This window comes from Pseudomonas sp. JS425 (genome assembly GCF_018223845.1).
GTDB lineage: Bacteria > Pseudomonadota > Gammaproteobacteria > Pseudomonadales > Pseudomonadaceae > Aquipseudomonas > Aquipseudomonas asiatica.
Map to the genome: position 1 here is coordinate 113,519 of NZ_CP073661.1, position 230,686 is coordinate 344,204.

The 230,686-nt window shown below is 62.2% G+C and carries 185 protein-coding genes, 3 tRNA genes, 7 rRNA genes and 2 pseudogenes (2 of these 197 cut by a window edge); 104 read left to right on the top strand and 93 right to left on the bottom strand.

Features of this window, described 5'->3' with window-relative positions:
* Positions 1-939, top strand: the 3' portion of a protein-coding gene (locus KDB76_RS00545; protein WP_013970296.1) for a SulP family inorganic anion transporter. 594 nt of this gene lie to the left of the window's left edge; only the last 939 of its 1,533 coding nucleotides appear in the window; its start codon lies beyond the left edge, outside the window; it ends in the stop codon at positions 937-939.
* A 132-nt stretch (positions 940-1,071) separates the two neighbouring features.
* Here the strand turns inward: KDB76_RS00545 and KDB76_RS00550 are convergent, their stop codons facing one another.
* Entirely contained in the window at positions 1,072-1,713 is a 642-nt protein-coding gene (locus KDB76_RS00550; protein ID WP_013970297.1) for a hypothetical protein, read from the bottom strand.
* Positions 1,714-2,083: 370 nt separating this feature from the next.
* Between KDB76_RS00550 and coxB the strand changes: the two genes are divergently transcribed.
* The 4 genes from coxB to KDB76_RS00570 are packed head-to-tail and all read left to right on the top strand — an operon-like array spanning position 2,084 to position 6,325.
* On the top strand, positions 2,084-3,211 hold the full coding sequence (gene coxB, locus KDB76_RS00555; RefSeq protein ID WP_015268462.1) for a cytochrome c oxidase subunit II: 1,128 nt from the start codon (positions 2,084-2,086) through the stop codon (positions 3,209-3,211).
* Between the two features lie 43 nt (positions 3,212-3,254).
* Complete coding sequence (gene ctaD, locus KDB76_RS00560; RefSeq protein ID WP_013970300.1) at positions 3,255-4,844, top strand: cytochrome c oxidase subunit I; 1,590 nt, start codon at positions 3,255-3,257, stop codon at positions 4,842-4,844.
* 10 nt (positions 4,845-4,854) lie between these two features.
* Positions 4,855-5,421, top strand: a complete 567-nt coding sequence (locus tag KDB76_RS00565) for a cytochrome c oxidase assembly protein (RefSeq protein ID WP_013970301.1) — start codon at positions 4,855-4,857, stop codon at positions 5,419-5,421.
* A gap of 16 nt (positions 5,422-5,437) precedes the next feature.
* Positions 5,438-6,325, top strand: coding sequence for a cytochrome c oxidase subunit 3 (locus tag KDB76_RS00570; RefSeq protein ID WP_003258926.1), 888 nt, complete (start codon positions 5,438-5,440; stop codon positions 6,323-6,325).
* A gap of 99 nt (positions 6,326-6,424) precedes the next feature.
* Here KDB76_RS00570 and KDB76_RS00575 read toward each other — a convergent pair whose 3' ends face one another.
* Positions 6,425-6,628: a twin transmembrane helix small protein gene (locus tag KDB76_RS00575; RefSeq protein WP_003258925.1), complete on the bottom strand. Its 204-nt coding sequence runs from the start codon at positions 6,626-6,628 to the stop codon at positions 6,425-6,427.
* A gap of 63 nt (positions 6,629-6,691) precedes the next feature.
* Here KDB76_RS00575 and KDB76_RS00580 point away from each other — a divergent pair, with 63 nt between their 5' ends.
* Genes KDB76_RS00580 through KDB76_RS00600 form a run of 5 tightly spaced genes read left to right on the top strand, consistent with a single transcriptional unit; the run spans position 6,692 to position 10,575 of the window.
* Positions 6,692-7,429: an SURF1 family protein gene (locus KDB76_RS00580; RefSeq protein ID WP_024087951.1), complete on the top strand. Its 738-nt coding sequence runs from the start codon at positions 6,692-6,694 to the stop codon at positions 7,427-7,429.
* The gene (locus KDB76_RS00585; protein ID WP_023660931.1) at positions 7,398-7,979 is read left to right on the top strand and encodes a hypothetical protein; all 582 of its coding nucleotides are present in this window, start codon (positions 7,398-7,400) and stop codon (positions 7,977-7,979) included. Before KDB76_RS00580 ends, KDB76_RS00585 begins: the two co-directional genes overlap by 32 nt.
* A gap of 9 nt (positions 7,980-7,988) precedes the next feature.
* The gene (locus KDB76_RS00590) at positions 7,989-9,068 is read left to right on the top strand and encodes a COX15/CtaA family protein (protein WP_023660932.1); all 1,080 of its coding nucleotides are present in this window, start codon (positions 7,989-7,991) and stop codon (positions 9,066-9,068) included.
* Positions 9,053-9,946, top strand: coding sequence for a heme o synthase (cyoE, locus tag KDB76_RS00595; protein ID WP_013970304.1), 894 nt, complete (start codon positions 9,053-9,055; stop codon positions 9,944-9,946). Before KDB76_RS00590 ends, cyoE begins: the two co-directional genes overlap by 16 nt.
* Positions 9,943-10,575 carry an SCO family protein gene (locus KDB76_RS00600; protein WP_013970305.1) on the top strand — a complete coding sequence of 211 codons (633 nt, stop codon included), beginning with the start codon at positions 9,943-9,945 and terminating at the stop codon, positions 10,573-10,575. The genes cyoE and KDB76_RS00600 overlap by 4 nt, the downstream gene beginning before the upstream one ends.
* A gap of 119 nt (positions 10,576-10,694) precedes the next feature.
* Here KDB76_RS00600 and KDB76_RS00605 read toward each other — a convergent pair whose 3' ends face one another.
* From KDB76_RS00605 to KDB76_RS00615, 3 genes are all read right to left on the bottom strand, one after another.
* Positions 10,695-11,465 (bottom strand): MetQ/NlpA family ABC transporter substrate-binding protein, encoded by a 771-nt coding sequence (locus KDB76_RS00605; RefSeq protein ID WP_013970306.1) that lies wholly within the window; start codon positions 11,463-11,465, stop codon positions 10,695-10,697.
* A 64-nt stretch (positions 11,466-11,529) separates the two neighbouring features.
* Positions 11,530-12,201, bottom strand: coding sequence for a methionine ABC transporter permease (locus KDB76_RS00610; RefSeq protein WP_013970307.1), 672 nt, complete (start codon positions 12,199-12,201; stop codon positions 11,530-11,532).
* Positions 12,201-13,208 (bottom strand): methionine ABC transporter ATP-binding protein, encoded by a 1,008-nt coding sequence (locus KDB76_RS00615; protein ID WP_003256960.1) that lies wholly within the window; start codon positions 13,206-13,208, stop codon positions 12,201-12,203. The genes KDB76_RS00610 and KDB76_RS00615 overlap by 1 nt, the downstream gene beginning before the upstream one ends.
* 227 nt (positions 13,209-13,435) lie before the next feature.
* Here KDB76_RS00615 and katE point away from each other — a divergent pair, with 227 nt between their 5' ends.
* Complete coding sequence (gene katE / locus KDB76_RS00620) at positions 13,436-15,571, top strand: catalase HPII (protein WP_024087952.1); 2,136 nt, start codon at positions 13,436-13,438, stop codon at positions 15,569-15,571.
* Between the two features lie 109 nt (positions 15,572-15,680).
* Here the strand turns inward: katE and KDB76_RS00625 are convergent, their stop codons facing one another.
* From KDB76_RS00625 to zur, 4 genes are all read right to left on the bottom strand, one after another.
* Positions 15,681-16,388 (bottom strand): PA5502 family lipoprotein, encoded by a 708-nt coding sequence (locus tag KDB76_RS00625; RefSeq protein ID WP_013970309.1) that lies wholly within the window; start codon positions 16,386-16,388, stop codon positions 15,681-15,683.
* 127 nt (positions 16,389-16,515) lie between these two features.
* Entirely contained in the window at positions 16,516-17,298 is a 783-nt protein-coding gene (gene znuB, locus KDB76_RS00630; protein WP_013970310.1) for a zinc ABC transporter permease subunit ZnuB, read from the bottom strand.
* Positions 17,291-18,067 (bottom strand): zinc ABC transporter ATP-binding protein ZnuC, encoded by a 777-nt coding sequence (gene znuC / locus KDB76_RS00635; RefSeq protein WP_013970311.1) that lies wholly within the window; start codon positions 18,065-18,067, stop codon positions 17,291-17,293. Before znuC ends, znuB begins: the two co-directional genes overlap by 8 nt.
* Complete coding sequence (gene zur, locus KDB76_RS00640; protein WP_013970312.1) at positions 18,064-18,549, bottom strand: zinc uptake transcriptional repressor Zur; 486 nt, start codon at positions 18,547-18,549, stop codon at positions 18,064-18,066. The genes znuC and zur overlap by 4 nt, the downstream gene beginning before the upstream one ends.
* 18 nt (positions 18,550-18,567) lie before the next feature.
* On the opposite strand from zur, the gene KDB76_RS00645 reads away from it, so the two are divergent.
* On the top strand, positions 18,568-19,524 hold the full coding sequence (locus KDB76_RS00645; RefSeq protein ID WP_044039948.1) for a zinc ABC transporter substrate-binding protein: 957 nt from the start codon (positions 18,568-18,570) through the stop codon (positions 19,522-19,524).
* 101 nt (positions 19,525-19,625) lie between these two features.
* On the opposite strand, the gene KDB76_RS00650 is transcribed toward KDB76_RS00645, so the two are convergent.
* The gene (locus tag KDB76_RS00650) at positions 19,626-20,576 is read right to left on the bottom strand and encodes a homoserine kinase (RefSeq protein WP_038408482.1); all 951 of its coding nucleotides are present in this window, start codon (positions 20,574-20,576) and stop codon (positions 19,626-19,628) included.
* Between the two features lie 69 nt (positions 20,577-20,645).
* On the bottom strand, positions 20,646-20,933 hold the full coding sequence (locus tag KDB76_RS00655) for a DUF2782 domain-containing protein (protein WP_013970316.1): 288 nt from the start codon (positions 20,931-20,933) through the stop codon (positions 20,646-20,648).
* Positions 20,934-21,008: 75 nt separating this feature from the next.
* On the opposite strand from KDB76_RS00655, the gene polA reads away from it, so the two are divergent.
* The gene (gene polA, locus KDB76_RS00660) at positions 21,009-23,756 is read left to right on the top strand and encodes a DNA polymerase I (RefSeq protein ID WP_024087955.1); all 2,748 of its coding nucleotides are present in this window, start codon (positions 21,009-21,011) and stop codon (positions 23,754-23,756) included.
* 400 nt (positions 23,757-24,156) lie between these two features.
* Here the strand turns inward: polA and yihA are convergent, their stop codons facing one another.
* Entirely contained in the window at positions 24,157-24,789 is a 633-nt protein-coding gene (yihA, locus tag KDB76_RS00665; RefSeq protein WP_013970318.1) for a ribosome biogenesis GTP-binding protein YihA/YsxC, read from the bottom strand.
* A 201-nt stretch (positions 24,790-24,990) separates the two neighbouring features.
* Between yihA and KDB76_RS00670 the strand changes: the two genes are divergently transcribed.
* The 7 genes from KDB76_RS00670 to KDB76_RS00700 all read left to right on the top strand — a co-directional run bounded on the left by KDB76_RS00670 (position 24,991) and on the right by KDB76_RS00700 (position 32,160).
* Complete coding sequence (locus KDB76_RS00670) at positions 24,991-25,293, top strand: c-type cytochrome (RefSeq protein ID WP_015268479.1); 303 nt, start codon at positions 24,991-24,993, stop codon at positions 25,291-25,293.
* A 31-nt stretch (positions 25,294-25,324) separates the two neighbouring features.
* The gene (locus tag KDB76_RS00675) at positions 25,325-25,942 is read left to right on the top strand and encodes a c-type cytochrome (RefSeq protein WP_003256951.1); all 618 of its coding nucleotides are present in this window, start codon (positions 25,325-25,327) and stop codon (positions 25,940-25,942) included.
* Positions 25,943-26,093: 151 nt separating this feature from the next.
* The gene (gene dsbA, locus KDB76_RS00680) at positions 26,094-26,726 is read left to right on the top strand and encodes a thiol:disulfide interchange protein DsbA (RefSeq protein ID WP_013970320.1); all 633 of its coding nucleotides are present in this window, start codon (positions 26,094-26,096) and stop codon (positions 26,724-26,726) included.
* A 12-nt stretch (positions 26,727-26,738) separates the two neighbouring features.
* A complete protein-coding gene (locus KDB76_RS00685; RefSeq protein WP_003256949.1) occupies positions 26,739-27,593 on the top strand; it encodes an endonuclease/exonuclease/phosphatase family protein in 855 nt (284 codons plus the stop codon).
* A 27-nt stretch (positions 27,594-27,620) separates the two neighbouring features.
* Positions 27,621-29,564 carry a GGDEF domain-containing protein gene (locus tag KDB76_RS00690; RefSeq protein WP_013970321.1) on the top strand — a complete coding sequence of 648 codons (1,944 nt, stop codon included), beginning with the start codon at positions 27,621-27,623 and terminating at the stop codon, positions 29,562-29,564.
* Between the two features lie 80 nt (positions 29,565-29,644).
* Complete coding sequence (locus tag KDB76_RS00695; protein ID WP_013970322.1) at positions 29,645-30,433, top strand: N-acetylmuramoyl-L-alanine amidase; 789 nt, start codon at positions 29,645-29,647, stop codon at positions 30,431-30,433.
* 122 nt (positions 30,434-30,555) lie between these two features.
* A complete protein-coding gene (locus tag KDB76_RS00700; protein WP_015268483.1) occupies positions 30,556-32,160 on the top strand; it encodes an EAL domain-containing protein in 1,605 nt (534 codons plus the stop codon).
* 40 nt (positions 32,161-32,200) lie between these two features.
* Here the strand turns inward: KDB76_RS00700 and KDB76_RS00705 are convergent, their stop codons facing one another.
* Entirely contained in the window at positions 32,201-33,982 is a 1,782-nt protein-coding gene (locus tag KDB76_RS00705; RefSeq protein WP_023661564.1) for a KinB sensor domain-containing domain, read from the bottom strand.
* Positions 33,979-35,325 (bottom strand): sigma-54-dependent response regulator transcription factor AlgB, encoded by a 1,347-nt coding sequence (algB, locus tag KDB76_RS00710; RefSeq protein ID WP_015268485.1) that lies wholly within the window; start codon positions 35,323-35,325, stop codon positions 33,979-33,981. Before algB ends, KDB76_RS00705 begins: the two co-directional genes overlap by 4 nt.
* A gap of 211 nt (positions 35,326-35,536) precedes the next feature.
* Between algB and KDB76_RS00715 the strand changes: the two genes are divergently transcribed.
* From KDB76_RS00715 to KDB76_RS00740, 6 genes are all read left to right on the top strand, one after another.
* Positions 35,537-36,358, top strand: a complete 822-nt coding sequence (locus KDB76_RS00715; RefSeq protein ID WP_023661565.1) for a BON domain-containing protein — start codon at positions 35,537-35,539, stop codon at positions 36,356-36,358.
* A 174-nt stretch (positions 36,359-36,532) separates the two neighbouring features.
* Positions 36,533-36,823, top strand: a complete 291-nt coding sequence (locus KDB76_RS00720; RefSeq protein WP_013970327.1) for a hypothetical protein — start codon at positions 36,533-36,535, stop codon at positions 36,821-36,823.
* 41 nt (positions 36,824-36,864) lie between these two features.
* Positions 36,865-37,026: a DUF1328 domain-containing protein gene (locus tag KDB76_RS00725; protein WP_003252966.1), complete on the top strand. Its 162-nt coding sequence runs from the start codon at positions 36,865-36,867 to the stop codon at positions 37,024-37,026.
* Positions 37,027-37,028: 2 nt separating this feature from the next.
* A complete protein-coding gene (locus KDB76_RS00730; protein WP_024087956.1) occupies positions 37,029-37,499 on the top strand; it encodes an inhibitor of vertebrate lysozyme family protein in 471 nt (156 codons plus the stop codon).
* 744 nt (positions 37,500-38,243) lie between these two features.
* A complete protein-coding gene (gene gltP, locus KDB76_RS00735; RefSeq protein WP_003256981.1) occupies positions 38,244-39,572 on the top strand; it encodes a glutamate/aspartate:proton symporter GltP in 1,329 nt (442 codons plus the stop codon).
* 177 nt (positions 39,573-39,749) lie between these two features.
* Entirely contained in the window at positions 39,750-40,979 is a 1,230-nt protein-coding gene (locus KDB76_RS00740) for a spore maturation protein (RefSeq protein WP_023661566.1), read from the top strand.
* A gap of 142 nt (positions 40,980-41,121) precedes the next feature.
* Here the strand turns inward: KDB76_RS00740 and KDB76_RS00745 are convergent, their stop codons facing one another.
* The 9 genes from KDB76_RS00745 to KDB76_RS00785 all read right to left on the bottom strand — a co-directional run bounded on the left by KDB76_RS00745 (position 41,122) and on the right by KDB76_RS00785 (position 51,402).
* The gene (locus tag KDB76_RS00745; protein ID WP_023661567.1) at positions 41,122-41,739 is read right to left on the bottom strand and encodes an ABC-type transport auxiliary lipoprotein family protein; all 618 of its coding nucleotides are present in this window, start codon (positions 41,737-41,739) and stop codon (positions 41,122-41,124) included.
* Positions 41,736-42,674 carry an MlaD family protein gene (locus KDB76_RS00750; protein WP_038408484.1) on the bottom strand — a complete coding sequence of 313 codons (939 nt, stop codon included), beginning with the start codon at positions 42,672-42,674 and terminating at the stop codon, positions 41,736-41,738. Before KDB76_RS00750 ends, KDB76_RS00745 begins: the two co-directional genes overlap by 4 nt.
* 3 nt (positions 42,675-42,677) lie before the next feature.
* The gene (locus KDB76_RS00755) at positions 42,678-43,469 is read right to left on the bottom strand and encodes an ATP-binding cassette domain-containing protein (protein ID WP_023661568.1); all 792 of its coding nucleotides are present in this window, start codon (positions 43,467-43,469) and stop codon (positions 42,678-42,680) included.
* A complete protein-coding gene (locus tag KDB76_RS00760; RefSeq protein ID WP_024087957.1) occupies positions 43,466-44,599 on the bottom strand; it encodes an MlaE family lipid ABC transporter permease subunit in 1,134 nt (377 codons plus the stop codon). Before KDB76_RS00760 ends, KDB76_RS00755 begins: the two co-directional genes overlap by 4 nt.
* Before the next feature lie 217 nt (positions 44,600-44,816).
* A complete protein-coding gene (locus KDB76_RS00765; protein WP_015268494.1) occupies positions 44,817-45,839 on the bottom strand; it encodes a DUF5924 family protein in 1,023 nt (340 codons plus the stop codon).
* A gap of 123 nt (positions 45,840-45,962) precedes the next feature.
* Entirely contained in the window at positions 45,963-47,369 is a 1,407-nt protein-coding gene (locus KDB76_RS00770; RefSeq protein WP_023661570.1) for a pitrilysin family protein, read from the bottom strand.
* 30 nt (positions 47,370-47,399) lie between these two features.
* Complete coding sequence (locus KDB76_RS00775; protein ID WP_023661571.1) at positions 47,400-49,058, bottom strand: Na/Pi cotransporter family protein; 1,659 nt, start codon at positions 49,056-49,058, stop codon at positions 47,400-47,402.
* A gap of 194 nt (positions 49,059-49,252) precedes the next feature.
* Complete coding sequence (locus KDB76_RS00780; protein WP_003256974.1) at positions 49,253-50,023, bottom strand: TerC family protein; 771 nt, start codon at positions 50,021-50,023, stop codon at positions 49,253-49,255.
* 71 nt (positions 50,024-50,094) lie between these two features.
* On the bottom strand, positions 50,095-51,402 hold the full coding sequence (locus KDB76_RS00785; RefSeq protein ID WP_024087959.1) for a CitMHS family transporter: 1,308 nt from the start codon (positions 51,400-51,402) through the stop codon (positions 50,095-50,097).
* A 267-nt stretch (positions 51,403-51,669) separates the two neighbouring features.
* Here KDB76_RS00785 and KDB76_RS00790 point away from each other — a divergent pair, with 267 nt between their 5' ends.
* The gene (locus KDB76_RS00790; RefSeq protein WP_003256972.1) at positions 51,670-52,071 is read left to right on the top strand and encodes a GFA family protein; all 402 of its coding nucleotides are present in this window, start codon (positions 51,670-51,672) and stop codon (positions 52,069-52,071) included.
* Between the two features lie 127 nt (positions 52,072-52,198).
* Here the strand turns inward: KDB76_RS00790 and KDB76_RS00795 are convergent, their stop codons facing one another.
* The 10 genes from KDB76_RS00795 to KDB76_RS00840 form a co-directional block, all read right to left on the bottom strand.
* Positions 52,199-54,154: a DUF4105 domain-containing protein gene (locus KDB76_RS00795; protein ID WP_038408486.1), complete on the bottom strand. Its 1,956-nt coding sequence runs from the start codon at positions 54,152-54,154 to the stop codon at positions 52,199-52,201.
* Positions 54,151-54,471, bottom strand: a complete 321-nt coding sequence (locus KDB76_RS00800; RefSeq protein WP_003256970.1) for a DUF2388 domain-containing protein — start codon at positions 54,469-54,471, stop codon at positions 54,151-54,153. The genes KDB76_RS00795 and KDB76_RS00800 overlap by 4 nt, the downstream gene beginning before the upstream one ends.
* Before the next feature lie 36 nt (positions 54,472-54,507).
* Entirely contained in the window at positions 54,508-54,801 is a 294-nt protein-coding gene (locus KDB76_RS00805) for a DUF2388 domain-containing protein (RefSeq protein ID WP_038408488.1), read from the bottom strand.
* An 88-nt stretch (positions 54,802-54,889) separates the two neighbouring features.
* A complete protein-coding gene (locus KDB76_RS00810) occupies positions 54,890-55,207 on the bottom strand; it encodes a DUF2388 domain-containing protein (RefSeq protein ID WP_015268503.1) in 318 nt (105 codons plus the stop codon).
* 306 nt (positions 55,208-55,513) lie between these two features.
* The gene (locus KDB76_RS00815) at positions 55,514-55,729 is read right to left on the bottom strand and encodes a DUF1127 domain-containing protein (RefSeq protein WP_003256968.1); all 216 of its coding nucleotides are present in this window, start codon (positions 55,727-55,729) and stop codon (positions 55,514-55,516) included.
* Positions 55,730-56,102: 373 nt separating this feature from the next.
* Positions 56,103-57,596: an acetyl-CoA hydrolase/transferase family protein gene (locus tag KDB76_RS00820; protein WP_024087961.1), complete on the bottom strand. Its 1,494-nt coding sequence runs from the start codon at positions 57,594-57,596 to the stop codon at positions 56,103-56,105.
* A gap of 186 nt (positions 57,597-57,782) precedes the next feature.
* Complete coding sequence (locus KDB76_RS00825) at positions 57,783-59,219, bottom strand: NAD(P)(+) transhydrogenase (Re/Si-specific) subunit beta (protein ID WP_024087962.1); 1,437 nt, start codon at positions 59,217-59,219, stop codon at positions 57,783-57,785.
* A 2-nt stretch (positions 59,220-59,221) separates the two neighbouring features.
* Complete coding sequence (locus tag KDB76_RS00830; RefSeq protein WP_003256966.1) at positions 59,222-59,536, bottom strand: NAD(P) transhydrogenase subunit alpha; 315 nt, start codon at positions 59,534-59,536, stop codon at positions 59,222-59,224.
* A gap of 11 nt (positions 59,537-59,547) precedes the next feature.
* Positions 59,548-60,669 carry a Re/Si-specific NAD(P)(+) transhydrogenase subunit alpha gene (locus KDB76_RS00835; RefSeq protein WP_015268506.1) on the bottom strand — a complete coding sequence of 374 codons (1,122 nt, stop codon included), beginning with the start codon at positions 60,667-60,669 and terminating at the stop codon, positions 59,548-59,550.
* 436 nt (positions 60,670-61,105) lie between these two features.
* Entirely contained in the window at positions 61,106-62,005 is a 900-nt protein-coding gene (locus tag KDB76_RS00840) for a LysR family transcriptional regulator (RefSeq protein WP_038408490.1), read from the bottom strand.
* A gap of 161 nt (positions 62,006-62,166) precedes the next feature.
* On the opposite strand from KDB76_RS00840, the gene KDB76_RS00845 reads away from it, so the two are divergent.
* The 11 genes from KDB76_RS00845 (at position 62,167) to rrf (KDB76_RS00895) (ending at position 75,997) form a co-directional block, all read left to right on the top strand.
* A complete protein-coding gene (locus KDB76_RS00845) occupies positions 62,167-63,348 on the top strand; it encodes an acyl-CoA dehydrogenase (RefSeq protein ID WP_003252907.1) in 1,182 nt (393 codons plus the stop codon).
* A gap of 14 nt (positions 63,349-63,362) precedes the next feature.
* The gene (locus tag KDB76_RS00850; protein ID WP_023662931.1) at positions 63,363-64,583 is read left to right on the top strand and encodes a CaiB/BaiF CoA-transferase family protein; all 1,221 of its coding nucleotides are present in this window, start codon (positions 63,363-63,365) and stop codon (positions 64,581-64,583) included.
* 567 nt (positions 64,584-65,150) lie between these two features.
* Positions 65,151-66,687: ribosomal RNA gene (locus tag KDB76_RS00855) — 16S ribosomal RNA — on the top strand.
* Between the two features lie 317 nt (positions 66,688-67,004).
* Positions 67,005-69,896 (top strand): 23S ribosomal RNA (locus tag KDB76_RS00860).
* A 131-nt stretch (positions 69,897-70,027) separates the two neighbouring features.
* Positions 70,028-70,143 (top strand): 5S ribosomal RNA (gene rrf, locus KDB76_RS00865).
* 446 nt (positions 70,144-70,589) lie between these two features.
* Positions 70,590-72,126 (top strand): 16S ribosomal RNA (locus KDB76_RS00870).
* A gap of 85 nt (positions 72,127-72,211) precedes the next feature.
* Positions 72,212-72,288, top strand: a tRNA-Ile gene (locus KDB76_RS00875).
* Positions 72,289-72,314: 26 nt separating this feature from the next.
* A tRNA-Ala gene (locus KDB76_RS00880) sits at positions 72,315-72,390 on the top strand.
* Between the two features lie 243 nt (positions 72,391-72,633).
* Positions 72,634-75,525, top strand: a 23S ribosomal RNA gene (locus KDB76_RS00885).
* Positions 75,526-75,656: 131 nt separating this feature from the next.
* Positions 75,657-75,772 (top strand): 5S ribosomal RNA (gene rrf, locus KDB76_RS00890).
* A 109-nt stretch (positions 75,773-75,881) separates the two neighbouring features.
* Positions 75,882-75,997 (top strand): 5S ribosomal RNA (gene rrf / locus KDB76_RS00895).
* Together the 16S, 23S and 5S rRNA genes with 2 tRNA genes alongside form the textbook arrangement of a ribosomal RNA operon.
* A gap of 89 nt (positions 75,998-76,086) precedes the next feature.
* Here rrf (KDB76_RS00895) and KDB76_RS00900 read toward each other — a convergent pair.
* From KDB76_RS00900 to KDB76_RS00915, 4 genes are all read right to left on the bottom strand, one after another.
* Entirely contained in the window at positions 76,087-78,552 is a 2,466-nt protein-coding gene (locus KDB76_RS00900; RefSeq protein ID WP_049870797.1) for a TonB-dependent siderophore receptor, read from the bottom strand.
* Between the two features lie 246 nt (positions 78,553-78,798).
* A complete protein-coding gene (locus KDB76_RS00905; RefSeq protein WP_023661993.1) occupies positions 78,799-79,755 on the bottom strand; it encodes a FecR family protein in 957 nt (318 codons plus the stop codon).
* 4 nt (positions 79,756-79,759) lie between these two features.
* The gene (locus KDB76_RS00910; protein ID WP_023661994.1) at positions 79,760-80,263 is read right to left on the bottom strand and encodes a sigma-70 family RNA polymerase sigma factor; all 504 of its coding nucleotides are present in this window, start codon (positions 80,261-80,263) and stop codon (positions 79,760-79,762) included.
* A 110-nt stretch (positions 80,264-80,373) separates the two neighbouring features.
* Positions 80,374-81,063 carry a GntR family transcriptional regulator gene (locus tag KDB76_RS00915; RefSeq protein WP_023661995.1) on the bottom strand — a complete coding sequence of 230 codons (690 nt, stop codon included), beginning with the start codon at positions 81,061-81,063 and terminating at the stop codon, positions 80,374-80,376.
* A gap of 204 nt (positions 81,064-81,267) precedes the next feature.
* On the opposite strand from KDB76_RS00915, the gene lapG reads away from it, so the two are divergent.
* Together lapG and lapD are read left to right on the top strand one after the other, a co-directional pair.
* Entirely contained in the window at positions 81,268-82,029 is a 762-nt protein-coding gene (gene lapG, locus KDB76_RS00920) for a cysteine protease LapG (RefSeq protein ID WP_023661996.1), read from the top strand.
* Positions 82,030-82,039: 10 nt separating this feature from the next.
* Entirely contained in the window at positions 82,040-83,986 is a 1,947-nt protein-coding gene (gene lapD, locus KDB76_RS00925; RefSeq protein WP_023661997.1) for a cyclic di-GMP receptor LapD, read from the top strand.
* A 154-nt stretch (positions 83,987-84,140) separates the two neighbouring features.
* Here the strand turns inward: lapD and KDB76_RS00930 are convergent, their stop codons facing one another.
* Together KDB76_RS00930 and KDB76_RS00935 are read right to left on the bottom strand one after the other, a co-directional pair.
* Entirely contained in the window at positions 84,141-85,517 is a 1,377-nt protein-coding gene (locus tag KDB76_RS00930) for an HlyD family type I secretion periplasmic adaptor subunit (protein ID WP_015268515.1), read from the bottom strand.
* Positions 85,507-87,663, bottom strand: a complete 2,157-nt coding sequence (locus tag KDB76_RS00935; RefSeq protein WP_023661998.1) for a type I secretion system permease/ATPase — start codon at positions 87,661-87,663, stop codon at positions 85,507-85,509. Before KDB76_RS00935 ends, KDB76_RS00930 begins: the two co-directional genes overlap by 11 nt.
* 979 nt (positions 87,664-88,642) lie before the next feature.
* Between KDB76_RS00935 and KDB76_RS00940 the strand changes: the two genes are divergently transcribed.
* The 6 genes from KDB76_RS00940 (at position 88,643) to KDB76_RS00965 (ending at position 108,852) form a co-directional block, all read left to right on the top strand.
* Positions 88,643-104,416: a retention module-containing protein gene (locus tag KDB76_RS00940; protein WP_212632212.1), complete on the top strand. Its 15,774-nt coding sequence runs from the start codon at positions 88,643-88,645 to the stop codon at positions 104,414-104,416.
* Between the two features lie 211 nt (positions 104,417-104,627).
* Entirely contained in the window at positions 104,628-104,969 is a 342-nt protein-coding gene (locus KDB76_RS00945) for a hypothetical protein (protein ID WP_038408501.1), read from the top strand.
* A 197-nt stretch (positions 104,970-105,166) separates the two neighbouring features.
* Entirely contained in the window at positions 105,167-106,066 is a 900-nt protein-coding gene (locus tag KDB76_RS00950; RefSeq protein ID WP_038408503.1) for a TauD/TfdA family dioxygenase, read from the top strand.
* An 18-nt stretch (positions 106,067-106,084) separates the two neighbouring features.
* The gene (locus KDB76_RS00955) at positions 106,085-107,104 is read left to right on the top strand and encodes an ABC transporter substrate-binding protein (protein ID WP_038408505.1); all 1,020 of its coding nucleotides are present in this window, start codon (positions 106,085-106,087) and stop codon (positions 107,102-107,104) included.
* Positions 107,105-107,110: 6 nt separating this feature from the next.
* Positions 107,111-107,974 carry an ABC transporter ATP-binding protein gene (locus KDB76_RS00960; protein WP_038408507.1) on the top strand — a complete coding sequence of 288 codons (864 nt, stop codon included), beginning with the start codon at positions 107,111-107,113 and terminating at the stop codon, positions 107,972-107,974.
* A 14-nt stretch (positions 107,975-107,988) separates the two neighbouring features.
* On the top strand, positions 107,989-108,852 hold the full coding sequence (locus tag KDB76_RS00965; RefSeq protein ID WP_038408508.1) for an ABC transporter permease: 864 nt from the start codon (positions 107,989-107,991) through the stop codon (positions 108,850-108,852).
* Between the two features lie 119 nt (positions 108,853-108,971).
* Here KDB76_RS00965 and KDB76_RS00970 read toward each other — a convergent pair whose 3' ends face one another.
* Positions 108,972-109,532 carry a WYL domain-containing protein gene (locus tag KDB76_RS00970; protein ID WP_038408509.1) on the bottom strand — a complete coding sequence of 187 codons (561 nt, stop codon included), beginning with the start codon at positions 109,530-109,532 and terminating at the stop codon, positions 108,972-108,974.
* A gap of 207 nt (positions 109,533-109,739) precedes the next feature.
* Between KDB76_RS00970 and KDB76_RS00975 the strand changes: the two genes are divergently transcribed.
* The 10 genes from KDB76_RS00975 to KDB76_RS01020 all read left to right on the top strand — a co-directional run bounded on the left by KDB76_RS00975 (position 109,740) and on the right by KDB76_RS01020 (position 119,481).
* Positions 109,740-110,534, top strand: coding sequence for a tetratricopeptide repeat protein (locus KDB76_RS00975; RefSeq protein ID WP_038408511.1), 795 nt, complete (start codon positions 109,740-109,742; stop codon positions 110,532-110,534).
* A 234-nt stretch (positions 110,535-110,768) separates the two neighbouring features.
* The gene (locus KDB76_RS00980; RefSeq protein WP_025337266.1) at positions 110,769-111,221 is read left to right on the top strand and encodes a MarR family transcriptional regulator; all 453 of its coding nucleotides are present in this window, start codon (positions 110,769-110,771) and stop codon (positions 111,219-111,221) included.
* Positions 111,218-113,305: an FUSC family protein gene (locus KDB76_RS00985; protein ID WP_038408512.1), complete on the top strand. Its 2,088-nt coding sequence runs from the start codon at positions 111,218-111,220 to the stop codon at positions 113,303-113,305. Before KDB76_RS00980 ends, KDB76_RS00985 begins: the two co-directional genes overlap by 4 nt.
* Positions 113,302-113,514: a DUF1656 domain-containing protein gene (locus tag KDB76_RS00990; protein ID WP_003255905.1), complete on the top strand. Its 213-nt coding sequence runs from the start codon at positions 113,302-113,304 to the stop codon at positions 113,512-113,514. The genes KDB76_RS00985 and KDB76_RS00990 overlap by 4 nt, the downstream gene beginning before the upstream one ends.
* Positions 113,511-114,386, top strand: coding sequence for an HlyD family secretion protein (locus KDB76_RS00995; RefSeq protein ID WP_038408514.1), 876 nt, complete (start codon positions 113,511-113,513; stop codon positions 114,384-114,386). The genes KDB76_RS00990 and KDB76_RS00995 overlap by 4 nt, the downstream gene beginning before the upstream one ends.
* Positions 114,383-115,801 carry a TolC family protein gene (locus KDB76_RS01000; RefSeq protein WP_038408515.1) on the top strand — a complete coding sequence of 473 codons (1,419 nt, stop codon included), beginning with the start codon at positions 114,383-114,385 and terminating at the stop codon, positions 115,799-115,801. Before KDB76_RS00995 ends, KDB76_RS01000 begins: the two co-directional genes overlap by 4 nt.
* 479 nt (positions 115,802-116,280) lie before the next feature.
* Positions 116,281-116,556, top strand: coding sequence for a hypothetical protein (locus KDB76_RS01005; RefSeq protein ID WP_038408517.1), 276 nt, complete (start codon positions 116,281-116,283; stop codon positions 116,554-116,556).
* Positions 116,553-116,804, top strand: coding sequence for a DUF3077 domain-containing protein (locus tag KDB76_RS01010; protein ID WP_038408518.1), 252 nt, complete (start codon positions 116,553-116,555; stop codon positions 116,802-116,804). The genes KDB76_RS01005 and KDB76_RS01010 overlap by 4 nt, the downstream gene beginning before the upstream one ends.
* Positions 116,805-116,933: 129 nt before the next feature.
* Positions 116,934-117,218, top strand: a complete 285-nt coding sequence (locus KDB76_RS01015) for an XRE family transcriptional regulator (protein ID WP_003260206.1) — start codon at positions 116,934-116,936, stop codon at positions 117,216-117,218.
* Between the two features lie 319 nt (positions 117,219-117,537).
* Positions 117,538-119,481, top strand: a complete 1,944-nt coding sequence (locus tag KDB76_RS01020; protein WP_038408520.1) for an FTR1 family protein — start codon at positions 117,538-117,540, stop codon at positions 119,479-119,481.
* Between the two features lie 133 nt (positions 119,482-119,614).
* On the opposite strand, the gene KDB76_RS01025 is transcribed toward KDB76_RS01020, so the two are convergent.
* A complete protein-coding gene (locus tag KDB76_RS01025; RefSeq protein ID WP_015268535.1) occupies positions 119,615-119,860 on the bottom strand; it encodes a TIGR02647 family protein in 246 nt (81 codons plus the stop codon).
* Between the two features lie 70 nt (positions 119,861-119,930).
* Positions 119,931-120,233: a hypothetical protein gene (locus tag KDB76_RS01030; protein WP_023661318.1), complete on the bottom strand. Its 303-nt coding sequence runs from the start codon at positions 120,231-120,233 to the stop codon at positions 119,931-119,933.
* Between the two features lie 147 nt (positions 120,234-120,380).
* Here KDB76_RS01030 and KDB76_RS01035 point away from each other — a divergent pair, with 147 nt between their 5' ends.
* The gene (locus tag KDB76_RS01035) at positions 120,381-121,043 is read left to right on the top strand and encodes a glutathione S-transferase (protein WP_023661319.1); all 663 of its coding nucleotides are present in this window, start codon (positions 120,381-120,383) and stop codon (positions 121,041-121,043) included.
* Positions 121,044-121,148: 105 nt separating this feature from the next.
* On the opposite strand, the gene argH is transcribed toward KDB76_RS01035, so the two are convergent.
* The gene (argH, locus tag KDB76_RS01040) at positions 121,149-122,543 is read right to left on the bottom strand and encodes an argininosuccinate lyase (protein ID WP_025337274.1); all 1,395 of its coding nucleotides are present in this window, start codon (positions 122,541-122,543) and stop codon (positions 121,149-121,151) included.
* Between the two features lie 297 nt (positions 122,544-122,840).
* On the opposite strand from argH, the gene KDB76_RS01045 reads away from it, so the two are divergent.
* From KDB76_RS01045 to KDB76_RS01075, 7 genes are all read left to right on the top strand, one after another.
* The gene (locus KDB76_RS01045) at positions 122,841-123,584 is read left to right on the top strand and encodes a LytTR family DNA-binding domain-containing protein (protein ID WP_015268539.1); all 744 of its coding nucleotides are present in this window, start codon (positions 122,841-122,843) and stop codon (positions 123,582-123,584) included.
* Between the two features lie 243 nt (positions 123,585-123,827).
* Positions 123,828-124,769, top strand: a complete 942-nt coding sequence (gene hemC, locus KDB76_RS01050; RefSeq protein ID WP_025337275.1) for a hydroxymethylbilane synthase — start codon at positions 123,828-123,830, stop codon at positions 124,767-124,769.
* Complete coding sequence (locus KDB76_RS01055) at positions 124,766-125,533, top strand: uroporphyrinogen-III synthase (RefSeq protein WP_038408522.1); 768 nt, start codon at positions 124,766-124,768, stop codon at positions 125,531-125,533. The genes hemC and KDB76_RS01055 overlap by 4 nt, the downstream gene beginning before the upstream one ends.
* Before the next feature lie 45 nt (positions 125,534-125,578).
* The gene (locus KDB76_RS01060; protein ID WP_038408523.1) at positions 125,579-126,679 is read left to right on the top strand and encodes a uroporphyrinogen-III C-methyltransferase; all 1,101 of its coding nucleotides are present in this window, start codon (positions 125,579-125,581) and stop codon (positions 126,677-126,679) included.
* Entirely contained in the window at positions 126,676-127,914 is a 1,239-nt protein-coding gene (locus KDB76_RS01065; protein ID WP_015268543.1) for a heme biosynthesis protein HemY, read from the top strand. Before KDB76_RS01060 ends, KDB76_RS01065 begins: the two co-directional genes overlap by 4 nt.
* Positions 127,915-128,135: 221 nt before the next feature.
* On the top strand, positions 128,136-128,642 hold the full coding sequence (locus KDB76_RS01070) for a disulfide bond formation protein B (RefSeq protein WP_038408525.1): 507 nt from the start codon (positions 128,136-128,138) through the stop codon (positions 128,640-128,642).
* 230 nt (positions 128,643-128,872) lie between these two features.
* Positions 128,873-129,343: an Rsd/AlgQ family anti-sigma factor gene (locus KDB76_RS01075; protein ID WP_023662697.1), complete on the top strand. Its 471-nt coding sequence runs from the start codon at positions 128,873-128,875 to the stop codon at positions 129,341-129,343.
* 9 nt (positions 129,344-129,352) lie between these two features.
* Here the strand turns inward: KDB76_RS01075 and KDB76_RS01080 are convergent, their stop codons facing one another.
* A complete protein-coding gene (locus tag KDB76_RS01080) occupies positions 129,353-129,991 on the bottom strand; it encodes an FKBP-type peptidyl-prolyl cis-trans isomerase (RefSeq protein ID WP_023662698.1) in 639 nt (212 codons plus the stop codon).
* Positions 129,992-130,370: 379 nt separating this feature from the next.
* On the opposite strand from KDB76_RS01080, the gene KDB76_RS01085 reads away from it, so the two are divergent.
* Positions 130,371-131,405 carry an AlgP family protein gene (locus KDB76_RS01085; RefSeq protein WP_038408526.1) on the top strand — a complete coding sequence of 345 codons (1,035 nt, stop codon included), beginning with the start codon at positions 130,371-130,373 and terminating at the stop codon, positions 131,403-131,405.
* Here the strand turns inward: KDB76_RS01085 and KDB76_RS01090 are convergent.
* Complete coding sequence (locus KDB76_RS01090) at positions 131,381-131,863, bottom strand: TIGR02444 family protein (RefSeq protein ID WP_038408527.1); 483 nt, start codon at positions 131,861-131,863, stop codon at positions 131,381-131,383. The two genes, KDB76_RS01085 and KDB76_RS01090, sit on opposite strands and share 25 nt — an antisense overlap.
* A 50-nt stretch (positions 131,864-131,913) precedes the next feature.
* Here KDB76_RS01090 and KDB76_RS01095 point away from each other — a divergent pair, with 50 nt between their 5' ends.
* The 3 genes from KDB76_RS01095 to KDB76_RS01105 all read left to right on the top strand — a co-directional run bounded on the left by KDB76_RS01095 (position 131,914) and on the right by KDB76_RS01105 (position 135,243).
* Positions 131,914-133,824: an ATP-binding cassette domain-containing protein gene (locus KDB76_RS01095; protein WP_038408529.1), complete on the top strand. Its 1,911-nt coding sequence runs from the start codon at positions 131,914-131,916 to the stop codon at positions 133,822-133,824.
* Positions 133,824-134,411 (top strand): mechanosensitive ion channel family protein, encoded by a 588-nt coding sequence (locus KDB76_RS01100; RefSeq protein ID WP_023662001.1) that lies wholly within the window; start codon positions 133,824-133,826, stop codon positions 134,409-134,411. Before KDB76_RS01095 ends, KDB76_RS01100 begins: the two co-directional genes overlap by 1 nt.
* 199 nt (positions 134,412-134,610) lie before the next feature.
* Complete coding sequence (locus KDB76_RS01105) at positions 134,611-135,243, top strand: LysE family transporter (RefSeq protein ID WP_015268551.1); 633 nt, start codon at positions 134,611-134,613, stop codon at positions 135,241-135,243.
* A gap of 48 nt (positions 135,244-135,291) precedes the next feature.
* On the opposite strand, the gene KDB76_RS01110 is transcribed toward KDB76_RS01105, so the two are convergent.
* Both KDB76_RS01110 and KDB76_RS01115 read right to left on the bottom strand, forming a co-directional pair.
* Positions 135,292-136,044 (bottom strand): slipin family protein, encoded by a 753-nt coding sequence (locus KDB76_RS01110; RefSeq protein WP_015268552.1) that lies wholly within the window; start codon positions 136,042-136,044, stop codon positions 135,292-135,294.
* Between the two features lie 2 nt (positions 136,045-136,046).
* On the bottom strand, positions 136,047-137,393 hold the full coding sequence (locus tag KDB76_RS01115) for a nodulation protein NfeD (protein WP_038408532.1): 1,347 nt from the start codon (positions 137,391-137,393) through the stop codon (positions 136,047-136,049).
* Positions 137,394-137,491: 98 nt separating this feature from the next.
* On the opposite strand from KDB76_RS01115, the gene KDB76_RS01120 reads away from it, so the two are divergent.
* The 3 genes from KDB76_RS01120 to KDB76_RS01130 all read left to right on the top strand — a co-directional run bounded on the left by KDB76_RS01120 (position 137,492) and on the right by KDB76_RS01130 (position 138,962).
* Complete coding sequence (locus KDB76_RS01120; protein ID WP_024087979.1) at positions 137,492-137,950, top strand: YbaK/EbsC family protein; 459 nt, start codon at positions 137,492-137,494, stop codon at positions 137,948-137,950.
* 61 nt (positions 137,951-138,011) lie between these two features.
* Entirely contained in the window at positions 138,012-138,254 is a 243-nt protein-coding gene (locus tag KDB76_RS01125; RefSeq protein WP_013970398.1) for a DUF2789 domain-containing protein, read from the top strand.
* Positions 138,255-138,323: 69 nt separating this feature from the next.
* A complete protein-coding gene (locus tag KDB76_RS01130; protein WP_024087980.1) occupies positions 138,324-138,962 on the top strand; it encodes a hypothetical protein in 639 nt (212 codons plus the stop codon).
* A gap of 6 nt (positions 138,963-138,968) precedes the next feature.
* Here KDB76_RS01130 and KDB76_RS01135 read toward each other — a convergent pair whose 3' ends face one another.
* From KDB76_RS01135 to KDB76_RS01200, 14 genes are all read right to left on the bottom strand, one after another.
* Positions 138,969-139,406 carry a CBS domain-containing protein gene (locus KDB76_RS01135; RefSeq protein ID WP_013970400.1) on the bottom strand — a complete coding sequence of 146 codons (438 nt, stop codon included), beginning with the start codon at positions 139,404-139,406 and terminating at the stop codon, positions 138,969-138,971.
* A 786-nt stretch (positions 139,407-140,192) separates the two neighbouring features.
* Entirely contained in the window at positions 140,193-141,458 is a 1,266-nt protein-coding gene (locus KDB76_RS01140) for a VWA domain-containing protein (protein WP_013970403.1), read from the bottom strand.
* A gap of 8 nt (positions 141,459-141,466) precedes the next feature.
* Positions 141,467-142,699 carry a hypothetical protein gene (locus tag KDB76_RS01145; RefSeq protein ID WP_013970404.1) on the bottom strand — a complete coding sequence of 411 codons (1,233 nt, stop codon included), beginning with the start codon at positions 142,697-142,699 and terminating at the stop codon, positions 141,467-141,469.
* A 46-nt stretch (positions 142,700-142,745) separates the two neighbouring features.
* Positions 142,746-143,249 (bottom strand): hypothetical protein, encoded by a 504-nt coding sequence (locus KDB76_RS01150; protein WP_013970405.1) that lies wholly within the window; start codon positions 143,247-143,249, stop codon positions 142,746-142,748.
* A gap of 13 nt (positions 143,250-143,262) precedes the next feature.
* Positions 143,263-143,997 (bottom strand): hypothetical protein, encoded by a 735-nt coding sequence (locus KDB76_RS01155; protein ID WP_013970406.1) that lies wholly within the window; start codon positions 143,995-143,997, stop codon positions 143,263-143,265.
* Between the two features lie 25 nt (positions 143,998-144,022).
* The gene (locus KDB76_RS01160; protein ID WP_013970407.1) at positions 144,023-145,573 is read right to left on the bottom strand and encodes an SUMF1/EgtB/PvdO family nonheme iron enzyme; all 1,551 of its coding nucleotides are present in this window, start codon (positions 145,571-145,573) and stop codon (positions 144,023-144,025) included.
* On the bottom strand, positions 145,563-146,786 hold the full coding sequence (locus KDB76_RS01165) for an FtsX-like permease family protein (protein ID WP_013970408.1): 1,224 nt from the start codon (positions 146,784-146,786) through the stop codon (positions 145,563-145,565). The genes KDB76_RS01160 and KDB76_RS01165 overlap by 11 nt, the downstream gene beginning before the upstream one ends.
* On the bottom strand, positions 146,770-147,468 hold the full coding sequence (locus KDB76_RS01170; protein WP_013970409.1) for an ABC transporter ATP-binding protein: 699 nt from the start codon (positions 147,466-147,468) through the stop codon (positions 146,770-146,772). The genes KDB76_RS01165 and KDB76_RS01170 overlap by 17 nt, the downstream gene beginning before the upstream one ends.
* 6 nt (positions 147,469-147,474) lie before the next feature.
* A complete protein-coding gene (locus KDB76_RS01175; protein ID WP_013970410.1) occupies positions 147,475-149,424 on the bottom strand; it encodes a vWA domain-containing protein in 1,950 nt (649 codons plus the stop codon).
* A complete protein-coding gene (locus KDB76_RS01180; RefSeq protein WP_013970411.1) occupies positions 149,421-150,461 on the bottom strand; it encodes a hypothetical protein in 1,041 nt (346 codons plus the stop codon). The genes KDB76_RS01175 and KDB76_RS01180 overlap by 4 nt, the downstream gene beginning before the upstream one ends.
* A gap of 5 nt (positions 150,462-150,466) precedes the next feature.
* On the bottom strand, positions 150,467-153,175 hold the full coding sequence (locus KDB76_RS01185) for a virulence factor SrfC family protein (protein WP_038408534.1): 2,709 nt from the start codon (positions 153,173-153,175) through the stop codon (positions 150,467-150,469).
* Positions 153,172-156,249 (bottom strand): virulence factor SrfB, encoded by a 3,078-nt coding sequence (locus tag KDB76_RS01190; RefSeq protein ID WP_024087981.1) that lies wholly within the window; start codon positions 156,247-156,249, stop codon positions 153,172-153,174. The genes KDB76_RS01185 and KDB76_RS01190 overlap by 4 nt, the downstream gene beginning before the upstream one ends.
* A gap of 20 nt (positions 156,250-156,269) precedes the next feature.
* On the bottom strand, positions 156,270-157,745 hold the full coding sequence (locus tag KDB76_RS01195; protein WP_024087982.1) for an SrfA family protein: 1,476 nt from the start codon (positions 157,743-157,745) through the stop codon (positions 156,270-156,272).
* A gap of 172 nt (positions 157,746-157,917) precedes the next feature.
* Positions 157,918-157,994, bottom strand: a tRNA-Arg gene (locus KDB76_RS01200).
* Positions 157,995-158,374: 380 nt separating this feature from the next.
* On the opposite strand from KDB76_RS01200, the gene KDB76_RS01205 reads away from it, so the two are divergent.
* From KDB76_RS01205 to gabT, 11 genes and pseudogenes are all read left to right on the top strand, one after another.
* Positions 158,375-159,124, top strand: a complete 750-nt coding sequence (locus KDB76_RS01205) for a GntR family transcriptional regulator (protein WP_013970414.1) — start codon at positions 158,375-158,377, stop codon at positions 159,122-159,124.
* Entirely contained in the window at positions 159,121-160,845 is a 1,725-nt protein-coding gene (locus tag KDB76_RS01210) for a fumarate reductase/succinate dehydrogenase flavoprotein subunit (protein WP_013970415.1), read from the top strand. Before KDB76_RS01205 ends, KDB76_RS01210 begins: the two co-directional genes overlap by 4 nt.
* A gap of 143 nt (positions 160,846-160,988) precedes the next feature.
* Positions 160,989-161,234 carry a ferredoxin family protein gene (locus tag KDB76_RS01215; RefSeq protein ID WP_008096634.1) on the top strand — a complete coding sequence of 82 codons (246 nt, stop codon included), beginning with the start codon at positions 160,989-160,991 and terminating at the stop codon, positions 161,232-161,234.
* A 120-nt stretch (positions 161,235-161,354) separates the two neighbouring features.
* Positions 161,355-162,761: an ABC transporter substrate-binding protein gene (locus KDB76_RS01220; protein WP_013970416.1), complete on the top strand. Its 1,407-nt coding sequence runs from the start codon at positions 161,355-161,357 to the stop codon at positions 162,759-162,761.
* Positions 162,762-162,776: 15 nt separating this feature from the next.
* Positions 162,777-163,559 (top strand): ABC transporter permease, encoded by a 783-nt coding sequence (locus KDB76_RS01225; RefSeq protein WP_013970417.1) that lies wholly within the window; start codon positions 162,777-162,779, stop codon positions 163,557-163,559.
* The gene (locus tag KDB76_RS01230; RefSeq protein ID WP_024087984.1) at positions 163,559-164,410 is read left to right on the top strand and encodes an ABC transporter ATP-binding protein; all 852 of its coding nucleotides are present in this window, start codon (positions 163,559-163,561) and stop codon (positions 164,408-164,410) included. Before KDB76_RS01225 ends, KDB76_RS01230 begins: the two co-directional genes overlap by 1 nt.
* Positions 164,407-165,372: a HEAT repeat domain-containing protein gene (locus tag KDB76_RS01235; protein WP_013970419.1), complete on the top strand. Its 966-nt coding sequence runs from the start codon at positions 164,407-164,409 to the stop codon at positions 165,370-165,372. The genes KDB76_RS01230 and KDB76_RS01235 overlap by 4 nt, the downstream gene beginning before the upstream one ends.
* Positions 165,372-165,647: a gamma-butyrobetaine hydroxylase-like domain-containing protein gene (locus KDB76_RS01240; protein WP_024087985.1), complete on the top strand. Its 276-nt coding sequence runs from the start codon at positions 165,372-165,374 to the stop codon at positions 165,645-165,647. The genes KDB76_RS01235 and KDB76_RS01240 overlap by 1 nt, the downstream gene beginning before the upstream one ends.
* A 104-nt stretch (positions 165,648-165,751) precedes the next feature.
* Positions 165,752-165,950 (top strand): annotated as a pseudogene (locus tag KDB76_RS30125) (aryl sulfotransferase); the annotation flags it as partial.
* 339 nt (positions 165,951-166,289) lie between these two features.
* Entirely contained in the window at positions 166,290-167,732 is a 1,443-nt protein-coding gene (gene gabD, locus KDB76_RS01250) for an NADP-dependent succinate-semialdehyde dehydrogenase (protein ID WP_024087986.1), read from the top strand.
* 183 nt (positions 167,733-167,915) lie between these two features.
* Positions 167,916-169,193 (top strand): 4-aminobutyrate--2-oxoglutarate transaminase, encoded by a 1,278-nt coding sequence (gene gabT / locus KDB76_RS01255; protein ID WP_013970423.1) that lies wholly within the window; start codon positions 167,916-167,918, stop codon positions 169,191-169,193.
* 66 nt (positions 169,194-169,259) lie between these two features.
* Here the strand turns inward: gabT and KDB76_RS01260 are convergent, their stop codons facing one another.
* Positions 169,260-174,020 (bottom strand): DUF6543 domain-containing protein, encoded by a 4,761-nt coding sequence (locus KDB76_RS01260; RefSeq protein WP_158491223.1) that lies wholly within the window; start codon positions 174,018-174,020, stop codon positions 169,260-169,262.
* Positions 174,021-174,264: 244 nt separating this feature from the next.
* Here KDB76_RS01260 and KDB76_RS01265 point away from each other — a divergent pair, with 244 nt between their 5' ends.
* Positions 174,265-175,497 (top strand): response regulator, encoded by a 1,233-nt coding sequence (locus KDB76_RS01265; protein ID WP_024087988.1) that lies wholly within the window; start codon positions 174,265-174,267, stop codon positions 175,495-175,497.
* Between the two features lie 214 nt (positions 175,498-175,711).
* Here KDB76_RS01265 and KDB76_RS01270 read toward each other — a convergent pair whose 3' ends face one another.
* Positions 175,712-176,740, bottom strand: coding sequence for a sensor domain-containing diguanylate cyclase (locus KDB76_RS01270; RefSeq protein WP_013970426.1), 1,029 nt, complete (start codon positions 176,738-176,740; stop codon positions 175,712-175,714).
* A gap of 101 nt (positions 176,741-176,841) precedes the next feature.
* Complete coding sequence (desA, locus tag KDB76_RS01275; RefSeq protein ID WP_024087990.1) at positions 176,842-178,026, bottom strand: delta-9 fatty acid desaturase DesA; 1,185 nt, start codon at positions 178,024-178,026, stop codon at positions 176,842-176,844.
* Between the two features lie 146 nt (positions 178,027-178,172).
* Here desA and dibA point away from each other — a divergent pair, with 146 nt between their 5' ends.
* Entirely contained in the window at positions 178,173-180,068 is a 1,896-nt protein-coding gene (gene dibA, locus KDB76_RS01280) for a phosphodiesterase DibA (protein WP_024087991.1), read from the top strand.
* A 93-nt stretch (positions 180,069-180,161) separates the two neighbouring features.
* Here the strand turns inward: dibA and KDB76_RS01285 are convergent, their stop codons facing one another.
* The 10 genes from KDB76_RS01285 to tcyJ form a co-directional block, all read right to left on the bottom strand.
* The gene (locus tag KDB76_RS01285; protein ID WP_008096606.1) at positions 180,162-180,806 is read right to left on the bottom strand and encodes a methionine ABC transporter permease; all 645 of its coding nucleotides are present in this window, start codon (positions 180,804-180,806) and stop codon (positions 180,162-180,164) included.
* On the bottom strand, positions 180,796-181,905 hold the full coding sequence (locus KDB76_RS01290) for a methionine ABC transporter ATP-binding protein (protein ID WP_013970429.1): 1,110 nt from the start codon (positions 181,903-181,905) through the stop codon (positions 180,796-180,798). The genes KDB76_RS01285 and KDB76_RS01290 overlap by 11 nt, the downstream gene beginning before the upstream one ends.
* 1 nt (position 181,906) lies before the next feature.
* Complete coding sequence (locus tag KDB76_RS01295) at positions 181,907-182,707, bottom strand: MetQ/NlpA family ABC transporter substrate-binding protein (protein WP_013970430.1); 801 nt, start codon at positions 182,705-182,707, stop codon at positions 181,907-181,909.
* Positions 182,700-184,091, bottom strand: coding sequence for an LLM class flavin-dependent oxidoreductase (locus KDB76_RS01300; RefSeq protein WP_013970431.1), 1,392 nt, complete (start codon positions 184,089-184,091; stop codon positions 182,700-182,702). The genes KDB76_RS01295 and KDB76_RS01300 overlap by 8 nt, the downstream gene beginning before the upstream one ends.
* Entirely contained in the window at positions 184,091-185,272 is a 1,182-nt protein-coding gene (locus tag KDB76_RS01305) for an SfnB family sulfur acquisition oxidoreductase (RefSeq protein WP_013970432.1), read from the bottom strand. Before KDB76_RS01305 ends, KDB76_RS01300 begins: the two co-directional genes overlap by 1 nt.
* Before the next feature lie 151 nt (positions 185,273-185,423).
* Positions 185,424-186,665, bottom strand: a complete 1,242-nt coding sequence (locus KDB76_RS01310) for an SfnB family sulfur acquisition oxidoreductase (RefSeq protein WP_013970433.1) — start codon at positions 186,663-186,665, stop codon at positions 185,424-185,426.
* Positions 186,666-186,984: 319 nt separating this feature from the next.
* A complete protein-coding gene (locus tag KDB76_RS01315; RefSeq protein ID WP_038408539.1) occupies positions 186,985-187,932 on the bottom strand; it encodes an IS110 family transposase in 948 nt (315 codons plus the stop codon).
* A gap of 238 nt (positions 187,933-188,170) precedes the next feature.
* The gene (tcyN, locus tag KDB76_RS01320; protein WP_013970435.1) at positions 188,171-188,929 is read right to left on the bottom strand and encodes an L-cystine ABC transporter ATP-binding protein TcyN; all 759 of its coding nucleotides are present in this window, start codon (positions 188,927-188,929) and stop codon (positions 188,171-188,173) included.
* Between the two features lie 2 nt (positions 188,930-188,931).
* Positions 188,932-189,600 carry a cystine ABC transporter permease gene (tcyL, locus tag KDB76_RS01325; protein ID WP_013970436.1) on the bottom strand — a complete coding sequence of 223 codons (669 nt, stop codon included), beginning with the start codon at positions 189,598-189,600 and terminating at the stop codon, positions 188,932-188,934.
* A complete protein-coding gene (gene tcyJ, locus KDB76_RS01330) occupies positions 189,597-190,391 on the bottom strand; it encodes a cystine ABC transporter substrate-binding protein (RefSeq protein WP_013970437.1) in 795 nt (264 codons plus the stop codon). The genes tcyL and tcyJ overlap by 4 nt, the downstream gene beginning before the upstream one ends.
* A 390-nt stretch (positions 190,392-190,781) precedes the next feature.
* Between tcyJ and epsC the strand changes: the two genes are divergently transcribed.
* Positions 190,782-191,714, top strand: a complete 933-nt coding sequence (epsC, locus tag KDB76_RS01335) for a serine O-acetyltransferase EpsC (RefSeq protein WP_013970438.1) — start codon at positions 190,782-190,784, stop codon at positions 191,712-191,714.
* Between the two features lie 322 nt (positions 191,715-192,036).
* On the top strand, positions 192,037-193,998 hold the full coding sequence (gene betT, locus KDB76_RS01340) for a choline transporter BetT (protein WP_164842874.1): 1,962 nt from the start codon (positions 192,037-192,039) through the stop codon (positions 193,996-193,998).
* Between the two features lie 126 nt (positions 193,999-194,124).
* Here betT and tauD read toward each other — a convergent pair whose 3' ends face one another.
* The 4 genes from tauD to tauA are packed head-to-tail and all read right to left on the bottom strand — an operon-like array spanning position 194,125 to position 197,630.
* Positions 194,125-194,958 (bottom strand): taurine dioxygenase, encoded by an 834-nt coding sequence (gene tauD, locus KDB76_RS01345; RefSeq protein WP_015268590.1) that lies wholly within the window; start codon positions 194,956-194,958, stop codon positions 194,125-194,127.
* 48 nt (positions 194,959-195,006) lie between these two features.
* On the bottom strand, positions 195,007-195,846 hold the full coding sequence (gene tauC, locus KDB76_RS01350) for a taurine ABC transporter permease TauC (protein ID WP_013970441.1): 840 nt from the start codon (positions 195,844-195,846) through the stop codon (positions 195,007-195,009).
* Positions 195,843-196,631: a taurine ABC transporter ATP-binding subunit gene (gene tauB / locus KDB76_RS01355; protein ID WP_013970442.1), complete on the bottom strand. Its 789-nt coding sequence runs from the start codon at positions 196,629-196,631 to the stop codon at positions 195,843-195,845. Before tauB ends, tauC begins: the two co-directional genes overlap by 4 nt.
* A gap of 27 nt (positions 196,632-196,658) precedes the next feature.
* Positions 196,659-197,630, bottom strand: coding sequence for a taurine ABC transporter substrate-binding protein (gene tauA / locus KDB76_RS01360; RefSeq protein WP_013970443.1), 972 nt, complete (start codon positions 197,628-197,630; stop codon positions 196,659-196,661).
* Positions 197,631-198,138: 508 nt separating this feature from the next.
* On the opposite strand from tauA, the gene KDB76_RS01365 reads away from it, so the two are divergent.
* The 8 genes from KDB76_RS01365 to KDB76_RS01400 all read left to right on the top strand — a co-directional run bounded on the left by KDB76_RS01365 (position 198,139) and on the right by KDB76_RS01400 (position 205,290).
* The gene (locus tag KDB76_RS01365; RefSeq protein WP_013970444.1) at positions 198,139-199,473 is read left to right on the top strand and encodes an OprD family porin; all 1,335 of its coding nucleotides are present in this window, start codon (positions 198,139-198,141) and stop codon (positions 199,471-199,473) included.
* A gap of 165 nt (positions 199,474-199,638) precedes the next feature.
* The gene (locus tag KDB76_RS01370) at positions 199,639-200,277 is read left to right on the top strand and encodes a peroxiredoxin (protein WP_013970445.1); all 639 of its coding nucleotides are present in this window, start codon (positions 199,639-199,641) and stop codon (positions 200,275-200,277) included.
* A gap of 288 nt (positions 200,278-200,565) precedes the next feature.
* A complete protein-coding gene (gene ssuE / locus KDB76_RS01375; RefSeq protein ID WP_024087992.1) occupies positions 200,566-201,159 on the top strand; it encodes an NADPH-dependent FMN reductase in 594 nt (197 codons plus the stop codon).
* Positions 201,160-201,243: 84 nt separating this feature from the next.
* Positions 201,244-202,209, top strand: coding sequence for a sulfonate ABC transporter substrate-binding protein (locus KDB76_RS01380; protein WP_023660886.1), 966 nt, complete (start codon positions 201,244-201,246; stop codon positions 202,207-202,209).
* A gap of 59 nt (positions 202,210-202,268) precedes the next feature.
* Positions 202,269-203,417 carry an FMNH2-dependent alkanesulfonate monooxygenase gene (ssuD, locus tag KDB76_RS01385; RefSeq protein ID WP_038408541.1) on the top strand — a complete coding sequence of 383 codons (1,149 nt, stop codon included), beginning with the start codon at positions 202,269-202,271 and terminating at the stop codon, positions 203,415-203,417.
* 10 nt (positions 203,418-203,427) lie between these two features.
* Positions 203,428-204,225 carry an aliphatic sulfonate ABC transporter permease SsuC gene (gene ssuC / locus KDB76_RS01390; protein WP_013970449.1) on the top strand — a complete coding sequence of 266 codons (798 nt, stop codon included), beginning with the start codon at positions 203,428-203,430 and terminating at the stop codon, positions 204,223-204,225.
* Positions 204,222-205,034: an aliphatic sulfonates ABC transporter ATP-binding protein gene (gene ssuB, locus KDB76_RS01395; protein ID WP_013970450.1), complete on the top strand. Its 813-nt coding sequence runs from the start codon at positions 204,222-204,224 to the stop codon at positions 205,032-205,034. The genes ssuC and ssuB overlap by 4 nt, the downstream gene beginning before the upstream one ends.
* A gap of 40 nt (positions 205,035-205,074) precedes the next feature.
* The gene (locus KDB76_RS01400; protein ID WP_003255829.1) at positions 205,075-205,290 is read left to right on the top strand and encodes a molybdopterin-binding protein; all 216 of its coding nucleotides are present in this window, start codon (positions 205,075-205,077) and stop codon (positions 205,288-205,290) included.
* Positions 205,291-205,387: 97 nt separating this feature from the next.
* On the opposite strand, the gene KDB76_RS01405 is transcribed toward KDB76_RS01400, so the two are convergent.
* The 4 genes from KDB76_RS01405 to KDB76_RS01420 form a co-directional block, all read right to left on the bottom strand.
* A complete protein-coding gene (locus KDB76_RS01405) occupies positions 205,388-206,020 on the bottom strand; it encodes a TetR/AcrR family transcriptional regulator (protein WP_013970451.1) in 633 nt (210 codons plus the stop codon).
* On the bottom strand, positions 206,020-207,597 hold the full coding sequence (gshA, locus tag KDB76_RS01410; RefSeq protein WP_162472727.1) for a glutamate--cysteine ligase: 1,578 nt from the start codon (positions 207,595-207,597) through the stop codon (positions 206,020-206,022). Before gshA ends, KDB76_RS01405 begins: the two co-directional genes overlap by 1 nt.
* A 153-nt stretch (positions 207,598-207,750) precedes the next feature.
* Positions 207,751-208,134, bottom strand: a complete 384-nt coding sequence (locus tag KDB76_RS01415; protein ID WP_003257433.1) for a PaaI family thioesterase — start codon at positions 208,132-208,134, stop codon at positions 207,751-207,753.
* Positions 208,134-210,458, bottom strand: a complete 2,325-nt coding sequence (locus KDB76_RS01420; protein WP_013970453.1) for a Tex family protein — start codon at positions 210,456-210,458, stop codon at positions 208,134-208,136. The genes KDB76_RS01415 and KDB76_RS01420 overlap by 1 nt, the downstream gene beginning before the upstream one ends.
* Before the next feature lie 217 nt (positions 210,459-210,675).
* On the opposite strand from KDB76_RS01420, the gene ompR reads away from it, so the two are divergent.
* Both ompR and KDB76_RS01430 read left to right on the top strand, forming a co-directional pair.
* Positions 210,676-211,416, top strand: a complete 741-nt coding sequence (ompR, locus tag KDB76_RS01425) for a two-component system response regulator OmpR (RefSeq protein WP_012270052.1) — start codon at positions 210,676-210,678, stop codon at positions 211,414-211,416.
* A 13-nt stretch (positions 211,417-211,429) separates the two neighbouring features.
* The gene (locus KDB76_RS01430; RefSeq protein WP_013970454.1) at positions 211,430-212,743 is read left to right on the top strand and encodes an ATP-binding protein; all 1,314 of its coding nucleotides are present in this window, start codon (positions 211,430-211,432) and stop codon (positions 212,741-212,743) included.
* Between the two features lie 114 nt (positions 212,744-212,857).
* Here KDB76_RS01430 and rimK read toward each other — a convergent pair whose 3' ends face one another.
* On the bottom strand, positions 212,858-213,763 hold the full coding sequence (gene rimK / locus KDB76_RS01435; protein WP_013970455.1) for a 30S ribosomal protein S6--L-glutamate ligase: 906 nt from the start codon (positions 213,761-213,763) through the stop codon (positions 212,858-212,860).
* The gene (locus KDB76_RS01440; RefSeq protein ID WP_230491514.1) at positions 213,760-214,176 is read right to left on the bottom strand and encodes an ATP-dependent zinc protease; all 417 of its coding nucleotides are present in this window, start codon (positions 214,174-214,176) and stop codon (positions 213,760-213,762) included. Before KDB76_RS01440 ends, rimK begins: the two co-directional genes overlap by 4 nt.
* Before the next feature lie 175 nt (positions 214,177-214,351).
* Here KDB76_RS01440 and KDB76_RS01445 point away from each other — a divergent pair, with 175 nt between their 5' ends.
* Entirely contained in the window at positions 214,352-214,753 is a 402-nt protein-coding gene (locus KDB76_RS01445) for a S4 domain-containing protein (RefSeq protein WP_013970457.1), read from the top strand.
* Between the two features lie 129 nt (positions 214,754-214,882).
* On the opposite strand, the gene KDB76_RS01450 is transcribed toward KDB76_RS01445, so the two are convergent.
* Complete coding sequence (locus tag KDB76_RS01450; protein WP_023662013.1) at positions 214,883-215,677, bottom strand: phosphatase PAP2 family protein; 795 nt, start codon at positions 215,675-215,677, stop codon at positions 214,883-214,885.
* A gap of 121 nt (positions 215,678-215,798) precedes the next feature.
* Between KDB76_RS01450 and hslO the strand changes: the two genes are divergently transcribed.
* From hslO to KDB76_RS01465, 3 genes are all read left to right on the top strand, one after another.
* The gene (gene hslO / locus KDB76_RS01455) at positions 215,799-216,698 is read left to right on the top strand and encodes an Hsp33 family molecular chaperone HslO (RefSeq protein ID WP_013970459.1); all 900 of its coding nucleotides are present in this window, start codon (positions 215,799-215,801) and stop codon (positions 216,696-216,698) included.
* 179 nt (positions 216,699-216,877) lie between these two features.
* Positions 216,878-218,419 carry a phosphoenolpyruvate carboxykinase gene (locus KDB76_RS01460; RefSeq protein ID WP_013970460.1) on the top strand — a complete coding sequence of 514 codons (1,542 nt, stop codon included), beginning with the start codon at positions 216,878-216,880 and terminating at the stop codon, positions 218,417-218,419.
* Positions 218,420-218,633: 214 nt separating this feature from the next.
* A complete protein-coding gene (locus KDB76_RS01465; RefSeq protein ID WP_013970461.1) occupies positions 218,634-219,074 on the top strand; it encodes a thioesterase family protein in 441 nt (146 codons plus the stop codon).
* A gap of 55 nt (positions 219,075-219,129) precedes the next feature.
* Here KDB76_RS01465 and KDB76_RS01470 read toward each other — a convergent pair whose 3' ends face one another.
* The 3 genes and pseudogenes from KDB76_RS01470 to fdhD all read right to left on the bottom strand — a co-directional run bounded on the left by KDB76_RS01470 (position 219,130) and on the right by fdhD (position 223,112).
* Positions 219,130-219,612 (bottom strand): glycine zipper domain-containing protein, encoded by a 483-nt coding sequence (locus tag KDB76_RS01470; protein ID WP_013970462.1) that lies wholly within the window; start codon positions 219,610-219,612, stop codon positions 219,130-219,132.
* 317 nt (positions 219,613-219,929) lie between these two features.
* Positions 219,930-222,276: pseudogene (locus KDB76_RS01475) on the bottom strand (FdhF/YdeP family oxidoreductase).
* A 5-nt stretch (positions 222,277-222,281) separates the two neighbouring features.
* Positions 222,282-223,112 (bottom strand): formate dehydrogenase accessory sulfurtransferase FdhD, encoded by an 831-nt coding sequence (gene fdhD, locus KDB76_RS01480; protein WP_013970464.1) that lies wholly within the window; start codon positions 223,110-223,112, stop codon positions 222,282-222,284.
* Between the two features lie 185 nt (positions 223,113-223,297).
* Here fdhD and lysM point away from each other — a divergent pair, with 185 nt between their 5' ends.
* On the top strand, positions 223,298-223,738 hold the full coding sequence (gene lysM, locus KDB76_RS01485) for a peptidoglycan-binding protein LysM (protein WP_013970465.1): 441 nt from the start codon (positions 223,298-223,300) through the stop codon (positions 223,736-223,738).
* A gap of 111 nt (positions 223,739-223,849) precedes the next feature.
* Here lysM and yrfG read toward each other — a convergent pair whose 3' ends face one another.
* On the bottom strand, positions 223,850-224,512 hold the full coding sequence (gene yrfG, locus KDB76_RS01490) for a GMP/IMP nucleotidase (RefSeq protein ID WP_003257447.1): 663 nt from the start codon (positions 224,510-224,512) through the stop codon (positions 223,850-223,852).
* A gap of 64 nt (positions 224,513-224,576) precedes the next feature.
* On the opposite strand from yrfG, the gene nudE reads away from it, so the two are divergent.
* Together nudE and cysQ are read left to right on the top strand one after the other, a co-directional pair.
* Complete coding sequence (gene nudE / locus KDB76_RS01495; protein WP_013970466.1) at positions 224,577-225,143, top strand: ADP compounds hydrolase NudE; 567 nt, start codon at positions 224,577-224,579, stop codon at positions 225,141-225,143.
* Positions 225,140-225,958 carry a 3'(2'),5'-bisphosphate nucleotidase CysQ gene (gene cysQ, locus KDB76_RS01500; protein ID WP_024087995.1) on the top strand — a complete coding sequence of 273 codons (819 nt, stop codon included), beginning with the start codon at positions 225,140-225,142 and terminating at the stop codon, positions 225,956-225,958. Before nudE ends, cysQ begins: the two co-directional genes overlap by 4 nt.
* A 171-nt stretch (positions 225,959-226,129) precedes the next feature.
* Here cysQ and KDB76_RS01505 read toward each other — a convergent pair whose 3' ends face one another.
* The 4 genes from KDB76_RS01505 to rfbC are packed head-to-tail and all read right to left on the bottom strand — an operon-like array spanning position 226,130 to position 230,390.
* Positions 226,130-226,585 carry a YiiD C-terminal domain-containing protein gene (locus KDB76_RS01505; protein WP_013970468.1) on the bottom strand — a complete coding sequence of 152 codons (456 nt, stop codon included), beginning with the start codon at positions 226,583-226,585 and terminating at the stop codon, positions 226,130-226,132.
* Complete coding sequence (locus tag KDB76_RS01510; RefSeq protein WP_013970469.1) at positions 226,585-227,991, bottom strand: sigma-54 dependent transcriptional regulator; 1,407 nt, start codon at positions 227,989-227,991, stop codon at positions 226,585-226,587. Before KDB76_RS01510 ends, KDB76_RS01505 begins: the two co-directional genes overlap by 1 nt.
* Positions 227,988-229,802, bottom strand: a complete 1,815-nt coding sequence (locus KDB76_RS01515; RefSeq protein WP_024087997.1) for an ATP-binding protein — start codon at positions 229,800-229,802, stop codon at positions 227,988-227,990. Before KDB76_RS01515 ends, KDB76_RS01510 begins: the two co-directional genes overlap by 4 nt.
* 42 nt (positions 229,803-229,844) lie before the next feature.
* Positions 229,845-230,390, bottom strand: a complete 546-nt coding sequence (gene rfbC, locus KDB76_RS01520; RefSeq protein ID WP_013970471.1) for a dTDP-4-dehydrorhamnose 3,5-epimerase — start codon at positions 230,388-230,390, stop codon at positions 229,845-229,847.
* Positions 230,391-230,669: 279 nt separating this feature from the next.
* Between rfbC and aguA the strand changes: the two genes are divergently transcribed.
* A protein-coding gene (gene aguA / locus KDB76_RS01525) for an agmatine deiminase (protein WP_013970472.1) crosses the window boundary here: on the top strand, positions 230,670-230,686 show its 5' portion. Its footprint extends 1,090 nt past the window's final position; the window shows 17 of its 1,107 coding nt (coding positions 1-17); its start codon is at positions 230,670-230,672; the stop codon falls past the right edge of the window.

Genomic DNA, 230,686 nt, shown 5'->3' on the forward strand with positions numbered 1-230,686 from the left:
GCCCTGCTGGGTGTGTCGGCCATGACGGCCATCAGCATCTGGCTGGCTTTGCCGGTGAACCGCGTACAGGTGCCGGCCGACCTGTCCGAGGCCATCGACTGGATCCGCCCTGGTGACCTGATGCAACTGGCCGACCCTACCTTGTTGGTCGCCGCTTTTGCCCTGGCCTTCATCGCCAGTGCCGAAACCTTGTTGTCGGCTGCAGCGGTTGACCGCATGCACAGCGGCCAGCGTTCGGACTTTGATCGTGAGCTGTCGGCCCAGGGCATCGGCAACATGCTGTGCGGGGTGCTCGGTGCGTTGCCGATGACCGGGGTGATCGTGCGTAGCTCGGCCAACGTGCAGGCAGGTGCGCAGACCCGGGCTTCGGCGATCTTCCATGGTCTGTGGCTGCTGGCGTTCGTTGTGGCGTTGAGCAGCGTGCTGCAGCAGATCCCGGTGGCGAGCCTGGCGGGTGTGCTGGTGTTCACCGGGGTCAAGCTGGTGGATTTCAAGGCGTTTCGTGGGCTGGGCCGCTATGGCCGCATGCCGATGTTCACCTACGCGGCGACGGCGCTGGCGATCATCTTTACCGACCTGCTGACCGGTGTATTGCTGGGCTTTGCCCTGACCTTGCTGAAGCTGGCACTGAAGGCGGCTCGGTTGAAGATCAACCTGGTCAGCCTGGAAAAGGCTGGGCACATGGAATTGCGGCTTAGTGGCGCGGCCACCTTCCTCAAGGTGCCGGCGCTGACCCAGGTGCTGGATAGCGTACCGGCGGGGACCACCCTGCATGTGCCGTTGGGTAACCTCAGCTATATCGACCACTCGTGCCTTGAGCTGCTTGAGGATTGGGGGCGCAGTAATTCGGCCAATGGGTCGCGGTTGCTGATCGAGCAGCGGCGCTTGAAGCGGCGGATCGAGGGGCGGATGCGGACTACGGCGGGGGTTGGGGCCTGAAGCTGAAAGTCTGTATCGCCTGAACTGGCCTCTTCGCGGGTAAACCCGCTCCCACAGGTACTGCACAGGCTATGAACCCTGTGGAGTACCTGTGGGAGCGGGTTTACCCGCGAAGAGGCCGGGACAGGAACTTCAGGCCGGCTGGCCCAGCTCCACCCCCAACTGCCGCGACAGGCACGGCCAGCGCTTCCACGCCGCGCCCGTTTCCGGACTGCTCAATTTCTCGCGGTAGGCCTCCACCGACTCCACCGCGAAGCTTTCGTCGTTCAACATTTCATCCACCGAGTGGTGCACCACTTCATCCAGCTGGTTGGCAAACGTCTCGCCAATCAACTGGTGGGCAATTAGGTTGGCGACGGTGGTGTCGACCGGGATCAACGGTTGCTGGAAGTGACGGATGTACAGGTCGTTCACCTCTTCCACCAGGCGGTGCGCCAGGTAGGCCTCATCCAGCAGGCAGTCCAGGCCCATATGCCCTTGCATCAGGCTGGGCGGCTGCAGGAAGTAGGCTTCGGCGATTTTCAGTACAGGTTTGATCTGCGATTCGATCCCGGCCTCGCGGGCGACCTCATGGGCGGCCTCCAGCAGTTCCGGAACCTGGTCGATGTAGGCGCTGACGAAGCGCGCCAAAGTACCCTGGGCGTCCTGCTCAGGCAGTTGGATCGAGGGGTGCAGGTGGGGCAGTTGCAGCTCGAGACGCTTTTTCAGTTGGCCGGTCTGGCCTTCGTGTTGATGGGCTTGGCTTACCTGCTCGCGTACAGCAGCGATGTTCATGACAACTCCAGGGACATTACGTTTCAAACGGAAGACACTAAATTAGCTCGGTATACAGAATACCTAAGACGCATTTGTTATAAGTTCGCGCGAACGTGTGCATGCTCAGGCATATCGAAAAGCCATTATTGTGCCATGCCGTGTCAAGCGCGCGGTTTTCAGGCCATTCAGCCATTTCATGAAGTTCATTTCACGGGCTTCGTTGCGTGCCGTTGGTCGCTGTCTATACTCCCGGTGAACGTGATTCGTTGATGAGGCCCGACTGCTTTTAGCAGGGGCTCGGTCGTCGAAGCCAGGTAGTCTTGACCACCGTTCCCTCTTGCCGCAGGCCACGCCTCCGGGACTACAAGAACGAGAAGGGGAACCCGCAATGATGCGACATCCACATGTCTGGATGGGCCTCCTGTTGTGGTCGGTTTTTGGTCAGGCCAACGCCGCCTGGACCGTGAACATGCACCCAGGCGCGACGGAAGTCTCCAACGCCGTCTTCGACCTGCACATGACCATCTTCTGGATCTGCGTGATCATCGGCATCGTTGTCTTTGGCGCGATGTTCTGGTCCATGGTCATCCACCGCCGTTCCACCGGCCAGCAGGCTGCGCATTTCCACGAGCACACCTGGGTGGAAATCCTCTGGACCGTGGTCCCCTTCCTGATCCTGGTGGCCATGGCCATCCCGGCCACCAAGACCCTGATCGACATCTACGATGCCAGCGAGTCGGACATCGATATCCAGGTTACCGGCTACCAGTGGAAGTGGCACTACAAATACCTTGGCCAGGACGTGGAGTTCTTCAGTAACCTGGCCACCCCCACTGAGCAGATCCACAACAAGGCACCCAAGGACGAGCACTACCTGCTCGAAGTCGACCAGCCGCTGGTGCTGCCGGTTGGCGCCAAGGTGCGCTTCCTGGTAACCGCTGCCGATGTCATCCACTCCTGGTGGGTGCCGGCCTTCGCGGTCAAGCGTGATGCCATCCCCGGCTTCGTCAACGAAGCCTGGACCCGTATCGAGAAGCCCGGCATCTACCGCGGCCAGTGCACCGAGCTGTGCGGCAAGGACCACGGTTTCATGCCGGTGGTGGTCGAGGTCAAGTCCAAGGCCGACTACGACACCTGGCTGGGCGAGCGCAAGGCTGAAGCTGCCAAGCTCAAGGAGCTGACCAGCAAGGAATGGACCCTGGAAGAACTGGTGGAACGTGGTGACAAGGTCTACCACACCACCTGCGTGGCCTGTCACCAGGCCGAAGGCCAGGGCCTGCCGCCGATGTTCCCTGCGCTCAAGGGCTCGAAGATCGCCACCGGGCCGAAGGAAGCCCACCTGGGCATCGTCTTCCACGGCAAGCCCGGCACTGCCATGGCCGCGTTCGGCAAGCAGCTCTCGGAAGTCGACATCGCCGCCGTGGTCACCTACGAGCGCAACGCCTGGGGCAACAACAAGGGTGACATGGTCACGCCGAAGGACGTGCTGGCGCTGAAGCAGGCAGAAGCGCAATGAACCGGGTTACTCGTGGCAATCAATGGATTGCAGGAGACAGGACATGAGTGCAGTGATCGACGACCACGCCCACGGCCATGACCATGCGCACGGCCCGGCCAAGGGCCTGATGCGCTGGGTGCTGACCACCAACCACAAGGACATCGGCACGATGTACCTGTGGTTCAGCTTCATCATGTTCCTGCTCGGCGGCTCGTTCGCCATGGTGATCCGCGCCGAGCTGTTCCAGCCTGGCCTGCAGATCGTCCAGCCGGAGTTCTTCAACCAGATGACCACCATGCACGGCCTGATCATGGTGTTCGGTGCGGTGATGCCGGCCTTCGTCGGCCTGGCCAACTGGATGATCCCGCTGATGATCGGCGCGCCCGACATGGCTTTGCCGCGGATGAACAACTTCAGCTTCTGGCTGCTGCCGGCAGCTTTCCTGCTGCTGGTCTCGACCCTGTTCAGCCCGGGCGGCGGGCCCAACTTCGGCTGGACCTTCTACGCCCCGCTGTCCACCACCTACGCGCCGGCCAGCGTCACCTTCTTCATCTTTGCCATCCACCTGATGGGCATCAGTTCGATCATGGGCGCGATCAACGTGATCGCCACCATCCTCAACCTGCGCGCCCCGGGCATGACCCTGATGAAGATGCCACTGTTCGTCTGGACCTGGCTGATTACCGCATTCCTGCTGATTGCGGTGATGCCGGTGCTGGCCGGCGTCGTCACCATGATGCTGATGGACATCCACTTTGGTACCAGCTTCTTCAGTGCCGCCGGCGGTGGTGACCCGGTGCTGTTCCAGCACGTGTTCTGGTTCTTCGGCCACCCCGAGGTGTACATCATGATCCTGCCGGCCTTCGGCGCGGTCAGCTCGATCATCCCGGCGTTCTCGCGCAAGCCGCTGTTCGGCTACACCTCGATGGTGTACGCCACCGGCGCCATCGCCTTCCTGTCGTTCATCGTCTGGGCCCACCACATGTTCGTTGTCGGTATTCCGGTGGTCGGCGAGCTGTTCTTCATGTACGCCACCATGCTGATCGCCGTGCCTACCGGGGTGAAGGTGTTCAACTGGGTCAGCACCATGTGGGAAGGCTCGCTGACCTTCGAAACGCCGATGCTGTTCGCCATCGCCTTTGTCATCCTGTTCACCATCGGCGGATTCAGCGGGCTGATGCTTGCCATCGCTCCAGCGGACTTCCAGTACCACGACACCTACTTCGTGGTGGCGCATTTCCATTATGTGCTGGTGCCTGGGGCTATCTTCGGCATCTTCGCCTCGGCCTACTACTGGCTGCCGAAATGGACCGGCCACATGTATGACGAAACCCTCGGCAAGCTGCACTTCTGGCTATCGTTCATCGGCATGAACATGGCCTTCTTCCCTATGCACTTCGTGGGGCTGGCCGGCATGCCACGGCGAATCCCCGACTACAACCTGCAGTTCGCCGACTTCAACATGGTGTCGTCGATCGGCGCGTTCATGTTCGGCGCTACGCAGATCTTCTTCCTGTTCATCGTCATCAAGTGCATCCGCGGCGGCGCGCCGGCACCGGCCAAGCCATGGGATGGCGCCGAGGGCCTGGAGTGGTCGATCCCTTCGCCTGCGCCCTACCACACCTTCCAGACGCCACCGGAAGTGAAATAGGAACCGTGCCATGAACGGCCTTTCGCTGAAACGTCTGGTGTTGCGCCTGTTGATGCTGACGGTGGTGATGTTCGCCTTCGGCTTCGCCCTGGTGCCTATCTATGACGTGATGTGCAAGGCCTTCGGCATCAACGGCAAGACCGGAGGGCAGTACGAAGGCAGCCAGGTCAGCGACCCGACGCGTTCGGTGCGGGTGCAGTTCATGTCGACCAATGCCAGCGACATGGTCTGGGACTTCTACTCCACCGCCGACCAGTTGGAGGTCAACCCGGGTGCGGTGAACCAGATGATCTTCGTCGCCCATAACCCGACCGACCGGCCGATGAGTGCGCAAGCCATCCCCAGCATCACCCCGGCCGAGGCTGCGGCGTACTTCCACAAGACCGAGTGCTTCTGCTTCACCCAGCAGGTGCTGCAGCCCGGCGAACGCATCGAGATGCCGGTGCGCTTCATCGTCGACCGCGACCTGCCGGCCAGCGTGAAGCACCTGACACTGGCCTACACCTTGTTCGACATCACCGCTCGCCACCCGCCGGTCGCGCATGTCGCGGCCCAGGACGTCCAGGGCGCCCGTTAAGGGAAGGAGAACAGCAATGGCAAGTCATGAGCACTACTACGTTCCGGCGCAGAGCAAGTGGCCGATCATCGCCACCATCGGCATGTTCATCACGGTGTTCGGCCTGGGTACCTGGTTCAACGACATGAAGGCCGGCCACCCCGAGTCGCACGGGCCGCTGATCTTCTTCATCGGTGCGTTGTTCCTGGCCTACATGCTGTTCGGCTGGTTCGGTTCGGTGGTGCGGGAGAGCCGCGCGGGGCTGTACAGCCCGCAACTGGACCGCTCGTTCCGCTGGGGCATGAGCTGGTTCATTTTCTCCGAGGTGATGTTTTTCCTGGCCTTCTTCGGTGCGCTGTTCTACGTGCGCGTGCTGGCCGGGCCGTGGCTGGGCGGTGAAGGGGCCAAGGGTGTTGCGCACATGTTGTGGCCGACCTTCGAATTCACCTGGCCGCTGCTGCACACGCCCGACCCAAAACTGTTCCCGCCGCCCAAGGAAGTGATCGACCCGTGGCACCTGCCGCTGATCAACACCATCTTGCTGGTCAGCTCCAGCGTGACCATCACCATCGCCCACCATGCCCTGCGTCGCGGCCACCGTGGCCCGCTGAAATTCTGGATGGCGCTGACCATCGTCCTGGGCGCCAGCTTCATCGCGTTGCAGGCCTACGAGTACCACGAGGCCTATACCAAGCTGGGGCTGACGCTGGGGTCGGGTATCTACGGCGCGACGTTCTTCATGCTCACCGGCTTCCACGGCGCCCACGTGACCTTGGGCACGATCATCCTGATCGTGATGTTCGTGCGCATCTTGCGCGGGCATTTCAACCCGGAGAAACACTTTGGTTTCGAGGCGGCCAGTTGGTACTGGCACTTCGTCGATGTGGTGTGGGTGGGGTTGTTCATCTTTGTCTATGTGTTGTGAATAGAGAACCCTGTGGGAGCGGGCGCGCCCGCGAATGCGTCGGTACATTCAACATCGCATTCGCGGGCATGCCCGCTCCCACAGGGTCAGGTGAAAACTTCAGAAGGGGGCGTGTGAGACCAGCTGACCGCTGATGAAGCCCCAGGCCACCAGGCCGATGGTGAGGGCCGCCAGGGTCACCCGCACGGTCAGTGCCTTCAGCAAACGGGTCGAGTTTTCATCGTCCTTGACCAGAAACACCAGGCCGCTGAACAGGCTGGCAATCGTGGCCAACAGCATCAGGACAATCGCGGCCTTGAGCATGGCGATACTCCGGGGGGATGCGGTGATGTGGATAAGTATAGCGATCGGCCCGACGAGGCTCCGATGAGGCCGTTTCGTCCGGGCTGGGTACCAACCCTGGTGGTGCTTGCGCTGCTGCCGGGGCTGATCGCGCTTGGCTGCTGGCAACTCGGCCGTGCCGAGGAAAAGCGCGTGCTGCTGGCCGCCTATGCCGAGCGGCGGGTCGAAGCGCCAGTGGCCATGGCCCAGCTGACAGCGAACCAGGACAATGCCTTCCGCCGCGTGCATCTCTATGGCCGCTTCGACGCCGAGCACAGCTTGCTTCTGGACAACCGCATGCGTGACGGCCAGGCCGGTGTCGAACTGCTGCAACCCTTCCATGATCAGGCCAGCGGCGTGTGGCTGCTGGTCAACCGCGGCTGGCTGCCCTGGCCGGACCGCCGCGTGCCGGTGCATTTCGATACCCCTGCCCAGGCGTTGGCGCTGGACGCTTCGGTGTATGTCGCGCCTGGTAGCACGTTCCAGCTGCACCCCGACCCTGCAGGCGGCCAGTGGCCGCACCTGCTGACTGCCGTGGATGCCGCGCAGCTATGGCAACAGCTCGATCGCGATGGCTTCGCCCATGAGCTGCGCCTGGAACCCGGCCCGGCGACCTATCGCCTGGACTGGCCAGTCGTTGCCATGGGCTCGGAAAAACACCTGGGTTACGCCGTGCAATGGTTTGCCCTGGCAACCACTTTGGTACTGCTCTACCTCTACTTCGGCTGGCACCACAACAAGGAGAAACGCCATGGCCACCGCCACTCCACTGGAAGTGCCTGAACGCAGCAAACCCAGAGCCCGCGGGCGTTTGCAGCTGCTGCTGATTCTGCTGGTGGTGCTCGGGCCGATGGTTCTGGCCACCAGCATGTACAAGCTCAAGTTCTGGGTGCCGGACGGCCGCAGCTACCACGGCGTGATGATCGGCAACGGTGAGAGCCTTTCCGATCTCGGCGTGGCGGGCCAGGACGAGCGCTGGCAGCTGCTGGTGAGCACACCCACAGCCTGTGCCGAGGATTGCCAGCGGCTGGTGTACCTGGCCCGGCAGATCCAGGTCGGCCTGGGCCGTGATGCCAGCCGTGCCAGCCATGCCCTGGCGGCCGCCCAGCCGGCAAGTGCCGATTACCAGGCGTTGCTCGGCCGCGAATACCCACAGTTGCAGCGTTACCCGCTGGATGCGCAACGCTACCTGCAAAAGGTCGGCGAGACCGGCCCGCAGCTGTGGATCGTCGACCCACACGGCAACCTGGTGCTGCGCTACGACGCCAAGGTCAACGGCAAGCATGTGCTGGACGACCTGCGCCACCTGCTCAAGCTGTCCAACATCGGCTAGGAGCCTGCCATGGCCAGACCCGGATTCCGCCTTGCTGTGTTCGCCACCTTGCTGGCACTGCTGGTCGTCCTGCTCGGTGCCTATACCCGCCTGACCCACGCCGGCCTCGGCTGCCCAGACTGGCCGGGTTGCTACGGCTTCATCAGCGTGCCCAAGAGCGAAGCGCAGCTGGCTCATGCCGAGCTGCATTTCCCCGAACATCCGGTGGAAGCCGCCAAGGGCTGGGCCGAGATGGTCCACCGCTACTTCGCCGGCACCCTGGCGATGGTGATCGCCCTGCTCGCCTTGCAGGCGCTGCGCCGGCATGCCCGCGATGGCCAGCCTTACCGCCTGCCCTTGCTGCTGCTGGGCGTGGTGCTGGCCCAGGCAGCCTTCGGCATGTGGACGGTCACCCTCAAGCTGTGGCCACAGGTGGTCACCGCGCATCTACTCGGCGGCTTCACTACCCTGAGTTTGTTGTTCCTGTTGTCCCTGCGTCTGTCCCGGGCCTTTGCGCCTTTGCCAAAGCTGCCATTGAGCCTGCGCCGGATCGCCGCGCTGGCCTTGCTGGTGGTGATCGGCCAGATCGCCCTGGGCGGCTGGGTCAGTGCCAACTACGCGGCCGTCGCCTGCATCGACCTGCCCACCTGCCACGGCCAGTGGTGGCCGGCGGCGGACTTCAGCAACGGGTTCCATCTGACCCAGCACGTCGGGCCCAATTACCTGGGTGGGCAACTGGACAGTGATGCGCGCACGGCCATCCACATCAGCCACCGCCTGGGTGCACTGCTGGTGACCTGCGTGCTGCTGATGCTCAGCTGGAAGCTGCACCGCTGCGGCCTCCCTGGCCTGGCGCGGCTGGTGCTGCTGGCGCTGGTGATGCAAGTCGGCCTGGGCATCAGCAATGTGCTGCTGCACCTGCCGCTGGCCGTGGCCGTGGCGCACAACGCTGGTGGGGCGCTGTTGCTGTTGAGCATGGTGCTGGTGAACTACCGCATCCGCGTGGTCGACAAGGTTCGCGTGGGTGTCGGCCATGGCTGGCGCCTGCGGCCCGTGGCTGGCGTGGGCATCTCCCACCACATGAGGAATGATTCGTGGCGACGCTTCTGAGCGCACAGAGGGCCAGTTGGCGTGACTACCTGGAGCTGACCAAGCCCAAGGTGGTGGTGCTGATGCTGATCACCTCGCTGGCGGGCATGTTCCTTGCCACCCGTGCGGGTGTCAGCTGGAGCGTGCTGCTGTTCGGCAACTTGGGCATCGGCTTTTGTGCAGGCGGCGCGGCGGTGGTCAATCATGTGGTGGACCGACGTATTGACGCGCTGATGGCGCGTACCCACAAACGGCCGCTTGCCCAGGGCCGGGTCGAGCCGCTGCCGGCGCTGCTGTTCGCCCTGGCGCTGGCGCTACTTGGCATGGCCCTGCTGCTGGTGTTCACCAACGCCCTCACCGCCTGGCTGACACTGGCTTCCCTGCTCGGTTATGCGGTGCTCTACACCGGTTTTCTCAAGCGCGCTACGCCACAGAATATCGTCATCGGCGGCTTGGCTGGCGCCGCCCCGCCGTTGCTGGGCTGGGTGGCGGTCAGTGGGCATGTCAGCGCCGAGCCCCTGCTGCTGGTGCTGATCATCTTCGCCTGGACACCACCCCACTTCTGGGCTCTGGCGATCCACCGCAAGGAGGAATACGCCAAGGCCGATATCCCGATGCTGCCGGTGACCCACGGCGAGCGCTACACCAAGCTGCATATCCTGCTGTACACCCTGGTATTGCTGGCGGTGAGCCTGCTGCCGTACGCCATCCACATGAGCGGCCCGCTGTACCTGGCCTGTGCCCTTGTACTGGGCCTGCGCTTCCTGCAATGGGCATGGGTGTTGTACCGTGGCAGCCGGCCGCACGCAGCGATCGGCACCTTCAAGTACTCTATCGGCTACCTGTTCGCGCTGTTCATCGCGTTGCTCCTCGACCACTACCTGTTGCTGAACCTATGACCCGAACCCAGAAAACCGTCTTCATCCTCGTTGCCCTGGTCGCGTTGATCCTGGGCCTGACCGTCAACAAGGTGCTCAATGGCCGCGACCAGCCCAACCCCACCGAGCTGATCGATGCCGGCATCATCCTGCTGCCGCAGAGCCGTACCGTGGCCGACGTGACCATGACCAACCAGGACGGCCAGCCGGTGCAACTGGATGACCTGAAGGGCAAATGGTCATTGCTGTTCTTCGGCTACACCTACTGCCCGGACATCTGCCCGACCACCCTGGCCCAGCTGCGCCAGGTGAAGAGCGAGCTGCCCAAGGAGGCCGTCGACCGGCTGCAGGTGGTGCTGGTGAGCGTTGACCCGAACCGCGACACGCCGAACCAGCTGAAGCAGTACCTGGGTTATTTCGACAAGGATTTCGTCGGGGTGGCGGGGTCGATCGAGGATACCCAGAAGCTGGCCAATGCCTTGAGCATTCCGTTCATTCCGGCCGATACCAGCAAGCCGGGGTATACCGTGGATCACAGCGGCAACCTGGCGGTTGTGGGGCCGGATGGGCGTCAGCGCGGGTTCATTCGGGCGCCGTTCAACAACCAGAAGCTGGTGGCGCAGTTGCCCGGGCTCGTGAAGCGGGATTGAGTTAGCCCCAAAAGCTTCGCGGGTAAACCCGCTCCCACAGGTACAGCGTAGGCCGTGAGCCTTGCGCTATCCCTGTGGGAGCGGGTTTACCCGCGAAGAGTCCAGCGCGATGTGACGGCTTAGAACGCCGGAACCACAGCGCCTTTGTACTTCTCGTTGATGAACTGCTTCACCTCAGGCGAGTGCAGCGCAGCAGCCAGCTTTTTCATGGCGTCCGAGTCCTTGTTGTCCGGGCGGGCAACCAGGATGTTCACGTAAGGCGAGTCGCTGCCTTCGATGACCAGGGCGTCTTTTTCCGGGTTCAGCTTGGCTTCCAGCGCGTAGTTGGTGTTGATCAGGGCAGCATCGACCTGGGTCAGCACGCGCGGGATGGTGGCCGCTTCCAGCTCACGGAACTTCAGGCTTTTCGGGTTCTCGGCAACATCCTTCACGGTGGACAGGATGTTCTTGTTGTCCTTCAGCTTGATCACACCGGCCTTGTCCAGCAGCAGCAGCGCGCGGCCGCCGTTGGTGGCGTCGTTGGGGATGACCACGGTGGCGCCGGAGGACAGCTCGTCCAGCTTCTTGATCTTGGTCGAGTACACGCCCAGCGGCTCGATGTGCACGCCGGCAACGCTCACCAAGTTGGTACCCTTGGCCTTGTTGAACTCATCCAGGTACGGCTGGTGCTGGAAGAAGTTGGCGTCCAGGCGCTTTTCCGCCACCTGCACGTTCGGCTGGATGTAGTCGGTGAATTCCTTGACCTTCAGCTCCACGCCCTCTTTCGCCAGAACAGGTTTGACGAAGTTGAGGATCTCGGCGTGCGGAACCGGGGTAGCGGCAACGGTCAGGGACTCGGCGTGGGCCGAGAAGGCCGCGACAGCGGCGACAACAGCAAGCAGCTTCTTCATTGATCACTCCTTGTGAGGGCCGCGACGGCCCCCGAACGGGTCGGCCGGGCCGACCCCATTGGGGTTACTTACGGGAAAAATGCACGACCAGTTTGTCGCCCACGCTCTGCAGGACTTGAACCAGTACCAGCAACAGTACCACTGTGACGACCATCACGTCGGTCTGGAAACGCTGGTAGCCGAAGCGGATGGCCAGGTCGCCCAGGCCGCCGGCACCGACCACACCAGCCATGGCGGTGTACGAAACCAGGGTGATGGCGGTCACGGTAATGGCGGCGAAGATGCCCGGGCGAGCCTCCGGCAGCAGTGCGCTGGTGATGATCTGGCGGGTGGTGGCGCCCATCGACTGGGTGGCTTCGATGATGCCGCGGTCCACTTCACGCAGGGCGGTTTCCACAAGGCGCGCGAAGAACGGCGTGGCACCCACCACCAGCGGCGGAATGGCGCCGGCGACGCCCAGGGAAGTGCCTGTGATCAGCACTGTGATCGGGATCATAACGATCAGCAGGATGATGAACGGCAGCGAGCGCAGGATGTTGACGATCAGCGACAGCAGCGCATACACACCCTTCTGCTCGAACATCTGCTTTGGCCCGCAGAGGAACAGCAGCACGCCCAGCGGCAGGCCGAGCAGCACGGTGAAGAACAGCGAGCCGAACAGCATGATCATGGTGTCGACGCTGGCCAGCCAGATTTCGGCCCAGTCGACGTTGGCAAAGAAATTCAGGGCGTCCATCAACGCAGTACCTCCATATGTACGTCAGCTGCCTTGAAGCGGGCGAACGCCGCTTCCATGTCACCGCCGATCAGGGCGAGGGTGAGCTGGCCATAGGGGACATCCTTGATGCGGTCGATACGCCCGGCGAGGATGCTGTAGTCCACACCGGTTTCGCGGGCCACGGTGCCCAGCAGCGGCGCATAGGTGGCGTCGCCCTGGAAGGTCAGGCGCACGATACGGCCCGGCACGTGGGCGAAGTCGTCACGCTGCTCGCCTTCGTCAACCTGCTCGTCTTCCTGGACGAAGCGCTTGGTGGTGGGGTGCTGCGGGTGCAGGAACACCTCGGCCACCGAGCCCTGCTCGACGATCTGGCCGGCGTCCATCACTGCCACGCGGTCGCAGACCCGGCGGATCACGTCCATTTCGTGCGTGATCAGCACGATGGTCAGCTTCAGCTCACGGTTGATTTCGGCCAGCAATTGCAGGACCGAGGCGGTGGTTTGCGGGTCGAGGGCGCTGGTGGCCTCGTCGCACAGCAGGATCTTCGGGTTGGTGGACAGGGCGCGGGCGATGCCGACGCGCTGCTTCTGGCCACCGGACAGCTGCGCCGGGTACTTTCTGGCGTGGTCGGAAAGGCCGACGCGGGCCAGCAGCTCGGTCACGCGCTTGTCAATTTCGCTGCGCGACAGCTCGCCGGCCAGGGTCAGTGGCAAGGCGACGTTGTCGGCGACAGTCTTGGAGGCCAGCAGGTTGAAGTGCTGGAAAATCATCCCGACCTGCTGACGGAAACCGCGCAGCTGGCTCGCGTTGAACGCGGTAACGTCTTCGCCGTCGACGATGATCTTGCCGCCGGAAGGCTCTTCCAGGCGGTTGATCAGGCGCAGCATGGTGCTCTTGCCGGCGCCGGAATGGCCGATCAGGCCGAACACCTGGCCATCTTCGATGGTCAGGCTGGTCGGATTCAGTGCGGGGATTTCCCTACCGGCGACGCGGTAGGTCTTGTGTACCTGTTGGAACTCGATCACGTAGCGAACCTTGTGGGGCGCATGGAATTTGGGTCAGCGGTTAGCTGGGGTCGCGCATTTTAGCCTTTTCCCATAGCTGTTCTTAGCATTTATTTCGTAATGCACCAATCCTTCGGGCATATCGCGACAACCGGTAATCCTGATTGAACGCTCGGCAAAGCCTTCCGGTCACTACTTGCACACAGCCCGAAACGGGTATGCCTTAAGACTGACGAGGAGAGCCGATCATGCCCAGCAAGAACACGGACGCGCCAAAGCACAGCGAGGCCGCTGGCACCCAGACCCCGGACCGGGCCAATACCAACGCCAAGTTGCAGAGCCTGGAGGCTGACCGAAGCGATGCCACAGGCAAAGCGTTGCGTACCAACCAGGGGGTGCGCATCGCTGACAACCAGAACACGCTCAAGGCGGGTGATCGAGGCCCCTCGTTGCTCGAAGATTTCATCATGCGAGAGAAGATCACGCACTTTGACCACGAGCGCATTCCTGAGCGCATCGTGCATGCGCGAGGAACAGGGGCGCATGGCTATTTCCAGAGCTATGGCAACCACGCCGAGCTGACCAAAGCCGGCTTCCTGCAGGACCCGGAGAAAGTCACGCCCGTCTTCGTGCGATTTTCCACGGTACAAGGCCCGCGCGGCTCAGCCGACACCGTGCGTGACGTGAGGGGCTTTGCTGTGAAGTTCTACACCGACGAGGGCAACTTCGACCTGGTGGGCAACAACATGCCGGTGTTCTTCATCCAGGATGCGATCAAATTCCCGGATTTCGTCCACGCCGTAAAGCCGGAGCCGCACAACGAGATCCCGACCGGCGCTTCGGCCCATGACACCTTTTGGGATTTCGTCTCGCTGGTACCGGAGTCGGCCCATATGGTCATGTGGGCTATGTCGGGCCGCGCTATCCCGCGCAGCTTGCGGATGATGGAAGGGTTCGGGGTGCATACGTTCCGCCTGATCAACGCCCAGGGCGTAGCCAGTTTCGTCAAATTCCACTGGAAACCGCGCCAGGGTGTGCACTCCTTGCTATGGGACGAAGCGCAGAAGCTGGCAGGCAAGGATGCTGATTTCCAGCGTCGCGACCTGTGGGAGGCTATCGAGACGGGTGATTACCCTGAATGGGAACTGGGTGTGCAGATCGTGCCGGAAGCCGACGAGCACAAATTCGATTTCGACCTGCTGGACCCGACCAAGATAATCCCGGAAGAACTGGTGCCGGTTACACCTTTGGGCAAGATGGTCCTGAATCGCAACCCGGACAACTTCTTTGCCGAAGTGGAGCAGGTGGCGTTCTGCCCGGCTCATATCGTGCCTGGCATCGACTTTACCAACGACCCTTTGTTGCAGGGACGGCTGTTCTCCTACACCGACACGCAGCTTAGCCGCCTCGGCGGGCCCAACTTCCACCAGATCCCGATCAACCGCCCCGTCGCTCCTAACCACAACAACCAGCGTGACGCCTTGCATCAGCATCTGGTGCACAAGGGTCGCGCATCCTACGAGCCCAATTCCATCGACGGTGGCTGGCCGAAGGAAACGCCACCAGCGGCGCAGGATGGCGGCTTCGAGAGCTACCAGGAGCGTATCGATGCGCACAAGATCCGCCAGCGCAGCGATTCGTTCAGCGACCATTTCTCGCAGGCGCGGTTGTTCTTCCAGAGCATGAGCCCGACCGAGCAGCAGCACATCATCAAGGCTTACAGCTTTGAGCTGGGCAAGGTGGAGCGGGAGACGATCCGTGCTCGGGAAGTGAATGAGATTCTCGCCAATATCGACCTGAAGCTGGCGGCTGCGGTTGCTGCCAACCTCGGTTTGCCTGCACCGAGCGCAGGCACTGTGCAAGTGAAGGGAAGCCAGCTTGCGCAGTCGCCTGCCCTGAGCCAGATGAACCACCCGGGCTCGGTTGGCATCAAGGGGCGCAAGATTGCCGTGCTGGTGGCAGATGGCGTAGACGCTGCCAGCGTGGACAAGCTGGTCAAGGCTCTGGAGGCGCACAGTGCCCGGCCGATGCTGCTTGGGCCGACCTCGGCACCGGTGATGGCCGCGGACGGTAAGCAACTGCCGGTGGATGCCTCCATGGAAGGGATGCCCTCGATCATGTTTGACGGGATTGTTGTGCCAGCGGGCAAGGCCTCGACCGATGCGCTGGCAGGCAGTGGTTTGGCCAAGCACTTCCTGCTGGAGGGCTACAAACACCTGAAGGCGATGGTGGTGACCAAAGAGCTTTTGGGCAGCTTGGGGCTGAAAGAAGACAAGGGGTTGCTGCTGGGGGACGAGCAAAAGACCGTGGATGCCTTCGTCAAAGCGGTAGAGGGGCATCGGGTGTGGGAGCGGGAGGCGGCTGCGGAGGCTGTGCCTGCCTAAGGGGCTGCTTTGCACCCCATCGCGACACAAGGCCGCTCCTACAGGAGATCGCATTCCCTTGTAGGAGCGGCCTTGTGTCACGAAAGGGGCGCGCAGCGCCCCCAGATTCTTAACGCTGATGCGGAACCAGAACCACCTGCGCCGGCAACGCCCGCTGAATCTCGTGCTTCTGCTTCAGCTCGAACCCGCTGTCGATCTTGCGCACGCGTTTCTCCAGCAAGGTCTTCAGCCAAGGCGCATCTTCGGTACGCGGCACCTGGAACACCACGTCGCATTGATAGCTCACCACATCGGCGGCAATGTCATCCAGCTGGCGACGCATGGCGCGGCTGTCGGTAGTCTTCAAGGCCACGACGGTGCTCGGTGCAGCCGGATCGATGATGCGCGCCTTGGGCTTGGCCTCGGCCGCTTTCAACGCCGCTTCAGCCTTCTCCAGCTCGGCTTTGCGCGCCTGGGTCACGGTATCGCCACCAGTCACTGCCGGGGCCTGCGGCATCAGCGCGCGGGCACGGGCCAGGGCGGTGGCGGCAGCGTTCACATCACCCTTCTGCAGGAAGATCTGGCTGCGTTGCAGGTAGGCTTCGGCAAGCTGGCGCTGGTATTGCTCCAGGCGCGCGTCGTCCGGCGCCTGGGCCTGCAGGGCTGCCAGCTGGTCTTCGGCGGTGGCCAGCTCGTTGCTGGCGATGTTCTGTTGCAACTGCTGCCAGGCATCGGCTTGGGCAGGTGCGGTGGCCTGTTCGACCGGCGCGCTGGAACACGCAGCCAGGAACAGGGAAAACGCGGCAACAAGCAGATAACGGGAGGCGAACGGCTTCATTCCTGCGACTCTCTATTTGCGCAAAAAGCGAGCAAGTCTACACCCAGGTGCGCACGCTCGAAAACAAGTCTTACAGACCCTTTACGTGCGAAAAGGTTGCAGGGCGCGCCTTCACGCGCCCTGTTTTTCAGCGTTTTGGCAGGGCCAGGCTCAGCAAGAATAGCACCGCCGCGCATACCACGATCGATGGGCCTGCGGGGGTGTCCTTGAACCAGGACATGGCCAGGCCGCCGCATACCGCGGTCACGCCCAGCAGGCTGGCGCCCAGGGCCATCTGCTCGGGAGAGCGGGCGTGACGTTGCGCCGCAGCGGCAGGAATGATCAGCAGCGAGGTGATCAGCAGCACGCCGACGATCTTCATGGCCACGGCAATCACCACCGCGATCAGCAGCATCAGCGCCATGCGCAGCCCGGCCACCGGCAGGCCTTCGACCATGGCCAGCTCTTCGTGCACGGTGACTGCCAGCAACGGCCGCCACAGCGCAGCGAGCAGCAGCAACACCAGCGCGCTGCCGCCGAGGATCCAGGCCAGGTCGGTGGTGCTGATGGCCAGCAGGTCGCCGAACAGGTAGGCCATCAGGTCGATGCGTACATCATGCATGAAGCTCAGCACCACCAGGCCCAGCGACAATGTGCTGGGGGCGAGTATGCCGAGCAGGGTGTCGGAGGCCAGCGGCTGGCGTTGCTGCAAGGTCACCAGCAAGATCGCCAGCAACAGGCAGCCCACGGTTACCGCCAGCGCCGGGCTGACGTCCATGGCAAAGCCCAGGGCCACGCCGAGCAGGGCGGCGTGGGACAGGGTATCGCCAAAATAGGCCATGCGCCGCCATACCACGAAGGAGCCCAGTGGGCCGGCCACCAGTGCCAGGGACAAACCGGCAAGCAGGGCGTAGAGAAGAAAATCAGCCATGCTTGCAGTGCGCTCCGTGAACATGGGTGCCAGGGGTGACCACCGAGCCGTGCAGGTCGTGGCTGTGGTCGTGATGGTGGTGGTAGATGGCCAGGCTGGGTGCGGCGGTCTGGCCGAACAGCTCGACGAATGCCGGGTCGCCGCTTACCTGCTCGGGGTGGCCCGAGCAGCACACGTGGCGGTTCAGGCACACCACCTGGTCGGTGGCGCTCATCACCAGGTGCAAGTCGTGGGAAACCATCAGCACGCCGCAGCCGTGGCGGTCGCGCAGGCGGGTAATGAGGTTGTACAGCTCGGTCTGGCCGACCACGTCTACGCCCTGCACCGGCTCGTCGAGCACCAGCAGCTGGGGTTCGCGCAGCAGGGCGCGGGCCAGCAGCACGCGCTGCATCTCGCCGCCGGAAATGGTCTGGATTGGGCTGTCGATCACCTGCTCCGCACCCACTTCCTGCAACGCCGACAAGGCTGCCGCGCGGTCTACACCGGGCACCAGGCGCAAGAAGCGCAGTACCGACAGCGGCAGCGTGGCATCGACCTGGATCTTTTGCGGCATGTAGCCAATGCGCAGTTTCGGCTTGCGCCATACCTTGCCGCGGTGCGGCTTGAGCAGGCCGAGCACGGCGCGCACCAGGGTGGTCTTGCCCGCGCCGTTGGGGCCGATCAGCGTGACGATCTGGCCAGGTGAGACTGACAGGTCGATGCTGTCGAGCACCGCCTCGCCACCGAAGGTGACACCGACCTGCTCCAGGCGGATCAGTGCATCGCTCATGCCGCGCTCCGGCAATTGCTGCAAAGGCCGACCACTTCCACCGTCTGGGTCTCGACCGCGAAGCCCACGCCCTTGGCGCTGCTGATGATGGCTTCGCTGATGCTGTCCTGTTCCAGTTCGATTGCCACATGGCAGGCCCGGCAGATCAGGAACTGGCCCTGGTGCAGGTGTTCCGGGTGGCTGCAGCCGATGAATGCGTTGAGCGAGGCGATGCGGTGGACCAGGCCGTTTTCCAGCAGGAAGTCCAGCGCACGGTACACCGTGGGGGGCGCGGCTCGGCGGCCGTCCTGCTCACTGAGCACGGCGAGGATATCGTAGGCGCCCAGCGGCTTGTGGCTTTGCCACACCAGTTCCAGCACTCGACGGCGCAGCGCGGTCAGGCGCAGGCCCTGGCGGGTGCACAAGGCGTCGGCTTCAGCCAATGCGCTGTGTACGCAATGGGAATGATCGTGAGGACGGTTGGCCAGCGGCGTGATGGACATGGGCAGCGACGGTTCTGGATGGAGACGTTATTATGTTACCTGTTTCTGACGACTCGAGTATTCACCGTGTCCCGATTCCTAGTCCTTTTTGTCGCTTTCATCGCATTTTCCGCCCAGGCCGACGTGCGCGTGCTGACCAGTATCAAACCCCTGCAGCAGATTGCCGCTGCCGTGCAGGACGGTGTTGGCACCCCTGAGGTATTGCTGCCTCCGGGGGCTTCGCCACACCACTACGCGCTGCGCCCGTCCGACGTACGGCGGGTAGGCGATGCCGACCTGCTGTACTGGATCGGCCCGGACATGGAGGGCTTCCTGCCGCGGGTACTGGGCAATCGCAGCAAGCCCACTGTGGCCGTGCAGGCGCTACCGGGCATGAAGCTTCGGCATTTTGGCGAGGACAGCCATTCCCATGAGGAAGAAGACCACGATGACCATGACCACGACCACCGCCCGGGCAGCCTGGATGCTCACCTGTGGCTATCGTCAGTCAATGCGCGTGTAATTGCAGCGAAGATGGCGGATGACCTGGCGCAGATCGATCCAGCCAATACGGTGCGCTACCAGAGCAACCTCAAGGCCTTCGACGAACGCCTGGACGCATTGGATAAGCGGATCAAGGCGCGGGTGGCCGGGATTGCCGGCAAGCCGTACTTCGTGTTCCACGAAGCATTCGACTATTTCGAGGCCGAGTATGGCCTGAAGCACACCGGGGTGTTCAGCGTAGCGTCCGAGGTGCAGCCGGGTGCGCAGCACGTGGCAGCCATGCGCAAGCGTCTGCAGGAAGTGGGCAAGACCTGTGTGTTCAGCGAACCGCCGCTGCGGCCCCGGCTAGCCGAGACCTTGACCGCCGGGCTGCCGGTGCGCCTGGCCGAGCTGGATGCCTTGGGCGGTACCGACCCGGTGGATGGCAAGGGCTATGAGCGCTTGCTGGAGAAGCTGGGTGGCGACCTGGTTGGGTGCCTGGAACAGTTGTAAGCCTGTACCGGCCTCTTCGCGGGTAAACCCGCTCCCACAGGGATAGCGCCAGCCTCACGCCTGTGTGGGAGCGGGTTTACCCGCGAAGAAGCAGACACGCTCTAGAGGGCGAACGGCAGGTGCAAAGCCACCTGCTGGCGCTGCGTCAAACGCACTTCGAACTCGCTCGGGTCGTGGATCATCACATCCATTCCGGCAAACGATTCCGCTGCAATCAGGCGCGACAGCCAGAAGCGCACGCAGCCTACCCGCAACATCTCCGGCCACAGCTCAGCTTCGGCCGCGGTGAACGGCCGCAGCGCCGCATAGGCCGCCAGCAACGCCTGGGCGCGTGGCACATCGATCGCGCCGTGTTCATCCAGGCACCAGTCGTTCACGGTGATGGCAATGTCATACAGCATCGGCCCGGAACAAGCGTTGTAGAAGTCGATCACACCGGTCAGGTGGGTGCCTTCGAACATCACGTTGTCGCGGAACAGGTCGGCATGCAGGTTTGCCCGTGGCAGGGCCAGGATCTGTGCCTTGTGCGCACTGATTTCATCCAGAGCCGGTTGCAGCAGCGCGGCTTGCTCGGCGGTAAGGCGCGGCAGCAACTCGGCACCCGAAGCCAGCATCCAGTCCAGGCCGCGGTCGGTGCGGCGCTCGATGATGTGCTCGCGGGTAGCCAGGTGAATGTGCGCCAGCAGCTCGCCGACCTGGGCGCAGTGCTGGGCGTTCGGTGCCTTGATGTGCTTGCCCGACAGCCGTGGCTGCAGCAGCGCCGGCTTGCCGCACAGCTCGCGCAGGCCATTGCCGTCGCGGTCGCGTATTGCATAGGGCACCGGCATGTCGGCTGCGTGCAAAGTGTCCAGCAGCTCGATGAAGAACGGCATGTCCTCGCTGGGCCCGCGCTCGATCAGCGTCAGGACGAACTCCCCCTGTTCGAGGCTGACGAAGAAATTGCTGTTCTCGGTGCCGGCGGCGATGCCCTGGAAATCGAGCAGACGACCCAGCGCGTACGGCGCCAGAAAGGTTTCCAGCTCAGGCCGGGTCACGGGGGTGAAGACTGACATGATGAAAATTTGCCCATACGGGCACTTCCGCCGGGAAGTGCCGGGTTGATGTGAACGGTGCGCGTCAGATTACCACTCGAAGATCTTCCAGGACGGAATCAGCATGTCCGGCTGGTCGGAACGAATGAAATTGCCATCAGAGCCATCGGCGCGTACCAGGAAATAAGGCTTGCCGTTTTTCGGCGTGATCTTGATCGCATACAGGAACCCGTTCTGCCGGTACTCCTGGATGGTTTTGTCGCCTTCCGTGCGAATGGTCACCTCGGGATCGGCCGAGGGGGCGTCGTCCGCCGCCAGGGTGACGACAGGCATGGTGGCCAACAGACCGAGCAGTAACAGGCGATTGAGTGTACGCATGATAACCTTGTCCCTTTGTCGTCAATGATTCTGGCTATTCTAGCGCCGGACCCGTCGAAAAGGTTGATTCTGCTCATGAGCCAAGCGCCCCTCGTCCTGGTGGACGGTTCCTCCTACCTGTACCGCGCCTTCCACGCGCTGCCGCCGTTGACTACCTCCAAAGGCATGCCGACCGGCGCGGTGAAGGGGGTGCTGAACATGCTCAAGAGCCTGCGCAAGCAATACCCCGACAGCCTGTTCGCGGTGGTGTTCGACGCCAAGGGTGGCACCTTCCGCGATGCCATGTTCGCTGAATACAAGGCAAACCGCCCGAGCATGCCTGACGACCTGCGGGTACAGATCGAGCCGCTGCACGCCAGCGTCAAGGCGCTGGGCTACCCGCTGCTGTGCGTCGAGGGGGTCGAGGCCGACGACGTGATCGGCACCCTGGCGCGCAGCAGCGCCGCGTTGGACCGCCCGGTGATCATCTCGACCGGTGACAAGGATATGGCGCAGCTGGTGGACGGGCACATTACCTTGGTCAACACCATGACCGGAAGCGTGCTGGACGTGGCTGGCGTGCACGAGAAATTTGGCGTCGGGCCGGAACATATCATCGACTTCCTGGCGCTGATGGGCGACAAGGTCGACAACATCCCCGGAGTGCCGGGCGTGGGCGAAAAAACCGCGGTGGGCCTGCTGACCGGTATCGGCGGCGGTCTCAGCGACCTGTATGCCAATCTGGACAAGGTCCCGACGCTGGCCATTCGCGGTGCCAAGACCCTGCCGGCCAAGCTGGAAGAGCACCGCGACGCGGCGTTCCTGTCCTATGAGCTGGCTACCATCAAGGTCGATGTGCCGCTGGATATCGAAGTAGATGCCCTGGTGTGCGGCGAACCTGATCGCGACGCGTTGCTGGCGCTGTACACCGAGATGGAATTCAAGAGCTGGATCGCCGAGGTGCAGCGTGACGCTGCCAAGGCCGGTGACGAAATCGCGCCGGTCGCGGAGCAGGTGGCCAAGGTCGAGCCCAGGTACGAAACCATTCTCGATCAGGCCCGTTTCGACTTCTGGCTGGAGAAGCTGCGCCAGGCGCCATTGTTCGCTTTCGACACCGAGACCACCGGCCTGGACGCTCAGCAGGCCCAGCTGGTCGGCCTGTCGTTCGCCGTTGAACCGCACGAAGCGGCCTATGTGCCGCTGGCTCACGACTATGAAGGCGCGCCGGCCCAGTTGGACCGCACTGCCGTGCTGCTGGCGCTGAAGCCACTGCTGGAAGACCCGGGCAAGGCCAAGGTCGGGCAGAACGCCAAGTACGATATCAACATCCTTGCCAATGGCTCGCCCGCCATCGAAATGCGCGGCGTTGCCTACGACACCATGCTCGAGTCGTACGTGCTGAACTCCACCGCCACCCGTCACGACATGGACAGCCTGGCGCAGAAGTACCTCGACCATACCACCATTGCCTTCGAGGATATCGCCGGCAAGGGCGCCAAGCAGCTGACCTTCAACCAGATCCACCTTGACAAGGCCGGCCCCTACGCTGCCGAAGACGCCGACATCACCCTGCGCCTGCACCAGGCGCTGCAGGCGCGCCTGGCGCAGACGCCGAGCGTGCAGCCGGTGCTGATGGACATCGAGATGCCGCTGGTGCCGGTGCTGGCCAAGATCGAGCGCCAGGGGGCGCTGGTCGATGCCGCGTTGCTGCAGGTGCAGAGCGGTGAGCTGGGGCTAAAGATGGCCGAGCTCGAGCAGCGCGCCTATGAGCTGGCCGGTGAGGAGTTCAACCTCGGCTCGCCCAAGCAACTGGGCGCGATCCTATACGACAAGCTGGGCATGCCGGTGCTAAGCAAGACCACCAAGGGCCAGCCATCCACGGCAGAAGCGGTGCTCGACGAACTGGCCGAGCAAGGCTACCCGCTGCCGGAGGTACTGATGCAGTACCGCAGCCTGAGCAAGCTCAAGAGCACCTACACCGACAAGCTGCCGGGGCAGATCAACCCGCGCACCGGGCGTATCCACACCTCATACCAGCAGGCGGTGGCGGCCACCGGTCGACTGTCATCCAGCGACCCGAACCTGCAGAACATCCCGATCCGTACTGCCGAAGGCCGGCGCATCCGCCAGGCTTTCGTTGCCAGCCCGGGTTACAAGCTGCTGGCGGCGGACTACTCGCAGATCGAGTTGCGCATCATGGCCCACCTGGCCAAGGACGAAGGCTTGCTGCATGCCTTCCGCAACAACCTGGACGTGCACCGCGCCACGGCGGCGGAAGTATTCGGCGTAGCCTTGGAAGACGTCACCACCGATCAGCGCCGCAGTGCCAAGGCCATCAACTTCGGCCTGATCTACGGCATGAGCGCCTTTGGCCTGGCCAAGCAGATCGGCGTCGACCGCAAGCAGTCGCAGGATTACATCGACCGCTACTTCGCCCGCTATCCGGGCGTGTTGGCGTACATGGAGCGCACCCGCGCCCAGGCGGCGGAGCAAGGCTTTGTAGAAACCCTGTTCGGCCGCCGCCTGTACCTGCCGGATATCAATGCCAAGAACCCGGCCCTGCGCAAAGGCGCCGAGCGCACGGCGATCAACGCCCCGATGCAGGGCACTGCGGCCGACATCATCAAGCGGGCCATGGTCAATGTGGATAACTGGCTGAGCGAGAGCGGGCTGGATGCCCGGGTGATCCTGCAGGTGCACGACGAACTGGTGCTGGAAGTGCGCGAGGACCTGGTGGAGCTGGTGAAAGATGAAATTCGCCAGCACATGAGCAAGGCCGCGAAACTGGATGTGCCGCTGCTGGTCGAGGCAGGAATTGGTGCGAATTGGGACGAAGCTCACTGATCGGGTGGGGAAAGCTGTGTAGGATCCGTGTTGTAGCGATGCGGATCCGGCACTGCTCAGTGCCAGCGGTGCTGAAGTTTCATGAAACTATCGCAAATAGTTTTCAGGGCTCTGGAACTAAACCGGTGAAACGGAACTCAGAGTAACTGAATGGCTGGTGAAGCCTTTCGATGCTCCTATGTTGTGTTAAGTGTTGGCAGATATCTGGACCCCGCCCTAGCGGTCCGGACTTGGACCCCGAACTTCCCCCTCCCCATACGAAGTCCGGGGTTTTTTTTGCCCGGAATTTGACTTAGGGCTAATAGAGAGCCCTGTGGGAGCGGGTTTACCCGCGAATGCGATGTCGGATGCACCGCCGCATTCGCGGGTAAACCCGCTCCCACAGGTTACGAGCAAACATTCAAATGACTGGCTTGTCTTCCAGCTCCATCCAGTCCGCCAGCACCCGGTATGCCTCTTCCAAGCCCAGGCGCTTGGGCGCCGAGAACAGCTGGATGGTCACGCCATCGCCCCAACCCTTGCGGATTTCCGACTGCACCTTGAGCAGGGTGTTCTTGCCCGCGCCGTGGGTCAGCTTGTCGGCCTTGGTCAGCAGGATGTGCATCGGCATGCTGCTGGCCTTGGCCCAGTCGAGCATCATCTTGTCGAAGTCGGTCATCGGGTGGCGCACGTCCATCATCAGGATCACGCCACGCAGGCACTCCCGGCTGCCCAGGTAGGCTTCCAGGTGTTTCTGCCAGTGCTGCTTGAGCGGAATCGGGACTTTTGCATAACCGTAGCCTGGCAGGTCGACCAAACGCCGTTCATCGTCCAGACTGAAGAAATTCAACAGCTGGGTGCGCCCGGGGGTTTTCGAGGTGCGTGCCAGGCTGGCATGGGTCAGGGTGTTGAGGGCGCTGGATTTGCCGGCGTTGGAGCGGCCGGCGAAAGCCACCTCGTAACCCTGGTCGTCCGGGCATTGTTCGACCTTGGCAGCGCTGAGGGCGAATTTGGCTTTCTGGCAGAGGCCGAGGATGGGGTTCTTGACTTGCATGGGATATCCGATGTGGGTGTTGCCTGACTCTATAGGCCCGAGCCTGGCAAGCGGTGTCGTTTCCGTTTGGATGGCGGAAGTATATAATGCCCCAGTTTTTGTGTGCTCATTCTCCCGGCGAAGGAGAACGGGCATGGGGTGTCGAACAATAGCTCGCGCAACAGAACGCAGCGCGGCCCCCAACCCTGAAGGTCGTTCCGCATGGCGAAATGGCTGCTTGCTGTCGGTATGTTCCTGCCGTTTTTCAGCGCACAGGCTACACAGGATCCCGAGGTGTTGTACAACCGCACGTGTGCGGCCTGTCACACCGGGCAGTTGCCACAGGCACCCAGGCAGGGTGACCGGGCAGCATGGGAGCCAAGGCTGGCGCAAGGCATGGATGTACTGGTGAAGCACGTGACCCAGGGTTTCAAGGCTATGCCGCCGCGTGGATTGTGCATGGACTGCAGTGCCGAGGACTACCGTTTGGTCATCCTTTGGATGAGTGGCAGTCCCGATACATAACATTTCACCCTTAGCCGTGTTGGATTAGCTGATGAACAAACTAGTCGTGAGTCTGCTGTTGACCCTGGGTGTCGCAGGTGCGGCCACTGCTGCGCAACCCGTCAAAGGCGATGCCGCCGCCGGCCAGGCCAAGACGGCCGTCTGTGGCGCCTGCCACAACCCCGACGGCAACAGCCTGGCACCGAACTTCCCGAAACTGGCCGGCCAAGGCCAGCGCTACCTTGAAAAACAATTGCACGATATCAAGTCGGGCAAGCGTACCGTGCTGGAGATGACCGGCATGCTGGCCGCGTTCAGCGACCAGGACCTGGCCGATATCGCCGCCTACTTCTCCAGCCAGAAAGGCAGCGTGGGCGCGGCCGATCCCAAGCTGGTCGAGCGTGGCCGGGCGCTGTTCAACGGTGGAGATCTGGAAAAAGGCATGCCTGCCTGCACCGGCTGCCACTCGCCTAACGGCGCGGGTATCGCCTTGGCCGGCTTCCCGCACCTGGGCGGGCAGCACGCGCAGTACGTGACCAAGCAGCTCACCGACTTCCGCGAAGGCAACCGCACCAACGATGGCGATGCCATGACCATGCGCACAATCGCCGGCAAGTTGAGCAATCACGACATCGAGGCGCTGGCCAGCTACATCCAGGGGCTGCATTAACTTTCAGTTAATGTTGTAGGCCAATGATGAAAGGGCGGCCGGACCGCCCTTTTTTCCGTCCGCAGCCGTTACACTACAGAACTTGGCCCGTTCCCGGCCTGTCTCAGTGCAGGTCGCGTCGTGGCGACCAATGATTGCCCAGGAGTAAAGCATGCGTAAACTGATTCTCAGCGCCGCGCTGGTCGCTGCCAGCGTATTCGGTATGACTGCCATCCAGGCTGCCGAGCCTGTCGCCGGCAAGGAATACATCGAGCTGAGCAACCCTGTTCCGGTTTCCGTACCTGGCAAGATCGAAGTGGTCGAGCTGTTCTGGTACGGCTGCCCCCACTGCTACCACTTCGAGCCGACCATCAACCCTTGGGTCGATAAACTGCCGAAGGACGTCAACTTCAAGCGTGTACCGGCCATGTTCGGTGGCCCCTGGGACGCCCACGGTCAGATGTTCCTGACCCTCGAAGCCATGGGCGTCGAGCAGAAGGTGCACGCCGCAGTGTTCGATGCCATCCAGAACCAGCGCAAGCGCCTGACCGACCCGCAGGACATGGCCGACTTCCTCGCCACCCAGGGCGTGGACAAGGACAAGTTCCTCGCCACCTTCAATTCGTTCGCCATCAAGGGCCAGGTCAACCAGGCCAAGGAACTGGCGAAGAAGTACGAGATCACCGGCGTACCGAGCATGGTGGTCAACGGCAAATACCGCTTCGACCTGGGTACCGCCGGCGGGCCGGAAGGCGTTCTAAACGTTGCCGACCAGCTGATCGCCAAGGAGCGCGCCGCTAAGTAAGCGGCGTAACCCATGCGCCGCTTCAGAACCGCGCGTGGCATTGGCCTGCACCAGCCGCAGGTCAACGAGCATCACTTGCATGCCCCTGGCCTGCCCGAGGATGGTCGTCTGCGGCTGCTCAGTTTCAACATCCAGGTGGGCATCAGCACCGAGCGCTACCGGCATTACGTGACTCGCAGCTGGCAGCACCTGCTGCCGCACAACGGGCGTGCCGGCAACCTGCAGAAGATTGGCCAACTGCTGGGCGACTTCGACCTGGTGGCCTTGCAGGAGGCCGATGGCGGCAGCCTGCGCTCGGGCTATGTCAACCAGGTCGAGCACCTTGCCCACCTGGGCGCCTTCCCCTACTGGTACCAGCAACTCAACCGCAACCTTGGGCGTTTTGCCCAGCACAGCAATGGCGTGCTCAGCCGCTTGAAGCCACAACTGCTCGAGGATCACCCATTGCCCGGCCCGGCTGGGCGGGGTGCGATTCTGGTGCGCTTTGGTGAGGGCGAAGATGCGCTGATCGTGGTGATGATGCACCTGGCCCTCGGCGCCAAGACCCGCGCCCTGCAACTGGGTTACATCCGCGAGCTGATTGGCGGCTACCGCCATCAGGTGCTGATGGGCGACATGAATACCCATGCCACCGACCTGCTGGAGCACTCGCCGTTGCGCGACCTGGGCCTGATTGCCCCGCAAGTCGAGGCCACCTTCCCCAGCTGGCGTCCACAGCGTTGCCTGGACCACATCCTGCTCAGCCCAAGCCTCACGCTGGAGCGTGTCGAGGTGCTGGCGCAGCCAATTTCCGACCACCTTCCCGTTGCTGTCGAGATTCGATTGCCTGATGCATTGACTGTGGATACGCTGCCGGTCCTGAGCTAATTGCCATCACCGTTTGCGGACCCGGGCATGACTGAAGACGCTGAGCGCTGGAAAGAAAAATACCTGAAAAGCATCGAGCAGCAGGAAAAGCTCGAGCGCCGTTGGGACGCCCGTCTCGACCTGCTGCGTCGTGGTTTGGTACGCAGCACCCTGGCTGCCGAAGGCAGCGACAAGGTGGTAGACCAGTGCATGAAGGAAATGCGCGAGGTCATCCGCAGCGACAACATGGACGCCGGCCTTGCCGGGTTGATTCCTCGTCTTGAGAAGGCGGTACTGGACTCCGAACAGCGTCGGGAAGCCCGCATGAACCAGGTCAGCGATGCGCTGACAGCGCTGGTCGACCAGCTGCAAGGCCTGCCATTGCCGAACGATGTGTCGCGTCCGTTGAAAAAGCTGGCGAAGAAGCTCGATGGCGGAGTGGCCCACTCACGCGACCTGCCACCGTTGCTGGGCGAGTTGAGCGGCTTGCAGGGCCGCGCGCTGTCAGCCTTGGGCAAATCGGCGGCGGAGGCCCGCCCCGGCTTCTTGCAGCGCTTGTTCGGCGGCCGCGAGGATGGCGTACAAGGCGAGCCAGCGCTTGTGCCTCTGGCGCTGCCGGTTGTCGAGGCGCAGCCTTTGGCGGCACCTGCCGGTGTCGATGCCCCGCAGCCCGACGACATGGACGCGCTACAGCCGTTGCCAGCCTCCTCAGCTTCTGTTGTCGAAGCCCTCGTAATATCGGAGCCCGAGCTGGAGGCACCAGGCCCGGCGCTTATCGAAACGGCCGAACTGTCACCAGCCCCGCTGCCGCAGCCGCTCCCGGACGATGTACCGGCACCGGTAGCTATCGCCAGCGAGCCGCCGGTTGAAACAGGACCGGCGCAAACACTCGAAGAAACCTTTGGCGAAGATGGTCCCTACGCCCTGCCCTACGCGGTGGAGCCGCCCTACAGCCAGGTTGCCGAGCACATCGAGCACACTCTGATCGGCTTGCTCGATGACCTCAGCCTGCCGGAGCGACACAAGGCCCAGGCGCTAGAGATGCGTGAACGCGTCGCCCGGGGCTTGAACTGGTATGAGCTGATACCGGTGCTGGATGACCTGGCTGTGCTCATGCTGGCGATCACCGACAGCGGCCAGCACGAATTCGAAACCTACCTGCAGCAGCTCAACGAACGCCTGGAAGGTTTCCAGAGCCACCTGCACGAGGCTAGCGCCGGCCATGCCGACAACAGCTCGGCCGCTCGCGAGCTGGATAGCCAGCTGCGTGAGCACGTCGATGGGTTGCAGAGCAGTGTGCAAGGTGCCGCCGACGTCGACAGCCTCAAGCATATTCTGGAAAACCGCCTGGAAGGTCTGTTGGTGACCATGGATGAGCACAAGCATGAGCGTGATCGCCGCGAACAGGAGCTGGCTGGACGCCTGCAAGGGCTGTCGGAGCGGGTGGCGAACATGGAGCAAGAGGCGCTCGGCTACCGTGAGCACTTGGAAGAGCAGCGCCAGAAGGCCTTGCTTGATCCCCTAACCGGCCTGCCCAACCGTGCAGCCTGGAGCGAGCGGGTCGAGCGCGAAATGCTCGAATGGCAGGCACACGGCGGCCATCTGGCGATGGCGATCCTCGACCTGGACCATTTCAAGCGTATCAACGACAGCTATGGGCACCTGGCTGGGGACAAGGTCTTGAAGATCGTCGCCGACCAGTTGCGCAAGCGCCTGCGCGGCCATGACTTCATCGCCCGGTTTGGCGGCGAGGAGTTTGTCCTGCTGCTGCCGCAGACCTCGCCGGCTGCCGCTGCCCAGATAGCCGAGGTGCTGAGGGCCACGGTCGAGGCGTGCCCGTTCCACTTCAAGGGCGAACGGGTGGTGATCACCACGTCCATCGGCCTGGGTGCATTCCGTCCCGGCGAGCGCGGCGATCAGGTGCTCAAGCGCGCCGATGCGGCGCTTTACCGGGCCAAGGAATCGGGACGCAACCGTATCGAGCTGGCATAGCCGGTAGCTGCTGACTCGCGGCAAGCACGGCCCTTGGGGAGCACGTTATACTGTAGCGCTCATACGCTGAGGCCACTGACGTGCTTTCCACGCTTAAAAAAACCCTGATTTCCTTCCTGCTGTTGTCTGTCGCCGGTTGCTCGACCGGCCTGCGCATCGACCGTAGCCACCCTTCGATCAACCAGGACAACCGCATCCAGTTCGTTGTCCTGCACTACACCAATGCTTCGCTGGAGCGTTCCCTGGCGTTGCTGACCCATGGGGAAGTCAGCAGCCACTATCTGATTGGTGACGGTCCGGCGACGGTGTACCAGCTGGTGGATGAAAGCCGCCGCGCCTGGCATGCCGGTGATAGCCAGTGGCAGGGGCGGACCTGGCTGAACTCCTCGTCCATCGGTATCGAAATCGTCAACCCGGGCTTCACCGACACGCCGAATGGGCGGGTCTGGCACCCTTACAGCGAAGCGCAGGTCCAGTCGCTGATCGCGCTGCTCAAGGACATCGTCAAGCGTAACAACATCGAGCCACGGCACATCATTGGCCACAGCGATATCGCGCCGCTGCGCAAGCTTGACCCTGGGCCGCTATTTCCGTGGAAACGCCTGGCCGACGCCGGGCTGGGGGTCTGGCCGGATGCAACTGCCGTGGCACGGCAGCAAGCCTATTTCAGCGTCAACCCGCCGAGCGTGGGCTGGTACCAGCAGGAGCTGGCGCGGTTTGGCTATGCGATCGAGCAGACTGGGGTACTGGATGTTGCCACCCGCCATGTGATCGCCGCGTTCCAGATGCGTTTCCGCCCGCAGCGCTTCGATGGCATGCCGGATGCGCAGACGGCGGCGATGCTGCAGGTGCTCAACCGGATGCGTTGATCTGCCAAGGTGAGACGGGCTCTTGTTTAGAAGCGGCCTTCGGCGCTTGTAGCGAAGCGCCAAACGGCAAAGGTGATTCCTGATTCAGTTGCTATAACCTAGTAATCAACTGGATGCCCTCGATGTCAGCCCTCATCGCCTTGCTGCGCCAAATTTTTTACCGTCCCTGGATGCTGGCCACGTTGGCAGCACTGGCCAGCGCGGCACTGTTGCTTTCTGCAAGCATCGGCATTGCCCTGCAACAGATGAAGCAAAGCGAGAGTGCACAGATGAACGCCCAGGGCGAACGCTTTCTGGAGCGCCTCGAGCAGGTGTTCGGCCAGTTGCGCGAAGGGGTCGACCTGCTGCAGGCGCAACCCTTGCGCGGCTGCAGCCCGGCGATGCTGACGGCATTGCAGCAGGTAGGCCTGAGTTCCCGCTTCATTTATGAAGCGGCGTACGTGGATGGAGATGTGGCCTGCTCAAACCGCGGTGACGAGCGGGCGTTCGAACCCTTGCGCGCCCCCGACATCCAAGGGCCGACCTACAGCTACTGGCTGAATACCACGACCGAGCCGAACGAGAACCTGGCCGCGCTGATGCTTGGGAGGGGCAAGTTCGTGGTATCCACCTCTCGTGGGCACCTGACCGATGTGGTCGACCTGCCCCCGGGCGGCAGCCTGGTGGTGGTGTTGGACAACGGTGCCCGGGCCATCCCCGTGCTGGGCCCACCGCAGGTATGGCCGCCTCCTTCGGCCTGGTCAACCAGCCACAAGTCGCTGCTTGAACTCAGCGATCGCCTGATCTATCGAATGCCGACCAAGTCACCGGACTACCAGTTGGTGCTGATCGCCCCGCGGGCGAGCCTGCCGTTGAGGATGAACGGCATGCTCTGGCTTCTGTTCCCCGGCAGTGTACTGGCGGCCTGTTGCATCGGCTGGCTGGTACTGCAACTGATCCTGCAGCGGCGGTCGATGAGCTCGGAATTGCAGAATGCCTTGCGTCGCGGCGAACTGCAGGTGCTCTACCAGCCGATCTTCGAGCTCGACAGCCGACGCTGTGTCGGGGCCGAGGCTCTGGTGCGCTGGCGCCGCCCGGACGGTACCCTGACCAGCCCGGACCTGTTCATCCCTTTGGCGGAAAACACCGGGCAGATTCGCCAGATCACGGACTTTGTCCTGCAGCGTGTGCTGGAACAGCTAGGGCAACTGCTGCGCTCGCATCCCAACTTGTACATTTCGGTGAATCTGGCGGCCTGTGATGTGATGGTGCCGCGCATCGGCCGGGTGGCGGCACGCTTGCTGGCCTTGCACCGTGTGTCGGCCAGCCAGATCGCCTTCGAGGTGACCGAGCGCGGCCTGATCGACGTGGTTGTGGCTCGCGACAACCTCCAGGCGCTGCGCGCAGTGGGGCATCAAGTGCTGATCGACGATTTTGGGACTGGCTATTGCAGCCTGGCGTACTTGCAAACCCTGCCAGTGGACTGCCTGAAGATCGACAAGGCGTTTATCGATGCGTTGGGGCACGACGCCGCCAGTAGCGGTGTTGCCCCGCATATCATTCGCATGGCCCACGACCTGCACCTGCGGGTGATTGCCGAAGGAATCGAGTGTGAAGACCAAGCGGTGCTGCTGAACAGCGAAGGGGTCAATTATGGCCAGGGCTGGCTTTTTGCCCGGCCACTGAATGCCCGGCAGTTTGCCGAACTGGTGACTCGAGGTCGGCTGCCGCGGCGGGTTGAGCATTGACTGATCCGGCACCGAAGATGGGGCCGGGGGCAGGGTACATTCAGACCGGTAGTGCCATGTAGAACTGGGTCCCCTGCCCCGGTCGGGAAAACACGCCCATGCGCCCGCCATGCAGCTGCACGATCTCTTTGCACAGCGCCAAGCCCAGCCCCGCGCCGCCTTTCTTGCGCCCTACCTGCACGAAGGGCTCGAAGATGCGCCCCTGTTGCCCATAGGCAATGCCTTCGCCGTTGTCCTCGACACTGATGATCACCCGCTCCGCATGCCGTCGTGCATGCAAGCGGATACGACCGCCGCTGGCGGTATGGCGGATGGCATTGTGCAACAGGTTGTCCAGCACCCGGTCGAGTTGGGCGACATCGGCCTGGATACGCGGTAGCGGCGGCTCCAGCTCCGTGATCAACTCGATCTGCTTGTTCGCCGCCGGCTCGGCAAAGCGATGTTGTGCACGTTCCAGCAGTTCGTCTATGGCGCAGGGAGCCAGCTCGAGCTTCTGCATCCCGCTCTGGTAGCGGCTGAAGTTGAGCAGGTCGTTGATCAACTGGGTCAGGCGCTGCATTTCCTCGCCAATGGTCTCCAGCAGGTCATGCTCGCGCGCCTCTGGCGGGAACTTGAGCCGCTCGCGCAACAGACCGAAGGCCATGTGCATGCCAGTCACCGGAGTGCGCAGCTCGTGGGAAGCGCGCAGCACGAACTCGCTGCGCACGCGTTCGAAGGCGCGCTGCTCGGTTACATCATGCAACACCATCACTGCGCCAAGTATCGGCCCTTGCGGGTGGCTGACCGGGGTCAGGCTGTAGGCGAGCAGGCGCGTTTCGTCATCGACGTCCATGTTCAGGTCGTCTGGCTGGCGGTCGAGGTTGCCGCCGCGCAGTACCTGGCGTAGCTGCTGTTCCAGTTCCGGGCGCTGCAGGGCTTCGGCCAGGCTGCTGCCGGCGCGGCTGTCGGTCCAGCCCAGCTGGCGCTGTGCCACCGGGTTGAGGTGTTCCAGGCGGCCCTGGCGATCGATTATCAGCAGGCCATCGTCGATGCTGTCCAGCACGGCCTGCAAGCGTTGCTGGCCAGCCAGCAGTTCATCGACGTTGGTGGCCTGGTGCTTGCGCAAGGCATCGGCCATCAGGCCGAAGCGGCGGGTGAGCTGGTTCAGTTCGGTGGCCTGTGTGACCGGCAGGGTGACGTCGAAATCGCCCTTGCCGAGTTGGTCGGCAGCTTTGGCCAATGCTTCGATCGGCTGGCCGAAGCGCCGGGCGATGTTGTGCGCGGTGATGAAGCCCAGTACCAGTACCACCAAACCCATCAGGCCGAGTACGCCGCTGACCAGCAGGGCGTGGTCGCGGGTGTGCTCCTCGCTGCGGGTGATGTGCTCCAGGGCCTGCTTGTGGGAATCGATCAGATCGGTGCGGACCTGGTTGAACGCGGCCCCGAGTGGTTGGTCAACGCCCATGCTGCGGGAGGGCGCCGGGCTGTCGCGGTAGGCCTGGAGGAAGGCCTGGTAGTTGCTGCTGGCCTTGCTGAAGCCGGTGCGCTCGCCACCTTGGTCCAGCCCTTGGTTGAGCAGGGTCTGGAAGTTGTCTTGCAGCAGCCGCAGGTTTTCCGGGGCGGTCTCGTCATCGAGGATCAGGGTCAACTGTTCGCCAAGGTTCTGGCGCAACTTCAGCCCTATTTCCAAGGTGTGGGTGGTATCGCGCACCAGTCGCTGCTGCACCGTGGCCATCTGCAGCACGCTGACCAGGCCCAGCAGCAGCCCGAGCAGGGCCACGGTGACCAGCGCCGAAATGCTGAGGAAAAGCCGCGTGCGCAGCTTCATGGGCGGCCATTTCATAGGTTGTACTGCTTGCGCTTGCGGTACAGGGTGGATGCATCGATCCCCAGGGTCTTGGCGGCCTGGTCAAGGGTGTCACTGGCGGCCAGCACCGCACCAATGTGGGCGCGCTCCAGCTCATCAAGGCTCAGTGCAGCGCCTATGCGAGGGGCGTTACCAGCAGGCTGCTCGCCCATGCCCAGGTGGCTGATTTCCACGCGTTCCTGCGGGCAGATGATACTGGCCCGCTCCACCACGTTACGCAGTTCGCGAATGTTGCCGGGCCAGCGGTAGTTGAGCAGGGCTGTGCGGGCTTCGTCACTGAAGCCGCGCGCAGGCCGAGAGTATTCCTTGACGAAGCGGGCGAGAAAGCGGTCGGCCAAGGTCAGGATGTCTTCACTGCGCTCGCGCAGCGGCGGCAGGTGCAAAGTGATGACGTTCAGGCGATACAGCAGGTCTTCGCGGAAACGGCTCTCACGCACCATCTCTTCGAGGTTGAGGTTGGTAGCGGCGAGTATACGTACATCGGCGCGACGGGTTACCGGGTCGCCGACGCGCTCGTATTCCTTATCCTGGATGAAGCGCAGCAGTTTGGGCTGCAAGGTCAGCGGGAAATCGCCGATCTCGTCGAGGAACAGCGTGCCCCCATCTGCCTGGTTGACTCGCCCCAGGGTGCTTTCGCTGGCGCCGGTGAAGGCGCCGCGGGTGTGGCCAAACAACTCGCTTTCCATCAGCTCGGCGTTCAGTGACGGGCAGTTGATGGTCACGCAGGATTTGCGCGCGCGCTTGCTCCAGCCGTGGATGGCCCGGGCCAGTTCACCTTTACCTGTGCCCGACTCGCCAAGGATGAGGATGTTGGCGTCGGTGGTAGCGACCTGGCGGGCGGTTTCCAGTACCGCCATCATGGCCGGGCTGTGCGAGTCGAGCCCGTCCTTGGGTTTGCGCACTTCACCTTCCAGGGCCTCCAGTCGTGCGGAAAGCTGGCGTACTTCCAACTGTTTGGCTGTAGCCAGGCGCAGCTGGTCGGGGCTGCACGGCTTGACCAAGTAATCGGCGGCGCCGGCCTGGATCGCGTCTACCGCCGTATCGATCGCTGAGTGCGCGGTTACGATCACCACCCGCATCCAGGGGGCCTGGATACGCATCTGCGCCAGCACATCGAGGCCGTTGTCCTCGCCCAGGCGCAAATCGAGGAAGCACAGGTCGAATACTTGGCGCTGCAGCAAGGCCTCGGCCTGGGCGGCGCTGTTGGCCGTTGCCACATTGTAGCCCTCGTCCTCCAGGCAGTAGCGGAAGGTGCGCAGGATCGCGGACTCGTCATCCACCAGCAGAATGCGGCCTTGGTTGTCCTGGGCTGACTCCATGTGCTGCGCTCCTTTAGGAAAGATCTTCATTTAGTGTGGGAAAAATCGGGCAAGTTGCATGGTCCATTGTGAAGGAACCTGTCCTTTGCATGCTAGCCACTGGCCAATCAGCGCGTGGAGGCCGCGCTTTCCAGATGATTTTCTTAGAGGCGCACGGTGGCACATTGGTTGCGAGGATTTTCAGTTTTTGCCTACAAAAGGAGGCACTGCCATGCCCTTTTCCATCCGAGCCGCCATGTTGGCAGCCACACTGCTACCGGTGTTCACGCCGGTATTCGCCGATCCGGTGCAAGACGCCCGCCTGGAGGGGGCCTTGCAAACTGCCCTGTCGCTGAACCGTATGCTCGACCCGTTCCGTATTCAGGTCGAGGTGGATGGCAAGCAGGCGCGGCTTTCCGGTGAGGTGGAGAACGACGTCGAGCGCCAGCTGGCAGAGCATGTGGCTCTGGCTACCCGTGGCATCGAGCAAGTTGACAACCAACTGCGGGTCAATGCCCAGCTGGTGGAGCGCCCGCTGGCGTTGCGTGCCTACGCCCAGCGCCTGGAGGATGCCACCCTGGCCGCCGTGATCCGTGCTCGGCTGCTATGGAGCCGCATAACCGAGAAGGCACCTATAGATGTACAGAGCAGCGAAGGTGTGGTGACCCTGCGCGGCAAGGTCGACAGTGCCGAGGCCAAGGAGCTGGCCGGCGTGGTGGCGCGCACCACGGAGGGCGTGCACCTGGTCAACAACCTGGTCAGCCTCGATACCGCCGCCATGGCCAAGGCCCGGGAAGCTCCGATTGGGCTGCCGACCGGGCCGCAGCCGAGTGACAGCTGGATCATCGACAAGATCCAGAACAGCTACCGCTTCAGCCGCAACCTCGATGGCCTGAACCTGAAAGTGGCTAGTGAAGAGGGGCTGGTTCGGCTTTCAGGCGAAGTGGTCAGCAGCGAGCAGAAAACCATCGCCGTGGAAATCGCTAGGCAGATCATCGGCGTGCGTGGGGTGGACGCGGACCTGCTCAAGGTAGCGACCAAGGTCGAAGGTTGATCGTGCAATTCGCACGACCCCACGGACGGCATCGTGCAGGATACGTCCCTGTCGATTATTGTTTTCCTGTTTAAACGCTTGATTTCAAAGGATTTTATTTGAATCAAAAGGCTGGCATGCAGGCTGCAATTACTTATTCAGGTTTGAACAAGAATTACAGCAGGAGGAGCCGGCATGAACTGCCAATCCGTCAACCGCTTGCAGAGCGCCGCACTGCCCCTGCGCCAGGTGTTGTCACTCAGCCTGGCGCTGGTACTGACTTTGGCCGCTGGCCTCTTCTATTACAGCTGGCAGACCGCACGCCTGGCCGAGCAAGTGGCGGCGCAGACCGCCCTATTGACGCAGATTCAGGCAACCCGTGCCAACACCCTGGTCAAGGCCGCCGACCCGCTGCCAACCGGCCAGGCCACTGCGTCACCGGCCACCTTGGAAAATGTCGTACCCCAGGACCGCTGGGTGTTCTGACCGCCGGCTGAACCGATTCCGAAAAAGAAAGGAGAACCACCATGCTGAGTTGGGCTATCACTTTCCTCATCATCGCCATTGTCGCCGCCGTACTGGGCTTCGGTGGTATCGCGGGCGCTGCCACGGGTATCGCGAAGATTCTGTTCATTGTCTTCCTGGTGCTGTTCGTAGCCTCCTTCTTCTTTGGACGTGGACGAGGTTGAAGATGGGCAGGAAGCGTTGGACAGCCCTGGCTGCCGCCCTGGTACTGGGTGGCAGTGCAGCGGCGATGGCGGCCAATGACGGCCAGGTCCGGGTCGACCAGTTGCTCGGCTCGGACCCGGAGTACAGGGAAACCTGGCAGGACACGATCAAAGGCGAGGAACGCCTGCCTGACTGGGTGGTCAATCTGACCGGCAGTTCCCAGCAGCAGATGTCTGCAGTTACCGAGGACGGCGACAAGTACCTGGTCGGCCCGTTGTGCGAAGGCAAGGACAACTGCACCTACAAGCGCCTGATCGTGGCGTTCAGCTGGGACAAGGATGATGCCTACGGGATGCTCGTGGAGGTGCCCGAAGGTCTGCCGCATGACAAGTCGCCCACCCGCCACGCACAGTACCGCTGGCTGGGTGAGCCGGACGATGGCATGAAAGCGATGCTGCAGGAGCAGCTCAAGCGTGACCCGAACTGGTACTGAGCGTTTGTACGTGGTACGGATGAAAGGTCATGCACTGTCACGTAATAGAAGCTGAACCTTTCTATATTTCAGCCTTCTATGATGCGCCGCCCCGAGGAGGGGCTGCACATGACCAAGGGGCCGGGCTGTTCTGATTGTTGCAGGATCGGAGTGGCCTAGGGGTACAGGGAGTGCCTCCAGCAATGGGCCGGGTCAGGAAAGGCGGAATCGGAAGTTTCAGGTCGGGGGGGGCATCAAGGCACCTGACCAGACCTGACTTCCGAGGAGCCATGTAGGAAACCTCTCTTCCTGCGCGATTTCTTCTTCGGGACACATTTTGTCTCGACCGTACATCAAATTTTTTTCGATCCCCCCAGCGCTTGTTCAAGCGGCATTTCAGCCATTCGGATTGTCGAACAAGCCATCTTCAATGCCATTTATACCCTGCCAAATCTGCCTAAATATGGCGGCTTGGTCTTGTTCGGGATTCCGAACGTTATAAATCAAGCACTTGCAAACCTTCCGTTTTGGTCAGAAATGTTATGCATAAACGGCATGGGCTATGCGTTTCCGGCATTAGATTTCCCCCTTTGCCATCGCAATAGTTGCCGCCTTTTTCGCCGGCCGAGCGCCCCTGTCGCTCGCCTGCGGTGTCCTTACATGAAGTCGCCGGACGGAAGCAGCTGCTGCCCGTGACCTAGCCAACGGCTCTGTTACGCGCGTTTCCGTTGGGTGCCCATGACCACTAGAACAAAGGGTAAAGACATGAAGAAGGCAAAACTGAGCCTCGCCTGGCAGATCGTCATCGGTCTGGTCCTGGGTGTTGCAATCGGCGCTCTACTGAATCATTTCAGTGCAGAAAAGGCATGGTGGATCAGCAACGTCCTCCAGCCCGCTGGTGACATCTTCATTCGCCTGATCAAGATGATCGTCGTCCCGATCGTGATTTCGTCGCTGATCGTGGGTATCGCCGGGGTTGGCGACGCGAAGAAACTGGGCAGCATCGGCCTGAAGACCATCATCTACTTCGAAGTGGTGACCACCATCGCCATCGTCGTCGGCCTGGTGTTGGCCAACCTGTTCCACCCGGGCGCCGGCATCGACATGAGCACCCTGGGTACAGTGGACATCTCCAAGTACCAGGCTACCGCGGCCGAGGTGCAGCATGAGCATGCGTTCATCGAAACCCTGCTGAACCTGATCCCGTCGAACATCTTCGCAGCGCTGATGCGTGGCGAAATGCTGCCGATCATCTTCTTCTCGGTGATGTTCGGCCTGGGCCTGTCGAGCCTGCAGGCAGAGCTGCGCGACCCGCTGGTGCGTACTTTCCAGGCGGTTTCCGAGACTATGTTCAAGGTCACCCACATGATCATGAACTACGCCCCTATCGGCGTGTTCGCCCTGATCGCCGTGACCGTGGCCAACTTCGGGTTCAGCTCGCTGCTGCCGCTGGCCAAGCTGGTGGTACTGGTGTACTTCGCCATCGCCTTCTTCGCCTTCATGGTGCTGGGCCTGGTTGCCCGCCTGTTCGGCTTCTCGGTGATCAAGATCATGCGCATCATGAAAGATGAGCTGATTCTCGCCTACTCCACCTCCAGCTCGGAAACCGTGCTGCCGCGCGTGATCGAGAAGATGGAGAAGTACGGTGCTCCGAAGTCGATCTGCTCGTTCGTGGTACCGACCGGCTACTCGTTCAACCTCGACGGCTCGACCCTGTACCAGAGCATCGCGGCCATCTTCATTGCCCAGCTGTACGGTATCGACCTGTCGTGGAGCCAGCAGCTGCTGCTGGTGCTGACCCTGATGGTCACCTCCAAGGGTATCGCTGGCGTACCGGGTGTTTCCTTCGTGGTGCTGCTGGCCACCCTGGGCAGCGTGGGTATCCCGCTGGAAGGCCTGGCCTTCATCGCCGGTGTCGACCGCATCATGGACATGGCTCGTACCGCCTTGAACGTTGTGGGCAACGCCCTGGCAGCCCTGGTCATCGCGCGCTGGGAAGGCATGTACGACGCCGCCAAGGGCGAGAAGTACTACGCCTCGCTGATGGCCGGCAAGCAGGAAGCGGCCATGGTTGGCGAAGCTGCCAAGCGCTGAGCCTGATGAGCTGAACAAGAAGCCCCGACCTGTCGGGGCTTTTTGTTGCCTGTGAGATTCCAGGCTGCTCGCGGACCCTTTTCTCGAGGCCTGCGCGATCCCTGTGTCAGGTCTGCGGTCTCCAGCCATGCGCCCCGATACGCTATCATTCGGGCATTTTTCAGGGGGAACACACGGATGCTCAACGGCCTTTGGCTTGGCTTTTTCCTGGTGGCGGCAGTGTCCGCCCTGGTCCAATGGCTAATAGGCGGCAACGCCAGCATCTTCGCGGCGATGGTCGAGAGCATATTCGCCATGGCCAAGTTGTCGGTCGAGGTGATGGTGCTGTTGTTCGGCACGCTGACCCTGTGGCTGGGCTTTCTCAAGATCGCCGAGAAGGCTGGCATCGTCGAGTGGCTGGCCAAGGTGCTCGGCCCGCTGTTTGCCCGGCTGATGCCGGAAGTTCCGCCCGGCCACCCGGCCCTGGGCCTGATCACCATGAACTTCGCCGCCAACGGCCTTGGGCTGGACAACGCCGCCACGCCGATCGGCCTGAAGGCCATGCGCGCGCTGCAGGAGTTGAACCCCAGCAGTACCACGGCGAGCAACGCGCAGATCCTGTTCCTGGTGCTCAACGCATCGTCGTTGACCCTGCTGCCTGTGACCATCTTCATGTATCGGGCCCAGCAAGGTGCGGCGGACCCGACCATAGTGTTCCTGCCAATCCTGCTGGCCACCAGCGTCTCCACCTTGGTCGGCCTGCTGTCGGTGGCAGTGATGCAGCGCCTGCGCCTGTGGGACCCGGTAGTGCTTGCCTACCTGATTCCCGGTGCCTTGCTGCTGGGCGGCTTCATGGCCTTTCTCGGCACCCTTTCGGCGGCCGCGCTGGCCAGCCTTTCGTCGATCCTGGGCAACCTCACGTTGTTTGGCGTGATCACCCTGTTCCTGGTGATCGGCGCCTTGAAGCGGGTCAAGGTGTATGAAGCCTTTGTCGAAGGCGCCAAGGAAGGTTTCGATGTGGCCAAGGGCCTGTTGCCTTACCTGGTGGCGATGCTGGTGGCGGTGGGTGTATTGCGGGCCTCAGGCGCCCTGGAGCTGGCCTTGGACGGTATTCGTCATGCGGTGACTGGGCTGGGCCTGGACACCCGCTTCGTCGAGGGCTTGCCCACGGCGCTGGTCAAACCGTTCTCCGGCAGTGCGGCGCGGGCGATGCTGATCGAGACCATGCAGACCCACGGTGTGGACAGCTTCCCGGCGCTGGTGGCGGCGACGATTCAGGGGAGTACCGAAACCACCTTCTACGTGCTGGCGGTTTACTTTGGTGCGGTGGGTATCCAGCGCGTGCGCCATGCCGTCGGCTGCGCCTTGCTGGCGGAGTTTTCCGGTGTGATCGCGGCGATATTCGTCTGCTACTGGTTCTTCGCCTGACGCGGACCCTTGTGGGAGCGGCCTTGCGTCGCGAAAGGGCCGCACAGCGGCCCCAGGATTTCGGCGCTCATGCAAGAATGCCGGGGCCGCTTCGCGGCCCTTTCGCGACACAAGGCCGCTCCCACAAAAAGCAGGCAGGGGTTCAGTGAGCGGGAACGCTGGCTGCTTGCGCAATGGTCCAACTCACCACCTGCCCGGTCAGCTGGTCGCAGGCTTTCCCGAAGCCGGCAACCACCGCTGACACCTGCTTGTCGGCCAGCGGCTGGCGGATTTCGAAGCGTTTGCTGGCCAGAATGCGCTGGTTGCGGCCTTGGACCAGGCGTGCGTCATAGCGGATCACCACCTCCACCGCCCCGCCCGCGCGGTATTCGGTCTGGAACGCCTGCAGCTCGCCAGCCAACTCGTAGTCGGCTTGCAGGTTGCTGTCGTCGGCGCTAAGGCGTTGTACCTGGCCGTCACGCTGGAAACCGTCGAGCAGGCGGTTGCGCAGCAGCACCGGCACTGCGTCGCTCCAGCGCGCGCCCTTGTAGCTGCTGACCACATCGCCCTGGGGAATCACTGCAATCCGTGGCCCGGCCAGCACTTCGCTGGCCAGCGGCTTGTTCAGGCGCAATGACCAGTCCAGCGCCGGCGCCGTCCGGCCGGGCTGGTTCACCGGAAGACGGTACAGGTCGACGGGCTCGCTCTGCGGCAGGATCGAGCAGGCACTGGCCAGGCTCAGTGCGGCCGCCAGGGCCAGCAGGCGCAGCGACGGTTTCATGGTTGGAACTCCTTGTTGTTGTCGCGGCCGAGCAGGTAGCCGCTAGGGTCGGCCTGCAGTTGCCGGGAAATGCCTTTGAGTGCGTTTAGGGTTTCGCGTAGCTCGCGAATCGCCGGGGTCAGCTGGTTCAGGCCCTGGGCACCGTCGCCGATGGCTTCGCGGTTGTCCTCGAGCAGGCGGTTGATGGTGGCGGTGCTCTCGGCCAGTGACTGCATGGCCTGCTCGGCGCTGCCGATTGCCTGCTTGCCTTCGCTGCCCAGCAGGCCGTTGGCATTGCGCATCAGTGCCTGGGTTTCGGCCAGGGTGGCGCTGGCCTGCTTGCCCACCTGCACCAGCTGCTCGATGGCCTGGGTGATGCTGCCGTGCTGGCCAGCGAAGGCGCCGGTGGTCTTGTCGAGGTTGGACAGGGTGTTGCTGAGGTGGCCGATGTTGTCCTCGGAAAACATCTGGTTGGCGTTATGCAGCAGGAGGTTGATGTTGGTCACCAGGTCGCTGCTGTCATTGAGCAGGCGCGAGATTGGCGAGGGCGATGCGATGATCACCGGCAGCTTGCCGTCCTTGCCTTTCAACTCGGGGCTTTGCGGGGTGCCCCCGCTGAGCTGGATGAACGAGTTGCCGGTCACGCCGGCCAGGGTCAGCTTGGCCTGGGTGTCTTCCTTCACCGGGGTGTCGGCGCTCAGGCGCACCCGTGCCAGTACCCGGCGCGGGTCTTTCGGGTCCAGGCGCAGGGTGGACACATCGCCTACCTTGATGCCGTTGTACTGCACCGGGCTGCCGCGGGATAGGCCGGAGACGGCTTCGTTGAACACCACTTCGTAGTCCTTGAAGGCGTCGTCGACACTCGATTTGGCCAGCCACATGCCGAACAGCATGGCGCCGGCCACCACCAGGACGGTGACCAGGCCGATAAGAACGTGATGGGCTCGGGTTTCCATTGCTCAGCGCTCCTGCCCGGCACGGGTGGCGGCCTGCTCGGCTGCGCGCCCGCGTGGGCCATGAAAGTATTCTTGAATCCAGGCGTCGTCGGTCTGCTCGACCTCGGCCAGCGGGCCGGCCACCAGGACCTTCTTCTGCGACAGCACTGCGATGCGGTCGGTAATGGTGTACAAGGTGTCGAGGTCGTGGGTGATGAGGAATACCGACAGGCCCAGGGCGTCACGCAGGGTCAGGATCAACTGGTCGAAGGCGGCGGCGCCGATCGGGTCCAGGCCGGCGGTGGGTTCGTCGAGAAACAGGATGTCCGGGTCCAGTGCCAGGGCACGAGCCAGCGCCGCGCGCTTGATCATGCCCCCCGAAAGCGAAGCCGGGTACTTGTCGGCGGCCGAGATCGGCAGCCCGGCCAAGGCCAGCTTAACTCCGGCCAGGTGCTCGGCATCGGCGCGGGACAGCCCTGCGTGCTCGATCAGTGGCAATGCCACGTTTTCGGTGACGGTCAGTGAAGAGAACAGCGCGCCTTTCTGGAACAGTACGCCGAAGCGCTGTTCGACCAGTGAGCGCTGCTCTTCGCGCAGGCCGGCCAAGTCCTGGCCGAACACCTTGATCTGCCCTTCGTCGGGCCGCCGCAGGCCAATGATGCTGCGTAGCAGCACCGACTTGCCGCTGCCCGAGCCGCCGACCACGGCGAGGATCTCGCCGCGATACAGGTCGAGGTCGAGGTTTTCGTGCACGCTCTGACGGCCGAAGCGGTTACAGATGCCCCGGGCCTCGATCACACGTTCCTGGCCATTCACCAGCCCATCTCCATGAAGAACAGCGCAGCCACCGCATCCAGCACGATGACCACGAATATCGACTGCACGACCGCCGAGGTGGTGTGCGCGCCCACCGATTCGGCGCTGCCGCTGACCTTGAAGCCTTCCAGGCAGCCGATCGAGGCGATCAGGAAGGCGAAGAACGGTGCCTTTGCCAGGCCGACCAGGAAGTGCTGCACGCCGATGTCGCTTTGCAGCAGCGACAGGAACATGGCTGGCGAGATGTCCAGTGTCAGCGCACACACCACCGCGCCGCCGACGATGCCGCAGATCATCGCGATGAAGGTCAGCAAGGGCAGCGAAATCAGCAGCGCCAGTACGCGCGGCACCACCAGCAGCTCCATGGGGTTCAGGCCCAGGGTGCGGATGGCGTCGATTTCTTCGTTGGCCTTCATCGAGCCGATCTGAGCGGTGAACGCGCTGGCGGTGCGGCCGGCCATGAGGATGGCGGTCAGCAGCACGGCGAACTCTCGCAGGAACGAGAATGCCACCAGGTCGACGGTGAAGATGGTTGCGCCGAAATCGGCCAGCACCGTGGCGCCGAGGAAGGCCACCACCGCGCCCACCAGGAAGGTCAGCAGGGCGACGATGGGCGCGGCGTCCAGACCGGTCTGTTCGATGTGCGCCACAACCGGGGTAAAGCGCCAGCGATGGGGTTGCAGGGCACGGCGTAGCAGGGTTTCGAGGATCAGGCCAACGAAGCCGAGCACCTGCAGGGTGTCTTGCCACAAGTTGCCAACGGCGCAGCCGATGCGCTCTAGAAGCAACAGCAGCACGTTACGCTCGGGTTCCTTGACCGGAATGCAGTAGTCCTGCACCGAGCAGTAGACATTCTTGAGCAGGGCGCGGCTGGCTTCGGGCAGGCCATGGGTGCAGCGGGACAGACGTTCGGAGCCGAGCAGTTCGGCCAGCAGCGAGGCACCGGCGGTATCCAGGCGTCCCAGTTGGCTAAGGTCGGCGACGGTATCGGCAGCATATTGCGCCCGCAGGCGCTCGCTCTCACGCTTGAGGCTGGCGTAGTGCGCCAGGGTCCAGTCACCGGTAATGCGCAGGCAGGCCGGTTGGCTACTGGTGTCCAGGGTGGCGCTGGGGGTGGTCATCGGCTCCATGCTACTGACTCGGCGCTAAGGCTTAGGGCCTGATCATAGCGCAGCGGGCATGGGCTGTTTGGTGATTATGTGCTGTCTTCACGGACCTTGGGGGCTGCTTTGCAGCCCATCGCCGCGGTTCGTCGCCACGACAAGCCAGCTCCCACATGGAGCGGGTTATCGCTGGCCCGGTGGGAGCTGGCTTGCCGGCGATGGGCCGCAAAGGGGCCCCTTACACTCACCCTGCGGGCGCGTCATCGACCACCTTGAAGCGCAGCACACCGATGACCTGCCCATCCTCTGTCAGTACCCTCACCTGCCACTTGCCCACCGGGTTCGGCGGGAAGTTCTGCTTGTGGGTCCAGGCCCGGTAGCCTTCCTTGCGCCCGCCATGGATGTCCAGGGCAATGCGATCAACTTCCTGGCCGTCCTTTTGCCACACGTGATAGATCCGCTCGTTCAGACCGCGTGGCGCGTTGATCGCGGTGTAGGCGTACAGGCCGCTGCTACGGATGCGGCTGGCGGCAATTTCGTGCAGCGAATCGCCCGGCTGGCGGTTCAGCACTTCGGTACTGACCGCCACTTCGGTCATCCACAAGGTTGCTGGTGGCACCCAGGAGCGCAGAAGCCAGCCCCCGCCGCCGACCGACAGGGTGACCAGCACCAGGGCCACGGCACGGCGCCAGTTGTTGATCGGGAAGCTGCTGGCAAGGCTGGGAAACGACAGGGCCATGGCTGCGATAAGGGCCAGCTTGAAGCTTTGCGCGGTGGTCAGGTGCAGGATGATCGGCAGCGCGGTCAGCAGGGCGGCGAACAGGGTCAGGGTATGCAGCGCCAGGAACAGCCAGCGCCTCGGTGCCAGCCACTTGTAGTACAGCGGATCGATGATCGAAATCAGCCCGGCGGCACCAAGCAGGCCGGTGAACACCAACTGGCCGCTGTTCCAGGTGGTGGTGATGAAGAAGAACGGCAGTACGAAGAACAGCGATTCCTGGTGGATCATCTGTGTCGCATAGCGCAGCAATGGCTGCGGTATTTCGCGGTTGAAGGTGCGCGCGAACAGGCCGGTGAGGGTGTTTTCCAGCATCAGCCAGAGCCAGCTGACCAGCATGAGCACAGCTACCCAGCTGGCAAGGCCAGCCTGGCGGTCGACTAGTATGAAACTGCCGATGCCGGAGAGGAAACCGCCGAGCGCGATGATGCCGGGGTAGCGTTTGAGCAGTTCGATGATGCGCTGGACGATGTGGGGGATTTGGGGCATTGGGGGCTACAACAGAAAGGATATGGTGGCTGTGCCGGCTTCTTCGCGGGTGAACCCGCTCCCACAGGGACCGCGTTGCGATACCCGCGAATGGGCCGGTACTGGCAAAAGGATACCGTCGTTTCACTGCTCGCGTGTAGCACCGCTCGGTTTTTCCGGACCATGCCGACGCCAGCGCAACAGCCCCGCTGCCAGGATCAGCCCCAACAGCAAGGCAACCAGCCCATAGAGTTCATCATAGCCAAGCAACGGCTTTTCGATACGCACATAGCCATCTTCCTTGAGCAGTTCCTTCAGCGCCTCGTTGGCCTGCGCCAGGCTGACCTGCCGCAGCTTGCGCACCGGGTTGGCGAAGCGTCCGTCGCTATAGTCGTTCAGCGCGCCCCAATAGTAGTCGGCCAAGGCACTGTTGCCCTGGGTGCTCCAGCTTTCCTTGGCGACGCTGGCGTACTTGATGCGCTCGAAGGTGTCCGGGTCGAGGCCTTCCTTGCGCAGGTGATCGAACAATTTCTGCATCACCTCGACCGCCTGGTCGACGTCCTCGCGCTCCAGGTCGGCATTGAGGCTCAGCAGGCCAGTGTCGCCGAAGCTCTCGCGTTGTGCCGAAGGGCCGTAGGACAACCCGTTGCGCAAGCGCAGCTGGTCATACAGCGCCCAATCCAGATAGTGCGACAGCAGGTCGAGGGTGGCCTGATGGTCGTTGTCTAGCACCGGCTCGACGAACAGCCAGTGCAGCTTGACGCTGTCGCCCAGCCAGCCGCGGGTCAGGTCGCGGCGCTGTTCAGCTTGCTGGCCGATGCTTTCCAGGGTGCGGCGCTCCTCCGGCTCGGTGGCGGGCAATTCGCCAAAGGTGCGCTCCAGGTAGGCCGGCAGCAGGCGGTCGAGGCCGCCGACCACGATCAGGGTCATGTTGTTGGCCGCGTACCAGCGGTCACGCAAGGTGTTCACCTGCTCCAGGGTCATGTCGTCGAGGTTGGAGCGCTCCGGGCATTTCAGGCCTAGCTCGGTGGCCAACTGGTCGCTGGCGGGGTGGCCGATGTCCTGGCGGTCGAGCCAGCGCTGCAGGTGGCCATAATGGCCGCCATCTTCACGCTCGATGATGCGCTTGGCGGTGGCCAGGGCCTTGGCATCTATGCGGGTTTCGTGGATCACCGCCAGTAGCAGGTCGAGGACTTTGCGCTGGTTGCGCGCCGGGGCTTCGATGACGAAGGTGGTGTCGGCGCTGCTGGTGTAGGCATTCCACTCGCCTCCCAGCGATTGCAGGCGCTCTTCCAGGCCACCCTCGCCGGTTGCGTCGATGCCGCTGAACAGCAGGTGCTCGAGCAGGTGCGGCAGCTCTTTCTGCTCGCAATTGAAGTCATCCAGGCCGACGCCGACCACCAGACGAATCGCTACATGGTCACGTTCATAGCCGTTTTTCAGGATGACCTGCAGGCCGTTGGGCAACAGGTAACCTTCAACTCGCGAGCGGTCGAGGGCGAATGAGGGCAGGCTGCAGATCAGCAGGCATACGAACATCAGGCAACGCATGGGCGAGCTTGGGTCCTCAGGTAGGCGAAATCACGGCAGGCGGGCTTCGTCCGGCACGCTGTCGAGCATCAGCCCGCCCGTGTCCGAGCCGCCCAGTACCACATAGGCACTGCTACAGAACAAAGAGTTCAACCGTTTCATGTCGGCGATCAGCTCCAAGTGTAGCGAACTGGTCTCGATACTTTGCACTACCTTGCGCTGCAGGCGGCTGACATGGGCGTGGGCAAGGCGCCGTTCCTGTGCGCGAAATCGGCGTTTTTCCCGCAGCAGCAGACGGGCGCTTTCCGGGTCGGCACTGAGAAACACCGACAAACCCAGGCGCAGGTTGGCCAGCAGCTGTTCCTGCAAGCCGGTGAGTTCTTCAAGGCCCACCTGGGAGAACTCCCGGCGCTGGCTGGTTTTCTGCTGCTGGACCTTGCGCAGCATACGCTCGATCAGGTCGCAGGCCAGCTTGAGGTTGATCGCCAGTTCGATGATTTCTGCCCAGCGGCGGTTGTCCTGTTCGCTGAGGCCTTCACGTGAAATCTGCGCCAGGTACAGCTTGATCGCGCTGTACAAGGCTTCGGCGTCCTCGCCCAGGGCGCGGACCTGCTGCGGCAAGGCGGCCTGGGTACCGCGCAGGGCACCGAGCATGGCTTCGAGCAGGCTGTCGACGATATCGCCCAGGCGCAGGGTTTCGCGGGAGGCGTTGGCCAGGGCCAGGCTGGGTGTTTCCAGCGCCGAGGTGTCGAGATGGCGCGGGCGAATCTGGCCGTTGCCGTTTTCCCGTTCGGGCAGCAGGCTGTTGCACAGCCTGCCCATGGGTTTGACCGTGGGCAGCATGATCAGGCAACGCAGCGTGTTGTAGAGCAGGTGGAAGCCGATGACCAGCTCCTGTGGGCTGAAGCTCAGTGAGTCCATCCAACCCACCAGCGGGTGCAGCACTGGGATGATCAGCAGCAAGCCGATCAGCTTGTACAGCAGGCTGCCCAGGGCCACACGGCGTCCAGCGGCGTTCTGCATGCTGGTGCTGATGAAGGCCAGCAATCCGCTGCCGATGTTGGCGCCCACCACCAGGCCGATGGCCACTGGCAGGCTGATCACTTCGGCGCCGGCCAGTGTCGCGGTGAGCAGCACGGCGGCCAGGCTGGAATAGGAAATCATGGCGAACAGTGCGCCGACCAGGGCGTCGAGCATGATGTCGCCGGTGAGCGAAGCGAACAGCACCTTCACGCCCTGGGCGTGGGTAATCGGTGTAGCTGCCTGCACGATCAGCTCAAGTGCCAGGATGATCAGGCCAAGCCCGATCCCTACCCTGCCCAGCTGGCCCGCCCGCGTCTGCTTGCGCGAGAGGAAGAAGATCACACCCAGGAAGATCAGCAGCGGCGACAGCCAGGACAGGTCCAGGGTCAGCACCCGGGCCATCAGCGCGGTACCCACGTCGGCGCCGAGCATGATTGCCAAGGCCGGGGTCATGGCCATCAGGCCTTGGCCGACGAACGAGGTGACCAACATGGCTGTGGCGTTGCTGCTTTGCACCAGGGCTGTGACCAGAATGCCTGCGACGAACGCGAGCGGGCGTTTGCTCATGTTCTGGCTGATGATGCGCCGCAGGCTCGAGCCGAATACCCGGAGTATGCCGGTACGCACGATGTGGGTGCCCCAGACCAGAAGCGTAACGGCCGAGAGCAGGTTGAGCAGGGTCAGCATGGCGACGGCCCCCTGTTGCATTGGCCCAGAGGGCCAAGAGACGAAGCGTGAGCATTTGAAGAATTTTCAGTGCTCACTCAAAGCTTTAGTTGTTCTGCGGAGCTGTCGCCAGCTTCGCATGGCTGTCATTTGTTTGAAATATGGCGGAAATGAAAAAAGGGCCCGAAGGGCCCTTTGTCCTGCACTTCCTGATCTTATTGACCCGGAATGTCCTTGCGCAGTTTCACTGGCTCGTGCTCTTTGCCGTTCTTGCGGGCCAAGGCAGTTCGCATGCGGATGTTGATGGCTTCCACCGCCAGCGAGAACGCCATGGCGAAGTAGACATAGCCTTTAGGCACATGTACGTCGAAAGATTCGGCGATCAGCACGGTACCGACCACGATCAGGAACGATAGTGCGAGCATTTTCAACGACGGATGTTTGTCGATGAAATCGCTGATGGTGCCAGCGCACAGCATCATCACCAGCACGGCGACGATGATCGCGGCGATCATCACCGGTACGTGGGACACCATGCCCACCGCAGTGATCACCGAGTCCAGCGAGAACACGATGTCGATGATGGCGATCTGGATGATGGTGTAGAAGAACTTGCCACCCGCGCCTTTCGGTTCTTCCGGGTTTTCGTCCTCGCCTTCCAGGCCGTGATAGATCTCTTGCGAGCTTTTCCACAGCAGGAACAGGCCACCAAAGAACAGGATCAGGTCCCGCCCGGAGATGCCCTGGCCCAGGACCACGAACAGGTCGGCGGTAAGGCGCATGACCCAGGTGATCGACAGCAGCAGCATGATACGAGTGACCATTGCCAGGGCCAGGCCGAAGATCCGGGTGCGCGGCTGCATGTGCTTGGGCATGCGGCTGACCAGAATCGAGATCATGATGATGTTGTCGATACCGAGGACGATCTCAAGCGCGGTAAGGGTAAAAAAGGCAACCCAGATTTCCGGGCTGGTCAGCCATTCCATGTGTCTTCCTTCGAACGGTAAAGGCGACGCGCCCGGATCCGGGCGCGTCGCGTTAGGGAAATACGTGTTTATTAAAGACTACTGAACAGCGGGAAAATCCCCATCAGCAGCGCGGCGAGCATTATGCACAGGCACACCAGCACTGCCCACTTCAAGGTAAAGCGCTGATGATCGCCGAACTCGATCCCGGCCAGGGCCACCAGCAGGTAGGTGGAGGGTACCAGGGGGCTTAGCAGGTGTACCGGCTGCCCGACGATCGACGCACGGGCCATTTCCACCGGGCTGATGCCGTAGTGGCTGGCAGCTTCGGCCAGCACCGGTAGCACGCCATAGTAGAATGCGTCGTTGGACATGAAGAAGGTGAACGGCATGCTCACGATCGCGGTTATCACCGCGAGGTATGGGCCCAACGCCTCGGGGATGACCGACAGCAGGCTCTTGGACATGGCGTCGACCATGCCGGTGCCCGACAGGATGCCGGTGAAGATGCCGGCGGCAAAGATCAGCCCGGTGACCGCCAGCACGCTGCCGGCGTGGGCGGCGATGCGGTCTTTCTGCTGCTGCAGGCACGGGTAGTTGACGATCATGGCGATGCTGAAGGCGATCATGAACAGCACGGGCAGCGGCAACACGCCGGCAATCAGCGCGACCATCAGGGCAGCGGTCAGGGCACCGTTGAAGTACAGCAATTTTGGCCGGCGCGCGTCCGGGTACTGCGAAACGGTAATTTGGCTGTGGTCGATGTCGTCGGTGGGCAGGTGCAACTCGCCCAGGCGGGCACGTTCGCGCTTGCCGTACATGTAGGCGATGGCCAGGATCGCCAGCACACCGAACAGCATGGCGGGGATCATCGGCACGAAGATGTCCGACGGGTCCACGTGCAGGGCGCTGGCGGCGCGGGCGGTCGGGCCACCCCAGGGGGTCATGTTCATTACCCCGCCGGCGAGAATGATCAGGCCGGCCATGATCCGCGGGCTCATGCCCAGGCGACTGTACATTGGCAGCATGGCGGCGCAGCAGATCATGTAGGTGGTGGCGCCGTCACCGTCGAGCGAGACCACCAGGGCCAGTACCGCGGTGCCGACGGACACTTTCAGCGGATCGCCCTTGACCAGCTTGAGGATCTTGCGCACGGCCGGGTCGAACAGGCCGGAATCGATCATCAGGGCGAAATAGAGGATGGCGAACATCAGCATCACGCCGGTAGGTGCGAGCTTGCTGATGCCCTCGAGCATCATCGGGCCGATCTTGGCGGAAAAACCGCCGAACAGGGCGAACAGGATCGGTACCAGGATCAGCGCGATCAAGGCCGACAGGCGCTTGGTCATGATCAGGTACATGAAGGTGATGACCATGGCAAAGCCGAGGAAGGTCAGCATGGCAATACTCCAGGCGTGGCGCGGCGAAAGGAACGTCGATTCGGGCGGATCAGCGCGCTTGGCGCTGTGCAGGGAGCATGCGGAGAGGGGCTACGGAAAGTCGGGCACAGGAATACATCAGAATCACCATTGTTGTTGTTGATTGGGCCGGGCGCGGTGGTTACCGGGTGCCCTGGCTGACCGGTCTTGTGCCGGTAGTGGGGGCTATCCTATGAGGGCAAGCTTTCAGCCAGCTTTCGCCGAAGCAAAGGTGACGAGAGGTAGGTGATGCAGGATGTGACCGAGGGTGGCTGCCATTGTGGCGCCTTGCGTTATCGGTTGGAGGGCGACCTGACGGACATTGCCCATTGCCATTGTTCGATCTGCCGGCGGGTCAGTGGCGGGCTGGTGGTGACCTGGCTCACCCTGCCCCGCTCGGGGTTCCGGTGGCTGGCGGGCGAGCCGAACTGCTATGTGGCGCCGGCCAGTTGCAGCCGGTACTTTTGTGGGCATTGCGGGGCGCATGTGGCGTTGGTGACTACACATAGCCCGGAGACGGTGGATGTGACGGTGGCGACGCTGGACCACCCGGAACGGGTCAGGGCCAACCGGCATATCTGGGTGGGTAGCCGGTTGCCTTGGTTGCATCTGGATGAGGATTTGCCTTCGGAGGCCGAGGAGAACCTGTAGGCTTTGTGCTGTCTGTGCCGGCCCTTTCGCGGGTAAACCCGCTCCCCACAGTGACGGCGCAGATCTCAGGTGTTGTACAGATCCTGTGGGAGCGGGCATGCCCGCGAAGAGACCGGCACAGTGGACGTTACAATTGCAGGCCACCGGCGGCCTTGTGCAGCGCCCGCAGATGTTCGCCCACCTGCTTCACATTGGCTTCCACCGCCACAATTTCCTTGGCCCGCGACGGCTCCAGCAGCGCCCTCACCTCTTTGTCGAGGCTCGTGCTCAAGCGCAGCAACTGCGCTTGCCGCTCGCTGCTGACCTGCTCCAGATGCTTGCGCTCCTGCGGCTGCGGCAGCCCGTAGCCCTTGCTGTCGAGCAACTCTGCCGGGCGGCTGAGGAAGCCACTGTTGGCAAGCATCTGCCTGAGGGTCGCATCGGCCTTGCTGACGCTGCCATCCTTCAGCGCGGCGGCGTTCAGGTAACGCTGCTTGACCTCGTCCTGGGCCAGCAGCAGTTGCCGGCGCATGCTGGCCTGTTCAAGCAGCAGCAAGGCGGCGCTGGTACGCAGGTCGGCCTGGGCGAACCAGGCCCGCCGTTGCTCGGCGTCCAGGGCCAGCCAGTCCTCGACCTTGTCCTGCTTTATTGGCAACTGCTTCTTCAACACCTCGAACATGGCCTGGTAACGGTCACGGTAGGAGTCGAAGCGATAACCCAGGCGCAACGCTTCGCGGGGGTCGTCGAGCACGCTGGTGTCGGCAAGCCCCCTGCCCTTGAGCACAGCCAGCAAGCCATTGGGCATGATGCTGTCGAGGTCGTTCAGGCGCGGGTTGGCGGTGCCGCTGCGCAGCAGCTTCAACGACTCTACTGCGCAATTGTTGGACAGGAACCAGTAGTTACCATCGTAGCTCCAGTGCATTTCGGCGGCCTGACGCACTAGGTTCTCGATCTCGTCGCGGTCGAGCCGCAAGGGCACCGAGGCCAGGCTGCGCAGTTCGGTCTTGGTGTACTCGTCGATCACCTGGCCCAGCGGCAGCACGAACAGACGCGAGGGGTAGGCACCGACCAGGCCGTCCCAGCTGGAAAGCTGTACATCGTTGACGAAGGCGCGGTACGACAGCACCAGGCTCTGGTCGAGGTCCAGGCGGCAGTCCGGCCCGCGTGGGCGGCCCGGCTTGCAGATCACGAGGCGCAGCATGCTGTGGCCCCAGCGGCTGACCAGGTTCTGGTTGGCTTCGGCCAGCAGGTAGTCCACCTCATAGACCCGCTCGGGGTCGATTTCGCCCAGCGGCTGGCGGCCGAAGTCGCTGCCGGCATTGATGAACGGCAGGCCCTTGGCGCAGCTGTCCTGCTGTGGTGCCCAGCCGAAGTGTTCGCGCAGGTACTGGTTCAGCGCCGGGCGGCGGCAGCCGTAGCTCGGGTCGAGGAGGAAGTACTCCATGTTGACCGCGATGTACTCCTTGGGGCTGCTCAGTTCATAGCTGTCGGGGCTGCGAACGAACTGGCCGTTGTGCTGCTCGCGCTCGCCGCGTCGGCCCACGTACTGCTGCCAGCCGGCCAGGTCGAGCAGGCGCGGGTCGTCGCTGAGGGTGAAGCGGCGCTCGGCCTGGCCACGGCATGCTTCGGGCAGGCCGACCTTGCCCAACGTACCTTGCTGGCGCTTGCAACGGGCGATCAGCGCGTTCTCGGCGCTGGGCCACAGCCGGGCACGGTCATAGATATGGGTGAGTTCGTGCAGCACGGTGGCCAGCAGTTCTTCTCGCACCGTGCCATGCGGGCGGTTGGTGCGTTCGGTGGCTGCACTGCCATCGGTGAGGCTGGGCAGCAGGCGACGATTGAGTTCGAGGGTAGAGACCAGCGATGCCTGGCCATAGGCGTCGGCCGGCATATTGTCGCTCCAGTTGACCCGCACTCGGCGGTTCAGCTTTTGCTTGAAGCTGGGGGGCAGCTTGCCCATGGCTTCGTCGAGCAGAGCCTGAGTGGCCAGGGCCTGCTGTGAATCGAGGCCGGACGCCTGCAGCTCAAGCTGCAGGTCGGCCAGGGCGGGCGTGCCGAGCAGCGTCAGGGCGCAGCCGAGCAGCCAGGCGCGCACGCGGTTCACAGCGCGAGGATGGCTTCAGCCAGTACCTGGTCGCTGGCGTCACGCGCTTGCGGCACGCGCTCGCGCAGGGTGTTGAAGGCAGCCTCAAGCTGGGCGCCGCGGATGTCACCGTTGCTGGCGACAAAGCTGGCGGCGTCGTCATGGGCTTCGCGCACCACTTTTGAATCGCGGATCGAAGTGGTGGTGTCAGAGGTGAAATCGATCGAACGGCCAAAGGCGCGCACGATGATATTGCTGGTGGCCACCAGGGTCTGTGCCTGGGCCAGGTCGGCCAGCAGCAGCATGCCGAGGGTAGCGGCAATCAGCGGTTTACGCATGGAGCATCTCCGAAAAATACAGGGAGTCAGATTTAATTATTGGACGAGAATTGCTTGCGCCAGTTCCAGATCGCCGACGGTATGCCGTGCGCAATTGTGGCGTAATGATTCCAGTGCTGCCTCCAGCCGTGCACCGCGGATCTGGCCGTCGCTGGCGACGAAGGCAGCGGCATCGTCCTGGGCCTGGCGGACCAGTTTGCGGTCGAACGGTGCGCTGGTGATCTGGCTGGTGACATAGCCGGTGATGACCAGGCTTTGCGTAGTGGTATCCATGGCATGGGCGCTGGCCATGCCAATAACGGAGAACAGCAACGGCAACAGATAACGCATGGGCTCTACAACAGCTGGAAACGTGGGCGGCAATGGTGAGTACGGCTGTGCTGGTGGTGACCAGCACAGCTGAACGGCTCAGGCGGGGTCAGAGCGCCAGAATGGCCTGGGCCAGTTGCGCGTCGCTGGCCTGCAGGGTTGGCATCTGCGAGCGGATGTGCAGGAAAGCGCTTTCCAGCTTGGCACCGCGGATGTCGCCCTGGCTGCCAACGAAGCTGGCGGCGTCGTCACGGGCGGCCTGGACGATCTTGTCGTCACGGAACGAGGAGGAAATATCGGAAGTGGCATCGGTGGACGCGGCCACTGCGCCAACGACGGCGTCGGTGGTGACAACGAAGCTGGTGGCGTTTGCGGTGCCGGCCAGGCTCAGCATCAGGGCGGCGCCAATCAGGTATTTACGGGACATGATCGTGGACTCCTGGACTAGGGTCGGGTGGTTCTGCTTTATCGGACGCTCGCACAGCTCGTCGCGTTACTTTTCAACAGTGCGTTCTACCAGACTGTTACGCCAAGCGTATCATGCGCCGGTGTTTCTGGATGTTAATGAACAGCGCACCAATAAACTGTTCTGGTCTGTTTTATGATTTTTAAAACTGTACAGGTTCGCTTGTAAAAGGCTCTGGCATGCCGCCTGCAAACAAAAAACCCGTCGCAGTCACCTGCAACGGGTTTCGGGAATTCGCGGTGCCGACCGAAGCCGGCAAGCCGGAGCTTAGCGCCAGAATGGCTTGCTCAGCTCTTCGTAACGCTGCGACTCGCTGATACCGGCGTCGGCCAGCAGGCGGGCGTCCAGGCGAGCCAGTTGACGGCGGCTGGCCATGCGGCGCTGCCACAGCAGCAAGGTGGACAGAGCGCGCAGCGGCAGCGAAGCGTTGGATTGTTGGGCGTTGCTTTCAAAAACCAGACCGGAACTGAGGGTACGTTCCATGATGTTTCATCCTTCCGCTTATGGCGGGATTAGGTAGTGATTTAACTGATGCCAATGATCCTCCTCTGTCGTCCATAACAGTAGATACAGTTCAGTTGAAAGACGATGGTCCAGTTAACTGTGTAACCCTACTGTTGCACTCGAAACTGGCGTAACTGTACTGGTATGCCCTTATTTGGTGCATTTTCATTAAAATAAAGGTATTTGTCTGCCAGGAAGGCGTGAAATTACCAGTACAGTAGTACAGATTAACTGAGTAACGGCGACCAGGTATCTTGATAGACGGGTTGGACTGTTATGGCCCATTCGCTAGCGAGCATGTGAAGAAGCCGGAACAGCGGGAGCAGGGCCGCCGTTCCGTACCACATCTGTATCAGCTAGCCAGCATGCGCCCGGTTTCTTCCAGGTTCTCGTGCCAACTCAGGGCTTCACGCAGGATGTGCGGGGTATGGCCGCCACGCTGGCAGGCGCGATCGAAGTAGTCGTTCAGTGCTGCGCGGTAGTCCGGGTGCACACAGTTGTCGATGATCGCCCTGGCGCGCTCGCGTGGCGCCAGGCCGCGCAGGTCGGCCAAGCCTTGCTCGGTGACCAGGATGTCCACATCGTGCTCGGTATGGTCGACATGGCTGACCATCGGCACCACGCTGGAAATCGCCCCACCCTTGGCAATCGACTTGGTGACGAACACGGCCAGATGGGCGTTACGGGCGAAGTCACCCGAGCCGCCGATGCCGTTCATCATCTTGGTACCGCACACGTGTGTGGAATTGACGTTGCCGTAGATATCGAACTCAAGCGCGGTGTTGATACCGATGATGCCCAGGCGACGGACCACCTCCGGGTGGTTGGAGATTTCTTGCGGGCGCAGTACCAGCTTGTCCTTGTAACGCTCCAGGTTGCCGAACACGTCGGCGTTGCGGCGGGTCGACAAGGTGATCGAGCTGCCCGAGGCGAAGCTCAGCTTGCCGGCGTCGATCAGGTCGAAGGTGGAGTCCTGCAGTACTTCGGAGTACATGGTCAGGTCTTCGAACGGCGACTCGATCAGGCCGCACATCACTGCGTTGGCAATGCTGCCGATACCGGCCTGCAGCGGGCCGAGCTTGTTGGTCATGCGGCCGGCCTCGACTTCTTTCTTGAAGAAGTTGATCAGGTGGTCGGCGATGCCCTGGGTTTCGTCATCCGGAGGCAGTACGGTGGACGGCGAGTCCGGCTGGTCGCTGATGACGATGCCGACGATCTTGGCCGGGTCGATCGGGATGGCGGTGCTGCCGATACGGTCGTCGACCTTGACCAGCGGGATTGGCGTGCGGGTCGGGCGGTAGGTCGGGATATAGATGTCGTGCAGGCCTTCGAGGTTGGTGTTGTGCGAGAGGTTGATCTCGACAATCACCTGCTTGGCGAAGATCGCGAAGCTGGCGGAGTTGCCCACCGAGGTGGTTGGCACGATGTGGCCCTGCTCGGTGATGGCCACGGCTTCGATGACCGCGATGTCCGGCAGCTTCAACTGCTGGTTGCGCAGTTGCTCGACGGTTTCCGACAGGTGCTGGTCGATGAACATCACTTGGCCGTCGTTGATGGCCTTGCGCAGGGTGCTGTCGACCTGGAACGGCATGCGGCGAGCCAGCACGCCGGCCTCGGTCAGTTGCTTGTCCAGGTCGTTGCCCAGGCTGGCGCCGGTCATCAGGCTGATTTTCAGTGGCGACTGCTTGGCACGTTCGGCCAGTGCATGTGGTACGGCCTTGGCTTCGCCGGCGCGGGTGAAACCGCTCATGCCGACGGTCATGCCGTCCTCGATCAGACCAGCGGCATCAGCCGCACTCATTACCTTGCTGTGCAGGGAGGACAAGCGGATACGATCACGGTACATGGATTGTTATCTCGGGCTACTGAAACTACTGCAGCGCAGTCTAGAGACTTCGCCCCTTGCCGTCCCACGACCATGGTCGTATGAGAAGCCTTGGAATAGAGCCGTTGATCCGGATCAATAAAAGAAAAGCCCCGGCAGATTCTGACCGGGGCTTCCTTTATATCAACTGGTTTGCAGCGGGCGTTGTCACTCCACCGCCTTGACCATGTCTTCGATGACTTTCTTGGCGTCGCCGAACACCATCATGGTCTTGTCGAGGTAGAACAGTTCGTTGTCCAGGCCGGCATAGCCGCTGGCCATGGAGCGCTTGTTGACGATGATGGTCTTGGCCTTGAACGCTTCGAGGATCGGCATGCCGGCGATCGGCGACTTGGGGTCGTTCTTCGCCGCAGGGTTGACCACGTCGTTGGCGCCCAGCACCAGCACCACATCGGCCTGGCCGAACTCGGCGTTGATGTCTTCCATCTCGAACACTTGGTCGTACGGCACTTCGGCCTCCGCCAGCAGCACGTTCATGTGCCCTGGCATACGGCCGGCCACCGGGTGGATCGCGTACTTCACGGTCACACCGTTGTGGCTCAGCTTCTCGGTCAGTTCCTTGAGCGCATGCTGGGCGCGAGCCACCGCCAGGCCGTAGCCAGGGACGATGATCACGCTGTCGGCGTTGCTGAGCAGGAAGGTGGCATCGTCGGCCGAGCCAGACTTCACCGGGCGCTGCTCTTTGGAGCCTTGCGCCGCGCCAGCATCGGTATCACCACCGAAGCCACCGAGGATGACGTTGAAGAACGAACGGTTCATCGCCTTGCACATGATGTACGAAAGGATGGCACCGGACGAGCCGACCAGAGAGCCTGCGATGATCAGCATCGAGTTGTTCAGCGAGAAGCCGATACCGGCCGCTGCCCAGCCCGAATAGCTGTTAAGCATCGACACCACCACCGGCATGTCGGCGCCCCCGATCGGAATAATGATCAGCACGCCCATGATGAAGGCCAATACCAGCATCAGGGTGAAGGCACTGTAGTGGCCAGTGAAGGTGAACAGCAGGCCCAGGGCGATGGTGGTCAGGCCGAGGATCAGGTTCAGCTTGTGCTGGCCGGTGAACTGTACCGGTGCGCCCTGGAACAGGCGGAACTTGTACTTGCCCGACAGCTTGCCGAAGGCGATCACCGAGCCGGAGAAGGTAATGGCACCAATGGCTGCGCCGAGGAACAGCTCCAGACGGTTGCCGGTGGGGATCGGGTCGCTCATGGCGGCAACGATGCCCATCGATTGCGGTTCCAGCACCGCGGCGATGGCGATGAACACCGCTGCCAGGCCGATCATGCTGTGCATGAAGGCGACCAGTTCCGGCATTTTGGTCATCTCGACGCGCTTGGCCATGATCGAACCGGCGGTGCCGCCGACCAGCAAGCCAACGAGGACGTAGCCGATGCCGGCGGTGGCAAGCTCGGCCCCGAGCTTATAGATGAGGCCGACCGTAGTGACGATGGCGATACCCATGCCGATCATGCCGAACAGGTTGCCGCGCCGCGAGGTAGTCGGGTGCGACAGGCCCTTGAGCGCCTGGATGAAGCACACCGAGGCGACGAGGTAGAGGAGCGTTACCAGATTCATGCTCATGCTTACTTCTGCGCCTCGTTCTTGGTTTTCTTCTTGAACATCTCAAGCATGCGACGGGTGACCAGGAAGCCACCGAACACGTTGACTGCGGCCAGGGCCACTGCCAGGGTGCCCATCAGCTTGCCGGCCGGGGTCACCGTCAGGGCGGCGGCCAGCATGGCGCCGACGATGACGATTGCAGAGATGGCGTTGGTCACGGCCATCAGCGGAGTGTGCAGTGCCGGGGTGACGTTCCACACCACGTGGTAGCCCACATAGATGGCCAGCACGAAGATGATCAGGTTGTAGATGCCATGGGAAATCAGCATGTCTTCCATTGTCGTGCTCCTTAGCCGTTCTTGCGGACGACCTGACCATCACGGCACATCAAGCAGGCCGCGACGATGTCGTCTTCGAGGTTGATGACCAGCGCGCCGTCCTTGTCGAACAGCAGCTTCATGAAGTCCAGCAGGTTGCGTGCATACAGTGCCGAGGCATCGGCGCCCACTTGGGCCGGCAGGTTGGTCGGGCCAACGATGATCACGCCGTTCTCCTGTACCACCTGGTCGGCGACAGTCAGTGGGCAGTTGCCGCCTTGGGCTGCTGCGAGGTCGATGACCACCGAGCCGGGCTTCATCTGCGCGACGGTTTCGGCGCTGAGCAGGGTCGGCGCCTTGCGCCCCGGGATCAGCGCAGTGGTAATGACGATATCCGCCTGCTTGGCGCGCTCGTGCACGGCCTGGGCCTGGCGTTGCATCCAGCTTGCCGGCATCGGCCGGGCATAACCGCCGACACCTTCGGCGCATTCGCGCTCTTCATCGGTTTCGTAGGGTACGTCGATGAACTTGGCGCCCAGCGACTCGATCTGCTCCTTCACGGCCGGGCGTACGTCGGATGCCTCGATCACCGCGCCCAGGCGCTTGGCCGTGGCAATGGCCTGCAGGCCGGCAACGCCCGCGCCCAGGATCAGCACGCGCGCGGCCTTGACGGTACCGGCGGCGGTCATGAGCATGGGCATGAAGCGTGGGTAGTGATGGGCAGCCAGCAACACCGCCTTGTAACCGGCGATGTTGGCCTGCGACGACAGCACGTCCAGGCTCTGCGCCCGCGAGGTGCGCGGCGCGGCTTCCAGGGCGAACGCGGTAATGCCGCGCTCGGCCATCTTGCCGATCAGCTCGCTGTTGAAGGGGTTGAGCATGCCCACCAGGAGGCTGCCACTGTTGATCAGGGCCAGTTCCTGGTCGTTGGGGGCGACCACTTTGAGCACCAATTGGGCGCCGTAGGCATCGGCTGCACTCCCCAGGGAAGCACCCACGGCCTCATAGGCACTGTCCGGAATGCTGGCATTGAGCCCTGCCCCCCGTTGGACGGTGACCTGATGGCCCTGGCCAATCAGTTTCTTGATGGTTTCCGGGGTCGCAGCGACCCTTGTCTCACCGGTCTGCGTCTCGAGAGGAACACCAATGTGCACGACTATTTCTCCTGCGGTGACCTTTTGTCTTTTTAAAAGCCAGCGCACTTCGGATGGTGCGCTGGGGCGGCTGTGGAGCGCCGACCCGCCGAATCCCGGGCGGGCGAAGCATTTTGCAGACGAAGCCAGAGGCCTTCAACCGGTTCTGGAGCGAAACGAAGTCAAAACTACAAGTCACCCTGTGACCGTATGTCGCAACGGCCAGGCTGCAGCCTGTCAAATATAGGCTATTGGCAGATTAGGAGAAAAAAACAAAAAATTTGCGGTTGATTCGCTTACGGCTTGGTGAATGTCGCAAAATAACCCGCGAAGCCGCGCCGTAAGCAGGGTTAAAGCGGATTTTTGCTACGGCATAACAGTTTATGTATATGCGACAAATACATATATCTGTAGGTGTTAAAAATAATTGACTACGAAGTCAATTTATCATGACTGCTCACGTCTTGGCCGTGTACGCCTGGGCCTGGCTTACCAGCCAGTCACGGAAGGCGCGTAGCGAAGCCGACTCCACTTTGCGCTCCGGAATCATCAGATAGTAGGCCTTGTCACTACTCAGGGCATGCCTGTTAGCGACCAACAACCTACCCTCCTCCAACTCGCGCTGGATCAGGAACGGTGGAATCAGGGCGATGCCCATCTCATGCATGGCCGCCTGGGCGAGCATCGAGAATAGTTCATAGCGCGGGCCTGTCATGTCGCGTTCCACATTCATGCCGACGCTGCCGAACCATTGCCGCCAGGCATAGGGGCGCGTGCTCTGCTGCAGCAACGGCAGTTGGGCAATACGCTGAGCGTCGAGTGAGCCCTGCCCGTCCAGCAGCGACGGGCTGCACACCGGTACCGGGTTTTCCCCCATCAGCCGGTGCGACTGGGTGCCGGACCAGTCGGCATCGCCGAAGTAGATAGCGGCATCGAAGGTGGTGTCGGCAAACAGGAATGGCCGGGTGCGGTTGGTGAGGTTGACCGTGACCTCCGGGTGGCGCTGCTGGAAGTCCTTGAGCCGCGGTAGCAGCCATTGGGTGCCGAAGGTGGGCACCACGGCCAGCTCGATCACGTTGGCGCCCTGCTGGCGCATTACCGACAAGGTGTCGCGCTCTACCGCGTCCAGTTGGGCAGCCACCTGGCGGCTGTAGGAAAGGCCGGCTTCGGTCAGCTTCACGCCGCGGCGCGAGCGGCGGAACAGTTCCACATTGAGGAAGGCTTCCAGGCCGCCTATCTGCCGACAGACGGCACCCTGGGTCAGGGCGAGTTCCTGGGCGGCCTTGGTAAAGCTCTCGTTGCGCGCCGCCGCCTCGAAGCAAACCAGAGCGGCGGTACTGGGGATCTTGCGGCGCATGTACGTCAACCTCACTCGTAAGGCTGTCAATATGGCGTTTTGCCGATTTACGAAGTGACAAATTATCACTAATTGGTGCGCAATCCTCGTTTGTCCCGGCGGCCGATCAGGCCTAGGCTCAAAGGCACAAGAAACTGCCCCCTATTTCGAGGATTTCGCTCATGGCCGGTAAAGCAAGCTTCAACTGGATCGACCCACTGCTGCTCGATCAGCAGCTCACTGAAGAAGAGCGCATGGTGCGTGACAGCGCTTATCAGTTCGCCCAGGACAAGCTGGCCCCGCGTGTGCTCGAGGCCTTCCGTCATGAACAGACCGACCCGGCGATCTTCCGTGAAATGGGTGAGGTCGGGTTGCTGGGCGCCACCATTCCCGAGCAATACGGTGGCAGTGGCTTGAACTACGTGTGCTATGGCCTGATTGCTCGCGAGGTGGAGCGCATCGACTCGGGTTATCGTTCGATGATGAGTGTGCAGTCGTCGCTGGTGATGGTGCCAATCAACGAGTTCGGTACCGAGGCACAAAAGCAGAAGTACCTGCCCAAGCTGGCCAGCGGCGAGTGGATCGGTTGCTTCGGCTTGACCGAGCCCAACCATGGTTCCGACCCGGGTTCGATGATCACCCGTGCCCGGAAGGTCGACGGCGGCTACCGCCTGACTGGCAGCAAGATGTGGATCACCAACAGCCCGATCGCCGATGTATTCGTGGTCTGGGCCAAGGACGATGCGGGTGATATCCGTGGCTTTGTTCTGGAAAAGGGTTGGCAAGGTCTCAGCGCGCCGGCGATTCACGGCAAGGTCGGCCTGCGCGCCTCGATAACTGGCGAAATCGTCATGGATAACGTGTTCGTGCCGGAGGAAAACATCTTCCCGGATGTGCGCGGCCTCAAAGGCCCGTTCACCTGCCTGAACTCCGCCCGCTATGGTATCTCCTGGGGTGCGCTGGGCGCTGCGGAAGCCTGCTGGCACACCGCGCGTCAGTACACCCTGGACCGTCAGCAATTCGGTCGCCCGTTGGCTGCCAACCAGTTGATCCAGAAGAAGCTGGCCGACATGCAGACGGAAATCACCCTGGCACTGCAGGGCTGCCTGCGTCTGGGGCGCATGAAGGACGAAGGCACAGCTGCAGTGGAGATCACGTCGATCATGAAGCGCAACTCCTGTGGTAAGGCGCTGGATATTGCCCGCATGGCGCGTGACATGCTGGGTGGCAATGGCATTTCCGATGAGTTCGGCGTGGCTCGTCACCTGGTCAACCTGGAGGTGGTCAACACCTATGAAGGTACTCACGATGTGCATGCACTGATCCTGGGGCGCGCGCAGACCGGCATCCAGGCCTTCTATTGATAAGGAGTCAGCCCATGGGCGCGCTATCACATCTGCGGGTGCTGGACCTTTCTCGCGTGTTGGCCGGCCCATGGTCTGGCCAGATTCTCGCTGACCTTGGTGCCGATGTGATCAAAGTCGAGCGCCCTGGCAGTGGTGACGATACCCGCTCATGGGGGCCACCCTTCCTCAAGGATGCCGAGGGTGAGAACACCAGTGAGGCGGCCTATTACCTGTCGGCCAACCGCAACAAGCGCTCGGTTACCATCGACTTCACACAGGCCGAGGGGCAGCGCCTGGTGCGTGAGTTGGCGGCGAAGTCCGATATCGTCATCGAGAACTTCAAGGTTGGTGGGTTGGCTGCCTACGGTCTGGACTACCAGAGCTTGAAGGCGATCAACCCGCGGCTTATCTATTGTTCCATCACCGGGTTCGGCCAGACCGGGCCTTATGCAAGGCGCGCGGGTTATGACTTCATGATCCAGGGGTTGGGCGGGCTGATGAGCCTGACCGGCCGCCCGGAAGGTGAGGAAGGTGCGGGCCCGGTCAAGGTAGGGGTGGCGCTGACCGACATCCTTACCGGGTTGTATTCCACGGTGGCGATCCTCGCTGCCCTCGCCCATCGCGAGCAGACTGGAGTGGGCCAGCATGTCGACATGGCGTTGCTCGATGTGCAGGTGGCCTGCCTGGCGAATCAGGCGATGAACTACCTGACTACGGGCAACCCGCCTCGTCGCCTGGGTAATGCGCACCCCAATATCGTGCCTTATCAGGATTTTCCGACGGCGGATGGCGACTTCATCCTTACCGTGGGCAACGATAGCCAGTTCCGCAAGTTCGCCGAGGTGGCCGGGCAGCCGCAGTGGGCGGACGACCCGCGTTTCGTTACCAACAAGCTGCGGGTTGCCAACCGGGCCGAGTTGATTCCTCTGATTCGCCAGGCCACGGTGTTCAAGACCACAGCGGAGTGGGTGAGCCAGTTGGAGGCTGCGGGGGTGCCGTGCGGGCCTATCAATGACCTGGCGCAGATGTTCCAGGACCCGCAAGTGCTGGCGCGCGGGTTGGCGGTGAGCATTCCGCATCCGTTGGCGGGAAGCGTGCCGCAGGTGGCGAGCCCGATACGGCTGTCGGAGACGCCGGTGGAGTACCGTCGGGCGCCGCCGCTGCTGGGTGAGCATACCGAGGTGGTGCTGGAGGATGTATTGGGGCTGGGTGCCGGTGAGGTGCAACGGCTACGCAGTGCCGGCGTCCTTTAAGGGCCTGTGGTCTTGGTGAAAGCGGGGAGGCCGTCAGGCCTTCCCGCTTTGCTTTTCAGCGATATCAAAGTTTCTTGAAATTAAGTGTTGACGCGGTTTCGAATCCCCTTATAATGCGCCCCACTTCTGACGTAGTCGAAGCGCAAAACTTCTTGCAAATCAATTAGTTAGGTGATTCAGGTAGTGTCAGGAGCGCTTCGGTCGAATGATTGTCAGCGGTTGAGATGATGGTTGACAGCGTTTCTAAACGCTGTATGATTCGCCTCCCGCTACGAGAGATCGCAGCGAGTCAAGTGTTTGAAGCCAAACGAGTTTCTCGCAAAAAACTTCAAAATAAACACTTGACAGCAAATGAGGAAAGCGTAGAATGCGCGCCTCGGTTGAGACGAAGCGCTCTTAACCAAACGCTCTTTAACAAATCGAATCAAGCAATTCGTGTGGGTGCTTGTGAGTACGGACTGATAGTCACAAAGATTATCAGCATCACAAGTGGCCATGCGAGAAATCACATAGTCATTTGAGATTGCTGAGCCAAGTTTAGGGTTTCTTAAAAACCCAAGCAGTATTGAACTGAAGAGTTTGATCATGGCTCAGATTGAACGCTGGCGGCAGGCCTAACACATGCAAGTCGAGCGGATGACGGGAGCTTGCTCCTTGATTCAGCGGCGGACGGGTGAGTAATGCCTAGGAATCTGCCTGGTAGTGGGGGACAACGTTTCGAAAGGAATGCTAATACCGCATACGTCCTACGGGAGAAAGCAGGGGACCTTCGGGCCTTGCGCTATCAGATGAGCCTAGGTCGGATTAGCTAGTTGGTGAGGTAATGGCTCACCAAGGCGACGATCCGTAACTGGTCTGAGAGGATGATCAGTCACACTGGAACTGAGACACGGTCCAGACTCCTACGGGAGGCAGCAGTGGGGAATATTGGACAATGGGCGAAAGCCTGATCCAGCCATGCCGCGTGTGTGAAGAAGGTCTTCGGATTGTAAAGCACTTTAAGTTGGGAGGAAGGGCAGTAAGCTAATACCTTGCTGTTTTGACGTTACCGACAGAATAAGCACCGGCTAACTCTGTGCCAGCAGCCGCGGTAATACAGAGGGTGCAAGCGTTAATCGGAATTACTGGGCGTAAAGCGCGCGTAGGTGGTTCGTTAAGTTGGATGTGAAAGCCCCGGGCTCAACCTGGGAACTGCATCCAAAACTGGCGAGCTAGAGTACGGTAGAGGGTGGTGGAATTTCCTGTGTAGCGGTGAAATGCGTAGATATAGGAAGGAACACCAGTGGCGAAGGCGACCACCTGGACTGATACTGACACTGAGGTGCGAAAGCGTGGGGAGCAAACAGGATTAGATACCCTGGTAGTCCACGCCGTAAACGATGTCAACTAGCCGTTGGAATCCTTGAGATTTTAGTGGCGCAGCTAACGCATTAAGTTGACCGCCTGGGGAGTACGGCCGCAAGGTTAAAACTCAAATGAATTGACGGGGGCCCGCACAAGCGGTGGAGCATGTGGTTTAATTCGAAGCAACGCGAAGAACCTTACCAGGCCTTGACATGCAGAGAACTTTCCAGAGATGGATTGGTGCCTTCGGGAACTCTGACACAGGTGCTGCATGGCTGTCGTCAGCTCGTGTCGTGAGATGTTGGGTTAAGTCCCGTAACGAGCGCAACCCTTGTCCTTAGTTACCAGCACGTTATGGTGGGCACTCTAAGGAGACTGCCGGTGACAAACCGGAGGAAGGTGGGGATGACGTCAAGTCATCATGGCCCTTACGGCCTGGGCTACACACGTGCTACAATGGTCGGTACAGAGGGTTGCCAAGCCGCGAGGTGGAGCTAATCTCACAAAACCGATCGTAGTCCGGATCGCAGTCTGCAACTCGACTGCGTGAAGTCGGAATCGCTAGTAATCGCGAATCAGAATGTCGCGGTGAATACGTTCCCGGGCCTTGTACACACCGCCCGTCACACCATGGGAGTGGGTTGCACCAGAAGTAGCTAGTCTAACCTTCGGGAGGACGGTTACCACGGTGTGATTCATGACTGGGGTGAAGTCGTAACAAGGTAGCCGTAGGGGAACCTGCGGCTGGATCACCTCCTTAATCGACGACATCAGCCTGCTGATGAGCTCCCACACGAATTGCTTGATTCATGGTTGAAGACGATCAAGATCCTGTATGGATCTTGTGTTGTTCCTGGTCAGAACTTGGAAATGAGCATTCGTTTCGAATGTTGATTTCTGACTTTTGTCAGATCGTTCTTTAAAAATTCGGATATGTGATAGATATAGACTGATGGCCAGTTTCACTGCTGGTTAATCAGGCTAAGGTAAAATTTGTGAGTTCTGCTCGAAAGAGCAACATGCGAATTTTCGGCGAATGTCGTCTTCACAGTATAACCAGATTGCTTGGGGTTATATGGTCAAGTGAAGAAGCGCATACGGTGGATGCCTTGGCAGTCAGAGGCGATGAAAGACGTGGTAGCCTGCGATAAGCTTTGGGGAGTCGGCAAACAGACTGTGATCCAGAGATCTCTGAATGGGGGAACCCACTCAGCATAAGCTGAGTATCTTGTACTGAATACATAGGTGCAAGAGGCGAACCAGGGGAACTGAAACATCTAAGTACCCTGAGGAAAAGAAATCAACCGAGATTCCCTTAGTAGTGGCGAGCGAACGGGGACCAGCCCTTAAGTTGATTTGAGATTAGTGGAACGCTCTGGAAAGTGCGGCCATAGTGGGTGATAGCCCCGTACACGAAAATCTCTTGTCAATGAAATCGAGTAGGACGGAGCACGAGAAACTTTGTCTGAATATGGGGGGACCATCCTCCAAGGCTAAATACTACTGACTGACCGATAGTGAACCAGTACCGTGAGGGAAAGGCGAAAAGAACCCCGGAGAGGGGAGTGAAATAGAACCTGAAACCGTATGCGTACAAGCAGTGGGAGCCTACTTTGTTAGGTGACTGCGTACCTTTTGTATAATGGGTCAGCGACTTATATTCAGTGGCGAGCTTAACCGAATAGGGGAGGCGTAGCGAAAGCGAGTCTTAATAGGGCGTTTAGTCGCTGGGTATAGACCCGAAACCGGGCGATCTATCCATGGGCAGGTTGAAGGTTAGGTAACACTGACTGGAGGACCGAACCGACTACCGTTGAAAAGTTAGCGGATGACCTGTGGATCGGAGTGAAAGGCTAATCAAGCTCGGAGATAGCTGGTTCTCCTCGAAAGCTATTTAGGTAGCGCCTCATGTATCACTCCAGGGGGTAGAGCACTGTTTCGGCTAGGGGGTCATCCCGACTTACCAAACCGATGCAAACTCCGAATACCTGGAAGTGCCGAGCATGGGAGACACACGGCGGGTGCTAACGTCCGTCGTGAAAAGGGAAACAACCCAGACCGTCAGCTAAGGTCCCAAAGTCATGGTTAAGTGGGAAACGATGTGGGAAGGCTTAGACAGCTAGGAGGTTGGCTTAGAAGCAGCCACCCTTTAAAGAAAGCGTAATAGCTCACTAGTCGAGTCGGCCTGCGCGGAAGATGTAACGGGGCTCAAACCATGCACCGAAGCTACGGGTGTCATCTTTGATGACGCGGTAGAGGAGCGTTCTGTAAGCCTGTGAAGGTGAGTTGAGAAGCTTGCTGGAGGTATCAGAAGTGCGAATGCTGACATGAGTAACGACAATGCGAGTGAAAAACTCGCACGCCGAAAGACCAAGGTTTCCTGCGCAACGTTAATCGACGCAGGGTTAGTCGGTCCCTAAGGCGAGGCTGAAAAGCGTAGTCGATGGAAAACAGGTTAATATTCCTGTACTTCCAGTTATTGCGATGGAGGGACGGAGAAGGTTAGGCCAGCCTGGCGTTGGTTGTCCAGGTTTAAGGTGGTAGGCTGAAATCTTAGGCAAATCCGGGATTTCAAGGCCGAGAGCTGATGACGAGTTGCCTTCAGGCGACGAAGTGGTTGATACCATGCTTCCAAGAAAAGCTCCTAAGCTTCAGATAACTGGGAACCGTACCCCAAACCGACACAGGTGGTTAGGTAGAGAATACCAAGGCGCTTGAGAGAACTCGGGTGAAGGAACTAGGCAAAATGGCACCGTAACTTCGGGAGAAGGTGCGCCGGCGAGGGTGAAGGACTTGCTCCGTAAGCCCATGCCGGTCGAAGATACCAGGCCGCTGCGACTGTTTATTAAAAACACAGCACTCTGCAAACACGAAAGTGGACGTATAGGGTGTGACGCCTGCCCGGTGCCGGAAGGTTAATTGATGGGGTTAGCGCAAGCGAAGCTCTTGATCGAAGCCCCGGTAAACGGCGGCCGTAACTATAACGGTCCTAAGGTAGCGAAATTCCTTGTCGGGTAAGTTCCGACCTGCACGAATGGCGTAACGATGGCGGCGCTGTCTCCACCCGAGACTCAGTGAAATTGAAATCGCTGTGAAGATGCAGTGTATCCGCGGCTAGACGGAAAGACCCCGTGAACCTTTACTATAGCTTTGCACTGGACTTTGAATTTGCTTGTGTAGGATAGGTGGGAGGCTTTGAAGTGGGGACGCCAGTTCTCATGGAGCCATCCTTGAAATACCACCCTGGCAACTTTGAGGTTCTAACTCAGGTCCGTTATCCGGATCGAGGACAGTGTATGGTGGGTAGTTTGACTGGGGCGGTCTCCTCCCAAAGAGTAACGGAGGAGTACGAAGGTGCGCTCAGACCGGTCGGAAATCGGTCGTAGAGTATAAAGGCAAAAGCGCGCTTGACTGCGAGACAAACACGTCGAGCAGGTACGAAAGTAGGTCTTAGTGATCCGGTGGTTCTGTATGGAAGGGCCATCGCTCAACGGATAAAAGGTACTCCGGGGATAACAGGCTGATACCGCCCAAGAGTTCATATCGACGGCGGTGTTTGGCACCTCGATGTCGGCTCATCACATCCTGGGGCTGAAGCCGGTCCCAAGGGTATGGCTGTTCGCCATTTAAAGTGGTACGCGAGCTGGGTTTAGAACGTCGTGAGACAGTTCGGTCCCTATCTGCCGTGGACGTTTGAGATTTGAGAGGGGCTGCTCCTAGTACGAGAGGACCGGAGTGGACGAACCTCTGGTGTTCCGGTTGTCACGCCAGTGGCATTGCCGGGTAGCTATGTTCGGAAGAGATAACCGCTGAAAGCATCTAAGCGGGAAACTTGCCTCAAGATGAGATCTCACTGGGATCTTGAATCCCCTAAAGGGCCGTCGAAGACTACGACGTTGATAGGTTGGGTGTGTAAGCGCTGTGAGGCGTTGAGCTAACCAATACTAATTGCCCGTGAGGCTTGACCATATAACACCCAAGCAATTTGCTAGCGCAGATTGCGGTGGTGAAGACGAAACAACCGAAAGTTCGCAACATCACAAATATCGCATATCCGGATTCGCTGGGCTGTCCATCTGGACATTCTGGCAACAGAATTTCTTGACGACCATAGAGCATTGGAACCACCTGATCCCATCCCGAACTCAGCAGTGAAACGATGCATCGCCGATGGTAGTGTGGGGTTTCCCCATGTGAGAGTAGGTCATCGTCAAGATTCATTTCGCAAAACCCCTATCTGCGCATGCAGGTAGGGGTTTTGTCTTTAAGTAGAAGCTATCGCTTCTCCTGGTAGGCTGAACGGCCAGCTGGGGATGAAAAAGGTGGTTGACAGCGTTTTCGAATGCTGTATTATTCACCTCCCGCGACGAGAGATCGAAGCGAGCCAAGTGTTTGAAGCTAAACGAGTTTCTCGCAAAAAACTTCAAAATAAACACTTGACAGCAAATGAGGAAAGCGTAGAATGCGCGCCTCGGTTGAGACGAAACGCTCTTAACCAAACGCTCTTTAACAAATCGAATCAAGCAATTCGTGTGGGTGCTTGTGAGTACGGACTGATAGTCACAAAGATTATCAGCATCACAAGTGGCCATGCGAGAAATCACATAGTCATTTGAGATTGCTGAGCCAAGTTTAGGGTTTCTTAAAAACCCAAGCAGTATTGAACTGAAGAGTTTGATCATGGCTCAGATTGAACGCTGGCGGCAGGCCTAACACATGCAAGTCGAGCGGATGACGGGAGCTTGCTCCTTGATTCAGCGGCGGACGGGTGAGTAATGCCTAGGAATCTGCCTGGTAGTGGGGGACAACGTTTCGAAAGGAACGCTAATACCGCATACGTCCTACGGGAGAAAGCAGGGGACCTTCGGGCCTTGCGCTATCAGATGAGCCTAGGTCGGATTAGCTAGTTGGTGAGGTAATGGCTCACCAAGGCGACGATCCGTAACTGGTCTGAGAGGATGATCAGTCACACTGGAACTGAGACACGGTCCAGACTCCTACGGGAGGCAGCAGTGGGGAATATTGGACAATGGGCGAAAGCCTGATCCAGCCATGCCGCGTGTGTGAAGAAGGTCTTCGGATTGTAAAGCACTTTAAGTTGGGAGGAAGGGCAGTAAGCTAATACCTTGCTGTTTTGACGTTACCGACAGAATAAGCACCGGCTAACTCTGTGCCAGCAGCCGCGGTAATACAGAGGGTGCAAGCGTTAATCGGAATTACTGGGCGTAAAGCGCGCGTAGGTGGTTCGTTAAGTTGGATGTGAAAGCCCCGGGCTCAACCTGGGAACTGCATCCAAAACTGGCGAGCTAGAGTACGGTAGAGGGTGGTGGAATTTCCTGTGTAGCGGTGAAATGCGTAGATATAGGAAGGAACACCAGTGGCGAAGGCGACCACCTGGACTGATACTGACACTGAGGTGCGAAAGCGTGGGGAGCAAACAGGATTAGATACCCTGGTAGTCCACGCCGTAAACGATGTCAACTAGCCGTTGGAATCCTTGAGATTTTAGTGGCGCAGCTAACGCATTAAGTTGACCGCCTGGGGAGTACGGCCGCAAGGTTAAAACTCAAATGAATTGACGGGGGCCCGCACAAGCGGTGGAGCATGTGGTTTAATTCGAAGCAACGCGAAGAACCTTACCAGGCCTTGACATGCAGAGAACTTTCCAGAGATGGATTGGTGCCTTCGGGAACTCTGACACAGGTGCTGCATGGCTGTCGTCAGCTCGTGTCGTGAGATGTTGGGTTAAGTCCCGTAACGAGCGCAACCCTTGTCCTTAGTTACCAGCACGTTATGGTGGGCACTCTAAGGAGACTGCCGGTGACAAACCGGAGGAAGGTGGGGATGACGTCAAGTCATCATGGCCCTTACGGCCTGGGCTACACACGTGCTACAATGGTCGGTACAGAGGGTTGCCAAGCCGCGAGGTGGAGCTAATCTCACAAAACCGATCGTAGTCCGGATCGCAGTCTGCAACTCGACTGCGTGAAGTCGGAATCGCTAGTAATCGCGAATCAGAATGTCGCGGTGAATACGTTCCCGGGCCTTGTACACACCGCCCGTCACACCATGGGAGTGGGTTGCACCAGAAGTAGCTAGTCTAACCTTCGGGAGGACGGTTACCACGGTGTGATTCATGACTGGGGTGAAGTCGTAACAAGGTAGCCGTAGGGGAACCTGCGGCTGGATCACCTCCTTAATCGACGACATCAGCCTGCTGATGAGCTCCCACACGAATTGCTTGATTCATTGTAAAAGACGATGCTGTAACGCGACCCTGTTATAGGTCTGTAGCTCAGTTGGTTAGAGCGCACCCCTGATAAGGGTGAGGTCGGCAGTTCAAATCTGCCCAGACCTACCATTACATGGTTCAGCCGTAGAATACACGGGGCCATAGCTCAGCTGGGAGAGCGCCTGCCTTGCACGCAGGAGGTCAGCGGTTCGATCCCGCTTGGCTCCACCATTTTCGCCGTACGCAGTAGCTTGTCAGAACTTAGAAATGAACATTCAGCTCGAATGTTGATTTCTGACTTTTGTCAGATCGTTCTTTAAAAATTCGGATATGTGATAGATATAGACTGATGGCCAGTTTCACTGCTGGTTAATCAGGCTAAGGTAAAATTTGTGAGTTCTGCTCGAAAGAGCAACATGCGAATTTTCGGCGAATGTCGTCTTCACAGTATAACCAGATTGCTTGGGGTTATATGGTCAAGTGAAGAAGCGCATACGGTGGATGCCTTGGCAGTCAGAGGCGATGAAAGACGTGGTAGCCTGCGATAAGCTTTGGGGAGTCGGCAAACAGACTGTGATCCAGAGATCTCTGAATGGGGGAACCCACTCAGCATAAGCTGAGTATCTTGTACTGAATACATAGGTGCAAGAGGCGAACCAGGGGAACTGAAACATCTAAGTACCCTGAGGAAAAGAAATCAACCGAGATTCCCTTAGTAGTGGCGAGCGAACGGGGACCAGCCCTTAAGTTGATTTGAGATTAGTGGAACGCTCTGGAAAGTGCGGCCATAGTGGGTGATAGCCCCGTACACGAAAATCTCTTGTCAATGAAATCGAGTAGGACGGAGCACGAGAAACTTTGTCTGAATATGGGGGGACCATCCTCCAAGGCTAAATACTACTGACTGACCGATAGTGAACCAGTACCGTGAGGGAAAGGCGAAAAGAACCCCGGAGAGGGGAGTGAAATAGAACCTGAAACCGTATGCGTACAAGCAGTGGGAGCCTACTTTGTTAGGTGACTGCGTACCTTTTGTATAATGGGTCAGCGACTTATATTCAGTGGCGAGCTTAACCGAATAGGGGAGGCGTAGCGAAAGCGAGTCTTAATAGGGCGTTTAGTCGCTGGGTATAGACCCGAAACCGGGCGATCTATCCATGGGCAGGTTGAAGGTTAGGTAACACTGACTGGAGGACCGAACCGACTACCGTTGAAAAGTTAGCGGATGACCTGTGGATCGGAGTGAAAGGCTAATCAAGCTCGGAGATAGCTGGTTCTCCTCGAAAGCTATTTAGGTAGCGCCTCATGTATCACTCCAGGGGGTAGAGCACTGTTTCGGCTAGGGGGTCATCCCGACTTACCAAACCGATGCAAACTCCGAATACCTGGAAGTGCCGAGCATGGGAGACACACGGCGGGTGCTAACGTCCGTCGTGAAAAGGGAAACAACCCAGACCGTCAGCTAAGGTCCCAAAGTCATGGTTAAGTGGGAAACGATGTGGGAAGGCTTAGACAGCTAGGAGGTTGGCTTAGAAGCAGCCACCCTTTAAAGAAAGCGTAATAGCTCACTAGTCGAGTCGGCCTGCGCGGAAGATGTAACGGGGCTCAAACCATGCACCGAAGCTACGGGTGTCATCTTTGATGACGCGGTAGAGGAGCGTTCTGTAAGCCTGTGAAGGTGAGTTGAGAAGCTTGCTGGAGGTATCAGAAGTGCGAATGCTGACATGAGTAACGACAATGCGAGTGAAAAACTCGCACGCCGAAAGACCAAGGTTTCCTGCGCAACGTTAATCGACGCAGGGTTAGTCGGTCCCTAAGGCGAGGCTGAAAAGCGTAGTCGATGGAAAACAGGTTAATATTCCTGTACTTCCAGTTATTGCGATGGAGGGACGGAGAAGGTTAGGCCAGCCTGGCGTTGGTTGTCCAGGTTTAAGGTGGTAGGCTGAAATCTTAGGCAAATCCGGGATTTCAAGGCCGAGAGCTGATGACGAGTTGCCTTCAGGCGACGAAGTGGTTGATACCATGCTTCCAAGAAAAGCTCCTAAGCTTCAGATAACTGGGAACCGTACCCCAAACCGACACAGGTGGTTAGGTAGAGAATACCAAGGCGCTTGAGAGAACTCGGGTGAAGGAACTAGGCAAAATGGCACCGTAACTTCGGGAGAAGGTGCGCCGGCGAGGGTGAAGGACTTGCTCCGTAAGCCCATGCCGGTCGAAGATACCAGGCCGCTGCGACTGTTTATTAAAAACACAGCACTCTGCAAACACGAAAGTGGACGTATAGGGTGTGACGCCTGCCCGGTGCCGGAAGGTTAATTGATGGGGTTAGCGCAAGCGAAGCTCTTGATCGAAGCCCCGGTAAACGGCGGCCGTAACTATAACGGTCCTAAGGTAGCGAAATTCCTTGTCGGGTAAGTTCCGACCTGCACGAATGGCGTAACGATGGCGGCGCTGTCTCCACCCGAGACTCAGTGAAATTGAAATCGCTGTGAAGATGCAGTGTATCCGCGGCTAGACGGAAAGACCCCGTGAACCTTTACTATAGCTTTGCACTGGACTTTGAATTTGCTTGTGTAGGATAGGTGGGAGGCTTTGAAGTGGGGACGCCAGTTCTCATGGAGCCATCCTTGAAATACCACCCTGGCAACTTTGAGGTTCTAACTCAGGTCCGTTATCCGGATCGAGGACAGTGTATGGTGGGTAGTTTGACTGGGGCGGTCTCCTCCCAAAGAGTAACGGAGGAGTACGAAGGTGCGCTCAGACCGGTCGGAAATCGGTCGTAGAGTATAAAGGCAAAAGCGCGCTTGACTGCGAGACAAACACGTCGAGCAGGTACGAAAGTAGGTCTTAGTGATCCGGTGGTTCTGTATGGAAGGGCCATCGCTCAACGGATAAAAGGTACTCCGGGGATAACAGGCTGATACCGCCCAAGAGTTCATATCGACGGCGGTGTTTGGCACCTCGATGTCGGCTCATCACATCCTGGGGCTGAAGCCGGTCCCAAGGGTATGGCTGTTCGCCATTTAAAGTGGTACGCGAGCTGGGTTTAGAACGTCGTGAGACAGTTCGGTCCCTATCTGCCGTGGACGTTTGAGATTTGAGAGGGGCTGCTCCTAGTACGAGAGGACCGGAGTGGACGAACCTCTGGTGTTCCGGTTGTCACGCCAGTGGCATTGCCGGGTAGCTATGTTCGGAAGAGATAACCGCTGAAAGCATCTAAGCGGGAAACTTGCCTCAAGATGAGATCTCACTGGGATCTTGAATCCCCTAAAGGGCCGTCGAAGACTACGACGTTGATAGGTTGGGTGTGTAAGCGCTGTGAGGCGTTGAGCTAACCAATACTAATTGCCCGTGAGGCTTGACCATATAACACCCAAGCAATTTGCTAGCGCAGATTGCGGTGGTGAAGACGAAACAACCGAAAGTTCGCAACATCACAAATATCGCATATCCGGATTCGCTGGGCTGTCCATCTGGACATTCTGGCAACAGAATTTCTTGACGACCATAGAGCATTGGAACCACCTGATCCCATCCCGAACTCAGCAGTGAAACGATGCATCGCCGATGGTAGTGTGGGGTTTCCCCATGTGAGAGTAGGTCATCGTCAAGATTCATTTCGCAAAACCCCTATCTGCACGTGCAGGTAGGGGGTTTGTCTTTAAGTAGGAACTACAGAGATTCGCAGGTACGTCCGAGGGACGGGCCAGCACACAGAATTTCTTGACGACCATAGAGCATTGGAACCACCTGATCCCATCCCGAACTCAGCAGTGAAACGATGCATCGCCGATGGTAGTGTGGGGCTTCCCCATGTGAGAGTAGGTCATCGTCAAGATTCAAATCCAAAGCCCCTGTCTGCGATGCAGACAGGGGCTTTGTCTTTCAGGCCCAAAAAACCCAGGGCTTGTGTGCGTCGCAATCAGGTCAGAACTGATAGCTGACCGTGGCACTGACATTGCGCTCTTCACCCATGTAGCAGTAGTTCAAGCTGGCACACGAAGTGATGTAGCTTTCATTGGTAAGGTTGTTGGCGTTCAAGCGCACATCCATCCCCCGCAGCCCGACCTTGCCCAGGTCATAGCCGATTGAGGCGTCGAACAGGGTATAGGAGGGCACCTTCATACTGTTTTCCGCATCCACCCAGCTGTACCCCACATACCGCACCCCACCACCCAAGCGCAGGCCATCCAGGGCCCCCTGGTGGAAGTTGTAGTCAGCCCAAAGCGAGAACATCTGTTTCGGTGCCTGGGTTGGCGAATTGCCCTTGTTATCCAGGTTGCCGGACACCAGGCTGGGCATCGACTTTGCGTACTCGATATCGGTAAAGGTATAGCCGCCCAGCAGCTTCAAGCTGTCGGTCAGTTGCACATGGGCCTCCAGTTCAAGCCCTTGTGAGCGAACTTGCCCTACAGGGCGATAGAAGTCCTCGTCAGGCTGCTTCGAGGCCAGGTTCTCTTGCTCGATGCGGAACACCGATGCGGTGAACAGATTGTCGCTACCCGGCGGCTGATACTTGATACCAGCCTCCCATTGAGTGCCCTCGGTCGGTGCCAGAGGGCGGCCTTGCTGATCGGACACGGTATTGGGGTTGAACGACTCCGAGTAGCTGACATAGGGCGCAATGCCATTCTCGAACAGGTAGAGCACCCCTGCGCGAGTAGTGAATCTGGAGCGCTGGTCACTGACTTTGGTGTTGCTGTCGCGATTCTCCTCGGACACCTTTACCCAGTCCTGGCGCAGTCCCAACGAGAAGCGCCATTGGTCCAGCTCCACCAGGTCCTGCAGGTAAACGCCCGTTTGTTGCAGGCGCCGCTGGTAACGGTTCTCGCCCAGCACCTGAAGGTTGCCGTTGCCGTACTGCGGGTTGCCGGCGTCCAGCGGATCGACTGTGCCATAACGCCAGGCTACGTCGGCCTTGCGTCGCTGGTAGTCGGCGCCCAGCAGCAGGGTGTGTTTGGCGGCCCCGGTAAAGAATTCCGCCTGCAGCATGTTATCGATGATGTACGAATGCAGGCGTTCGTCGCCGCCGGTATAGGCGCGGTTGAGGATATTGCTGTCGGCACCCGCCCAACCGGCGGAATACACCTGATCCATCGACACGTCGGAATCCTGGTAACGGAAGTTCTGGCGTGCTGTGAACACATCGTTGAAGCGATGCTCGAACTGGTAGCTGAAGGACTGTTGGGTACGCTCGTAGTTGTCGATACCCGGCTCGCCTTCGAAGAAGTGGTCAGACAGGCGCAATCCGTTGCGCTTGTGCAGCATGCCATCTGCGGGGTTGCCGCCGTGATAGCCGCCGTTGGGGTCGTGTTGCAGGTAGGCCTGCAGGGTGAGCGAAGTGTCTTCGCTGAAGTCGATGCTGACGGCCGGCGCGATGGCGTAGCGTTCTTCCTTGTTGTGGTCGAACTGCGTATCGGAAGCATCCGCCAGGCCTGTCAGGCGATAAGCGATACGCTTGTGGTCATCCACGGGGCCGCTGAAATCGAAACCCATGCCACGCTGGCCTTGGGTACCGAGGGTGGCCTGGACTTGATGGTAGGGGGTGAACAGCGGCTTCTTGGTGGTCAGTGCCACCAGGCCTCCTGGCGAGCTACGGCCATACAGTACTGAAGACGGTCCCTTGAGAATATCGATGCGCTCAAGGAAGTATGGGTCCACCTGCATGGTGCTGTAGGTCCCGTTGTCTCCCATCGACTTGAGCCCGTCCACGTAGATGTTGTCTACCGAGCCGTCGTTGAAGCCTCGCATGGCTACATAATCATAACGGTGGGTCGCCCCATAGGGGTTGGTCAGTACCCCAGGTGTGTAGCGCATGGCTTGGGCAACGGTTTGTGAGCCTTGGTCGTCCATCTGCTGACGGGTAACCACCGAGACCGATTGTGATGTTTCTACCAGCGGCATGCTGGTCTTGGTCGCCACCTGGCTGTGGGTAGCGTTGTAACCCTCCATGCTGCCCAATGCATTGCCAAGGGTGAAGCTACGGACATCGGTGTCTGGCAATGACAATGCAGCGCCTTGGGGTTGTACCTGCAGCACGTAGCTGCGGCCGTTCTGGTTGACGGCTTCCAGGCCGCTGCCATTTAGCAACTGGCGCAGTGCCTGATCGGTAGAGTACTGCCCCTGCAGGCCGTTCGACTGCAAGCCTTGGGTGAGCTGGGGTGTGCTCGACAGGGTGATGCCAGCCTGGCGGGCGAACTCGTTGAGCACATCATCCAACTGACCTGCCGGGATCGCATAGCGGTGGCCCACCTGGGCCGTTTCAGCTGCTATGGAAAGTTGTGTTACGGCTGTCAGGCCCAAGACGGTGCCAAACAGGGCAGCCCGGACTGCTTTGCGTAAAAGCACTGAGTGCAAGACAGGTCGAAAATCATTCGCATTGAATGTGGGCATATGCACGGGAGCGGTAGGCATGTGGGGTCCGTTGAAGTGAGAGAGCAGGAGGTGTCGCTTACTGTCCTAGCCGGACCGACATTCAATACCCGTCAAAAAAGTTATTGGGGCCGCTACGCGCCCCATCGCCGGCAAGCCAGCTCCCACAGGTATTGCATAGCCCTAAGGCCTTGTGCGATCTCTGTTGGAGCTGGCTTGCCGGCGATGGGCTGCATAGCAGCCCTGAACGCAAAAGCCGCCGTCAGCTCAGGCCAGCCCCTCCACGCGCACCCACCAGCGTGTACGTTGGCGAAGCCGTACGGGTAGCGTCCGTGGTAGCAGCTGTAGCAGTTGCTCCGGGTCTTCGAGGCGGAATACACCCGACAGGCGCAAATCGGCAATGCCGTCGCTGCAGCCCAGATAACCATGGCGATAACGGCTGACCTGCGCAAGGAAGTCGAAAAGGCGCATGTTCCGGGTGACGATCAGGCCTTCTGTCCAGGCCATCGCATCCATGTCCACCTGCTCGAGCCGGTGTGTGCCTAACGCATCCAGACGCCAGTTCTGGCCGCTTTCGATCCATTGCAGCTGGCCATTGTCAGGCCGGTGTATCGCCACCCTGCCATGGCTGACACTGACCTGCGTGCAGTCGCTGTCCTGACGCGCCACAAAGCGTCCTTCGAACCCTTCCAGTAACGCGTCACGAGTTTCTACAAGCAAGGAACGCTGCGTGTTGCAGGCAATCATCACTTCCCCCTGCTTCAGGCGGACCAGGCGCTGCTGGTCATTGAAGGCCAGGTCGACGGTACTGCGGGTGTTGAGTTGCATCTGCGAGCCATCGGGAAGCGCAAAGCTGCGTCGTTCGCCCGTGCCGGTGGTGTAGTCTGATGTCCAGTCGTTGACCGCATCGAGGTCTTTTCCCAGCCATGCCGCCGTCCCTACCATGGCAACGCCGCCAAGCAGTTTCAGCGCCTGCCGACGATGCAGGCGGCGCTGGCTGGTCTCCAGGGTTTGCAAAGCCAGCCCGGCACCGGGTATGGCACGCAGGTCGAGGTCCTGATGCAGGTGAATTACTCGTTGCCAAGCCTGCTCGTGTTCGTGGTGGGCAGTGCGCCATTGCCTGCACTCTTGTTGCAGGGCAGGGGCATGCCCGCTCTCGCGCAGCCTCAGCATCAACTGGATGGCCTGCTTGACTGCTGTTGCGCCGGGCTGTGAAGCGGTCATTGCGTCAACACTCGTCGGCGTAGCGCAGCAAGTAGCAATGGTAGAGCGCGTCGGCGATATAGCGCTCCACGGTACGCACCGAGATCCCCATCTGGTCGGCGATCGCCTGGTGCTTCAGCCCCTCGCATTGGGCAAGCAGGAATGCACGACATACTTTGGGTTTCAGGCCTTCGAGCATGCGCGCGATGCGCTCCAGCAATTCCAGCAGCAGCTCACGGGTTTCGGCCGAAGGGGCCTGCGCTTCCGGCAACTGTGCCAGCGCCTCGAGATAGGCCCTGTGCAGTTCCTCGCGCCGCCAGTGGTCGATCACGAGCCCACGCGCAACCGTTCTCAGGAAAGCCCTGGGTGTGTTCAGTTGCAGATGTTCGCGACGTTGCAACAGGCGTACGAAGGTGTCCTGGGCCAGGTCTGCGGCATCGGCGGCGTTGCCCAGCTTGCTGCGTAGCCAGGCATGCAACCAGCCGTGGTGGTCACTGTAGAGCGTTTGCACGGAATCGTTGCTGGGCATGGGTGAGGGCGCTGCTATCAATGGACATGAATGATAATTAGTCTCATTGTTGGCGGTAGCCGATCAATTTGCAACCCAGCCGACTGCACCATGCGTGCAGTCACTACTCGCTAGCGCCCCAGTTGCGTATCCAGATACTTGCGGATTACCCGCGATGCGTTATTCAGGTGCCGTTCCAGCACGGCTACCGCTTCGTCCACCAGCTTGTCGCCAGCCGCATCCGCCAGTGCGTTGTGATCGTCCTGGGTGAGCTTGCCCAGGCCCATGGACGAAACATGAAACCGCAGGAAGCGTTCTTCCTCGTTCAGTTCGTCCTCGATCAGGCGCAGCAGTTTCTTGTTCGGCGCCTTGTTGTACAACGACATGTGGAACAGGCGATTGAGGCGGCCGATTTCAGCGTGACGGGTTTCGTTTTCCAGTTGCTGGATATACCCGCGGGCGCTGGCGATGTCGCTGGCATCGAGCAGCGGAATGGACTGGCGCAGCGCCTCGGTCTCGAGCAGCACGCGCAGGGCATAGGTGTCCACCGCGTCCTCGCCGATCAACGGCGCAACCACCGCACCCTTGTGCATTTCCACTTTCAGCAGCGATTGCGCCTCGAGCTGGCGCAGGGCCTCGCGCACGGGCATGCGGCTGACACCGAACAAGGTGGCGAGCTCTTGTTGTCTTACGGCAGTACCTGGAGGCAAGCGGCCATCAAGAATGGCACTGCGCAGGCGTTCTTCGATCACGCCACGGGCCTGGTGCGGCAACAGCTGCTCGCTGGCCAGCACATTGCTCAATTTGATTTTCTCGGCCACGCGACGTCTGCCTCAACGATGACTAAAGTTGGATCCAATGAAGCTAGTAACAGCTCTTGAGGGTGTCAAACCTGTACATCTAATGAGCAGGCGCCCCCAAAAGCGCGGCTATGGTGGATGAAGTCGAAGGGCAAAGGAAGCGGCCCACACAAGGTTATAACCAGAAAGTGTAGGTCGACTGAACGGCGGGTGCATGATTGCAGGATGCCATTGTCTTTTGCCGTTGCAGGCCGCACCATCGCTGCTTTCGACTGGCCTGAGCAGGGCTTGGCAGTGGCGAAATCCTGGATGCTCAAAACCGTTGTGCAACGTGTCGGCCTTGCTGCGCTGCTGGGCAGCCTGCTGCTGGGCGGCTTGCACGCGGATTGGGACTTTTCCCAGATCAGCCGCAAGTCGCAGGCCCTGTATGGCCCCTTGGGCGCCGGGCAGGGCCGTATCGATGCCTGGCAGAGCCTGATGGCTACGCAGAAGCAGGGGACGGAGCTTGAGCGATTGCAGGTGGTCAACCGCTTCTTCAACCAGCAATTGCGCTATGTAGAGGACATCGACCTGTGGCATGAGGTCGACTATTGGGCCACGCCGGTGCAGGCGCTGATCAAGGGTGCAGGGGACTGCGAGGACTACGCCATCGCCAAGTATTTCAGCCTGCGGCGCATGGGTATTCCCAGTGAAAAGCTGCGCATCACCTACGTAAAGGCGCTGCGGCAGAACCGGGCGCACATGGTCCTGACCTATTATTCAAGCCCACAGGCACAACCATTGGTGCTCGACAGCCTGATGGATGCCATCAAGCCGGCGAGCCAGCGTACCGACCTGCTGCCGGTGTACGCCTTCAATGGTGAGGGATTGTGGCTGACGGGCGCCGCAGGCAACAAGAAGGTCGGCGATACCAAGCGGCTATCACGCTGGCAGGATTTGCTGAAGAAAATGCAGGCCGAAGGGTTCCCGGCCGAGCCGGTTTACTGAAGGAGCACAGATGTCACTGTTCAAACAATTGCTGTTGGCCATTTGCCTGTTCCTGGTGGTCGCCTTCAGTGGCAGTTTCATGGTCAGCCTGGAAAGCTCGCGCAGCCAGTACGTCAACCAGTTGCGCTCGCACGCGCAGGATGCGGCGACAGCGCTGGCGCTGTCGCTGACGCCGAATATCGATGATCCGGCGATGGTCGAGCTGATGGTCAGTTCGATCTTCGACAGTGGTTACTACTCAAGCATCAAGGTTGTCGACCTAGGCTCCAATGCTGTGCTGGTAGAGCGCCATGACGAGCCGGACCCCGGCGGTGTACCGCGCTGGTTCGTGGGCCTGATCGGCCTGGAAGCTGCCGGCGGCGACGCCATCGTCAGCCGTGGCTGGCAGCAGGCTGCGCGCGTTGAGGTGATCAGCCACCCGATGTTCGCCATTGCCAAGCTCTGGCAAAGCGCCCTGGGCAGCTTGGGTTGGCTGCTGCTGTGTGGCGCGGCCAGTGCGGTACTCGGCGCCTTGCTCCTGCGTCGCCAGTTGCGGCCGCTGGACTACATGGTCGAGCAGTCCCACGCCATTGCCCGCCGCGAATTCCTCAGCCTGCCCGAGTTGCCGCGCACACCGGAGCTGCGTCGGGTAGTGCAGGCGATGAACCAGATGGTCGAGAAGCTCAAGGCACTGTTCACCGAGCAGGCCGAGCGCAGCGAGCGGCTGCGTGCCGAGTCTTACCAGGACAGCCTGACCGGGCTCTCCAACCGCCGTTATTTCGAGATGCAGTTGAACATGCGTGTGAGCAACCTGGAAGAAGCGCGCGCCGGTTACCTGCTGTTGCTGCGGGTCCAGGGGCTGGCGGGGTTGAACGCCCGTCTTGGCGGCCAACGTACCGACCAGTTGCTACAGGCTGTGGGTGAGCAGTTGCGTCGCACCTGTGCCAGCTATCCGGAAACCAACGATCTGATTTCCCGCAGCCGCGGGGGCGAGTTTGCCGTGTTGGCGCCGGGTATGGTGCATGAAGAGGCGGTACAGCTTGCCCAGGCCTTGGAAGCAACGCTGCACAGTCTGCACGAAACAGGCGCCAGTGATATCGACCCGGTGGCTTGTATCGGCCTGGCGCCGTTCAGCCCCGGTGATTCACCACAGGCATTGCTGAAGCTTGCCGACGAGGCGCTGGCGCGCGCCGAGAACCAGCCAACACCGGGTTGGGTATGCCTTGAGCAAGGTGTGGCTGCAGTTGCTGCGGATAGCCAGCATGTCTGGCATGAGCGGCTGGACCAGGCGTTCAACAATGGGCATTTCGAACTGTTCTTCCAGCCAGTGGTAGATTGCGCTTCTGTGCAACGGGTATTGCACCACAAGGTGATTTCGCGTTTGCAGGATGGCCATGGCGAGGCGCTGCCGGCAGGTCGCTTCCTGCCCTGGCTGGAGCGCTTCGGCTGGATGCCGCGGCTTGATGTGCTGGTGTTGGAGAAGGTGCTGGCGCACCTTCGAGGGCATGAACAGGTGTTGGCGCTGAACCTGTCCGCCGCCACCCTGGCCGACCCCAAGGCCCTCCAGCGTGTCTTCGAGCTTCTGGGCCAGAACACGGCGCTTGGCCCGCGGCTGGTTTTCGAAATTGGCGAGGAACAGTTGCCTGAGCAGGCGGTTCTGGAACAACTCACCCGGCGCCTGCACGCGCTTGGCTTCGGCTTGGCGCTGCAACGCTTTGGTGGGCGTTTCAGCATGATCGGCAACCTGGCGCACCTGGGCCTGGCATACCTGAAGATCGATGGCAGCTACATCCGCAACATTGACCAAGAGCAGCACAAGCGGCTGTTCATCGAGGCGGTCCAGCGTGCCGCACACAGTATCGACCTGCCGCTGATTGCCGAGCGGGTCGAGACGGAAGGTGAGCGGTTGGTGTTGCGGGAGATGGGTGTAGGCGGGATTCAGGGGCAGTTGGTTGGTGAGCCTGCCCCCTGGCGCTGAGGGTATGCGGTCCCTTGTAGGAGCGGCCTTGTGTCGCGAAAGGGCCGCACAGCGGCCCCAGGATTTCAGCAAAGATGCATAAATCGCTGGGGCTGCTGTGCAGCCCTTTCGCGACACAAGGCCGCTCCTACAGCGAACACGGTAGGAATGGCGGTCAACGCTCGCGCAACGCCTCCGAACGCGCCTTCATTATCGGCTTGAGCAGGTAGCTCATGATGGTCTTCTTGCCGGTCATGATATCGACCGTCGCCACCATCCCCGGAATGATCAGCAGCGGCTTCTCGTCAGTGCCCAGGTGGCTGCGGTCGGTGCGCAGCTTGATCAGGTAATAGGTGGTCTTCTTGTCTTCATCGGTGATGGTGTCGGCACCGATCTGCTCCAGCTTGGCCTTCAGCCCGCCGTAGATGGTGTAGTCATAGGCCGTGAACTTGACCGTCGCTTCCTGACCAGGGTGCAGGAAGGCGATGTCCTTGGGCAGGATCTTCGCCTCGATAACCAGTGAGTCGTCCAGCGGCACGATTTCTATGATATCGCTGCCCGGCTGGATCACCCCGCCAATGGTATTCACCAGCAGTTGCTTGACGATACCGCGTACCGGCGAAGTAACCATGGTGCGGTGAACGCGATCATCCAGCGCCTTGCTGGTTGCCGTGGCTTTGTTCAGCTCTGTGCGCGCTTCGTTCAGCTGGGTCAGCGCTTCGCTACGGAATTTGCCACGGGTCTCTTCGATCTTGCTTTGCACCTCGCGAATGGCCGCCTCGGCACGCGGGATAGCCAGCGCTGTGGAGTCCAGCTGACCGCGGTTCTCCACCTCGGCACGACGCAGGCGCAGCACTTCAACCTGCGAGATTGCGCCGGTTGCCACCAGTGGCTCGGACATGCTGATTTCTTTACGCAACAGTTCCAGGCTGTTGGCGTACTGGGCGCGCTTTGAACTGAACTCGCGCAGCTCCTGCTGGCGCTGGACCAGTTGTTGCTGCAAGCCACCAATCTCGTCCTGCAGTTGCTGGCGCCGGCTCTGGTACAGCGACTCTTCGCTTGCTGCCTGGCTTGGCGCGGCCTTGCGCAGTTCCTCATCGATCTTCAACGGGGTGTCGCCCACTTCGGCACTCAGGCGCTCGACGCGCAAAGCCATGGCCAGGCGGTCGGCCTCGGTTTCACCCACGTTGGAGGCGAATCGGGTTTCATCCAGGCGCAGCAATGGCTGGCCCACTTCGACAATCTGCCCTTCCTTGGCGAAGATCTCGGCGACTATGCCCCCCTCCAGGTTCTGAATCTTCTGCACCTTGGACGACGGAATGGCCTTGCCTTCACCCCGCGTAACTTCGTCGATGGGCGCGACGCTGGCCCACACGATCAGGAACACGAAGAACAGGATTACGCCCCAGATGGTCAGCCGCACGACTCGCGGCGCATCCTCGATCAGGGCCTTGTTGACCTCTGGCAGCGGCTGCCCGCCCAGTGAATCGGACCCTTTGAAATAGCGCCGCAGGCCTTCCTTGAATTGCCCTACATCCAGCTTATGCAACACTGATCTGCCCCTTCTTCAGCGCATCCATGACCGCGGCTTTCGGGCCGTCGGCAACAATCTGCCCGCGATCGATCACGATCAGTCGGTCCACCAGTGACAGCAGCGAGGCACGGTGAGTGACCAGCAGCACCGTCTTGCCTTCCACTACCGCCTGCAGCCGCTGCTTGAGGCGTTCTTCGCCGGTGTTGTCCATGGCGCTGGTCGGTTCGTCCAGCAGCAGGATCTGCGGGTTGAGCAACAGCGCGCGGCCCAGGGCGACGTTCTGTCGCTGGCCGCCGGACAGGTTCTGCCCGCGCTCACCTACCTGCAGCTCGTAGCCGTCCGGGTGCAACCGGGCGAATTCATGTACGCCTGCCAGTTCGGCAGCCTGCAGGATCAACTCATCCTCGATGTAGCGGGCCCCGCTGACCAGGTTATCGCGCAGGGTACCGGCCAGCAGCTGAATGTCCTGCGGCACGTAGCCGATGTTGTGGCGCAGTTCGCTGACGTCGATCTGGCGAATGTCCACGCCGTCGACCAGCAGCGAGCCGCCGTCGGCCTCGTACAGTCCGACGATGAGCTTGGCCAACGAGCTCTTGCCCGAGCCACTGCGGCCGATGATACCCACCTTCTCGCCGGGGCGGATGGTGAGGTTGATGTTCTTCAGGGCCTGGTTCTGTTGGTTCGGATAGGTGAAATCGACCCCGCGGAACTCGACGCTGCCCTGCAGCACCTTGCGGCTCAGTGGGCGTTCTTCGAAGTTGCGCTCTTGCGGTAGTTCCATCATGTGGTCGGTGGAGACCATGGTCACCTTGGCTTGCTGGTAGCGGGCGAGCAGGCCGTTGAGCTGGCCCAGCGGCCCGAGGGCGCGGCCGCTGAGCATGTAGCAGGCTACCAGGCCGCCCATGCTCAGGTTGCCGTCGATGATCAGGTATACGCCGACGCAGATCATTGCCACGCCTGCGAGTTGCTGGATCAGCAGGGTGATGTTCATCGCCAGGCTAGACAGCACTTTGACCCGCAGTTCGAGGCGGCTGAGGGTACCGAGGGTCTGCTCCCACATGTACTGGCGTTCGCTTTCGGCGTTGTTGACCTTTACCGCATCCAGGCCGGCAAGGGTCTCGATCAGGCTGGACTGGCGCTCCGAAGCCAGGGCCATGGTCCGTTCCATCGTCGCCATCAGTGGCCGTTGCAGTGCATAACCGATGCCCAGGGCCAGCGGGAAGGCGATGATCGGTATCCACACCAGATGCCCGCCAATAATGGCGATGACGATCAGGATAAGCACGGTGAAGGGCAGGTCGATCAGGCTGGTCAGGGTCAGCGAGGCGAGGAAGTCCCGCAGGCCCTGGAACTCATGAATGTTCTGGGCAAAGCTGCCGACCCTGGCAGGGCGGTACTTCATCGACATGCCGACGATACGTTCGAACAGCGTTGCCGAAATGATCAGGTCGGTCTTTTTGCCGGCCAGGTCCAGGCACAAGCCGCGCAGGCCCTTGAGGATCAGGTCGAAGATGTAGGCGCCGGCGATGCCGACGGCCAGTACCCAGAGGGTCGAGGTGGCCTGGTTGGGTACCACCCGGTCATATACGTTCATCACGAACAGTGGCGCGGCCAGGGCGATCAGGTTGATCACCAGGCTGGCGGCGATGGCGTCGATATACAGCCATTTGCTGCGCAGCAAGGTATCGCGGAACCACGACTTCGCCCGCGGGATGAGGTTGCCGTGGTTCACGTCGAACTTGTGCTGCGGCTGGGCAAAGAATACCCGGCCACTGTAATCGCTCTGCAGGGCTTCGCGGCTGACATGCACCTCGCCGCCATCGCTCTCGCTAAGCAACAGGCGTGCGGTGTCTTCGTTCTCCCAGCCCAGCAGGACGGCGCTGCGGCCTTCCTTGAGCAGCAACATGGCTGGCATGGCGATGCTCGGGATCTGCTCCAGCTTACGCTGCAGCAGGCGCCCCTGCAGCCCGGCCCTGGCGGCAGCGCGGGGCAGCAACTCGGGGCTCAGGCGCTGGGCCGGCAACGGCAGGCCGGTGGTCAGCATGACCCGGCTTGCAGGTTTCTGGTGCAGGACACACAGGCTCAACAGACTATCCAGCAGGGGATCGTCATGCTGACTGCGTGGATCGTGGCTGAGTTGGACTCGACTGACTTCGGATTCCACGCGGCGCTCTCTTCATCCTTGTGGTGGGTGGGGTGGGTGTGCCGCCGTTCAGGCTGGCTCACCCGTGCTGCCAGGCAGTGGTCATGAGGCTACGGCACCCTGGCGCTTGGGCAACCGGCTAATGGTCGCCTTGAATCGCTATTGAGTAAACAGTTCTGCGGTCTTCATTCCTGGCAGACGGTGCTGGGTGGTGGATGTTTCATTTTTGATTCATCCAGGTCGAATCAGTGTTAAGCATAGCCTGCCATCTAGCTGGCGACAGAGGTGTTGCGGTATCGCTCTGCACATTTGTCAATAAACAGGCGCTGATTTGTTGACGGACTTGCGCGACTAATTAGGCAAAATTCATCTATTAGCAAAGCGTTCTCTGACAAGCCTGGTCTATACAAACGGTAACGCTTTCTCATATTCGGGCTGGCAGTATTTACGCTGTGGTTCGCTATCTCTTTGATCTGCGGCAAATTGACACCCTAATTGTGCAACTGTACTGGCTACCGACAGCCGCGAACTGTCACAAGGCCCAGGTTCTGCGTGGCCTCCAGTCACCGTCGGGCCCCCTTTAGGCAAGGTTTGTGCTGCTGAAAAAGCTATTATTTGAGCGAGCGGAAGGTGATTTGTAAATTGACGCTCGAATTTTGACAATTGCCGATGAAAGGGTGTCCTGACCCATCCGATACCATCACCTAAGCGCCGAGAAAGATGCTCTAAATGTCGCGTTGAGCGCGCTTTAGGTGATGTATGGCACTTGTCCCTAAAAAGCACATGGTTAATATGCGAATATCAATGTGACATTACATTGCCGATTGTTTAGGATGGCAGAATGCGGGTCAATAGTTTGGCATTCAGTCGAGCCTAATAAGTCATAGGCGGAATATTGACGTCGGTAAGCGTCGAAAGATCATCAACATAGTTCCGCCTGAAGTGGTCTGCGAGTGCCGCTCTGGCAGGGAAGTACCTATCGGGTCACACGGAGAGTCCAATGAGCAGCGTTGTAGCCATCGTCAAAAGTATTGTTGGCCAGGTTATTGCGGTATCCCCTGAGGGCATTCGGCGTGTTCTGATCGAAGGGGACCGCCTGCTGGTCGGTGAGGAAGTGCTCACTGGCCCAGGCGGTGCAATTACTTTGGAACTGGCCGATGGCCGTTTGCTGGATCTGGGTCGAGACAGCCAGTGGAGCGCTGATGCGCCGGACAGCAGCACCGACCTGAGTCAGGCTACCGCGCAGGCCGCGCCGTCGGTGGAAGAGCTGCAACAGGCGATCGCTGCCGGTGTCGACCCGACTACCGAACTTGAGGCGACTGCGGCTGGCCCGTCGTCGTCGGGCGGTGGTGGCGCGCTTGGCGGTGGCCACAGCTTTGTCATGCTCGAAGAAACCGCAGGCCGGGTCGACCCTACCGTCGGCTTTCCGACTGAAGGGCTGGGCTTTGCTGCCGTGCTCGATGGCGAAGAGGTTGGCGTGCTGGATACCACCAGCAACAACCAGGTGACTACACCGACGACCGACACCAACGTTTCTACTGACCTGGTTCTTGACGCTACCTCTTCCATCAGCGAGGCGGGTGGCGTAATCGTTTATACAGCTACAGTTGGCCAGGCGCCGGCCACAAACCTGTTGGTCACCCTGTCCAACGGTGCCGTGATTGTGATTCCGGCTGGGCAGACCACTGGTAGCGTAAACGTCGTGGTCCCCGCGAACGATACCCCCTATATCGACGGTGGCCAGATTTCGGCGACCGTAACGGGCACCACCGGGGGCAGCGGGCTGACAGTGATTGTGCCGCAAACACCAGCGGTTACTCAGGTTACCGATACCGTCGACACCACCACTGCGACCCTGACGGCCACTCCGTCGGTGACTGAAGGCGGCGTGATCACCTACACCGTAACCCTGAGCAACCCTGCCCAGACCCCGGTGACCGTGACCCTGTCCAACGGCCAGACCATCACTGTCGAAGCTGGCAAGACCCAGGGCAGCGTTGACTTCCAGACCCCGAGCAACGACGTCTACAACAACGGCTCGACTGTCAGCACGACGATTACCGATGCTACCGGCGGGAACTTCGAGCAGTTGACCCCGAATCCGAGCCCGGCTCAGACCACGATCAACGACTCGGTCGACAACACTACTGCGACCCTGACGGCGACGCCGTCGGTGACCGAAGGCGGTGTGATCACCTACACCGTGACCCTGAGCAACCCAGCCCAGACCCCGGTGACAGTGACCCTGTCCAATGGCCAGACCATCACCGTTGAAGCCGGCAAGACCCAGGGCAGCATCGACTTCAAAACCCCAGCCAACGACGTCTACAACAATGGCTCGACCGTCAGCACGACGATTACTGGTGCCACCGGTGGCAACTTCGAGCAGTTGACCCCGAATCCGACCGCGGCTCAGACCACCATCAACGACTCGGTCGACAACACTACTGCGACCCTGACGGCGACGCCGTCGGTGACTGAAGGCGGTGTGATCACCTACACCGTGACCCTGAGCAACCCAGCCCAGACCCCGGTGACAGTGACCCTGTCCAATGGCCAGACCATCACCGTTGAAGCCGGCAAGACCCAGGGCAGCATCGATTTCCAGACCCCGGCCAATGACGTCTACAACAACGGCTCGACGGTCAGCACGACGATTACCGGTGCGACCGGTGGCAACTTCGAGCAGCTGACCCCGAACCCAACGCCGGCTCAGACCGCGATCAACGACTCGGTCGATAACACTACTGCGACCCTGACGGCGACGCCGTCGGTGACCGAAGGCGGCGTCATTACTTACACCGTGACCCTGAGCAATCCGGCCCAGACCCCGGTGACCGTGACCCTGTCCAATGGCCAGACCATTACCGTTGAGGCCGGCAAGACCCAGGGCAGTGTCGACTTCCAGACCCCGGCGAACGACGTCTACAACAACGGTTCCACCGTTAGCGTCACCATCGAGGGCGCCGCTGGTGGCAACTTCGAGCAACTGACCCCGAATCCAACCCCAGCTTCGACTGTCATTAGTGACAGTATCGATACCGTTACCGTAAGCATCGTCAGCAACGGCAATGTGACCGAAGACCAGCAGCCTTCCTTCACTGTAAAGGTAAGCCAGGCGCTGGACCGTCCGCTGACCGTAACCCTGTCCAACGGCGACACCGTGACCATCGAGGCGGGTAAAACCGAGGTCGAGTATAAAGCCTCGGCCCAGGGCGACGACGTCTACAAAGACGCCGGCTCCATTACTCTCAGCGTGACCGACGCTACAGTTTCCGGCGCCACTTTCGAGAAGCTGGCCTTGGGTAGCCCGGCTACCGTTGAAATCTCGGACACCATCGACGAAGTTGTGGCCAAGCTGACCGCAACCCCTTCGGTGATCGAAGGCGGCGAGATCACCTACACCATCACGCTGACCAACAAAGACGGTCTGCCGATCAACAACCACGCAGAGCTGTACTTCAAGCTGGCCGACGGCACTAACGTCGTGGTTGCAGCCAACAGCACCACCGGTTCGGCCACTGTTGTTGCGCCGGACAACGTCTACGTTGGCGCTAACAAGCCAGTGGTCAACGCCATCGACTCGGTCAGCGGTTCGGATGCGTGGAAGTTCGAACAACTGACCCTGGACAAGACCGAAGTCAAAACCCAGGTTACCGACGAGCCAGGTACCCCGGGCAATCCGAGCCCGGGTGGCGGCAACGAAGGCGATATCGTCAAGGTCACCATCACGGCCGACCAGACATCGGTTGCCGAAAACGTCAAGCCGACCTTCACCGTGCATATCAACACAGTGCTGGCGCATGACCTGACCGTAACCCTGAGCAATAACGCAGTTGTGACCATCAAGGCCGGTCAGACCTCGAGCGAGCCGTATGCTCACGACGCGCAAGGTGACGACGTCTACCAGGACGCTGGCGAAATCACCCTCGGCATTAAGTCGGCGGTAGATGTGACCGGCGCTGCCTTCGAGAACCTGCAGCTGGGTGATCCGGCTTCGGTCAAAGTGACCGACACCATCGACGAAGTTGTGGCCAAGCTGACCGCGACTCCTTCGGTAACCGAAGGCGGCGAAATCACTTACACGATCACGCTGACCAACAAAGACGGTCTGCCGATCAACAACCACGCGGAGCTGTACTTCAAGCTGACCGATGGCACTACTGTCATCGTGCCGGCGAACAGCGCCACCGGTTCGGCCACGGCCATCGCGCCGGACAACGTCTACACCGGGAGCAATCCGCCTGTCGTTAACGCGATCGGCTCGGTCAGCGGCGCAGACGCGTGGAAGTTCGAACAACTGACCTTGGACAAGACCGAAGTCAAAACCCAGGTTACCGACGAGCCAGGTACCCCGGGCAATCCGAACCCGGGTGGCGGTAATGAAGGCGATCTGGTCAAGGTCAGCATCAGTGCGGTCGAGCAGGCGGTCGACGAGGCGACTGCACCGAACTTCGTCGTCACGCTGAACAAGCCACTCGACAAGCCGCTGATCGTTACCCTGAGCAACGGCGACAAGATCACCTTCGGCATTGGCGAAGTCTCCAAGCCGTACACCGCCAAGCCGCAAGGCGACGACGTGTTCGTCGACAAGGGCAAAATCGAAGTTGGTATCGCTGACGCTACCGTCGACGGCTCGAAATTCGAGAACCTGCAGCTCGGCGATCCGGCTTCTGTGGCGGTCACCGACACCCTCAGCAAGGTCACCGCCGTGTTGTCGGTGGACAGCACTGCGGTGGTCGAAGGCGGCAAGATCACTTACACCGTGACCTTGATCAGTGAAGACACCAAGCTGCCGGTGACTGGCCATGGCGGCGTAACCGTCACCCTGACGGGTGGCACGGTGGTGACCATTCCAGCAGGCTCCGCTTCGGGCACTGGCTTCGTCACTGCCCCGAACGACCTGTACACCGGTGGCCAAGCTGCGATCACCAAGTCGATTACAGACATCACCGTGAATGGTGATGCGAAATTCGAGAACCTGGTCCCCGACACCAAGTCGGTCACCACCACCATCAGCGACGAGCCGGACGGTGCCGGCAACCTGGTTGAAGTCCGTATCACTCCAGTAGAAAGCTCGGTGAACGAGGCGACCGCGCCGTCGTTCAACGTCACCTTGAACAAACCGATCGACAAGCCGCTGACCGTCAAGCTCAGCACCGGCGAGACCCTGGTGTTCGAAGCGGGCGAAACCAGCAAGACCATCTCGGCCCCTGCGCAAGGCGATGACGTGTTCATCGACAAGGACCAGATCACCGTCAGCATCGACGAGGCCACCGTCCCGGGGGCTCCGCTGGAGCACCTGGTAATCGGCGATCCGGCGGTTGTGCAGGTCACCGACACCCTCAGCAAGGTCACCGCCGTGTTGTCGGTGGACAGCACTGCGGTGGTCGAAGGCGGCAAGATCACTTACACCGTGACCTTGATCAGTGAAGACACCAAGCTGCCGGTGACTGGCCATGGCGGCGTAACCGTCACCCTGACGGGTGGCACGGTGGTGACCATTCCAGCAGGCTCCGCTTCGGGCACTGGCTTCGTCACTGCCCCGAACGACCTGTACACCGGTGGCCAAGCTGCGATCACCAAGTCGATTACAGACATCACCGTGAATGGTGATGCGAAATTCGAGAACCTGGTCCCCGACACCAAGTCGGTCACCACCACCATCAGCGACGAGCCGGACGGTGCCGGCAACCTGGTTGAAGTCCGTATCACTCCAGTAGAAAGCTCGGTGAACGAGGCGACCGCGCCGTCGTTCAACGTCACCTTGAACAAACCGATCGACAAGCCGCTGACCGTCAAGCTCAGCACCGGCGAGACCCTGGTGTTCGAAGCGGGCGAAACCAGCAAGACCATCTCGGCCCCTGCGCAAGGCGATGACGTGTTCATCGACAAGGACCAGATCACCGTCAGCATCGACGAGGCCACCGTCCCGGGGGCTCCGCTGGAGCACTTGGTAATCGGCGATCCGGCGGTTGTGCAGGTCACCGACACCCTCAGCAAGGTCACCGCCGTGTTGTCGGTGGACAGCACTGCGGTGGTCGAAGGCGGCAAGATCACTTACACCGTGACCTTGATCAGTGAAGACACCAAGCTGCCGGTGACTGGCCATGGCGGCGTAACCGTCACCCTGACGGGTGGCACGGTGGTGACCATTCCAGCAGGCTCCGCTTCGGGCACTGGCTTCGTCACTGCCCCGAACGACCTGTACACCGGTGGCCAAGCTGCGATCACCAAGTCGATTACAGACATCACCGTGAATGGTGATGCGAAATTCGAGAACCTGGTCCCCGACACCAAGTCGGTCACCACCACCATCAGCGACGAGCCGGACGGTGCCGGCAACCTGGTTGAAGTCCGTATCACTCCAGTAGAAAGCTCGGTGAACGAGGCGACCGCGCCGTCGTTCAACGTCACCTTGAACAAACCGATCGACAAGCCGTTGACCGTCAAGCTGAGCACCGGCGAAACCCTGGTGTTCGAAGCGGGCGAAACCAGCAAGACCATCTCGGCCCCTGCGCAAGGCGATGACGTGTTCATCGACAAGGACCAGATCACCGTCAGCATCGACGAGGCCACCGTCCCGGGGGCTCCGCTGGAGCACCTGGTAATCGGCGACCCGGCGGTTGTGCAGGTCACCGACACCCTCAGCAAGGTCACCGCCGTGTTGTCGGTGGACAGCACTGCGGTGGTCGAAGGCGGCAAGATCACTTACACCGTGACCTTGATCAGTGAAGACACCAAGCTGCCGGTGACTGGCCATGGCGGCGTAACCGTCACCCTGACGGGTGGCACGGTGGTGACCATTCCAGCAGGCTCCGCTTCGGGCACTGGCTTCGTCACTGCCCCGAACGACCTGTACACCGGTGGCCAAGCTGCGATCACCAAGTCGATTACAGACATCACCGTGAATGGTGATGCGAAATTCGAGAACCTGGTCCCCGACACCAAGTCGGTCACCACCACCATCAGCGACGAGCCGGACGGTGCCGGCAACCTGGTTGAAGTCCGTATCACTCCAGTAGAAAGCTCGGTGAACGAGGCGACCGCGCCGTCGTTCAACGTCACCTTGAACAAACCGATCGACAAGCCGCTGACCGTCAAGCTCAGCACCGGCGAGACCCTGGTGTTCGAAGCGGGCGAAACCAGCAAGACCATCTCGGCCCCTGCGCAAGGCGATGACGTGTTCATCGACAAGGACCAGATCACCGTCAGCATCGACGAGGCCACCGTCCCGGGGGCTCCGCTGGAGCACCTGGTAATCGGCGATCCGGCGGTTGTGCAGGTCACCGACACCCTCAGCAAGGTCACCGCCGTGTTGTCGGTGGACAGCACTGCGGTGGTCGAAGGCGGCAAGATCACTTACACCGTGACCTTGATCAGTGAAGACACCAAGCTGCCGGTGACTGGCCATGGCGGCGTAACCGTCACCCTGACGGGTGGCACGGTGGTGACCATTCCAGCAGGCTCCGCTTCGGGCACTGGCTTCGTCACTGCCCCGAACGACCTGTACACCGGTGGCCAAGCTGCGATCACCAAGTCGATTACAGACATCACCGTGAATGGTGATGCGAAATTCGAGAACCTGGTCCCCGACACCAAGTCGGTCACCACCACCATCAGCGACGAGCCGGACGGTGCCGGCAACCTGGTTGAAGTCCGTATCACTCCAGTAGAAAGCTCGGTGAACGAGGCGACCGCGCCGTCGTTCAACGTCACCTTGAACAAACCGATCGACAAGCCGCTGACCGTCAAGCTCAGCACCGGCGAGACCCTGGTGTTCGAAGCGGGCGAAACCAGCAAGACCATCTCGGCCCCTGCGCAAGGCGATGACGTGTTCATCGACAAGGACCAGATCACCGTCAGCATCGACGAGGCCACCGTCCCGGGGGCTCCGCTGGAGCACCTGGTAATCGGCGATCCGGCGGTTGTGCAGGTCACCGACACCCTCAGCAAGGTCACCGCCGTGTTGTCGGTGGACAGCACTGCGGTGGTCGAAGGCGGCAAGATCACTTACACCGTGACCTTGATCAGTGAAGACACCAAGCTGCCGGTGACTGGCCATGGCGGCGTAACCGTCACCCTGACGGGTGGCACGGTGGTGACCATTCCAGCAGGCTCCGCTTCGGGCACTGGCTTCGTCACTGCCCCGAACGACCTGTACACCGGTGGCCAAGCTGCGATCACCAAGTCGATTACAGACATCACCGTGAATGGTGATGCGAAATTCGAGAACCTGGTCCCCGACACCAAGTCGGTCACCACCACCATCAGCGACGAGCCGGACGGTGCCGGCAACCTGGTTGAAGTCCGTATCACTCCAGTAGAAAGCTCGGTGAACGAGGCGACCGCGCCGTCGTTCAACGTCACCTTGAACAAACCGATCGACAAGCCGCTGACCGTCAAGCTCAGCACCGGCGAGACCCTGGTGTTCGAAGCGGGCGAAACCAGCAAGACCATCTCGGCCCCTGCGCAAGGCGATGACGTGTTCATCGACAAGGACCAGATCACCGTCAGCATCGACGAGGCCACCGTCCCGGGGGCTCCGCTGGAGCACTTGGTAATCGGCGATCCGGCGGTTGTGCAGGTCACCGACACCCTCAGCAAGGTCACCGCCGTGTTGTCGGTGGACAGCACTGCGGTGGTCGAAGGCGGCAAGATCACTTACACCGTGACCTTGATCAGTGAAGACACCAAGCTGCCGGTGACTGGCCATGGCGGCGTAACCGTCACCCTGACGGGTGGCACGGTGGTGACCATTCCAGCAGGTTCCGCTTCGGGCACTGGCTTCGTCACTGCCCCGAACGACCTGTACACCGGTGGCCAAGCTGCGATCACCAAGTCGATTACAGACATCACCGTGAATGGTGATGCGAAATTCGAGAACCTGGTCCCCGACACCAAGTCGGTCACCACCACCATCAGCGACGAGCCGGACGGTGCCGGCAACCTGGTTGAAGTCCGTATCACTCCAGTAGAAAGCTCGGTGAACGAGGCGACCGCGCCGTCGTTCAACGTCACCTTGAACAAACCGATCGACAAGCCGCTGACCGTCAAGCTCAGCACCGGCGAGACCCTGGTGTTCGAAGCGGGCGAAACCAGCAAGACCATCTCGGCCCCTGCGCAAGGCGATGACGTGTTCATCGACAAGGACCAGATCACCGTCAGCATCGACGAGGCCACCGTCCCGGGGGCTCCGCTGGAGCACCTGGTAATCGGCGATCCGGCGGTTGTGCAGGTCACCGACACCCTCAGCAAGGTCACCGCCGTGTTGTCGGTGGACAGCACTGCGGTGGTCGAAGGCGGCAAGATCACTTACACCGTGACCTTGATCAGTGAAGACACCAAGCTGCCGGTGACTGGCCATGGCGGCGTAACCGTCACCCTGACGGGTGGCACGGTGGTGACCATTCCAGCAGGCTCCGCTTCGGGCACTGGCTTCGTCACTGCCCCGAACGACCTGTACACCGGTGGCCAAGCTGCGATCACCAAGTCGATTACAGACATCACCGTGAATGGTGATGCGAAATTCGAGAACCTGGTCCCCGACACCAAGTCGGTCACCACCACCATCAGCGACGAGCCGGACGGTGCCGGCAACCTGGTTGAAGTCCGTATCACTCCAGTAGAAAGCTCGGTGAACGAGGCGACCGCGCCGTCGTTCAACGTCACCTTGAACAAACCGATCGACAAGCCGTTGACCGTCAAGCTGAGCACCGGCGAAACCCTGGTGTTCGAAGCGGGCGAAACCAGCAAGACCATCTCGGCCCCTGCGCAAGGCGATGACGTGTTCATCGACAAGGACCAGATCACCGTCAGCATCGACGAGGCCACCGTCCCGGGGGCTCCGCTGGAGCACCTGGTAATCGGCGACCCGGCGGTTGTGCAGGTCACCGACACCCTCAGCAAGGTCACCGCCGTGTTGTCGGTGGACAGCACTGCGGTGGTCGAAGGCGGCAAGATCACTTACACCGTGACCTTGATCAGTGAAGACACCAAGCTGCCGGTGACTGGCCATGGCGGCGTAACCGTCACCCTGACGGGTGGCACGGTGGTGACCATTCCAGCAGGCTCCGCTTCGGGCACTGGCTTCGTCACTGCCCCGAACGACCTGTACACCGGTGGCCAAGCTGCGATCACCAAGTCGATTACAGACATCACCGTGAATGGTGATGCGAAATTCGAGAACCTGGTCCCCGACACCAAGTCGGTCACCACCACCATCAGCGACGAGCCGGACGGTGCCGGCAACCTGGTTGAAGTCCGTATCACTCCAGTAGAAAGCTCGGTGAACGAGGCGACCGCGCCGTCGTTCAACGTCACCTTGAACAAACCGATCGACAAGCCGCTGACCGTCAAGCTCAGCACCGGCGAGACCCTGGTGTTCGAAGCGGGCGAAACCAGCAAGACCATCTCGGCCCCTGCGCAAGGCGATGACGTGTTCATCGACAAGGACCAGATCACCGTCAGCATCGACGAGGCCACCGTCCCGGGGGCTCCGCTGGAGCACCTGGTAATCGGCGATCCGGCGGTTGTGCAGGTCACCGACACCCTCAGCAAGGTCACCGCCGTGTTGTCGGTGGACAGCACTGCGGTGGTCGAAGGCGGCAAGATCACTTACACCGTGACCTTGATCAGTGAAGACACCAAGCTGCCGGTGACTGGCCATGGCGGCGTAACCGTCACCCTGACGGGTGGCACGGTGGTGACCATTCCAGCAGGCTCCGCTTCGGGCACTGGCTTCGTCACTGCCCCGAACGACCTGTACACCGGTGGCCAAGCTGCGATCACCAAGTCGATTACAGACATCACCGTGAATGGTGATGCGAAATTCGAGAACCTGGTCCCCGACACCAAGTCGGTCACCACCACCATCAGCGACGAGCCGGACGGTGCCGGCAACCTGGTTGAAGTCCGTATCACTCCAGTAGAAAGCTCGGTGAACGAGGCGACCGCGCCGTCGTTCAACGTCACCTTGAACAAACCGATCGACAAGCCGCTGACCGTCAAGCTCAGCACCGGCGAGACCCTGGTGTTCGAAGCGGGCGAAACCAGCAAGACCATCTCGGCCCCTGCGCAAGGCGATGACGTGTTCATCGACAAGGACCAGATCACCGTCAGCATCGACGAGGCCACCGTCCCGGGGGCTCCGCTGGAGCACTTGGTAATCGGCGATCCGGCGGTTGTGCAGGTCACCGACACCCTCAGCAAGGTCACCGCCGTGTTGTCGGTGGACAGCACTGCGGTGGTCGAAGGCGGCAAGATCACTTACACCGTGACCTTGATCAGTGAAGACACCAAGCTGCCGGTGACTGGCCATGGCGGCGTAACCGTCACCCTGACGGGTGGCACGGTGGTGACCATTCCAGCAGGCTCCGCTTCGGGCACTGGCTTCGTCACTGCCCCGAACGACCTGTACACCGGTGGCCAAGCTGCGATCACCAAGTCGATTACAGACATCACCGTGAATGGTGATGCGAAATTCGAGAACCTGGTCCCCGACACCAAGTCGGTCACCACCACCATCAGCGACGAGCCGGACGGTGCCGGCAACCTGGTTGAAGTCCGTATCACTCCAGTAGAAAGCTCGGTGAACGAGGCGACCGCGCCGTCGTTCAACGTCACCTTGAACAAACCGATCGACAAGCCGCTGACCGTCAAGCTCAGCACCGGCGAGACCCTGGTGTTCGAAGCGGGCGAAACCAGCAAGACCATCTCGGCCCCTGCGCAAGGCGATGACGTGTTCATCGACAAGGACCAGATCACCGTCAGCATCGACGAGGCCACCGTCCCGGGGGCTCCGCTGGAGCACTTGGTAATCGGCGATCCGGCGGTTGTGCAGGTCACCGACACCCTCAGCAAGGTCACCGCCGTGTTGTCGGTGGACAGCACTGCGGTGGTCGAAGGCGGCAAGATCACTTACACCGTGACCTTGATCAGTGAAGACACCAAGCTGCCGGTGACTGGCCATGGCGGCGTAACCGTCACCCTGACGGGTGGCACGGTGGTGACCATTCCAGCAGGCTCCGCTTCGGGCACTGGCTTCGTCACTGCCCCGAACGACCTGTACACCGGTGGCCAAGCTGCGATCACCAAGTCGATTACAGACATCACCGTGAATGGTGATGCGAAATTCGAGAACCTGGTCCCCGACACCAAGTCGGTCACCACCACCATCAGCGACGAGCCGGACGGTGCCGGCAACCTGGTTGAAGTCCGTATCACTCCAGTAGAAAGCTCGGTGAACGAGGCGACCGCGCCGTCGTTCAACGTCACCTTGAACAAACCGATCGACAAGCCGCTGACCGTCAAGCTCAGCACCGGCGAGACCCTGGTGTTCGAAGCGGGCGAAACCAGCAAGACCATCTCGGCCCCTGCGCAAGGCGATGACGTGTTCATCGACAAGGACCAGATCACCGTCAGCATCGACGAGGCCACCGTCCCGGGGGCTCCGCTGGAGCACCTGGTAATCGGCGATCCGGCGGTTGTGCAGGTCACCGACACCCTCAGCAAGGTCACCGCCGTGTTGTCGGTGGACAGCACTGCGGTGGTCGAAGGCGGCAAGATCACTTACACCGTGACCTTGATCAGTGAAGACACCAAGCTGCCGGTGACTGGCCATGGCGGCGTAACCGTCACCCTGACGGGTGGCACGGTGGTGACCATTCCAGCAGGCTCCGCTTCGGGCACTGGCTTCGTCACTGCCCCGAACGACCTGTACACCGGTGGCCAAGCTGCGATCACCAAGTCGATTACAGACATCACCGTGAATGGTGATGCGAAATTCGAGAACCTGGTCCCCGACACCAAGTCGGTCACCACCACCATCAGCGACGAGCCGGACGGTGCCGGCAACCTGGTTGAAGTCCGTATCACTCCAGTAGAAAGCTCGGTGAACGAGGCGACCGCGCCGTCGTTCAACGTCACCTTGAACAAACCGATCGACAAGCCGCTGACCGTCAAGCTCAGCACCGGCGAGACCCTGGTGTTCGAAGCGGGCGAAACCAGCAAGACCATCTCGGCCCCTGCGCAAGGCGATGACGTGTTCATCGACAAGGACCAGATCACCGTCAGCATCGACGAGGCCACCGTCCCGGGGGCTCCGCTGGAGCACTTGGTAATCGGCGATCCGGCGGTTGTGCAGGTCACCGACACCCTCAGCAAGGTTACTGCCGTACTGTCGGTGGACAGCACTGCGGTGGTCGAAGGCGGCAAGATCACCTACACCGTGACCTTGATCAGCGAAGACACCAAGCTCCCGGTGACCGGCCACGGTGGCGTCACTGTGACGCTGACGGGCGGCACGGTCGTGACCATCCCTGCGGGTTCTGCTTCGGGCACTGGCTTCGTCACTGCACCGAACGACCCCTATGTCGGTGGCCAGGCCACGATTACCAAGGCAATCACCGATATCTCGGTATCGGGTACCACGAAGTTCGAGAACCTGGTAACCGACACCAAGACAGTAAGCACCACGGTCACTGACGAACCAAGTGGCAGCGGTAACGTGACCACGGTTGGTATCAGCGGTACCACTTCGCTCACCGAGGGTGAAACTGGCCACTACACGCTGACGCTGAGTAACCCGTCCAAGTCTGAGGTCACCATCACCCTCAGCTATAGCGGCACCGCCAGTAATGGCGATGACTTCAACGGTGTCGCCACGGTGAAGATCCCAGCTAACAGCAGCAGCGCCAAATTCGACATCGTGACCATCGATGACAAGCTGGTCGAACTGACCGAAAACTTCGTCGTGAGGATTGAAACGGCCACCGGTGGCAGCTTCGAAAACCTGAAGGTGGACGCCACCAACCAGAGCGTAACGACGCAGATACTCGACAACGACCATCTGCCGGTTTCGACCGGTGGTGCTGTCACTGGCGTGGAAGACACACAGTATGTCTTTACCTGGGACGACTTCAAAGTCACCGATGCCGATGGCAACACCGGCCTCTTCGTGACGATCACATCGCTCCCGGTTGACGGTATCTTGAGGGTCTTTGATACCAAAACCCAAACCTGGGGTGATGTTGCCGCAGGGCAACGGGTCAGCCAGGCAGACATCGACAAGGGCTACCTCAGGTTCCAGCCGGATTTGAACGAGTCGGGCATCAATGGATACGGCGGGGCCGGTGTGGGCAACCAGCAGGCTGACTACGCCCAGTTCAAGTACAAGGCGAACGATGGCACCAATCTTGGCAGCGAAGTGATCATGAAGGTAGACATCGCGCCGCAGGCTGACAAGCCAACTCTGGTCATCGGCAGTGCCGATGCTGTCTCCAAGGCGCTTACCAAGGAAGTCTGGACATCGCTCAAAGGGCTGGGTACCGATGGCAATGGCATCACAGGCGACGCTTTGAAGAACGTCTTCGCCAACTCGGGTGCAGCGACTTCGAAAGGCACTACCACCAATGTGCAGTCCGATGGCAGCGTCAACGCCGGTTCGGGCTCCAAGACTTCGGGCCTGATCTATCTGGAAGAAGGCAAAACCTACACCTTCAGCGGCACTGCCGATGATAGTTTGGTGGTCACCGTGGGTGGTACTACGGTCGTAACCACCACGTGGGGTGGCGGTGGACAGATTTCGGGTACCTTCACGGCTAAAACCAGCGGCTACTACCCGATCGAGGTCTACCATGCCAACCAGGCAGGTCCTGGTAGCTATGACCTTAACATCAAGGTGGGTAACGGTACTGCCGTAGACCTGAGCAGTACCAACATCCCGATGTACCAGAGCGTGGCGGACATGGCCACCGCAGGCCTGACCGCGTCTGACTTACACACAGTCAATGGCCAGAGCTACTACGACGGCTACAAGCTGAACGAAGGGCCGGAAGGTGGCTCGGTCAAGCTGGTTGGCATTACTGCCGGCCTGGTCGATACCGATGGTTCCGAGAGCTTGAGTGTAACGCTCAGCGGCATTCCGGCAGGTTCGGTACTGAGCGATGGTGCGGGCCACACGACTAAGGTGGGTGGTACGCCTGTAGATGTGACTGGCTGGAAACTCAGCAGCCTGACACTGACGCCGCCAGCCTACTACGAGGGCAAGTTCACTATCGCAGTAACCGCCACCGCCACCGAGAGCCTTGGTGGATCGGACAGCACCCCAGGTACGATTCCGGTTACGGTCTACAAGGCCGATTACAAATCGAGTGTCGGTACCAAAGGCGATGACACGCTTGCCGGTGGTGAGAGCAACGATATTATCGTGGCAGACGTGTCTGGCCTGAACGTGGTGCAAGGCAAGAACTACAATATTGCCTTTATGGTCGACAGCTCGGGCAGTATGAGTGAACAGTCGATTGCTGATGCCAAGAAACAGCTGGCATCGGTGTTCAACACACTCAAAGCCAGCTTGGGCTCTGACAGCTCAGGTACGGTGAACATCTTCCTGGCTGACTTTGACAGTCAGGTTAACAAGAACATCTCGGTCAACCTTGCCGATTCGAATGCCCTCAGCAAACTGCAGGCGGTGCTTAATTCGATGGTGGGCGGTGAGAACTATGGTGGCGGTACCAACTATGAAGATGTGTTCAAGACGACGGCTAACTTCTTCAAGAGCACCATGGCCACCAGTAACACAGGGGCGGAGAACCTGACGTACTTCATCACCGATGGCAAACCGACTTTTTGGCAGAACCAGGAGGAAATTAATCCTCGGCTGTGGTCCGGCAAGTATCTGGATGATGTTGTGAACGTCAACAACTTTAAGATCGGAGACTACTTCGACAAGGTGATCGACCGCCAGAGGCTTATTATCACCTCCAGTGGTGATGTTTACATCAACAACTCTAACAGATCCGTGGGGACGATCCATGCGCAAGGGGATGGCACCTACGAGTTTTCTTCTCGGGCGGGCTACGGTAACGCTTACAGTTGGGATAGCGCGAGTGACGGCTCGACGGCCAGCTTCAAGCTGCTTTCTGGCTTGACTAAAGTTCAGGCTATCGGGCTTAACAACGATGTCAGCTGGAACGATCTCAAGGACTATGATAGCGCCGGTAAGCCGCAAACCAATATCGACCCGTCCAAACTGGCGGCGGCAATTCTCGGACATACCGAGGCCACCGTTCCGGGCTCGGATAGCATCGATGGTGGCAATGGCAACGACATCATCTTCGGTGACTTGATTACCCTCAACGGCGTTGTCAGCGAGGGTTATCAAGGGTTGCAGGAGTACGTCGCGCAGAAGAGTAATGTGGATGTGGGCACCATCACTGCCAAGAACATGCATCAGTACATCTCCGAGCACTACACCGAATTTGATATCTCGGGTGCCAACGACGGTAATGACATCCTCACAGGTGGAAATGGCAACGATATCCTCTTCGGGCAAGGCGGCATCGACAGGCTCGATGGTGGCAGAGGTAATGACATGCTGTTGGGTGGCAGTGGCGATGATTTCCTGACTGGTGGCCATGGCGACGATACCCTGATCGGTGGAGCAGGTAAGGACACCTTTATCTGGAAGGCCGGCGATTACGGCAATGACGTAATCAAGGACTTTAAGTCTGCCGAAGGGGACCGGATCGACCTGAAAGATCTGCTTGTCAACGAGACCGGCAAAACCATCGACAACTACCTGAAAATGAGTTTCGCAGATGGCTCGACCACTCTGCAGATCAGCAGCGAGGGCAAGCTCAACGCTGCGGGTGGTGTTGCCAACGCGGACGTCACCATCAAGCTTGAGGGTGTAAACTGGTCGGGCAACTCGATCAATTCGTTGATCTCCGGTAGCGACCCGTTGATCCGCATCGACAACAAGGACAGCTGACGGGCAAGCGGGCCGTTTTGCGGCCCAATCATCTAACTATGTCCAGCCCCCGTCTGCTGTGCGGCCTTCTTGCGATAGGAGGCCGCACCAGCACGCTCTTTGCCGATACCCCAAGGACAGCGCATACTCTTGCGCCGGGCCTGCGTGCCCGGCGAACTTTGCCTATGCTGCTGTCTACCACCAAGGAACCAACGTGACGAGGGACACCGCCATGTTCTACGTGCAACGCGATGCCGCCGGCCAGTTGCGGCGGGTAGAAGCGGCCGCTTTCGACGAGTTCACCGAAATGCTTCCCGCCGACCATGCCGATATCCAGGAATGGTTTGCCGAGGACGTCGTGGAAAACAGCCTCAACCAGCTCAAGCAAAGCGACCTGGACATGATCCGCGTGCTCGAGGACCTGATCGATGTGCTGACCGCCAAGGGGGTGTTCAATATCACCGACCTGCCCGCTGGCGCGCAGGCCAAGCTGCTCAATCGCTCCAAGGCGCGCAAGGCGCTCAGCAGCCTGACCAACCTCATCGAAGAAGAAGAACAGGGCGGGTTGATCTGATCACCGGCAAGGAAATCCCGGTGCTATGGTTATTCTCTAAAGGTATTTAAATTATTTCTTTTATGACTTTATAGTCATTTCCACTGCGTACCCATCGACCAATCGATGCGCCGCACGACTTGAACCCACACGGGAAATCCCCGTGCGTTTCTGATCGTTGCGCGCCATTGAAGTCGCGCACTGCGTGGGAGTGAAAAATGTCAGCCGCCTCGAACGCCTTGTCGATCATCGACAGCGCCCAGCCGCAACGCTTTGAAATCCGCCCGTTCTCCGGTGCCGTAGGCGCCGAGATCGTCGGCCTGGACCTGGCCAGACCGGTCAACGCCGAGGATTTCGCCCGTATCCATCGCGCCCACCTCGACCACCACGTGCTGGTGTTCCGCGACCAGCGCATCAGCCCCGACCAGCAGATCGCCTTCAGCCGCCGCTTCGGCCCATTGCAGATCCATGTGCTCAAGCAGTTCCTGCTCGCTGGCCATCCCGAGATCCTGATCGTTTCCAACATCATCGAAAACGGCCAGAACATCGGCCTGGGCGATGCTGGCAAGTTCTGGCACTCGGACCTGTCGTACAAGGAACTGCCCAGCCTTGGCTCCATGCTGCATGCCCAGGAACTGCCCAGTGAAGGCGGCGATACCCTGTTCGCCGACATGCACAAAGCCTGGGACGCCGTACCCGCAGCCTTGCGCAACGTGGTCGAGGGCCGCAGTGCCGCTCACTCCTACACCGCCCGTTACGCCGAGACCAAGTTCGAAGGCAACTGGCGCCCGACCCTGACCGCCGAGCAGCTTGCACAGGTACAGGAAGTCATCCATCCGGTGGTGCGTACCCACCCGGAAAACGGCCGCAAGGCGCTGTTCGTCAGCGAAGGCTTCACCACCCGTATCGTCGGCCTGCCTAGTGACGAAAGCCGCGACGTGCTGCAACAGCTGTATGCCCTGAGCGTGCTGGAACAGAACATCTACCGCCACCAGTGGCAGCCCCACGACCTGGTGTTCTGGGACAACCGCTCGCTTATCCACCTGGCCACCGGCTGCCCCGCACACCTGCGACGCAAGCTCTACCGCACCACCATCCAGGGCGATGCCCCGTTCTGACGACTGAGGAAACCCATCATGCGTAAATCCATCATCCGCCTGGCGGCAAGCATTGGCCTGGGCGCAAGCCTGGTCGTAGGCAGCCTGGCGGCCCCCGCCGCGGCGCAAGCAGAAGGCAAGATCCGTATTGCCGAGCAGTTCGGCATCGTCTACCTGCTGCTGAACGTAGTACGTGACCAGCATCTGATCGAAAAGCATGGCAAGGAGCAGGGCATCGACATCGAAGTTGATTGGGCCCAGCTGTCGGGTGGTTCGGCCATCAACGACGCACTGCTGTCCGGTTCGGTGGACATCGCCGGCGCCGGCGTCGGCCCGCTGTTGACCGTGTGGGACCGCACCAAGGGCCGACAGAACGTCAAGGCCGTGGCCTCGCTGGGCAACTTCCCGTACTACCTGGTCAGCAGCAACCCCAACGTGAAGACCATCGCCGACCTCTCCGACAAAGACCGCATCGCCGTACCGGCGGTAGGCGTTTCGGTGCAGTCGCGCTTCCTGCAGTACGCCGCCGCCCAGCAGTGGGGCGACAAGGAATACAACCGCCTCGACAAATACACCCTGGCCGTGCCGCACCCGGATGCCACCGCCGCGCTGCTGGCCGGCGGCACCGAACTCAACGGGCACTTCTCCAACCCGCCGTTCCAGGACCAGGTGCTGGCCAACAAGAATGTGCACGTGGTGCTCAACAGCTACGACCTGCTCGGCCCCAACTCGCCGACCTTGCTGTTCGCCACCGAGAAATTCCGCAAGGACAACCCCAAAACCTACAAGGCCTTCGTCGATGCACTGGCCGAAGCCGCGGACTTCGCCCAGAAGGACAAGGCGGCCGCCGCCGACACCTACATCCGCGTGACCAAGGCCAAGATCGACCGCGACGTGCTGATCAAGCTGATCGACAACCCGCAGTACGAGTTCACCGTCACGCCCAAGAACACCTACAAGCTGGCCGACTTCCTCTATCGGGTAGGCGCCATCAAGCACAGGCCGGAATCGTGGAAGGACTACTTCTTCCAGGATGAACGCTCGCTGCAGGGGAGCTGACCGATCATGACCGCCCCATTGCCAGGCCACACGGCCAGCAACCTGAGCCGTGTCGCCACGCCGCCTTTGCTCAAGGTGGATAACCTCAGCCTCGAATACCGCACCGCGCAACGCGTGGTGCGGGCCACCCACCAGGTCAGCTTCGAAGTCGACCGTGCCGACCGTTTCGTGCTGCTCGGCCCCTCCGGTTGCGGCAAGTCCACCTTGCTCAAGGCCGTGGCCGGCTTCATCTCGCCCCAGGACGGGCAAATTCTGCTGCAGGGCCAGCCGGTCCGCGGCCCTGGCCCCGACCGCATCGTGGTGTTCCAGGAGTTTGACCAGCTGCCGCCGTGGAAGACGGTGAAGCAGAACGTCATGTTCCCGCTGCTGGTGTCGGGCCAGCTGAAACGCGCCGAAGCCGAGGAGCGGGCACTGCACTACCTGGAGAAAGTCGGCCTGGCCGCTTTCGCCGATGCCTACCCGCACACCCTGTCGGGCGGCATGAAGGCGCGCGTGGCGATTGCCCGTGCCTTGGCCACGCAGCCGAAGATCCTGCTGATGGACGAACCGTTCGCGGCACTTGATGCGCTGACCCGGCGCAAGATGCAGGAAGAATTGCTGCTGCTGTGGGAGGAGGTGCGTTTTACCCTGCTGTTCGTTACCCACTCCATCGAAGAGGCTCTGGTGGTCGGCAACCGCATTCTGCTGCTGTCGCCCCATCCGGGGCGGGTGCGGGCCGAAGTGCACAGCCACCAATACGACCTGGGCAGCCTGGGTGGTAGCGACTTCCAGGCCAGTGCCCGGCGCATCCATCGTTTGCTGTTCGATGAGGCGGATGCGCCTGAACAGCCCGACGATCTTGGTTTCAACGATATCCGTATCGCCTACTGACAGGAGCTTCAGCCATGACCACTACACCTGTACGCCAGGAATACGAGGTGCAGCTGGAGCCTTTGCTCAGTGTGCCTGTGGAGCGCAACCTGCCGTTGGCTCAGCGCCTGTGGCAGCATGGCTGGTTGCGCAAGGCGGTCATCCTGCTGGTGATCGCCGTGCTGTGGGAGGCCATTGCCCGCTACCAGGGCAACGATCTGCTGCTACCGACCTTCCTGCAGACGGCCACGGCGCTGTGGGACGGCCTGGTCAGCGGTGAGTTGCCGGCCAAGGTTGGCGTGTCGTTGGTGATTCTGCTCAAGGGTTACCTACTGGGGATCATCCTGGCCTTCGGCCTCACCAGCTTGGCGGTGTCGACCCAGCTTGGGCGCGATCTGCTGGGCACCCTGACCTCGATGCTCAACCCATTGCCAGCGATTGCCCTGTTGCCCTTGGCCTTGCTGTGGTTCGGGCTGGGCGACAACAGCCTGATCTTCGTGCTCGTGCACTCGGTGCTGTGGGCGCTGGCGCTGAACACCTATGCAGGTTTTCTCGGCGTGTCGGAAACCTTGCGCATGGCGGGACGCAACTACGGCCTGAAGGGGCTGCGGCTGGTGCTGCATATCCTGGTGCCGGCGGCGCTGCCGTCGATCCTGTCGGGGTTGAAGATCGGCTGGGCGTTCGCCTGGCGCACACTCATCGCTGCCGAGCTGGTGTTCGGGGCCAGCAGTGGCAAAGGCGGGCTGGGCTGGTACATCTTCCAGAACCGCAACGAGCTGTACACCGACAAGGTGTTTGCCGGGTTGGCGGTGGTGATCCTGATCGGCTTGCTGGTGGAAGGGCTGGTGTTCAACACGCTGGAGCGGTTGACCGTTCGCCGCTGGGGTATGCAGCGCTAGCGGGTAAACCTGTACCGGCCTCTTCACGGGTAAACCCGCTCCCACAGGATTTCCATCGGCCGTCAGAGGGGTGCAGACCCTTGTAGGAGCGGGTTTACCCGCGAAGAGGCCGGTACAGGCTACAAACTCAGATACTGCGCCGCCGCATTTCTCAGGATCCTGCCAATTTCCTCCCGCAAGCCACCAGGCTGCTCCACCACCACCCCATCGCCATGGCTCAACAGCCACCAGCGCAAAGGCCAGCCGTCACTCACGGTGGCCTGTAACCGATGACCGTGCTCCAATGCCGTCAGCTGCATGTCGCTACTCAACGGCGCAACCCGCAACTGCCGTGCCAGCGTATCGCTGATCCGCGCCACCAACTCCACCCCTTCACCCCGAGCCGGTTGTAGCGCGTCACCGCGCAGGTGAGTCAACAAATCGAAGTTGCCGCGTAAGTCGCCCACTGCGCTCGCCGACCAATGCCAGCCAAACGGGATGCTCTTGTCATTGCGCTCCAGCGGGAATATCAGTGACAGCTCATTGAGATCGCGCTCGACAGTGCGTTTGCTGACAGTGAAGCCCACGTCACGCAGGCGCCAGACCAGCTCGGCGCTGGTGATGCCTGGAGAACGGCTGGGCAGCAGGCGCAGCAGCGCCCACTGCCGGCTGAGGGTGGCGCGAGTGGTGGCGAACGGCAAAAGATAACGTCCTTGTCTAGGCTTGCCGCAATAGGATGGCGGCAGGCGTGGGGCATGGCAATTGGCCACAGCTTGCTCAGATCAAGGAAGTCGCATTTGGTTGCCTGGTGCCGAATCGTTCGCGACAGGTTTTGACGTTACGTCACGCAGAATCACGCCTCATCACAGCCGAAGGTTGGGGTTGTGTGCCGTTCAATGAGGATGAACATGTCTGCTGCCAGCAATATCCATTCGCTGCTTGCCCGCCTTCTGCCCGAGCGGGTCATTGCCCCACCGGCCGCTGTCGGGAGGCGGCAGCGACTGTTTGCCGGGATAGGTTTGCCCAGCCAGCGCTCGCTGCTGGTCAGCCGCCTGGACGAAGCCAGCGACTTGCAGGCGGTATACATCGACCTGCGCCGCCAGGCCTTGCAAGGCAGCGTGGCGGCGCTCAACGACCTTGGCTGGATCTGGCTCAACGGCAAATACTGGCGTGCTGACACCGTGTTGGCCGGCCACCTGTTGCGCATGGCGGCCCTGCAAGGCAATGCCGCGGCGTGGTTCAACCTTGGGCAGCAAAATTACTTTGGCAAAGGTATCGAACCCTCTTACGTGCAGGCGGCGGAGTGCTACCGGCAGGCTTTCGAGCGGGGCATGCTGCATGCCGCTGCTGCCCTGGGTGACCTGTACGAGGAAGAAGTGTGCGATGGCAGCCTGCAGTGGCAGGTAGATCTTGTACAGGCGTACCAGTGGTTCCTGCGCGGGGCCGAGCAGGGCGAGGCACGCTGCCGTTTCGAGGTGGGCTACCGGTTGATGCACGGGCTGTACGTGGAGGCTGATCTCAAGGCCGCACTGTACTGGCTGGAACTGGCGGCAGCTGCGGGGGTGGTGCAGGCGGCCGAAGAGCTGGCGGTACACTTCAGCAGCCGTGACGAGGGCCGCTACCAGGAGTGGCGTGACCGGGCGGTGCAGATGGGCAGTACATTGGCCTTGACCATGAAGCTGGAAGACCAGATACAGCCCTGAATGCTCTGTTGCCTGTCCGGGCCTCTTCGCGGGTAAACCCGCTCCCACGGTACCGCGCATGGCTTGAATCCTATGCAGCACCTGTGGGAGCGGGTTTACCCGCGAAGAGGCCGGCACAGGCAGGCCAGAAGCCCCAGCATGAACAACAATTCATCCATCCCCCCGGTTGACGACAGGGGGAGGCACAGGCGTATATTGATAGTTAGCAAACTATGAATATCCTTGGTTCCTGTCATGTCCCTTGATCTCCTGCGCCTGCAAGTCAGTAGTGGCATGGTGGTTGCCGCGCGCCATTGGCGGCGCATCTGCCATACCGCCCTGACCGGTTACGGCATTTCCGAGGCCTGCGCCGCGCCGTTGCTGATGATCGTGCGCCTGGGTGACGGCGTGCATCAGGTGGCCGTGGCCCAGGCCGCTGGCCTGGAAAGCCCGTCGCTGGTGCGCCTGCTCGACCAACTGTGCAAGGCTGGCCTGGTATGTCGCAGCGAAGACCCGTTGGACCGCCGCGCCAAGGCCCTGAGCCTGACCGCCGAAGGCCGCACCCTGGCCGAGTCTATCGAAGCCGAGCTGGTGCGCCTGCGCCGCGAGGTGCTGCATGGCATCGACCAGGCCGACCTGGAAGCCGCCTTGCGCGTGCTGCGTGCCTTCGAAGCCGCCGGCCTGGGCAACACAGGCGGGGCAGCATGAACGGTTTCTTCAGCTCGGTGCCCCCGGCCCGCGACTGGTTCTATGGCGTGCGTACCTTTGCCGCCTCCATGATCGCCCTGTACATCGCCCTGCTCATGCAGTTGCCGCGCCCCTATTGGGCCATGGCCACGGTGTACATCGTCTCCAGCCCGTTCCTTGGCCCCACCAGCTCCAAGGCCCTGTACCGTGCCGTGGGCACGCTGCTCGGCGCTGGCGGGGCGATTTTCCTGGTACCACCGCTGGTGCAGTCGCCGTTGCTGCTGAGCATCGCCATCGCCCTGTGGACCGGCACCTTGCTGTTTCTTTCGCTGAACCTGCGCACCGCCAACAACTATGTGCTGATGCTGGCCGGCTACACCTTGCCGATGATTGCCCTGGCGGTGGTCGACAACCCGCTTGCTGTGTTCGACGTGGCGTCCTCCCGCGCCCAGGAAATCTGCCTGGGGATCGTGTGTGCGGCGGTGGTCGGGGCGATCTTCTGGCCACGCCGGCTGACGCCGGTTGTAGTCGGTGCCACTGGTAGCTGGTTCACCGAGGCGATCCGCTATAGCGACACCTACCTGGCCCGCCAAGCCAGCGCAGACCAGGTTGGCGGCATGCGCGGGGCGATGGTTGCCACCTTCAACTCGCTGGAGCTGATGATCGGCCAGCTCGGGCATGAAGGCGCCGGTCCGCACACCCTGGAGAATGCCCGCGAGTTGCGCGGGCGCATGATCCACCTGCTGCCCGTGATCGATGCCCTCGACGACGCCCTGGTCGCCCTCGAAGGCCGCGCCCCGGCACAGTTCGCCCAGTTGCAACCGTTGCTCGATGCCGCCCGCGAATGGCTCAAGGGCACCGTCGACAGCGCCTCGGTCGCCCGCTGGACCGCCCTGCACGAACAGATCGAGCGCCTGCAGCCGGGCGCCGCTGCCCTCGACCAGCGCGCCGAATTGCTACTGTCCAACGCTCTGTACCGCCTGACCGAATGGGCCGACCTGTGGCAGGACTGCTGCAGCCTGCAGCATGCCCTGCGCAGCGACGATTCCAAACACTGGCGCGCGGTGTACCGCCACTGGCGCCTGGGCCGCCTGACGGCGTTCTTCGACCGTGGCCTGATGCTGTATTCGGTGGCCTCAACCGTACTGGCGATCGTTGTCGCCTGCGGCCTGTGGATTGGCCTGGGCTGGAACGACGGCGCCAGCGCAGTGATCCTCGCCGCCGTGTCGTGCAGCTTCTTCGCCGCCATGGACGACCCGGCGCCGCAGATCTACAGGTTCTTCTTCTGGACGCTGATGTCGGTCATCTTCTCCAGCCTTTACCTGTTCCTGGTACTGCCCAACCTGCACGATTTCCCGATGCTGGTGCTGGCCTTTGCCGTGCCGTTCATCTGCGTTGGCACCCTGACCGTGCAGCCGCGTTTCTACCTGGGTACCTTGCTGACCATCGTCAACACCTCGACCTTCATCAGCATCCAGGGCGCCTACGATGCTGACTTCTTCACTTTCCTCAATTCCAACCTCGCCGGCCCCGTGGGGCTGCTGTTCGCCTTCATCTGGACCTTGGTGATGCGCCCGTTCGGCGTGGAGCTGGCGGCAAAGCGCATGACCCGCTTCGCCTGGCGCGACATCGTTGAAATGACCGAGCCGGCCACCCTGGCCGAGCACCGCCAGGTCGGTGTGCAGATGCTCGACCGCCTGATGCAGCACCTGCCGCGCTTGTCGCAAACCGGGCAGGACAGCGGCGTGGCACTGCGCGACCTGCGGGTGGGGTTGAACCTGCTCGACCTGCTGGCCTACATGCCGCGTGCCGGGCAGCAGGCTCGTGAGCGGCTGAACACGGTAGTCGAGGAAGTCGGCGCGCACTACGCTGCCTGCCTGCGCGCCGGCGAGCGCCTGCACGCCCCGGCCGCGCTGCTGCGCAACATGGAGCGCGCGCGCCTGGCGCTGAACCTGGATGAGCTGTACGAGCGCGGCGATGCCCGCACCCACCTGCTGCACGCACTGAGCGGCCTGCGCCTGGCACTGCTGCCGGGCGTGGAGGTGATGCTCGAGCCAGCCGAACAACCGCAACTGCCCCCCGGCCTCGACGGAGCACCCCTGTGATTGGTGAACTGGATATCAGCGGGGTATTCCTGCCCACGCTGCTGGTGATGATGTTTGGCACCTACCTGCTGTTCCTCGGGGTGCACGCGGTGCTGGTGCGCCTGCATTTCTACCGCCTGGTCTGGCACCGGGCGTTGTTCAACGTTGCCCTGTATGCCGTGCTGCTTGGTGCGGTGGACCACTTTTGCCGAAACCTGATGCTGCCATGAAAAAACCTTTGCTGACCTTGGGCCGCGTGGTCCTGACCTTGCTGGTAGTGACCTTCGCCGCCGTGCTCGTGTGGCAGATGGTGGTGTACTACATGTTCGCCCCCTGGACCCGCGACGGTCACATCCGCGCCGACGTGATCCAGATTGCTCCGGACGTATCCGGGCTGATCCAGAAGGTCGAGGTGCGTGATAACCAGACCGTCAAGCGCGGCGATGTGCTGTTCACCATCGATCAGGACCGCTTCACCCTGGCCCTGCGCCACGCCAAGGCGACCCTGGGTGAACGCCAGGAAACCCTGGCCCAGGCCACCCGCGAAGCGCAGCGCAACCGCAAGCTTGGCAATCTGGTGGCCGCCGAACAGGTGGAAGAAAGCCAGTCCCGCGAGGCCCGTGCCCGTTCGGCCGTCAGCGAAGCACAGGTGGCCGTCGATACCGCCCAGCTCAACCTCGACCGCTCGGTGGTGCGCAGCCCGGTGGACGGTTACCTGAACGACCGAGCACCGCGTAATCACGAATTCGTCACCGCCGGCCGCCCGGTGCTGTCGGTGGTCGACAGCGCCTCGTACCACGTCGATGGCTACTTCGAGGAAACCAAGCTTGGCGGTATCCACATCGGCGATGCTGTGGACATTCGCGTCATGGGCGACAACACCCGCCTGCGTGGCCATGTGCAAAGCTTTGCCGCCGGCATCGAAGACCGCGACCGCAGCAGTGGTGCCAACCTGTTGCCCAACGTCAACCCGGCATTCAGCTGGGTGCGCCTGGCCCAGCGTATTCCGGTGCGCATCGCCTTTGATGAAGTGCCGCAAGACTTCCGCATGATTGCCGGGCGAACCGCCACGGTGTCGATCATCGAGGGCCAGCGCCCATGAAACAGCTGATCCTGGCGGGGCTGTGCCTGTCGTTGGGGGCCTGCATGATGGTCGGCCCCGACTATGAGGTGCCGAAGGACGCGGCGGTGCAACGCAGCGAGCTCAACGGCCCGCTGCGCCAGGATGCCGACAGCGTGGTATCGGCACCGGTGCCTGAGGACTGGTGGCAGCTGTATCAGGATCAACGGCTGAACGAGCTGGTGCGCCAGGCCCTGAGTGCCAACACCGACCTGCGCGTGGCTGCCGCCAACATTGCCAAGGCGCGCGCCCAGGTCGAAGTGGCTGAGTCGCAAGGTGGCTTCAACGGCGGCGTCAAACTTGGCGCCCAGCGCCTGCAGGAATCGGGCGAGGCCTTCCTGCTGCCAGAGAAAGTGCCGGTGGCCAACATCGGCGAGGCCATCATCAGTGCCTCGTACCAGTTCGACCTGTGGGGTACTTTCAAGCGTGGCACCGAGGCGGCCAAGGCCAATGCCGACGCAGTGCAGGCCGCCGCCGATACCGCCCGCATCACCCTGGTGGCGGATGTGGTCAAGGCCTACACCCAGGTGTGCTCGGCCAACGAGGAATACCACATTGCCCGCGAGTCGCTCGACCTGCAGGAGCAGAGCGTGAAGCTCAACCAGCGCCTGCGTGATGCCGGGCGTGGCGACGAAACCCAGGTCACCCGCTCGCAGACCCAGTTCAAATCCTTGCGCGCCGAACTGCCACGCTTCAAGGCGGAGCGCGAGACCGGTATGTACACACTGGCTGCCTTGTTGGCAAAACCGGTTGATCAGCTGCCTGCCGGCACTGCCGATTGTGCCGAGCTGCCGCACCTGAACCAGCTGGTGCCGGTGGGCGATGGCGCGGCGTTGCTCAAGCGCCGTCCAGACGTGCGCCAGGCCGAACGGCAGCTGGCCGCTGCCACTGCCTACATCGGCGTGGCCATCGGCGCCCTGTACCCCGACATCAGCATCGGCGCCCAGGTTGGCACCATTGGTATCCTCGAAAACCTTGGCGAGCCGGCGACCAACCGCTGGGGCTTTGGCCCGCAGATCAGCTGGACCATTCCCACCAACGGCACCCGTGCCCGCATTCGCATGGCCGAAGCCTCGACCCAGGCAGCCCTGGCGAATTTTGATGGGGTGGTGCTGAACGCCATTCGCGAGGCCCAGACCCGCCTGGCGCAGTACAGCGCCCTGCTGGACCGGCGTGACGCGCTGGCCGAGGCGGAGAAGTCGGCCAAGGAAGCGGCGGACCAGACGCACCGGTATTACCAGGCGGGGCGTGAATCGTTCCTGGCCGACCTGCAGGCGACGCGCACCTACACCGACATGCGCGCGCAGTTGGCAGCGGCCAATAGTCAGGTGGCTCAGGGGCAGATTGGTGTGTTCCTGGCGTTGGGTGGGGGGTGGAAGGACACCGCCAAGCCTTGAGGCCCAATCGCCGGCAAGCCAGCTCCCACAGGTACTCCACCGCTTTTGAGGCCTGTGGTGCACCTGTGGTAGCCGGCTTGTGCATGCCTCGAAGTTGGTGCATACCCTGTGGGAGCTGGCTTGTTGGCGATCGAGGGCAAAGCCCTCGCCTAGGCTCTAGAGCTGTAAGACATTTCCGAACCAGAAACCAAATGCTTCAGTTCGGACGCCCTGTCGAATTATCCTACAGCACCTGTCGGAAGGTGCTGTCTTGGCTGGAAAGTGTTCCCGGAATACTGTCGCGGGGTCGCCTCGCAAGGCGATCGGGATTGAGACCCCCGGACTCACAGAACGCACCGCTTAATGGTGGTCGTGCGCGGGCAGGCTTTCGCCTGGTCGGGTTTTCCTGTGAGCCGGGGTCTCACCCCTCGCACGACTGCCACCCAATTCCGTGAGACGAAGAGGATTGCAGTTCATAGTTATTCACAGGGAATGCAATTATGAACAAGCTCGTCCCCGATCCACCAGTTACCAATCTGCTTCTGCTCGACCCTCCCGCACTCTCACTAATCGATCCACTCAGCCCCAAAGACTGCGAAGAGCTGATCAGCGCCATCACCCTGACCATCGACCACACCACCACAGTCCTGCTCGACAACCCTCCCGGCGACATGCGCAATGCCATGGGCATGAATATTCGATTGCTCTGCCGCCTGATCAATGCCGTGTGCGACCGCACCCATGCAACCCGCCACGATCAAGGAGCGACCCGATGAGCAATGACCCCAGAGACTCTGCAACCGCAGGAGTGGAAACCTTCGACTTGTTCCGCCTGCAGCCCAATGTGCCGTTCAACCATGCCTTTTCTCAGTTATCGGTGTTGCTCGGCTGTATCCGCCACCTGACCACCGAAGCGGAAATGGAAAATGACCGTATTGCTGGTAGTGCTGCGCGGATACTCAGTGAGATGGCCAAGGCGCTGATTGATGATATGGAGCGAGGAATGAGCAAGGTTCTTCAATAGCCTTCAAGCGCTTGGGGCCGCTATGCGGCCTCATCTTTTAGCCTGAATGGTCTTCCACATCTGAAATCAAATATTTCCGCTGGGTGGCGAAAGCCCGATTCAGGTCGCTGGACTGAGAGGTGATCAACCATGGCGAATGAACGCTCGGCATCTGTATGGGACGCGCTGGCTGATACGCCAGAGGAGGCAGACAACCTTCGGCTGCGCTCGCAGCTGATGCGGATTTTGGTCAAGACGGTGCGTGCCTGGGATCTACCTCAGAAGGATGCGGCGCGTCGGCTACATGTCACTCAACCGCGCTTGAGTGAGCTGTTGAATGGGAAGATTGACAAGTTTTCCCTGGATGCCTTGGTAAATCTGCTGGCCAATGCCGATCTGGAAGTGGATTTCACGGTGAAGGAAAAGCTCGCCTGAATCGGTGGTTGGACCATGAGGGCCAGGCCTTGCCGTTTTCAACCCGCACCGAACTGAGGCGTCGTAAGATATTTCCGAGCCTGAAACCAAATGCTTGAAAATAAATTTCTAAAGACAGTTGCTCCCACCTCGACCGCATCTCCCTCAAGCCATGCGCAATACCTGTGGGAGTCTGGCTTGCCAGCGATGAGGCCATAACAGGCAACACAAGACAGAATCTCCACAGGTTCAGCACATCCCCACTCTTCATCTGATTTGTACCAAGATTTTTCATGAAATCCGCCCAGCACCCTTGAGTGAAGCAAAGTGGAAGTGAACAATGTTCTCTTTCGCATTCCCTTCGAGACTGGCCATGAAAACCCGTTCCCGTCTGCTTGCCTGGCTGCCGGTTATTTTGCTCGGCCCGGTGCTGGCGCTGTGCAGCACCCTGGCGCTGGCCGAAGCCCCCGCCGAGGCCACCAAGGCCCTGCACCTGCTGGACTACATTGGCGCCGACTACCCGCCCACCGTGCAAGACGGCAAGGTGATCGACGATGGTGAATACCGCGAGCAGCAGGAGTTCAGCGCGGTATTGGCCGACTTGGTCAAAGGCCTGCCTGCGCATGCTGAACAAGCAGCCCTGGAGCAGGGCGTCCAGGCGCTGCGCCAGGCCATCGACCAGCGCCAGGACGGCCCGGCTGTTGCCAGGCAGGCCCGCCAGCTGGGTGCGCGCCTGGCGGTGGCCTACGAGGTCAGCCAGGCTCCGGTAATTACTCCGGACCCGGCCCGCGGCGCTTCGCTGTATGCGCAAAACTGCTCGATCTGCCACGGCGAAACTGGCGCCGGCGACGGCCCGGCCGGCGTGGGCCTGGAGCCTGCACCCGCCAACCTGCGCGATGTTTCGCGGCTCGACCAGTTGAGCCTGTTCGACCTCTACAACACCCTGGCCCTGGGCATCGATGGCACCGAGATGCCTTCGTTTGCCGACCAGCTGGACGACCGCCAGCGTTGGGATGTGGCTGCCTACATCGCCAGCTTCACCGCCAAGCCAGAAGCCGGCAAAGGCGACAAGGCCTGGAACATCGCCGACCTGGCCCGCCAGACCCCGGCCGAAGTCGCCGCCAGCGAAGGTGCCACGGCCGTGGAGGCGTTCCGCGCCCAGCGCGCGCAGCCGCCGCAGGTCAAACGTGGCCCGGCGCAATTGCTCGAATACACCGCCAGCACTCTGGACAAGAGCCTGGCGGCCTACCGCGCAGGTGATCACGACCAGGCCTATGACTTGTCAGTGGCTGCCTATCTGGAAGGCTTCGAGCTGGTGGAAAGCTCGCTGGACAACATCGACACCCGGGCGCGCAAGGACACCGAAAAATCGCTGATGGCCTACCGTCAGTCGCTGCAGGACGGCTTGCCCGTGGCCCAGGCCGAGCAACGCCTGAGTGAAGCCAAGGCCAAGCTCGAGCAGGCTTCCAAACTGCTGGGCAGCGATGGCCTGAGCTGGTCGCTGAGCTTTGTATCCGGCTTGCTGATCCTGCTGCGCGAAGGCCTGGAGGCGATTCTGGTGCTGGCGGCGATCCTGGCTTTCCTGCGCAATACCGGCCAGCAGTCGGCGGTGCGCAGCGTCAACATCGGCTGGGGCCTGGCGCTGGTGGCCGGTTTCGCAACCTGGGCGCTGGCAGCCTACGTGATCGACGTTGGTGGCGCCCAGCGCGAGCTGCTGGAAGGCTGCACGGCGCTTTTCGCCGCGGTGATGGTGCTGTGGCTTGGCGTGTGGATGCACGACCGCCGCCATGCTGCCGCCTGGCAGGATTACATCAAGAGCAGCCTGGTCAGTGGTGGCGGACGTTTCGGTTTTGCCGTGCTGGCGTTCTTCTCGGTTTACCGCGAACTGTTCGAAGTGATCCTGTTCTACGAAACCCTGTGGCTGCAGGCCGGCCCAGCCGGGCACGAGGCGGTGCTGGCGGGTGGCGCCACGGCGCTGGTGCTGCTGGTGGGGTTGGCCTGGGTGATCCTGCGTGGCTCGGCCAAGCTGCCGCTGTCGCTGTTCTTCAGCATCAACGCCGCGCTGCTATGTGCCTTGTCGGTGGTGTTCGCCGGGCATGGCGTGAAGGCGCTGCAAGAGGCCGGGGTACTTGGCACGCGGCCGGTGGCGTTCTTCGAGTTCGACTGGCTGGGGGTTCACGCTGACGCCTACTCGCTTTCGGCGCAGGCGCTGGCCTTGCTGGCCATCGTGTTCCTGTACGGGCGCTCGCGCCTGGCGGAAAGGCGCAGGGCAGTGGCCAACTGATTAGGGCCGCGCTGCGGCCCATCGCCGGCAAACCAGCTCCCACTCCGACCGCATCGGCTTCAAGCCATTTGCTGTACCTGTGGGAGCCGGCTTGCCGGCGATGGGCTGCAAGGCAGCCCTTGGCATTATCAGTTCAGGCCGGCTGTGGCGCCTTGAGAATGTTCTGCAGCAACTGGACACTTTCGACAGCGTCATGACCCAGGCTGGTCAGGTAGCCGCCATCAGGTTGATCGGTCAGCCCTTTTTCATGCAGGCGTTGCGCGGCGGCTACCAGGGCAGGGGAAGCGTTCTTGTGAATCTTGATGCCTTCCTGGCTGCTGTCGTGCTTGAACAGCGAAAGTACTTCCAGTTCAGCGATCAGATCGGGGGTAAAAGGCATGGCGACTCCTGACTTCCAGACAAGGATGACGGCACCGTTCTACGGTGCCTGATCTTCGAGTGTAGCCGGGTTATTCGTCCTCGCCTTGATCCATCTCAGGTGGCAGCTCGGGCAGCGCACGCAGGGCGCTCTCGTACCACTCGCGGTCGAACTCGCGGTCTTCCACCAGCATGTTGTCAATTTCGAAGGCCAGTACATGGGCCATCAGGTTGAGAATGTCTTCGCGCTCGTAACCGACCAGGGTCAGTTTGTTGAACGTGGCTTTCGCCGCCGCCGGGTCGCCGCTTTCGATCTGGTTCTCGATGGCCTGGGTCAGCGTTGCCTCGGCGAAGGCTTCGTCGTCGTCATTGTCGATTTCGGTGGGCTCGCTCATGGCGGTACTCCTGTGATGGGATGCACAGTGTGCCACGCCCGTGGCGGCAATGCCCGGGCATTGACAGGGTGCATGACGCTGGTCAGGGGCGGTCGTACGGTCTATAAAAGCCGGGCCAACCCCTTACGGCCTGGAGGCTGTTACCTCATGCTCAAGCTTCATGGATTCTCGGTCAGCAACTACTACAACATGGTCAAGCTGGCCCTGCTGGAAAAAGGCCTGCCCTTCGAAGAAGTCATCTTCTATGGCGGCCAGGCGCCACAGGCGCTGCAAGTGAGCCCGCGAGGCAAGGTGCCGGTGCTGGAGACCGAACACGGCTTCCTCAGCGAAACCAGTGTGATTCTCGACTATATCGAGCAGACCCAGGGCGGCAAGGCGCTGCTGCCTGCCGACCCGTTCGGGCAGGCCAAGGTGCGTGAGCTGCTCAAGGAAATCGAGCTCTACATCGAGCTGCCGGCGCGTACCTGCTATGCCGAGTCTTTCTTTGGTATGCAGGTCGAGCCGCTGATAAAGGAAAAAGCCCGTGCCGACCTGCTGGCCGGTTTTGCCACGCTCAAGCGTAACGGCCGCTTCGCACCCTATGTGGCGGGTGAGCAACTGACCCTGGCAGACCTGATGTTCTGCTTCTCGGTCGACCTGGCCTACGCGGTGGGCAAGAAGGTGCTGAACATCGACTTCCTGGCGGACTTCCCGCAGGCCAAGGCGTTGCTGCAGCTGATGGGTGACAACCCGCACATGGCGCGGATCGTGGCGGACAAGGAGGCGGCGATGCCGGCCTTCATGGAGATGATTCGCAGCGGTAAACGCTGAGAATAGTGTTGGGGCATTCGCGGGCACGCCCGCTCCCACAGGGAAACGCTGTACCTGTGGGAGCGGGCGTGCCCGCGAACGAGGGCGAAGCCCTCGCAATGGGCCTTAACGCGAAGCCAGCAGCGCCTTGCCGCGGGCGACGGCCGCACGCACCTGCGCCGGTGCGGTACCACCAATGTGGTTACGGGCATTCACCGAGCCTTCCAGGGTCAACACGGCAAACACGTCCTGCTCGATCTGGTCGCTAAACTGGCGCAGTTCGTCCAGGCTCATTTCGGCCAGGTCCTTGCCGGTGTCCACGCCATACTTCACCGCGTGACCCACGATCTCATGGCAGTCACGGAACGGCAGGCCACGGCGTACCAGGTAGTCGGCCAGGTCGGTGGCAGTGGAGAAACCGCGCAGGGCCGCTTCACGCATGATGGCGTGCTTGGGCTTGATTGCCGGGATCATGTCGGCAAAGGCACGCAGCGAGTCGCGCAGGGTGTCGGCAGCGTCGAACAGCGGTTCCTTGTCTTCCTGGTTGTCCTTGTTGTAGGCCAGCGGCTGGCCTTTCATCAGGGTCAGCAGGCCGGTCAGGGCGCCAAACACACGGCCGCTCTTGCCACGTACCAGTTCCGGCACGTCCGGGTTCTTTTTCTGCGGCATGATCGAGCTGCCGGTGCAGAAGCGGTCTGGCAGGTCGATGAACTGGAACTGCGCGCTGGTCCACAGCACCAGCTCTTCGGAGAAGCGCGACAGGTGCATCATCGCCACACTGGCGGCGGCGCAGAATTCGATGGCGAAGTCGCGGTCCGACACGCCGTCCAGCGAGTTGCCGGCCACGGCTTCGAAGCCCAGCAGCTTGCAGGTGAGCTCGCGATCGATCGGGTAGGTCGTGCCTGCCAGCGCGGCGCTGCCCAGGGGCATGCGGTTAGCACGCTTGCGGCAGTCGACCAGGCGCTCGTAGTCGCGGCTGAGCATTTCGAACCAGGCCAGCAGGTGATGGCCGAAGGTGACCGGCTGTGCCGTCTGCAGGTGGGTGAAGCCGGGCATGATGGTTTCGGCTTCACGCTCGGCCTGCTCCAGCAGGCCCTGCTGCAGGCGAGTAATCTCGGCCAGGATCAGGTCGATTTCGTCGCGCAGCCACAGGCGAATGTCGGTGGCCACCTGGTCGTTGCGGCTACGGCCGGTGTGCAGCTTCTTGCCGGTGATGCCGATACGGTCGGTCAGGCGTGCCTCGATGTTCATGTGCACGTCTTCGAGATCGACGCGCCAGTCGAAGGTGCCGGCTTCGATCTCGCCCTGGATGGTCTTCAGGCCATCGATGATGGTGTCGCGCTCGGCATCGCTGAGCACGCCGACCTGCGCCAGCATGGTGGCATGGGCGATCGAACCCATGATGTCGTGGCGGTACAGGCGCTTGTCGAAATCGACCGAGGCGGTGAAACGGGCGACGAAGGCGTCGACGGGTTCACTGAAGCGGCCGCCCCAGGACTGATTGGTCTTGTCGGTGCTCATGGATTCACTCATTGCAGGCGTGAACGAAAAAGTGGCGCCGATGATAGCAGGGTTTGGGCCGGCCGCCGCAGGGCGCTGGTCGACAGAAATGCGCGGAAAACGATAGAGAAGGATTTGCAGGAATGAACGGCAGTGTTCCACGGACCGTCTACAGTTGGACAGAGGACTGGCAGTGAATCTGCCGGCCGAGTGAATCTTTGGCCTTCGCACCGGTCTAGAGCGTGACCTTAGTGTCGCTCGAACCATACCTGTCTACGCTATACCTGTGCGAGACTCATTCAGGAATCCAGCGCAATTATGAATGTCCTGATCGTTGATGACGAACCCCAAGGCCGTGAGCGCCTTAGCCGGCTGCTCGGCGAACTGGAGGGTTACACCGTGCTGGAGCCTAGCGCCACCAACGGCGAGGAGGCCTTGGCGCTGATCGAAAGCCTCAAGCCCGATGTGGTCCTGCTGGACATCGGCATGCCAGGCCTGGATGGCCTGCAGGTTGCTGCTCGCCTGTGCGAGCGCGAGGCGCCTCCGGCGGTGGTGTTTTGCACCGGGGACGATGAATACGGTGCCGAGGCTTTCAAGGACAGTACCCTCAGCCATGTGACCAAACCTTTCCAGGCCCAGGCCTTGCGCGATGCCCTGCGCAAGGCCGAAAAGCCCAACCGCGCCCAGTTGGCGGCGCTCACCAGGCCGGCCAACGAAGGCGGCGGCCCGCGTAGCCACATCAGTGCCCGCACGCGCAAAGGCATCGAGCTGATCCCTTTGCCCCAGGTCATCTACTTCATTGCCGACCACAAGTACGTGACCTTGCGCCACGAGGCCGGGGAAGTGTTGCTCGACGAGCCGCTCAAGGCCCTGGAAGACGAGTTTGGCGAACGCTTCGTGCGTATCCACCGCAATGCCCTGGTCGCCCGTGAGCGTATCGAACGCCTGCAGCGCACGCCGCTGGGGCATTTCCAGCTATACCTGAAAGGCCTGGACGGTGACGCCCTGACCGTCAGCCGGCGCCATGTGGCCGGTGTGCGCAAGATGATGCAAACCCTCTGAGCCCTTTGCGCAAGGCTGTGGATTTGCTTGGGCCTTGTGGGAGCGGCCTTGTGTCGCGAAAGGGCCGTAAAGCGGCCGCAGCAAATTATGCATCACTGCCGAAATCCTGGGGCCGCTGTGCGGCCCTTTCGCGACACAAGGCCGCTCCCACAGCAAACCACGCATGGCCTGTTGATCCGTATCTGCTAGCGATACCGGCGATGCTGTTATCATCGACAGCATTTCTCTGGATCGGGGCGTTCCATGTCCACTCGCGAAATCCGCATTGCCACCCGTAAAAGTGCCTTGGCCCTGTGGCAGGCCGAATACGTCAAAGCCCGCCTCGAGCAGGCCCACCCCGGTCTGCTGGTGACCCTGGTGCCCATGGTCAGCCGTGGCGACAAGCTGCTCGACGCGCCGCTGGCAAAGATCGGTGGCAAGGGCCTGTTCGTCAAGGAACTGGAAACCGCCCTGCTGGACAACGAAGCCGACATCGCCGTGCATTCGATGAAGGACGTGCCCATGGACTTCCCCGAAGGCCTGGGCCTGTACTGCATCTGCGAGCGCGAAGACCCGCGCGATGCCTTCGTTTCCAATACCTTTGACAGCCTCGATGCGCTGCCTGCCGGCAGCATCGTCGGTACCTCCAGCCTGCGTCGCCAGGCCCAGTTGCTGGCGCGTCGCCCGGACCTGCAGATCCGCTTCCTGCGCGGCAACGTCAACACCCGCCTGGCCAAGCTGGATGCCGGTGAGTACGACGCCATCATCCTCGCCGCCGCTGGTTTGATCCGCCTGGGCTTCGAAGACCGCATCACCTCCACCATCAGCGTCGATGACAGCCTGCCGGCTGGCGGCCAGGGCGCGGTGGGCATCGAATGCCGCAGCGCCGACCAGCAAATCCACGCGCTGCTGGCGCCGCTGCACCATGCCGATACCGCCGACCGGGTGGTGGCTGAGCGCGCCCTGAACAAACGCCTGAATGGCGGCTGCCAGGTACCGATTGCCTGCTATGCAGTACTGGAAGGTGACCAGTTGTGGCTGCGTGGCCTGGTCGGCCAGCCCAGCGGCGGTACCCTGCTGGTGGCCGATGCCCGCGCACCACGTACTGCCGCCGAAACCCTGGGCGTGCAGGTGGCCGAGGACCTGCTGGGGCAGGGCGCCGAGGCCATCCTCAAGGAAGTCTACGGCGAGGCCGGCCACCCGTGAGTTCGTGGCGCCTGTTGCTGACCCGGCCTGCCGAGGACTGTGCGGCACTGGCGCAAAGCCTGGCAGCGGCGGGGGTAGCCAGCAGCTGCCTGCCGCTGCTAGCAATCGAGCCCGTCGCTGTGGACAACCAGCAACGCCTGTTGCTGGAAGGCCTGCAGGGCTTCCAGGCGATCATCGTGGTCAGCAAGCCGGCAGCCCGTTTGTTGCTTGAGCAACTGGCCGATGCCGGCCTGCAGCCACCCGTGCAAGGCTGGTTCACCGTGGGCGAGGCAACCGCCGCTGTGCTGCAGGGCTCGGGCCTGGCGGTGAGCTTCCCCCCACGTGGCGATGACAGCGAAGCGTTGCTGGCGCTGCCAGCCCTGCGCCAGGCAGTTGCCGTGCCGGCACCGCGGATCTTGATCGTTCGTGGTGTCGGAGGTCGCGAACTGCTGGCAGAGCGTCTTGCAGAGCAAGGTGCTAGTGTCGATTATCTGGAACTGTATCGTCGCTGCCTGCCGGCTTACCCGGCGGGCACCCTGATGCGCCGCATCGAAGCGGAACGCCTCAATGGCCTGGTGGTCAGCAGTGGGCAGGGTTTTGAACACTTGCAGCAGATGGCCGGCGCCGATTGGCCGCAGCTGGCGCGTCTGCCGCTGTTCGTGCCCAGCCCTCGGGTTGCCCATCAGGCCAGGGCCGCCGGGGCCCAACAGGTTGTGGATTGCCGTGGCGCCAGTGCCACGGCCTTGCTGGCAGCCGTGCAGCGCAGCGCTGCACCTGCCTCTTAAGGCGCTAAGCTGAATGCGGCGCGCCCCCATGCAAAGGATGGATACGTGAGCGAGACTGTCTTGTCCAATAACGATCAGCCGTCGGCACAGGCGCCGGCGGAACCCGTCATCACCCCACCTGCCAAGCGCTCCGGCAGTGGCCTGGCAACGCTGGCCCTGCTGTTGGGCGCGGCCGGGGTGGCGGTAGGTGGCTGGGGTGTCTGGCAGGTGCGTCAACTGCAAGGCAGCGAATTCAACCAGGGCCAGCACATCGAGGCGCTGAACCAGCGCGCCGAGGCCCTGCAGCAGCGTGAGCAGCAGATCAGCGCGCAACTGGCCAGCCTGCCGGCGGCCAGCGAGCTGGAAGACCGCCGCCGCCTGGTGGCACAGTTGCAGGGCGACCAGCAACGTCTCAGCCAGCGCCTGGAAACCATACTGGGCGAAAGCCGCAAGGAATGGCGCCTGGCCGAGGCCGAGCACCTGCTGCGCCTGGCCACCCTGCGCCTGTCGGCGCTGCAGGACATCACCAGTGCCAAGGCCTTGGTCGAGGGGGCGGACGAGATCCTGCGCGAGCAGAGCGATCCGGGTGCCTTCGCCGCCCGTGAGCAATTGGCGCGCAGCCTGGCCACGCTCAACAGCACTCAGCAACCGGACCGTACCGGCCTGTTCCTGAAACTCGCCGCTCAGCGCGAGCTGGTGCAGCAACTCAGCGCCCAGTCGCCAGAGTTCGACACCAATGCCGATGCCCTGGGCGCGCTCACCGCCGATGGTGATGGCGCCAGTCGCCTGTCCCAATGGTGGGCCGAAATCTCCAAGTACTTCCAGATCGACTTCAACGCCGATGACAACGTGCGTCCGCTGCTGGCCGGGCAGCAACTGAACCAGCTGCGCCTGGCCCTGAGCCTGACCATCGAACAGGCCCAGTGGGCAGCGCTCAATGGCGATAGCAAGGTCTACACCCAGGCGCTGGACGACGCCCGCAGCGTGCTGCTGGCCAACTTCAACGCCGACAACCCGCAAAGCAAGGCCATGCTTGACAGCCTCAATGCCTTGGCCGAACAGCCGGTGTCGGTGGTTACCCCTGACCTCAGCGAAAGTCTGGCTGCAGTGCAGGCCTATATCCAGCGCCGCCACCTGCCGGCCGATGCTGAAGGGGGCAAGCCATGAAGCGTGTCTACCTGCTGGCCGTGCTGGCGATCGTGGTCGCCGCGGCGCTAGGTATCGCGGTCGCCAAGCACAGCGGCTACGTGCTGATCTCCTATGGCAGCTTCCGCTACCAGTCGGGGCTGTGGGCGGCCCTGGCCGGCTTGCTGGTTGTGGTGCTGTTGCTGTGGCTGGTGCGCTACCTGGTCGGCCTGGTGCTGACTTCCAGTGGCGTGGTCAACCCGTGGTCGCGGCGTAATCGCAGCCGGCGTGTTCGTCTGGCCATCGAGCAGGGCCAGCTGGACCTCGCCGAGGGCCGTTGGGCCAGTGCCCAGCGCCATCTGCACCGTGCCGCCGAGGCCGAGCGCCAGCCGTTGCTGTATTACCTCGGTGCCGCGCGTGCCGCCAACGAGCAAGGCCGAACCGAAGACAGCGACAACCTGCTGGAACGTGCCCTGGAGCGCCAGCCGCAAGCGGAGCTGGCTATTGCCCTGACCCATGCGCAATTGCAGATGGACCGTGGCGAAAGCGACGGCGCGCTGGAAACCCTGCTGGCCATGCAGGAGCGCCACCCGCACAACGGCCAGGTGCTGCGCCTACTGCAGCGGCTGCACCTGGAACGCGGCGACTGGTCTGCCCTGATCCGCCTGCTGCCTGACCTGCGCAAGGGCAAGGTGCTGCCGGCCGCCGAGCTGGCTGCCCTGGAGCAACGTGCCTGGGGCCAGAACCTGAGCCTGGCCACCACCCGTGGCGAGGATGCGCAAAGCGCCCGTCAGGCTCTGGAGCGCGCCTGGCAGCAACTGACTGCTGCCCAGCGCCAGGAGCCACAACTGGTGCTGGCCTATGCCGAGCAATTGCGTCAGGTGGGCGCCCAGAGCGAAGCGGAACAAGTGCTTCGCACCGCCCTCAAGCGTGAATACGAAAGCCACCTGGCACGCCTGTACGGCCTGGTGCGCGGCGATGACCCGGCGCGCCAGCTGCAAACAGCCGAAGGTTGGCTCAAGGCCCACCCGCAAGATGCCAGCCTGCTGCTAACCCTGGGCCGTCTGAGCCTGCAGAACCGCTTGTGGGGCAAGGCGCGGGACTATCTGGAAAGCAGCCTGCGCATGGAACGCAACCCCGAGGCCTGTGCTGAGCTGGCGCGCCTGCTCGCCGGCCTTGGCGAGACCGAGCGCAGCAACCAGCTGTTCCAGGAGGGCCTCGGCCTGCTGGACGAGCGCCTGCTGGCCCTGCCTTTGCCCGAAGGCGTACGCGCCTGACCTACCCCAGGGCCCGCGCAAAGGCGCGGGCTCCGGGGACGGGTAACTTTTCTCTCGATGTAAGTTAGATCTGCAGTCCATTTCTTCAGACGTTTCCTACTGCACGGTTGGAAATTTCCTTCGTGATTCAGCGACTTGTCGTTGCTGTCGCGCCTTGAAACAAAGCGCGTCTTTCCTCTACCGTTTCAGGCCACTTCATTATCCCGGGACCTTCACCGCCCATGTTGCCGGCCCGTTTGCGCACCTTTTTCCTACCTGCCTGCCTTGCTGCACTGGCGGTACTGGCCGCGTCCTTCCACCTGGAAAGCGTCCTCGGGCTGGTGCCCTGCCCGTTGTGTTTCAGCCAGCGCCTGCTGCTTGGCCTGTACGCGCTGCTGTGCCTGGCGGCGGTGCTGCAGGCACCGGGTACGGCGGGCATTCGCTGTTACGCGCGGGCGACGCTGGGCTGTTCGCTGGCCGGGGCGCTGCTGGCAGCGCGGCATGTCTGGTTGCAAGGGGATGACGGGGCCATTCCAGTCTGCCCGGTGCCGCTCGGGCGGCTGTTCGAGCAATCCTGGGGCGAGGCGGCCCGCCAATTGTTGTTCGGCGGCCCGGATTGCAACTCGCTCACCTGGAGCTTTCTCGACCTGACCCTGCCCGAGTGGAGCCTGCTGGCCTTCCTGCTGCTGGCGGTGCTGCCCTTGAGTTGCCTGCTGGCGTATCGTTTCCGCACCCTGGCGAGAACATGACCTGGCGCAAGGTTGCGCCAATGGCACGACCAATGGCCGTGTAACAGGGTATTAAACACTTGTATGAACTTTGTCCGCTGCGTACCTTGAAGGGCAGCACGCGCGGGAATAATCTCCCAGCACGCATACCGAAAACACAACTGCTCGATGCCGCCTGCTGATGTCACCTTTGTGCTGCACGGTCGTGGTGCGAGGTGCAGCGGCATCTACCCAGAAGGGAAGAGATTGCCATGCTCGATAGTTGTCAGAACGCTCAGGAACGCTGGGGTGGGGTTCACAAACTGATCGACCGCTGGCTGGAGGAGCGCCAGGAACTGGTGCAGGCTTTCCGCGCGCTGCGCGATGCCAAGCCGGCCTTCGCCGACAAGGACACGAACGGGGACTTTTGCGCGCTCCTCGTTGACTACGTTTCGGCGTGGCATTTCGAAGTCTGCGAGCAGTTGGTCAGTGAGGCCAAGGCCTTCGGCGACGAGAAGGCGCTGAAGCTGGCCGAAGAGATCAACCCACGGATCAACGACAGTACTCAGGTCGCATTGGCCTTCAATGACCATTGCGCCAAGGGTGAGTGCAAGGACACCGAGCGCTTTGCCGAAAAGCTGGGCAAGCTGGGTGGCCTGCTGCACGAGCGCTTCGAACTGGAAGACTGCCTGATCGAAGTGTTGCACAACGCGCACAAGGAAGAAGGCGCATTACCGGCGTGAGTGTTGGCGTCAGTCGCCAACCGCCAGCAGTTCTATCTCGAACACCAAGGGGGTGTAGGGTGCAATCAGGTCGCCCGCACCCTCGGCGCCATACGCTAGCGCCGACGGGATCACCAGGCGCCATTTGGCGCCAGCGTGCATCTTTGGCAAGGCCACCTGCCACCCTTCGATGACTGAGTCCAGGCTGAACCACTGGGGCGTCTGGTTCTGGTCGAACACCGAGCCGTCTGGCAGCCTGCCCACATAGCGCACCTGCACCTTGCCACCGGCTTTGGGCTGCGCGCCCGTACCTGCTTGCAGTTCGCTGTAGAGCACGCCCTCCGGTAGTTCGTGCACGCCATAACGACCACGCTCGTTGGCCAGGAAGCGTGTTTCGGCAGCTTGCAGCTTCTGCATGGCGGCATCGCCTTCCTGTGCTTCCTGCTGCTGGAGCAAAGCCTGCATGCGTGCCTTGTCGAGTTTCAGCGGTTGCCCCTGGTAGGACTGGCGCAGGCCTTCTACCAGCGCATCCAACTGCAGGCCCGGTATATCCTGGCGCAGCCGCTCACCCAGGCTGGCGCCGATGCTGTAGGCGAGGTCATGTTCTTCGCTGTCGGCCAGGGCGATGGGTGCCAGCAGGCATAAACCTAAAACAAGATATCGAGGCATGGTCAGTTCCTGCGCCAATGAGCGGGGAAGTATGCCAGTGTTCCGTTTTGTATTGTGTGCTCGCGGTCCTTGTAGGAGCGGCCTTGTGTCGCGACACGGCTGCAAAGCAGCCCCCGGCAATATCTGCGGTGGTGCTGAAGTCCAGGGCTGCTTCGCAGCCCATCGCGACACAAGGCCGCTCCTACAGGGGGCTGTGCAATACAGATAACTGCCAAATATCAGCAATGATTTATTCAGCAACTACACTTGCTCGGAGCTGCAAGATAACAACTTTGCCCAGGCATGCAACGCGGCGTAAACAATACTGTCAACATGCCCTAGCGGCGGTAGCAGCAGAAGCATAGTATGAGCCGCAATCTCGTCAGCCAGGAGGTAAACCATGTCGGCTAAAAAGAAGCCAGTAAGCACGCCGTTACACCTGCTCCAGCAACTTTCGGGCAGCTTGCTCGAACACTTGGAAGATGCCTGCTCGCAAGCGCTGGCTGATGCGGAAAAACTGCTGGCCAAGTTGGAAAAGCAGCGTGGCAAGGCCCAGGAAAAACTGCACAACGGTCGCCTGAAACTGCAAGACGCGGCCAAGGCAGGTAAAGCCAAGGCGCAGACCAAGGCGCAAAAAGTCATTGGCGAACTTGAAGAACTGCTCGACTCCCTCAAGGAACGTCAAACCCAGACTCGTTCTTATATCCAGCAACTCAAGCGCGATGCCCAGGACAGCCTCAAGCTGGCCCAAGGTGTAGGCAAGGTTCGCGAAGCTGCAGCCAAGGCGCTTGACCAGCGTGCTGCCAAGACCTCCAAACCGGCAGCCGCCAAACCCGTCACCAAGGCTGCTGCGGCCAAACCTGCAGCCAAGCCGGCCGCCAAGGCCGCTGCTGCTGCCAAACCTGCGGCCAAGCCGGCTGCCAAGGCCACTGCTGCTGCCAAACCTGCGGCCAAGCCGGCTGCCAAGGCCACTGCTGCTGCCAAACCTGCAGCCAAGCCAGCCGCCAAGGCCACTGCTGCTGCCAAGCCTGCAGCCAAGCCGGCTGCCAAGGCCACTGCTGCTGCCAAACCTGCGGCCAAGCCAGCCGCCAAGGCCACTGCTGCTGCCAAACCTGCAGCCAAGCCGGCTGCCAAGGCCACCGCAGCCGCTAAACCTGCAGCCAAGCCAGCGGCGGCCAAAACGCCAGCCAAAGCCGCTGCTGCCAAGCCGGCCGCGAAACCAGCTGCCGCCAAGGCCCCAGCACGTACGGCTGCCAAACCCGCCGCCAAGCCAGCAGCTGCCAAGCCTGTTGCCAGCAAGCCAGCCGAAGCCAAACCGGCTACGCCAGCCGCCAGCACTCCGGCCGCCGCGACCAACTCGGCCACCCCGGCAGCTTCGGTAGCGCCATCGGCACCTGCCAGCACCCCGGCTCAGGCACCGTCTTCGGCGTCCTGAAGCGCTGCCGCCGCGACGCGCAACCGAACCAGCGCGTCGTGGTGGCGGGCCTGGTCTGGCGCCAGCCGTGCCAGCCAGTCGTCCATGGGCTCATGGGCGCTTGCCGGCCATTGTCGCGAACGCTCCTGCAAGCGTTCCAGCAAGGTTTTCTCGGCCTGTAATTCCAATCCCTTCACCTGCTCACGCAACGCCGCCAGCTGCGCATCACTTTGTGCTGCTGCTCGCCACTGTTGGCGCAAACTACGTAATGGGTTGACCACTTCGCGCTGCCAGGGCTCGGTAACCTCGCGCAATGCCTGTACGCGTTCGTCCCGCACGGCCACGCCACGCGCCTGCAGCCAGGTTGCGCACAGCAGCAGACAGACATCGCCACCCAGCGCCTGCAGTTCAAGGCAGGCGGCTTCCACGCCGGGCCTGGCGTACAGGGCCAGGGCGTGATTCCACAGGTCGGTGTGCATGGTTCCACTCGCGCTATGGGCCGAGGAAGCTGGTAGACTCCGCGACCATCATGATCAGACTATCCAACCTCACTTTACAGCGTGGTCCGCAGCGCTTGCTAGAAGGCGCCGAGATGACCCTGCACACCGGTCACAAGGCCGGCCTGATCGGCGCCAACGGCGCCGGAAAATCCAGCCTGTTCGCCTTGCTGCGCGGTGAGCTGTCGCCCGATGCCGGCGATTGCCAGCTGCCCGGTGACTGGCGCATCGCCCACATGCGCCAGGAGGTCGATACCCTCGACCGCCTGGCCGTGGACTATGTGCTCGACGGTGACGTGCGCCTGCGCAAGGTCCAGGCCGAACTGGCTGCGGCCGAGCAGGCCCACGACGGTACCGCCCTGGCGCGCCTGCACATTGAGCTGGATAGCGCCGACGGCTATACCGCCGACGCCCGCGCACGCAAGTTGCTGGCCGGCCTTGGTTTCACCAACGAACAGATGGACCGCCGCGTCGGCGACTTCTCCGGTGGCTGGCGGATGCGCCTGAACCTGGCCCAGGCCCTGATGTGCCCGTCCGACCTGCTGCTGCTCGACGAGCCCACCAACCACCTGGACCTGGACGCTATCCTGTGGCTGGAGGACTGGCTCAAGGGCTACCCCGGGACGTTGTTGCTGATCTCCCACGACCGCGACTTCCTCGATGCCGTGGTCGACCATGTGCTGCACGTCGAGCAGCGCAAGCTGAACCTGTACAAGGGCGGCTACACTGCCTTCGAGCGCACCCGGGCCGAGCGCCTGGCGCAACAGCAGCAGGCCTACGAGAAACAGCAGGCCCAGCGTGCGCACATGGAAAAGTACATTGCCCGCTTCAAGGCCCAGGCCACCAAGGCCCGCCAGGCACAGAGCCGGATCAAGGCCCTGGAGCGCATGGAGGAGCTATCGGCGGCGCATGTCGATTCGCCGTTTGACTTCGTTTTCCGCGAGTCGCAGAAAATCTCCAGCCCGCTGCTGAGCCTGTCCGAAGGCCGCCTGGGCTACGGTGACAAGGCGATCCTCGACAAGGTCAAGCTGCAGCTCACCCCCGGTGCGCGCATTGGCCTGCTCGGCCCCAACGGCGCTGGCAAGTCGACCCTGATCAAGAACCTCGCTGGCGAGCTCGAGCCACTATCGGGCCGCCTGGTACGGGGTGAGAACCTGGCCGTGGGCTACTTCGCCCAGCACCAGCTGGATTCGCTGGACGACAAGGCCAGCCCGCTGCTGCACCTGCAGCGCATTGCCCCCACCGAGCGTGAGCAGACCCTGCGCGACTTCCTGGGCGGCTTCGACTTCCATGGCGATCGCGTCGACGAGCCGGTGGTGAACTTCTCCGGTGGTGAGAAGGCCCGCCTGGCGTTGGCCCTGATCGCGTGGGAAAGACCGAACCTGCTGCTGCTCGACGAACCGACCAACCACCTCGACCTGGAAATGCGCCTGGCGCTGACCATGGCCCTGCAGGAGTTTGCCGGTGCCGTGGTGGTGGTGTCGCACGACCGTCACCTGCTCAAGAGCACCACCGACGAGTTCCTGCTGGTGGCCGACGGCAAGGTCGACATCTTCGATGGTGACCTGGACGACTACAGCCGCTGGCTGGTCGAGTATCGCCAGCGCAGCGCGCCGGCCAGTACCGCCCCGGTCAACCCGGACAAGACCGACAAGAAGGCCCAACGCCAGGCTGCCGCAGCCTTGCGTCAGCAACTGGCCCCGCACAAGAAGGCTGCCGACAAGCTGGAAGCCGAGCTCAACCAGGTGCACGCGCAACTGGCCGAGATCGAGACCGCGCTGGGTGATGGTGGCCTCTACGACGCTTCGCGCAAGGACGAGTTGCGTGACCTGCTGGCGCGCCAGACCAAGCTGAAGCAGCGCGAAGGCGAACTGGAAGAGGCCTGGATGGAAGCGCTGGAAACCCTCGAAAGCATGCAGGCCGAGCTCGAGGCGCTGTCCTGATGGAGGAACTGCGTTCGCTGCTGCCAGGGCAATGGATGGACACCTTCTGGCTGGGCTTGCAGATCCTGTTGATCCTGGTAGCGGCCTTCGTTCTGCAGCGCATTGTTGCACGCGGGCTGAGCCGCCTGGGCCAGCGCTACCCGTTGCCGCCGGAATTGCTGGTGCCGGTGCGTGGCGGCCTGCGCTGGCTGATCATGGGCAGCGCGTTGCTGTTTGTGCTGGAGCGCCTGGGTGTGTCGGCGACCGTGCTGTGGACAGCACTGTCCGGCTTCGTCGCGGTGGCGGCAGTGGCTTTCTTCGCCATGTGGAGCGTGCTGTCCAACCTGCTGTGCGCGGTGCTGATCTTCACCGTCGGGCCGTTTCGTATTGGTGATGTGGTCGAACTGGTCGACACCCTCGACAAGCCGGGCGTCAAGGGCCGGGTGATTGCCATCAACCTGCTGTTCACCACGCTGATGGAAATGCCCGAGGCGGGCGGGGCGCTGGTGCAGGTGCCCAATAGCCAGTTCTTCCAGAAGTCAGTACGGCGCTGGCGCGGGGCTGAGGTGCAGTCCATGCACAAAGAGTCGCCTGTAGAGGCTGACTGAACCTGCACCGGCCTCTTCGCGGGTAAACCCGCTCCCACAGGAATTCCGCAGCCCTTGGGGATTGCGCGATACCTGTGGGAGCGGGTTTACCCGCGAAGAGGCCAGCACAGGCAATACAAATCCTTCAGAAATCGCTGGTTATTTTTTCACCAACACCTTAGCTTAACGTTTTGCAACAAATGTCCGAGCGAGGTGTGTGATGTCGATGGAAGTGTGGTTGGGCTTCTTTGCCGCCTGTTGGGTGATCAGCCTTTCACCCGGCGCCGGGGCGATTGCCTCGATGTCCAGTGGCCTGCAATACGGTTTTTGGCGTGGTTACTGGAACGCCCTGGGCCTGCAACTGGGCCTGATCCTGCAGATCGCCATCATCGCCGCCGGCGTCGGCGCTGTTCTGGCTGCCTCGGCCACGGCGTTCCAGATCATCAAATGGTTCGGTGTCGCCTACCTTGTCTACCTGGCCTACAAACAGTGGCGTGCGCTGCCCTTGGACATGAGCGATGAATCCGCCGTGCGTCCGATCGGCAAACCGCTTAGCCTGGTGTTCCGTGGTTTCCTGGTCAACGTCAGCAACCCCAAGGCGCTGGTGTTCATGCTGGCGGTGCTGCCGCAGTTCATCAATCCGCATGAACCGCTGTTGCCCCAGTATGTGGCGATCACCGTGACCATGGTCGCCGTGGATATGCTGGTGATGGCGGGGTATACCGGGTTGGCTGCGCGGGTGTTGCGCCTGCTGCGTACGCCCAAACAGCAGAAGCGTTTGAACCGGACTTTCGCCGGGTTGTTCATTGGCGCGGCCACCTTCCTGGCGACTCTGCGTCGCGCGCCAGTCTGACAGACCGTATGTAGGCCATTCGCGGGCTTGCCCGCGAATGGGCCACCTCTATTTCTGCTTGTCCACCAGCCCCTTGAGCAAATCCACCGGCAGTGGAAAGACGATGGTCGAGCTCTTGTCCCCGGCAATCGTCCCCAGCGTCTGCATGTAGCGCAACTGCATCGCCCCTGGCTCCTTGCTCAGCATCTGCGCCGCCTGCATCAACTTCTCCGACGCCTGCAACTCACCCTCGGCATGGATCACCTTGGCCCGCCTTTCACGCTCGGCCTCGGCCTGGCGGGCAATGGCGCGCACCATCGATTCGTTGAGATCGACGTGCTTGATCTCGACGTTGGCCACCTTGATACCCCAGGCATCGGTCTGTGCATCGAGCACCTGGCGAATGTCCGAGTTCAGTTGCTCGCGTTCGGCCAACAGTTCATCCAGTTCGTGCTTGCCGAGCACCGCGCGCAGCGTGGTCTGGGCCAGCTGGCTGGTCGCCACGAGGAAATCTTCGACCTGGATGATCGCCTTCTGCGGGTCGAGCACTCGGAAGTAGAGCACGGCGTTGACCTTGACCGAGACGTTGTCGCGGGTGATCACATCCTGAGGTGGTACATCCAGCACCACGGTGCGCAGGTCGACCCGCACCATTTGCTGGATTACCGGGATCAGCAGGATCAGCCCCGGCCCCTTCACCTGCCAGAAGCGCCCCAGTTGGAACACCACGCCGCGCTCGTATTCACGCAGGATGCGGAACGCCGACAGCAACAGCATCGCCAGCACGATCAGCACCGCGCCGAAGCCCAATTGCATGAACATGGTCATTCTCCTTGCGCCGCGGGCGCGGCGGCGCTCACTTCCAGCATGACGCCATGGCGCGCGGTCACCCGCACGTTCTGGCCCGCTTGCAGTGGCGTTGCACACTGCGCCTGCCATTGCTCGCCCTGGGCCAGCACAAAGCCACAGAACGGGTTGCCCGCCATCACCTGTGTGACGGTGACCAGGCTGCCGACCAGGCCGGCGTCACCGCTGACCAGCGCCCGTCGGCGGGCCTTGAGGGCCATGCCCAGCACGCCGCCGATCAGCAGCGCCGAGAACACCGCCAGGATGCCGATCAGGGTCAACGGGATACCGAAACCGGGGGCGTCAGTGTCGATCAGGATCAGCGCGCCGACCACGAAGGCGACAATGCCGCCAAAGCCGACCACGCCGAAACTGGGCAGAAAGGCTTCGGCAATCATGAAGGCGATGCCGAGCAATATCAGCGCCACCCCGGCGAAGCTCACCGGCAACAGCTGCAGGGCATATAGCGCCAGCAGCAGGCATATACCGCCGATCACGCCGCCGACCGTCGAGCCGGGATTCATGAATTCGAACAGCAGGCCGTACACACCGATCATGATCAGAATCAGCGCCACGCTGGGGTTGGTGATGACTGCGAGCACCCGTGTGCGCCAGTCCGGCAGGTGCTCGATGAGGCTGGCGCCGGCAGTCTGCAGTTGCTGGGGCTGGCCAGCGACAGTGAGCGTTTTGCCATCGAGCTTGTGCAGCAGGTCACGCAGGTCATCGGCCATCAGGTCGATAACGTCAAGCCTCAAGGCCTCGCTGGCGGACAGGCTGACCGCCTCGCGCACGGCCTTCTCCGCCCAGTCGGCATTGCGCCCGCGCAGCTGCGCCAGGCCACGGATGTAGGCTGCCGCATCGTTGACCTGCTTGCGCGCGAGGGTATCGTCATCGCTGCCTTTGGCCTTGTCATCCTTGGGCGTGCCTGGCGGAGCACCGACCTGCACGGGGGTTGCGGCCCCCAGGTTGGTACCGGGCGCCATGGCCGCGACATGGCTGGCATAGAGGATGTAAGTGCCGGCGCTGGCGGCGCGGGCTCCGCTGGGGGCGACGAAGGTTGCGACCGGCACTGGGCTGGCGAGAATCGCCTTGATCATCTGGCGCATGGCGCTGTCCAGCCCGCCCGGGGTGTCCATGCGGATAACCACCAGTTGTGCACCCTGTGCCTTGGCCTGGTCGAGGCTGCGCACCAGGTAGTCGGCGCTGGCAGGGCCGATGGCGTCATCGACACCCAATACCCAGACTGCACCAGGCGCTCCCTGACCGCCTGGCGTGATACCAAGCAGCAACAGCAGCAATAGCCAGCGCCAGCAGCGGGCGATCACCTGTCGTCACCTCGTTTGCCTCTATTGCACAAGTTTAGCCCTGCCTGCTGGTACCCGGCCTAAAATTGGAAATTGGGGGGCGAAACCGGAGGTGCATCATGCGTATGGCAAAGACCCTGCAGGATCGCCTGGACAAGGCCAACTGCGATTACGACATCATTCCCCATCCACATTCGGCCACCAGCCTGGAGTCGGCCCGCACGGCCGGCGTGCCCGCCGAGCGGGTCGCCAAGTCGGTGATGCTCGATGACCGTCATGGCAACTACATCATGGCCGTGCTACCGGCCAACCGGCATCTGGACATGAGCAAGGTGCGTATGTCCGGCGCCTGGCAACTGACCCGTGAAAGCGGCCTGCCGAGCCTGTTCGGCGACTGCGAGCGCGGCGCCGTGCCAGCGCTTGGCGATGCCTACCAGATAAAAATGCTGCTCGACCCGAGCCTTACCCGCCAAGGTGATGTCTACCTTGAGGCGGGTGATCACGATCACCTGATCCACATGAGCATGGAGCAGTACATGAAACTGGTGCCGCACGCCGAAGTGCGCGAGCTTTGCTGATGTTTTCAAACCAATGCCAGGCGGGCGTCGTGGACGGCTTGCCTGGCTCTCAGGAGGAACCATGGAAGCGCCGATCCATCCCTTTGCAGACTTGTTCAAACAACTGGGGCTGGCTGACGATGCGGTGAGCATCGATCAGTTCATCGCCAGCCACTCGCCATTGAAGAACGACATCAAGCTGGTGGATGCGCCGTTCTGGACCGATGCCCAGCGTAGTTTCCTCAAGGACAGCATCATTGAAGATGCCGATTGGGCGGTGCCGTTCGATCAACTCAACGAAGCATTGCGCCGCCCTCGAAAATAAAGCGCCGAGCGGCACCTGACGAGTGATTGGCCGTTGCTATGCTCAGGAAAACAATAAGGGGATAGCGCGATGAAAGATCCCTACGCACCAGGTTTCTGGTGCTCCGTGACGATCCTGGGCACCCTGACGGCCAGTTACTTCTACGGCATCAGGCACACGCAACAGATGACTCAGGCGGTGCATTTCCTGTATGCAGCCGCGGCTGTCACTGTGGCGGTTGCGCTGGTGGCGCTGGCCTGGATCGCCTGGCAGCAACTGCACCTGAACAAGCGCGAAGTGGTGCAGGGGCGAACGTTGCTGGCCATCTGGAACACCAAGGTCGCGCTGCGCCGCGTCGAGACGGTGTTCGACCGCTATTTCTGGGGCAGCTACTGGCATTCGGGGCGTACCTTCGAAGAGGTCATGGGTGAGCTCAGGGGCACGCCGCTGGAGCAGAGCCTGGATGCCCTGAAGCGCCAGTGCCGGTTGCTCGACCGTGAAGTTCATGACCACCATCATCACTGGCTGGCCAATGCCCGCGACCTGTCCAGCGTGGCCCAAGCCATGGCCCGCGAACGCTACCAGCTGGATCTGGGCGAGCCAAGCAGCAGCGGCCATGGCAATACCGCCGTGCTCAACCGTGACCTGGAAGTGCTGGTGTATACCTGGTCGGCGCGCCTGCGCAGCTTCGACCATCAGCTGGACGAGCTGGAGCGCGCCTACCATTGAGGCGCTTCATTCGCCGCGGATGTATTGCTCCAGTTGCAGGATCAGGCTGGCTTGTTCGGCAATGGTTTCCTTGACCAGGTCGCCGATCGACAGCAGGCCGAGCAGCTCGCCGTTGTTGACCACCGGCAGGTGGCGCAGGTGGCGGTTGGTCATCAGGTTCATGCAGTACTCGAGGTTCTGCTTCGGCTCCACGGTGACCACCGGGGCACTCATGATTTCGCGCACCGGGGTAGCGGCGGAAGAGCGGCCCTTGAGTACCAGTTTGCGCGCATAGTCCCGTTCACTGACGATACCCACCACCTGGTTGCCCTCGACCACGGGCAGCGCACCGACGTTTTTCTCCGCCAGCAGTTTCAGGGCGTCGAGTACCGAGTCATCCGGGCCGATGGTGTACACGGTCTGGTGCTGGGACTTGGTCTTGAGGATTTGTTCGACGTTCTTCATACGGGCCTCTGCGGGTGGAAAAAGCGATTCTCTGAGTAAATAAAGCATCCGGCACGGCGCTCTGCACGGCAATGCAGGAAACGGCATGGAGTCGATTGAAAAACGTCATCGGTGGTTGCCGTGCCGGGTTCGGGCGCACGCTATCCCTGTGGGAGCGGCTTTAGCCGCGAACACCGGCACAGCCGGTGCCATGCACCGCGCTGGATTCTTCGCGGGTGAACCCGCTCCCACAGGTTCTGTGCAGGCTTTGGGCTCGCGCCATCCCTGTGGGAGCGGCTTTAGCCGCGATCACCGGCGCAGCCGGTGCCATGCACCGCGCTGGAGGTTCTGTGCAGGCTTTGGGCTCACGCTATCCCTGTGGGAGCGGCTTTAGCCGCGAACACCGGCGCAGCCGGTGCCATGCACCACGCTGGATTCTTCGCGGGCCCTCCCGCTCCCACAGGTTCTGTGCAGGCTTTGGGCTCACGCTATCCCTATGGGAGCGGCTTTAGCCGCGAACACCGGCGCAGCCGGTGCCATGCACCGCGCTGGATTCTTCGCGGGCGAGCCCGCTCCCACAGGTGCTGTGCAGGTTTCGGGCGCACGCCATCCCTGTGGGAGCGGGCATGCCCGCGAACACCGGCGCAGCCGGTGCCATGCACCGCGCTGGATTCTTCGCGGGCGAGCTCCCACAGGTACTGTGCAGGCTTTGGGCGCACGCTATCCCTGTGGGAGCGGCTTTAGCCGCGAACACCGGCACAGCCGGTGCCATGCACCGCGCTGGATGCTTCGCGGGCAAGCCCGTGTCTACAGGCAACCGCTCGCCGCCACCTCTTGGCTCGCTTCCTTGAGCGCTGCGGCAACGGCGGCGGCATCATTGGCGGTGTACACCCGCCCGCCGGTGTTGCTGGCTGCGCAGTTCGAGCCGGTGCTGGCGCTGATGTTGACCACATTGATCCGCAGTCGTGGCTGGCTTCTGGCTATTTGTTCCGACACGTTGCACACGCTGGTGCCGCAACTGTCCCGGCCATCCACGAACATCACGATCACCCCATCCCGGTCGCGCCCGTTCATCTTGCTGGCTGCCGCTTGCAGGCTGATGCCCAGGCCTGTCCCGCCCCGTGCATTCAGGTCGGCTACACGCTTGATGAGGTCGGCGCGCTGGCCTTGCCCGAAGACACCGTGATCGACCGGGCTGCGGCAACCATCGAAGGTGACCAGGCGCATGTCCACATCCTTGTCCAGGTCGCCAATCACCGAGGTCAGCGAGCTTTTGGCCACATCCATGCGGGTGAGCCGTTGTGGCTGGTTGTTGGCCAGCAGCTCATCGACGTAGGGAATGCGGGCCAGCAAGGCGATATACCAAGGGTCATCCTCCTTTTTCACCCTGATGCGCTGGTCCATGGAACCGGAGGTGTCCAGCACCACTGCAAACTCCGACGCCTGGAAGGCACCGCCTGGCGTACAGATTGCAGTCTGCGGGTAGCTTTGCCAGCGCTGGTACAGTGCCGGCCAACTGCTATATAGCCAGTAGAGCAGTAGCAACAGCAGGCCAAACAGCAACCAGGGCCACAGGCGCAGGGGGCGGCGTTCGACCATCACTGTGGTGCGCGTTTCCACGGGTTTTGGCGTTGGCGCGGGCTTTGGCTTGGCCGACGCTAGCTTTGGCGGTGGCGCGACAGGTGTCGGCTGCCCCCAGCGAATCACCAGAGGTTCCCCGTTGATGCTGTACAGGTTGGCCAGATCCGGTGGCCCGACCAGTGTGCGCAACGCCTCTGCGGCAGGTGCCTGGCCGCGCTTTTGCAGCTCGTCTGCCAACTGCCCGACAGCAGCCTGGCGCTCTTCGTAGCGTTTCAGCAGGGCTGCCTGCTGTTCTCGTCCGAGCGTGGCATACAGATGTGGTTGCCCCTCCAGCTCGGACCACCATTCCAGTATGCCGTCGCGGCCCTGCCTGGGTATTGCATACAGGTTGGCGATACCCGGTGGAAAATGCTGGCGAATCAGGGCCACCCTCTGTTCGAGGGCGTTGGCAGCATCCTGGCTGGCATCGGTGTCGCGGTTTACCCTTTGCATGGTTCTTCCTAGTCGCAATCAGCCGTGCTGGAGACTTCCTGGCTGGCATCCTTGAGGGCTGCGGCTATCTGCTCGGCGTCGTTGGCGGAATAGATTCGGCCACCCGTGTTCTCGGCGACGCAGCTGGCCAGGTTGCTGTTGCTGATGTTGATCAGGTTGACGCGCAGGCGTGGCTGCTCGCGGGCAATTCGTTGCGCCACGGCACAAACGTCCTGCTCACAACCGTCCGCGCCGTCGATGAACATCAGAATCATGCCGTCGCGGTCGCGGCCGTTCATGGTTCTGGCCGTCATGTCCAGGCTGGCTGCCAGGGCGGTGCCATCGTTGGGTACCAGTGCCTGGATACCTTCGATCAGGGCCGGGCGCTGGGCAAGCTTGAACACGCCATGGTCCAGCGGCGCACGGCAGCCATCGAAAGTCACCACACGCATGTCGACCGCCGGGTGCAGGTCGTTGATCAGGTGGGTCAGGCTGCTCTTGGCCACGTCCATGCGTATGGGGGCCTGGGTAAGTTGCGCAACACGTTGCTGATCGATGTTCGGATCATCATTGATGTGCTGGAAGAACCATTTTTCGTCTTCCGGGGTAGCGGCGACGTTGAGCAGCATCGAGCCCGAGGTATCGAGCACCACGGAAAATTCCGGCGGCTGTATCCGCGTGTCCTTCACGCAGGCGAACGGCGTTGTGTCGCGGCTGGCCAGCCAGTGCTGCAGGTGCGGCCAGCCGAACCACCAGGCCAGGGCCAGCAACAGCAGGCCAAGCAGCGGCAGCAGAAACCACGGCAGCCATATCCAGCGCCGGCGGGCCACCGGCGCAGGTGGCGGTACGGGCACCGGCGCGGGCTTGACTGGTGCCGGCTCGACCCAGCGTACGACCAGTGGTTGCCCGTTGACGCTGTACAGGTTGTCCAGGTTGGCAGGGCCGATCAGCTTGCGTAACAGGGCCGCCTCGTTGGCCTGGCCCAGCCCTTCCAGCTTGCCTACCAGTTGGCGTACTGCTTCCTGGCGTTCGTCGTACAGGCGCAGCAAGGCTGCCTGCTGCTCGGCGCCCAGGTCGTGGTAACGGTGCGGTTGACCTTGCAGGTCCGACCACCATTCGCGCAGGCCGTCCTTGCCAGTGCGTGGTGTGGCAAACAGGTGGGCAATACTTGGGGGAAAGTGCCTGACGATGATCGCCATAGCCTCTTCGAGTGCCCGCAGGTCGTCCTTGGCCGGGCTGGTGTCGCGGGTAACCCGCTGCATGTGGATATCCTGAAAAGATTCGGCAGCCGAAGCTGCCGAAAAGGTTTTACTCGTAACCCAGGCTTAGCTGAAGGCGGCTGACCTGCTGTTGCAGGTCCTTGAGTTTCTGCTTGCGAGCTTCGATCTGGGCGCTGCTGGCGTTTTGCGAGGGCGCAGCCTGGTTGGCCTTGAGCTGCTGCTCCAGGGCGGCGATCTGCTTTTGCACATCGCTCTTGTTGCCATGGCGGGCCTTGAGGGTACTCAGCAGGCCATTCAACGATTTCTCCAGGCTGGCCTGCTGGCGCTGCTGGCTTTGCAGGTCCTGGCGGGTCGAGGCCTGCAGCGCGCTCAACTGTGCGTAGACCTCGTTGAACTGGCGGTTCTGCTCTTGGGCACTCAGCAGGCTCTGCTCGCTGTTGCGTACGCCTTCGGCATAGCCTCCGCCATAGTCACAGTTGAGTTTGCCAATCAGGCTGGTGTCGCTGTCAGAGGCATTGCACTGCGAAGCAGTGGTCGCACACCCCGCAAGGCTGGCCAGCAGGGCCAGGCACAGGCAGTTACGCAGGAACATGGCGTGCTCTCCCTCAGCCCAAGGTGATAGCCGAACGCTGGTTGTAGAGGCCGTCGACCTCTTGCTGCAGCGACGCGACCTTGGTGTTCATCTTGGCGATTTCGGCTTCCACCTTCTGCACCTCGGCTGGGCTGGCGCCGCCGTCTCGTTCGAGCTTGGCCACCTGCTGGTACTCGGTAACGCGGGTTTTCATGTTGTTCAGGTCTTTGCGCATCAAGCTGATGTTCTGGTCGATGTTGGCGATGTCCTGCTGGGCCTTGGCCATGTCTATGGTCTTGGCCTTGATGCTGTTCTGGATGCTGGCAATCTGTTCTTTGTCGTCATTGATGACGCGTTGCAGGGTGTTGGTACGCTCCGCCACCTTGGCGGTTTCACCCTGTACTTCGGTGGTCATCGCGTTCAGGCGTTCAGTGGTATCGGCATACTTGGCCCGACGCTGGTCCAGGTAGTAGTTGGCGCCCATTGCCACGCCGCATGCCGCGACACCGGCGATGATCGAGCAAGCCGCCTTGTTACCCGAGTTGGACAGCATGCAGGCAAGGATACCGCCGCCAGCGGCAAGGGCGCAGGCCTGGAAGCCCGAAGTGCTGAAGAACTTCGCATCATTGCCAGTAGTCAGGCGCGGGTCGGCGGTGCCGCCGCCACCGGTCAGCGAACTGCCGGTGCTGGCGCATCCGGTGAAGGCCAGGCACGCGGCCATCAGCAAGCTGAGCCAAGGGTTGATACGGCTGGATGGGGTGGTGTTCATGTTGCAGCTCCTGGATGTCCTTGAGTCAGTGTGCGACGGTCTTGCACTTGTTCAGCCAAGCGGTGGCGTCAATTTTCTGGGTCTTCAGGAACGACACCTGGTTGGCCCAGTGGGTTTGCAGGTACGGCGACAGTTCCTTGAGGTTCTTGTTGGCCTTGAACGAGCCGTCCAGCACCGGGACCTGGGCTTCGATCAAGTCTTTGCCGTACAGCGAGCCGGACTCCACAAGGGAGCTGGCGTAGTAACGGCTGAGTTTGTGCAAGCGTTGCTCTTGCTCTTCGAGCTTGACCTTGCGCACGCCACAGGTCGGGTCCTCTTCGCCGGCCTTGCAGTTGCTGGCGTAATTTTTCTGCAGGAAGTCCAGGTACTGGCCATCGTCGAGCATCTTGGTACACAGGAAGGCACCCAGGTTGAGACTGGCGCGGATTGCCTGGTCGCGGGCTTCCTGCTGTTGCTGGTTGCTGGCGCGCAATTGGTTTTCGACCGTTTTCAGCTGGGTCTTGAGGGCTTCGTCTTCGACGTTGGAGGCAAGCTCTTCCAGCGCCTTGACGGTGCCTTTCTGTTTGCTCTCGGTGGCCGGTTGATCGCTACCCAGGTTGCTCCAGCTTTTCTCGATGCTCTTTACCCGGTCCCGCGAAGTCAGGGTGGGTGAAACCATGGCCAGGCGCAGGCCGTTGGTTTTCTTGGCCACGGCGCCTTCGGCGTTGTAATACGGCTCTTCCTGGCGCAGCGAGGTGCGCAGGTCGCCCTCACTGGTCAGGTAGTTGCCACCACGCACCACGTAGCCGCCAGCCTGGCCATGCTGGCGGTCGAGCTTGTTCAGGCGGAACGGCTCGAACATCATCTCGCTGGCATTGCCGAGCATGTCGTGCAGGCCCAGCGGGTTCGGCTTGAGCAGGCCGCTCAGCTGCAACTGGCCGTTGGCGGACTGGGCACCGGCGAACCATTCGTAGGCATTCAGGCCTTCGGGCATGGGGTAGCGGCCATCGCGGAATTCGGCTGTGCTGACTTGCAAGCCACCGCGCGCGGCGAACTCCCATTCCACCTCGGTCGGCAAGCGCAGGAACCCCTGGGCGCCATCTTCGCGGGGCAGCTTGTCTGGCGCATTGGCGCGCAACCAGCGGTTGTACTTGTCGGCGGCCTGCAGGGCATCCAGCCAGGAAACCGACACAATCGGCAGGCGTTGCTTGTTGGCGGCGGTCGGGCAGGTCTCGTCCATCAACGCCTTGTATTGCAACTGGCTCATCTCGTACTTGGCCAGCAGGTAATAGCGCGACTTCTCGCCTTTGGCGCTGGTGAAGCTACCGGCAATGAAGGCGGGTCGGGTCTGCTCGACATAGCCCCATTCGGCGCTGTCCTGGCCGATGTTGATCGGGTAGTCGTCCAGCGGCCCGGCCACCGGGATCATCACCTTGCGAAACACCATGGCTCCGTCGCAGGGCATGGGCAGCACCACGTCGTCGGCATCAGGCATCGGGTTGTAGTACTTCTCGTCCCAGCTTGCCGCTGCTGCCTGTAGGGCGAAGCCGAGACCGAGTGGCGCCAGAAGCAGGCGGCTATAGGCTTTAGAGTTCACGCAGGCTCTCCGCAGGTTGTATCCGTATGGCACGCAAGGCGCCGATCAGGGCGACCAGGCCGGCGACCAGGAAGGCCAGCAGCAGGGCGACCAGGCCATGCCAGACGGTGATGTGACAGATGAAGGCGCCGGTTGCCTGGCTGCTGACCAGTAGCCGGTCGAACAGCAGGCTGCCCAGGTAGTAGCTGCCAAGCCCGCCCAGGTAGCCTGCCAGGCTCAGCACCAGCGCTTGCAGTACCACGTAGGCGGACACTGCGGCACTGCTGAAGCCCAGCAGGCGCAGCACTGCCAGGTGGCGGCGCTTGCGGTCGATGTTGGCCAGGAAGGCGCCGACCAGCGAGGCGATGCAGCCAATCAGTGCGGCCCCGGCAATAACGCCGAAAATAAGCCCCAGCACGTGGTTGATCGCTTTGACGTTGTCGATCTCTGCCAAGCGGCTGGTGGTCTCGATACGCTGTTCATTGAGCCAGTGCTCCAGCGGCGCCACGCTGTCGATGTCTCGCGCATAGACCCGCGCCCGGGCGTAACCGACTTTCAAGGCGTCCAGGGCCTGGCCGCTGCTGGCCCCCAGGCTGGTGACCAGGTAGCCATCGCGGTAGTGCTCCAGCTCCATCAGCAGCTCGGGGCTGACGAAAGCAGCCGGCCGGGCGAAGCGCACCGAACCGACGATGGCGCGTACCTGCAGGGCACGCTCGCCACGCTCGTTGACCTCGTTCAGGCGCCGGGCGACGCGCAAGCGCAGGGTGTCCCCAACCTTGGCGTCAAGGCGCTCGGCGGCCCGTTCGCTGAGGATCAGCTGGTTGGGCGCCAGCTCGCTCAGGTCTGTCGCCAGCAACGGGTCGCCGGCTCGGGTAGGAATGACTTCGACATTGTCGGCAAAGCGGCCATGTGCCCCGAGCAGGTCGGCCTGGGTGTTCAGGGAGCGGGTCTGGCCAATGGCGAAGCCTACCTCCGGGCGTGCCTGCAGGCGCTGCAACCAAGCCTGGTCGTAGTGCCCACTGCTGAGCATCTTGACTTCGAGGTTGCGCGGGTCGCTGAGCAGTTCCTGCTGCAACTGGCTGACCACTCCGTGCTTGAGGCCGAACAGCAGCAGCAGGGGCGCGATGACGGCCACCAGCGAGGCCGCCATGCACAGGGAAACGTTGCGGTCGTGCCACAGGTCGGCCAGGGACAACCTGACCAGTAGCAGCAGGCGTTTATGCCACGGGTTCAAAGCGTGTTTCCCCTTGACCGTTGATGGCGCCCAGCCGTGGCAGGCCGAAGCGTTCGACCAGCGCCCAGTCGTGTGACACGACCAAGGCACTCAGCCCCAGCTCGGCCACCAGATTCAGCAGCAGCTCGAACAGCCGCTCGGCGTTGTGTGGGTCCAGTGCGGCGGTTGGCTCGTCGGCCAACAGCACCTTTGGCTCGTGGGCGATGGCGCGCACGCAGGCCACCCGCTGGCGCTCGCCAATGGACAGCGCCTGGGGCAGCTTGCTCAGCAGCGGTGCCAGGCGCAGTGCTTCGACGGCCTTGTCCACCGCTGCGCTGGCAGGTGCCAGGCCGAGCAGGCGGCGCGGCAGCAGAATGTTGTCACGCACACTGAGGAAGGGCAGCAGCCCACCGTTCTGCAGCACGAAGCCAAGTTCGCGTGAGCGCAATGCCGCCAGCGCCGGCTGCTGGTCGGTGGCCAGCAGGCTGGCCACATCCTGGCGTTGCGGGCCAAGCCGGTAATGCGTCAGTTGTTCAGGCTTGAGCAGCAGGCCGATGGCTTCCAGCAGGGTGCTCTTGCCGCAGCCGCTTTCGCCGGTAATGGCGCGAATCTCGCCGGCCTGCAGGCACAGCGCGTCCAGCCGTATCCGGTGAGCCTGCGATCCTTCGCCTCGAACAACCCGTAATCCCTTGATCTCGAGCATGTGGGGTCAGGGCATCATTTCCAGTGGTACCGGGTAGACGTTGTCACGGCTGTCACTGCCCGGAGCCAGAGCGACCCAGCGGTCGACGTCAGCGTTGTAGCGCTGGTAATGGCGAAGCTTGGTGCTCAGGCTTCGGATGAATTTCTCCTGGGCCAGGCCGTCCCAGCCTTTCCAGGTTTCTTCGTCGAGGTTCAGCACTTCGCTCTGGTAGGGCAGGTCTTGCAGGTATTCGCCCAGTACGCCCAGGTCAGCCACACGGGTGCTCGAGCCCTGCTTCAGCTGGTTCGGGTCGGCGCCCATGGTCGCTGCAACCGAGCGCAGGCGGGTGAACATTTCGTCAGGCGAAATCATGCCTTCGTTGGCCGCATCGAGGATCTGCTTGAGCACATCGCTCAGGTCGCTGAGCTGGGCCTTGGTCAGCAAGACGCGCACATCGGTGGTCGGCACATTCTGCTTGATCAGGTCGCGGTCGCTGATCCAGGCCTGGAACACCGGCGGCACCTGGCTGCCGGTGGCCTTGCCAAGGTAGGCCAGCTGCATGGCGTGGCCAATCAGCGCGGCATCTTCGAGCATTTTCTTCTCGGCGGGGTCGGCCTTGGCGTTGGTGGCGCTGCCAATGGCGGCCTCGCCCATGTAGGCGGCTCGCACTTGCTGGGTGATGGCCGCAGCCAGCCCGTCGACCTTGCGCCCAAAGGCTTGCACATCACCGGCATTGACCGGGTAGTACAGCGAGGTATTGGTACCCGGGTAGTTCGACAGCGTGCGGTACTGTGCCTCGGCGCTACTGTGGTTCTTCGCCCCGCTCGGGGTTTTCAGGTGCAGGGTATACAGCGCAACGCCCGGGTTGCTGGCTTCGATCCTGACCTGCTCGGCGCCAAGGCCGGTGCTGGACAGCTTGTCACCCCCGTCGATGGCTCCGGCATCGGTGATCAGCACCACATAGCGTGCGCCGAACTGGCTCCAGTCGATCTGGTCCACGGCCGACATCACGCCGGCGTAGGCATCTTCGTTGAACTCACTGCTGGAGACCTTGGCCTGCTTGAGGTCGGCAACCTTGGCCATGAAGTCGGCACCGTCCTTCACCGTGTTGGGGTCGGCGTACATCTTGCTGACGTACTCCAGGCCCGGTACGGCCTTGGTGCTGGAACGGTAGGCCACCAGGCCGAACTTGACCTGTTTGCCGAGGTTTTCCTTTTCGATCTGCGCATACACGCGCTTGATCGCCTCACGGGTGCGGTCGATGTACGGGTCCATCGAGATGGTCGAGTCGATGACGAACACCACCGCGGCACTGAACGCCTTCAACTGCTGGTTGGCAGCGGCCTGGCTGGGTGCAGGCGAAGCCGCTGCGGCGCTATCGGCCTTGCTGACCGAAGCCACGTTGAGGATGCGGGTACGGAAGCCTTCTTCCGTCATCACTTCTTCGCCGCTGAGCACTGGCAGCAGGTAAAAGTTCTTTTGCAGGTCGACGAAGTACTCGGGCTCTTCGGCCAGTACCCCTGGCGCCTCGGTGCCATGCTTGAGCTTGGCGCGTAGCGGCGCCACATGGCTGACCGGGTCGGGGGCATTGAGGATGCCTTCGAGCTGGTTACGTTCCTTGAAGAACATCAGCCGGTCGCGGTTGGCCGGGTTGGTGAAGGCCAGGGTCAGTTGCATTTTCCATTCGACGGTGCAGTCCGCAGGCAGCCAGCCGATGCTCTTGCCCTGGGTGTCGGGCCCCACCCGCAGCCACTCGCGGGCGTCGGCCTGGGCACGTTCATACACATAGAAGCGGCTGAAAGTCGGCTGCGCGGCACCAGGGGCGGCACCGGCGCTATCGCTGAGCTTGCAGCCAGGGGTGGTCAGCACGCGTTGGAACAGGGTTTTCTTGCCATCCTGCAGCAGGGGCTTCTCGGCTGCCTGCAGGGCAGGGCTGAGCGACAAGGCCAGCAATGCGGCGCCAATACGCAGCTTCATGGCTTGAGCTCCTCATAGCGCTGCTTGGCTTCGGCGTTGTTCTCATCGAAGCTGAGGATGGTCTCGTACCAGGAGGCTGCCGTGGCGCTTTCCGGGGCCTTGAAGCAGTTGCTTGGCTGGTGGTACTTGGGATCGTATTCGTGGGCGTAGGCCGTGGCGATCTGGATGTCACCGGCATTGGCACGGTTGGCATACAGGCGCTGGGCCACGTCGCACTGGTCGTTGGCCTTGGCCAGGTTGATCACCTCAAGCAGCGCGGCGCTGTCTGGCTTGCTCTGGATGCAAGACTGCAGGAATGCCAGCGATGTCTGGCCTTTCATGCTTTCCAGCGAGCATGGTTTGGCCGTTTCGGTTTGGGCGACGGGCTGGTCTTCAGGCGGTACGGGTGCAGGTGCTTCGGCGGCGTTGCGATTGAACCACCACCAGCCGCCCCCGGCGGCAAGCGCCAGCAGGATCAGGATCAACAGGGGCAGCAGCCACTTGTTGCCTTGTTTGGCCGCCACCGTCGGCGGCGCAGCGACTGGCGCTGGCTGAGGGGCTGGCGCGGGCTCGGGCTCGGGGTCTGCAGCCACTGCAGGAGCAGGCTCCGGCGTGCTCGCCGCCGGTGGCTCGATAACCACCGACGCGCTCGGCAACGGTGCCGGTGGCGGCGACTTCTCCAGCGCCGGCCCCGACTCGACGGAGGCCACGATGGCATTGTTGATGCGCACCATGCCCAGGTCGCTGTGCCCGGTCTGCGGGTTGCTGACCTCGATGCGGAACGTAGCGGTGCCGCTGGCCTGCAACAACGGGTTGATCAGGTTGGGGCCGATCCGCGTCTCGATGGCTGGCGCGCCTGCAACGGCAATCAGGTTATCCAGGCGGAACCAGTGGGCGACGTTGCCCCAGTGCCCGCCTTCATGCAGGAACTCATGGGACTGGCTGCTTTGCAGGGAGCATTGCAGCCCTTCGCTGGCGCCCTCCCAGCCGGTGATCCGCAGCAGGCCCTGGCCCGGCGTGTTCACTTCCAGTGGCAGCACATCAACTCTGATACCCATTGCAATCAACTCGCTTGAAAGGTGTTCAGCAGCACCGCCAACTGGCGTCGCTGCTCGGTGGTGATTTCCGGGTCGGCGCCGCTCTTGGCGTTTTCCTGGGTCAGCCAGGCCAGGCCCGACAGCCAGTCGACCAGGAAGCGTTGTTCATGGTGCGGCGGTTGTTCCGGCAGTACCGGCAGCTCGCCCTGGGGCACGCTCTGGTAGAAGTTGAACACTGGCTCGCGCGAACCCAGCAGGCTGTTCGGGCGTTCATCGGCGGGCTTCTCCAGCAAGCCGAACCAGGAAAGGAAGTCGCGCATGGCCAACTGCACCGTCAGCACCTGGCGCTGGACCATTTGGTCGCGGCGCATGCCGTTGAGCACCCGGCGCATGACGGCGGTGTCCAGTTGCTCGATGAACAGCGGGCGGCGTACCGCGCTGACCAGCTCTTCGACCAGGGCCTCGACCACTTCACGGCTGATGCGCAGGCTGCTCAGGCGCATGGGTTGCGTGCCCAGGTCGCGCATGTGCTTGATCCACGCCTTCAACGCCGCGCGGACAAAGCGCTGCTCAGAGGTGAGGCGCTTGGCCAGCGGCTTGGCAGCCGGTGCTGGTGCGGCGGCAGGAGTGTTGGCGAACAGGTTGCCAAAGCTGATGGCCGGGGCCTTGTTGGCCGGGGCTTTGGCGGCTTGTTCCGGCTCTTCAGCGGCGTCGCCGTCAATGCCATCGATGTCGTACACGCCGCCCAGGTAAAGATCGCGCAGCTGTTCGACAGGCACTTGCAAGGCATGGATCAGTTCGCTGATCGCATCCGGGTCGGCACCCAGGTTGTCGAGCAGGTACTGGGTCTTTTCCCGCTTCTTGTTCAGCAGCTGTTCGAAGTCTTCCTCGCGCCAGGTATTCAGGCCGTGCTCCAGCAGGTCGGTGCGGCACTGTTCCAGTTGCTCTTCGATACGGGTGAGCTTGAAGTCGATGTTGCTGATGCCCTGGAAGCTGCCACTGAAGCGGCTGATACCACCGTCATTGAGTTCGAGCATCGCGGCCCAGGCGTCGGCCGGGTCCTTGATATGACGCAGCACCGACGGGCTTTGCGCAAAGCACTGTTGCAACTGCACAAGGCGCGGTGCATGGCGTTCGTTCAGGCAGATTTCTTCGCCGTTGCCGGTGTCGCGTTCGATGAACGCGGTATCCAGGCGTGGCTTGCGCACCAGGTAGGTGTTATTGAACGGTACGCCGGACCAGTCTTTCATCCACTCCTGGCTGCCAAAACGCTCGATCATGGTCAGCTTCATCATGTTCTCGCAGCCTTCGGGCAGTTGACCCTCGCTCAGGCTGAGGGTGTTGCCGATGAAGCCATCGAGCATGGTCAGCGCCCAGATCAGGCCGGGGGTGCGCTGGCTGCGCTCCTTGGGCGTGGCGCCTTGGGTCTTGTGGATCCAGCGGGTCAGCACCGGCCCGACGCTGACCACTTCGCTTTGCTTGAACGAACTGGTGCACAACACCAGGCCGTTCATCTGCTGGGCGTCGGTATAGCGCTCGAACAGATAGGCGACCTTGCCACGCAGGATCAGGCTGGCGGCCGGGTTGACCTCCTCGACCACGTCGGGGCTTGCTGCATCTTCGATACGCAGCAGCTTCTGGCGAGTGCGGTAACCGGGGAAGTCGAGCAGGTCGACTTCCTCTACTACCGGGTCCTTGGGGCTGTTGGTCAGGCGGAAGGTCATTTCGGCAGTCAGTGCCGCCAGTTGCGCGACCGACAGTGAAACGCTGCCCTGGACCTTGTCACCGTGCAGCGGCAGGACGTTCACTGGCAGGTCGCGGCCAGTGCCCAGGCGGCCGAGAATATCGACGTTCATGATGCTGTTGGCCTGGGTGTAGGCGCCGTTCTCTTCCTTCACCAGTACGCTCAAGGGGGCGTAGACGGTGTCGGGGAACCCCAGCTTCTGCAAGCCGCCGACCAGCAGTTCATAGATTTCGGTGAGGGCGTCCTGTTCACCCCACAGTACCGAAAACAGTTTGGCGCGCTGACGCGGGTTCAGGCGTGGCGCCAGCTTGATCACCCGTGGCCAGTAAAGCTCGTTGAGCTTGCGCACCGACTTTTCGTAGTTGCCTTTCAGGTAGTCCCACAAGGCAACCACGTCATCCCCGTTGACGCCCGGTTGCAGGCCTTTGTTCTCGCCGCCCTCGAAGCTGGCCAGCAGGGCCTGGATACGTTCGTCGGTATAGGTGTAATCCAGTTTTTCCTGGTCGAAATCCTCGAACCAGGCATTGGACAGGATCTTGGCCACTTCGATTTCGCTGAACAGCTTCAGCTCGACCGGATGGTTGGCATCCGGGCTGGGCTTGGCGCGCCGGCTGAAGCGAGTGACCAGGCCGGTGGCTTCCTTGCCCAGGCCGGTCGGGTTCACATGTTCGATGAAGTCCAGGGTGCGGCCACCGAAATCGGTTTCCAGGCGCCCGCTGCGGTCGGCGGCCAATGCCGAGATCAGGTACGACTTGCCCGCCTGGGACAGGCCGAAGAAGCCGATCACCATGGGCGTGGAGGCGGCACGCTGCAGGTCCTTGGCACGGTTGCGGGCCTGGCGCAGGCGCAGGTTGAGGCCATCGGCCTCGGCCTCGACACTGGCGGCATTGCCACGCACCTGCTCGATCCAGTCCAGGGCCTCGCCGGCGCCTTTGTGAATGGCGCCCCAGGCACCCATCAACTGCTGTTGCTTTGGCGTAAGGTCGCTCATTTTCCTTTGACGTTCCCGCTGTCGAGCCAATAGTCGCTGTCACTCAAGCTCATGGTCGGCATGGTGTTGAGTGAGAGTTCAAGATCCCGGTCGAAATCGAAGTCGGCATCCAGGATGTTCGATTCCAGCTTCTGGATGACCAGCTTGTCGCTGATCAGCCCCTGGTCACGTTCTTCCTGGTCGAACTGCTCGATTTCCAGGCGAATGCGCAGCACAGGAGCCTCGCCGTTCTTGCCCACCGCGCGGGAAAACGCTGCGCTGCCCGAGGGGGTGAAGCGCAGGGTGTACAGCGGTGAGGCCGACCAGCGCTCGGCGGCCAGTTGGCGGTAACCCAGGTGCATGTCGCCGCGCATTTCCAGCCAGGGCGTACCGCGCTCCTCACCCTCGCCGACGATCGGCAACTCGATCAGCCCCTTGTCGGACTTGAGGTCGTGGTAGAGCACGTCGGCGTGCTTGATGGTGCCGGCATTGTCGATCTGGCCGAAGTGTTTGATGACCGAATACGGCTTGAGCGCGGCAGTGCGGAAGTAGAAGTTCGGCACGCTGTGCTTGGAGCACAGCAGGCAGATCATCGCACCCACCGAGGCGGTGCTTTTCGGGTCGTCGATCAGGCCATTGCGGTGGAACGGGTACCACCCGCCAGTGCGGTAGTTCTGCATCGGCAGGATGCGCCCTGGCGGCAGCGGCAGGCGCTGGCGAATGAAGGCCTGGATGCCGGGCAGACGCGACGGGCGGCCAGTCAGCAGGAGCATGTCGCAGGGGTAGTTGAATACCACTTCGCACAGTTCGCCGAGCACCTTGGTGATGTTGATCTGGCCACCCATGAAGGCAGCGTGGACCTGCTCGAGGTCGAAGACAATGGGCGTCTGCAGCAGGTCCAGGGCACCGTCGCGGCCGACTTCGCGGCGCACGGCGGCGTTGACGAACGCCAGTACGCTGTCATTGACCCTGGCCTCGCCCAGTACCTGCTGCCAGGTCTGCTCCACGGCAGCCTGCGGTTGCGCCGGGTCGAATTGCTCATAGGCCTTGAGCAGGGCCAGGCCCAGCGGCACGAACACTTGCAGGTTCAATTGCTGGCGCAGCAGGCGCTCCTGGGCCGTGGCATCGCCATTGCCGCACAGGCGCGACATCAGCGCATCGGGTGCCGGAACGCCGGCAGTGCGCAGTGCATTGGCGAAGGACGGCAGGATGAACTCCTGGATCACATCCAGCAGGATGTCATCACCGGCAATCTTGAAGCCATCACGGAAGCGCTGGGTCGGCACGATATGCACGTTGGCGCCGGCACCACCACCTGCGCCACGGTCCAGGCGGTAATCGGTGATCACCAGGTCGGTGGTGCCACCGCCAATGTCGATGGTCGCCAGGCTGATCTGTTCGTGTTCCTGTTTGTCCGGGCGCGCCAGGGCGACGAAGAATTCTTCCGGGTGGCCGGCAAAGTTTTCGTTGACCTCGTTGTACAGGTAAACCAGCTGGCCGCAGCTGGCTTCGTCCCACTCCACACGCACGCTGGGGAACGGGGTACGGGTCTTGACGTCCTTGCCCTTGAACGGGTTGCTCTCGTCCTGGTGCCAGCCCAGGCTTTTCCAGACCAGGCCGATGGCTTCGTACAGGCGGTTGCTGAGCAGGCTGCGTTCGGCCTGGGGCATGCCAGGCGGCACGGTCAGGGTAATGCTGTTGAGCTGGCGCGGCACCCGCGCATGGCCCTGGCGCGAACGCTGGGCCGGGCTGTTGATCTGGCTCAGCGCCTGGGTCACCACTTCGGCCAGCATGAAAGTCATCAGGCTGCTGCGCGAATAGCGTGGGTTGAACACCGGCATGTCGAAGGGTTTGAGGTACAGCGGCTGGCCACGGTCGTTGATCAGGTTGGCAAATGGCGCGGCGACGGCCATGGGCTCCTTGTCGGTCTTGACGTAGGCGGTGTTGAAGCGCCAGCCATGGCCGTAGGCCTTTTCGTCCCACAGGTAGCGTTTGGGGCTGGAGAGGCCGGTCGAGCCTTCGGTGCCGCGGTTGCGGCTGGCCAGGCGGCTGGCTTCGCCGCCGACCCGGGCAATGGTCGGCCACTGGAAGGCATTGTGCCGGCCGCTCTTGATCGACAGGTGGTCTTTGCCGAAGGCCGCATGGGTGAATTCGACCCGGCTCTCGAAGGCTTGGTTGTAGACCTTTTCCGGCTCGCTCAGGTCGCGCAGCGCCAGCACGTAGTTGTGGCGCATGCCCGAACCCGCCTGGCCATGGTCCTCGATGAGGATGCCGCAGGTGCGCGAGTTGCCTACGTCCAGCACCAGGTCCACCGGGATCGGTTTGACGATGCCATTGGCCTCGTTGGCGATCACCTTGATTTCCGGGATCTCGACCTTTGGTTTTTCGCCGCTCTGCTCGGCCGGCACCGGGCGGCGCAACAGGCTCAGCAGGTTCAGGTAGTGGCCAAGGTGGCGGTTACCCTGCAGGTCACGTTCCAGGCGTTCGCGCGTCCACTCTGCGCGGGCCTCTGTGTACACCTCGGTCAGCCAGTCGCGGATCCAGGTGTGGGTCAGGAACCAGCCATATTCGCGGGCACTGCAGGCCAGCTTGAACGCCACGCCCGCGCGCACGTCGTCTTCGTTGGGTGCCAGGTACGGTGCACCGGCTACCAGCGGCATGGTACGGCTGTCGAAACCGAGGGTAAGGCGGTGGGTGTTGCCGTCGAGGTCAGGCTCGGCGAGCTTGACCAGGCGCATGCGCGCCCAGTTGTTCGGGCCTTCATCAAAGCGATAGGGGGGCGTGAAGCGCAGGAACGGGATGGGCAACCATACCCCGTCCAGCAGCTTCAGGCTGTCTTCCATGGGCAGGCGGAAGTGGCTTTCTTCGCTGGTGTCGAACTCCACCTGTACCACTTTGTCCGGCTCGGGCTCGTAGAAGTCCTTGTATTCCTTGGACCACAGCAGGCGTGTAGGCACCATGCCGTTGTTGAGCTGGACGAATTTGCCGGTCTGCTCGCCATCCGGGCCGAGACGCAGGGCGAAATCCATGAATTGAATTCCGGTATCGCTGACCAGCGTGACCGTTTCTTCGAACTGGGTGATTTCGGGCAACATCTTCTGCGTTTCTCGTGTGATTAGCCGGCTTTGTTCATCAGCATCGGGAAGCCTTGGGCACCGTAGTTGCCGGTGCAGTCAGCCGCGCCGTTGGCGTTGGGTATGCAATCCACCTGCGGCAGCTCGTAGCTGCTGCCGTCGGCGCAGGCAGCCTGGCCTGCACTGTTGATCGACAACTGTCCGCCCTGCATGGCGGCGGTAACGGGTGCCTGGCATTGCACGCCGTCGGAGCGGCTGACGGTGGCCTGGCCCTTGCCGTCCTGGAAGTCGTATTTCAGGCGTAGCGGTTTGCCTGTACCTACCTCCTGGATGCCAGCGCCGGCCCAGTTGCCGTTGAGGAAATCGGCAGTGCCGTCCGCCGCATCTGGCGGGATGCTCAACGGGTTTGGCGCGGCTGGTGCTGTTGTGGTTGGCGGTTGCTCGTCGGCCAACTGTGGTGGCGCTGGCGGGGTGTTGTCGCCGGAGGAGGCGGGGGCCTGAGTGCCAGCCGTTTCCTCTGCTGCTGGCTGCTCGTCCGGAACTGGCGTCGCTTCTGGTGTACCTTCTGCTTGGTTGCCGGCCTGTGGCGGTTCATCGCCCGCATCGGTCTGGCCGGTAGGCGCGGGAACCGGAGCAACCACTGCCCCCGGGGTGCCGGAGGTCGGCACCTGGACATTGCCGTTCGGTGCGCCAACAACGGACGGCGAACCGCTTGCCAGGGTAGCGATGTCGTTGGCCTGGGTAGCGCTATTACGGTCCAGATCCGGCATGCCTGGACCGGAAAGATCGACCCCCGGGATGCAGCCACGCAGCCCGAACAGCAGCAGGGGCAGGAGTGCCAAAAGCAACAGCAAAGGCAGCAGCCAGCGCCAATTGCGCCACCACGGCAAGCGTGCGACCGCAGCCGCTGGTGCTAGAGCTGGTGCTGGCGGGGCCATGGGGGCAGCAGCAGGTGCCAACGGCGCAGCCACGGGCTCGGCGATGGGCGTGGTGCGTGGATAAAGGCAGTGCAGGGGCTGCCGGCTGCGCTCGGCACCGGCATGGATGAAGCCCCAGAAGGTCAGTACCGGGCGGCCATCGACCAGGTAGACGAAGTTCTCGTCGGGGAAGGGCACCACGCAGGTCAGCAGCTTGCCGAACACCGCGTTGTCGCCCTGGGCGGCTTTCTTGCTGGTGGCCGTAGGCTGGCCATTGGCATCCAGGCCCAACAAGGTGTTGCTCAGGGCGTTGATCTTGCTCTGCAACACTTCAAGCTGCACCCGTGCCGGCGCACGCTCTTCCTCGGTGGCGCTGCTCCAGGGGATCACATCGCCGGGGCGGTCGCTGTACCAGTCGATGGTGCTGCCCTGTTCATCGCTCTGGGGGATGGCCAGGTGCTCGATCAGCTCTGGGTGCTCCGGGTACTTGCGGCGAATCGCTTCGCGGATCTGCAAAGCAGCGCGATAGACGGGCTGGCCAGTCTCGCCCAATGCTGTGAAGTGCTCACTTCTACCGCTGCGTAGTAATACTCCGCGCATCCTTGAGACCTACCTAGTCTATTAGCCGAATCCGTTCGGTATCCATTATTCAATACCGAAAAACTGAGCAACACTAATGGCAAAGTGCTTTTTTCGTCAATTCATCTTGATGGCTTTTTGACGTCAAGGAGAAACGAAAAAGCCCCGGGAGATCTCCCAGGGCTTTTTGATATGGCGCACTCGGCGGGATTCGAACCCACGACCCCTGCCTTCGGAGGGCAGTACTCTATCCAGCTGAGCTACGAGTGCAACGCGCACGCATGATACCCATCTGCGCCGGTCGCGTCCATCGCCTTGATCTATGGCCTTTTTTCCTTCGTGGCCTGTGCCGGCCCCTTCGCGGCTAAAGCCGCTCCCACCTCGACCGCATAGCCTCAAGCCCTGTGCAGTACCTGTGGGAGCCGGCTTGCCGGCGATGAGGCCAGTCCAGGCAATACAAGACAGTGGCTCCCACAGGTTTGAGGCCTGTGCGTTCGAGGTGGGAGCGGCTTTAGCCGCGAAAGGGCCGGCACAGGCCAATGCAAATCCATCTATCCATATTCGATATCAGTATTTCCTTGCCGGTTCTTATACCCGCTAGTCTCTGGTCACAGCTTGTTATAACAAGTCATCGATCAGCGAAGAGACCCATGGCCGAACTGCTCCCCCTGTCCCCGGTACCGCTCTACACCCAGCTCAAGGAATTGCTGCGCGAGCGCATCCTCGACGGCACTTATCCGCCGCATAGCCGCATGCCCTCGGAAAGCGAACTGGGCAAGGCCTTCGACGTCAGCCGCATCACCGTGCGCCAGGCGCTGGGCGACCTGCAGAAGGAAGGCTTGATTTTCAAGATTCACGGCAAGGGCACCTTCGTCGCCAAGCCCAAGGCGTTCCAGAACGTCAGCACCCTGCAGGGCCTGGGCGAGTCGATGACGCAGATGGGCTACGAAGTGCTCAACCGCCTGCGCAGCTTTCGCCATGTGCCGGCCAACGCGTTGGTGGCAGCGCGGCTACAGGTCGAGGAGGGTAGCCTGGTCACCGAGATCCGCCGGGTGCGGCTGATCAACCGCGAGCCGGTATCGCTGGAGCTGACCTGGCTGCCCAAGGCCGTCGGCGAAAAACTGGAAAAGGCCGACCTGGTCACCCGCGACATTTTCCTGCTGCTGGAAAACGACTGCGGCATCGCCCTTGGCCACGCCGACCTGGCCATCGATGCGGTGCTGGCCGACAGCGACCTGACCCAGGCGTTAGGGGTGGAGGAGGGCGCGCCGATCATGCGCATCGAGCGCCTGACCCACGCCGCCGACGGTACGCCGCTGGACTTCGAACACCTGTACTACCGCGGCGATGCTTTCCAGTACCGCCTGCGCATCGACCGCCAGAAGGGGAGCAAGGCATGAGCATCCACACCCAGGACTACGACATCATCGTCATCGGTGGCGGCACCGCCGGGCCGATGGCGGCGATCAAGGCCAAGGAGCAGGACAAAAGCCTGCGCGTGCTGCTGCTGGACAAGGCCAACGTCAAGCGCAGCGGTGCCATCAGCATGGGCATGGACGGCCTGAACAACGCCATCATTCCCGGCCATGCCACGCCGGAGCAGTACACCAAGGAAATCACAGTGGCCAATGACGGCATCGTCAACCAGGCCACCGTGCATGCCTACGCCACCCACAGTTTCGAGACCATCGAGCAGCTCGACCGCTGGGGCGTGAAGTTCGAGAAAGACGAGACTGGCGACTATGCGGTGAAGCAGGTTCACCACATGGGGGCCTACGTGCTGCCCATGCCCGAAGGCCACGACATCAAGAAGGTGCTGTATCGCCAGCTCAAGCGTGCCCGGGTCGAGATCAGCAACCGCATGGTCTGCACCCGTGTGCTGCTCGATGGCGAAGGCGCCGCTGCCGGTGTACTGGGCTTCGATTGCCGCAGCGGCGAGTTTCGCGTGGTACGGGCCAAGGCGGTGATCCTCGCCTGCGGTGCTGCCGGGCGCCTGGGCCTGCCGTCGTCGGGCTATTTGATGGGCACCTACGAGAACCCGACCAACGCCGGTGATGGCTACGCCATGGCCTACCATGCAGGCGCCGAACTGGCCAACCTCGAGTGCTTCCAGATCAACCCGCTGATCAAGGACTACAACGGCCCGGCCTGCGCCTACGTCACCGGCCCACTGGGCGGCTACACCGCCAACAGCAAGGGCGAGCGCTTCATCGAGTGCGACTACTGGAGCGGGCAGATGATGTGGGAGTTCCACCAGGAACTCGAAGGCGGTAATGGCCCGGTGTTCCTCAAGCTCGATCACCTGGCCGAAGAGACCATCCAGAACATCGAAGAGATCCTGCACAGCAACGAACGCCCCAGCCGTGGCCAGTTCCACGCCGGGCGTGGCACCGATTATCGCCAGCACATGGTCGAGATGCACATCTCCGAAATCGGCTTCTGTTCCGGGCATTCGGCCTCGGGCGTGTGGGTCAATGAAAAGGCCGAGACCAGCGTCAAGGGTTTATATGCCGCCGGTGACATGGCCGCGGTGCCGCACAACTACATGCTCGGCGCCTTCACCTACGGCTGGTTTGCCGGGGTGAACGCTGCTCGGTACGTGGCCGGGCGCGAACTCGCCGAGGTCGATGCCGCGCAGGTAGAGCGCGAGCGCGCGCGGGTGTTTGCGCCGCTGCAGCGTGAGCATGGCCTGCCGCCAGCCCAGGTCGAGTACAAGCTCAGGCGCATGGTCAACGATTACCTGCAGCCGCCGAAGGTGACCAAGAAGATGGAAATCGGCCTGGCACGCTTTGCCGAGATCGAACGTGACCTGGAGCAGATGAAAGCCGGCAACCCGCATGAACTGATGCGTGCGATGGAAGTGTCGGTGATCCGCGATTGCGCCGAGATGGCTGCACGGGCCTCGCTGTTCCGCGAGGAAAGCCGTTGGGGGCTGTACCACCATCGGGTGGACTTCCCTGAGCGCAACGATGGCGAATGGTTTTGCCACTGCCACCTGAAAAAGGGCGAGCACGGCGAGATGACCAGTTTCAAGAAGGCCGTGGAGCCTTACCTGATCCCGCTGGATGCCGAAGAGCAGGCCGCTTACGACCGCTTGAGAGTGAAAGCCGATGCCGCCTAGGCGACGCTGTGCCCTGTGGGAGCGGGTTTACCCGCGAAAGCGTCGGTGCGTTGACCACCGCATTCGCGGGTAAACCCGCTCCCACAGCGAATGCAGAAACTTCCAGAAACGGGTGCCCATGAAGGCCCCAAGGACTCCGTGAAATGGCCTACCAGCCGCAAGAAATCTTCTTCCGCAGCAGCGCCCCGGTCACCATCGACGAAGACAAGTGCATCGCCGAAAAAGGCTGCACCGTATGCGTCGAGGTCTGCCCCATGGACCTGCTGGCGATCAACCCGGCCACGCAGAAGGCCTATATGGCCTTCGATGAATGCTGGTACTGCATGCCCTGCGAGAAGGACTGCCCCACCGGTGCGGTGAAAGTCGACATTCCGTACCTGCTGCGCTGAAGCACCCCAGCCATCCGGCGAACCACCGGACGCCCTCCTGCAATGCCCCTCGTTTCCCACCACCCAAGCCCGGTGGCGGAGACGACTCCATAAATCAAAACGATTCGAGGGGAAATACCCATGCGCCTTGTTGCAACCGTGGCCGGCCTAGCGCTGGCGCTCACTGGCCTGAATGCCAGCGCCGAAACCATCCGCATCGCCATCGGCACCCAGGACACCACCATCAACTGCGCCACCGGTGGCCTGCTGATACGTGAACTGGGCCTGCTGGACAAGTACCTGCCGCATGACGGCAAATACAAAGATGCCAAGTACCAGGTCGAGTGGAAAAACTTCACCAGCGGCGCGCCGCTGACCAACGAAATGGTCGCCGGCAAACTCGACTTCGGCGCCATGGCCGACTTCCCAGGGTCGTTCAACGGCGTCGCGCACCTGGATGCCGGCAAGCGCAGCCTGTTCATCAGCGTGCTGTCGGGCAGTGTGCATGGCAGCGGCAACGGCATCGTCGTACCGGCGGCGTCCAGCGTGCAGTCGCTTGGCGAGCTCAAGGGCAAGACCATTTCCGTGCCGTTCGCCTCCACCGCCCACGGCATGTTGCTGCGCGCCGTCGCAGCCCAGGGCTGGGACCCGCAGAAGGATGTGCGGATCATTGCCCAGGCACCGGAGATCGCCGGCTCCGCCCTGCGCAGCAACCGCATCGAAGCGCATGCCGACTTCGTGCCGTTTGCCGAGCTGTTCCCCAACCGCGGCTTCGCCCGCAAGATTTACGACGGCGCCCAGGCCAACGCGCCGACCTTCCATGGCGCCCTGGTCGATGCCGACTATGCGAAGAAGTACCCGGAAGTGGTCACCGCCTACCTGCGTGCCAGCCTGGAAGCCGACCGCCTGATCGCCGCCGAGCCGGAGAAGTACAGCGAGTTGATCGAAAAGGTCACCGGCATTGAAGCGGAGGTCAATTACCTGTTCCACGGCCCGCTCGGCCTGCAGACCCGCGACCTGACCTGGAAGCCTGAATACCGCCAGGCAGTCGCTACGTCCATCGATACGCTCAAGCTGCTGAAAAAGACCGACCGTGGCCTCGACACCGACAAGTTCATCGACGACCAGTACATCCGTGCGGCCTTCAAGCAGGCTGGCCTGGACTACGACAAGGCGCTGAAAGATTACGAGCCGCTGCCACTCAAGGCCAATGACGCGCTGACCGGCAAACCGATCACCGACTTCAGCCGCCTGGCGCAGATCTGGGTGCGCGGTGAAGACAAGGTCCGCCACTACGCTTCGCCGGAGGCCGCCCTCGGCGCCCTGGCCCAGTTGGAGCAGGAGGGCAAGGACATCCGCGCGATCTACGCCCAGGCCGCCGACAGCGGCATCAAGTTGTTGGCCAACCAGGCCTGGTTCGTGCGCAACACCAAGGGCGAACTGGCGGCGTTCCTGCTCAAGGACCAGGCCGAGCAATATGCCCAGGCCCATGGCGGTGAAGCGCTGGACTTCGTCAGCGCCAACCAGAAGCTGGTCGCCCAGCGCTGACCGGGAGGTACCGACATGACCTGCAACCTCACGCGTTGGCCGGTGCGCCTGGCTTCGCTGCTGGGCTGCCTGCTGTTCTGGCAGTTGGCGGCAAGCGTCAAGCTGGACCTCGGTCTGCTGACGTTCACCTATGTCCCCACGCCGAAGGCAGTGCTGGAAGCAGCCTGGCAGTTGCTGACCTCCAACACCCTGCTGGCGCACCTGGGCAGCAGCCTGTCGCGGGTGTTTGCCGGTTATGCCACCGCGGCGTTGCTGGGTGTGGCCCTGGGGGTACTGATCGGCCGCTGGAAATGGGCCGAAGACACCCTGCTGCCGCCGCTCGAAGTGCTGCGGCCGATCCCGGCGGTGGCATGGATCCCGCTGGCGATCCTGATGTTCCCATCGTCGGAGCTGTCGATGGTGTTCATCACCTTCACCGGCGCGTTGTTCCCCATCCTGCTCAACACCGTGCACGGCGTCGAGGCCGTCGACCCTCGGCTGGTGGCGTCGGCGCGCAGCCTCGGTGCCGGGCGCTGGGCGATCCTGGGCGAAGTGGTGCTGCCTGGCGCACTGCCAAGCATCATTACCGGCCTGGCCATCGGCATGGGTACCTCATGGTTCTGCCTGGTCACCGCCGAGATGATTTCCGGGCAGTTCGGTATCGGCTACTACACCTGGGAGTCGTACACCTTGCAAAACTACCCGGACATCATCGTCGGCATGCTGCTGATCGGCGTGCTGGGCATGGGCAGCAGCGCCCTGGTCAAGCGCCTCGGGGAGCTGGCCACGCCTTGGTACCGCACGCGGAGGGCCAGCTGATGAACAGCTATCAACAGCTGCCAGGGCGTATCGAAGGCCGTGACCTGTCGATACGCCTGGGGCACGGCAGCGAAGCGTTCGAGGCGGTACAGCGAGTGGACTTCGCCGTAGAGCCCGGCGAGTTCGTCTGCATCCTCGGCCCCTCCGGTTGTGGCAAGTCGACGTTGCTCGGCGCCCTGGCCGGGCATCTGCTGCCCAGCAGCGGCCAGTTGAGCATGGACGGCCAGGCTGTTGCCGGGCCGTCACCGCAGCGTGGCATGGTGTTCCAGCACCACACCTTGCTGCCCTGGCGTAGCGTGCTCGACAACGTGGCTTTCGGCCTGAAGATGCAAGGCCTGGGCCGCGTCGAACGTCGCCAGCAGGCTCACGATATGCTGCAACTGGTGGGCCTGGCCGACTTTGCCGGGCGCTGGCCCAGCCAGCTGTCCGGAGGCATGCAGCAACGGGCCGAGATCGCTCGGGTGCTGATCAACCGGCCGCGGCTATTGCTGATGGACGAACCCTTCGGTGCCCTCGATGCGCAAACTCGTTCACGCATGCAGGAGCTGTTGCTGGACATCTGGGCAGGCATCCGTACCACCGTGGTGTTCGTCACCCACGATATCGACGAGGCGCTGTTCCTCGCCGACCGTATCCTGGTGATGAGCCCGCGCCCCGGCCGCTTTATCGAGGACCTGCGCCTGGGCTTTCCGCGCCCACGCCGCGCCAGCCTGCTGACCAGCCCTGAGTTCACCCACTTGAAGCGCCATTGCCTGGCCTTGCTACGCCATGAAGAAGGCCGCGAACTTCCGCGCCTGACACCACTTGGCCTGCCAGCCAGCGACCACCCGCCGCTACGGATTGCCCTATGACTGAACGACACATCGACAACCCCGACATTCTCGAACTGCTGCCACGTCTCGAAGCGGCCGACGCAGGCGTGCGGCGCATCGCCTTGATCGAACTGGCCGACCTGGAAGATCCGCTAGCCTTGCCATGGCTGACCGATGCCCTGCTGGTCGATGGTGCCGATGAGGTGCGCGCCGAGGCCGCACGCTTGCTGGAGGCCTGGGAAGAGCCGGAAGTGGTACAGGCGCTGTGTGCGGCGTTGGCCGACAGCGCCGAAACGGTGCGTCTTGCCGCCGCGCAGAGCCTCAGCGAGCTGAAGAGCCAAGAGGCCGGGCAGTTGATCCTGCCGTGGGTCGGCCATGCCGATGCCTTCGTCCGTGCCAGTGCGTTGCGTGCCCTGCGCGAGCTGCGCCTTGAGGATGCCGCCAGGCCGGCGCTGCTGGCACTGCAGGACCAGGACTCCGCTGTACGGCGCGAAGCCGTTGCTATCCTGGGCTGGCTCAAGCATGAGCCGGCGTTGCCCGCGCTGGCGAAACTGGCCGAGCATGAGCCCGACACTGAGGTACGTCGCGCGGCAATTGGCGCCCTGGGCCTTGCTCGCCACAGCAGCGTGTTGCCGGCTTTGATTGGTGCATTACATGACCCTGCCTGGCAGGTGCGCGAAGAGGCCGCGACGACCCTGGGCAAGGTTGGTCATGCCCAGGCCGGTCAGGCATTGGTCGACGCGTTGGGCGATGACTTCTGGCAGGTTCGCTTGCGCGCCGCCCGCTCGTTGGGCCGCCTGCGCCATGCCGAGGCACTGGGGGCGCTGGCCGGGTTGCTCAGCCACGGCATCGCCAACCTGCGCAAGGAAGCCGCGCTGGCGCTTGGCGAACTAGGCCTGCCCCGCGCCTTGCCGGTGCTGCAGGCGGCCGAGGCCGACAGTGACCCGGAAGTGCGCAAGGCGGTGCGCATTGCCTTGGCGCAGTTGCGCGGAGCCGTGTGATGAACAGCCCGGACGCGATACATAACCAGCGCGAGGCGAGGCAGTTGATCGTGCAATGGCAGGAGGCCGAGCAGGTCGTCAGCCACGCCCGCCTGCGTGGCGCATGCCCCTGCTCGCAATGCCGGGCGGCGCGGTTGCAGGGGCGGGTTTCGTTGGTAAGGGATGATGTGCGTGTGGAGCGTGTGGTGGCGCAGGGGTATGGGGTGCAGTTGATATTCAGCGATGGCCACGAGCGTGGTATCTACCCCTGGGCCTACCTGCGCGAGCTTGGTTGACAGGTCCGGCCCGTCGCCGGCAAGCCCCACAGGTACTTGGGCCTTGAGCGCGATGCGGTAGAGGTGGGAGCCGGCTTGCCGGCGATGAGGCCAGTGCATGCAGGCAGGAGCGTGGCGACGAGTGGTATAGCCCGGTGACCTCGGTGGTGGCCTACCGGCCAGAGACCGATACCCAGCACCACGGTGCTCAACGGGGTACGGCGCGGGACCCAGGGGGTGCTGGTGGAGCTGAAGGTGCATAGCCGGCAGCCGGGTAGCGTGGGCTACCGGGCGTTGGTGATCGACCCGGCCAAGGCGTTCTGACTCACCCCTTCCGGGAGGGCCGTCGGTCCTCCCATCACATTTCTTTCAGCTCAATCGTCTAACCTGTACTGGCCCTATCGCCGGCAAGCCAGCTCCCACAGGGACCCCACAAATTTCAGCACCTGTGGGGTCCCTGTGGGAGCTGGCTTGCCGGCGATAGGGCCGGCTGCCACAGCACAGATTCATGAAATTTCGGGCAGGCTGTTCAACCATTCGTTCTTTTTTTCGAACAGCCTATTGTCCAACACCCCAGCAGCCGCTTAGCATTCGTTTGAGATTTCAAACGCTCGATGCCCTGCCTTGGGCGCTTTTCAACAATCAACAATTCGGGAAGCCGACATGCAGCTCAAAGACGCTCAGTTGTTCCGCCAGCAAGCCTACATCAATGGTGAGTGGCTGGATGCGGACAATGGCCAGACCATCAAGGTGACCAACCCGGCCACCGGTGAAGTCATCGGTACAGTGCCGAAGATGGGCACCGCGGAAACCCGCCGCGCCATCGAAGCCGCCGACAAGGCCCTGCCGGCCTGGCGTGCACTGACCGCCAAGGAGCGTTCGGCCAAGCTGCGTCGCTGGTTCGAACTGATGATCGAGAACCAGGACGACCTGGCTCGCCTGATGACCACCGAACAAGGCAAGCCACTGGCCGAAGCCAAGGGCGAAATCGCCTATGCTGCCTCGTTCATCGAGTGGTTCGCCGAAGAAGCCAAGCGCGTCTACGGTGACACCATCCCTGGCCATCAGCCAGACAAGCGCCTGATCGTCATCAAGCAGCCAATCGGCGTTACCGCGGCCATCACCCCGTGGAACTTCCCGGCCGCCATGATCACCCGTAAAGCCGGCCCGGCCCTGGCCGCTGGCTGCACCATGGTGCTCAAGCCTGCTTCGCAGACCCCGTACTCCGCCCTGGCCCTGGTCGAGCTGGCCCACCGCGCCGGCATCCCGGCTGGCGTGCTGAGCGTGGTTACCGGCAGCGCTGGCGAAGTCGGCGGCGAGCTGACCGGCAACTCCCTGGTACGCAAGCTGTCCTTCACCGGCTCGACCGAAATCGGTCGCCAGCTGATGGAAGAATGCGCCAAGGACATCAAGAAGGTTTCCCTGGAGCTGGGTGGCAACGCCCCGTTCATCGTGTTCGACGACGCCGACCTGGACAAGGCGGTCGAGGGCGCGATCATCTCCAAGTACCGCAACAACGGCCAGACCTGCGTCTGCGCCAACCGTATCTACGTACAGGACGGCGTCTACGACGCGTTCGCCGAGAAGCTGGCCGCCGCAGTGGCCAAGCTGAAGATCGGTAACGGCCTGGAAGACGGCACCACCACCGGTCCGCTGATCGATGGCAAGGCTGTGGCCAAGGTCCAGGAACACATCGAAGACGCCGTTGGCAAAGGCGCCAAGGTGCTGGCCGGTGGCAAGATCATCGAAGGCAACTTCTTCGAGCCGACCATCCTGGTCGACGTGCCGAAGACCGCAGCTGTCGCCAAGGAAGAGACCTTCGGCCCACTGGCGCCGCTGTTCCGCTTCAAGGACGAAGCCGAAGTCATCGCCATGTCCAACGACACCGAGTTCGGCCTGGCCTCGTACTTCTACGCCCGCGACATGAGCCGTGTGTTCCGTGTTGCCGAAGCCCTGGAATACGGCATGGTGGGTATCAACACCGGCCTGATCTCCAACGAAGTGGCACCTTTCGGCGGCATCAAGGCTTCGGGCCTGGGCCGTGAAGGTTCCAAGTACGGTATCGAGGACTACCTCGAAATCAAATACCTGTGCATCAGCGTCTGATCGCACGGTAACGGCTTTACCTCTGCCAGCGGGGCGCGAGAGCGACGTCTCGCTGGCCTTTTTGACATCGCAGTACCTGGTGGCCAGGGCGTTCACGGCAGTCGATCAACGAATACTGTTCGCGGGCTCACCCAGCCACCCCCGAATAAAAGCGCCACTCCAAACCGGCGCAATGAGGGCATTATGAGCAAGACCAACGAATCCTTGATGCAACGTCGTGTAGCTGCCGTCCCACGTGGCGTTGGCCAGATCCACCCGATCTTCGTCGACACCGCGAAGAACTCGACCGTGATCGACGTTGAAGGCCGCGAACTGATCGACTTCGCCGGCGGCATCGCAGTACTGAACACCGGCCACCTGCACCCGAAAGTGGTTGCGGCCGTGCAAGATCAGCTGACCAAGGTCAGCCACACCTGCTTCCAGGTGCTGGCCTACGAACCCTATGTAGAGCTGTGCGAAAAGATCAACAAGCTGGTACCAGGCGACTTCGACAAGAAGACCCTGCTGGTCACCACCGGCTCCGAAGCCGTTGAAAACGCCGTCAAGATCGCCCGTGCCGCCACTGGCCGTGCTGGCGTCATCGCCTTCACCGGCGGCTACCACGGCCGTACCATGATGACCCTGGGCCTGACCGGCAAGGTCGTACCGTACTCCGCTGGCATGGGCCTGATGCCAGGCGGCATCTTCCGCGCCCTGTTCCCGAGCGAACTGCACGGTATCAGCGTTGACGACGCCATCGCCTCGGTCGAGCGCATCTTCAAGAACGACGCCGAGCCGCGCGATATCGCCGCGATCATCCTCGAGCCGGTACAAGGCGAAGGCGGCTTCCTGCCAGCGCCGAAAGAGCTGATGCAGCGCCTGCGCGCCCTGTGCGACCAGCACGGCATCCTGCTGATCGCCGACGAAGTGCAGACTGGCGCTGGCCGTACCGGCACCTTCTTCGCCATGGAGCAGATGGGCGTTGCGCCTGACCTGACCACCTTCGCCAAGTCCATCGCTGGCGGCTTCCCGCTGGCCGGTGTGTGCGGCAAGGCCGAGTACATGGACGCCATCGCCCCGGGCGGCCTGGGCGGTACCTACGCCGGTTCGCCGATCGCTTGCGCCGCGGCCCTGGCCGTGATCGAAGTGTTCGAAGAAGAAAAACTGCTGGACCGCAGCAAGGCTGTGGGTGAGCGCCTGACCACTGGCCTGCGCGAAATCCAGAAGAAGCACCCGATCATCGGCGACGTCCGTGGTCTGGGCTCGATGATTGCCGTCGAAGTGTTCGAGAAAGGCACTCACACCCCGAACGCTGCTGCTGTTGGCCAGGTTGTGGCCAAGGCACGTGAGAAGGGTCTGATCCTGCTGTCTTGCGGCACCTACGGCAACGTCCTGCGTATCCTGGTTCCGCTGACCGCCGAAGACGCACTGCTGGACAAAGGCCTGGCCATCATCGAAGAGTGCTTCGCCGAACTGGCGTGATCGCTGATTCGCCCCAGTAAGAAAACCGCCCGGGCAATGCCCGGGCGGTTTTTTTTCGCCTGGTGTTCAGGTGTCGGAGGATGCCCAGACTGCGCTTGGGAAGAAGCGCTCGACCAAGTCGTCGTTTTTCAGCATCGCGGCATACTCGTCGCGCTTGAAGGGGTTGCCTGTGCGCAGGTCGAATACGGGGTGTTCCACAGGAACCTCGTCTGGGACTTCCTTGAGCTTCACATTGACGAAACGGAAATCGTCACCAACCACTTCGCCGATGTCATCGATCTGGAAGCGGCATCCCGGTGGGAACAGTGTTTCCGCTTCTGTGCTGGACCATGACAGCGGCGCAATGGGGGCGCCGCTGTGGTACTGACCGGCAGGCAGCTCAAAGACCACCGATGTATTGTCGAAACTGCCCGTTATGTTGTCCGCCGATGCGAGCTTATCGGTGGCGAAATCGCGTACGACGTAAGGGTTTTCCGTAAAGGAAGCCAGGTCCGAGTTGACCAGCACATCGCCCTTCTTGAGCTTGCCTTTGCGAAAATGTTCGCCTGAGGTGCTCCTTGAGCCGTGTCCACCCCGATACAGGGGAACCTTGTTGTCCTTGGGCAGGGCTTCCAGCGAGTCGACAAGCTTGTCGACGAAAGTGTCCGAGTCGCAAAACGGGAACTCATGCACGCCGCGGCGCAGGTAGCTGTTGACCTGTGCGTTTTCGTCAGTGTATTGGCCGATCAGGAAGTTCTTGTAGTCGTCGCCATCGTTATAGGTATAGGTGATGCCCTCCTCGGTTTCTAGATGCTCGAACTGATGCTCGTCCATCAGCGGTTCCTCGCCTTCGTTCAGGCGAGCGATATCGGCATCGTCCAGCAGAGCGCGGTGGCGGTCCTCGGCCTGGTTCGCGAGCCGCTCTCTTTGCGTCTTGTCCGGTTTCATGCAGGTATCCCAGAAGCTCGAACGGTCGCTGCGCAGGGGTACAGCAGTGTCGCCACCTGCCGCGGCGGGCGTTTCGGTTTCGGGCGTGGTCGGGGGTTTGGGCGTGGTGACCTGGCCGTTGTCGCCAGGGTTTCCGCCACGCAGCCCCCCGGCGTCGGCACGCTTCCAGGTGCCGTCGGCCTGGCGCACCACTGGCTGGCGTCCGAAGAAGGCGAAGGGGTTGTCCGGGTCGATGATCGCCCATTGGCTGGTGTGGGGGTCGAACTGTACCTGGAACACCCGGTCGTCGATCTTCACATACGGGCGGTCATTGACCAGGGTGATGCCTTGCGCGTGTGCATTTCCGGCCGGGGTACCACTTTCCAGCGAGATGTTGACGGCGTACCTCTCGGGCGCTGCTGTAGCCGATGCACTGCCGATGCTTTCCACCGGCGTCCAGTCGCCAAGCTTGTCCTGCAGGGCATAATGTCCGGTATCGATCAGTTCACCGCTTTCGCTGCGCCGGGCTACCCGCGCCAATCCTTTTGGGGAAGGGGTGCCGACCAGCAGGGGTTGGCCGTTGAGCTCCACGGTCTTGAGTTCGCGCTCGGTGAGCCCGCGCAATGCCTTTTTCGTCTCTGCCCAGCGTCGCGGTTGGCTGGGGAGTCGCTCGGCATTGCGCAGCAGACCGCCGAAGCCTTTCAGGCCATGCGTCAGGTCGCCATAGGCACCGGTGGCATTGAGCAGGGAGGACAACAGATACAGGCTTGCGCTGCCGGCATCCCGGTTGATGAAAGTGCTCAGCGCTGCCACGTAATCGCGCAGGGCAAGGACGGCCCCCACCGCGAACGCAGCAGGAGGCAGGGGCAGCGTCACGACCTGGACAACCGTTTCCAGCGTGTTCCAGACAATGCTTGCGATCATGTCGGCCCGGCCCTTGCTGACATCGCGCACATCGACGATACGTTGTTGCAGCGGCTCGTTGTAGCACAAGGTGCGTAGGTCGTCCGCCGGCGCTTCAGGCAAGGTCGGTACCAGGCTCGGGCCGCCCTCGCTAAGGTCCCTGAACAGGAAACTCAGCAGTTGCCCGGCTTGCCTGCGGCTGCGGTCCTTGTAGTAGTCGATCATGCCAGGGGTCTTGAGCGACTGTACAAAGTTGCCGAAAGGCCGGAAGGCGATACCATCGGCCGCCGCGGGGGTGTAGAGCAGCGTCTGCGCGTCTTGCCCTCCAGGCGGTTTGAGCAAGTAGCAGCCGTGGATGACTTCTTCACGATAGGGCGGCGTCTTGCCCATGATCCGATACAGTTCGTTGAACAACTTGCCGACTATCGGCTCGTCGGCCAGGAACTCATTGTCGATACGCACCACCAATCGGTAGAACGCATGACGTTCCCGATCCGCGCTAGTGGTGCGGTGCATGCTGTGGATGCTCGCCAGCACCCAGGCGTACTGGTCCGCATCCAGGTGCCCTTGCAACAGGCTGCGCAGCGCCGCCTGCTGCATCTGCAGCTGTACGATCAGCACGCTGTGCCGACGGCGCCAAGCGTAGCCAGTATGTAACGGCGACAGCAGGGTTTGCTCGATCAGGCTGACGTAGCGATCGGATACCCACAGGCCGCGAATCGAACCTGTGACCGATTGCGGCGTCAACGCCGAGAGGTCGACTCCGGCAGGGCCTTCGAAGGTTGCCGTAGTGTCGGCGGTGGGGTTGAGCAGGCCGAGGCTGTCGTCATAGCCGTTGCGTACCAATTGGGTATAGGTCAGGGTTTCCCTGGGTGACTTGATGACCACGGTGTCAGGGTCGACGTTGACAGCGCCATCCCCGAGCAACTGTTCGAGCCTTTCCTTGGCCTGGGCATGGACATACGCCTCGAAATTGGGCAGCTGGGTGTGTTCAGCCTCGGCATACTGCGAAACGGCAGCCAGGATTTGGTCCTCCAGCCGTGTCAGTTGGCCGCGCTGGGAGGCACTGGCCGTTGCCAGCCAGGTGGGCGTATGCGTGGCGGTGTTGGTCTCGGCTACGTCGATGCGGTTGCGTGTCAGCGCCTTGATCCCTTCCTGGCCGGTGAAACGCACCAGCGTCATGAACTGTTCGTAGGGCTTTGTCAGGCTCGGGACCTGCTGGCGCTGCCGGTGGAAGTCGAGGTACCAGCTGTCCCAATTTTGCGTTTCGGTGCTGGCAGGCTGCTGATGTTCGTTCGGGGATGGTTTGTCGGCGATATTCTTTATCAAGGTTGCGAATGTGGAGCGCTGCTGGGTAGCTACGTTCGTCAGCAGGTAGTCTTGTGTCTTCTTATGGGCGAACCAGCCCACTACTTCGATGAGCAACTGCCGTTCGTTGTCGAAACCCATTACAGGTTTTTTGGGGTGATGCGGGCAGCAGAGCAGCAGGCGCTGCAGGGCACCGTCGGCGCTTTCCTGGCGAACCAGCAGGGCATCGCTCAGTAGGTACTGGTCTGCCAATAGCAGGTTGGCGCTGGACAACCTGTCGTATCCTGTTCCGCTTCCGGCAACGAAGGTCGCAAGGGTCTGTTGGTCTTCGGGCTTGATCTGGCCCTGCAGGCGCGCGCACCAGGCTTGGGCAGCGATCTGCCGCAACAGGGTGGCGTTCATCTGCGCTCGGGCATTCTCATGCTTGTGCGCGGCTTTCTGGGCAGAGGCAAACTTGCCGTGCAGCGCCAGCGTTTCTACTAGCTTGGCGATATAGGCGGGGGTGAGCGTGGCATACGAGTCTGGCAGGGGCTTGCCCTGCCGTTCGAGGCGCGTGCCGATCATGAAGCTCGACATCGGCTGCGCGTCGCCGTCGTGTAGACCTTGCAGCGCAAGCTTCACAAGACTGCGCCGGGTTTCGTAGGGGGCCAGGGTTTCAGGTAACGTACGCTGGGTCACCAACACGATCTGCTGCGGGTCGACCGCCAGGCCCAGGTCATTGGCGATTTTGCTGCGCAGGTGCTTCACCGCGAAGCTTTCGCTGCTGTCGCACCCATCCAGCACACTGAGCAAGGCAGCGCGGCTGTGGTCATACTCCATAAGTGCATTCAGGCACTGATCGGCCTGGTCCGCAGGCGCGTACCGCAACCAGTGGGGCGCCTTGGGCGACGGCGTGAGGGCTTCGTTCAGGATGGCTTCCAGGCTGCTGCCTGGGCCGAGTAGCAGAGGCAGGCGAAGGGCATCTTCGATCCGCCCCGAGCGGGACTCGTCGGTAACTGGCGAGGGCTGCAAAGCGAGCTTGATATCGCTCAGTTGCAGGGCGCGCAGTTGATGGTGCAGTTCGGCGAATGCGTTGCGGTGAATGGGTTCGATCACCCAGTGGCGTTGTTCGTAGGTTTGCACTGCCGAGGCCTGCGTCATCGCGAGGCGCTGTGCACCGGTCAGGGTATCGGTGATGCTGGCCCGTGCCACTGACTTGTTCACCAGCGTGGTCAGTGCCGCAAGAGCCAACGCAGGGGTGGCGAACGCGGCCCATTGCCGGCCCGCCAGCCACAGCAGGGTCGGGCCGCTGTCCAGGCTGAACATCAGGCAGCCATGCAGCGTGGCGGTGTGGTTTGCTGCGATCTTCAAGCCCAAGGTGTTGATTTTCAAGTCGTGCTGAACGAGCGAGGCGGGCAGGCAGGCCGCGTACATCGAGTGGATCGTGCCGGCAGTGACCTGGACCTCGAGCAATTGGCGCAGAGTGGCTTCGATATCCTTTATATGGCACTGGCGGCGAACCAGATCGGTCTTTTCGACCGACTCCCAATAGGCGTGCGTGGCATTCCTGATCGTAAGCAGGGCGCTTGTCGCTTCACTCGCCGTGAGTGCCCGGTCCAGGTTGGCCAGCCCCATGCTGTCCAGCGAGGGGTGCTGCGCAAGGCGTTGGTCGATGCTAGCTCTCAGGGTCGAGAGCGCTTGTCGAGTTGCAGATGAAAGGGTACGCGTCATGGGGCTCCTCTGGCCGTGTCTGCGATACGGCTTTGTCATGTGGAGCACCACTGAAACGGATCATGTTGTGAGCCAGTTGGTAGTTAATGCTCATAGCGGCGCGGTGGCGAACATGAACAAACTGTGAACTGCCCGCCATTGCGGGATTTTTGTGCCAATTCGCTGCAGGGGGCGCTATCGTTAACCGACGGATATGTTTGGAAGCTGCGATGGATCGTGTGCCAGGATCATTCAGGAGTCGCCCATGAGCGCCGCAGACCCCCACCCACCCCGCGTTCTGATCGTCGAAGGCGATCCTTGGGTGCGTGACATGCTCCGTGACATGCTGCTCAGCGTGCGCTGCGATGCCCGGCTGGAGGTCTGTGCCGACGGCACCCAGGCCATGACCGCGCTGTCGAGCAAGCCCGACCTGATCATCGCCGCTCGTGAGCTGTCCGGTGTCGATGGCCTCGATCTGCTACGCAAGGTGCGCGCCAAGCGAGACAACCCCGGCCTGCCGTTCATCCTCATGAGCGAGCGCAGTGATAGCTCCAGTGTGCGAGAAGCGTTGCCCCTGCACCCCACGGCCTACCTGAGCAAGCCGCTGAACCTCGACAACCTGCGCAAGCGCCTGGAAGAGCTGCTGCTGGCCGTTGGCGAACAAGTCGCCTGCCCGGTGCCGTCCTTGCAGCCTGGTGTCAGCTTGCCTGCTTTTCTTGAACAGCGCCGCGCCATCGCCGACGGCGGGCCGCTGTTTGCCGACGTGCAGGTCGCGATCAAACGCGCACTCAACCCCCAGGGCCTGAACCTCAAGGTGCTAGAAGAGGAAGTGGGTAGCGACCCACAGATCACCGCGGTGCTGATTGCCGCTGCCAACAGTGCGGCCATGCACCGCGACGCGCCTGTGCAAACATTGCTACAGGCCTTGAACAAGCTTGGCAGCACCCAGAGCATGAACCTGATCCTGGGCATGACCCTCAAGCGCAGCGCGCGGCTCAGCGACCCGCTGCTGACGCAGCATGCGGCCTATTACTGGGGCCTTTCGCTGCACACTGCCGAATATGGCCGGACCTTGGCGCGCATGTTCGAGCTGGACGAGGGGCGCTGCTATTGCGCGGGGTTGCTGCATTGCCTGGGCGACCTGGCGGTGTTGCGCTGCCTGCAGGAATGGCGGCAGGCCGGGGGTGAGCTGGACGAGGACAAGGTACAGCTGTCGCTCAACGAGTTCGGTGCAGCGTTTGGCTCGGCGTTGCGTACCCGTTGGCGGTTGCCGCTGGCATTGCGCGAGTTGGTCGCGGCCATCTACCAGCTGGGCGGCGGCGTGTATTCACGGGAGATCCTGGCCATGAACCTGGCTGGGCAGCTGTCGCGGCTGCCGCCCGAGCAGGGGCTGGAGAGGCTGGCCAGTGGCAAGACCGCGCGGTTGCTCAAAGTCGGTCTGCCGGAGCTGAGACGGCTGCGCAAGGTGGAGAGCGCCGAAACCAAGCCGACAGCCTAAGTCGTTGAACTCGGCGCAAACCCTGTGGGAGCGGGCTTGTCCCGCGCAGTTTATGGCACCGGCTTTGCCGGTGTTCGCGGCTAAAGCCGCTCCCACAGGGATAGCGTTAGGCTGAAACCTGTGCAGTACCTGTGGGAGCCGGCTTGCCGGCGATGAGGCCGGCCCAGGCAATGCAAGACAGTTGCTCCCACAGGGTGGCGGCGGTCTTGAAGTGTCACCCGCGGACGATCTGGTTCTTGCCCTGCCGCTTGGCCCGGTACATCGCCGCATCGGCCCGGGCATACAGGCTGTCCAGTGCCACATCCTCGTCAGTCAGCCCGGTCAGCCCCTGGCTCACCGTCACCCCGTATGTCTGCTGCCCATGGCTGAAGCTCAAGTGCTGAATCTGCCGCTGCAGGCGCTCGGCAATCTGCTCCGCCATCTGCGCATTGCAGCCCGGGAACACCGCTGCAAACTCCTCGCCGCCAATGCGCCCGAACAGGTCGCCGCGGCGTAGCACGGCCTTGCCGCTGTCGGCGATGCGTTGCAGCACCTGGTCACCTTCCTGGTGGCCGTAGCTGTCGTTGACGTGCTTGAAATCGTCGATGTCCAGCAGCAGGAAGGCCAGCGGCGTGCCGTTTTCGCGGGCGCTGTCGAAGGCTTGCTGGGCGCACTCGAAGAAGTGCCGACGGTTGCTGCTCTGGGTCAGCACGTCGGTAGTGGCCAGGCGCTGCAATTCACCTTCGAGCTGCTTCTTCTCGGTGATGTCCTCGGCGATGCCTACGATGATCACCCGCTCATCATCGCGTTGTTGGTTGATGTAGCACTTGTCGCTCAGCCAGCGCAGCTGGCCGTCGGCCGTGAGGATGCGGTACTCGCGGTCTTCCACCGAGCCCTTGAGCAGCACCTGGGCCAGGCTGCGCTCGGCGAACTCCAGGTCGTCGGGGTAGATGCTGTCGCGCCATTCGTTGTAGTCGGCCATCACCAGGCTGGCCGGGCGGCCGAAAATGCGCTCGTAGGCGGGGCTTACGTACAGCACCTGGCGGGTTTCCCAGTCGAAGGCCCAGAGCACTGCATTGACGCTGTCGAGCAACGAGCTGAACAGCTGCTCGCGCTCGCTCAGGCGGGCAACTTCGCCCTGGGCGTGGAGCAGCGCAAGCAGGGTCTGGGCGGCCTCGGGAGGGGGTGTGCCGGGCAGTGTCGTTGGAATGTTCTTGGCCATGTGCACGGAGCAGGTCTCGACAGGAAAGCGTGCGGCCAGCATCCGGCCCGCCACGCGGGGCGATGTGCCGGATTTGAGTGGCAACCAGGGGGTGAAGTTCCGGGCGGCACGCCCCGCCAAGGGGGCGTGCCGATCAACGGCGGTCAGGCGCCGGTCGGGCGCAGGGAGTAGGTCTTGAGCTGTGCCGCGAAGTCGCGCAGAGCGTGAATGCCGCTGCTTTCGGCCTCGTGTACCCAGTCCTTCATGGCGGCCAGCATGTCGTGGCCGTTGGCGCTGGTGCGCGCCCAGATCTGCTGCAGGGCCAGGCGTTTTTCGTAGATGGTCTTCAGCGCCTGGCTGTGGGCGAGCATCGACTCGATGCGCACATGGTGACGGTCTTCCAGCAGGCTGGTCTCGCGCGACAACAGGCGCTTGGCGCGGCGGAAGTGGTGGCGCAGCGAAGCATCGACGCGGGCCAGCTCCTGCTTGACCAGCGGGCCGATTACCAGCTTGCGGTACTGGGCCATGATCTGGAAGCGGTTGTTGAGGATGGCCATGGCGGTGTCCATGTCCAGGCTGGCCTTGCCTGCCACCCGGTGGGCGATGGGCGCCACGCGCTGTACCTTGGCCAGGCGCAGCAGGCAGAACAGGCGGATCCACGCCCAACCCATGTCGAACTCCCAGCGCTTGACCGACAGCTTGGCCGAGTTGGGGTAGGTGTGGTGGTTGTTGTGCAGCTCTTCGCCACCGATGACGATGCCCCACGGCACCAGGTTGGTCGCGGCGTCGCGGCACTCGAAGTTGCGGTAGCCGAGAGCGTGGCCCAGGCCGTTGACCACGCCGGCGGCCCAGAACGGAATCCACATCATCTGCACTGCCCAGATGGTGATGCCGATGGTGCCGAACAGCAGCAGGTCGATTACCGCCATCAGCGCGATGCCGCCCAGCTTGTAGCGCGAGTAGAGGTTGCGCTCGATCCAGTCGTCCGGGCAGTTCTTGCCGTAGATGCGCAGGGTTTCGGGGTTGCGCGCCTCTTCCCGGTAAAGCTCGGCACCCTTGCGCAGCACCGTGCCCAGGCCCTTGTACAGCGGGCTGTGGGGGTCGTCGGGGGTTTCGCATTTGGCGTGGTGCTTGCGGTGGACGGCGGTCCATTCGCGGGTGTTCTGCGCCGTGGTCAGCCACAGCCAGAAACGGAAGAAGTGCTTGAGCGCGCCATTGAGCTCCAGGGCCCGGTGCGCGGAGTAGCGGTGCAGGTAGACCGTGACGCTGACGATGGTCACGTGGGTCATCAGCAGGGTAGTGCCGACCAGTTGCCAGGCCGACAAGTCGAGCAGGCCGTTGTACCACATAGGTGTAAATACCCTCGGAATGCGGGAGGAGGGGCTGATTATCCCTTGGGCAGGAAATAAATACAGTCACCCGTTCAGATAGGAAGTCACGACATGTTTCAGCCTTTATAATGCCCCATCATTTTTCATGGGCAATTGCACCCGACATGTCTGTTTCCGTTCGCGACGCCTTGCGCATGGCTGCGCTGTATGTGGTGCTCTCGATCCTCTGGCTGACGCTGGCCGAGGTGGTGTTGCACGGCATGACCGACGACCCCCTGGCACTGACCGTGGGCCGGCAGATCAACGTGGTGGTCTGGGTGCTGCTGAGCGCCGTGCTGATCTATGTGTCGCGGGTGCGGCTGCTCGACTTCATCGGTGTTGGCGCGCGTATGCGTGGTGAAGACCGTGAACGCCTGCGCATGGCTGCGGCAGTGTTCGACAGCACCCTCGAAGGCGTGCTGGTGACCGACCGCCATGGCCTGATCGTGCACGTCAACCGTGCCTTCATGCGTATCACCGGCTACCAGCAGGACGAGGTCATCGGCCAGCGCCCGAACAAGTTCAAGTCGGGCCGCCATGGCCTGGCGTTCTACCAGCAGATCTTCGCCACGCTGGCGGAAAAGGGCGAGTGGAGCGGCGAAATATGGAACCGGCGCAAGAGCGGTGAAATCTACCCGCAATGGCAGACCATTTGCGCCATCCGCGACGATCAAGGCGAGCTCAGCCATTACGTGGCGGTGTTCAGCGACATCAGCGCGATCAAGCATTCTGAACAGGAACTGGCCTACCTGGCCCACCATGACCCGCTGACAGGCTTGCCCAACCGCCTGCTGTTCAACGACCGGGTCGAGCAGGCGCTGGCCGCAGCCCAGGCCAACAAGCGTGGTTGTGCCCTGCTGTTGCTGGACCTGGACCATTTCCAGAGCATCAACGACGGCCTTGGCCACACCATTGGCGACCAGTTGCTGAAGCTGGTGGGCGAGCGCCTGGCAGAGGTGCTGCGCAGCGGCGTGACCTTGGCGCGCCTGGGGGGCGACGAATTTGGCGTGCTGGCGGAAAACTGCCATGAGGTTGGCCAGGCGGGCAAGCTGGCGCAGGGCATCATCGAGCGCATGCGCGAGCCGTTCCAGTTCGACGGTCACCGCCTGTTCATCAGCGTCAGCGTGGGCATCAGCCTGTTCCCCAGCGATGCCTTGAGTGCCGAGCAGTTGCTGCGCAATGCCGACTCGGCGTTGTACAAGGCCAAGAGCAATGGGCGGGCCTGCTATGCGCTGTACACCGAAGAACTGACCGCTCACGCCCAACACCGGGTCGAGACCGCCGGCGAGCTGCGCCGAGCCTTGGAGCAGGACGAGCTGCGGGTGTTCTACCAGCCGGTGCACGACCTGGCGACCGGCGGCCAGGTCGGCGTCGAAGCCTTGGTGCGTTGGCAGCACCCTCAGCGCGGCCTGGTGCCACCGGGCGAGTTCATCCCGATTGCCGAGCGTACCGGGCTGATTGCCGAGATCGACGCCTGGGTACTGCGCCAGGCGTGTCGGCAGATGGTGCGATGGCAGGGTGAAGGGCGGCAGTTGGCATTCGTGGCGGTGAACATTTCCAGCCGCCTGTTTGGCCAGCACGAGCTGTACCAGCAGGTGGCCGAGGTGCTGGACGACACCGGCCTGGCCCCGGCCTTGCTGGAGCTGGAGGTGACCGAGAGCGCGGTGATGGAGGACCCGGAGGTGGCGCTGGAGCAGTTGCATCGCCTGCGCGAGCTGGGGGTGACCTTGGCTATTGACGACTTTGGCACCGGTTATTCTTCGCTGCTGCGGCTCAAGCGCTTGCCGGTGCAGAAGCTGAAGATCGACCAAGGCTTCGTTGCCGGGTTGCCGCTGGATGAGGACGACATCGCGATCGTTCGGGTGATCATCGCCCTGGCCCGCAGCATGGGCATGCAAGTGCATGCAGAGGGCATCGAGCAGGCCGAGCAGGCCAGCTTCCTGCTGCATGAGCAGTGTCAGCTTGGGCAGGGGTACTGGTTCGGGCGGCCGGTGCCTGCCGGGCATCTTCGCTGGGGTTGAAGGCCCCTTCGCGGGCATGCCCGCTCCCACAGGGATATCGTTGTATTCAAGCCCTGTGCAGTACTTGTGGGAGCGGGCGTGCCCGCGAAGAATTCAGCGCTTGTTCAAGCCTTTCGCCAACCGGTCGCCACCCAGCTGGATCAACGCCACCAACGCCACCAGCATGGCAATCACGGTCAGCATGATCTGGCTGTCGAAGCGCTGGTAGCCATAGCGGTAGGCGATATCCCCCAAGCCCCCGGCACCGATCGCTCCGGCCATGGCCGAGGAGTTGATCAGGGTCACCAGGGTAATGGTGAAGCCCCCGACAATTCCCGGCAGCGCCTCGGGCAGCAGCACGTGCCAGACGATGTGCCAGCGCCGGCAGCCCATGGCCTGTGCAGCCTCCACCAGGCCGTGGTCGACTTCGCGCAGGCTGACCTCGGCAATCCGCGCGAAGAACGGCGTGGCGGCAATGGTCAGTGGCACCACTGCCGCCCACACGCCATACGTGGTACCCACTACCAAGCGGGTGAAGGGGATCAGCGCGACCATCAGGATCAGGAACGGGATCGAGCGGAACAGGTTGACGAATGCACCCAGCACCCGGTTCAGCAGCGGCGCCTCGAAGATCCCACCCTTGTCGCTGGTGACCAGCAGCACCGCCATCGGTACGCCTACCAGCAGGGCGATCAGCGACGACACGCCGACCATCAGCAGGGTATCGAGCAAACCTTCCAGCAGGCGATCAAACCACATGGCCCAGTACCTCCACGTCCTCGGCCCAGCGGCGGGCGCGCTCCAGCAATTGATGGGTGTCGTGCGTTGAGTGCTGCACCGACAGGATCAGCTGCCCCAGGGCATGCTCGCCAATGGTTTCCACACCGCCCTGCAGCAGGCGCACGCGGCCGCCAAGTTCGTTGAACAGGGCAGACAGTTCGGGTTCGCCGAGCAGGGTCAGCCTCAGCACCACGGCACTGTCGCGGCTTGCCGGGCTGGCCCGCAGGCTGGCTTGCAGCGCGGCTGGCAACCTGGCTTGCAACGGTGCCAGCAGAGTACGGGTGACTTCGTGGCGTGGTGAGCCAAACACCCGCCAGACCTCACCCTGCTCGACCACTTCTCCACGTTCAAGCACCACCACCCGGTGGCAGATATCGCGGATTACCGCCATCTCGTGGGTGATCAGCACGATGGTCAGGCCCAGGCGCTGGTTGATGTCGCGCAGCAGTTCGAGAATGGAAGCAGTGGTCTCCGGGTCCAGCGCCGAGGTGGCCTCGTCGCACAGCAGGATCTCGGGGTCATGCACCAACGCCCTGGCAATGCCCACGCGCTGCTTCTGCCCGCCGGACAGCTGCGCCGGGTACACGTGGTGCTTTTCCCGCAGGCCCACCAGCTCCAGCAGTTCGCGTACCTTGCACTGGCGCTCCGCCTTGGCCACGCCGGCCACCTTGAGGGGCAGCTCGACGTTCTGCCACACGGTCTTGGCCGACATCAGGTTGAAATGCTGGAAGATCATGCCGATACGCCGGCGCAGGGCTACCAGGTGCTCCTCGTCGAAGGGCGCGATGTCCACCTGGTCGATCAGCACCCGCCCCTGGCTGGGTTGCTCCAGGCGGTTGATGGTACGCAGCAGCGATGACTTGCCGGCGCCGCTGCGGCCGATGATGCCGAAGATCTCGCCATGGCGGATGTTCAGGTCGATGCCTTGCAAGGCCGGTTGCGCCTGGCCCGGGTAGGTCTTGCCCAGGCCGATGAAGCGCACATGGGCTTCATTGACCTCCGGGCGCAAGGCCTGCTCCCTGGCCGTTGGCGGCAGTGGTTGTGCGGTGGGCGCCCGCAGCGCGCTGGCCTGGCTCATGTCAGCCCTCCCAACCGGCCTGGTAGAGGTTGCCGTGGGCTTTGTCCAAGGCTGCGCGCACCACTGGCGAGTGCTGGTAGATGTCGACGAACTTGGCCAGGCGTGGGTCGTCCTTGCTTTGCGGTCGAATGACGAACTGGATCACGTATTCCTTGTTCTCCAGGCCGTCGAACAGCAGTGCGGAGCCGGCGTCGAAGCTGTTGGCCAGGCGGATGTAGGCCGGGTAGCCCTGCACCAGGTCGGCGTCGTCATAGGCGCGAACCAGCTGTACGGCCTCGACCTGAAGGATCTTCAGTTTTTTCGGGTTGGCGACGATATCGTCCTCGGTGGCCTTGTAGCCGACCCCCGGCTTGAGAGTGATCAGCCCGGCCTTGGCCAGCAGCTGCAGGCCACGGCCGCTGTTGATCGGGTCGTTGGCGATGACCACGCTGGCGCCTTCGGGCAGGTCGGCGAAGCTCTTGTACTTTTTCGAGTACAGGCCGACGTTGTTGATGATGCCCGGGGCGTAGGGCACCAGGTTGAAGCCCGCAGCCGCCTTGGCGTTTTCCAGGAACGGGATGTGCTGGAAGTAGTTCACATCGATGTCGCCGCTGTTGAGGCTGACATTGGGTGCGATCCAGTCGCTGAACTCGACCAGCTTCACTTCCAGGCCTTGCTTGTGCGCTTCTTCCACTGCGGCTTCCAGCGGGATGGCAAAGGCCGAGGTGGTGCCGATCTTCAGCGGTTCGGCAGCCAGCGCGCTGGCGGACAGGCCGAGGGTGAGGGCAATGGCCGCGACGGGCCGGAACAGTTTATCAAGCATGGTGCAGGGCTCCAGTCGGGGCAGGGGTAGAGGTAAAGCGGTAAGCCGAGCCAGGGTGGTCGGCGGGCAAATGCGGGTGGTCGGCCTGGAACAGTTTCTCGCGCAGGGTGCCTTCGGCGTAGGCGGTCTTGTAGCGGCCACGCTGTTGCAACTGCGGGATGACCAGGTCGATGAAGTCCTCGAAGCTTTCCGGGGTTACGGTGCGGGTCAGGTTGAAACCGTCCAGGCCGGTTTCATCGACCCAGGCGATCAGCTGTTCGGCCACCTGCTCGGGCGCGCCGACCAGGGTCACGTAACGGCCACCCAGGGCGTGCTGCTGCAGCAGGCGCCGTCGGGTCCAGGCGTTGTCCTGCAACTGGCGCGTGGCCGACTGGATGGCGTTGCCCTGGCTGAAGGCAATCGGCTCGTCCAGGGCGTAGGCGGCGAAGTCGATGCCGGTGGACGCTGCGAAGTGCGCGACCCCGGCCTCGGCGCTGGCATGGCGCAGGTACTCGGCATGCTTGGCCTGGGCCTGCTGCTCGGTGGCGGCGACAATCACCGTGATGCCCATGAACACCTTGACCGCTTGCGGGTCGCGGCCAGCGGCTTGGGCGGCGGCGCGCACCTTGTCGACCTGGGCGCGGGTGGCGGCCTTGTCCTGGCCACTGATGAACACGCATTCGGCATGGTTGCCGGCGAAGGCCAGGCCACGCTGCGAGCTGCCGGCCTGGAACAGTACCGGAGTACGTTGCGGCGAGGGCTCGGACAAGTGGTAGCCGTCGACCTTGTAGAACTCGCCCTGGTGGTTGACCTTGCGCACCCTGTCGGGCCTGGCATAGACGCGCTGCTGGCGGTCGGCGACCACGGCATCGTCAGCCCAGCTGCCTTCCAGCAGCTTGTACAGCACCTGCAGGTACTCGTCGGCCTGGTCGTAGCGGCGGTCATGCTCGGGTTGCTGCGCTAGGCCCATGGCCCGGGCGGCGCTGTCGAGGTAGCCGGTGACGATGTTCCAGCCCACCCGGCCATGGCTCAGGTGGTCCAGGGTGGAAAGGCGCCGGGCGAACAGGTACGGCGCTTCGTAGGTGAGGTTGGCGGTAAGGCCGAAGCCCAGGTGGCGGGTGACGGCGGCCATGGCCGAGACCAGCAGCAGCGGGTCGTTGACCGGCATCTGGATCGACTCCTTGAGGGTGACGTCCAGCGACTGGCCGTAGATGTCGTAGGTGCCGACGATGTCGGCGATGAAAAGCCCGTCGAACAAGCCGCGCTCCAGCAGCCGCGCCAGACTGGTCCAGTAGTCCAGGGTCTTGTACTGGGTCGAGGTGTCCCGTGGGTGGGTCCACAGGCCGTGGTTGATGTGCCCGATGCAGTTCATGTTGAAAGCATTGAGCAGGATCTGCTTGGCCATCAGATGGTCCCCCGGCGTGGTGGGTTGGCATCATTGAGGTAGTAGTTGCCGATGGCGTGGTACTTCCAGCGCACCGGGTCGTGCAGGGTGTGCACGCGGGCGTTGCGCCAGTGGCGGTCAAGGTTGTGTTCGGCCAGTGTGGCCTGGCTGCCGCCCAGTTCGAACAGGGTGGTGCCGGCCGCGAGGGAAATCTCGGTGCTGATGGCGCGGGCCTCGGCCACCGCGATGGACGCGGCGGCCACGTTTTCGGCAGTGCTGTCGTCGCGGGCGCGGTCCAGATATTCGCCCGCGCGCTCCAGCAAGGCTTCGGCGGCGTGCAGACGGATCGCCAGATGGCCGAAACTCTTCAGCGTCAGCGGGTCATCGCTGGCCTTGTCCAGGCCGGAGTCGACCCAGGGGCGGCTGCGGGTGCGCACGAAGTGCAGGGCATCTTCGTATGCGGCGCGGGCGATGCCGGTATCGATGGCGGCATGAAGGATCTGCGCCAGCGGGCCGACCGGGGTGGGGCGTTCGAAGGCGCTCTGGAACGGCACCACGTCGGCGGCACTGACATACACGTTATCGAACACCACCGAGCCGCTGCCGGTGGTGCGCTGGCCGAAGCCGCTCCAGTCGTCGATCACCTGCAGGCCCTGGCTGTCGGCCGGGACGAAGGCCAGGTGCTGCACGCCCTGTTCATCGACCACCGAGGTGGGAATGCGCTGGGCGTAGATGGCGCCGGTGGAGTAGAACTTGCGGCCGTTGATGCGAAAACCATCGCCGTCGCGGGACAGGCGCGTGGTGCGGTCGTTGGCGGTCTTGGTGCCCAGTTCGGCCAGGGCGTTGCCGAAGCGGTTGCCCGCCAGTACTTCGGCGTACAAGCGCTGTTGCTGTTCGGGTGTGCCGTTTACCCGCAGCACTTCCAGGCCGTAGAAATGGTTTTGCGGGATCTGCCCTAGCGAGCCGTCGGCCTGGGCGATGCGGGCGATTACCTTGGCCAGGGTGATGTTGGACACGCCGGCGCCGCCGAAGGCCTTGGGTACGCTGATGGCCCACAGGCCGGAGCGAGTGAACAGTTCCAGTTCGGCGTGCGGCAGACGGCGCTCGCGGTCGCGCAGGGCGCTGTCGCGGCGCAGGTGTCGGGCGACTTCTTCGGCGACGTTCAGGGCCTGGGTGTCGCTGGTGATGATTGCTGTCGTCATATTGCTCTCCGGGACCCTAGGGGCCGCTTCGCGCCCCAATCGCCGGCAAGCCAGCTCCCACATGGACCGCACAGGTCTTGAAGGCAGTGCAGGAACTGTGGGAGCTGGCTTGCCGGCGATTGGGCTGCAAAGCAGCCCCAAGGCCCTCAAGTCAGATCCAGGAATGCCGTGCAGGCAAGGTGCCGTTGAGGTGGTAAGCGCCAACCGCGTGGTACTTCCAGCGCACCGGGTCATGCAGGGTGTGCACCCGGGCATTGCGCCAGTGGCGGTCGAGGTTGAACTCGGCGAGGGTGGCGCGGCTACCGGCCAGCTCGAACAGCTTTTCGCTGGCCTGCAGGGCAATCTCGGTGGTCAGTACCTTGGCCTCGGCCACAGCGATCGAGGCCCGCGCTGCGCTTGCTGCATCGATCGGCTCGGCGTTGACCTCGTCGAGGACCCGCGCGGCCTTGCGCAGCAGGGCTTCGGCGGCGTGCAGCTCGAGCTTCAGGCGGCCGATGTCGGCGATTACGTAAGGGTCGTCGCTGGCGCGGTCGACCTTGGCTTCGATCCATGGCCGGGCCTTTTCGCGCACGAAGCTGATGGCGTCCTTGATCGCTGCTTCGGCAATGCCAGCATCGATCGCCGCCTGGATCAGCTGCGAGGCAGCGCCCTGGATGTTGGGAATGTCGCGCTGGCGCCAGTTGTCGATCACCAGGTCGGCATCCACCGGGACCTGGTCGAGCAGCACGGTGCCGCTTGCAGTGGTGCGCTGCCCGAAACCGGACCAGTCATCGACGATGCGCAGCCCCGGGCTGCCTCGGCGGACGAATGCCAGGCGCTGGCGACCTTTGTCGTCCAGTGCCTTGACCGCAACCCAGTGGGCGAACAGGGCGCCGGTGGAATAGAACTTCTCGCCGCTGATGCGATAGCTGTCGCCGACGCGGGTGATCCTGGCCTTGAGGGTCAGGGTGTCCTTGGTGCTGCGTTCGGGGCCGGCATTGCCGATGCGCCAGCCATCGAGCACGCTGCGGAAGATCACCGCCTGCTGCGCCTCGGTGGCAGTCAGGCGCAGCAGTTGCAGCATGCCGAACTGGTTCTGCGGGATTTGCCCCAGGGCCGGGTCGGCGGCGCTGATGAGGCGGAACACTTCAGCCACGGTCTCGAATGACACCTCCGGGCCGCCATGTGCCTTGGGTACGCAGATGCTGCCAAGCCCGCTGCGGGTGAACAGTTCGATCTCGGCCCATGGCAGTTTGCGTTGCTGGTCGCGGCGGGCGGCCTGCTCGCGGGCGACCTCGGCCAGTTCGCGGGCTGCTTGCAAGGCTTCGGCGTCGTTGCGTAGAACCTTGGCCGGCAGCAGCAGGGGCGAGCTGTCGAGATCGCTGTGGAATTGGGTATCGGGTTGGCTGGACATCAGTACCGCTCCTTGGCTGCACTCAATGCCCTGGCGTTCCGCACTGGGGTGATCGTGATCCTGACCATTCCTGACCTCGCAAATGAATTGTGTCGCTAACAGCTGATCGCGACAGATGTGTGCTGGTCCGGTGGTCCGGTTTATATACCCTAATGCTTTATAAAAAGTTTATGAACTAACTCTTTGGAATATATATAGAAGGAGGGATTTGCTGTGGATGTACTGGCCCTATCGCCGGCAAGCCAGCTCCCACAGGACGCCACAGGTTTTGATTACTGTGGGGTATCTGTGGGAGATTCTATGGTTTTAGGGAAGTTTTTTAAGCGGCTTTTGACCGATACTCATCTCCGCTTTTCAGTAGGGCAAATACTACTCGCGCCAATTTGCGTGCGAGCATGACAAGCGATGCTGTCGTGCTAAAACCACGTGCCAGGCGCTCTTCGTAGTACGATTTCCATACTGCCGTGCGGCATGCCGACATGGCTGCGTTGTGAAGGAGGCGTCGAGCTTCGGGGTCTCCTCGCTTCGTGAGCTTGGATTGCCCTTTTTTCTGCCCCGACTGCGCAATCCTCAGATCCATACCCAAAAAGGCGATAAACGCATCACCCCCGCTGAAGTTGCCACGCTGAAACGTCGCAGTCAGGCGTGCAGCCGTTAGAAAACCAATCCCCTCGACCTTCATGCAGCGCTTTACCTGAGGCATCAGTCCGGCCTTTTCCAGCAGACCCTTGATCATCTTCTCCACCAGCAGCTCAAGCCGCTGCATCGCACGCAGATGTGTCTTGAAGGCGGCTCTAAGTAGCGGTTCATTAGCCCATCCCTGAGACAGGCTGGTTCGTGCCTGGACCAGTCCCGCACGTCGCCGAAACAGGCTCAGAAGTTGTCGATAGATAGCCGGTGGCGGCGCCCAAGGCGTAAGGTCCTGTCCTTCGTTCTTCAGATAGCGGGCCAACAGCTGGGCATCAATTGCATCTGTCTTAGCGCGTACGTTGACGCCTTTGCGGTAATGGCTCAGGGCGTAACCATCTACCACGTAGATCGTATGCCCAAACTCAAAGGCCAGATCCGTAAACAGAACGTGATAGATGTTGGTCGCCTCGATGGCCACGGACATCGCACCCGAGAGGCCTTTGAGCCATTTCTTAATAGCTGCTTTGGTATTGGGGATTGCTATGAGCTCTGCTGATTCATCGTCCCAGATGACCAGTTCCGCTTTGGCCACATCCACGCCAATCAGCCGCTTTGAATCAGCAACCACCATTGCCATGAGCAACTCTCCTCGATAGTGTTGAAGCACTTGAAGGGTCACCCAGAGGCGCTGGCTTGTGTCTTTCGTCGGTCTGAGCCCGGAAGCATTCTTTATCGGCGCTTGGGTGAAAAGGGAGGAGGGGCGAGATCTCCCACGGTCTGTACTGCGCTAACAGTCAGAAGCTGGCTTTGTCCCTCCTCCTCCCTTCAAGTCTAACCATACAAGCTGGCTTGCCGGCGATAGGGCCAGTGCAGGTTTACTCGGAGGCAGCAGTCCCCAGGAACTTGCGCAAGAACTGCCGGGTACGCTCTTCCTTCGGCGCCGCAAACAGCGCCTTGGCCTCGCCCTGTTCCACGATCACGCCCTTGTCGAAGAAGATCACCCGGTTCGCCACATCCCGGGCAAAGCTCATCTCGTGGGTAACGATGATCATTGTGCGCTTCTCCTCGGCCAGGCCGCGGATGGTCGCCAGCACTTCACCCACCAGTTCGGGGTCCAGCGCCGAGGTCGGCTCGTCGAACAGGATCACCTCCGGCTCCATTGCCAAGGCGCGGGCGATGGCCACCCGTTGTTGCTGGCCACCGGACAGGCGCCGCGGGTAGGCGTCTTCCTTGCCGGCCAGGCCGACCTTGGCCAGCAGGCGCCGGCCCAGTTCGATCGCCTGCTCGCGGGGTGTCTTCTTGACGATCACCGGCCCCTCGATCACGTTTTCCAGGGCGGTGCGATGAGGGAACAGGTTGAAGTTCTGGAACACGAACCCGGCCTGCTGGCGCAAGCGGCGAATCGCACTTTGCTGCCCACCCAGCGGGCGGTTGGCGTCGATGCTGATATCGCCGATCTGAATCTGCCCGGCATCGGGTGTTTCCAGCAGGTTCAGGCAACGCAGGAAGGTTGTCTTGCCCGAGCCGCTGGGGCCGATGATGGCCACCACTTCGCCGGGTTGTACGGTCAGGTCGATACCGTTGAGCACGGTCTGGCCTTTGAACCGCTTGGTCAGGCCTTTGACTTCAATCATGCTCAATGCTCCTGGTCATGCTGGTTGACTCGCGCTTCCATGCGGTTCTGGAAGTGCGCGAGGATGCTGCACAACACCCAGTAGATGACCGCTACCGCCACGTACATAGTGAACACTTCGAAGGTGCGTGCGGTGATCAGCTGGGCCTGGCGGAACAGCTCGGGCACCTGGATGGTTGCCGCCAGGGCAGTGTCCTTGACCAGCGAGATGAAGCTGTTGCCCAACGGCGGCAGTGCGGTGCGCAAGGCCTGGGGCAGGATCGCCCGGCGCATGGCCTGGACGCGGGTCATGCCGATACTGGCGGCGGCTTCCCACTGGCCATGGTCGATCGAGGAAATCGCCGCGCGCAGGATTTCGCAGATGTAGGCGGCCATGTTCAGCGACAGGCCGATCAGCGAAGCCGGGATCGGGTCGAGTTCGATGCCGATCTGCGGCATGCCGAAGTAGATGACGAACAGCTGCACCAGCAGCGGCGTGCCGCGGAAGAACGACACGTAGACCCGCGCCAGCCAGTTCAGGGGCAATATCTTCGACAACCGCATCAGTGCCAGGGCAAAGCCCAGCACCAGGCCGAAGAACATGCCGCCAACACTGAGCAGCACTGTATAGCCCGCGCCCTTCAGCAGGAAGGGCGCGGAGTCGACAACGAGTTGCAGGCTTTCAGCGATCATTTGGTGACATCGGCACCGAAGTATTTCTCGGACAGCTTGGCCAGCGTGCCGTCAGCCTTGAGCTTGTCCAGCGCCTTGTTGATCGCTGCCAGCAGTTCCGGCTCGCCCTTGCGCAGGGCCACGCCGCTTTCCAGGCGCGAGAAGGCATCGCCGGCCAGTTCGGTGTCCTTGGCTTTTTGCGCGTATTCCAGCGCGGCCAGGCGGTCGATCAGGATGGCGTCGATACGGCCGTTGCGCAGGTCGGCGAACTTGCTCGGGTCGTCTTCATAGGTGCGCACATCGGCTTGTGGCACGTCCTTCTTGACCCATTGCTCGTAGTTGGTGCCCAGGCCTACACCGACCTTCTTGCCTGCCAGGTCTGCGGCCTTGTGGATGTTCAGCTGCTCGGCCTTCTTCTTCAGGATCAGCGCCTGGATGCCGGAGATGGTGTAAGGCTCGGAGAAGTCATACTTCTTCTTGCGCTCTTCGGAAATGGTCACCTGGTTGATCACCACGTCCAGGCGCTTGGATTCCAGTGCGGCGAGGATGCCGTCCCACTTGGTCGGCTGCACCTTGGCATTTACCCCCAGCTCCTTGGCCAGCAGCTCGGACAGTTCCACTTCGAAGCCGGTCAGCTTGCCGTTTTCGTCCTGGAAGCTGAACGGTGGGTAGGTGCCTTCGAGGCCGACGTTGATCACGCCTTTTTCCTGGATGGTCTTCAGCTGCTCGCCAGCGAAGGCCTGACTGAGCAGGCCGGCACCCAGCAGGAGTGCCAGGCTGGCGTTGAGTAGCGGTTTGGCGAATTTCGACATTTCAGAGCCCCGCGCTTGTTGTGTAAGTAGTGGGTGGCGACTATAGGGTCGGCTGCTTAGGCCAGGAAATACTAAAAAATTATTTTGTTATTTCCTTTTGGTTTTTGCCAGGTGCTGGCTGCATTGAGGGTAGGCGAGGTTGCCTGCTCCGTCATCGCGGCTTATGCCTGACTTAGCGCAGGATGGAATAAAGCGTTGTTTTTTCCAAGGGATGGATTTGCCGTAGAGTGAATTGCATGTAGGCAGGTCCGGCCTCTTCGCGGGTAAACCCGCTCCTACAGAGACCGCACAGGCATCGAAACCTGTGCAGTCCCTGTAGGAGCGGGTTTACCCGCGAAGAGGCCTGGCCTGGCGATAAAAATAGTTGGCCTCTTCAGGCAGGAGAAAACCGTGAGCGAACAACCTTCATCCGGGCACTGGCAGTTGCAGAGCATCGTCACCGGCCTGCGCGGCGCCCGTGAACAATGGCGCACCCGCAATGGCCGCAGCAGCGGCGAGCAGGGCGGGCGTGAGCTGCCTTCGCGCGAAGCGATGCGGCACATCCTGGAGCAACTGTGCGGCGCACTGTTCCCCATGCGCCTTGGCCCGGTCGACCTGCGCGAAGAAAGCGAAGACTTCTACGTCGGCCATACGCTGGATGCCGCCCTGACCGCCTTGCTGGCCCAGGCCCGCCTGGAGCTGCGCTACGCCGCACGACAACGCAAGGGCGAACTGGCCGGCGTCGATGCCCATGCGCTGAGCCTGGTGCAGGGATTCGCCGCCGCCCTGCCGGGGCTGCGCGTGCTGCTGGACACAGACGTGCTGGCCGCCTATCACGGCGACCCGGCTGCGCGCAGTGTCGATGAAGTGCTGCTGTGCTACCCGGGCATCCTGGCGATCATCCACCATCGCCTGGCGCACCATCTGTACCAGGCCGGCCTGCCGCTGCTGGCGCGGATCAGCTCGGAGCTGGCGCATTCGGCCACTGGGATCGATATTCACCCCGGGGCGCAGATCGGCCCGAGCTTCTTCATCGACCACGGTACCGGCGTGGTGATCGGCGAAACCGCGATCATCGGCGAGCGTGTGCGCATCTACCAGGCGGTGACCCTGGGCGCCAAGCGCTTCCCCAGCGATGAATCGGGCACCCTGCACAAGGGCCTGCCACGCCACCCGATCGTCGAGGACGATGTGGTGATCTATGCGGGGGCCACGGTGCTGGGGCGGATCACCATCGGCAAAGGCTCGACCATTGGCGGTAATGTGTGGCTGACCCGCAGTGTGCCGGCCGAAAGCAACATTACCCAGGCCAACCTGCAGCTGGATTGCCAGGACAAGAACTGATCTGGCATTTCATTGGCCTGTACCGGCCACTTCGCGGGTAAACCCGTTCCCACAGATTCTGCATCTTGTGCAGTACCTGTAGGAGCGGGTTTACCCGCGAAAGGGCCGGAACATGAGGGCACCAATCAGCGCCCCAATTCGCATTGAAATCCGATCCATGTTTAACTTGAACGCTTGTTCAATGAAAAAACGCTGGTCCGCTGCCGGTGTTCAACAGGAGGATTCCTTTGCTGAACCCGTTCATTCCGAGCCTTACGTCATTCGACGAGGTGCGCCCCCAATGAGTGCACCGACCCCTTCCCTTGCCAATGGCAAGATCCGCATGAACCCCCCGGTGTTCTATTTCGCGGCAAGTTTCATCCTCATCTTCGGCCTCGTGGTCATTTCCTATCCGCAAGCAGCAGGCGACTGGTTGCTGGCGGCGCAGAACTGGGCGGCCAACACGGTCGGCTGGTACTACATGCTGGCGATGACGCTGTATCTGGTCTTCGTGGTGGTCACCGCCTTGTCCGGCTACGGCAAGATCAAGCTCGGTGCCGACCACGACGAACCCGAGTTCAGCTACCTGTCGTGGGCCGGCATGCTGTTCGCCGCCGGCATCAGCATCACCTTGTTCTTCTTCTGCGTGTCCGAACCCCTGACCCACATGCTGCAGCCGCCCCAGGGCGAAGCGGGCACGGCCGAGGCCGGGCGTCAGGCGATGCAGATCCTGTTTCTGCACTGGGGCCTGCATGGCTGGGGGGTGTTCGCCTTCGTCGGCATGGCCCTGGCCTACTTCGCCTATCGGCACAACCTGCCGCTGGCCTTGCGATCGGCGTTGTACCCGCTGATCGGCAAGCGCATCAACGGGCCGATCGGTTATGCAGTGGACGGCTTCGGCATCATCGCAACGGTGTTCGGCCTGGGTGCCGATATGGGTTTTGGCGTGCTGCACCTGAACGCCGGCCTCGACTACCTGTTCGGCATCGATCACAGCCAGTGGGTGCAGGTACTGCTCATCACCCTGATGATGGGCGCGGCGGTGGCCGTGGCCGTGGCCGGGGTGGAGAAGGGGGTGCGGGTGATGAGCGACATCAACCTGTTCCTGGCCTGCGCGCTGCTGCTGTTCGTATTGTTCGCCGGGCCTACCCAGCACCTGTTCAACACGCTGATCCAGAACCTCGGCGATTACCTGGGTGCCTTGCCGCGCAAGAGCTTCGACGTTTATGCCTACGGCGAGAACCGCGACTGGCTGGGCGGTTGGACGGTGTTCTACTGGGCCTGGTGGATTGCCTGGGCGCCGTTCGTGGGCCTGTTCATCGCCCGCATCTCCCGTGGCCGCACCATTCGCGAGTTCGTCTTTGGCGTGCTATTGATTCCGCTGGGCTTCACCTTGGCGTGGATGTCGATCTTCGGCAACAGTGCCCTGGACCAAGTCATCAACCACGGCATGACAGCGTTGGGCCAGTCGGCGCTGGATAACCCGTCGATGAGCCTGTACCTGCTGCTGGAGACCTACCCCTGGAGCAAGACGGTGATCGCCGTGACGGTGTTCATCAGCTTTGTGTTCTTCGTCACCTCGGCCGATTCGGGCACCGTGGTGCTGTCGACCTTGTCGGCCAAGGGCGGTGATGCGGACGAGGATGGGCCGAACTGGCTGCGTATCTTCTGGGGGGCGATGACCGCGCTGATCACCAGCGCGCTGCTGTTCGCCGGAAGCATCGACTCGCTGAAGTCGGCGGTGGTGCTGACCTCATTGCCGTTCTCGCTGATCCTGCTGTGCATGATGTGGGGGCTGCACAAGGCGTTCTACCTGGAGTCGCAACGGCAGATCGCGCAGATGCATTCGCTGGCCCCGTTCGCCCAGTCACGCCGCGGCCGTGGCGGCTGGCGCCAGCGCCTGAGCCAGGCGGTGCACTTCCCGTCGCGTGATGAGGTGTACCGCTTCATGGACGACGTGGTGCGCCCGGCAATTGCCGATGTGCGTGAAGTGTTCGAGCAGAAGGGCCTGGTGCTGATTACCCAGGACGACCCGAGCCACGACAACGTCAGCCTGAAGATTGGCCATGGCGAGGAGCAGCCGTTCATTTACCAGGTGCAGATGCGTGGCTATTTCACGCCATCGTTCGCCCTGGCTGGGCTGGGTACCCAGGAGTTGAAGAACCGCCGTTACTACCGGGCGGAGGTGCACCTGAGCGAAGGCAGCCAGAACTATGACCTGGTGGGCTACAGCAAGGAGCAGATCATCAACGACATCCTCGACCAGTACGAAAGGCACATGCAGTTTCTGCATCTGGTCAGGTAATAACCTGTACCGGCCTCTTCGCGGGTAAACCCGCTCCCACAGGTATAACACTGGCTTCAATACCGGTGCGGTACCTGTGGGAGCGGGTTTACCCGCGAAGAGGCCGGCACTGCTGATGCATCTCTATCAGAAGGGCGCATCCCCGAGGATGGTCGCCCGATGCATCACCCGCCGGTTCGGCCGGTAGTCATCCACCGCAAAATGCTGGGTCACGCGGTTGTCCCAGAACGCCACGTCATTCTCCTGCCACCGCCAGCGAATGCTGAACTCCGGCCGCGTCGCATGGGCGAACAGCAGTTTCAACAGTGCCTCGCTTTCCAGTTCGCCCAGCTCATTGATGCGCGTGGTGAACCCCTCATTGACGAACAGCGCCTTGCGCCCGCTCACCGGATGCGTGCGCACCACCGGGTGCGACAGCGGCGGGTTGTTCCGCCGGGTTGCTTCCCAGCGCGCCAGGTCTTCCGGCGTGGTACCAAAGCGCTCCAGCGGGAACGACTTGGTGAAGTCATGGGTGGCTGTCAGCCCGTCGAGCATCTCGCGCAGCGGCGCCGACAAGGCTTCGAAGGCAGCGATGCCGCTGGCCCAAAGGGTGTCGCCGCCGTAGGCCGGCAACTGCTTGGCGCTGAGTACCGCGCCCAGGGCCGGGGTCGGCAGGAAGGTCACATCGGTGTGCCACACGGCGTTGTCGCGCACATCGGTCACCGCCGTGTCGAGGATAAGCACCTGCGGGGTTTCCGGCACGTTGGGGTAGATAGGGTGGATGTGCAGGTCGCCGAAGCGGGCGGCAAACCGCGCCTGCTGCTGCGGGTTGATCGGCTGGTCGCGGAAGAACAGCACCTGGTGCTGCAGCAGTGCCTGCTCGATGGCGTCTCGTTCTTCGACGGTGATATCGCGGCTGATGTCCACGCCGCTGATCTGGGCGCCGAGCGCCGGGCTGAGGGGGGTGATGGTCAGGCTCATGTCGGTCTCTTCAATCAGGCGCCAGGCTGCTGGCGTGGTCAACAGGATTCAGTGGTTCTGCCCGTGCCAAGGCACCAGTTTGCGTTGCAGGGCACGCAGGCTCATTTCCAGTGCGAAGGCGATCAGGGCGATCAGCAAAATCCCCAGCACCACCACATCGGTAACCAGGAACTGCGCCGCCGACTGCACCATGAAGCCCAGGCCGCTGGTGGCGGCGATCAGCTCGGCGGCCACCAGGGTCGACCAGCCAACCCCCAGGCCAATGCGGATGCCGGTGAGGATGTCGGGCAGGGCGCTGGGCAGGATCACGTGGCGGATCAGCTGGGCCTTGGTCGCGCCCAGTGACTGCGCTGCACGCAGTTTGGCCGGGTCGACAGTGCGCACGCCGGTAGCGGTGGCAATGGCGATGGGGGCGAAGATTGCCAGATAGATCAGCAGCACCTTGGACAGCTCGCCGATGCCGCACCAGATGACGATGAGCGGCAGGTAGGCCAGCGGCGGGATCGGCCGGTAGAACTCGATCAGCGGGTCGAGAATGCCGCGGGCCACGCGGTTGTAGCCGATGGCGATACCCACCGGGATGGCGGTGAGGGTGGCGGCAAGGAGGGCCACGCCGATGCGCCCCAGGCTGGCACCCAGGTGCTGCCACAGGCTGGCATCCATATAGCCTTGGGTCAGCAGGGTCCCGGCCTTGGCCAGGATGTCGGCGGGCGAGGGCAGGAATAGCGGCTCGATCCAGCCGACCGCGGTCACCAGCCACCAGGCCAACAGCAGGCTGGCCAGGGTCAGAGTGCTGATCCAGCGGGTGGGCAGGGGGCGGCGCAGCTTGGTGGCTGGCCGGGGTTGGGTATTGCGCTTGCCGGTGACCGGCAGGTCCAGGCTGCTCATGCGCGCTCCTGCAGGCTTTGGCGTTGAGAGAACACCCGCGCAAGTACGTGCTCGCGGGTTTCGATAAAAGCCGGGTCGGACTTGATGGCCCGCGCCGATTCACCCGCTGCGTAGCGCTGGGCGAAGTCCAGTTGCAGGCGCTCCACCACGCGCCCCGGGTTGGGCGCCAGCAGTACCAGTTCACTGGCGAGGAACACGGCTTCTTCGATGTCGTGGGTAATCAGGAACACCGGCTTGGCGGTGCGTTGCCATACCTGCAGCAACAACTCCTGCATCTGCTCGCGGGTGAAGGCATCAAGTGCGCCGAACGGTTCGTCCATCAGCAACACTCGTGGATCGGCTGCCAACGCCCGGGCCAGGCCAACACGCTGCTTCTGGCCACCGGACAATTGCCAGATACGCCGTTCGCCAAAGCCGTCGAGGTCGACCAGGGCCAGCATTTCGCGGGCCTTGGCCTCACGCTCGGCGCGTGGCACGCCGGCCAGTTCCAGGCCGAATGCGACGTTGCCCAGCACGTTCTGCCAGGGCAGCAGCGCATCGTCCTGGAACACTACGCCGCGCTCGGCGCCGGGGCCCTGGACGGGCACGCCGTCCAGGGTGATGCGCCCGCCGCTGGGGGCGACGAAGCCTGCGATGAGGTTGAGCAGCGAGGTCTTGCCACTGCCGGAAGGACCCAGGGCCACCAGCAGTTGGCGCGGCCCCAGGCTCAGGTTGATGTCGGCCAGTACCGGGGTTTCGGCACCGGGGTACTGTGCGCTGATGCGCTCCAGTTCGAGCAAGGCCATGGCAGGCTCCGGTCGGTTTCTACAGGCTTAGTTGGGGAGGTACTTGGCGCTGACGTAGGGCGAGTAGTCCGGCAGCACCGCGTCGACCTTGCCTTGCTGCTTGAGGAAGGTGGCCGTGTCGGTCAGCGCCTGGGTGGTCGATGCACCCAGTGCATTGGCCTGGTCGACGGCAAGTGGGTACACGTTGCCCTGCAGCAGCACCGGGATGTCGGCAGGCTTGGCGCCCGAAAGTTTGGCCAGCTTGCTCACGTTGTCGGGGTTCGCCAGCCAGGCTTGCGGGTTCTTGCGGTAGTCGGCGTAGGCGTCGAGGGTGACCTTGGCGAAGGCCTTGACCACGTCGGGGTGCTTGGCGGCGAAGTCCTTGCGCACGATCCATGCGTCGAAGGTCGGTGCGCCTTTCTCGGCCAGCTCGCCGGAGGTGATCAGCACCTTGCCGTTTTCCTTGGCCACACCCAGGGCCGGGTCCCAGACGTAGGTGGCATCGATGTCGCCGCGCTTCCAGGCGGCAATGATTGCCGGTGGCGCCAGGTTGAGGATCTGCACCTTGGCCGGGTCGATGTTCCAGCTCTTCAGCGCGGCCAGCAGGCTGTAGTGGCCAGTGGAGACGAAAGGCACGGCGACTTTCTTGCCGACCAGGTCTTGCGGAGTCTTGATGCTGTCGCGGGCGACCAGTGCTTCACCGGCGCCAATCTGCGTGGCGATCAGGAAGGTCTCGACCGGCAGCTTGCGGGAGGCTGCGGCGGCCAGCGGGCTGGAGCCCAGGTAGCCGATCTGCACATCGCCGCTGGCTACGGCGGTGATCACGTCGGCGCCGTTATCGAATTTGCGCCAGTCGATGCTGGCCTTGCTGGCTTTTTCGTAATCGCCATCGACCTGCGCCACCTTGGCCGGGTCGACGGTGGTCTGGTAGGCCACGGTCAGGTCAGCAGCCTGGGCCAACCAGCTGGCGCTGGCGAGGGTCAGGGCGGCGAACAGGCGCAGCGGGGCGTGCGGGATCATGGTGAACCTCTCGTCAGGCAATCGGTGTGGTGGATGACGAGAAGGCTAATTGATCTAAGAAATGTAAAATAAATAACTTTTTTGCATTAGCTTAGGAGCCAATGGTTTGAGACGCGTTAACAGGGAAACGCTGTGATTTCGCTCAATGATGAAATCCGAGAGTGCTGCTAGGCTTTTTTGTCCCGATAGAACGATACGGAATTAGGTTATGAGCAAACGTTTGCAAATAACCATTGGTTATGATGAGTGGGCTGCTTCTAACGAATAGCAGTAACAATTCCTAACATATTCCTTAAAAATCTTATCAATTCATAAAACGGTCATTTTGGATTTATAGGATTGTCATTATCCTGTAGCGCAGCTGGCGTCTTAGACCAAAGTCGCGAAACGTTTAGAAACGATTGACTTTACGGTCACCCTTTGGGACTAAATCGCCAATCCACGGTGAGCGGGGCAGCAGATCCCGCCACCAGAGATACACAAGAATTAGAACGTAGAGGAGCAAAACATGTACAAGTCCAGCCTGGCCCTGGCCGTGGCACTGGGGGTTCTCGCCCAACAAGCAGGCGCTGCCGGTTTCGTTGAAGACAGCAAGCTGTCGCTCAGCTCGCGCACCATGTACTTCAACGATGACAACCGCGAAAGCGGTATCGACCAGAAAGAAAGCGGTCAGGGCTTCAAGCTCGACTACCTGTCTGGTTTCACCGAAGGCACCGTAGGTTTTGGTGTCGACGTCCAGGCTTTGTGGGGCATTCACCTGGATGGTGGCCGTGGTAGCCGTCCAGATGCCAACAACACCTTCTTCCCAAGCGACTCCGATGGTTCGGCAGTTCACGACTGGGCACGCATTGGTGGTAACGCCAAGGCTCGCTTCTCCAAGACCGAGGTCCACTACGGTAGCGCCCTGGCGCCTATGCTGCCGATCCTGGTCTCCAACGACGGCCGTCTGCTGCCGCAGACCTTCGAGGGTGGCACCCTCCAGTCGAAGGAAATCGACAACCTGACCCTCAACGCAGGTCAACTGACCCACGCCATGGGTCGTGCTTCGAGCAACCGTACCGGTCTTTCCGTTTCTGGCGCCTTCCGCGACAGCAACAAGTTCCAGTTCGCCGGTGGTGACTACAAGCTCACTCCCGACCTGACCCTGCAGTACTACTACTCGAACCTGGAAGACTTCTACAAGCAGCACTTCCTGGGTGCTACCCACGTCTTCAAGATCGCCGACAACCAGTCGTTCAAGACCGACCTGCGCTACTTCGATAGCCGCAGCGACGGCAAGAATGGCGAGACCGGTTACGCCTTCGACAACAACGGTGGCTACGCGAAGAACACAGGCGAGGTCGACAACAAGACCTGGAGCGCCATGTTCACCTACACCCTGGGTGGCCATGCGCTGATGGTCGGTCACCAGCAGGTAGGTGACGATGGTGGTTTCGTCTGGCTGAACCAAGGTAGTGTCCGCAAGGACGGCTCCACTTCGTCGCTGGAAGGCAATGGCGGCTCGAGCTTCTACCTGTTCACCGACAGCATGATCAACCAGTTCGCTCGTGCCGGTGAGAACACCACCTTCGGTCAGTACTCCTATGACTTCGCGTCCCTGGGCGTTCCAGGCCTGAAGGCTTCGGTGGCCTACCTGCGTGGTGACGACATCCGCAACAAGTCGGGCGACGGCAGCTACAACGAATGGGAACGTGACGCACGCGTCGACTACACCCTGCAGCAAGGCACTCTCAAAGGCCTGGGCTTCAGCCTGCGTCAGGGTGTTTACCGTGGTAGCGGCGAAAGCATCGGGGACAAAGACCAGACTCGCTTCATCGTGAACTACACTTACAACTTCCTGTAAGCCGTAGCTGAACAAGAAGCCTCGCCTAGTGCGAGGCTTTTTTGTGTCTGCAATTTCATGTGTATTTTGGTTATAAACAAATCAGTATTTATTCTTTTTATTTTTAATCGAATGCAGGCACATTGAACCCACACGGTACAGAACCCAGCACAGGAGCCGCAGCCCATGAGCCTAAAACTCGGCGATATCGCCCCCGATTTCGAACAGGATTCCAGCGAAGGCAAGATCCGCTTCCACGAGTGGCTGGGCAACAGCTGGGGGGTGTTGTTCTCTCACCCAGCCGACTTCACCCCGGTGTGCACCACCGAGCTGGGCCTTACCGCCAAGCTAAAGGACGATTTCGCCAAACGTGGGGTCAAGGCCATCGCCCTGTCGGTGGACCCGGTCGATTCGCACCACCGCTGGATCGATGACATCAACGAAACCCAGAACACCGTGGTCAACTTCCCGATCATTGCCGACGCCGACCGCAAGGTGTCCGACCTGTACGACCTGATCCACCCGAACGCCAGCGACACCCTGACCGTGCGCTCGCTGTTTGTCATCGACCCGAACAAGAAGGTGCGCCTGACCATTACCTACCCGGCCAGTACCGGGCGCAACTTCAACGAAATCTTGCGGGTGATCGACTCGCTGCAGCTGACCGACAACCACAAGGTCGCCACGCCAGGTAACTGGCAGGACGGTGACGACGTGGTAATCGTGCCCTCGCTGAAGGACGAGGAAGAGATCAAGCAGCGTTTCCCCAAAGGTTACCGGGCGGTCAAACCCTATCTGCGGCTGACCCCGCAGCCCAATCGTTAAAGGATTCCTCGTTGCATTGCTCTTAGCCAAAGCAGGGATATTCGGGCCGTTTCGACGGCCCTTTTTTATGCCTGCTGAAACTGCGTTGGCTTCTTCGCGGGCATGCCCGCTCCCACAGGAACATTGCAGGACTTGGCTTTGCTACAAAACCTGTGGGAGCGGGCGTGCCCGCGAATAGGCCCTTGAAGATAAAAACAAAAATGGAATAAATAAATGAAGAAATATGATTTCTAGATATATGCGGGGGCTGTTAATGTCACCTCCAACAGAACACAAGGAAGCGCTGCAATGCTGGTCGTCTCAATCGGTGGTAGCCCCAGTACCCGTTCACGCTCCGGCGTGCTGTTGGAGCGTTCTCGCCAGTGGCTGCAGGACCGTGGCGTCGAGGTAGTGACGTTCCAGGTGCGCGACTTTCCCGCCGAAGACCTGCTGCACGCCCGTTTCGACAGCCCGCAGGTGCAGCACTTCCAGCAGCTGGTCGCCCAGGCCGATGGCCTGATCGTCGCCACGCCGGTGTACAAGGCCTCGTTCGCCGGAGCCCTGAAAACCTTGCTCGACCTGCTGCCCGAACGCGCCCTGGCACACAAGATCGTGTTGCCTATCGCCACCGGCGGCAGCATCGCCCACATGCTGGCGGTGGATTACGCACTGAAACCCGTGCTGTCGGCACTCAAGGCGCAAGAGACCCTGCAAGGGATCTTCGCCGACGACAGCCAGGTCGCCTACGCAGAAGGCTCCAGGCCCGCGCAGCTGGTAGCGGCGCTGGAAGAACGCCTGCAGGACGCGCTGGAAACCTTCCACGTTGCACTAGCCCGCCGGCCGCGCCCCGTGGCGCCCGGCGTATTGAACGAACGCCTGATCAGCGCTCGCTGGAGCATCTGACCGGCCCAACCCGCTTCACCACCTTACTCGCCCGACAACGAGGCAAGCAGGTGCAACCCGAACCCACTCGCACAGGAGAGCGCCATGCGCACAGTCTTCTTGCGTCGCGGTCTGGTCGCCCTGTTTGCGGCGGCTGTGTCCTTCGGCGCCATCACCCAAGCCCAGGCCGAGAGCCTGCGTATCGGTTACCAGAAATACGGCACCCTGGTGCTGCTCAAAGCCAAGGGCACGCTGGAAAAGCGCCTGGCCGAGCAGGGCGTGCAGGTGCAATGGACCGAGTTCCCCGGCGGCCCGCAACTGCTTGAGGGGCTGAACGTCGGCTCCATCGATTTTGGCGTCACCGGTGAAACCCCGCCGGTGTTCGCCCAGGCCGCCGGTGCCGACCTGCTGTACGTCGCCTACGAGCCGCCAGCACCGCACAGCGAGGCGATCCTGGTGCCGAATGGCTCGCCGATCCAGTCGGTCAAAGACCTCAAGGGCAAGAAAGTCGCTCTCAACAAAGGCTCCAACGTTCACTACCTGCTGGTTCGCGCCCTGGAAGACGCCGGCCTGAAATACAGCGACATCCAGCCGGTGTACCTGCCCCCGGCCGACGCCCGCGCCGCCTTCGAGCGCGGCAGCGTGGACGCCTGGGTGATTTGGGACCCGTACCAGGCTGCCGCCGAGAAACAGCTTCAGGCTCATGCCCTGCGCGATGGCAAGGGCCTGGTCGACAACCATCAGTTCTACCTGGCCACTCGCAACTACGCGACCCAGCACCCGGCGGTGATCAACACCCTGATCGAAGAAGTGCGTGCCGTAGGTGAATGGTCCCAGGCCAACCCGCAGGAAGTGACCGACCAGGTCGCGCCGCTGCTCGGCCTGCCCGCCGATATCACCCTGACTTCGGTCAAGCGCCAAGGCTACGGTGCCGCGCCGCTCACCCCGGAAGTGGTGGCCGCGCAACAGAAGATCGCCGACACGTTCCAGGCACTGAAGCTGATTCCCAAGCCGCTGAGCATCAAGGACGTGATCTGGACTCCCCCGGCCAAGGTCGCCAGTGCGCCTTGATTGATTCGCCTGCGCCGGGGCGCCGCCCTGGCTGAGCCCCCCTTGAGGAGACAACTCCAATGAGCCTTGACATCTTCTGGTTTCTTCCTACCCACGGTGACGGCAAGTACCTGGGCACCTCCGATGGCGCCCGCGCAGTCGACCATGGCTACCTGCAGCAGATCGCCCAGGCGGCCGACCGGCTCGGCTTTGGTGGCGTGCTGATACCTACCGGGCGCTCCTGCGAGAACTCCTGGCTGGTCGCGGCATCGCTGATCCCGGTGACCCAGCGGCTGAAGTTCCTGGTCGCCCTGCGCCCCGGGATCATTTCGCCGACCGTGGCGGCACGCCAGGCAGCAACCCTTGATCGCCTGTCCAATGGCCGCGCGCTGTTCAACCTGGTGACCGGTGGCGACCCGGACGAGTTGGCCGGTGACGGCCTGCACCTGAACCATCAGGAACGTTATGAAGCCTCTGTAGAGTTCACCCGTATCTGGCGCAAGGTGCTGGAAGGCGAGGTGGTCGACTACGACGGCAAGCACATCCAGGTGAAGGGCGCCAAGCTGCTCTACCCGCCGATCCAGCAACCACGCCCGCCACTGTATTTCGGTGGTTCCTCCGAAGCCGCACAGGACCTGGCCGCCGAGCAGGTCGAGCTGTACCTGACCTGGGGCGAGCCGCCGAGTGCGGTCGCTGAAAAAATCGCCCAGGTGCGTGAGAAAGCCGCTGCTCAGGGCCGCGAAGTGCGCTTCGGCATCCGCCTGCACGTGATCGTGCGGGAAACCAACGAAGAAGCCTGGGCCGCTGCCGACAAGCTCATCTCGCACCTGGACGACGACACCATCGCTCGTGCACAGGCCTCGCTGGCGCGCTTCGACTCGGTCGGCCAGCAACGCATGGCCGCCCTGCACAACGGCAACCGTGACAAATTGGAGGTCAGCCCCAACCTGTGGGCCGGGGTCGGCCTGGTGCGTGGCGGTGCCGGTACCGCGCTGGTGGGGGATGGCCCGACCGTCGCGGCACGCGTCAAGGAATACGCCGAGCTGGGCATCGATACCTTCATCTTCTCCGGCTACCCGCACCTGGAAGAGTCGTACCGGGTGGCCGAGTTGCTGTTCCCGCACCTGGATGTGCAACGCCCGGAGCAAGCCAAGGCCGGCGGCTATGTGAGCCCGTTTGGCGAAATGGTGGCCAACGACATCCTGCCCAAGTCCGTTGCGCAGAGCTGAGGGCCAGGCCATGAGTCGTGCAACTTCCAACAACCTTGGCCAGCGCCTGGCGCCATGGGCGCTGCCGGTACTGCTGCTGGCTGCCTGGCAACTGGCGGTCAGCGCCGGCTGGCTGTCGACGCGCATCCTGCCCGCGCCCAGCGCCGTGGTCAGCGCCGGCGTCGAGCTGGTGCGCAGCGGCGAGATCTGGACCCACCTGGCCATCAGTGGCTGGCGTGCCGGGCTGGGCTTCGTCATCGGTGGCAGCATCGGCCTGGTGCTGGGTTTCATCACCGGCCTGTCGAACTGGAGCGAACGCCTGTTCGACAGCTCGGTGCAGATGATTCGCAACGTGCCGCACCTGGCGCTGATCCCGCTGGTGATCCTGTGGTTCGGTATCGACGAGTCGGCAAAGATCTTCCTGGTGGCGCTGGGCACGCTGTTCCCGATCTACCTGAACACCTATCACGGCATCCGCAACGTCGACCTTGCGCTGGTGGAAATGGCGCGTAGCTATGGCTTGTCCGGCTTCAGCCTGTTCCGCCAGGTGATCCTGCCCGGAGCATTGCCTTCGATCCTGGTAGGCGTGCGCTTTGCCCTGGGCTTCATGTGGCTGACCCTGATCGTTGCCGAAACCATTTCGGCCAATGCCGGCATCGGTTACCTGGCGATGAACGCCCGTGAGTTCCTGCAGACCGACGTGGTAGTGCTGGCCATCGTCCTGTATGCCGTGCTCGGCAAGCTTGCCGACCTCGCAGCCCGGGGCCTGGAGCGTGTGTGGCTGCGCTGGCACCCGGCCTATCAAGTGGCGAAGAAGGAGGGCGCATGACCGTACTCAAGGAACAGCCGCCACGCCTGCTGCGTGGCATCCCGCTGGCTTCCAGCGGCCTGCGCAAGACCTTTGGCCAGCGCGAAGTGCTGAAGGGGATCGAGCTGCATATTCCTGCCGGCCAGTTCGTCGCCATCGTCGGCCGTAGTGGCTGCGGCAAGAGCACCTTGCTGCGCCTGCTGGCCGGTCTCGACCAGCCCACTGCAGGCCAGTTGCTGGCCGGTGCGGCGCCGCTGGAGCAGGCCCGCGAAGAAACCCGCCTGATGTTCCAGGACGCGCGCCTGCTGCCATGGAAGAAGGTGATCGACAACGTTGGCCTGGGCCTGTCTGGCGACTGGCGCCCGCGTGCGCTGGAAGCGTTGGAGTCGGTTGGCCTGGCCGATCGCGCCAATGAATGGCCGGCGGCTCTGTCGGGTGGCCAGAAGCAGCGTGTGGCCCTGGCCCGGGCGCTGATTCACCAGCCGCGCCTGCTGCTGCTGGACGAGCCGCTCGGTGCGCTGGATGCATTGACCCGTATCGAGATGCAGCAACTGATCGAACGCCTGTGGCGTCAGCACGGCTTCACCGTGTTGCTGGTTACCCACGATGTCAGCGAGGCAGTCGCCGTGGCTGACCGGGTGATCCTGATCGAGGACGGCGAAGTCGGGCTCGACCTCACTGTCGACCTGGCACGGCCTCGGGCGCGTGGTTCGCACCGCCTGGCCGCGCTGGAAAGCGAAGTGCTCAACCGTGTTCTGTCGGCCCCGGGCGCTGCGCCCGAGCCGGATCCTGTAGCCCCTTTGCCCACGCAACTGCGTTGGGCGCACTGACTCACTTACCAGACTGAAGCCATAGAGAAGGAATCAAATCATGACCATCAAAGCCATCAACGTTCGCAACCAGTTCAAAGGCACCGTGAAGGAAATCCTGGAAGGCCCGGTACTGTCGGAAATCGACGTGCAGACTGCCTCGGGCATCGTCACTTCGGTCATCACCACCCGCTCTGTGCGTGAGCTGGAGCTGCAGGTGGGCAGTGAAGTGATTGCCTTCGTGAAATCGACTGAAGTGTCCATCGCCAAGCTGTGATGGGTGTTGGCCATGGGGCTGCTGTGCAGCCCTTCGCGGGCACGCCCGCTCCCACAGGTACTGCGCAGGTTTCATGTTTTGCGCGGCCCCAATGATCTCAGCTGGAACGCTTCGCCAGAAATGGCGGTAGATACAACCCCAGATACGCCTCGAACACTCGCTTGCCTTCCTCGGCCATGCGCGGGGTGATCGCCTCATGCAGCTGCACCGACCGCGCATACACCCGGTCACTCAATTCCATGGCCAGGGCAAACACGTCCACATCCGCCGGCATCACCGGCAGATGAAAATGCTGGCCGAACAACTTGTGCATCAAGTCGCCCAGTTCCATGTCGTGCTGCCGGTCGGCCTGCACCACTTCGCTCAGGCCATGCTGGGCCAGGATCAGTTGCCGCGCCGCCGCGTCCTCGTTATAGATATCCAGCATGCGCTGCTCGATCAGCCGTGACAGTTCGTGCCAGGTGTTGAACGCACTGCTGTCGATCGGCGCGCTCAGCGCTTCCCGGAAGGCCCGGTGCACATCGGCCGTCAACGCCTCCAGCAGCGCCGGCACGCTGGCGAAGAAGTGGTACACCGACGACGGTGGTATCTGTGCGCGCTCGGCCACGCTGTAGATCGACAGGCTCGCCACTCCCAGCTCGGCCAGTAACTCGCGTGCAGCAGCCAGGATCGCCTCGATCCTGGCCTGGCTGCTGGCGCGCGGCTTGCGCGGGGTGGCAGTGCGGGTCATCAGTTGCTGATCGCCAGGATGCTGGCCTGGTAGGCGCCGACGAACAGGTCGAAGTCGCCGACTTCCTGCTGTTCCAGGCGCGACTGCTCGGCCAGCGAGTCGCGGGCGAGGGTTTCGAAGGCCTGCTGGCGTTCGACCGGCAGTGGCTGCTCGCGGAAGGTTTCGGCGTGAATACGACTCTGGCGCAGGGCGAACTTGACGAAGCTTTCGTTATGCTCGGTCATGCGCGCCAGCACTTGGGCCGACGGGGTCAGCGAGGCGTCGTCGACCTTGGCCTGCTGGGCATCCAGGGCATTGCCGTGCTCTGCACCGCCTTGCGCCTGGTCGAGCAGATCGGCCAGTGGCCGGATACGCTCGATCAGCTCGCTGGCCCAGGTCTTCAGGCCGATCGGCTGGCCATTGCGGCGCAGTTCCAGGCCCGGGCGCCGGCCTTCCTTGACCACGGTCAGGAAGTTGTTGGTGCACTGGCCGCATTCGCCGTTGTCCAGTTGCGGGCTGTCTTCCAGCGCGCAGAACAGCAGGAACGCGTCGAGGAAGCGCGCCTCGGTCAGGTCGATGCCCACCGGCAGGAACGGGTTGATGTCCAGGCAACGCACTTCCACGTACTGCACGCCGCGCGAGGTCAGGGCCTGGATCGGCCGCTCGCCGGTGTAGGTGACGCGCTTGGGGCGAATGTTCGAGTAGTACTCGTTTTCGATCTGCAGGATGTTGGTGTTCAGCTGTACCCACTCGCCATCCACGTGCGTGCCGACTTCGACGTAAGGAGGGTAGGGCGTGCCCACCGCCTTGCGCAGGCTGTCGGTGTAGCTGGCCAGGTTGTTGTAGCACGGCGTGAGGCCGGCCTGGGCGTTGCTCTGGTAGCCCAGGTCGCTCATGCGCAGGCTGGTGGCGTAGGGCAGATACAAGGTTTCGGCATCCAGCTCTTCGAGCTGGTGCGGGCGGCCACGCAGGAAGCCTTTGTCCAGGGCCGGCGAGGCGCCGAACAAGTAAATCAGCAGCCAGCTGTAGCGGCGGAAATTACGGATCAGCGCGATATAGGCCGACGACTGGTAGTCGCGGTCGCTTTCTCTGCCGCCTTCTGCGGAGCGCAGCAACGGCCACAGCGCTTCGGGCAGCGAGAAGTTGTAATGGATACCGGCGATGCACTGCATGGTGCGGCCGTAGCGCAGGGCCAGGCCCTTGCGGTAGACATGCTTGAGCTTACCGATGTTCGAGCTGCCGTACTCGGCGATCGGGATGTCCTCCTCGGCCGGCAGCGTGCAAGGCATCGACGGGCTCCACAGGTATTCGTCGCCCAGCTTGCTGTAGACGAAACGGTGGGTCTCTTCGATGCTTTCCAGCACCTTGGCCGGGTCGGGAAGGGCCGGGGTGATGAACTCCAGCAGCGACTCGGAATAATCGGTGGTGATCTGCTCGTTGGTCAGCGCCGATCCCAGGGCTTGCGGATGCGGGGTCTGGGCCAGGCGACCTTCGTCGGTCACGCGCAGACATTCGCGCTCAATACCGTGCAGGCACTGCTTGAGCAGGGGAAGATTGGCGCCGAGCAGGCTCAGGCGGCGGTTGAGGAGGTCGCTCAAGATGTATTCCTTCACGCGTCAGTCGCCCCAATATGGGGGTAGAGATAACGGTCTACAAGGGTAGGAAGAAAGGAACTGGCGTTGTCGCCTGGTTAACGCGGATCCAGCAGTGCCAGCGCACTGCTGAAAATACCGCAGATAATGCTTGGTGAGCTAGAGAACCGCGAAGGTTCCTTGCGCTTTCGCCACCAGCTTGTCGCCCTGAACTACGTCGGCGTCGACCACCAGGGTACGCCGCCCGGCGTGCAGCACGCGGGCGGTGCACAGCACCTCGCCGTCACTGACGGCGCGCATGTAGTTGATCTTGCACTCGATGGTGACGCTTTGCTGGTCGAAGCCATGGCTGGCCGAGCAGGCCAGGCCCATGGCGATGTCCACCAGGCTGAAGATCGCCCCGCCGTGCAGCTTCTGGCCACGGTTGCGCAAGTGTGGCTCGAGCGCCAGGGCTACCTCGGCAACACCTGTTTCCAGGCGTTGCAGGCGGCAGCCGAGGAGCTGGCTGAAGGCGCTTTCGACGTATTCGCGTGGAACGTCCATCACTTCTTCTTCAGCTGCTTGGCGTTGGCGAACAGGGCTGCCATGGCGTTGTTGGCCGGTGCAGCGGTGGCGGTTTCGCGCTGGCGCGGCGCCTGCTGCTGGCGGTTGCCGCCATTGCCACGGTTACCGCCGCGGTTGCCATCGACCTTCTCGCCAGGGGTGTCGCTCATGCGCATGGACAGGCCGACACGCTTGCGCGGGATGTCCACTTCCATGACCTTGACCTTGACCACGTCGCCGGCCTTGACCGCTTCACGCGGGTCCTTGATGAACTTCTCCGACAGCGCCGAAATGTGCACCAGGCCGTCCTGGTGCACGCCGATGTCGACGAAGGCGCCGAAGTTGGTGACGTTGGTCACCACGCCTTCGAGGATCATGCCCGGTTCCAGGTCCTTGAGGTCTTCGACGCCGTCCTGGAAGGTGGCGGTCTTGAATTCGGGGCGTGGGTCGCGGCCAGGCTTGTCCAGTTCTTGCAGGATGTCGGTGACGGTCGGCAGGCCGAAGGTTTCATCGGTAAATTTCTTCGGGTCCAGACGCTTGAGGAAGCTGCTGTCACCGATCAGCGAGCGGATGTCACGGCCGGTATCGGCGGCAATCCGTTGCACCAGCGGGTAGGCCTCGGGGTGCACCGCAGAGGCATCCAGCGGGTTGTCGCCGTTCATCACACGCAGGAAGCCGGCGGCTTGTTCAAAGGTTTTCTCACCCAGGCGGCTGACCTTTTTCAGTGCCGCGCGAGTGGCGAACGGGCCGTTGGCATCGCGGTGGGCGACGATGTTCTGCGCCAGGGTAGCGTTAAGGCCGGAGATGCGCGTCAGCAGGGCCACCGAGGCGGTGTTGACGTCCACGCCCACGGCGTTCACGCAGTCCTCGACCACGGCGTCCAGGCCGCGCGCCAGTTTCAGTTGAGACACGTCATGCTGGTACTGGCCGACACCGATGGATTTCGGGTCGATCTTCACCAGCTCGGCCAGCGGGTCCTGCAGGCGGCGGGCAATCGACACGGCGCCACGGATCGACACGTCCAGGTCCGGGAATTCGCGGGCGGCCAGTTCCGATGCGGAATACACCGAAGCGCCGGCCTCGGAAACCATGATCTTGGTGATCTTCAGCGCTGGGTACTTCTTGACCAGCTCCGCCACCAGCTTGTCGCTTTCGCGGCTGGCGGTGCCGTTACCGATGGCGATCAGCTCCACCGAGTGCTTGGCGCACAGCGCAGCCATGATCGAAATGGTGCGGTCCCAATCGTTCTTCGGCGCGTGCGGGTAGACCGTGGTGTGGTCCAGCAACTTGCCTGTGGCATCGACCACAGCGATCTTGCAGCCGGTACGCAGGCCCGGGTCGAAGCCCAGGGTGGCGCGCGGGCCGGCCGGGGCGGCCAGCAGCAGGTCGTGCAGGTTGTGGGCGAACACATTGATCGCCTCGCCTTCGGCGTTGTCGCGCAGCTCGCCGAACAGGTCGGTTTCCAGGTGGGTGTACAGCTTGACCTTCCAGGTCCAGCGCACCACTTCGCCCAGCCACTTGTCGGCCGGGCGGTTGCGGTTCTCGATGCCGACGTGGTTGCCGATCATCAGTTCGCACGGGTGCAGGGTGCCGGGCAGTTCTTCGCCGACTTTCAGCGAGGCGCTCAGCACGCCTTCGTTACGCCCGCGGAAAATTGCCAGGGCGCGGTGCGACGGGGCGTTGCGCAGCAGTTCGTCATGGGCGAAGTAGTCGCGGAACTTGGCGCCTTCCTCTTCCTTGCCAGGCACGACGCGGGCGCTGAGCACCGACTCCTGCTTGAGGAAGCTGCGCAGCTTGTCGAGCAGGGCGGCGTCTTCGGCGAAGCGCTCCATGAGGATGTACTTGGCGCCTTCCAGCGCGGCCTTGACGTCGGCCACGCCCTTGTCGGCGTTGACGAAGCGTGCGGCTTCGCTTTCCGGGGCGAGGTCTGGGTTGTTGAACAGGCAGTCGGCCAGCTCGCCGAGGCCGGCTTCCAGGGCGATCTGGCCCTTGGTGCGGCGCTTCTGCTTGTACGGCAGGTACAGGTCTTCGAGGCGGGTCTTGGTATCGGCCAGCTTGATCTCGCGGGCCAGTTCCGGGGTCAGCTTGCCCTGCTCCTCGATGCTGGCCAGGATGCTGGCACGGCGCTCGTCGAGTTCGCGCAGGTAGCGCAGGCGCTCTTCCAGATGGCGCAGCTGGGTGTCGTCCAGGCTACCGGTCACTTCCTTGCGGTAGCGGGCGATGAAGGGCACGGTCGAGCCTTCGTCCAACAGGCCCACGGCCGCCTCGACCTGCTGGGGGCGTACGCCCAGTTCCTCGGCGATACGGCTGTTGATGCTGTCCATGTAAACCACCTGACATTTGTGAATACGGGGGTCGCCTGTGGGCCTGTCGCCCGGCGGCGCTGGATGAAAGCCGCGCATTATACCCATCGCAAACGGCTTGCGGTGATGGCGCCCGGCCAGCCGGAACTGGCGCCGGGGGAAAAATCTGCTAACAATGCTCACGCAACGTGCAGCAATGGCTACGCCATAATGCGCGGCGATATCAGAGGAGTTATTCATGACCGGCACGCCAAACACCGCTGAAGGTGACAAGATTCTCATCGTCGACGACGACCCGGGGCTGAGCAGCCTGCTGGAACGTTTCTTCACCAGCAAGGGCTACCGTGCCCGTGCGGTGCCCAACACCGAGCAGATGGACCGCCTGCTGCAGCGTGAGGTGTTCAACCTGGTGGTGCTCGACCTGATGCTGCCCGGCGAGGATGGCCTGTCGGCGTGCAAGCGCCTGCGCCAGCAGAACAACCAGATCCCGATCATCATGCTCACCGCCAAGGGTGACGAGCTCAGCCGTATCAAGGGCTTGGAGCTGGGCGCAGACGACTACCTGGGCAAGCCGTTCAACCCGGACGAGCTGATGGCCCGGGTCAAGGCCGTGCTGCGCCGCCAGGCACCGAGCGTGCCGGGTGCGCCTGGTAGCGAAGACGAGTCGGTCACCTTCGGCGACTACGAGCTGTCGCTGGCCACTCGCGAACTCAAGCGTGGCGACGAAGTGCACATGCTCACCACCGGCGAGTTCGCCGTGCTCAAGGCGCTGGTGATGCACGCACGCGAGCCGCTGACCCGCGACAAGCTGATGAACCTGGCGCGTGGCCGCGAATGGGATGCGCTGGAACGCTCCATCGACGTGCAGATTTCGCGTCTGCGCCGCATGATCGAGCCGGACCCGTCCAAGCCGCGTTATATCCAGACCGTGTGGGGCGTGGGCTACGTGTTCGTGCCGGACGGAAACGCCGGTAAATGATGCCGCGCCGTCGATGAAAACACCGCTCTGGTTTCCGCAAAGTTTCTTCGCCCGCACCCTGTGGCTGGTGTTGATCGTCGTCCTGTTCTCCAAGGCGTTGACCCTGGTCTACCTGTTGATGAACGAGGACGTGCTGGTCGACCGTCAGTACAGCCACGGTGTTGCGCTGACCCTGCGCGCTTATTGGGCGGCCGACGAAGAAAACCGCGACAAGATCGCCGAAGCGGCAGGCCTTATCCGGGTCACCGGCTCGGGCGTGCCCGAGGGTGAGCAGCACTGGCCCTACAGCGAAATCTACCAACGGCAGATGCAGGCCGAGTTGGGTGAAGACACCGAGGTACGGCTGCGCATTCATGCGCCGCCGGCGTTGTGGGTCAATGCGCCAAGCCTGGGGCCGGGCTGGTTGAAGGTACCGCTGTACCCGCACCCGCTGCGTGGGCAGAAGATCTGGAACGTGCTGGGTTGGTTCCTGGCCATCGGCCTGTTGTCCACAGCTTCGGCCTGGATCTTCGTGCGCCAGCTGAACCAGCCGCTCAAGCGCCTGGTGTTCGCCGCCCGGCAGCTGGGCCAGGGGCGCAGCGTGCGCCTGCCGATCAGCGATACGCCCAGCGAGATGACCGAGGTGTACAAGGCCTTCAACCAGATGGCCGAGGATGTCGAGCAGGCCGGGCGCGAGCGCGAGCTGATGCTGGCCGGGGTTTCCCACGACCTGCGTACACCGCTGACGCGCCTGCGCCTGTCGTTGTCGTTGCTGGACAGCGACAGCGAACTGAGTGACGACATGGTCCGCGATATCGAGGACATGGACGCGATCCTCGACCAGTTCCTGGCCTTTATCCGCGATGGGCGTGACGAGCCGGTTGAGGAGGTCGACCTGGCCGACCTGGTGCGCGAAGTGGTGGCGCCGTACAACCAGCCGGAAGAACGGGTGCGGTTGTGCCTGGAGCCGATCCCACCGTTCCCGCTGCGCCGGGTTTCGCTCAAGCGCATGCTGGGCAACCTGATCGGCAACGCCCTGCACCACGCCGGCAAAGGGGTCGAGGTGGCCGCCTATGTGTCGGGCGACGAGAGTGCGCCGTATGTGGTGCTGAGCGTGCTGGACCGCGGGACGGGGATCGACGAGTCGGAGCTGGAGACCATCTTCAACCCGTTCATTCGTGGTGACCGGGCCCGGGGGGGCAAGGGCACCGGGCTGGGGCTGGCGATCGTCAAGCGGATCGCGGCGCAGCATGGTGGGAATGTGGAGTTGCGCAATCGCTCTGGTGGCGGGATCGAGGCGCGGGTACGGTTGCCTTTGGGGCTGTTGCTACCGCGCAATGCCGTGTGATTGCCGGGGCCGCTTTGCGGCCCTTTCGCGACACAGGGCCGCTCCTACAGAGGATCGCGTAATCCTGTAGGAGCGGCCTTGTGTCGCGATGGGCTGCGCAGCAGCCCCAAAATCTCAGCCCTTACCCTTGGTCCGAGTCTGATTAGGCCCACCATTCTTCTCCAGATGCTCGATGATCATGGCGGCCACGTTCTTGCCGGTGGTCACTTCGATGCCTTCCAGCCCCGGCGATGAGTTCACTTCCATCACCAGCGGCCCGTGGTTGGAGCGCAGGATATCCACACCCGCCACACTCAAGCCCATTACCTTGGCCGCGCGAATGGCGGTCATGCGTTCTTCCGGGGTGATCTTGATCAGGCTGGCCACTCCACCGCGGTGCAGGTTGGAGCGGAATTCGCCTGGCTTGGCCTGGCGCTTCATCGACGCAATGACCTTGTCGCCGACCACGAAGCAGCGGATATCCGCGCCACCCGCTTCCTTGATGTATTCCTGCACCATGATGTTCTGCTTCAACCCCATGAACGCCTCGATCACCGATTCGGCGGCCTTGGTGGTTTCGCACAGCACCACGCCGATGCCCTGTGTACCTTCCAGTACCTTGATCACCAGCGGGGCGCCGTTGACCATCTGGATCAGGTCGGGGATGTCGTCCGGCGAGTGGGCGAAACCGGTAATCGGCAGGCCGATGCCGCGCCGCGACAGCAATTGCAGTGAACGCAGCTTGTCGCGGGAGCGGGCTATCGCTACCGACTCGTTGAGCGGATACACACCCATCATCTCGAACTGGCGCAGCACTGCGCAGCCATAGAAGGTCACCGATGCACCGATGCGCGGGATCACCGCGTCGAAGCCTTCCAGCGGCTTGCCGCGGTAGTGGATCTGCGGTTTGTGGCTGGCAATGTTCATGTAGGCCCGCAGGGTGTCGATCACCACCATTTCGTGGCCCCGCTGGGTACCGGCTTCGACCAGGCGGCGGGTGGAATACAGACGCGGATTGCGCGACAGCACAGCGATCTTCATGCAGCACCTGTGGCAGTAGAAAGGGTGGCCGGGAAGGCCGGTTTGTCTTGTACGTATTTGAGGCCAGGGTTGACCACCAGTTGACCATGGATCAGGGCCTTGGAACCCAGCAACAGGCGATAACGCATGTTCTTGCGGCAGGCCAGGGTGAACTCCACTTCCCACACACCATCGCCCAGGGCCAGTGACGTGCGGATGACATAGCGGGTCTGGGCCTGGCCGTTGGAGCTCTTGATGGTTTTCATGGTCACCAGCGGTGCCTCGCAGCGGCGGTGGCGCAACTGCACCACCGAGCCAAGATGTGCGGTAAAGCGGACCCAGGGCTGGCCGTCGCGCTCGAACGGTTCCACCTCGGTGGCGTGCAGGCTGGAGGTGCTGGCACCAGTGTCGATCTTGGCGCGCAGCCCGGCCACGCCGAGGTCGGGCAGGGCGACCCACTCGCGCAGGCCGATCACAGTCAAATGGTCAAATGTCTTCACGAAACGCACCCTGCGGATGAGGTGGTGAACTGTAAGCACGGCGGGGATTTTTTGCATCCGATCGTTACGGTAGTACAGTTCGATGAAACACAGCGTTCGAGGTAACGGGATGGCACAAAAAGCCGAAGACGACGACAAGGTCCGCCTGGACAAATGGCTGTGGGCGGCACGCTTCTACAAGACTCGCGCGCTGGCCAAGGCGGCGATCGAGAGCGGCAAGGTGCATTGCCGGGGTGAGCGCTGCAAGCCGGGCAAGGAGCCGCGGGTGGGTGACGAGTTCGTGCTGCGCACCGGGTTCGACGAGCGCACCGTGGTGGTGAAGGCTCTGTCGGTGGTGCGGCGTGGGGCGCCAGAGGCGCAGACGTTGTACGAAGAGACCGAGGACAGCGTGCGCCGGCGTGAACAGGCGGCGGAACTGCGCAAGGCCGGGGCGATGGGCGTGACCACCGATGGGCGGCCGACCAAGAAGCAGCGGCGGCAGATTCATCAGTTGCATGGGAGCTTCGAATAGCCGGGGCCGCTTTGCGGCCCTTTCGCGACACAAGGCCGCTCCCACAAGCAGGGCGTTGCCTGAATGCCTTGTGCGGTACTTGTGGGAGCGGCCTTGTGTCGCGATGGGCTACGCAGTAGCCCCAAGGATCTAGCGGGTCACCGCCAAGCGCCCGACCAGCGGTAACTTGGCCGTGATCGCGAACACTGGCGCCGTCCAGCGCATCAGCACCGCACTTCCCTTGGCCGCCAGCGGCGTGTAGCAGCTCCAGCCCAACGCCAGCACCGCCATCAGCAGCCCGCCGATGTAGTCATCCTGCCCCCAGTGGGCACCGGCCACCAGGCGCGGCAACATGAACAAAACCGCCAACCCCCAGACCACCAGGTACTGCACCAGGCGGCGGCTGAACACGCTCATGAACAGCGCCCAGACCAGCAGCACCGAGGCATGATCGCCCGGGAAACTCTTGCTGGAACGGTCCTTGAGCTCCCAGACCGCCTCCAGGTTCGGATAGTAGTCGCTGAGGTGCACCACCTCGTCGAACATCATCGAAGGGCTCTTGTGCTGCCAGCCGGCTGCATCCACCCACTTGGAAAACAGCGCGCGAATCACCACTAAGAGGATTAGCGTGACCAGGAAGCCGAAAAAGGCCTGGCGCACCTGGGTTGCCTTGAACACCCAGTCGCCACGGATAAGCACTGCCAGAAGGATCAGGCCGACGACGATGTCGAATGGGCGCAGGCTACCGACGGTCCAGATGTAGCGCCAGGTGGTGTTGTCGGCCAGCGGCGCATTCAGGCTGTGGAATAGCCACTCGTCGAAAGTCAGGCACAAGATCTGGCCAATGGGCCATAACCAGAAACACAGTAGAGCGATAGGAAGCAGCGTACAGGCTGCCAATGGCCCCCAGGACCACCTTGCTTGGAACAGTGGTCGATTGTCCATAAAATACCTCTATTGCAAACAGGAATCGGAGCGCCTTGTGAGCGCTCTGTCACGGGTTCTCGCATGTTTTCCGACAACCCTTGTAACCATTTTGTCATCATTTTTCAGATAGCCAAAACCTATGAGCGACTTGCCTGATACCGATTTCACCCAACGTTTCATCTTCGACGAGCGCGATGTGCGCGGCGAGTGGGTGTCTCTCGATGACAGCTACGCCGCGGTGCTGGCGCGTCATGAGTACCCACAGCCGGTGCAGGCACTGCTGGGCGAGCTGATGGCCGCCACCGCCTTGCTGGTGGGGGCGCTGAAGTTCGACGGCCTGCTGATTCTGCAGGCGCGTTCCGCAGGGCCGATCCCGCTGTTGATGGTCGAATGTTCGGGTGACCGGGACATCCGTGGCATGGCCCGCTACGAAGCGGACCAGATCCCGGCGAATGCGACCCTGTCGCAGCTGATGCCTGACGGCCACCTGACCCTGACCATTGATCCAGTCAAGGGCCAGCGCTACCAGGGCACTGTCGACCTCGACGGCGCCACCCTGTCGGAGTGCTTCACCAACTACTTCGTCCAGTCGCAACAGCTCAACACGCGCTTCTGGCTCAACGCCGAAGGCGGCAAGGCCCGTGGCCTGCTGCTGCAGCAACTGCCGCGCGATCGCCAGCCGGACGATGAAGAGCGTGAAGAAAGCTGGCAGCATGTTGTGGCATTGGCCACCACGCTCAAGGCCGATGAGTGGGCGCTGGACAACGAAACCCTGTTGCACCGCCTGTACCACGAAGATGCCGTGCGCTTGTTCGATATCCAGCCGCTGCGCTTCAACTGCAGCTGCTCTCGCGAACGTTCCGGCAATGCGCTGGTCAGTTTGGGCGAGCACGATGCCAAGGCACTGGTGGAAGAGTGTGGCGGCCAGGTTGAGATCGATTGCCAGTTCTGCAACGAGCGCTATTTCTTCGACGCCAGCGATGTGGCGCAACTGTTTGCTGGTGGCGGCACTGACGTAGCCTCAGAAACTCGTCACTGAAACGTTTAACTACAGGATAATCTCCTGTCGAATTGCGCAAAAGCGCAGTTCTGACAGGAGGGGCCTACTTTTTTTGGGCGTTTCTGGCATAATCCGGCCACTTTTTTCGCTGTAGTAGTTTTTTCAAGACAACTACAAAACGTTTGGAGCACTCGGCCTCGGGCCGGATGGGGTATCTCATGACGCAAGCCAAAAACACCGTGTACACCGACCTGAGCGTCGATGAGCTGGTAAAAGAAGCGCTGCAACGCGGTGAAGGCGTACTAGCCGATACTGGCGCACTGGTCGTGGAGACTGGTCACCGTACAGGCCGTTCGCCGGCTGACCGTTTCATCGTCGAAGAACCTTCCACCCAGGATGCCATTGCCTGGGGCCCGATCAACCGCAAGTTCCCGGCCGACAAGTTCGATGCCCTGTGGGACCGCGTCGAGGCGTTCAACAACGCCCAGGATCACTTCGTTTCCTACGTTCACGTAGGGGCGGCCGCCGAGCACTACCTGCCGGTGAAGATGACCACCCAGACTGCCTGGCAGAACCTGTTCGGTCGTTGCCTGTTCATCAACCCGGAGCAGTACAACCCGGCTGGTCGTGGCGAGTGGCAGGTCCTCAACGTCGCCAACTTCGTGTGCGAGCCTGAGCGTGACGGCACCAACTCCGATGGTTGCGTGATCATCAACTTCGCTCAGAAGAAGGTTCTGATCGCTGGCATGCGCTACGCCGGCGAAATGAAGAAAGCCATGTTCTCGGTACAGAACTTCCTGCTGCCGGCTGCCGACGTACTGCCGATGCACTGCGCCGCCAACATCGGCGAAGCAGGCGATGTAACCCTGTTCTTCGGCCTGTCCGGCACCGGCAAGACCACCCTGTCGGCCGACGAAAGCCGTTACCTGATCGGTGACGACGAGCACGGCTGGGGCGAGGGCGTGGTCTTCAACATCGAAGGCGGCTGCTACGCCAAGTGCATCGACTTGTCCGAGAAGAACGAGCCGGTCATCTGGAAAGCCATCAAGCATGGCGCCGTGCTGGAAAACGTCGTTCTCGACGCCAACAAGCACGCCGACTACACCGATGTCAGCCTGACCCAGAACAGCCGTGCGGCCTACCCGCTGGAGCACGTTGCCAAGCGTTCCGAAGCGAACCTGGGCGGCGAGCCGAACGCAGTCATCTTCCTGACCTGCGACCTGACTGGTGTACTGCCGCCGGTTTCGATCCTGAACAACGAGCAGGCGGCCTACCACTTCCTGTCCGGCTACACCGCGCTGGTCGGTTCCACCGAAATGGGTTCGGGCAGCGGCATCAAGTCGACCTTCTCCACCTGCTTCGGCGCCCCGTTCTTCCCGCGCCCGGCTGGCGAATACGCCGAGCTGCTGATCAAGCGTATCAAGGGCTTCGACTCGAAGGTCTACCTGGTCAACACCGGCTGGACCGGCGGTGGCTACGGCGTTGGCAAGCGCTTCAGCATCCCGACCACCCGTGCCGTGATCGCTGCGATCCAGAGCGGCGCGCTGATCGGTGCCGAAACCGAGCACCTGGACATCATCAACCTGGACGTGCCTAAGGCCGTTCCAGGCGTTGATACCGTGCTGCTCAACCCGCGCACCAACTGGGCTGACAAGGCTGCCTACGACGAGGCTGCCAAAGGCCTGGCCAAGCTGTTCATCGAAAACTTCAAGAAGTTCGAAGTTTCCGACGCCATCAAGGCCGCTGGCCCGCAGCTGTAAGCTGAGCTTGCCGGTAACGAAAAGGCCGCCCCAATGGGCGGCCTTTTCGTTTTCTACTGCCTGTACCGGCCTCTTCGCGGCTAAAGCCGCTCCTACAGGTACTGCACTGCATTCAACGTTGGTGGTGTAGCCGCGAAGAGGCCGGCACAAGCAGCGGGAAACCGGTTTTTCTGTTTCACTGTCAGCATTCATTGCGAAGACAAGAGCCAGCCAGATGACCGAATCCCCACAGCGCACTGCCTTCTCCCACTTCCACCCCATCCTCACTCGCCCCCAGGACAATGACCTGAATGGCCACGTCGCCGGTGCCACCGTGCATGGCTTTTTCGAAACCTCCATTCAAGCGTTCCTCGTCGAACAGGCCGAACTGGACCTGCGTGACGGCGAGCTGGCGGCCTTCGTGGTCAGTTCGGCGGCGGATTTCTACGCACTGCCCGGCTTCCCGGATGTGCTGGAAGTGGGGCTGGGGGTGATGCGCCTGGCGGGCAGCACGGTGGAGTACCGCCTGGCCCTGTTCCGCCCAGGGGAGCCGGAGGCGTGTGCGGCAGGCACGGTGGTGCAGGTGTTCATCGAACGCGCCAGTGGCCGGCCGGTGGCATTGCCAGAGACGCTGCAGGTGATCCTGTCTGGTGTACTGCTGGAACAGCAGGCATAAAAAAGCCCCGCTGGCAGGGGCGGGGCTTTTGTTGCCGGGGCAGGGCCCTCAGGCGTTAGTCGCGCCAGTGGCGCTTGTGCTTGCGATGGCCGTAATGATGGCCACGGTCCCAGTGGCGACGGTCGTCGTCATAACCACGACGGTAGCGGCGGCCATCGTGGTAATCGTCTCTGTCGGCCTCCTTACCCATGTAGTTACCCAGTGCGCCACCGGCACCACCGCCGGCTGCCGCGCCAATGTAGCTACCGGTAGTGCCGCCCACGGAGCGGCCGACCACGTTACCGCCTGCTGCGCCCAGCGCGCCGCCGATTGCGGCTTCCCCACGCTGATGCTTGTCGGCACCCAAGGCACCGCCAGCCGCGCCGCCCAGGCCGGCACCAATGGCGCCGCCGGTGCTACCACCGATGGAGTTGCCCACCACGGAGCCCAGTACCCCACCCAATGCGCCGCCAATGCCGGCCTCGGTGGTGCCGCCTGCCATGGCAACGCCGCTGAGCAAGCTGAAAGACAACAACAGTATCGAGGAGTACTTCTTCATCAAGAGAGCCTCATTAGGATGACGGGGCGATTTTTGAGCCTTACAGGCGCGGCTGGCAACGGAAATCCGACGAGTAACACGAGTTGTACACAATTCTCTAACTTACTGTATTTACTGTGAAACTTTATCGTTTTTTCGCTGTCTGAGACCTTTATGACGAAGCCCTGAACCTTGATGGAACAGGGCTTTTTTCGTTTTTGGCGGCACGGCTTCCGGCCTCTTCGCGGGTGAACCCGCTCCTACAGGGATACCACCGCTCTCAGACCTTGAGTTACCTCTGTGGGAGCGGTTTTACCCGCGAAAAGCCAACACCATTCCTACAGGATGCGCCCGTCGTCCCGCGCCCGCTCCAGTTTGATGGCAATGAACTTCGACGTCGGCGTATGGCTGCCATCGCCAATGCTTTCCAGAGGCACCAGCGGGTTCACCTCCGGGTAGTACGCCGCCGCCTGCCCGGCCGGGATGTCGAAGGCCAGCAGGGTAAAGCCATGCACGCGGCGTACATGCTCATCCCCCCACAACGACACGATGTCGACCTGCTGCCCAGGCTGGAAGCCCAGGCGGATGATGTCGGCTTCGTTGGCGAACAGCACCTCGCGCTGGCCACGCACGCCACGGTAGCGGTCGTCCAGGCCGTAGATGGTGGTGTTGTACTGATCGTGCGAGCGCATCGATTGCATGATCAAGTCTGGCACCTGGCCGCTGGCGCGTACACGCTCGTCGAGCAGCGTGTCGGGCAGCAGGTTGGCCTTGAAGTTCGCGCGGCCGGTGCTGGTATTCCATTCGCGGCTGGCGGCGCTGTTGCCCAGGTAGAAACCGCCCGGCTCGCGCAGGCGCTGGTTGAAGCCGCTGAAGCCGGCGATGGTGTCGCCGATCAGCTCGCGGATACGGTCGTAGTCAGCCACCAGCCAGTGCCAGTCCACGGGCTTCTTGCCCAGGGTGGCGGCGGCGATACCGGCGATGACCGCCGGCTCCGAGCGCATCTGCGTCGACAGCGGCTTCAGCTGGCCATTGGAGGCGTGGACCATGCTGAACGAGTCCTCTACCGTTACCGCCTGTGGCCCTTCTGCCTGCAGGTCGATGTCGGTGCGCCCCAGGCACGGCAGGATCAGAGCCTGCTTGCCGTGCACCAGGTGGCTGCGGTTGAGCTTGGTGCTGATGTGCACGGTCAGCTCGCAGTTGCGCAGTGCCTGGGCGGTGCGCTCGGTGTCTGGCGTTGCCTGGGCGAAGTTGCCGCCCAGGCCGATAAATACCTTGGCCCGGCCGTCGAGCATGGCGTGGATCGCCTCGACGGTGTTGTGGCCGTTGTGCCGGGGCACGGGGAAGCCGAAGCGCTGCTCGATGGCGTCCAGCAGGGCCACCGGCGGGCGCTCGTTGATGCCCATGGTTCGGTCACCCTGCACGTTGCTGTGACCACGCACCGGGCACAGGCCGGCACCTGGCACGCCGATATTGCCGCGCAGCATTTGCAGGTTGACGATTTCCTGAATGGTCGGCACCGAGTGGCGGTGCTGGGTAATGCCCATCGCCCAGCACATGATCACCCGCTTGCCACGGCAGTACATGCGCGCGGCCAGTTCGATATCGGCCAGCGCCAGGCCGGACTGGGTCTGGATGTGCTCCCACGGGGTGGCATCCACTACCGCCAGGTAGTCGTCGACGCCATGGCCATGTTCGGCGATAAAGGCGTGGTCGAAGACTGCCGGTTCGCCGTTGGCCTGGGCTTCGCGTTCCCATTGCAGGACGAACTTGGCCATGCCGCGCAGCAGCGCCATGTCGCCGCCCAAGGCCGGGCGGAAGAATGCGGTGTTGGTCGGCCGGTCGCTGTTGGTCAGCATTTCCAACGGGTTCTGCGGGTGCTGGAAGCGCTCCAGGCCACGTTCCTTGAGGCGGGTTGATGCACACCACCTGGGCGCCGCGTTTTACCGCATCGCGCAGCGGGTCAAGCATGCGCGGGTGGTTGGTACCGGGGTTCTGGCCCCAGACGAAAATCGCATCGGCGTGTTCGAAGTCATCGAAGGTGACGGTGCCCTTGCCGACCCCGACGCTTTGCCCCAGGGCCACGCCGCTGGCCTCGTGGCACATGTTCGAGCAGTCGGGGAAGTTGTTGGTGCCGTAGGCCCGCACGAACAGCTGGTACAGGTACGCTGCTTCGTTGCTGGCGCGCCCCGAAGTGTAGAACTCGGCCTGGTCAGGGCTGGCCAGCTTGTTCAACTCGCGAGCGATCAGGGTGAAGGCGGCTTCCCAGCTGATCGGCTGGTAGCGGTCGCTGGACGCGTCATAGACCATCGGCTCGGTCAGGCGCCCCTGGTACTCCAGCCAGTAGTCGCTCTGCTGCAGCAGCGAAGTGACGCTGTAGCGGGCGAAAAAGGCGGCATCGACGCGGCGCTTGGTCGCCTCCCAGTTCACTGCCTTGGCACCGTTCTCGCAGAACTTGACCATGCCGCTTTCCGGCGAGTCGCCCCATGCGCAGCCGGGGCAGTCGAAACCGCCGTTCTGGTTGGTCTTGAGCAGCGCGCGAATGTTCTTCAGCGCGTTATCGCTGCCAACCCAGGCCTTGGCCACGCTGCGCAGCGCGCCCCAACCACCGGCGGGGCCGTGGTAGGGCTTGTAACGAGGTGGAGAGGCTGGGGCGTTGTCCGGGAGGTGTTGGTACGAGGTCACGACTGTTACGACTCCGCCGCTGGGCTGTAGACCCGCGGTGCGCTGTGCTTGGGCAGATGGATAAGGTTGAGGTTGTGCTTGCGCGCCCATTGCAGGGCAAGGCCGGTGGGCGCCGACAGGCTGACCAGGGTCTGGATACCGGCCCGCAGCACCTTCTGGATCAGCTCCAGGCTGCAGCGGCTGGTGACGATGGCCAGGCCACCCTGGCTGTCGATGTCTTGGCGAAGCAAGGCGCCGATCAGCTTGTCGAGGGCGTTGTGTCGGCCGATGTCTTCACGGCCTAGCAGCAGCTCGCCATGGCGGTCCATGAACAGCGCCGCATGCACCGCGCCGCAGTGTTGGCCGAGGGGCTGGAAGGCATCGATGCGCTCACGCAGGCCGACCAACCATTGCGCGGGTGGCAAAGGTGCGCCAGGCAGCTTGGCCAGCTCTGGCAGTGCCTGCTCCAGCGCTTCGACCCCGCACAGGCCGCAACCACTGGTGCCGGCCATTTGGCGGCGCTGGTTTTTCAGGTTCCAGAACGCACGGCTGGAAATCTCCAGGTCGGCGTACATTGCCGAGCCGCTGCCGGAGAGTTTCAGGTCGTAGATTTCCGTTGTGCCTTCGACTATGCCGCTGCCGACACTGAAGCCGACGGCGAAGTCTTCCAGGTCGGTGGGGCTGACCAGCATCACCGCCTGGTTCAGGCCGTTGTAGGCAATGGCCAGGGCCACTTCTTCGGCCAGGGGCGTGCTGTCGCGTCTGGCATCGTTGAGCTGGACGTAATCGTAGGTGTTGCTGGCGGCGGGCATGGTCAAGGGCGATGAGGCCGCGCAGACCGGAGGCTTGCTGTTCATCGGGGCTGACTGTTCATCGGACTATCGGCAACTTTCAGATAGCACAAGCCTAGGCGTGCGGGCCGGCGGCGTCTAATCGCTAGGGTCTATGCCTTGATAGACCGCGTCGATTGGTCGCATGGGGCGCCAGGGGAAAAGCTGGCCTAGACTGCTGTGTCCGAGGTTTCGTCAACAAGGAGAGCGTTATGAGCTTGTTCAGTTTCGTCAAGGAAGCGGGCGAGAAGTTGATCGACCTGCTGACCCCCGGCAATGCCAATGCCGAAGAGCAACTGAAGAAACACGTGGAAAGTGTCGGCCTGGGCAACCCGAATATCACGGCCACTGTAGAGGGAGACACGATCATCCTCAAGGGTGAGGTGGCCAGCCAGGAGGAGAAGGAGAAGATCATCCTGGCGGCGGGTAACGTCGAAGGCGTTGCCAGTGTCGACGACCAGATCACCGTGACCGGGCCGGTGGCCCAGGCCGCGCGGTTCGTGACGGTGGAGAAGGGGGATACGTTGAGCGCGATTTCGAAGAAGGTGTATGGCGACCCCAACAAGTACCAGAAGATCTTCGAGGCCAACAAACCGATGCTCAAGCACCCGGACAAGATCTATCCGGGGCAGGTGCTGCGTATTCCTGACTGATCTCTGCAGCCTGTACCGGCCTCTTCGCGGGTAAACCCGCTCCCACAGGGATCGCACACAGTTCAGACCTGTGGTGATCCTGTGGGAGCGGGTTTACCCGCGAAAGGGCCTTCACAAGCCTACCAATAATTCCCGGTAATCCTCGACCGCCGCAAACTCTTCGGTATCGCGCGGCCCGGCCTGGCTATCCGGCTGGCGCACCGCCAGCAGATGCCCCACGCCAAACCGTCGCGCACTGCGCAGAATCGCCAAGGTGTCATCAATGAACAGGCTGCGCTCCGGTTCAAAGCCGATGTCCGCCTGCAATGCATCCCAGAACTGCGGGCTTTCCTTCGGGTAGCCGTAGTCATGCGAGCTGATCAGCCGTTCGAAGTAAGGCGCCAGCTCCACCCGCTCCAGCTTCAGTGACAGCGAATCCCGGTGCGCATTGGTGATCATCACCACGCGCTTGCCCGCGTCGCGGATCGCGGCAAGGAAAGTGTCGGCATCCGGGCGCAGGGCGATCAGGTCGGCGATTTCCTGTTTCAGCTCACGGATCGGCAGCCGCAGTTCGCGGCTCCAGAAGTCCAGGCAATACCAGTTAAGCGTGCCGGCATTGCGTTCGAACAGCGGCTGCAGTTCCATTTCCGCCATGGCCCGGCTCACCCCGTGCAGCTCGGCATAGCGCTGGGGCAGGTGGTCCAGCCAGAAGCGGTTGTCGTAATGCAGGTCGAGCAGGGTGCCATCCATGTCCAGCAGGACGGTATCGATGGCGGACCAGGGAAGAACAGGCATGGGAAACTCTCGATCAGTCGGCAAGCCACGGTATAGTAACCCGTTCACGCCAAGGAGCCGCCCCATGCGCCAGAAACCCACCGTCCTCAGCCGCGAAATCGTCGCCAGCAGCCGCCTGTTTCGCGTCGAAGCCGTGCAATTGCGCTTCAGCAATGGCAACGAGCGTACCTACGAGCGCCTGGTGGGCCGAGGTAATGGTTACGGCGCGGTGATGATCGTGGCCATGCTCGATGCCGAGCACGCGGTGCTGGTGGAGGAATACTGCGGCGGCACCGACGAATACGAGCTGTCGTTGCCCAAAGGCCTGATCGAGCCGGGCGAGGACGTGCTGGCGGCAGCCGACCGGGAGCTCAAGGAGGAAGCCGGCTATGGCGCTCGCCAGCTGGAGCACCTTACCGAGCTGTCGCTGTCGCCGGGCTACATGAGCCAGAAGATCCAGGTGGTGCTGGCCAGCGACCTCTACGAGGAGCGCCTGGAGGGCGATGAGCCGGAGCCGATGCGGGTCGACAAGGTTAACCTGCGCGAGCTCTCGGCCCTGGCCATGCACCCACAGTTCACCGAGGGGCGTGCCTTGGCGGCGCTGTACCTGGCGCGTGACCTGCTGATTCAGCGGGGGCTGCTGGAAGCATGAACGACCTGCAACTGATGCACGAAGTGGTCAAGCTGGCCCTGTTGGCGGGCGAGGCGATCTTGCCGTTCTGGCGCGCCGATGTGGCAGTGACCAACAAGGCCGACGATTCGCCGGTCACCGCCGCCGACCTGGCGGCGCACCGGGTGATTGCCGATGGCCTGCTGGCGCTGGCGCCGCAGATCCCGGTGCTGTCCGAAGAGGACTGCAACATTCCGCTGGCCGAGCGTCAGGGCTGGAGCCGCTGGTGGCTGGTCGACCCGCTGGATGGCACCAAGGAATTCATCGCCGGCAGCGAGGAGTTCACGGTCAACATCGCCCTGGTCGAAAACGGCGAGGTGGTGTTCGGCGTGGTATCCATGCCGACCAACGGGCGCTGCTACTTCGGTGGGCGTGGGTTGGGCGCCTGGCGTGCGGAAGCGGGTGAGGCTCCGCAGCCGATCCAGGTTCGCGACGCGCCGCCGGCAGGTGGGCGTTTCACCGTGGTTGCCAGCCGTCGCCATTCCAGCCCGGAACAGGAAGCGCTGTTGGCCGGGTTGGGGGCTGCGTTGGGGGAACTGGAGCTGGCCAATATCGGCAGTTCGCTGAAGTTCTGCCTGTTGGCCGAGGGCAGCGCTGATTGCTATCCCCGCCTGGCACCGACCTCGCAGTGGGATACCGCGGCGGCGCAGGGGGTGGTGGAAGGGGCTGGTGGGGAGGTAATCGGGCTGGATGGCTTGCCGTTCCGGTACCCGGCGCGGGAGTCGTTGCTCAACCCGCATTTCCTGGCGTTGCCGGCAAATGCTGCTTGGCGCGAAGCCTTCCTGAGCCTGATCTGATCGCCGCTTCGGCACGATCTTGTGGGAGCGGCCTTGTGTCGCGAAAGGGCCGCAGCGCGGCCCCAGTGTTCATAGTTCGCCGCCTATTTTTCTGGGGCCGCTTTGCGGCCCTTTCGCGACACAAGGCCGCTCCCACAGAGATCGTGCCAGCCTGTTACCAAGTGGTCCGTGTCAGCGGTGCAGCACGTACTGGCCGCTGAATTTCACCGCAGGCTCGTCACTACCGGCATTGCTCACCGTGGTCTCCAGCGTCAACCGTGCCCGCCCGCGCCGCTGGTACATGGTCAGGAACCGCTCCCAGGTCTTCTCATCCGGCGCCGCACAGCGCGCCACCGCCGCCCCGGTAACCGGCAGCGGATAACTGATCTGCCCTTCCTGGATGACGATATGCCCGTCATCGATACCCGACTCGCGCAGGCGCAGGTGCAGCCAGCCCCAGCCCACCAGCACTGCGGCGCAGTACAGGCTACCGCCGAACATGGTGCTCTTGTGGTTGACGTTGGCCGCCAGCGGCAATTGCAGGCGCAGGGTGTGCTGCTGCCAATCGAGCACTTCCAGGCCCATTTCGCGGGTCAGGGGGATGTCGCCGTGCAGGACGGTCTGCAGGTACTGGCTATCGGTGTTCATTAACGGTTGTCCTCTTGATCGTCATGCCCGCCGCTACCGCCATCGAAGCTCAAGCCATGCTTGCGCAGCTTGTCGTGCAAGGTTTTGCGGGGGATACCCAGCGCCTCGGCCAGGCTGCGCATGGAGCTGTGTGGCTGGGCCAGTTCGGCAGCGATCAGCGAGCGTTCGAACTGCTCGACCTGTTCGCTGAGGTTGCCGCTCGGCATCGGTGCCGAAGGCATTGCCGCCGGCGGCGCCTGGCCGTCCAGAGCCAGTTCCAGGCCAAGGGCGAAACGCTCGGCGGCGTTCTGCAGCTCGCGTACGTTACCGGGCCAGTCGTGACGCAGCAGCATGGCGCGCTGGGCCGGCTGCAGGGAGTGTGGCGGCAGACCATGGCGCTCGCTGGCGGCGTCGGCGAAGTGCTGGAAAAGCACCAGGATGTCATCGCCGCGTTCGCGCAGCGGTGGAATACGCAGCGGCGCCACGTTCAGGCGGTAATACAAATCGGCGCGGAACCGCCCTTGGTCAGCGGACTGGCGCAGGTCCTCCTTGGTCGCGGCGATGATGCGGATGTCCAGCGGGATCAGCTGGTTGCCACCCAAGCGCTCGACCACCCGTTCCTGAAGCATGCGCAGCAGTTTCACCTGCACATCCAGGCTCATGCTCTCGATTTCGTCGAGGAACAGCGTGCCGCCGTTGGCGAACTCGAACTTGCCGATGCGGCGTTTCTGCGCGCCGGTGAACGCCCCGGGCTCATGGCCGAACAGCTCGCTTTCGACCACCGACTCGGCCAGTGCGCCGGCGTTGATCGCCACGAACGGCCCGTCGCGGCGGCTGGACAGGTCGTGCAGGGCGCGGGCCACCACCTCTTTGCCGGCACCGGTCTCACCCAGGATCAGCACGTCGGCGCGAGTGCCGGCCAAGGCGCCGATCTGCTCGCGCAAGCGCTGCATGGACGGCGACTGGCCCACCAGGCGGGTGGCCAGTTGCTGGCGGTCGCTCAGGGCCAGGCGCAAGCTGCGGTTGTCCAGCACCAGGCGGCGCAGGGCCAGGGCGCGGCGCACGCTGTCCAGCAGGGCGTCGCTGGCAAAGGGTTTTTCCAGGAAGTCATAAGCCCCGGCGCGCATTGCCTGCACCGCCAGCGGCACATCACCGTGGCCGGTGATCAGCAATACCGGCAGCTCGTTGTCACGGCCGTGCAGTTGTTCCAGCAGCTGCAGGCCATCGATACCCGGCATGCGGATGTCGCTGACCACCACGCCGGGCCAGTCGGCCTCGATGCGTTCGGCCAGGCCCTGGGCGTCGGCCAGGGCGACCACCTTGAGCCCGGCCAGGTCCAGGGTCTGGCTCAGGGCCTGGCGAAGGTGCGGGTCATCATCGACCAGGATGACCTGGGCTCGGCTGTCGATCAGTGTCTCGGTGGTCATGCCGAGGGGTCCTCCGAATTGGGCAAAGTAGCGCCAGGCGCGGCCACTCGCAGCTGCAGGGTCAGCAGTGCGCCACCTTCCGGGTGGTTGGCCAGCAGCAGTTCACCGCCCAGGGCACGCATCAGGCTTTCGCAGATGGCCAGGCCCAGGCCCAGGCCCTGGGTGCGGGTCTTGGTGGTGAAGAACGGCTCCTTGGCGTGCTCCAGGGCCTGGCGGCTGAAGCCGGGGCCGTTGTCGCGAATGTACAGGTAGACGCAGTCATCGCGCTGTTCGGCACTTAGCCACAGGCGGCGCGGGTTGGCTTTTTCGGTCAGGGCGTCGAGGGCATTGGCCAGCAGGTTGCCGAGCACCTGGCGCAGGCGGGTCTCGCCGGCCTGTACCCACAAGGTGGCTTCCGGCAGGTCGCGGATCAGCTCCACGGCCATCGCCCGGCGGCGCTTGGCCAGCAGCGCCAGGGCGTCGTCCAGGGCCGGCTGCAAGGCCACGCTCTCCGGGGCATGGCGGTCACGGCGGGCGAAGGCGCGCAGGTGGGCGATGATCGAGGCCATGCGCCCGGTCAGCTCGCCAATCAGCTTGAGGTTGCCGCGGGCTTCTTCGGTTCGCTGGTGGTCGAGCAGGATCTCGGCGTTTTCCGCGTAGCTGCGGATGGCGGCCAGCGGCTGGTTGAGTTCGTGGCTGATGCTGGCCGACATGGTGCCGAGCACCGACAGCTTGCCGGCCTGTACCAGTTCGTCCTGGGCGCGCACCGCCTCCTGTTGGGCGTTCTCACGCTCCAGTACGGCGCTCTTGAGCCGGGTGTTCAGGCCTTCGAGGTCGGCGGTGCGCTCGGCCACGCGTTTTTCCAGTTCCTGGCGGCCGCGTGCCTCGAAGTCGATGCGGTCGATGTAGTGACGGCGCCGCTGCATCACCAGGCCGGCCAGCAGTATCAGCACCAGCAGGGTGCCCGCGCCGATGGCCATGACGGTTTGCACCGAACGGTCGACCAGCATGCGCGGGGCGAGGATGCTGACCTGCCAGCCGGTTTCCTTGATGTCGCGGGTCTGGCTGATCCAGGCGTCCGGGTTGAGCACCAGCGGCTGCGGGGCTTGGGTCGGGTAGGGCTGGATGGCGATGATCGCCTGACGCTCGGCCTCGGTCAGCGCGCGGGTCGCGCGGAAGCGCCAGTCGGGCCGCGAGGTCAGGATGACCACGCCATTGTGGTCGGTCAGCAACAGCTGCTCTGGGGTGCGGCCCCACAGGGTTTCGGTGTGGTCGAGGTCGACCTTGACCACCAGTACGCCAACGATGCGTTCACGGTCTCGCACGGCGGCGGCGAAGAAGTAACCGCGCTTTGCCGATGTGGTGCCCTGGCCAAAGAAGCGCCCCAGGCGGCCGGCCATGGCTTCGTTGAAGTAGGGGCGGAAGGCGAAGTTGCGGCCGACGAAGCTGTCGCGCTTGTCCCAGTTGGAGGCAGCCAGGGTATTGCCGCTGACGTCCATCAGGTACATCACCTCGGCGCCGGTCTGCTGGACGATGTCCTTGAGCAGGCGGTTGGCATTGGTCACTGCCTCCAGGCGGAGCGGGTCGGCCAGCACACCGCGCAGCGCCGGCAGGTCGCCGAGTATCTGCGGCAAGGTTTCGTAGCGGTGCAGGGTACCGAGCAGGTTGGCGACGTACAGGTCGAGGGTCTGTCGGTTCTGCGAGGCCAGTTCTTCCTGATAGTAACGTTCGGCCAGGTGATGCAGGGGCCACAACAACGGAACCAGGCACACGGCCAACAGGGCCAGGCTGCGCCAGCGGGGACGGCGTGGGGGCGTGGGTTTTGCAATCATCAGGTAAATGCGCCAGAAAGGTCTGCCGCAATTATGCGCTAGTTAAGGCAGCAGTTCCGCCTCTGCCAGCGGCAGGCCGAGCTTGTCCTTGTCCGAGAGCACGGGTGGCTGCTGCAACCCCCAGTCTATGGCCAGCGTCGGGTCATCCCAGCGGATGCAGCGGTCGGCGCCCGGGTTGTAGTAGTCGGTGGTCTTGTAGAGGAACTCGGCCGACTCGCTCATCACCGCAAAGCCATGGGCGAAGCCGGGGGGAATCCATAACTGGCGATGATTGTCGGCCGACAGCTGCACCGCGACCCATTGGCCGAAGGTTGGCGAGCTCTTGCGCACGTCCACGGCAATATCACGGATTTCCCCCTGCACCACGCGCACCAGCTTGCCTTGGGTGTTTTCCACCTGGTAGTGCAGGCCACGCAGCACACCCTTGATGGAGCGCGAGTGGTTGTCCTGGACGAACTGGACATTCACGCCGGTTTGCCGGGCGAACTCACGGGCGTTGAATGCCTCGAAGAAAAAACCACGGCTATCACCGAAAACCTTCGGCTCGATGATCAGTACTTCAGGGATCGCGGTAGGGATGATGTTCATGGCGGTTCGCTGGCCCGTTCTGCTCATGTATTGACCCTAGCCGGTCTGGCCGTTTTTTCCGCCTCGGGCTTCAACGGCGTTCACAAGGGCTGGCTATGGTAGATGTCGTGCCGTTTTGCTTCTCGGTCAAGGTTGGGGGTTTATCGATTGTTATCGATTTAATTCCCTTGCATTCTCATGATTTTCCCGATTATCGGGCTTCAAATATCGATATATATCGGTTATAAATTGACAAACGCCCCAGCACAGTCCGGCTCAGGGCCATCACAGAGGTCAATCATGAAAACCCTCAACTC

Bases quoted from the DNA above. Each gene is read 5' to 3' on its own strand.
- KDB76_RS00550 (WP_013970297.1), bottom strand. From the start codon at position 1,713: ATGAACATCGCTGCTGTACGCGAGCAGGTAAGCCAAGCCCATCAACAC.
- coxB (WP_015268462.1), top strand. From the start codon at position 2,084: ATGATGCGACATCCACATGTCTGGATGGGCCTCCTGTTGTGGTCGGTT.
- ctaD (WP_013970300.1), top strand. From the start codon at position 3,255: ATGAGTGCAGTGATCGACGACCACGCCCACGGCCATGACCATGCGCAC.
- KDB76_RS00565 (WP_013970301.1), top strand. From the start codon at position 4,855: ATGAACGGCCTTTCGCTGAAACGTCTGGTGTTGCGCCTGTTGATGCTG.
- KDB76_RS00570 (WP_003258926.1), top strand. From the start codon at position 5,438: ATGGCAAGTCATGAGCACTACTACGTTCCGGCGCAGAGCAAGTGGCCG.
- KDB76_RS00575 (WP_003258925.1), bottom strand. From the start codon at position 6,628: ATGCTCAAGGCCGCGATTGTCCTGATGCTGTTGGCCACGATTGCCAGC.
- KDB76_RS00580 (WP_024087951.1), top strand. From the start codon at position 6,692: ATGAGGCCGTTTCGTCCGGGCTGGGTACCAACCCTGGTGGTGCTTGCG.
- KDB76_RS00585 (WP_023660931.1), top strand. From the start codon at position 7,398: ATGGCCACCGCCACTCCACTGGAAGTGCCTGAACGCAGCAAACCCAGA.
- KDB76_RS00590 (WP_023660932.1), top strand. From the start codon at position 7,989: ATGGCCAGACCCGGATTCCGCCTTGCTGTGTTCGCCACCTTGCTGGCA.
- KDB76_RS00600 (WP_013970305.1), top strand. From the start codon at position 9,943: ATGACCCGAACCCAGAAAACCGTCTTCATCCTCGTTGCCCTGGTCGCG.
- KDB76_RS00605 (WP_013970306.1), bottom strand. From the start codon at position 11,465: ATGAAGAAGCTGCTTGCTGTTGTCGCCGCTGTCGCGGCCTTCTCGGCC.
- KDB76_RS00610 (WP_013970307.1), bottom strand. From the start codon at position 12,201: ATGGACGCCCTGAATTTCTTTGCCAACGTCGACTGGGCCGAAATCTGG.
- katE (WP_024087952.1), top strand. From the start codon at position 13,436: ATGCCCAGCAAGAACACGGACGCGCCAAAGCACAGCGAGGCCGCTGGC.
- KDB76_RS00625 (WP_013970309.1), bottom strand. From the start codon at position 16,388: ATGAAGCCGTTCGCCTCCCGTTATCTGCTTGTTGCCGCGTTTTCCCTG.
- znuB (WP_013970310.1), bottom strand. From the start codon at position 17,298: ATGGCTGATTTTCTTCTCTACGCCCTGCTTGCCGGTTTGTCCCTGGCA.
- znuC (WP_013970311.1), bottom strand. From the start codon at position 18,067: ATGAGCGATGCACTGATCCGCCTGGAGCAGGTCGGTGTCACCTTCGGT.
- zur (WP_013970312.1), bottom strand. From the start codon at position 18,549: ATGTCCATCACGCCGCTGGCCAACCGTCCTCACGATCATTCCCATTGC.
- KDB76_RS00645 (WP_044039948.1), top strand. From the start codon at position 18,568: ATGGAGACGTTATTATGTTACCTGTTTCTGACGACTCGAGTATTCACC.
- KDB76_RS00650 (WP_038408482.1), bottom strand. From the start codon at position 20,576: ATGTCAGTCTTCACCCCCGTGACCCGGCCTGAGCTGGAAACCTTTCTG.
- KDB76_RS00655 (WP_013970316.1), bottom strand. From the start codon at position 20,933: ATGCGTACACTCAATCGCCTGTTACTGCTCGGTCTGTTGGCCACCATG.
- polA (WP_024087955.1), top strand. From the start codon at position 21,009: ATGAGCCAAGCGCCCCTCGTCCTGGTGGACGGTTCCTCCTACCTGTAC.
- yihA (WP_013970318.1), bottom strand. From the start codon at position 24,789: ATGCAAGTCAAGAACCCCATCCTCGGCCTCTGCCAGAAAGCCAAATTC.
- KDB76_RS00670 (WP_015268479.1), top strand. From the start codon at position 24,991: ATGGCGAAATGGCTGCTTGCTGTCGGTATGTTCCTGCCGTTTTTCAGC.
- KDB76_RS00675 (WP_003256951.1), top strand. From the start codon at position 25,325: ATGAACAAACTAGTCGTGAGTCTGCTGTTGACCCTGGGTGTCGCAGGT.
- dsbA (WP_013970320.1), top strand. From the start codon at position 26,094: ATGCGTAAACTGATTCTCAGCGCCGCGCTGGTCGCTGCCAGCGTATTC.
- KDB76_RS00685 (WP_003256949.1), top strand. From the start codon at position 26,739: ATGCGCCGCTTCAGAACCGCGCGTGGCATTGGCCTGCACCAGCCGCAG.
- KDB76_RS00690 (WP_013970321.1), top strand. From the start codon at position 27,621: ATGACTGAAGACGCTGAGCGCTGGAAAGAAAAATACCTGAAAAGCATC.
- KDB76_RS00700 (WP_015268483.1), top strand. From the start codon at position 30,556: ATGTCAGCCCTCATCGCCTTGCTGCGCCAAATTTTTTACCGTCCCTGG.
- KDB76_RS00705 (WP_023661564.1), bottom strand. From the start codon at position 33,982: ATGAAATGGCCGCCCATGAAGCTGCGCACGCGGCTTTTCCTCAGCATT.
- algB (WP_015268485.1), bottom strand. From the start codon at position 35,325: ATGGAGTCAGCCCAGGACAACCAAGGCCGCATTCTGCTGGTGGATGAC.
- KDB76_RS00715 (WP_023661565.1), top strand. From the start codon at position 35,537: ATGCCCTTTTCCATCCGAGCCGCCATGTTGGCAGCCACACTGCTACCG.
- KDB76_RS00720 (WP_013970327.1), top strand. From the start codon at position 36,533: ATGAACTGCCAATCCGTCAACCGCTTGCAGAGCGCCGCACTGCCCCTG.
- KDB76_RS00725 (WP_003252966.1), top strand. From the start codon at position 36,865: ATGCTGAGTTGGGCTATCACTTTCCTCATCATCGCCATTGTCGCCGCC.
- KDB76_RS00730 (WP_024087956.1), top strand. From the start codon at position 37,029: ATGGGCAGGAAGCGTTGGACAGCCCTGGCTGCCGCCCTGGTACTGGGT.
- gltP (WP_003256981.1), top strand. From the start codon at position 38,244: ATGAAGAAGGCAAAACTGAGCCTCGCCTGGCAGATCGTCATCGGTCTG.
- KDB76_RS00740 (WP_023661566.1), top strand. From the start codon at position 39,750: ATGCTCAACGGCCTTTGGCTTGGCTTTTTCCTGGTGGCGGCAGTGTCC.
- KDB76_RS00745 (WP_023661567.1), bottom strand. From the start codon at position 41,739: ATGAAACCGTCGCTGCGCCTGCTGGCCCTGGCGGCCGCACTGAGCCTG.
- KDB76_RS00750 (WP_038408484.1), bottom strand. From the start codon at position 42,674: ATGGAAACCCGAGCCCATCACGTTCTTATCGGCCTGGTCACCGTCCTG.
- KDB76_RS00760 (WP_024087957.1), bottom strand. From the start codon at position 44,599: ATGGAGCCGATGACCACCCCCAGCGCCACCCTGGACACCAGTAGCCAA.
- KDB76_RS00765 (WP_015268494.1), bottom strand. From the start codon at position 45,839: ATGCCCCAAATCCCCCACATCGTCCAGCGCATCATCGAACTGCTCAAA.
- KDB76_RS00770 (WP_023661570.1), bottom strand. From the start codon at position 47,369: ATGCGTTGCCTGATGTTCGTATGCCTGCTGATCTGCAGCCTGCCCTCA.
- KDB76_RS00775 (WP_023661571.1), bottom strand. From the start codon at position 49,058: ATGCTGACCCTGCTCAACCTGCTCTCGGCCGTTACGCTTCTGGTCTGG.
- KDB76_RS00780 (WP_003256974.1), bottom strand. From the start codon at position 50,023: ATGGAATGGCTGACCAGCCCGGAAATCTGGGTTGCCTTTTTTACCCTT.
- KDB76_RS00785 (WP_024087959.1), bottom strand. From the start codon at position 51,402: ATGCTGACCTTCCTCGGCTTTGCCATGGTCATCACCTTCATGTACCTG.
- KDB76_RS00790 (WP_003256972.1), top strand. From the start codon at position 51,670: ATGCAGGATGTGACCGAGGGTGGCTGCCATTGTGGCGCCTTGCGTTAT.
- KDB76_RS00800 (WP_003256970.1), bottom strand. From the start codon at position 54,471: ATGCGTAAACCGCTGATTGCCGCTACCCTCGGCATGCTGCTGCTGGCC.
- KDB76_RS00805 (WP_038408488.1), bottom strand. From the start codon at position 54,801: ATGCGTTATCTGTTGCCGTTGCTGTTCTCCGTTATTGGCATGGCCAGC.
- KDB76_RS00810 (WP_015268503.1), bottom strand. From the start codon at position 55,207: ATGTCCCGTAAATACCTGATTGGCGCCGCCCTGATGCTGAGCCTGGCC.
- KDB76_RS00815 (WP_003256968.1), bottom strand. From the start codon at position 55,729: ATGGAACGTACCCTCAGTTCCGGTCTGGTTTTTGAAAGCAACGCCCAA.
- KDB76_RS00820 (WP_024087961.1), bottom strand. From the start codon at position 57,596: ATGTACCGTGATCGTATCCGCTTGTCCTCCCTGCACAGCAAGGTAATG.
- KDB76_RS00825 (WP_024087962.1), bottom strand. From the start codon at position 59,219: ATGAGCATGAATCTGGTAACGCTCCTCTACCTCGTCGCCTCGGTGTGC.
- KDB76_RS00830 (WP_003256966.1), bottom strand. From the start codon at position 59,536: ATGGAAGACATGCTGATTTCCCATGGCATCTACAACCTGATCATCTTC.
- KDB76_RS00840 (WP_038408490.1), bottom strand. From the start codon at position 62,005: ATGCGCCGCAAGATCCCCAGTACCGCCGCTCTGGTTTGCTTCGAGGCG.
- KDB76_RS00845 (WP_003252907.1), top strand. From the start codon at position 62,167: ATGGCCGGTAAAGCAAGCTTCAACTGGATCGACCCACTGCTGCTCGAT.
- KDB76_RS00850 (WP_023662931.1), top strand. From the start codon at position 63,363: ATGGGCGCGCTATCACATCTGCGGGTGCTGGACCTTTCTCGCGTGTTG.
- KDB76_RS00900 (WP_049870797.1), bottom strand. From the start codon at position 78,552: ATGCCCACATTCAATGCGAATGATTTTCGACCTGTCTTGCACTCAGTG.
- KDB76_RS00905 (WP_023661993.1), bottom strand. From the start codon at position 79,755: ATGACCGCTTCACAGCCCGGCGCAACAGCAGTCAAGCAGGCCATCCAG.
- KDB76_RS00910 (WP_023661994.1), bottom strand. From the start codon at position 80,263: ATGCCCAGCAACGATTCCGTGCAAACGCTCTACAGTGACCACCACGGC.
- lapG (WP_023661996.1), top strand. From the start codon at position 81,268: ATGCCATTGTCTTTTGCCGTTGCAGGCCGCACCATCGCTGCTTTCGAC.
- lapD (WP_023661997.1), top strand. From the start codon at position 82,040: ATGTCACTGTTCAAACAATTGCTGTTGGCCATTTGCCTGTTCCTGGTG.
- KDB76_RS00940 (WP_212632212.1), top strand. From the start codon at position 88,643: ATGAGCAGCGTTGTAGCCATCGTCAAAAGTATTGTTGGCCAGGTTATT.
- KDB76_RS00945 (WP_038408501.1), top strand. From the start codon at position 104,628: ATGTTCTACGTGCAACGCGATGCCGCCGGCCAGTTGCGGCGGGTAGAA.
- KDB76_RS00950 (WP_038408503.1), top strand. From the start codon at position 105,167: ATGTCAGCCGCCTCGAACGCCTTGTCGATCATCGACAGCGCCCAGCCG.
- KDB76_RS00955 (WP_038408505.1), top strand. From the start codon at position 106,085: ATGCGTAAATCCATCATCCGCCTGGCGGCAAGCATTGGCCTGGGCGCA.
- KDB76_RS00960 (WP_038408507.1), top strand. From the start codon at position 107,111: ATGACCGCCCCATTGCCAGGCCACACGGCCAGCAACCTGAGCCGTGTC.
- KDB76_RS00965 (WP_038408508.1), top strand. From the start codon at position 107,989: ATGACCACTACACCTGTACGCCAGGAATACGAGGTGCAGCTGGAGCCT.
- KDB76_RS00975 (WP_038408511.1), top strand. From the start codon at position 109,740: ATGTCTGCTGCCAGCAATATCCATTCGCTGCTTGCCCGCCTTCTGCCC.
- KDB76_RS00980 (WP_025337266.1), top strand. From the start codon at position 110,769: ATGTCCCTTGATCTCCTGCGCCTGCAAGTCAGTAGTGGCATGGTGGTT.
- KDB76_RS00985 (WP_038408512.1), top strand. From the start codon at position 111,218: ATGAACGGTTTCTTCAGCTCGGTGCCCCCGGCCCGCGACTGGTTCTAT.
- KDB76_RS00995 (WP_038408514.1), top strand. From the start codon at position 113,511: ATGAAAAAACCTTTGCTGACCTTGGGCCGCGTGGTCCTGACCTTGCTG.
- KDB76_RS01000 (WP_038408515.1), top strand. From the start codon at position 114,383: ATGAAACAGCTGATCCTGGCGGGGCTGTGCCTGTCGTTGGGGGCCTGC.
- KDB76_RS01005 (WP_038408517.1), top strand. From the start codon at position 116,281: ATGAACAAGCTCGTCCCCGATCCACCAGTTACCAATCTGCTTCTGCTC.
- KDB76_RS01010 (WP_038408518.1), top strand. From the start codon at position 116,553: ATGAGCAATGACCCCAGAGACTCTGCAACCGCAGGAGTGGAAACCTTC.
- KDB76_RS01015 (WP_003260206.1), top strand. From the start codon at position 116,934: ATGGCGAATGAACGCTCGGCATCTGTATGGGACGCGCTGGCTGATACG.
- KDB76_RS01020 (WP_038408520.1), top strand. From the start codon at position 117,538: ATGTTCTCTTTCGCATTCCCTTCGAGACTGGCCATGAAAACCCGTTCC.
- KDB76_RS01025 (WP_015268535.1), bottom strand. From the start codon at position 119,860: ATGCCTTTTACCCCCGATCTGATCGCTGAACTGGAAGTACTTTCGCTG.
- KDB76_RS01030 (WP_023661318.1), bottom strand. From the start codon at position 120,233: ATGAGCGAGCCCACCGAAATCGACAATGACGACGACGAAGCCTTCGCC.
- KDB76_RS01035 (WP_023661319.1), top strand. From the start codon at position 120,381: ATGCTCAAGCTTCATGGATTCTCGGTCAGCAACTACTACAACATGGTC.
- argH (WP_025337274.1), bottom strand. From the start codon at position 122,543: ATGAGCACCGACAAGACCAATCAGTCCTGGGGCGGCCGCTTCAGTGAA.
- KDB76_RS01045 (WP_015268539.1), top strand. From the start codon at position 122,841: ATGAATGTCCTGATCGTTGATGACGAACCCCAAGGCCGTGAGCGCCTT.
- hemC (WP_025337275.1), top strand. From the start codon at position 123,828: ATGTCCACTCGCGAAATCCGCATTGCCACCCGTAAAAGTGCCTTGGCC.
- KDB76_RS01065 (WP_015268543.1), top strand. From the start codon at position 126,676: ATGAAGCGTGTCTACCTGCTGGCCGTGCTGGCGATCGTGGTCGCCGCG.
- KDB76_RS01070 (WP_038408525.1), top strand. From the start codon at position 128,136: ATGTTGCCGGCCCGTTTGCGCACCTTTTTCCTACCTGCCTGCCTTGCT.
- KDB76_RS01075 (WP_023662697.1), top strand. From the start codon at position 128,873: ATGCTCGATAGTTGTCAGAACGCTCAGGAACGCTGGGGTGGGGTTCAC.
- KDB76_RS01080 (WP_023662698.1), bottom strand. From the start codon at position 129,991: ATGCCTCGATATCTTGTTTTAGGTTTATGCCTGCTGGCACCCATCGCC.
- KDB76_RS01085 (WP_038408526.1), top strand. From the start codon at position 130,371: ATGTCGGCTAAAAAGAAGCCAGTAAGCACGCCGTTACACCTGCTCCAG.
- KDB76_RS01090 (WP_038408527.1), bottom strand. From the start codon at position 131,863: ATGCACACCGACCTGTGGAATCACGCCCTGGCCCTGTACGCCAGGCCC.
- KDB76_RS01095 (WP_038408529.1), top strand. From the start codon at position 131,914: ATGATCAGACTATCCAACCTCACTTTACAGCGTGGTCCGCAGCGCTTG.
- KDB76_RS01100 (WP_023662001.1), top strand. From the start codon at position 133,824: ATGGAGGAACTGCGTTCGCTGCTGCCAGGGCAATGGATGGACACCTTC.
- KDB76_RS01105 (WP_015268551.1), top strand. From the start codon at position 134,611: ATGTCGATGGAAGTGTGGTTGGGCTTCTTTGCCGCCTGTTGGGTGATC.
- KDB76_RS01110 (WP_015268552.1), bottom strand. From the start codon at position 136,044: ATGTTCATGCAATTGGGCTTCGGCGCGGTGCTGATCGTGCTGGCGATG.
- KDB76_RS01120 (WP_024087979.1), top strand. From the start codon at position 137,492: ATGCGTATGGCAAAGACCCTGCAGGATCGCCTGGACAAGGCCAACTGC.
- KDB76_RS01125 (WP_013970398.1), top strand. From the start codon at position 138,012: ATGGAAGCGCCGATCCATCCCTTTGCAGACTTGTTCAAACAACTGGGG.
- KDB76_RS01130 (WP_024087980.1), top strand. From the start codon at position 138,324: ATGAAAGATCCCTACGCACCAGGTTTCTGGTGCTCCGTGACGATCCTG.
- KDB76_RS01135 (WP_013970400.1), bottom strand. From the start codon at position 139,406: ATGAAGAACGTCGAACAAATCCTCAAGACCAAGTCCCAGCACCAGACC.
- KDB76_RS01140 (WP_013970403.1), bottom strand. From the start codon at position 141,458: ATGCAAAGGGTAAACCGCGACACCGATGCCAGCCAGGATGCTGCCAAC.
- KDB76_RS01145 (WP_013970404.1), bottom strand. From the start codon at position 142,699: ATGCAGCGGGTTACCCGCGACACCAGCCCGGCCAAGGACGACCTGCGG.
- KDB76_RS01150 (WP_013970405.1), bottom strand. From the start codon at position 143,249: ATGTTCCTGCGTAACTGCCTGTGCCTGGCCCTGCTGGCCAGCCTTGCG.
- KDB76_RS01155 (WP_013970406.1), bottom strand. From the start codon at position 143,997: ATGAACACCACCCCATCCAGCCGTATCAACCCTTGGCTCAGCTTGCTG.
- KDB76_RS01170 (WP_013970409.1), bottom strand. From the start codon at position 147,468: ATGCTCGAGATCAAGGGATTACGGGTTGTTCGAGGCGAAGGATCGCAG.
- KDB76_RS01175 (WP_013970410.1), bottom strand. From the start codon at position 149,424: ATGAAGCTGCGTATTGGCGCCGCATTGCTGGCCTTGTCGCTCAGCCCT.
- KDB76_RS01180 (WP_013970411.1), bottom strand. From the start codon at position 150,461: ATGGGTATCAGAGTTGATGTGCTGCCACTGGAAGTGAACACGCCGGGC.
- KDB76_RS01185 (WP_038408534.1), bottom strand. From the start codon at position 153,175: ATGAGCGACCTTACGCCAAAGCAACAGCAGTTGATGGGTGCCTGGGGC.
- KDB76_RS01190 (WP_024087981.1), bottom strand. From the start codon at position 156,249: ATGTTGCCCGAAATCACCCAGTTCGAAGAAACGGTCACGCTGGTCAGC.
- KDB76_RS01195 (WP_024087982.1), bottom strand. From the start codon at position 157,745: ATGCGCGGAGTATTACTACGCAGCGGTAGAAGTGAGCACTTCACAGCA.
- KDB76_RS01205 (WP_013970414.1), top strand. From the start codon at position 158,375: ATGGCCGAACTGCTCCCCCTGTCCCCGGTACCGCTCTACACCCAGCTC.
- KDB76_RS01210 (WP_013970415.1), top strand. From the start codon at position 159,121: ATGAGCATCCACACCCAGGACTACGACATCATCGTCATCGGTGGCGGC.
- KDB76_RS01215 (WP_008096634.1), top strand. From the start codon at position 160,989: ATGGCCTACCAGCCGCAAGAAATCTTCTTCCGCAGCAGCGCCCCGGTC.
- KDB76_RS01220 (WP_013970416.1), top strand. From the start codon at position 161,355: ATGCGCCTTGTTGCAACCGTGGCCGGCCTAGCGCTGGCGCTCACTGGC.
- KDB76_RS01225 (WP_013970417.1), top strand. From the start codon at position 162,777: ATGACCTGCAACCTCACGCGTTGGCCGGTGCGCCTGGCTTCGCTGCTG.
- KDB76_RS01230 (WP_024087984.1), top strand. From the start codon at position 163,559: ATGAACAGCTATCAACAGCTGCCAGGGCGTATCGAAGGCCGTGACCTG.
- KDB76_RS01235 (WP_013970419.1), top strand. From the start codon at position 164,407: ATGACTGAACGACACATCGACAACCCCGACATTCTCGAACTGCTGCCA.
- KDB76_RS01240 (WP_024087985.1), top strand. From the start codon at position 165,372: ATGAACAGCCCGGACGCGATACATAACCAGCGCGAGGCGAGGCAGTTG.
- gabD (WP_024087986.1), top strand. From the start codon at position 166,290: ATGCAGCTCAAAGACGCTCAGTTGTTCCGCCAGCAAGCCTACATCAAT.
- gabT (WP_013970423.1), top strand. From the start codon at position 167,916: ATGAGCAAGACCAACGAATCCTTGATGCAACGTCGTGTAGCTGCCGTC.
- KDB76_RS01260 (WP_158491223.1), bottom strand. From the start codon at position 174,020: ATGACGCGTACCCTTTCATCTGCAACTCGACAAGCGCTCTCGACCCTG.
- KDB76_RS01265 (WP_024087988.1), top strand. From the start codon at position 174,265: ATGAGCGCCGCAGACCCCCACCCACCCCGCGTTCTGATCGTCGAAGGC.
- KDB76_RS01270 (WP_013970426.1), bottom strand. From the start codon at position 176,740: ATGCTGGCCGCACGCTTTCCTGTCGAGACCTGCTCCGTGCACATGGCC.
- desA (WP_024087990.1), bottom strand. From the start codon at position 178,026: ATGTGGTACAACGGCCTGCTCGACTTGTCGGCCTGGCAACTGGTCGGC.
- dibA (WP_024087991.1), top strand. From the start codon at position 178,173: ATGTCTGTTTCCGTTCGCGACGCCTTGCGCATGGCTGCGCTGTATGTG.
- KDB76_RS01285 (WP_008096606.1), bottom strand. From the start codon at position 180,806: ATGTGGTTTGATCGCCTGCTGGAAGGTTTGCTCGATACCCTGCTGATG.
- KDB76_RS01290 (WP_013970429.1), bottom strand. From the start codon at position 181,905: ATGAGCCAGGCCAGCGCGCTGCGGGCGCCCACCGCACAACCACTGCCG.
- KDB76_RS01295 (WP_013970430.1), bottom strand. From the start codon at position 182,707: ATGCTTGATAAACTGTTCCGGCCCGTCGCGGCCATTGCCCTCACCCTC.
- KDB76_RS01300 (WP_013970431.1), bottom strand. From the start codon at position 184,091: ATGGCCAAGCAGATCCTGCTCAATGCTTTCAACATGAACTGCATCGGG.
- KDB76_RS01305 (WP_013970432.1), bottom strand. From the start codon at position 185,272: ATGACGACAGCAATCATCACCAGCGACACCCAGGCCCTGAACGTCGCC.
- KDB76_RS01310 (WP_013970433.1), bottom strand. From the start codon at position 186,665: ATGTCCAGCCAACCCGATACCCAATTCCACAGCGATCTCGACAGCTCG.
- KDB76_RS01315 (WP_038408539.1), bottom strand. From the start codon at position 187,932: ATGGCAATGGTGGTTGCTGATTCAAAGCGGCTGATTGGCGTGGATGTG.
- tcyN (WP_013970435.1), bottom strand. From the start codon at position 188,929: ATGATTGAAGTCAAAGGCCTGACCAAGCGGTTCAAAGGCCAGACCGTG.
- tcyL (WP_013970436.1), bottom strand. From the start codon at position 189,600: ATGATCGCTGAAAGCCTGCAACTCGTTGTCGACTCCGCGCCCTTCCTG.
- tcyJ (WP_013970437.1), bottom strand. From the start codon at position 190,391: ATGTCGAAATTCGCCAAACCGCTACTCAACGCCAGCCTGGCACTCCTG.
- betT (WP_164842874.1), top strand. From the start codon at position 192,037: ATGAACCCCCCGGTGTTCTATTTCGCGGCAAGTTTCATCCTCATCTTC.
- tauD (WP_015268590.1), bottom strand. From the start codon at position 194,958: ATGAGCCTGACCATCACCCCCCTCAGCCCGGCGCTCGGCGCCCAGATC.
- tauC (WP_013970441.1), bottom strand. From the start codon at position 195,846: ATGAGCAGCCTGGACCTGCCGGTCACCGGCAAGCGCAATACCCAACCC.
- tauB (WP_013970442.1), bottom strand. From the start codon at position 196,631: ATGGCCTTGCTCGAACTGGAGCGCATCAGCGCACAGTACCCCGGTGCC.
- tauA (WP_013970443.1), bottom strand. From the start codon at position 197,630: ATGATCCCGCACGCCCCGCTGCGCCTGTTCGCCGCCCTGACCCTCGCC.
- KDB76_RS01365 (WP_013970444.1), top strand. From the start codon at position 198,139: ATGTACAAGTCCAGCCTGGCCCTGGCCGTGGCACTGGGGGTTCTCGCC.
- KDB76_RS01370 (WP_013970445.1), top strand. From the start codon at position 199,639: ATGAGCCTAAAACTCGGCGATATCGCCCCCGATTTCGAACAGGATTCC.
- ssuE (WP_024087992.1), top strand. From the start codon at position 200,566: ATGCTGGTCGTCTCAATCGGTGGTAGCCCCAGTACCCGTTCACGCTCC.
- KDB76_RS01380 (WP_023660886.1), top strand. From the start codon at position 201,244: ATGCGCACAGTCTTCTTGCGTCGCGGTCTGGTCGCCCTGTTTGCGGCG.
- ssuD (WP_038408541.1), top strand. From the start codon at position 202,269: ATGAGCCTTGACATCTTCTGGTTTCTTCCTACCCACGGTGACGGCAAG.
- ssuC (WP_013970449.1), top strand. From the start codon at position 203,428: ATGAGTCGTGCAACTTCCAACAACCTTGGCCAGCGCCTGGCGCCATGG.
- ssuB (WP_013970450.1), top strand. From the start codon at position 204,222: ATGACCGTACTCAAGGAACAGCCGCCACGCCTGCTGCGTGGCATCCCG.
- KDB76_RS01400 (WP_003255829.1), top strand. From the start codon at position 205,075: ATGACCATCAAAGCCATCAACGTTCGCAACCAGTTCAAAGGCACCGTG.
- KDB76_RS01405 (WP_013970451.1), bottom strand. From the start codon at position 206,020: ATGACCCGCACTGCCACCCCGCGCAAGCCGCGCGCCAGCAGCCAGGCC.
- KDB76_RS01415 (WP_003257433.1), bottom strand. From the start codon at position 208,134: ATGGACGTTCCACGCGAATACGTCGAAAGCGCCTTCAGCCAGCTCCTC.
- KDB76_RS01420 (WP_013970453.1), bottom strand. From the start codon at position 210,458: ATGGACAGCATCAACAGCCGTATCGCCGAGGAACTGGGCGTACGCCCC.
- ompR (WP_012270052.1), top strand. From the start codon at position 210,676: ATGACCGGCACGCCAAACACCGCTGAAGGTGACAAGATTCTCATCGTC.
- KDB76_RS01430 (WP_013970454.1), top strand. From the start codon at position 211,430: ATGAAAACACCGCTCTGGTTTCCGCAAAGTTTCTTCGCCCGCACCCTG.
- rimK (WP_013970455.1), bottom strand. From the start codon at position 213,763: ATGAAGATCGCTGTGCTGTCGCGCAATCCGCGTCTGTATTCCACCCGC.
- KDB76_RS01445 (WP_013970457.1), top strand. From the start codon at position 214,352: ATGGCACAAAAAGCCGAAGACGACGACAAGGTCCGCCTGGACAAATGG.
- KDB76_RS01450 (WP_023662013.1), bottom strand. From the start codon at position 215,677: ATGGACAATCGACCACTGTTCCAAGCAAGGTGGTCCTGGGGGCCATTG.
- hslO (WP_013970459.1), top strand. From the start codon at position 215,799: ATGAGCGACTTGCCTGATACCGATTTCACCCAACGTTTCATCTTCGAC.
- KDB76_RS01460 (WP_013970460.1), top strand. From the start codon at position 216,878: ATGACGCAAGCCAAAAACACCGTGTACACCGACCTGAGCGTCGATGAG.
- KDB76_RS01465 (WP_013970461.1), top strand. From the start codon at position 218,634: ATGACCGAATCCCCACAGCGCACTGCCTTCTCCCACTTCCACCCCATC.
- KDB76_RS01470 (WP_013970462.1), bottom strand. From the start codon at position 219,612: ATGAAGAAGTACTCCTCGATACTGTTGTTGTCTTTCAGCTTGCTCAGC.
- fdhD (WP_013970464.1), bottom strand. From the start codon at position 223,112: ATGAACAGCAAGCCTCCGGTCTGCGCGGCCTCATCGCCCTTGACCATG.
- lysM (WP_013970465.1), top strand. From the start codon at position 223,298: ATGAGCTTGTTCAGTTTCGTCAAGGAAGCGGGCGAGAAGTTGATCGAC.
- yrfG (WP_003257447.1), bottom strand. From the start codon at position 224,512: ATGCCTGTTCTTCCCTGGTCCGCCATCGATACCGTCCTGCTGGACATG.
- nudE (WP_013970466.1), top strand. From the start codon at position 224,577: ATGCGCCAGAAACCCACCGTCCTCAGCCGCGAAATCGTCGCCAGCAGC.
- cysQ (WP_024087995.1), top strand. From the start codon at position 225,140: ATGAACGACCTGCAACTGATGCACGAAGTGGTCAAGCTGGCCCTGTTG.
- KDB76_RS01505 (WP_013970468.1), bottom strand. From the start codon at position 226,585: ATGAACACCGATAGCCAGTACCTGCAGACCGTCCTGCACGGCGACATC.
- KDB76_RS01510 (WP_013970469.1), bottom strand. From the start codon at position 227,991: ATGACCACCGAGACACTGATCGACAGCCGAGCCCAGGTCATCCTGGTC.
- KDB76_RS01515 (WP_024087997.1), bottom strand. From the start codon at position 229,802: ATGATTGCAAAACCCACGCCCCCACGCCGTCCCCGCTGGCGCAGCCTG.
- rfbC (WP_013970471.1), bottom strand. From the start codon at position 230,390: ATGAACATCATCCCTACCGCGATCCCTGAAGTACTGATCATCGAGCCG.